Genomic DNA, 225,418 nt, shown 5'->3' with positions numbered 1-225,418 from the left:
TTGGGCGCCGCGGCTTTTGCCCCTGCCGCGGATGCTGAGGCCCGGCGCGAATGGCGCGGTCGACCCCGATGCCGCGCTTGAACTGACGCGGCATTTCCTGGCCCGCGCCCATGCGGATGCCCCCCTGCCCGATGCGCGGGCGCGGCTGCAAGCCTGGGTGACACGTCACAATTCTGTCGCGGATTGATCGGCCCCGTCGCGGCCAAGCCAGAGCAGCCCCCCGCGCGGGCGCACAAAGCGGCATGTCCCTTGCGCGTCCCCTCTGGCATTTCGCCGCCCTCGCCGGCCTTGAAGCCTCGGTCCGCGGCATCCTGATTTCCGTGATGCCCCTGGTGGTGCGTGAGGCCATGGGATCAACGGTCGGCGCGTCAGAGGCCTATTTCCTGGTGGGGCTGGTGTCGCTGTCCTGGGGGCTGATGGTGCCCGCGGTGACGCGTTTCATCCCAAGGGGTTACACCTATTCGGTCGGCTGCACGCTTTACATGCTGGCCACCGTGCTGGCCTATGCCGGAACGCCTTGGGCGGTGACGCTTGCGCTGGCGGCGAATTCCATGGCGACGGCCACGACCTTTGTCTGTTTCAACGCCTATGTGCTGGACAATGTGGACCGCAAGGACCTGGGCCGCGTCCAAAGCCTGCAGATGCTGGTGGCGGCGACGCCCTGGACGGTGGGACCCATGGCGGGGGTCTGGCTGCATGGGCTGTGGCCGCCGCTGCCCTTCCTGTTGGCGGGCGGCTTTGCGATGGGACAGCTGGTGGTGTTTCAGCTGCTGCGGCTGGGCCATGGGCGCCAGATCGCCCGGGCCGAGGCGCGGGGCGTCAATCCGCTGGCCTATCTGGCGCAGTTCGCAGCCCAACCACGCCTGATCGCGGGGTGGAGCTTTGCGGTGATCCGCTCGACCGGCTGGTGGGTCTATGTCGTCTACTTGCCCTATTTCTGCATTGAACAGGGGTTGGGGGACCATGTCGGCGGGGTGGCCTTGTCGATTTCCAACGCGATGCTGGTGTTTTCGCCCTTGATCCTGAAACTGGCGCGCAAGGCCTCGGTGCGGATCTCGGTACGCCGCGCCTTTGCGATCTGCGGGACGCTGTTCCTGTTGGCGGCCCTGATCTCACCCTGGCCCTGGGGCACGGTGGGGGCGCTGATGGCGGCCTCGGTGCTGTTGGTGACGCTGGATGTGGTGGGCGGCCTGCCCTTCCTGATGTCGGTCAAACCCTCGCAACGGACCGAGATGTCCGCGATCTATGCCAGCTTTCGCGATGTCTCATCGGTGGTGACGCCAGGCATGGCTTGGGCCGTGCTGCTTGTGGCGCCGACCGCCGGCATCTTTGCCGCCGCGGGCGCGCTGATGGGCGGCGCCTTTCTGGTGGCGGGCCGCCTGCACCCGCGGCTTGGCACCGCCCGCCCGTCGCGCGGCGGAGAACTCACCGAATAGCGCGGCTGCGCCGCAAGTCTTTCATCTCGCCTCTGGCCTGCGGCCAACCGGCTCGGACGATGCCTCCGGCGGGAGTATTTATCCCAGTATGAAAGGAAAGAGCCTTCTTCCCACTTTCATACTGGCTCAAATATCTCTCGGGGGGGCCGAAGGCGGGGGGCAGACAGCCCCCCTCGACACATCCACCCGCAAGCCGGATCAGAACTGGAAGTATTTCCCACCGGGCGAGAGGGTGAATATCTCGCAGCCCGTGGCCGTCACGCCGACCGAGTGTTCATATTGCGCCGACAAGCTTTTGTCGCGGGTGATCGCGGTCCAGTCATCAGCCAGAACCTTGGTCTCGGGGCGGCCAAGGTTCACCATGGGCTCGATGGTAAAGATCATGCCTTCTTCCAGCACCGGGCCCGTGCCCGGGCGGCCATAGTGCAGGACATTCGGCGGAGCGTGGAAGACCAAGCCCAAACCATGGCCGCAGAAGTCACGGACCACCGACATGCGGTTGGCCTCGACGAAAGACTGGATCGCATGGCCGATGTCGCCAAAGGTGTTGCCCGGCTTGACCGCCGCGATGCCGCGCATCAGGGCCTCATGCGTCACCTTGATCAGACGCTCGGCAAAGGGTTTGGGCGTGCCTGCCGCATACATGCGGGAGTTATCCCCGAACCAGCCATCGACGATCACCGTCACGTCGATATTCAGGATATCCTGTTCCACCAGCACGTCACTCGACCGCCCCGGGATCTTGGCCCCCGGGATGCCATGGCACACCACATGGTTGACCGAAATGCAGGACGCATGTTGATAGCCGCGATAGCCCACGGTGGCCGAAACCACCCCGTGACGCGCGATTTCGGCCAGGATGAAATCCTCGATCTGCCCCGTCGTGGCGCCCGGTTTCACCAGGGGTTCGACATCGTCCAGGATCTGCGCCGCGATACGACCCGCCTCGCGCATGCCCGCGAAATCCGCGTCCTCATAGATGCGGATGCCGTCCTTGGTGATGCGGCCGCGGGTATCGTCCATCGGGTTGCCCTTTTTGTTCGCGACCTAGATAAGGGATCGGGCAGGGTTTTGCCAGAGGGGGACGCGATGACCAATCAAACCGCAGCCATGGTGGTGATCGGAGATGAGATCCTTTCAGGCCGCACCCGCGACAGCAACATGCATTACCTGGCGGGTCGCCTGACCGAACACGGGCTTTCGTTGTGCGAAGTCCGTGTCGTGGCCGATGATCACGCCGCCATCGTGGCGGCGGTCCGGGCGGTTCGGGGCTATGATCAGGTGTTCACCAGCGGCGGCATCGGGCCGACCCATGACGACATCACCGCCGATGCCGTGGCCGATGCCTGCGGCGTAGCCATCACCCACCGCGCCGATGCCATGGCGCTGCTGGGCGCGCATTACGCCGCCCGGGGGCTGGAGTTCAACGCGGCGCGTCAACGCATGGCCCGCATCCCCGACACCGCCACGCTGATCGACAATCCGATCTCGATTGCCCCCGGCTTTACGCTTGGCAATGTGCATGTGATGGCCGGGGTGCCCAAGATCTTTGAGGCCATGGTGGAAGGCGTGCTGTCCACCCTGTCCAAGGGCGTTCCCCTGCTCTCGCGCAGCCTGCGGGTGGAAAAGGGCGAGGGAGAGATCGCCTCCGCTTTTGCCGCCTTCAACGCGGACTGGGCCGATCTGCAGATGGGCTCCTATCCCTTTACGCAGGACGGCAAATACGGCACCAACTTGGTGATCCGCGGCCATGACGCCGCGCGGCTGGATGCGGCGCTGGAGGCTCTGGCGCAGGTGATGGCATGAGTTACCGCGCCACGCTGGAGGCCACCTGGCTGCCCGCCGAAACGCGGGCTCTGGGCTGCTTCACCCTGCGCAGGGGCGCGGGGGGCGGCAAGCGCGTTTCGGCCGCCAGTCTGGAGTGCGACTGGACGGGTCAGGACCTCGCCCCGGTTCAACAGGCCATGCGCGCCTGGGATCAGCCGGCGCTTTTCGTCCTTTGGCCCGGTCAGCAGGCCTTTGACGCGGAGCTTTCCCGCCGCGGATATCGGCTGATCGACCCGGTCGTGGGCTATGCCGCCGCGGTCAGCGCCTTTGACGCCCCGCCACGCATGACCACCTTTCCGCATTGGCCGCCAATGGAAATCGCCCGCGAGCTGTGGGCCGAGGCGGGAACGGATGCGGCCCGCCTGCAGGTGATGGAGCGCGCGGCGGGGCCGAAGTCCGTCATCCTTGCGCGCAGCGACGACAAGCCCGCCGGGATCGCCTTTGTGGCGCTGCATGGCCCCCATGCGATGATCCATGCCGTCGAGGTCCGCCCACAGGCGCGCCGCCGCGGGGTGGGCCGTCACCTGATGCAGGCCGCCGCCGGTTTTGCGGCAGAAAACGGCGCGGAAACGCTGTCGCTGGCCGTGACCGAGGGGAATTCCGCCGCCCGTGCGCTCTATTCTTCCCTGGGGATGCGGGTTGTGGAACACTATCACTACCGTATCCAAGAGCCGTGATGTGAGACGACCGCTTTTTGCCCTTTGCCTTCTGGCCAGCCCCGCCGGGGCCGCGCCCCTGCTGGAGATGCCCGCGCTGGCCTCCGAGATCGGCGGGCGCGGCGAAAGCCCCTCCTCCTTGCGCCTGCCCGAGGGCCCTTATGACGAGGGGATGATCGCGCTGCGCGAGGTCAAGGGCACGGTGGAACAGCGCGCCTACCGGCTTCAGGGCCGCCTGACCACCTTGCAATTATACGAACCCTTGGCCGCGCAGATCGCGGCGCAGGGCTATGATCTTGTGTTTTCCTGCCAGGCCGATGCCTGCGGCGGTTTTGACTTCCGCTATGGGATGGAGGTCCTGCCCGAACCCCAGATGCATGTCGACCTGGGCGACTACCGCTATCTGCTGGCCGAAAAGCCCGGGGGCAAAGAGGTCATCGCGCTTCTGGTCTCACGCACGGCGGATCTGGGGTTCGTGCAAGTGTCCAGCGTGTCGCCCGTGACGGCGCGGCCCTTGACGATCACCACGCCCAAGGCGCCAGAGCCAGAGCCCGCCAAGGGCTTTGACGCGGCCTTTGCGACGCGAGGGGCGCAGGTGCTGGAAGACCTGGTCTTTGCTTCGGGCTCGGGCGCGCTGGAGCCTGCCGATTACGCCTCGTTGCGCGACCTGGCGGCGTGGTTGATCGCCAATCCGGATCGCAAGGTGACGCTGGTCGGCCATACCGATGCCTCGGGGGCCTTGGCGCCGAATGTGGCGCTGTCGAAAAAGCGGGCGGGATCGGTGCGGGCGGCGCTGATCGCCCTGGGGGCTGCGGGCGGCCAGATCGACGCGCAAGGCGCGGGGTATCTGGCGCCAAGGGCCGACAATGACAGCCCCGAGGGCAGGACGCGCAACCGCCGCGTCGAGGTCATGTTGACCCCGGTGCCCTGAACGCAAAGGCGCCCCGGGCTTGACCCGGGGCGCCTTTGGTCTTGTGACAAGGTGTCACCAGTTGTCGGGACCTTTTTCCAAAAAGCGCCGCGCCAGGAAGTCGATGAAGGCGCGCACCTTGGGCTGGGTAAACCGGCCCGGCGGATAGACGGCATAGATGCCTTGCACTTCGGTCGGCAGGCCCGGGATGGCCTCTTCGACCTGACCCTGACGCATGGCGTCGGAATACAGGAACGAGGGCAGATAGGCGATCCCCAGACCCGACACGGCGGCATTGAGCAGCGATTGACCGTCATTGACCGTCAACCAGCCCGCAGTTCGAATTTGCCGCTTTTCGCCCGAGGGCGCGATGACTTTCCATACATTGCCATTGGCCTGGTTGGAATAGTGCAACAGCTTGTGGTCGTTCAGATCGTCGATCTTCAGCGGCCGGCCGAATTTCTGGAAATAGCCCGGCGCGCCGATCATCTTTTTCGTCGTCTCGGCCAGCTTGCGGGCACGAAGGGAGCTGTCCTCCAGCTCTCCGACCCGGATCGCCATGTCGAAGCCTTCGGAAATCAGTTCCACATAGCGGTTGTTCAGCACCATGTTGACGGTGATATCGGGGTATTCCAGCAGGAAATCCCCCAAGATCGGCGACAGAAGGTTGACGCCGAAGTCGGTCGCCACGCTGATGCGCAACAGCCCCGAGGGCGCCGATTGCATCGAAGTGACCAGCGCATCCGCCTCGCCTGCATCGTTCAGCACGCGGCGGGCGCGGTCGTAATAGGCAAGTCCGATCTCGGTCGGCGAGACGCGGCGTGTGGTGCGGTTCAAGAGCCTTGCCCCAAGGCGGGCTTCAAGGGCCGACACATGCTTGGACACGGCGGATTTGGAAATCCCCATCTTCTTGGCCGCATCCGTGAAGCCGCCTTGGTCCACGACCGTGGCAAAGGCTTCCATTTCCGTTAGTCGATCCATTGTTACCCCCAGGCGATCAGTCGGAGTGATGCTGCAGGATTGATCCCGGATTGGGGCAAGATCGCGGCAGGTCAAAGACACTTCCGGGGTATTCTGGGGGATCGTTTGCGGCGGGGAAACATTTCGCCGCCGTCTTGGTTATGGAAGGGTTAACGCCCGCAGGTCAAAGGCGTGGTGGGTCACGGGCAAAGCGGCGTAGCCCGGGGCCCCGCCCAGACCCGTTGGATACCCCGGGCGACGCCGCGCAACCAGACCGCCCTAGACCGCGGTTTCGACGCAATGGCGGCGGAAGGCGCGTTTCAGCATGTCGAGTTCGGCGCGCAGAAGGTCGATCTCGGCGCGCAGGTCGTCTTCCATCGCCACGCCGGTGATGATGGTGAAATGGGTCAGAACCTCGCTGCCCTGCGCGATCACAAAGGTCTGGACCCCGTCATTCAGCACCGCGGCGGGGATCGGCACGCAGACTTCGTGGCCGCCCTCGCAAGGCACCACGGTGACGCCCTCGATCCGGGCGCCCAGAAGCGTGACCTCCAGCCCCTCGGCCGGGCCGGTCAGGACCCCTTGCCAGACGCCCTCGCGGATGCGGGTCTTGGTCAGCGTGGCTTGCATCTGTTCTCCGCTTTACAAATCGGTCGTGTTTACAATTCCGCGCGGGGCCGGCGCGACAAGGTGACATCTCGCAAGATCACCTGGTTCATCTCGGGGCCCTCAAAGATCAGATCGACCCACAGCTTTTCGACCCGCTTTTCGTTGATCTTGGAATAAGCCAGGTCGAATTCCACCATGACCTCTTCTTCGGCCAAGGGCAGTTCGCGCACGATCTGTTCGACATTCGGCCCATGCTTGATGTTCAGCCGGGCAAAAATCTCCAGCGGCTTTTCCATCTCGACGATGACATCAAGCCGGATCATGTGGCGCAGTTTCAGGCCGCGGGCGGCCTCTTCGGGCAGGTCCAGCACCAGCGACAGGAAAGAGCCGTCAAAGCGGAACACATCCATCCGAAAGCCAAAGGGCGCGATGTCGCTTTCGCGGGTGTTGCGGATCTGGCGGATCGTCAGTTCCGACCGGCGGCAGTCGTGAAAGATCGTCGTGCCCTCGCCCACCGGGGCACGCGCCGGAACCGAGGCCATGCCCGGAAGCGCCAGCGGACCGCGCCACAGTTCGGGCCGCCAGGACCAGTCGGTCCCCAGGGGCTTGCGCATCGCGCTGGACCCGATCAGCGGCAGCGCCATGCGGAACTCTGCTGCGTGAATCACCCGGTCCAGATGGCGCCGCAAGGCCCGCGCCCAATGGGTCAACCGCGACAGCGTCGCCAAATCGGTCTCGATGGCCAATTCGCCATAAGAGGTCCAGCGCTTCAGCCCGCGCCGAAACAGCAACCGATCCACCAGACTGATACGGCGCTTTGCCATCTGCCCCCGCTATTGTCCCCAAATGGGAAACGATTCTCTTCTTGCCGGAAAATGCTTAAGGTTCCAACCCCTTTAAGGGATCGCAGGCCTTGCGGGCGGGGCGTGGTCGGGATTGCGGCGCTCCAGCAATTCGACGGTTTCCAGCACCAGTTTGAACCCCTGCTCCGGCGTCAAAGGCGCCCCCGGCGCGCCCGAGGCCGAGATCGTCACCAGCCGCCCCCTGATCCCCGAGATGGCGCGCCAGTAATCCCCCGCCTCTTGGTCGGTCAGCCGCAGGAAAAGCGAGCCCTCGCCCACCTTGGCTTCGGTGACAACGACATGGGCCGCCACCCCGTCGCGTGCCAAAAGCTTGCGCCCCGGGGTCGAGGTGAAGAATTGCGCCAGGGTCTCGGGGCCGGCGGCCAGGACGCCGGCCGATCCGGGCTCGCCCAGGGTCATCGACAGCAGCGCCGCGGCGACCTGGCCGCCTGCGGTGCAACGGCCGATCAGCACGACCACCGCTTCGCCGCGGTCGACCGAGGCATCGGGGTCGATGCAATAGCCGCGGGGGGCCGCGACCGTCACCGTCTTGTCCAGGATCTTCAGCTCGCGCAGGCCGATGCCCGGCAGGGGCGGCAAGGACAGCTGGCAGGCGGCAAGGAGCAGGGGCAGGGCCAGAAAGGGGCGCATGTCGGGTCCGGGATTGTGCCTGACAGCGATAGACCGCGCCCGGGGTGGGGGGCAAGGGGCAAGAGGGCGCCGCGGTTGCACCCCCGGCCTCGCGGGGGTAGGCTAAGGGCGCCTTTGCCCATGGAACCCAGATGTCCGACCCCCTGCCCGATCATGTGGCGGCCTATGCGCCGCTGACGGCCTATGCCGCGCCGGCCCGGGCCACGGCAGAGCCTTGGCGGCTGTTGGCCGTTCTGGTCCTGTGGGTGATCTTGCAAGACCTGGCCCATGTCCTGCTGACCGAGGCGGTGCGGGCCTGGTATGGGCCGGTCTTTGGCATGGTGGCGCTGGCCAACCTGACCTATGGCGTGACGCCGCTGGGCGTGACCGGAAGCCTGTGGCTGTCGCTGCCGATGGGGGGCGCCTTTCTGTTGGCGCTGGCCTTGGTGACGGGGCGCGGCCTGCCAAGCCTTCTGGGCCCCCTTGCACGGTTGCCCCGCGACCTTGCGGCGGGCTTCGCGCCGCTTGGCCTTGTGGGGCTGGCGCTGTTCATCCTGCCCGCCGATCCCGCGCTGACGCCAGGGCAGGACCCCGCAACGGTGCTGGCCTGGGCGCCCCTGGCCCTGCCCGGCATGGTGGTCACGGCCGCGGCCTCCGAGATGATCTTTCGCGGGTTCCTGCAGCAGCAGTTGGCGGCGCGGTGGCAGGCCTCTTGGGTCTGGATGGGCCTGCCTGCCGCGCTGTTCGCGCTGTTGCAGGGCGCGCCCGCGGCGGTGGGCGATCTGGCGGCGCTGTCGATCCTGTGGAGCCTCGCCTTCTCGGCCGCCTGTGCCGATCTGACGGCGCGAACCGGAGGCCTTGGCGCGGCCATCGGCCTGCAGGCGGCGATGCTGGCGCAGGGGATCTTCCTGGTCGGGCTGAAGGGGCCGATGAACGGTCTGGCGCTGCAAACGCTGGACCTGGGGGCGGCCTCGGCGCTGCCCTGGCTGGGTCTGGATTTCCTGATGCTGGCCGTCGGATGGCTTTCTGCGCGGCTGGCACTTAGGGTCTGATTGCTTTTCCCGGGCGCAGGGCTTATTTCGGGGCCAGCAGAATGACCGAAAAGGCCAGCCTTCATGAACTGGATCACCAATTACGTCCGCCCGAAGATCAACTCGCTCTTCTCGCGGCGCGAAACGCCCGACAATCTGTGGACCAAGTGCCCGGAATGTGGGACGATGCTGTTCCATCGCGAACTGGCGGACAATCTGAACGTTTGCAGCAATTGCGATCACCATATGGCGATCAGCCCGCGGGAACGGTTCACGGCGCTGTTCGATGGCGGGATTTTCACCGAGGTGAAGGTGCCCGAGCCCATCGTGGACCCGCTGCATTTCCGCGACCAGAAGAAATACCCCGACCGGCTGAAGGCCGCGCAAAAGGCCAGCGGCGAGCGTGAGGCGATGTTGGTCGCCGAGGGCGAGATCAACCGCACCCCCATCGTCGCCGTGGCCCAAGACTTCAGCTTTATGGCCGGGTCGATGGGGATGTTCGTCGGCAACGCGATGGTGGCGGCGGCTCAGGCGGCGGTCAAACACAAGCGGCCTTTGGTCGTGTTCACCGCAGCCGGGGGCGCGCGGATGCAAGAGGGCATCCTCTCCCTGATGCAGATGCCCCGCACGACCGTCGCGGTGCAGATGGTCCGTGAGGCGCGGCTGCCCTATATCACCGTCTTGACCCATCCGACGACCGGGGGCGTGACGGCCTCTTATGCCATGTTGGGCGATGTCCAGATGGCCGAGCCCAATGCGCTGATCTGCTTTGCCGGCCCCCGCGTCATCGAACAAACCATCCGCGAGAAACTGCCCGAAGGCTTTCAGCGCGCCGAATACCTGTTGGACCACGGCATGTTGGACCGCGTGACCCATCGCCGCGACATGAAGGATGAACTTGTCACCATCCTGCGCATGTTGACGGGCCAACCGCCCGCCATCAAGGGCGAGCTTGTGGCGCCTCCTGCGGCCGCAAAATGAGTTCGGATGCGATCCTGGCCCGGATGACGGCCTTCCACCCCAAGATCATCGACCTGACGATGGACCGGGTCGAACGGCTTTTGGCCGCCATGGGCAACCCGGAGCGGTCCTTGCCCCCGGTGATCCATATCGCCGGGACCAATGGCAAGGGGTCGACCCAGGCCATGATCCGCGCGGGGCTGGAGGCGGATGGCAAGGCGGTCCATGCCTATACCTCACCGCATCTGGCCTGGTTCCATGAACGCATCCGGCTGGCCGGCGCGCTGATCACCGAAGACGCGCTGACCGCGCTGCTGGACGAATGCATGGCGCTGAATGGCGAAGGGTCGATCACGTTCTTCGAGATCACCACCTGCGCGGCGTTTTTGGCCTTTTCCCGGGTGCCTGCGGATTACACGCTGTTGGAGGTGGGTCTGGGCGGGCGGTTGGATGCGACCAATGTGGTGACGCGTCCGGCGCTGTCGATCATCACCCCGGTGTCGATCGACCATCAGCAATATCTGGGCGAAACGCTGCCCGAGATCGCCTTTGAAAAGGCCGGCATCATCAAGCGGGGCGTGCCGGTGATCATCGGGCCGCAGACCGACGAGGGGCTTGCGGTCATCGAGGCGCGGGCCATGCGGCTGGGCGCGCCGGTGCTGGCCTTTGGTCAGCATTGGCATGTCCATGAGGAACATGGCCGCATGGTGTTTCAGGATGACAACGGGCTTCTGGACCTGCCCTTGCCGAACCTGCCCGGGCCGCATCAGGTGCAAAATGCCGGCGCGGCGCTGATGGCTTTGCGGTCGTTGGGCGCCAGTCCTGCGGCCTGTGAGGCGGCGGTGACGCGCGCCTTTTGGCCCGCCCGGATGCAGCGGTTGAAGTCTGGCCCCCTGGTCGATCTGGCCCCTCGGGTGGAATTGTGGCTGGACGGCGGGCACAATCCGGCAGGAGGGCAGGCCGTGGCCTCGACCCTGGCGCGGATGACACGGCGGCCGACGCATATGATCTGCGGCATGATCAACACCAAGGATGTCCGCGGTTATATGGAGCCCCTGGCGCCGGTCGCCGAGACCCTGCGCGCGGTCTCCATCCCCGGCGAGGCGAACACGCTGCCTGCCGAAGTGACCTGCGAGGCCGCGCGGGCGGCCGGGATCAAGGCGACGGTCTCGGGCTCGGTCGCCGAGGCTTTGAGCGAGATTGCGGCCGTGGAACCCGGCGCGCGGGTCCTGATCTGTGGGTCGCTGTATCTGGCGGGGACGGTCCTGCGCGAGAACGGGTAGCTTTCGCGGAAAGCGCCGGGGGCTGTCTGCCCCCGGACCCCCGAGAGATATTTGAGTCAGTATGAAAGGGGGGGGCGGTCTTTTGGTGCCGCGCCTTATCTCCCGGTGAGTTCCGTGGTGATGCGGACCGGGCCGGACGCGCCTTTCAGTTTGGCGCGGTAGATCACCACGCCTTCGGTGACGCGCATCACATAGGTGCGGGTTTCGGTGAAGGGGATGGTCTCTACCCAATCCACCACATCGACCGAGGGGCTGCGCGGGTCGCCAAAGGCCTCGATCCAGGCGGCGGGGCGGCGGGGGCCGGCGTTGTATCCGCTGGCAATCAGCGCGACCGAGGGGCCGAATTGATCCGCCATCTCGCGCAGATAGGCCGCGCCGATTTGCACGTTATAGGCCGGGTCAGATCCCAGTTTGCTTTCGGAATGGGGGATGCCGATGTCCTTGGCGACCTTGGCCCCCGTGGTGGGCAGGACCTGCATCAGGCCGAGCGCGCCGGCGGAAGACCGGGCGCGGGGGTCGAACTCGCTTTCGCGGCGCGCGATGGCGAGGGCGAGGGCGCGGCTGACCCTCAACTGGTCGGGCACCATGTCGGGGATGGGGAAATAGGCGCCGGGCAGGATCGTGCCTCGTTCGGCCGCGGCCTTGGCCAGCAGGACGGCGCTGCGGTAGTGGCCGTCTTTCAGCGACATGGCGGCGAGCGCGCCCAGTTGCGCATCAGACAGGCTTTCGGCCATGTGCAACAGAAAGCGGGCCGACAGCTGGTCGTTGCCGGCACTTGCCAGAAGGCGAGCGGCCTGCAGGACGGTTGATCCCGACAGCGCCTGCCAGTCGCCCGGTGGCGGGGCGTTCGAGACCAGCGCCTTGTCCAGCGAAAGCCCCAGTTTCTCGGCCGCCAGAAGCCCGTAATACGAGGTCTGGTGCCGGGCGGCCTCCTGATAGCTGGCCTTGGCCTTGGGGTCGCCCATCGCCTCTTGCGCCCTTGCCATCCAGTAATAGCCGCGGGCCTTGGTGATCGCGGTGCCGGCCTGGGTCAGGTGCTGGAAATGCGTCAGGGCGCGGGCCGGGTCGCCCAGTTTGCGCAAGGCTATGAAGCCCGCCAGGAATTCCAGATCGGCGCGGTCCTCCAGCGCGGTTAGCTGGTGCGAGGCCGCGACCCGGTAGGCGGTCTTGGGGTCATTGTTGCGGATCAGCCAGCGGGTCAGGCTGGCGCGCTTGTCGGCCCAGGCCTTGGGGTCGCCCAAGGCGCGGGCCGAGGTTGACCGCTCCAGGATCAGGGTCGCGGCATCGGCATAGCTGTCGTGCCGCATCCGATACAGGAAGCGGTCGAAGGCCAGGCCCGGATCTTGCGCTTGCGGAGCGGGGATGGCTTTGACCAGGGCCGTGACGCCCTCCCGGTCGGCGCGCAGGGCGATGCGGGCGCGGGCCAGGGCCTGCCAGCCCGGCGAGACGAGGTCCAGCATCCGCGCGGCCTCGGCGGCACGGTCGCCCGCCCAGAGCAGGCGATCCAGCCGCAGGTCATGGGCGACCTGCAGCGCGGGGCCATGGGCGGCAAGCGCCGCCGCCTGATCCTCGGCGGTGAATTCCAGGTCGATCCAGGCGCGGGTCATGACCTCATCCGCCTGGGTCTTTTGCCCCTTGGCTTGCAGGGCGGCGGCCAGGGCCAGGGCACCTTTGGCAGTCGCGGGGGCTTGGGCGCCGAAATAGGCGATGACGCGGTCGGGGGTAGAGGACCGGGCCACCGCCGCCTCGCCCTTTTCCCGCAGCAGGGGAAGGCCGGGCCAATCGGGATGGCGGGCGAGGAAGGCCTCATAGTCGCCCAACTTGCCGTCGCCCGCGCGCAGGCGTTGCCATTCGATGATCGTGGCGGCGGTCGTGCCCTGAACCGCGGCGGCGGCGGGCCAGTCCTTGGCATCGGCCAGCCTTTGGGCTGCGGCCAACGCCGAGGCCTCGTCAGCCCTTGCGGATGACAGAGAGAGGATCGCGGCAAGCGCCACGGCGGAGAAGATCGGAATGATGCGGGTCATAGGGGGAACCTGCCCCAAGCGGCTCCGGGCCACAACTGGATTTCCCGTGAACAGCCGCGCTTGGCAAGAGCCCGCCGGACCGTTAAGGAAGGCGCACTTGTTCCGCGGCCCGAATCCGGCCCAGATCCCAAAGGAGACGTTACCATGTTCAAAGGGTCCTTCCCTGCCTTGGTCACGCCGTTCAAGAACGGCGCCCTGGATCTGGACGCGCTGAAACACCTGGTCGAATGGCATATCGAACAGGGCACGCATGGCCTTGTGCCGGTGGGCACGACCGGGGAAAGCCCGACCCTGTCCCATGAAGAGCATCGCCAGGTGGTCGAAGAGGTCATCAAGGCCGTCCGTGGCCGCATCCAGGTCATCGCCGGCGCCGGGTCGAACAACACCGCCGAGGGGATCGGCCTGATCCGCCATGCCGAGGCCGTGGGCGCCGATGCGGCCCTGGTCGTGACGCCCTATTACAACAAGCCGACCCAGGCCGGGTTGATCGCGCATTTCACCGCGCTGCATGACGCCTGCACTTTGCCGATCGTGATCTATAACATCCCCGGCCGGTCGGTGGTTGACATGACGCCCGAGACGATGGGCGTTCTGGCGCGTCTGCCGCGGATCATCGGCGTCAAGGATGCCACCGGCAAGATCGAGCGGGTCAGCCAGCAGCGTGCCGCCTGTGGCCGCGACTTCATCCAGCTTTCGGGCGAGGATGCGACCGCTTTGGGCTTTAACGCGCATGGCGGGGTGGGCTGCATCTCGGTCACGGCGAATGTCGCGCCGAAGCTTTGTGCCGCGTTCCAGGAAGCGACGCTGAAGGGTGATTACGCCAAGGCGCTGGAGTATCAGGACCGTCTGATGCCGCTGCATGAGGCGATCTTTATCGAGCCGGGCTTGGCGGGGGCGAAATATGGCCTCTCGCTGTTGGGCAAATGCAGCGAAGAGGTGCGTTTGCCGCTGGTCGGCCTGACCGATGGCACCAAAGCCAAGATCCGCGCGGCGATGGAGTTCGCGGGCATCCTGTGACCCCCAATCTGCGGGGCGCGTGCTGGATGATGGCCTCGATGGCGGGTTTCGCCATCGAGGACGCCTTTCTGAAAACGGCGGCGGGGTCGGTGCCTTTGGGGCAGATCCTGTTGACCGAGGGGCTGGCCGGGATGGCGGTCTTTGCTTTGCTGGCCCTGCGGCGCGGCGAGGCGCCCTTGCCGCGCACGGTGCTGACGCGGACCATGGCGATCAGGTCGGCCTTTGAAATCACCGGGCGGCTGTTTTACGCGCTGGCGATTGCGCTGACGCCTTTGTCATCGACCTCTGCCATCCTGCAGGCGACGCCCTTGATCGTGGTGCCGGCGGCAGCGGTGCTGTTTGGCGAAAGGGTCGGGGCGTTTCGCTGGGCGCTGACCGGGATCGGGTTCCTGGCCGTGCTGGCGATCATCCGCCCGGGCGGAGAGGCCTTTACGCCGCTGTCTTTGCTGGCCGTCGTGGGGATGCTGGGCTTTGCCGGGCGTGACCTTGCGACACGGGCCGCGCCCTTGGGCCTGTCCAATGCGCAACTGGGGACGGCGGGGTTCGGCGTCTTGGCCATGGCGGGGGTGGTCCTGTCCTTCTGGACCGGGTTCAAACCCATCGCGACCCCCGGCCTGATCCTGGGCGCCATCGTCTTTGGCGTCGCGGGTTACGGCGCGCTGACCACCGCCATGCGCACCGGAGAGGTCGCCGCCGTCACCCCCTTTCGCTATTCCCGCCTTGTCTTTGCCCTGATCCTGTCCGTCCTGGCCTTTGGCGAACATCCTGATGCCATGACTTTGGCCGGATCGGCCGTCATCGTCGCCTGCGGCATCGCCCTGCTGACGCGCAGGGGATAGGCGCGAATCGTCTGATTCGAGCCCCGGGCAGCGCCCCGATTGTGCTTAATGACATGCTAATCTGTGGACCCTTCCGACAGGCCGTAAAGGCTTCGGGCGGGATTGTGGTGTTCGTGTGGACAAAGCCGCGATGATGTCGCCGCTGCGTCGAAATAAAGGCAAGATTCAGGAGTGGATTGGGCACTGGGAAGCGGGGGCGCCACAGAGGTTAAAACCGGAGGACAAGCCCATGTTCATGAAAGATTTCACCAAGCTGGCCGATGTCTGCGAGATCGTGCCGCCCATGGTTGCCACCGAAGCACCGGTCCTGACCGGGCTGATGGCGGGCACAAGGGTCGAGACCGAAAGGGGCTGGCAGGATGTCACCGCCCTGAACCGCGGCGACCGGATCTATACGCTGGACGGAGGTCTGGCGCGCATCCTTGGCCTTGATCGGCGCACGGCGCAGGTTCAGGCTTGGCATCTGCCGGGCGGCTATCTGGACGCCTGTTCCGACCTGTGCCTGTTGCCGCGCCAGCCGCTTTTGGTGTCCACGCTGGATGATCCGCAGATCGGTGCCGCTCCCTTTGTGCTGATCCCCTCCGAGGCGCTGTCCGTGCTGCCTTTCGTCACAAGGCGCGCCCTGACCGAAGAGATCATCACCCCGCTTTTTGCCGACGAAGAGGTGGTTTTCGCCAATTCCGGCGTCATGCTGCGCTGTCCCGGCGTGATCGAGGGCACCGGTCCCCTGATGATGGACAGCTTCTTTCCGACGCTGGACCTGAACGAGGCCCGCGCCTTTCTGATCCGCCGCGAGGCCCGGCTTTGGGGGTAAGGGATGCGGCGGGGGCCCGGTCGGGTTGCTGCACCCAACCCGACCGACATATCCCCTTGCGCCGCCATTCTGGCGCGGGGAAAGCAAAAGAGCCCGATTTGCGCATCCCTTTGCGTGCCGCAGCCCTGGCCTTGACCGCAGGGCCCGCCCTGTCTGCCGGCCTGTCGCTGGAGTTCAAAGAAATCCTGACCGCCCATGACGGCAGCCAATGGGTCGATGTGGCGCAAATCGACGACGGTGGCGCCAGCGGCCTTGGCTCCACCGGGCCGGGTTATGGTCTGCAGTTCGGCGCCCGGACCCAGGCCTTTTGCCAGACCCGGCCGGGGTTTGCCGCCTGTGGCTGCTTGTCCTTGGGGTTCCCTGTTTCAACACGGACCGCCTGATCCGCGGCCCGGCCCGCCTTGGTGCTAGCCCCGGCGTTTCTGTTCAACCTGGCCCAGGCGGATTTGCCGGAAGGCCTCGATCAACAGCGCGGTCAGAAGGCCGAAGTTCAGCAACCCGTTCGCCGCCTCCATCCCCGCCAAAAGCCGCCATTCCGGCGCGGGGACGATGTCGCCCAGGCCCAGCGTCGTATAGGCCACCAACGAGAAATACAAAGCCTCCTCCAGCGTCGGAAAGGCGCCAAGCGCGTCCAGTGCCACGGCCCAGATCCAGGTGCCCGCCGTGATCACCCCCAGCACCCAAAGCGAGACGCCAACCAGAAGCGCCACCAGTTTCGGCCGGTGCGGCTCGCGCATCAGCCAGGGGTGAAGCGACACGAAGATGACCTCCAGAACCATGGCCGCGACGGCAGCCATAAGGATGTTGACGAGAAGCAACCCGGTTCCGACGGCGATCTGGACGAACATGGCTCCCCCTTGCTGGACTTCTGCGGCCGCCTCACTTATCTGAGGACGATCATGGTAGAGAAGTCCGACCCCAATTCCAAACTGATCGCGGAAAATCGCCGCGCAAGGTTCGATTACCATATCGAAGACGATCTGGAAGCGGGCATCATGCTTCTGGGGTCCGAAGTCAAAAGCCTGCGCCAAGGCGGGTCGAACATCGCCGAAAGCTATGCCTCAGTCGAACATGGCGAATTGTGGCTGATCAACAGCTATATCGCGCCCTATCTGCAGGCCAAGACCTGGGGCCACGAGGAACGCCGTCACCGCAAGCTGTTGGTTTCGCGCAAGCAATTGGCGCGGCTTCATGCGGCCGTCGGGCGCGAGGGGATGACCATCGTCCCCCTGCGGCTGTATTTCAACGACCGCGGCATGGTGAAGCTGAAACTTGGGATAGCTAAGGGGAAAAAGCTGGCCGACAAGCGCGAGACCAGCGCGAAACGCGATTGGGACCGGCAAAAAGCCCGGCTTTTAAAGCAAAATACCCGCGACTGAGGGTTTGTTAAGGCTTGCTGGCTAGCCTGACGGAAGGACCGCGAATCCGCACCTTCAAGGGGCTTTACCAGTGACCGACATCGACCGTTCCCCTCTGGCCAGCAGGCTGTCGTTTTATGGGATAGACCCGAACTCCAAGGACTTCGCCACGATTGCCACCGCAATCGGCAAGTATGGCGATCGGGCTTTGGATGACTTTTATGTGAAAGTCGCCGCCACACCGGAAACGGCCCGTCACTTCTCGTCAAAGGCGGGGATGGACAGGGCGCACAAGGCCCAGTTGCAACACTGGCAACGCATGTTTGCCGGCGGTTTGGGTCCGGCCTATCTGGAGGCCTCCAAGCGCATTGGCGATGTCCATGCCCGCATCGGGCTGGAGCCAAAGTGGTATGTCGGCGGCTATGCCAATATCCTGGCCCAGGTGGTCGAAGGAATCCTGACCTCGGGGATGGGCAAATTCTCGCCCCGCCGCAAGGCAGAGGCCCGGATGCTTGGCACGCTGATCAAGGTGGCGCTGATGGACATGGACATGGTCATCACCCGCTATTTCGAGGTGGACGAGGAAAGCCGCCGCGACGTGATCGAACGGATCGGTTCGGCCCTGTCGGGCCTGTCGAATGGCGATCTGACCGCGGCCCTTCTGCCCCTGCCCGAAGCGTTCGGCCAGATCGAGCGCGATTTCCGCCAGACCCTGTCGCGGCTGTCGACCACGATGGGCGCGATCCTGGAAGGCTCGTCGCAGATCACATCGACCGCGTCAGAAATTCGCGCGGCTTCGGATGATCTGGCCAAGCGGTCCGAACAACAGGCCGCCAGCCTGGAGGAAAGCGCCGCCGCGATGGACGAGCTGACCCATGCGATTTCGGCCACGACGACGGCGATGCGGTCGCTGAACGACTCGGTTCGCCGCACGCGTGAGGCGGCGGAGGGCGGCGGCCAGGTCGTCACACAAGCGATGGAGGCCATGAGCCAGATCGAACGCGGCTCGGGCGAGATTGCCAAGATCATCGGCATCATCGACGACATCGCCTTTCAGACCAACCTTCTGGCGCTGAACGCGGGCGTCGAGGCGGCGCGGGTGGGCGAACATGGCCGCGGCTTTGCGGTGGTGGCCAACGAGGTGCGGTCTTTGGCGCAAAGCTCGGCCCAGGCGGCCGAACAGATCAAGGCGCTGATCAAGAAAAGCGTGACCCAGGTGGAAACCGGGGTGAAACTGGTGAACGACGTGGGCGATGCCTTGCACGATATCGTGCAGCAGGTGACGGCCACCAGCACTGTCGCCGTGCAGATCACCGAAACCTCGGCCGCGCAGGATGCCAACCTGCGCCAGATCAACATGGCGATCAACGAGATGAACGAAAGCACCCAGCGCAACGCCGCCATGGTGGAACAGTCCAACGCCGCCGCCCATAACATGGCCGAAGAGGCGGCAAGGGTCTCTGCCGCGGTCAATCACTTCAAGGTGCGCGAGAAGCGTCAGGTCTGGCAGGCGGCATAGTGTAAAAGCAGGGGCAGGCGCCAAGCCGCGCTTGCCCTTCCGCCCGCCGGGCGTTAGGTCGGAACCGTTCCCTTGCAGGAGCCTGACCCGCGATGACCGACGATCCCAAGACGCTTGTTTCGACCGACTGGCTGGCCGCCCATATCAAGGACCCCGATCTGCGGGTCCTGGATGCGTCCTGGTATCTGCCGGGCTCGGGTCGCGACGCCAAGGCCGAATATGCTGCAGGCCATATCCCCGGCGCGCGGTTCTTCGACATCGACGACATCAGCGACAGCCGGTCGAACCTGCCCCACATGGCCCCCCCGCCCGAGAAGTTCATCTCGCGGCTGCGCGCCATGGGTGTCGGCGATGGCCATCAGGTCGTGGTCTATGACGGACAGGGGCTGTTTTCGGCGGCGCGGGTCTGGTGGACCTTTCGGCTGATGGGCAAGACCGACATCGCGGTTCTGGACGGCGGCCTTCCGAAATGGCAGGCCGAGGGCCGCGAGATCGAGGATATGCCCCCCGTCGTCAAGGACCGCCACATGACCATCAGCCGGCAAAGCCAGTTGGTCCGGGATGTGACGCAGGTGGCCCATTCGGCCAAGCTGGGCGAGGCGGTGATCGTCGATGCCCGCTCCGCAGCGCGTTTCGAAGGCACGGCGCCCGAGCCCCGCGCCGGCCTGCGCGGGGGCCATATCCCCGGCGCGCGCAATGTGCCCTATACCGCCGTGTTGAACGGCGACGGCACGATGAAGGCCCCCGCCGACCTTCGCGCTGTGTTCGAAGCCGCCGGGGTCGACCTGAAAAAACCGGTGATCACCTCTTGCGGCTCTGGCGTCACAGCGGCGGTTCTGTCGCTGGCGCTTGAACGCATGGGGCACCGCAACCATTCGCTCTATGACGGCTCTTGGTCCGAATGGGGCATGTATGACGACCTGGCCGTCGAAAAAGGCCCGGCACGATAGGAGCGCCCATGCTTGAAGCCCTGAATCCCCAGCCGCAGGACAAGATCCTGCAACTGATCGCTTTGTATCGCGAGGACAAGCGTCCCACCAAGATCGACCTTGGCGTCGGCGTCTACAAGGATGCGACCGGCCTGACCCCGGTGATGCGCGCCGTGAAGGCCGCCGAGAAAAAGCTCTGGGAGGTCGAAACCACCAAGACCTATACCGGCCTCGCCGGTGAACCCGCCTATAACGCCGCCCTGGTCAAGATGATCCTTGGGGAAACCGACCGCGCGGCCTCGGTCGCGACCCCGGGCGGCACGGGCGCGATCCGTCAGGCTTTGGAGCTGGTCAAGCTGGCGACGCCCGGTGCGACGGTCTGGCTTTCAGCGCCGACCTGGCCGAACCATCCCTCGATCATCAAGTTCCTTGGCATGAAGATGGCCGAGTATCGCTATTTCGATGCCGCCACCTGCGGCGTCGATTTCGCGGGCATGAAAGAGGACCTGGCCAAGGTCGCCCCCGGTGACGTCGTGCTTCTGCATGGCTGCTGCCACAACCCGACCGGCGCCAACCTGACCGCGCCCCAGTGGGCCGAGACCGTGGCGATCCTGCAAGACCGCCAAGCGGTCCCCTTCGTCGACCTCGCCTATCAGGGCTTTGGCGACGGGCTGGAAGAAGACGCCGCCGCCACCCGCCTGATCGCCGAAAGCTTCCCCGAGGTCTTGATCGCGGCCTCCTGCTCCAAGAACTTCGGCATCTATCGTGAGCGGACCGGCATCCTGATTGCGCTCACGACCCCGGACCGCAAGGCCGTGGTGCAGGGCAACCTTAACTTCCTGAATCGGCAGAACTTCTCTTTCCCGCCCGACCACGGCGCGCGTCTTGTGACGATGATCCTGGAGGATGCGGCCCTGACCGCCGATTGGAAGGCGGAACTGGAAGAGGTCCGCCTTAACATGCTGACGCTGCGTCAGACGCTGGCCGACACGCTGCGCCAGCTGACCAACTCGGATCGTTATGACTTTGTGGCGACCCATCGGGGCATGTTCTCACGCCTTGGCCTGACCGAGGCGCAGGTTTTGCGCCTGCGCGAAGAGCATGCGATCTATATGGTGGGCGACAGCCGGATCAACATCGCCGGGCTGAACGCCCAGACGGTGCCGATCCTGGCCGCGGCCATCGTGGCGGTCGGCGGCTAAAGCGTTCCGCCGCCGCACAGGCAGACAATCGGCTGCCCATGATCGCGCTGGATCACCGTATCCGGCGCGATTTTGTCCATCTTGCGGGCCAGGTCGATGTCCAGATCCGAGAGCCCGTTGCAATCATGCGTGGTCAGGGTCACATCGACCACGTTATAGACATTGCGCCATTCGGGGTGGTGGTTCAGCTTTTCGGCCATCAGGGCCACACGGGACATGAAGCCCCAGGCCTCGACGAAGCTTTTGAATTTCCATATCTTTCGGATCGCATCACGACCCTCGACGGCGGCCCAGCCGGTTTCGCCCAATGCGGGAAGGGCCTCGGCCCGGACCTCTTCGGACAAGGGTGTCATTCGGTTTCCTCCCTGCGGTCTTTGCGAAACGGTCCGTAATCGGTCAGGACCTCGATTTCCTCATCCACGGCGGCGCGTTCCTGCTGCAGGTATCGCGCCACCGCGCCGCGGAGTCCGGGATCAGCGATCCAATGCAAACTATGCACCGGCGTCGGCAGATAGCCGCGCGCCAGCTTGTGTTCGCCCTGCGCCCCGGCCTCGACCCTTTGCAGACCATGCGATATCGCCCAGTCGATCGCCTGATAATAGCACAGTTCGAAATGCAGGCACGACAGGTTTTCCGTGCAGCCCCAATAGCGGCCGAAAAGCGTCTGCCGCCCGATAAAGTTCAAGGCGCCCGCCACAGGACGGTCGCCCGCATAGGCCAGCACCAAAAGCACATCATCGGCCATGGTCTCGTGGATCTCGTCGAAAAAGCCGCGTTTCAGATAGGGCGTCCCCCATTTCCGGCTGCCGGTGTCCTGGTAAAACACCCACATCGCATCCCAATGTTCGGGGCGCAGATCGGCCCCGGTCAGGGCACGGATCGTCAGGCCATGGGAGTGCGCCGCCTCACGTTCCTTGCGGATCATCTTGCGTTTGCGCGACGACAGGTCGGCCAGGAAGCCGTCGAAATCCGCGTAACCCCGGTTTTCCCAGTGGAATTGCTGGGTGACGCGGTGCAGGACCTGGGGGCCCGTCAGCGCCTCGGCCTCTTCGCCGGTGCAAAAGGTGACATGGAGCGAGGACAGCCCATTGTCCCGCGTGATGCCGATGGCGGCTTCCATCAACAGGCCGCGCAAGGCCGGGTCGCCCAGAAATCGCTTGCCCGTGGCAGGCGTGAAGGGGACGGCGGATTGCAGTTTCGGGTAATACTGGCCGCCCGCGCGCTCATAGGCCTCGGCCCAGCCGAAGTCGAAGATATACTCGCCCTGGGAATGGGATTTCACATACAACGGCATGGCGGCGACGGGCTTGCCATCTTCGCGGACCACCAAAGGCCGGGTCGTCCAGCCCGAGCCCTTGCCGGTCGACCGGGAGCGGTCCAGCGCCGCCAGAAACCGATGGGTGGTAAAGGGGTCAAGCGCGCGCCCGCCCTCGGGATTGGCCATATGGTCCCAATCCGCGGCGGAGATTTCCGCCATGCCCTCCAGAAGTGCGATCTCATAGGCCATGGGGATAGGATGGGTCCCCGGGCGCGAAGGTCAAGCGAAAGCCGCCGCGTAACCTTCAAAGGTAATGTTTTCGGCCACTTGCCGGGCCTTTGCCTCGTCCTCGGCCGAACGGATGGTCCAGCAGAGCACGCGCGCGCCCGCGGCCTTCAGCTCCGCCACGCGGGGACGGGCCAGGTCGGCGGCCTCGTGGCTGATGAAGCTTGCGCCCACGCGGTCATAATCGGGGATCTCCCGCAGGGCCGCGCAGGTGGCCGGATCCAAAGGCGCCCAATCCGACCCATAGGCGCTGGTCGTGATGCCCCGCGGCAGATGCGGAGCCAGGCGCGACAGATGGGCCAGACAATGCGGGTTAAAGCTCATCAGCGCCACGGGGCCAGAGTAACCGGCCAAGACGGCGACGGTCGCGGCCTCCAGCCGGCCATCGGTCGGGCCCATGGTCAGGGTCTGATCCTTGAGTTCGATGAGCAAAGGCACCGCGCCGCCGACAAGGGCCAGGACCTGCGCCAGCGTCGGCACGGTGTCCTCCGACCCCAAAAGCGGCACAGCCCCCAGCTCTGCCGCCGTGCGGTCCCAGACCCAGCCGGGCTGACCGGTCAGCCGCGCCATATCCTCGTCGTGAAAGACCATGGGCACGCCGTCTTTCGACAATTGCAGGTCGATTTCAACGGCATAGCCCGCAGCCCGCGCCGCCCTGACCGCCGAGGCCGAATTCTCGATCCGGCCCCGTGCGCGGTCGTGCAAGGCGCGGTGGGCGATGGGCGCGCGCAGGAAAGCCGCGGGCAGCGGGGTTTTCATCCGCGCACCTGAAAGATCGCCTCGATTTCCACCGCGACGCCGAAGGGCAAGGAGGCCGCCGAGACGGCCGAGCGCGCGTGCCGCCCGGCATCACCCAGGACCGCAACCATGAAATCCGAGGCGCCGTTGATCACCTTGGGTTGGTCCACGAAATCGGGCGTCGAGTTCACGAAGCCCACCAGTTTCACCAGCCGCACCAGGCGGCCAAGATCGCCGCCGCAAGCCGCGCGGGCCTGCGCCAAAAGCGCCACGGCGCAGGCGCGGGCGGCCTCGGCCCCCGCAGCCACGTCCAGATCGGCGCCCAGCTTGCCGGTGATCAACCCGGCATCACCCTTGGAAATCTGGCCCGAGACATGGACTAGGTCGCCCACCTGCACGAAGGGCACATAATTCGCCGCGGGCGCGGGCGCGTCGGGAAGGGTCACCCCCAGTTCGGCCAGACGTTCTTCGATGGACATGATTCCCCCCAGTCAAATGCTTCGGGCCGGAGGCTACCCCCGGCCCGTGACGCTCACAAGACGCGGTTCAATTCTCGCGGAAGGCCATGTGAACATAATCCCAGAAGGGCTTGATCAGATAGGCCATCGGCGTGCGATCCCCGGTCGAGACAAAACCTTGGACCGGCATGCCCGGCAACAGGGTCTGACCCTCCAGCTTGGCCATTTCGCCCGGGTCCAGCACGACTTCGCCGCGGTAATAGCTTTGGTGCGTCGCCTGATCGGTGATCGCATCGGGCGAAATCGTGGTGATCTTGCCCTTCAACTGCGGTGTCGTGCGGGCCGAAAAGGCGGCAAAGGCCACCTCGACGACAGAGCCGACGCGGATTTCATCGACATGGATCGGCGGGATCTGGATGATGATGATCAGCGGCCGATCCTGCGGGATGATATACAGCAGCGGATCGGCCGGGCGGATCACCGATTGCGGCGTCGTCACGGCCAGGCCAAGGACCACGCCCGAAACCGGCGCGCGGATGTCCAGGCGGTCGACCTTTTCGGTCAGGGCGCGACGGCGTTCCGCAAGCTCCAACGTCTTGTCCCCCATGTCGCGCAACTGGGTGTTGGCCTCTTCGCGCCGGGCCGAGCGGATTTGCAGGATCTGCAGCTCGATTTCCGTGGCGCGCCCCTCGGCCTGCGCCAGCGAGGCGGTCAGCTCGCCCTTGTTGCCCAAAAGGCGCGCGGCCTCGCGTTGCAGGTCGGCCACCTGGGCGGACTGCGCAAGCCCTTGATCCAGAAGCTTTTGCTTGGAGTCAATCTCGGGCTGCAGCAAGGATTCCTGGTCGTCGATGGCGGCCATTTGCGCGCGCACACCGTCACCCTGGGCCGAAATCTGCTCCATCCGTTTGTTCAGCTGGCTGATCTGGGCGTTGACCGTGTCCAGCCGCGCGGTGAAGAGCCGCCTTTGCCCCTCGATCTGTTCGGCGACATCGGGGCGGGTCTGGGCCAGGGCCAGAAGGTCCGGCGGAAAGACGGGCTCGGTCAGGTCGTCGCGCTCGGCCACAAGCCGGGCCTTGCGGGCGGTGGCGTCGAACAACTGCCCCTCGACGATGGCCAGTTCGGCCTTCACCTGGGTGCCGTCCAGCCGCATCAGAAGGTCGCCCGCGGCCACCGTCTGCCCCTCGGTCACAGAGATTTCGGCGATCATCCCGCCGTCAAGATGCTGAACAATCTGGCGATTTTGTTCAACCTGAATGATGCCCTGCGTCACCACGGCGCCGGAAATCGTGGTCAACATGCCCCAGCCGACAAAGAAAGCCAGCAGGACAACGACCGTCACGCCGCCGATCCAGATCGGCCTTTTGGCCGACCAGGTTTGCAGTTTCGGCGCCGGGGCCACGCCCTGCGGCAGGGCCACGGCGGTGCCCTTTTTGTCGACCTTGGCCAGTTCGATCGGGGACGGCGTCGTCAGGGACTGGCCCGGTTCGACGCGGTGCGGCTCTGCCGGGGCGGTGGAGAGCTTGGGGGTCTCGCTCATGTCACGCCTCCTTGTCCGGTGGATTTGGCGATTTCGGTGTGGTTCTTGACCATGTCCTTCAAGACCTGGTCGCGAGGGCCAAAGGCGCGGCGCATCCCGTCCTCCAGCACCAGAAGAAGTTCACATTCCTGGATGGCGGCGGGGCGGTGGGCCATGATCAGGATGGCGCGGCCCTGTTCCTTCATCACCTTGATGGCCTGGTTCAGGGCCATCGACCCTTCGTTGTCCAGGTTCGAATTCGGCTCGTCCAGAACCAGAAGCATCGGGTCGCCATACAGCGCGCGGGCCAGGCCGATGCGCTGAATCTGGCCGCCCGAAAGCCTGCCGCCCAAGGCCGCGACGCGGGTGTCATAGCCATCGGGCAGTTTGGTGATCATGTCATGGGCGGCGGCCTTTTTCGCCGCGGCCACAACGGCGTTGCCATCGGGGTTCGACGTCAGGCGGGCGATGTTCTCGGCAATCGTGCCTTCGAACAGCGTGATGCGTTGCGGCAAGTAGCCGATATAGCTGCCCAATTTGTCAGGGTCATATTGGTCCAGCGCCGCGCCATCCAGCCGCACCTTGCCGCCCGCAGGCTTCCAGGCGCCGATCAGCGCGCGGGCCAGCGTCGATTTCCCCGCCCCCGAAGGCCCGATGACGCCCATGGCCTGCCCCGGCTCCAACCGGAAAGACACCATGCGCAACACGGCCTGGCTTTCGCCGGGCGGAACGACGGTCAGGCTTTGCGCCTCGAGTATCGCCTTGGGCCGCGGCAGTTCGGTGCGCGGCGGTTCGGGCTGCACGCGGGTCAACAGTTCGGACAGGCGCAACCGCGCCTCTTGCGCGCGCGTCACCAGCGCCCATTGGCTGACGGCCACTTCGATCGGCTGCAAGGCGCGGCCCAGCAGGATCGAGCCGGTGATCATCGCGCCCGACCCCATCTCGCCTTTGATGACCAGATAGGCGCCCAGGCCCAGCATGGCCGATTGCAGGAATTGGCGGAAGATTTTCGACACGGTGCCAAAGACGCCGGCGGTATCGGCGGCCTCGATCCCCTGTTCCAGCGCATAGCGGCGGGCGACCTGCCAACGGTCAAAGGCCGCGCCTGTCATGCCAAGCGCCTGCACGACCTCGCCTTCCTGCTTGATGCTGTCGGACAGCATTTCCGACCGCATCGTGGCGGAATTGGCCTTCAAGAGCGGCTGTTTCGTCAGCCATTGGTTCAGCCAGGTGACGGCCACCAGGATCAGCCCGCCCGCAACCGACATCCAGCCCAGCAGCGGGTGGAAGGCGAAAATCGCGAACAGGAACATCGGCGTCCAGGGAATGTCAAAGATCGCGGTCAACACCGGAGAGGCCCAAAGCTGGCGGATCGCCTCCAGGTCGCGTTGCGCGGCGGTGGCCAGCGGGTCGTTCGGCACCAGCGACATCCGGCGCAGCGCGGCCGAAAAAACCCGGCGGTCCAGCTTTTCCTGAATCCGCGCCCCGATCCGGGTCATCACCCGGCCGCGGGCATAGTCCAGCACCCCCATTGCCGCATAAAGCACCGTCATCAGCGCGGTCAGCGCCCACAGCGTCGGTTCGGACCGCGCGCCCAGAACCCGGTCATAGACCTGCAGCATGTAAAGCGGGCCGGTCAGCATCAAGATATTGACGAATATCGAAAAAACGAATGCGGCGATCAGCAGGCCGCGAAGGTCGCGGCGCGCGGCGTCGAGTTCCTCGCGACCGCGCTTGAATTCCAGTGGCGCCATTCAGGCTCTCCTTGGTGTATCCCGGGTTCGGCGGAAAATGCCCGCAGGGCCCGTGGCCCCCCGCTTGCCCGTTGTCTTGTACGCCGCGTCAGCATATGGCTTGGCGCTTGAAAGGGAAAGCGGACGACTCTGGCTTTTCCGGGTGATTTCGGGGGCATTTGAGTGAACTGGGGCGTGAAACTGTCTTTGCCGGGGCTTTTGGCCCTTGCCGCCTGCGCGGCGCCGGCGCCTTCGGGGATCAATGACCCCTACGAGGGCTTTAATCGCAAGGTTCATGGCGTCAATGTGGCGGTTGACAAGAATGTGATCCGGCCGCTGGCCACGGGCGCCTCCAAGGTCGTGCCCGATCCTGTGGCGCGCGGTGTGACGAACTTTGCCGACAACCTGGCGCTGCCGGGGATGGTGGTGAATTCGGTGCTGCAAGCCAATATCGGCGATGCCGCGCACAACACGATGCGGTTCCTTGTGAACACAACCGTCGGAATTGGCGGGCTTTTCGACCTTGCGACCCCCGCGGGCGCGCCGGAACGGTCGACCGATTTCGGTGAGACGCTGCATGTCTGGGGCATGGCCGAGGGCCCCTATACCGAGCTTCCGCTTCTGGGCCCCTCGACCGCGCGGGACGCTTTGGGCAAGGTCGTGGACGTGGCGCTGGACCCCTTGCGGATGGTCATTCCCAAGGATCAGGCCTGGGTCGGGACCGCGGCCAAGGGTCTTGCGCTCTTGGACAAACGCGGGCGCTATTCCGAAACCGTGGATTCGGTCCTATATGACTCGGCAGATGGCTATGCTCAGGCCCGGTTGCTCTATCTGCAGAACCGGCGCTATGACTTGGGGCAGGCCGAAGCGGAAAGCGATTTCGAGGACCCCTATGCGCAGTGAGAAAAACCAAAGCATCCACCTGACCCGCCGCGCCTTTGGTGCCGGTCTGGCCGCGGGCACCGGTTTCCTGGCGCTGGCCCTGCCGGTGCGGGCGCTGACCGTCGACCAGGCGCGCGGGCTGATCGACAAGGCCGTGGGCGATGTGAACAGCGTCATCAACTCGGGCACCTCGGAATCCGCGATGTTCGGCAAGTTCGAGGCGATCTTTGCCAATTATGCCGATGTGCCGACGATTGCGCGGTCGGCCCTGGGGCCGGCGGCCAAGCAGGCCAGCGCCGGTCAGATGTCGGCCTTCACCAAGGCCTATCAGGGTTACATCAGCCGCAAATACGGCCGCCGCTTCCGCGAGTTCATCGGCGGCAAGATCGAAGTCACCGATGCCCGGCCGTATAAAAGCTACTTCGAGGTGATCTCGGTCGCCACCCTGCAAGGCGAGTCCCCGTTCGAGGTGCGCTGGTGGGTGGGTGACAAGTCCGGCAAGAACCTGTTCTTCAACATCATCATCGAGGGCGTCAACATGCTCGCCTCCGAGCGGACCGAGGTTGGATCGCTGCTGGATCAGAACGGCGGCGATGTGGACAAACTGATCGCGGCGCTGAACGCCGCCTGATACTGGTGGGCCCGGGCACCCCGGGCCAGCCGCGCCCTTGCAGTCCCTTTGTTCGAACCGATTTCATGACGTTTGCGAAAATCGACGTGGCGCTTCAGGCCTATAAAAAGCCGGAGTCCCTGATCTATACGCTGTTGACCCTGCATCGTCACAGCGCCGCCCGCATCGACCAGGTCTTCATCCGCGACGACAGCGGGCTCTCCGATGGGCTGGCCTTTCTGGACGATCCGACCCTGCGCGAGCGTCTGGCGCCCTGGGTGATCCGCGCCAGCCGGTCTTCCCGGCCCAGCGGTTGGGGGCTGCACCTGCAGACCGCAAACATGCCGATCTGGCGGACGAACCGACCCATCGGATGGAAGATCAAGACAGCGCTCATCGCCCGGCTGCGGCCTGACCTGCTGTGGGACGAAAACGACCTGCGCTATCAATGGGCGGTGAACCAGAGCGACAAGGCGCATCTGATGATCTTGCATGACGATATGCTGTTCACCGGCGATATCGTGGCGCGTCACATGGCGGCTTTCGCGCAGGACCCCAAGCTGGCGATCGTGGGGCCGCTGGGGCAATGCTGGCGCTGCGGCCACAGCGCGATCTGCGACCCGGGCAAGCTGATGCAGGGGGCGCGCCCGCCGCATTGGCCCCTGACCCCGCATCCGCAAAAGCCGGAGGCCTTCCCGCGCGCCTATCACCGCGACTGCCGGATCAACGAATGGTGCTGCACGATCAACCTGGACCTGGCGCGAGAGCTTTCGGCCGAGGGGATCTATTTCGGCAACTATCAAGACAAGGGCGACGTCGGCGCCTTTTGGCTGGCCGAGGTAGTCCGTCGCGGCCACCACTTTGCCGATGACTTCAACGGCGGCGACCGCGCGGCGTTTTACATCCATGCCTGGCAGGGCCATTCCGGCCATTCAGTCTGGGCGGATCAGGGGGTCGGCCAATCCTCTTACCGGGTCTCAGAGATCACCGACCGCCTGTGGTCCGAGTTCGGCTATCGGATGCCCGCCTAGTTCCCGCCGCCCAACAGGTCCTGGATGATCGAGGTGATCGGGTCCTGCTGCGGCTGCGCGGGGGGCGGCAGCGGCGATTCCGCGGTGCTGACCAAAGGCGGCAGCTTTTGTTCCGGCACGATCAGCGGCAGTTGCGTCACCGGGAGGCCATCCTCGACCCGCACCATGACCTCGTGCCAGATTTCCGCCGGAAGCCCACCGCCGGTCACGCCTTGCAGGGGCGTGTTGTCGTCGTAGCCCATCCAGACCCCGGTCACGTAATCGGCGGTGAAGCCGATGAACCAGGCGTCGCGCGCCTCTGACGTGGTGCCGGTCTTGCCCGCCACCGGCCTGTCGCCCAGGGCCGCGCGGCCCCCGGTGCCGCCCTGGATGACCTGCGTCATCATCCAGATCAGCTGCCCTGCCGCCTCGGGCGCGATCACCCGCGCGCCCATGCCGCCGGAGGCACCCATCAGCGGATCGGTGTCGCCCTTCAGCCGCAGGTCCCGCATCCCGTAAGGCGTGACCGAGGACCCGCCGTTCAGGATGCCGGCATAGGCGCCCGTCATCTCCAAAAGCGTCGCCTCTGACGCGCCCAGGGCCAGGGCCGGCCCCTTGGCAAGCTCTTGCCGGACACCGAAGCCCTGAGCCACGGCGCGCACCTTGTCCAACCCCACCGCCATGGCGATCTTGACCGCGGGGATGTTGCGGCTTTCCATCATCGCCTGAACGATGGGAATGACGCCCTTGAACTCTTGATCGTAATTCGACGGCGTCCAGGGACCAGAGCCCTTGATGTTCAGCGTCAGGGGGCTGTCGTCCACATAGTCATAAGGCGACCAGCCGAGGTCCAGCGCCGAGGCATAGACAAAGGGTTTGAAGCTGCTGCCGGTCTGGCGCAGGGCCTGGGTCGCGCGGTTGAAGCTTCCGGCCTGGGGCAGGTCGCGCCCGCCCACCATGGCACGGACCGCGCCATCCGCGCTCATGACCACGATGGCGGCCTGGGTTTTCGACCCGGCCCGCAGCTTGGTTTCAAAGACCGTCTTCAAGGCGTCCTCGGCGGCGCGCTGGATGCGTTGGTCCAGCGTGGTGCGGATCACCACATCCTCGGTCGTATCCGTGCCCAGGTAATCCGGCGTCGCCTCCATCACCCAATCGGCAAAGGCCCCGCCCGCATTGCGCGCGGCCGCCTCCGACAGCTGCGCCGGATGGGCCAGCGCCTCGGCGGCCTCGGCCTTGGTCAGATAGCCCTGATCCTGCATCAGCCCGATGATCACCGCCGCCCGATCCTGCGCCCGCTTCAGGTTGCCCGTCGGCGCATAGCGCGAGGGCGCCTTCAACAAGCCCGCCAGCATCGCGGCCTCTGCCGCCGAGACATCCGCCGCCGACTTGCCGAAATAGCGCTGCGCCGCCGCCTCAAAGCCGCGCGACCCCGCCCCCAGATAGGCGCGGTTGAAATAGATCGTCAGGACCTGAGCCTTGGTGTATTTCAGCTCCATCGCGATGGCATAGGGGACTTCCTTGATCTTGCGGTAAAGCCCGCCCGACCGGCAGTCGTCTTCATATTCCGCCTCGGATTTCCAGGCGCGGGGGTCATAGTCGACGCCCAGGCACAACAGCTTGGCGGTCTGCTGGGTGATGGTCGACCCACCGTTGCCCTCAAAGGCGCCGCGCCCGGCCTGCAGGTTGATCACGATGGCCGACAGGATGCCCCGGGGCGAAACGCCCAGGTGGTAATAGAACCGCTTGTCCTCGGTCGCGATGACCGCATGCAGCAGATAGGGGCTGACCGTATCGGGCGTGACCGCGCCGCCAAAGGTCTGGCCGCGCCAGGCAAAGACCTTGTCGTCGGCGTCCAGCATGGTGACAGAGCCCCGCGCCCGCCCGTCGATCAGCTTGGACACATCGGGCAGCTGGACGTAAAAGAACAGGACCGTGCAGCCCAGCACCAGGCCAAACAGCAGCCCCAGCCGCCAGACGATGGTCCAGACCGTGCCCCAGACCCACAGCACCAGCCGCGAGAAGATCCCGCGCTTGCGGGGCGCCGGTTTGCGCGGCTGCGGTTTTCTGGGCGCGGGTTGGGCGGCCTTGGCCGCGCCATAACGCCGGTCCGCCACCAAGCCGCGTGCCTTTCCAGTCGGACCCTTGCCGTTCGGTGCCATGCTGCCCTCATGCCTTCTGCCGCCACTTCCGGGCGTCTTGGCGCGCAGCATAGCGGTCTTTGTCGGGAAAGGGGAGAGGCCCGGAACAGCGATTCGGCTGCGCCATCCGCCCAATTTTTAGGCGTATCGCTACATTTGCACGCTTTTTAGGCTTTACCGCCGGTAAATAGGCCAGACGGAAAGGCGGCAAACTTGTGCTGACCGTCACAAAGCCCCGTCATGGCGGCAAGGCCCACCCAGGGGCCATGTCACAAAGAAGGGGTGCAACGTGAAGCTGATCATTGCGGCCATCAAGCCGTTCAAGCTTGAGGAAGTGCGCGAGGCGCTGACCGGGATCGGGGTGCGCGGGATGATGGTGACCGAGATCAAGGGCTTTGGCCTGCAGTCGGGTCACACGGAAATCTACCGTGGCGCCGAATATGCGGTGAATTTCGTGCCGAAGATGCGGTTGGAGATCGTGGTGGCCGATGGCCTGGCCGATCAGGTCGTGGACACGATCACCAAGACCGCGCGGACCGGCAAGATCGGCGACGGCAAGATCTTTGTGATCGACGTCGCCAATGCGGTGCGCGTGCGCACTGGCGAAATCGACGATGATGCTCTGTGAGCGGGGTGAGGGAAGAATGAAGACGCTAACCAAAATCGCGGGTCTGGGGGCAAGCGCCCTGATGGCCCTGCCCGCCGGGGCGCAAGACCTGATCAAGGCCCCCGACGCCGCCGCCATGGCCGGCATGGTCAACAAGGGCGACACGACCTGGATGCTGGTCTCCTCGGCGCTTGTCCTGTTGATGGCCATCCCGGCCCTGGCGCTGTTCTACGGTGGCCTGGTGCGCACCAAGAACATGCTGAGCCTGTTGATGCAGGTCTTCACGATCGTCGCCATCATGGCGATCATCTGGGTGACTTATGGCTATTCGCTCGCCTTCACCGGTGGCGGCGCCTATGTCGGCGGCCTGTCCAAGGCGTTTCTGTCGGGCGTTGGCACCGGCACCTATGCCGCGACCTTCTCGAACAACGTCTATATCCCGGAATATGCTTTCGTCATCTTCCAGATGACTTTCGCTTGCATCACCCCCGGCCTGATCGTCGGTGCTTTCGCCGAGCGTGTGAAGTTCTGGCCGCTGATGCTGTTCTGCGTGATCTGGATGACGGTGGTTTACCTGCCCATCGCGCATATGGTCTGGTATTGGGCCGGCCCGGACTTCCTGTCCGACAACACGGCTGACGCGGGCCTTCTGTGGGGCATGGGCGCTCTGGACTTCGCTGGCGGCACGGTGGTTCACATCAACGCCGGGATCGCGGGTCTTGCGGGCTGCATCGTGATCGGCAAGCGCCTGGGCTATGGCAAAGAGAACATGGCGCCGCACTCGCTGACCATGACGATGATCGGCGCCTCGCTGCTGTGGGTTGGCTGGTTCGGCTTCAACGCCGGTTCCAACCTGGAGGCCAACGGTCTGGCCGCCTTGGCCTTCCTGAACACCTTTGTCGCCACCGCTGCTGCGGCCCTCGCCTGGTCCCTGATCGAGCAGGTCCACCACGGCCGTCCGTCCCTGCTGGGTGCCGTCACCGGTGCCGTGGCCGGTATGGTCGCCATCACCCCGGCGGCTGGCTTTGCCGCCCCGATGACCGCGATCCTGCTGGGTCTGGTCGTGTCGCCGGTCTGCTATCTGTTCGTCTCGGTCGTGAAAAAGAAGCTGGCCTATGACGACAGCCTCGACGTTTTCGGCGTGCATGGCATCGGCGGTATTGTGGGCGCCATCGCCACCGGCATCGTGGCCGACCCGTCGCTGGGCGGTCAGGGTTGGGTCGACTACACGGTCTTTCCGGCGGTGGCTGGCGCCTATGACATGGGCACCCAGGTCATGACCCAGCTGAAGGCGGTTGCCTACACCGTGGTCTGGTCGGGTGGCGTGTCGCTGATCCTGTTCTGGCTCCTGGACAAGATCTTCGGTTTGCGCCCCTCGGCCGACGAAGAGCGTCAGGGTCTGGACCAGACCTCGCACGGCGAAAGCGCCTACAACATGTGATGACTGCCCGAGTTGAAGACCGGCGGCGCATCCTCCCGCGCCCCGGAAACCTGGACGGCCTGCGCTCCTCCTCCCGCGCAGGCCGTTTTTTTATGGGTCCGGATTATCAGACCCCGCAGACCCGGGCTATCCCCCGGGCGACGCAAGCGACGACAGAGCAACCGTCCTGCGACCGGGTCCAACCGTCCCGCGGCAGCAACAAAAGCGGCGGGCTCGATGCCCGCCGCTTTTGTAACTCCCCTCCTGCGGCTGGCGCTACCAATAGGCCTTGGGGATCACGCCAGCCTCATGCGCCTCACGCGACAGCTCTTCGCGGAAATCGGGATGGGCGATCGAGATCAGCAGCTTGGCCCGTTCCGGCACCGTCCGCCCCTTCAGGCAGACCATCCCGTATTCCGTCACCACATACATGACATCGGTCCGCGGCGTCGTGACCACATTCCCCCGCGTCAGCGCCGGCACGATGCGCGACCGCCGCGCGCCGTTCTTCTCATAGGTCGAGGCCAGGCAAATAAAGCTCTTCCCCCCCTTCGACGCATAGGCCCCACGCACGAATTGCAACTGCCCGCCCGTGCCCGAGATATGGCGAAACCCATCGGACTCGCTCGCCGCCTGGCCCTGCAAATCCACCTGGGTCGTGTTGTTGATCGACATCAGCCGGTCTTGCCGCATGATGTTGGCCGGAAGGTTGGTGTGGTCGACGGGGTGGAATTCCACCTCCGGGTTGCCGTCGATGAAGTCATACAGATACTGCGACCCCAGCGCAAAGGTCGCCACCATCTTGCCGGGGTCCATCTGTTTCTTCGCCCCGGTGATCTTGCCCGCCCGATACAGGTCCACGATCCCGTCGGTCAGCATCTCGGTATGGATGCCCAGATCGTGAATCCCGCTTTCCGCCAACAAAGAGCAGACCGCGTTTGGCATCCCGCCAATCCCGATCTGCAGGCAGGCGCCGTCCTCGATCTCGGCGGCGATCAGCCGGGCCACGGCGCGGTCCACCTCTGTCACCGGCGACTTTGGCAGCTCTGGCAGGGCTTGGCCGTCGCCGTCGATCACATAATCGACCTGGCTGACATGGATGCCCACCTCGGGCCCGCAAACCCGCGGCATGGCGGGACATTCCTCGACCACGATCAGCCGCGCCCTTTCGGTCAAGGCCTTCAGCCACAGCGTCGAGGGCCCCCAGTTGAACCAGCCGTCCTTGTCCATCGGCGCGACCTTCAGCACGACGATATCCACCGGGTCGATAAAGCGGCGGTAGTAATCTGGCACTTCGCCCAGGTTCACCGGCAGGTAATGCGCAATCCCCGCATCCGACTTGCGCCGGTCATAGCCGCCGAAATGGGTGGAGTGCCACATGACGCGCTGACCGGTCGGATCAGCCTCCAGCACCGCCCTGGCGCGGGCCGAGATACAAGATCGTATCTTGATCCCCGAAAGGCCCGCCGCCACCCGCGCCCCCAGAGCCGCATCAAAAGCATCAGGCTGGCCCAGGATCGCCCCGTAATCCAGCCACATCCCCGGCTGCACCAAAGCCGCCGCTTCCTCTGCGGTGATCCGCTTGACCATATCGTTCTCCCCCACCCGTTCTCCCCCACCCGTCCTTTCGGCGGCTGAGTGAAAACTATTCCACCAAAATGCGGCTTGCGAGAAGTTGCAAAAACGAAAAACCCCGCGACCAAACGGCGCGGGGTTCGTCAGGCGTCAAGGCCCCGGGGCGCGTGTGGCGCCCTTGTCGCACCAGGTCAGATCTTTTCAACCATCGCTTCGCCGCCCGAAATGTCGCAAACGCCCGGGTTGGTTTCCAGGTTCACGACCTTGACCACGCCATCGACCGCATGAAGCGCATAGCGATGCGACCGCGGCAGGTTGCGCACAAAGCCTGCGTCAAACGACAGGCCCAAAGCCTTGGTAAAGGACGCATCCGGGTCGGACGCCATGGTGATCCCGGCCTCGGTCGCGCCGGTGGCCTTGCCCCAGGCCTCCATGACAAAGACGTCGTTGACCGACACGCAGATCACCTGATCGACGCCCTTGGCCTTCAGCGCGTCCATGTTGCGCATGAACGACGGCACATGCGCGGTCGAACAGGTCCCGGTATAGGCGCCCGGCAGGCCAAAGATCACCACGGACTTGCCCTTGGTCAGATCGGCCAGCGCCGTATCGGCGATGCCATCGGCGGTCTTCAGCATCAGCTTGGCTTCGGGCAGGCTTTGGCCCTCAGAAATCGTCATAATCGGTCCCTCGCGCGTTTGCGTTTCATTCGTCCCAAGATATAGGGTCTGCACAAGAATTCGACCAGTGGGGGAAGTGATGGCGCATGTGGTGATCGTGGGCGCGGGACAGGCGGGGGCTGCGGCCGCGGCCAAGCTGCGGGCCTTGGGGTTTGACGGTGACATCACCATGATCGGCGCCGAGGCAGCCCCGCCCTATCAGCGCCCGCCGCTGTCCAAGGCCTATCTTCTGGGCGAGATGGATGAGACGCGGCTGTGGCTGCGCGCGCCCGAATTCTGGGCCGAGGCCCGGGTGACGCTGCTTTTGGGCGCCACGGTCAATGCGATCGACACCGGCGCGCGGACCGTGACCGTGCAGGACGATGGCGGGGTTCAGGTTCTGGCCTATGACAACCTGATCCTGACCACCGGCTCGACGCCGCGCCGTCTGCCTGCGGCGGTGGGCGGAGATCTGGGCGGGGTCTATACCGTGCGCAGTCTGGCCGATGTCGACGCGATGAAGGCCGAATTCGTGGCAGGGCGGCGGCTGGTCATCGTCGGCGGCGGCTATATCGGGCTGGAGGCGGCGGCGGTCGGGCGCAAGCTGGGGCTTGAGGTGACGGTGCTGGAGATGGCCCCGCGCATCCTGCAGCGCGTGGCCGCGCCCGAGACCTCCGCCTATTTCCGCGCCCTGCATCAGGCCCATGGCGCGGTGATCCGCGAAGAGACCGGCCTTGACCGGCTGTTGGGCTCTGATCGCGTGACAGGTGTGCGGCTGAAGGACGGGTCCGAACTGCCGGCGGATTTCGTGATCGTCGGCGTGGGGATCATGCCCAATGTGGCCGAGGCGGAGGCTGCGGGGATCGTGATCGAGAACGGGATCAAGACCGACCTGCGGGGGGCCACTTCGGTCCCGGGCGTTTGGGCTGCGGGCGATTGCGCCTCGTTTCCGCTGATGGGCGCGCAGATGCGGATCGAATCGGTCGGCAATGCGATTGATCAGGCGGAACTGGTGGCCGAAAACATCATGGGGGCTGCGCGCGATTACGTGCCCGCGCCGTGGTTCTGGTCGGATCAATATGACTGCAAGCTGCAGATCGCGGGGCTGAACATCGGTTATGACCGGATCGTGACGCGCGGGCCTGCGGGCGACGCGGTCAGCTTTTGGTATTTCAAAGCCGACCGTTTGATCGCCGTCGATGCGATGAACGACAGCCGGGCCTATATGGTCGGCAAAAGGCTTATCGAGGCCGGGCGGACCCCGGATGAGGCCAAGTTGGTCGACACGTCCGTCGAGATGAAGTCCCTGCTGAAGTGAGGATCCCCCGTTGCGCATAATCGGCGGCAAGTGGCGCGGGCTCACGCTGGCCGAGGTGGGCGAGGGCGACCCCAAGGCGCATCTGCGCCCGACCTCGGACCGGGTGCGCGAGGCGGTGTTCAATTTGGCTGTGAACGGCCGCCAAGGCGACCTGGTGCGCGGTGCGCGGGTGCTGGACCTGTTCGCGGGGACGGGGGCGCTGGGGCTGGAAGCCCTGTCGCGCGGCGCCTTGGCTGCGGTTCTGGTCGATGACGGTCGCGTGGCGGCCCGGCTGATTGCGGCGAATATGGCCAAGATGGCGGCGGGCGGCGCGGTTGTGGCGCGCCATCTTCGGGCCGATGCGACCGCCCTGCCCCTTGCGGTAGAGCCCTGCGACCTGGTCTTCCTGGACCCGCCCTATGGCAAGGGGCTTGGGGAAAGGGCGCTGGCCTCGGCCCGCGCGCAAGGCTGGCTGGCCCCCGGCGCCTGGGTGCTGTGGGAGGAAGGCGCGCCCCTGCCCCCGCCCGAGGGCTTCACGCAGGTCGATCAGCGACGCTATGGCGAGACCTGGGTGACGCTGCTGCAAGCCCCGGGGGCGGACTGACCCCAGGCCCAGGCTGCGGAAACCGCAGGGTTTATTCTGCGGCCCCCCTTTTGCGGCGGGGGCGATGCCTGTTGCACGGCTTTGCCCCCAAACCACGCCCGTCGCGGGCATCGAGCCCGCTCCGCGCGTTGCTGCCGCGGGGAAAATTGCACCCGGTCACGGCACAGACAAGGCTTCGGTCGGGTGGCAAGCGGGCGGACCCGTCCCTGCCCGCGCCCTTTCCCGACACGCAGGTGGCAGCCGCGGTTGGGCGCGAACGGCCCGGGACCCTGGACCACCTTTCCGGACAATCGCGCGGCAGCCGCCTTTGAAGGGGGCTCGATGCCCCCGCCAAAGGCCCCCCCCTCCGCCGAGCGGCGCAAGGGTCTCCCCGCGCGCACCCTCCCCCACAAACAAAAACCGCGGGCCTTGCGACCCGCGGCGTCCAATCCCGCAAAGGGACAGCTTACTTCACGCGTTCCTGATAGGTCAGGTCTTCGGTGTTGATGATGATCTTGGTGCCCACGTCGATATGGGGCGGCACCATGACGCGCAGGCCGTTGGTGCAGATCGCGGGCTTGTAGGACGACGACGCCGTCTGACCCTTGGTCACGGGCTCGGTCTCGGCAATCTCGACCGTGGCCTTCTGCGGATATTCGATCGAGATCGGCGCATCCTCAAACGTCTGGATATAGACCTTCACGCCCTCGACCAAAAAGACCTTGCCGTCGCCGGCGATCTCTTCGGAGACCGTCACCTGGTCATAGGTGGCCGGGTCCATAAAGTGATAACCCTCGCCGTCGGCATAAAGGTAGTCATACTGACGCTCATCCACCGTGGCCTTTTCGACCATTTCCGTCGTGCGCCAGCGCTCGGCCACCTTCACGCCATCGGAAATCCGGCGCATGTCGACCGAAGTCGTCGGCGTGCCCTTGCCGGGGTGGAAGTTCTCGGACTTGAGGACAACATAAAGCCGCCCTTCCAGTTCCACGATATTGCCCTTGCGCAGCGAAGAAGCGATGACTTTCACGTCGGGGATTCCTTGTGTCCACGGGCCCCCAAGGCTAAGCGGAGGCAGATGAAGCCGCCTTTAGCCTGCTTTGCAAGAAATCGCCAGAGAAAGAATATGTCCAACAAAAGCTGGTGGCACCCCGACCGACACCTGGACCGCCGACCGGCGCTGTTGACCCGCGCGCGGCTGGCCACGCAACTGCGGCTGTGGTTCGGGGAACAGGACTTCCTGGAGATCGACCCGACCGCCCTGGCCGCAAGTCCGGGCAACGAGGCGCATCTTCACGGGTTTGCGACGACCGCCATCGGCAATGACGGCCAGGCAGAGACGCTTTACCTGCACACCTCGCCCGAATTCGCGATGAAAAAGCTGCTTGCGGCAGGCGAGACCCGCATCTTCGCCCTGACCCATGTCTGGCGCAACCGTGAGCGGGGGCCGCGCCACCATCCCGAGTTCACCATGCTGGAATGGTATCGTGTCGGGGAACCCTATACCCAGCTGATGACGGATTGCCTGCATCTGATGCAGATGGCCGCGACCATCGCGGGCACCCGCGAATTCCGTTGGGGCGAGGCGCTTTGCAACCCGTTTGAGCCGCCCGAACGCCTGGGCGTTGTGGACGCCTTGAAACGTTACGCCGACATCGACCTGATGGAGTCGATCCGCGCTGATGGCACGACCGAAGTCGCTCCCCTCGCCGCCGCGGCCCGCGCGCGGGACCTGCGCGTGGCGCCCGATGACACCTGGTCCGACCTTCTGTCCGCGCTTTTGGTCACGCATGTCGAACCGCATCTGGGCATGGGCCGCCCCACGATCCTGGACCGCTATCCCGCCGCCGAAGCGGCCCTGGCGCGCCGACTGCCCGGTGATCCCCGCCTGGCCGAACGCTTTGAACTTTACGCCTGCGGGGTCGAACTCGCCAATGGCTTTGGCGAGCTGACCGACCCTGTCGAACAGCGCAAACGCTTCGAGGCCGAGATGGACGAAAAAGCCCGCGTCTACGGCGAGCGCTATCCGCTGGACGAGGACCTGCTACAGGCGCTGGCCCTGATGCCCCCGGCCTCGGGCGTGGCTTTGGGCTTTGACCGGCTGGTGATGCTGGCCACCCATGCGCCGCGGATCGACGATGTGATCTGGACGCCGATGGCGTAAGGGCGGCGGGATGAATCCCGCCGTCCATTACAACCAGCGCCCCCGGTTGGACCCCACCGCTGCCGCCACCGTATCAAAGCCCCGCGCGGCGAGAAGCGCGTCCAGGCCCCGCGCCACTTCGGCGGCGAGCGAAATTCCCTTGTAGACCATCGCCGTATACAGCTGCACCGCCGAAGCCCCGGCCTCGATCTTGGCCATCGCCTCTTCGGGGGAAGACACGCCGCCCACGCCGATCAGCGGTATCCGCCCCTCGGTCAACTGCGACAGTTGCGCCAGAACCCGGGTCGACTTCTCGAACACCGGCGCGCCCGAAAGACCGCCCGCCTGATCGCGATGCACCGACTGCAACCCCTCACGCGACAGGGTCGTATTGGTCGCGATGATCCCCGACAGACCCGAAGCCAGCGCCACTTCGGCAATCGAGGCCAGCTCGTCCCCCGTCAGATCGGGCGCGATTTTCAGGAAGACGGGGATCTTGCGGGCCAGGCCTGCGCGGACCTCCATCACGCCGGCCAGCAGGGCCGCCAGCGCGGCGGGCCCCTGCAGGTCACGCAGCTTTTCGGTATTGGGCGAAGACACATTGACCGTCGCGAAATCGACATGCGGCCCGCACAGCGCCAGCACCCGGGCGAAATCCGCCGCCCGGTCGGTCGAGGTCTTGTTGGCCCCCAGGTTCAGCCCGACCGGCACCGGGCCAGGCGCCCGCGCCGCAAGCCGGCCTGCGATGACCGTGGCCCCCTCGTTGTTGAACCCAAAGCGGTTGATCGCCGCGCGGTCCTCGGTCAGACGGAACAGCCGCGGCTTGGGGTTGCCGGGCTGGGGCAAGGGCGTCGCGGCCCCCACCTCGATAAAGCCAAAGCCCGACCGCGTCAGGGCGCTGACGGCCACCGCGTTCTTGTCATATCCCGCAGCCAAGCCCACCGGATTGGGCAAGGCCAGCCCCGCCACCGTCGTGGCCAACCGCGCCGAGGTCACAAGCCCCGGAAGCGGCGCAAGGCCCGATTTCAGCGCCGACAGGGACAGGGCATGGGCGGTTTCCGGGTCAAGCCTGTGCAGCAGGGCAAGGCCAAAGCGTTCAATCGACGTCAAAAAACACCTTCGGGAAAGATATGACCGGTCGCGCCCAGCGGCAGGGACTTGTCCCAGACCACATCGGTGGCGCGCAAGGCCCGGTAAAGATGGGGAAACAGCGCCCCGCCGCGCGAAGGCTCCCATTTCAGCGTGTCCAGCTTGTCGGCATCGACCGCCAACAGCACCAGGTCGCTTTCGGTGGTGAAATGTTTCGCCGCCGTCTCGGCCACCTGGGCCGCGGTCGAGAAATGGATATAGCCATCGGCCAGGTCGATGGGGGCGCCCAAAGTCTCTCCGGCGTCGCGGAAGGCCACCCATTCGGGGCGGCGGAAGATCTTGTAGATCAGCATGGGAAACCTCGGGTCGGATCGTGCCTCCCATGCCCGAAAGCGCCCCTGCGGTCAACCTTTGCAACGCTGTCACGCAATGCGGGCAAAGCTTTTGACAGGCGCCCCAGCCGGGCGCAGCCTAATTGCACCCAGAAAGGGAGGTTTGCATGACGAATCATCTGAAGATCCTGGCGCTTTTGACACTTGCCGCAGGACCGCTTGCCGCCGAGCCGGTGAAGATCACGCTTCTGGGCGTGGGCGATGTCTATGCCTTTGACGGCGATGGCAAACAGGGCGGCTTTGCCCGGCTGAACGCGGTGGCAAGGGCGGAGCGGGCGGCCAATCCGAACACGCTTTACCTGTTTGACGGCGACATGTTGTCGCCCTCGCTGATTTCGGGCTTCGACAAGGGGCAAAACACGGTTGACCTGACCAATATCGTGCCCTTTGACCTGGCCGTGCCGGGCAACCACGAATTCGACTTTGGCCCTGCGAATTTCGCCGAAAAGATGAAGGCGTCGAAATACCCTTGGGCCGCGATCAACCTGCAGATGGAGGGTCTGGGCGGGGTCGTGATCAAAGAGGTGGCGGGCGTGAAAATCGCGCTGATCCCGGTGGCGCAGGACACCTCGCCGCAGGTGTCCAACACCGGCGACCTGACCTTTGCCCCCACGGTGGACAGCGCGATCGAGGCCGCCCGGGCCGCGCGTGAAACGGCCGACCTGGTGGTGGGCGTCGTGCAAACCGATGTCTACAACGACCTGAAACTGATCCATTCCAAGGCCTTCGACGTCGTGCTTTCGGGCGATGACCACCATTACGCGACCTCTTATGACGGGGTGACGGCCTATGTCGAAACCTCGGTCGATGCGCGGATGCTGGCGCCCTTGGACCTGATGGTCGATGTGACGGAAAAGGACGGCAAGCGCGTCGTGAAATGGGTGCCGACCTTCCGCTTCATCGACACCGCGACGGTCACGCCTGATCCGGAGACTCAGGCGCTGGTCGACAGCTATAGGGCGGATCTGGATGCGAAACTGGGGGCCGAGATCGGCACAAGCGAAACCGCGCTGGACAGCCGCCGCAATGTGGTGCGGGGCGAGGAAAGCGCCATGGGCAACCTGATCGCCGATGCGATGCGGGCGGCGGTGGGGGCCGATGTGGCGCTGATGAACGGCGGCGGCATCCGCGCCGACCGGACCTATGACGCGGGGATCAAGCTGACGCGGCGCGATATGCTGACCGAACTGCCCTTTGGCAACACCGTGCAGTTGACCGAACTGCCGGGCAGCCAGCTTTTGGCGGCGCTGGAAAACGCGGTTTCGCAGGTGGAAAAGGGCGCCGGGCGCTTTGCCCAGGTCTCGGGGCTGGCCTTCACTTATGACGCCTCGGCCGAGCCGGGGAAGCGGGTTTCGGCGGTCACGGTGGCGGGCAAGCCGCTGGAGGCCGCCACCCTGTATAAGGTCGCGGTCAACAACTTTATGCTGGAGGGCGGCGACGGCTATGACGCGCTTGGCGGCGGGCGGATGATCAACGACACCGGTGCGGGGGTCTTGGTGGCCAATGCGGTGATGGATTACGTCGAGACGGCCGGGACCGTTTCCCCGGCCGTCGAAGGCCGCATCACGCGTCTGGGCGACTAAGGCGAGGCCCCGGGTCAAGCCCGGGGCAGCCCCTCACAGGTGAACAACCGAGATATCCGAGGCCCGCAGCGCCGTCGTCCCCATGACATGGGCGATGGGCTGACCGTTCAGATAGATCGCCGTGCCCGACCCATCGCCCAGGGCTGCGGTCGTCACGTTCTGCTCGGCGCCGGTGATCGGGTCCATGTCGGCATCGGCATGGTTGGTCGTGAACTCGATCACGATGCGGTCGGTCGAGGGTTGGTAATCGGTGATCCGGGCCGGTTGGGCATGATCGACGTCCCAGGACAGGTGGAATTCGTCCTGCCCCATGCCGCCGGTGCCGATATCGCCCGAGGCCAGCCACAGCTTGTCCGCCCCCATGCCGCCGTGCAGGCGGTCGACCTGGTGATCCTCGACCACGAAAGAGGTGTCGCCCCCCGGCATGGCATTGACCCGGTAGCCGTAAAGGCTGTCGTTGCCCATGCCGCCCCAGGCGCGGTCCTGGCCCGCGTCAAAGGTCACAAGGCTGTCGTTGCCCTGCCGCCCCTGAAGCGTGTCATTGCCGGCCCGGCCTTCCAGGAAGTCGCGCCCCGCCGTGCCCTCCAGCGAATCGTGCCCCGCGCCGCCAAAGACCTTGTGAACCGGAGGCGCCACAGCCATGGCCTGCGCCGGGTCAGAGGTTGTATCCGCGTTGGTTTCTGCCGTTGCTTCGGGGGTCGCGGTATCGGTTGGCGGGGCCGTATCCGTTGGCGGGGCCGCAGAAGGATCGGTCGCCGCATCTCCGTCACCGTTTGCCATCCCGTCGCCTGCCGTCGGGTCGGGATCGCCCCCCCCATCCGCATCGGCGTCAACGGTCGGCGTGGCGCCCATGTCGGCCCCGTCGTCCGACCCGCCCTCGGGGAAGCTGGCTTCGGGTTCCGGCGCCGGCTCGGCCCCCGGGTCAACCGCCGGGTCAACCGCCGGCCCCTCTGAGGGCTCCTCTGCGGGCCCCTCTGCAGGATCGTCCAGCAAATCCCCTTGGCCCACCGCCGCATCGGCGGCAAGGGCCTCTGGCTCTTCCTCGTCGTCGCCCGAGGAATCCACATGATCGACGAAAGCCGCGGCTGCAACGCCCAAGCCGGCCAAAAGCAAAAGACCCAACACGGCCAAACCCTCACCTTACTACCCAGGTTCAGGTTAGCCCTTTGCCCCTAACATTCCCCTAATCGTTAAAGAACGGCAGAAGCGCGGGGAATGTCCTGCATCCTGTCAGGCTTGGTGTCGCGCCAGATATCCTTAAGCTTTTCAAAGATTTCCCGGTCGCGGCGATAGACCTGATTGATGCGCGACTTGACCTTGTTGTCCAGCACGGCGTCCTTCTTGTCTTTAGAATTCGTCGCATAGCGCTCCATCTCGGCCATGACCGCGCCGATTTCGGGCACCAGGTCGCGCAAGAGCATCTCCAGCCGCCCATCCAGATTGCTCAAGGTCAGAAGCTTCAGGTCAAAGCCCTTCATGATGTCGCCGCGATACCATTGCGGGGTCCAATGCGCCTCACGCGGGAGGTCATTTTCGCCGGTCAGGTTCACTTCCAGCCAGTCGATCATGATCATGCAGTTGCGGCGATGCTCTTCGGGCGTGGCGGCCTCGACGTTCAGCCCGTGTTTCTGCAAAGTCGCGCGCAAAGGCACATATTTCGTCCAGCCCGACCCCACGACCTTGTCGAAATACAGCGACAGGAACCGGTCGACCGGGTTGCGCAGGATGGTAAAGGCGTGCTCTTCGGCGCGGATCGCGTCTTCGTCCAGGCCAAAGGCCGAGGCGCGGGCGAAATCCTCCATCACGTCATGGATGCGCTTGGGATTGTGGAAGGTCTGGCCGTGATCCAGCCGCCAGATCAGGTTCTTGACAAAGGTGCAGCCGCATTTGGGAATGAACAGATAGCGGATCGGCAGCTTGCGGCACGACAAAAGCCGCTCTGGATCGGCCTTTTTCTTCACATCCACCGCCATGCCCTGCCCTTTCCAAGGTTGACCCTCCCTAAGGGCCGTTCGCGCAAAGGGAAAGGCCATTCGGGGGCAAGATCAAGGCGGATTTTGCTTTACAGGTCGCGGCGCGCGCCCTATGCCCTGCCCCATGACCGTGACCCGCACCCTTTCCCTGCGACGCTGACACGCTTTTGCGTGACGCTCCCGTCATATCCTCCTGATACATCGTTGACCTTCCCGCCATTCCTTGGCACCCCTTGGGCTTCTTGCGAGGTAAAGTCCCATGATCTCTGCTGTTCTGCCGACCTATAACCGCGCCCCCCTGGCCTTTGTGAAGGGCGAGGGCGCCTGGGCCATCACCGCAGAGGGGACACGATACCTGGACCTGGGCGCCGGGATCGCGGTCAATGCGCTGGGTCACGCCAACCCGGCCCTGATCGCCGCCCTGACCGAACAGGCGAACAAGATCTGGCACGTGTCCAACCTGTATACGATCCCGGAACAAGAGCGGCTGGCCGAAATGCTGGTCGACAAGACCTTTGCCGACACGGTCTTCTTCACCAACTCCGGCACCGAGGCGGCGGAACTCGCCATCAAGATGGCCCGGAAATACCATTACGAAAAGGGCGCGCCCCGGAGCGAGATCATCGCCTTCGAGGGCGCCTTCCATGGCCGTTCCACCGGCGCCATCGCGGCGGCAGGGTCGGAAAAGATGACCAAGGGCTATGGCCCGCTGATGCCCGGCTTCACCCAGCTGAAATGGGCCGATCACGACGCGATCCGCGCCGCGATCACCGACCAGACCTGTGCGGTCATCATCGAACCGATCCAGGGCGAGGGCGGCATCCGCAAGGTCCCCGACCAGTGCCTGAAGGGCCTGCGCGACCTGTGCGACCAACACGGCGCGCTGTTGATTTTCGACGAGGTCCAATGCGGCGTCGGCCGCACCGGCAAGCTGTTCGCCCATGAATGGGCGGGCATCACGCCTGATATCATGATGGTGGCCAAGGGCATCGGCGGCGGCTTCCCGCTTGGCGCGGTGCTGGCCACCGAAGAGGCCGCGTTGGGCATGGTCGCGGGCAGCCATGGCTCCACCTATGGCGGCAACCCCCTGGCCTGCGCGGTCGGCGCCAAGGTGATGGAAATCGTGGCCGACGACGCCTTCCTGGCCGAGGTGGGCCGCAAGGCCGCCCTGTTCCGCCAGGGGTTGGAAAGCCTTGTGGCCTCCCACCCCAAGCTTTTCGAAGCCGTCCGCGGCGAGGGCCTGATCCTGGGTCTGAAATGCAAGGCCACCAACACCGATATCGTGAAGGCCGGCTATGCCCAGCACCTGCTGACCGTGCCCGCGGCCGACAATGTCATCCGCCTGCTGCCGCCCTTGAACATCCCGGACGCCGATATCGCCGAGGCACTGACCCGGCTTGAAGCCGCAGCCCAAAGCCTGGAGGCGTAAGTGCACCAAGCCCCCCAACACGCGTCAACCGAACGCGCGCATCGCTCTGGCCTGCGAGCCCGCTCTTTCATACTGGCGTAAATATCTCTCGGGGGTCCGGGGGCAGACAGCCCCCGGCGGGCTCCACCAAAAATCACGTGTGACATGAAACACTTCCTCGATATCAACAAGACCGACGCTAACGAACTGCGGGCCATGATGGACAAGGCCCATGCGATGAAACAGGCGCGCAACAACCGCCCCAAGGGCGCCCCCGATGACGACCAGCCGCTGGCGGGCCGCATGGTGGCGCTGATCTTCGAAAAGCCCTCGACCCGGACCCGCGTTTCCTTCGACGTCGGCGTCCGGCAGATGGGCGGCCAGACCATGGTCCTTTCGGGCAAGGAAATGCAGCTTGGCCATGGCGAGACCATCGCCGACACCGCCCGGGTCCTGTCGCGCTATGTCGACCTGATCATGATCCGCACGTTCGAAGAGCAAACGCTTCTGGAAATGGCCGAACACGCCACCGTCCCGGTCATCAACGGCCTGACCAACCGCACGCATCCCTGTCAGATCATGGCCGATATCATGACCTATGAGGAACACCGCGGCCCGATCGCGGGCAAAAAGGTGGTGTGGTGCGGCGATGGCAACAATGTCTGCGCCTCTTTCCTGCATGCGGCGGGCCAGTTCGGCTTTGACGTGACCTTCACCGGGCCGGAGACACTGGACCCCGAAGCCGCCTTTGTGGCCGAGGCCCGGGCCAAGGGCGCGACCATCACCATTGACCGCGACCCGCACCGCGCGGTGATCGGCGCCGATCTGGTGGTCACGGACACCTGGGTCTCGATGCATGACCCGGAATCCGCGAAAGAGCGCCGCCACAACCAGCTGCGCCCCTATCAGGTCAACGAGGCCCTGATGGCCGCGGCCAAGCCCGATGCTCTGTTCATGCATTGCCTGCCCGCCCATCGCAACGACGAGGCGACCTCGGCGGTCATGGACGGCCCCCACTCGGTGGTCTTCGACGAGGCCGAAAACCGCCTGCACGCGCAAAAATCCATCATGCGCTGGTCGCTGGGGCTCTGAGCTTTGATACTGGCCCAAATATCCCCGCCGAAAGGGCTTTTGAAAGCAAGAGCCTCCGGCGGGGATATTTTTGAAAAGATGAATGGACAAGGCAGCCCTTGCCATACGGCGAAATATCCTCATCCTGCGACCATCCCCAGGAGGAGCCCCCATGCAATCGCCCGTCCCCGCCTTTGTCCATTCGCTGACCGCTTTTTCTGCCATCCTCGGCAAGGCGCGAGCCCATGAAGAGGCCAAGAAGATCAAGCCCGAGGTTCTGGGCGAATTGCGTCTGATCGCCGACATGTTCCCGCTGTGGCGGCAAATCTGCATCGCGACCGACCATGCCAAGGGCGCCTCGGCGCGGCTGGCCGGGGTCGAGGTCCCGCCCTTTGCCGATACCGAACGCACGCTGGCCGAGCTGCAAGACCGCATCGCACGGACCCTGGCCTTCATCCAGTCGATCCCCGAAGCGGCCTTTGACGGCGCCGAGGCCAAGACGATCACCGTCAAGGCCGGCCCTCGCGAGTTGACCTTCGCCGCGCCCTTCTACCTGAACTCTTACGCCGTGCCGAATTTCTACTTCCACCTGACCACCGCCTATAACATCCTGCGCGGCAATGGGGTCGAGATCGGCAAGGTCGATTTCCTGGGGGGCTGAGGTGCGGACGCTGATCGTCATCGACCTGCAAGAGGCCATGCGCGCCGAACGCTCTGTCGACTGGCCTTGGGCCAATGACGCGGCCCCCACTGTGGCGGGGCGACTTCTGGATCATGCGCGGGCCCGGGGCTGGCGCGTGATCCATGTCCACCACCACGGCGATGATCCTGCCGACGGCTTTCACCCCTTGAACCCGCTTTGCGCGGCCATGGCAGAGGTCACGCCCCTGCCCGGCGAAGAGATCGTGGTGAAACGCGGCTCCTCGGCCTTTATCGGCACGGACCTGGCCGAGCGGCTGTCCGGCCCCCTGCTGATCTGCGGCGGCGAGGCGAACATGTGCGTCGAAAGCACCGCACGCATGGCGGGGAACCTGGGCTTCGCGGTCACGCTGGTCACGGATGCGCTGGTCTGCTTTCCACGCCGGGCGCAGGACGGCCGGGTCTTCCCTCCGCAAGCCGTTCTGGATATGAGCCTGGCCAATCTGCGCAGCTTTGCCCGGGCTGCCACCTCCGAAGAAATCCTGTCCCTGCCATGACGCCCGACACGATCACCCAAGCCTTCACCCATCCCGCGGGCTTTCGTTTTGCGCGCTGGGGGCGGCCCATCGTGCCGGTGGTCTTTGGTGTCGAAGATGCCACGCTGGCCGTCGTCAAGGGTGCCATCGAGGCCGTGGTGACGCTGGCCGGTCACAAGATGGCCGAGACCGATCCCGAGCTGGGCGCCAATCTGATGGTGTTTTTCTTCCGCGATTGGACAGAGCTGCCGCAGGTTCCGAACCTGGACCGGCTGGTGCCCGACCTTGCGCCGCTATGTGCGCGCCTGGCCGCCGAGGGCGCACATCACTACCGCCTGTTCCGTTTTGACGATCAGGGCGCAATCCGGGCCTGTTTCACCTTTCTGTGCATGGGGGGCGCGCTGGCGGACCTGCCGGCCGAAGACCTTGCCCTGTCCGAGGCCGCGCGGATGATCCTGCTGTGGGGGCCGGATGCGCCGGCCTTTCTGGCGCGGACGGCAGGGGTGACGGTGTTGTCGCCCGATGTCGCCGCCCTGATCCGCGCCGCCTATGATCCGATCCTGCCCACCTTTAGCCCGGACCCGATCCAGGCCTTGCGTCTGGCGGCGCGGATATCGCTTCGCGCTTAGGTCTTGGTTAACACCTTGGCGGCTAGTCTGGGACGCGCAGCAGAAGGTGTGACGCATGTTGGACGATTCGATTCCAGAGCTGGAGATCATCCACTCCATCGTGAACCGGATGAACGGGTTTCTGTATCGCTGTCGGAACGACAAGGATTACACGATGATGTTCATGGCGGGCGAAGTGCGCCGCCTGACCGGACATGACCCCCAGGCCTTCACCGGCGCCGGGCGGTCCTATACGTCGCAGACCCATCCCGAAGACCTGCAATCGGTCTATGACGCGGTCGATGCCGCCTTGGCGGAGAAGGGCAATTGGAACGTGGATTACCGGATCATCCGGCCCGATGGCTCTGCCATCTGGGTGCAGGAAATCGGCGGCGGGGTCTATCAGGGCGACGAGCTTTTGTATCTTGAAGGCGCGGTGATCGACGCCGACCGCGCACGGTTGGCCGAGCTGCACAACATCCAGATGCTGGCGGCGATTTCGCAAAAGGCGCGCGCGCTTTTGGGCAATACCGTCCCAATCGTAGAGGTTTTGCGCACCCTGCGGATTCTGGCCATCAATGCCAGGCTCGAGGCCGGGCGCGCTGGCCAATTCGGCGCCAGCTTTGGCTTTGTCGCGCATGAGGTGTCGCGCCTGGCCGAGGAAACTTCGGTCCTGGCCGAAAAGATCGCCGATGTGACGGGCGAGTTGCAGGACTTGTTGAAGGCGGGCTGACCATACGATCGGATCCAGGCCGGGGGTCAAACCCCAAGCCCCGGGACAGGCCAGGTCGGCCGCCCGGGGTTTTGCTTTTGCGCGTCGGGGACCTTGGGGGCAGGCAGGCGAAGCAGCAACAGACTGGCCCCCTTGACCGGCTTTGCGTAAGCCTCCGGTTCCGGCCGTCTGATGCCATTGGCTGATGTCAGCTAAGACGCTGACCTTATGGATGACTCTAAGTTCAGATCACAGGTTGAGGTTCTCTCGGTCGTCGACAAAGGTCGGCGGCGGGAATGGACGGATGCGGAGAAGGTTCGGATCGTCGAGGAGAGCTTGCGCGGGTTTCGGCAGTGCTCGGCGACGGCGCGGCGGCATGGGATCTCGCGGGCTCTATTGACGCGGTGGCGTCGGGATTACAGGGCCGGGCGGCTTGCCTGCGACAGGCGGCCCCAATTCCTTGCAGTGGAGGTCGCCTCGGAGATGGCTCTGAAGTCAGTGCCGCCGTCGGCGCTCGGTTCGGATGCTGGTCGTGGTGATCGCATCGAGATCACCCTGGGCAATGGGCGCAAGCTCGCGGTCGGTGTGACGATCGACCCGATGGCTCTGGCGCGCCTCGTTCAGGTCTTGGATCGGGCATGATCGCGTTTCCGGCGGCAGCAAAGGTCTGGATTGCGGGCGGCGCGACCGACATGCGGTGCGGGATGAACAGCCTCGCGCTGAAGGTCCAACAGGGGCTTGGGTGTGATCCGCACGGCGGGGAGATCTTCTGCTTCCGGGGGCGCAAGGGCGATCTGATCAAGGTGCTTTGGCACGACGGGGTCGGCATGTCGCTTTATCTCAAGCGGCTGGAGGCCGGGACGTTCATCTGGCCCGTCAGTGAGAACGGAACCGCGGTCCAGGTCTCGGCGGCCCAACTGGGCTATCTCCTGGAAGGCATAGACTGGCACAATCCGCGATGGACGCAGAGGCCTGCATCGGCAGGATAACGGCTCGTTTCCCTTTGTTTTATTGGCGTATTCCACCCCGACATGGTAATCCTCCCCCTTGCCTGCGAGCCCTTCAGAGATCGTGCTTTTGCGTGCCGCCCTCGCGGCTGCAGAGGCGCGGACCGCCGCTGCCGAGCAAGAATTGACGCGGAGCCGCGCCGTGATCTCGGCCTCCGAGGACATGATCCGCCACCTCCGGCTGGAGATCGCCAAGCTTCGGCGCGAACAGGCAGGGCGTGAGTTCCGAACGCCGCGCCCGGCTGATCGAGCAGCGGGCCGATGCAGCTCGAAGACCTGGAGACGGACATCGCCGTAGGCGGGGTCAAGCCGGGGGTGGAAGCGCCGAGATCCGTGGTCGGGGCCTTTGAGCGTCGCCGCCCAGGGCGCAAACCCTTCCCCGAGCATCTCCCGCGCGAGCGCGTCGTGATCGAGGCCCCCAACGCCTGCACCTGTTGCGGCTCGGGGCGCATCGTGAAGATGGGCGAGGACATCACCGAGACCTTGGAGGTCGTTCCCCGGCAGTGGAAGGTCATCCAGACCGTCCGCGAGAAGTTCACCTGCCGGGACTGTGAGAAGATCAGCCAGCCGCCCGCGCCATTCCACCCCACGCCCCGGGGTTGGGCGGGGCCCAACCTGCTGGCCACGATCCTCTTCGAGAAGTTTGGGCAGCATCTGCCCCTGAACCGCCAAGCCGAGCGTTTTGCCAAGGAAGGCGTCGAGATCAGCCTCTCGACCCTGGCAGATCAGGTGGGCACATGCGCCGAGGCTCTGGCCCCGATCCACGCGCTGATCCGCCCCCATGTTCTCGCCGCCAAGCGGCTGCACGCCGACGACACGACCGTGCCGCTTCTGGCCAAGGGCGGCGCCGCGACAGCCCGGCTTTGGACCTATGTTCGCGACGACCGCCCCTTCGGGGGCGGGGCGCCACCGGCGGCGCTCTATTACTTCTCGACAGATCGCAGGAAGGAACATCCGACCAAGCATCTCGCCGGCTGGACGGGCATCCTCCAGGCCGATGCATACGGCGGCTACAATGACCTCTACAGGGCGGATCACAAACCTGCCCCGGTGCTCAGCGCGCTGTGCTGGTCCCATGCCCGGCGCAAGTTCTTCGAGCTTGCCGACATCAAGGCCACTGCCCGCAAAGGCAAAAAGGTCGCCGAGGAGATCTCGCCTGTGGCGCTGGAGGCCGTCAACCGCTTCGATGCCATCTTCGAGGTCGAGCGCGGGAGTGAGCCATTGGGCGCCATTGGTCCGAGCCCAATGGCGAACGGGCTGGATGCCCAGGCACGCCGCAATGCCCGCCACGACCTGGTCCGCCCGCTCGTTGAAGACCTGCACGACTGGCTCAAGGCTGAACGATCCCGCATGTCCAAGCACAACCCGGTCGCCAAGGCGATCAACTACATGTTCGAGGAAACTGGCCGCTGGGAGGCCTTCACCCGGTTCCTCGACGACGGCCGCATTTGTCTCACGAACAACGCGGCAGAGCGCGCCCTGCGCGGCGCGGCCCTGGGACGCAAGGCCTGGCTCTTCGCGGGCTCCGCCCGCGGCGGGGAACGCGCAGCCTTCATGTATTCCCTGATCGTCACCGCCAAGATGAACGACGTTGACCCACAGGCCTGGCTCGCAGATGTCCTCGCCAAACTACCGGGCACAACACCCTCACGCCTGACGGGTCTCCTGCCATGGAACTGGAAAACCAAATAGCCACGGCCTAGACCGGAGGCTTACAGTTCGTCGCGGCATCGGCAAAGAGGGCAGGCTCCGCCAAAAGCAGGGCATGGGCTGCATCGGGTTGGACCGAAAGGGTCTTGCGCCCCCGTCTAAAGCTTCCCCTGGCCTACAGACCACTGGCCTACAGACCACTGGCCGGCAAACCCAAGGCGGTCGCCCCCCCGCCCTCAGTTCACCACGAATTCGGCATGCAGGGCGCCGGCGGCGTTGATGCTTTTCAGGATGTTGATCATGTCGCCCGGCGCCACGCCCAAGGCGTTCAGCCCGGCCACGACCTCCGACAGGCTGGCGCCACCTTGCACCTCGGCCAGGCCTTTGCCCTGTTCCTGCTGGATCTCGGCATTGCTGCGCGGCACCACGATGGTCTCCCCTTCCGAGAAAGGGTTGGGCTGCACGACCACGGGCGCCTCCTCGACCTTCAGGGTCAGGTTGCCCTGAGCGATGGCGACATGGCTGATGCGAACATCGTCATCCATGACGATGGTGCCGCTGCGTTGATCGACCACGACGCGGGCCCGCGCCTCTGGCTCGACCAGCAGGTTTTCCAACTGGGCCAGGACATGGGCCGTCGAACCCGCCCCGGTGGCCGCAATGTCCAGCGACACGGTGCCGGAATCCAGCATCTGCGCCGGACGGCCGCCAAAGGCGGCGTTGATCACGGCTTCGATCCGCGAGGCGGTGGTAAAATCGGGCTGGCGCAGAGCCAGGCGCACCGTGCTCATCTGATTGAAATCGAACTGAACTTCGCGTTCGACCCGCGCCCCAGAGGGGATCGACCCCGAGGTCGGCACGCCTTTGGTGACACTTGCGGCCTCCCCTTCGGCAACGATGCCGCCGGCGATGATCGCGCCCTGGGCCACAGCATAGATCTGCCCGTCCGCGCCGTTCAGCGGCGTCATGACCAGCGTTCCGCCCAACAGGCTTTTCGCGTCGCCAATGGCCGAAACGGTGACGTCAACCTTGCCGCCCGCCCGGGCGAAAGGCGGCAGGCTGGCGGTGACGAAGACAGCGGCGACGTTCTTGGGCTGGAACTGCTCGCCGGTGACATTGACGCCCAAACGCTCCAGCAGGTTGGACATGATTTCCTCGGTGAAGGGCGAGTTGCGCAGGCCATCCCCCGTGCCGTTCAACCCCACGACCAGGCCATAGCCCACAAGGTCGTTGCCCCGCACCCCGTCGAATTCGACAAGGTCCTTGATCCGGATTTCACCGGCCCAGGCAGGAAGCGCAAACAGAATCAACAGGATGGCCAGGATATGCCGCATCAGAGGTAATCCACCAGGCTTAGCCGAGAGGCGCGGGAGGTCAGGGTGTAAAGCTTTTCCAATTGTCCTTGCGTCTCTTGGTATTTGGCGGCCACCGCATAGGGATCGACCGACAAAAGGTTCAGCCGCGCCGTCTCCAGCGCGTTCTTTTCGGCGTCATTGCGGGTGGCGGCGTTTTGCATCGCGGCTTCTGTCGTGCCAAGACGCGCGGTCAGGCTGGCCAACATCTGCTGCGTGCCGATCAGGCTTTCGCCCGCCCGTTTCATCAGGTCAGACCGCCCGGTGGTCGAGCCCGCCAAGACGCCCTCGGCCAAAAGCCCCGCCATGGCCGTGCCCTTGATCGCCGCGACCACGGCCGGGTCCATGCCGGTGATGTCGATCTGGGCCGTCTCATCCGGGCCGATCTGAACCGCGTTGGTCGCCCCGCTGCCCTTATACATCACGGCCTGAAACCCGGCCGGATCGGCAAAGAAATCCTCGACCGCGGCCGCAACCCCGGCCGAAGTCAGAGCACCAGAGGCGGTGACGGCATCCTTCAGCGCGACCATCAGATCTTCGGCACTGCCAAAGGGGCTGACATCGGTGGCGGTGCCGGAAAACAGCGCCCTTTCCCCAATGCGCGAATTCAGCGCCGAGAGGCTGGATTGCAGGGTCGACATGGCCTGATCGGCCAAAGCGTCGATGCGCAGGTCCGATTGCGAGGAGACCCCGGCCAAAAGCGCCGCCCCCAGCGCCTTGGTCTGATCAGTCACCGTTGACAAGGCGGTCTGCATCCCGCTGGTCAGGATCAACTGTTCGGTGGTCACGTTGCGAAAGGCCTCGATCTGGTTCAAGCGCGATTCGATCCCGGCCAACTGCACATAGTTGCCCTTCAGCCGCGTGGTCTTGTCGGCGGTCAGGCCCGTCGTCGCCTCGACCGACAATTCGTTCATCTGGCTGCGCAGACGCGTGCCATGCCGCGTCATGATGCGGAACTGTGCAAGATCGCCCAAGGTGAAGTAGGACATCTTAGAGCTCCATCAATAGGTTGATCATTTCATCGACCGATTTCAGAACCTTGGCATTGGCCGCATAGGCATGTTCGATCTGCAACAGCATTTCGGTTTCCTGATCGGTGTCGACGCCGTCTTGCGCCTCGATCTGTTCGAACGTGTCAAGCCGGGCCGCGCTATAGGCGGTCTGGCCCTGAGCCGAGACCAGATCAGACGAAACCTGCGACAAGAAATCCCCCGCCAGGACCGAATAGCTGCGCGCCCCACCGATGAACTGGCCCGAGCCCGGCGCGCGCAGCGAGGTCAGCGCCGTCCGCATGTCGGTGATCAGCGCGTTGTTGCCACGCTCCCCCTCGACCGTGGCACCAAGACCGTCGCGCAGCCGCCACAGGGCGCCGCCCGCGGCCGGATCAACCGCGCCATTCACCGCAAGACGCTGGGCGAAGCCCACCTCGTCGGCGGTGTCAAAGGCCGCGCCGGCATCGGTGAAAAGCCCCGCATCGCCGGGCAAACGGGTCGCATCCAGCCCGCTGGCCTGAAACCTTTCGACCAGGTCGCGCGCCACGGCGTCCAACTGGGTCTGCGCCTCGGTCCCCAATTCGTCGCGCACCGCGAACTCTGCCGCCAGCGACCCGCCCCGGATCACAGAACTCGGCCCCCCGCTGCTGATCGGGCGCCCGTTCAGCGTCAGGCCCGAAAGCCCGCCCGATGCCTGGGTCATCTCGGGAACGATGGTGTTGGTCTTGGTAAAGCCAAAGACCGCCGCGGCGCCATCGACCAGCACCGCCCCCCCCGTCGCATAAAGCGCGATGGAGCCGTCGCCCTTGTCGGACACCCGCAGTGGCACGATCGAGGAAATCCGGTCCAGAACCTGTTGGCGCATGTCCAACAGCGCAGAAGTATCCTGCCCCAGCCCCCAGCCGCGGCGGATTTGCACGTTCAGTTCGACGACCTTGGACAGGCCGTCGTTCAGCTGCGTGACCTGGGCGTCAATCTCGTTGTCGGCGGCCAGGCGCGCGGATTGGACATCCTTGCCCATCCCGTTCAGCCCGGTCGCAAGACCCTTGGCCGCATTCAGGACCGCCTGCAACCGCGCCTCGGATTCGGGATGCGAGGCGGCCTGGGTCAGGGCCGTGTCAAAGGCCGAAATCCGGCCGCTCAGCGAATAAGCCAGATCGGGCGTGCCGATCGAAGTCTCGATCTTTTGGTAAAAGTCGGTGCGGGCGTCGGTGTCGCCCGCAGCGGCCTGGGCCAGTCTGCGGTCGGCGATGATGGGCAGGTTTTCCACCCGTTTCACCCCCACGACCTGCACCCCCTGTCCGGCGGTGCCGACGATACGCGAGGCGACAACCAATTCGCGCCGCGCGTATCCCGGGGTGGTGGCATTGGCGATATTCGACGACACCAACTCCGCAGCGCGAGAGGCTGCCGTCAGGCCGGAAAGCGCACTGGCAAGCGTGTTGGAGATCGTCATGGCTTATCCTCAACGCTTCAGATTTGCGGTTTCCTGCAGCATTTCATCGACCGTCTGGATGACCTTGACGTTCGAGGAATAGGCCCGCTGCGTGGTGATCAGGTTGGTCAGTTCGGTCGTCACATCGGTGGTCGACTGTTCCTGGCTGTAGCCGACCATCTTGCCGGTCGGACCATCGCCCGAATCCCACAGATAGAAGGCCCCCGATTCGGCCGAAATCTCATAGGTCTGATCCGAATGGGAAATCAGCCCGTTCGGATTGGGCACATCGACCACCGGGATCTGATAGATGACCTTGGAGAAGCCCTGGTCATAATTGGCAGTCAGATAGCCGTTGTCGTCGATGTTCACGCTGACGAGGCGGGCCACCGGGGTGCCGTTGATCGCCTTGCCGATGGGGGCGAAGTCCTGGCTCAGCTGCGTCATGCCGCCCGTCACGCCGACGGCCCCGATGTTCATGTTGATATTGCCGCCGCCGACGGTCAGGGGGATAATCCCGGTCGCCGGGTCATAGTCCGCCCCGCTGACCGTCGTGACCGAAGCAAGCGTCCCGCCCGAGGCCTGCGAGCTGTCGAAGGCCACGGTATATTCCGCAATCACGGCATCATCCGAGGCGCTGTCGCGAATCGTCATGGTCCATTCGTTCGACCGACCCGTGGCCGGAACCGTGGGGGTAAAGGTATAATGCAGCGTCTCGGACGTGCCGAGGTTGCCGGCATATTGCACCGTCATTTCCCAGGGATCGCCATCCGCCCCCGACGCGGTAGAGGTCGCGGGCAGGTTGGCCGACAGCGACAGTTCCGTCGTCGGGTTCGAGATATACTGGTTGGTGTCCAGCCGCACCGGCTGCAGCGCCGACATCGTGTCGCGCGGATAGTTGCCAAGCGACCCGTCCGGATTGGCCACCCAACCCATCAGCACCTTGCCGGTCGAGGTCCGCAAGACCCCCTCGGCATCGGGCTTGAACGACCCGGTCGTGGTCAGCGAGATCGGCAGATCGGCCCCCCGATTGACCGCGTCGATCGTGGTCACGGCCATGAAGCCGCGCCCGTCGATGGCAAAGTCGGTGGAATTCGTCGTGCCGATCAGCGGCCCGTGTTCGTCGATCAACCGATACGAGGTTGATCGCACACCACCCGCCGAATAGGCCGTGGACAAGTCCCCCTGCACCACGACCGAATAGAAATCCGCAGTGGCCTTTTTATAGCCATAGGTGGACGAGTTCGCGATATTGTCCGAAATCGTGGACAGGCGGTTTGCGTTGGCGTTAAGCCCCGCAACCCCCGCATTGAGCGAAGAAGTAATCGTCATCGACAGCGCCTTTCTGCAGCTCGATCTTACCCGATCACGCTGTCAGAGCCGCCTTAACATCCACCTAACAGATAAAAAGCCCCGCTTTTACCTGTTCTTTCGCAGCAAGATCATCTCGATCCGGTTGTTGCGCAGCGCCGTCGGGTCCGAGGTCGCGGGCTTGCGGTCGCCATGCCCTTCGACGCGGGCGATGCGCTCCTTGTCGGTGCCCGACCCTTCCATCAGCTGCCGCATGACCTGCGCGCGGTCGGTTGACAGCGACCAGGTCGGGTTCTTTTTCATCATCACCGGATAGGCCTTGACGAAACCCGCCACCGCGACCCGGTTGGTCGAGGCCGCAAACACCTCAGAGATCATCTGTGCCAGTTCGACCGCCAGCTTGGTCGGCTGGGCGCTGTCGGGTTCAAAAAGCGGCGCCTCTTCGGTGTCGAACAGTTCGACCACCAGCCCCTCGTCGGTGACGCGGGTCACGACATGGGACATCATGCTTTTCATCGTGGCGCTTTCGCCGCCATGACCCGACAGCGCGCTTTGCATGTTCGAGATCTGCTCGGCGTCCTTGTCGGACCCGCCATCGTCGCCGCCCACCTTGGAGTCGGGACCCTGGGTCGAGGCCGCCTGGCCAGACCCGTTGAAGGCAAAACTCTCATCGGAAAAGATCGAATCGCCGCCAAAGGCGCCGTTCCCCCCGCCCGAGACGCGGTTGATCGGAATCGTCGGATTGAAGTAATCCGCGATGCCCTTGCGTTGCTTTTCCGTCGTAGCGCCCAACAACCACATCAGCAGAAAGAAGGCCATCATGGCCGTCACGAAGTCCGCATAAGCGACTTTCCACGCACCCCCGTGGTGTCCGCCGCCCGCGATGACTTTCTTTCGTTTGATGATGATGGGCGCGGCATTCCCATTGCCGGCCATAACCACACACCCATGTATTCACACCCAATGCCGATCCTGCGCCAAGGCGGTCAAGATTCCATTAACTTCCGGCATTTTATCTGTTTCGCGCCGGCCGGGGGGTCCGGCGCGTCATGGGTTTCAGGCCGGTTGCGGGTTCCCGCCGGGCCGCCCACTCAGAACCGCCCGGGCGGCAAGCCCGATGTGGCGGTAATCGTTCAGGAATTGCCGCGTGGCCTTGCGGTTCAACTCGCGCTCCAGCCGGATCGGACGCCCCTCGCACAGCGCCTCAAAGGCGCCGGGCAACCCACGAGAGGCCAGGAAATCCGCCACATCGCGCCGCGACAGGGCGCCCGTGCCGGTGATATACAGGTCAAACCGCTGAAAGGCCTGATGGACGCCGTGCAGCCCCAGCCCGTCAAAGCGCGCCAGAACCCGGGCCAGGGTCGCGGCCTCCAGTCCGCAGGCCAGCGCCTGTTCCGAGCGATCAAGCCCCAGGATCGCCAGATAGCGCGCCAGATCGGGCGGCGCCACAAAGCCATAGGGCGCGAAAAGGTCATGGACCGCGCCAGCCTGGGCGCCCAGCGTCACCAGGACCCCGGCCTGACGCAACAGCGCCAGCCAGACCCGCGCCGCCTCGCCGCCAAGGTCGCGGAGCACAAGGCCCTCGGGCCCCTCCAGCTGGGCCAGATCGGCGCCGGGACACAGGCCCGCCAGCCGCTGCCGCAGGGCGACATCCGCCGGATCGGCCAGCCGCAATGACAGGTCAAAGCGCGGCGCCGCCTGATGCAGCGGCCCGACGCGCACCCCCAAAAGCCGCAACAGGGTCAGGCAGGACTCCGAGGCCTGCGCCCGCGTCGCAAGGATCGCCTCGCCGCGCGCCAAAAGCCGCTCTGCCTCGCCAGAGGCAATGCCAAAGGCCCGCGCAAAGGTCTCGCGCGCCACAAGCGCCGCGCCCTCGCCCGCCGAAATCGTCAGCACCACCGCCTCATCGGCGACCCGTTCCACGTCCATGACTTCCCCCGGATGACTGTTTTGCAGCCATCGTCCACACACCACGTCTTCATTGCGTGTCCGGGGCGTTAACGTGGCGTCAATAACAGGGGGAGTTTCCGAAGAAATCGTGGGAAACAGCGCCTTTTAGACAGGTTTGTCCAAAGGCGCTGCATAGGTCTGCAAAAGGCGTCAGATTTCGCTGACCAGGCGCAGCGCGTCATAGATCGCGGCGTGGATGTTGCGCGCCTCGACCGAATCGCCGATGCGATACAGCTGGAACCCTTCCGCCGCGGGCTGCGGGCGATGGCCGATCAGCGCCTCGTAATCCACCGCGCCCTTGTTGGCCGAAAGCGGCTTCAGCGCGAAATACAACTCATCCAGCGGCAAGGTCCCGTGGTTGACAACCACTTGATCGAAATGCCTTTCGATGCCCAGCTTGGCATAGTCGCTGTCGATGGTCGCCTTGATCCGGTTGCCGTCGCGCTCCACGCCCGACAGGCGATAGGTCACGGTGAACGTCACCTTCTTGTCCTGGATCGCCCGCATATAGGGCACCAGGTTCATCGCCATCACATCGGGGGCAAAGGTCCGGTCGGGCGTCATGATCTCGACGGTCGCGCCCGCCTCGGCCAGCTTCTGTGCGGTCTGCAGCGCGGTGTGGTCGCCCGCATCGTCAAACAGCAGCACATTGGTGCCCGGTTTCACATCGCCCGACAGAATGTCCCAGGAACTGACCGTCAATTCGTTGCCAAAGGCCAGGATGTCCTTTTGCGCCATGCCGCCCGTGGCCACGATCACCACATCGGGGGCCAGCGCCGTGACATCCCCCGCCTCGGCCCAGGTGTTGAAGCGGAACGCGACCCCCATCGCCGCGCATTGCGCCATACGCCAGTCGATGATGCCCATCATCTCGGCCCGGCGCTTGGTCTGCGCCAAAAGCCGGACCTGACCGCCGGGGGCATCCGCCGCCTCCAGCACAGTGACACGGTGGCCACGCTCTGCCGCGACCCGGGCAGCCTCCAGCCCCCCCGGCCCGGCGCCGATCACCACGACATGTTTCCGCGCGGGGGCTTTCGGCACCACGTGATGCTCGACCGCTTCACGCCCCGTCGCGGGATTGTGGATGCAAAGCGCCATGCCGCCCTGATAGATGCGGTCCAGGCAATAGGTCGCGCCGACGCAGGGCCGAATGTCATGCTCGCGCCCTTCGACGATCTTTTGCACGATATGCGGATCGGCCATATGCGCCCGCGTCATCCCCACCATATCCAGTTGACCACTGGCCACCGCATGACGCGCGGTCGCCACATCGGGAATCCGTGAGGCATGGAAGGTCGGCATCCCGACCTCGGCCTTCATCCGTCCGGCAAAGTCCAAATGAGGCGCTGACCGCATCCCGTGGATCGGAATGACATCGGTCATCGCAGGGTCCGTATGGATGCGGCCGCGGATGATATTCAGGAAATCGACATTGCCGGAGTCGCGAAACAGCTTGCCAATCGCGATCCCGTCCTCGGCGGTGATGCCGCCTTCGACCTCATCCGCCGTATAGCGCATCCCCAAAAGGAACTGCGGCCCGACCCGGTCGCGGCAAGCCTGCAGCACCTCCAAAGCAAAGCGCGCCCGGTTCTGCAGCGACCCGCCATAGGGCGCCTCCAGGTCGTTGGTAAAGGGCGACATGAACTGATCCAGCAGATGCCCATAGCACTCGAACTCGACCCCATCGAGGCCGGCTTCCTTCATCCGCTCACAGGCATCGGCGAAGTCGCTGATGACACGGGCGATGTCCCAATCCTCCATTCGCTTGGGAAAGGCCCGGTGGGAGGGTTCGCGGGAATGGCTGGCCCCCAGCACCGGCAGCCAATCCCCCTTGTCCCACCGCGTGCGGCGGCCCAGGTGGGTCAGCTGGATCATCACCGCGGCCCCCGCCTCGTGGCAATCATCGGCAATCCGACGCGTCCACGGCACGACCTCGTCCTTATAGGCCAGCACGTTGTTGAACACCGGCGGAGAGTCCTTGGACACCGCCGCCGACCCCGCCGTCATGACCATCGCCACCCCCGCCTTGGCACGCTCCAGGTGGTAAAGCCGGTAGCGGTCCTTGGGCATCCCGTCATCCGGATAGGCCGGCTCATGGCTGGTCGTCATGATGCGGTTGCGAAGCGTCAGATGCTTGAGCTGATAGGGCTGCAGAAGGGGATCGTTCGACATGGGGCCTCCGGGGTTTGGGGGCAGGATGCGGGGAATCGACACAGGTGTCAAGTTTTAAGGCCGGTCAGTCAGGGCCGGCGTGTCGATTGGCAAGCAAGCCACGCGCAGGGCCGTTTGATCCTGAGAGCCGCCGCACCAAGCCGCAGGCCCCCTCAGTCCATCGTGGCCTGCTGCACGTAGGTCGCACCCGTCAAGGCGTTCGGTCCATTTGCCTTAAGATGTGCCTTCACCGCATGAAGCAACGCGGCATCCGTCAGGTATGGTCGAAGGGCTTCAAGCTCAATTTCCGCACGATCGATCCTGTCTACGGCCCATTGAAGCTGCACCGCGGCAGCGTTATCCACCGCACGTCGCTGCGCTGTCCCAAGAATCTCACCCGTTTCAGGCTGGACAATCAAAGAAACCACAGGAGATGAAGCCACCGCTGCCGTCTGGTCAAGCCGTGATGCCTCTGCCTGAAGACGCCCCTCGCGGCTCAATGCTTCCAAAACAAAGTTCTGCGCATCCGTTGCCTGCTTTTCCATTTTCTTGAAGAAATCATCGACACGCCGGAGCAGATCGCGGATCGGCTTTGTATCAGCCAACCTGATCCTTCGACAGTTTTGGGCGCTTTCGTTTAATTGACGGGCAAACCGCTTGGCACGTTCGATATTTTCAGCGGTTTCCAATGTGGTGGGAATTCGGTCGAATGCCTCCAACAACAGGGTGTGGCGCTGCACCAATTCCGCGTTGGCCTCTGCAACGCTGCGTTCGGCCGCGTCGATGTCGATGGCGAAGATATTGCTTTTTGCCAAGTGTGCGCTCCTGAAATTCCAACAAATGAGCCCGCAAGCTGTAAAATCGGCCCGCATTGCAAATTTCCCACGATTCGCCCCGCTACGGAAGTCTGTTCAACACTCCCTTGCCCCCCTCCCCCCCGCCCCCTAGTCTGCGCGTCATGGATACCAAACCCGACAAAGGCTGGCGGGGCACGCCGGAGCTGTGGCTGGATGCCGCCTATGACCTCCTCGTCGAAGGTGGGGTCGAGGCGGTCAAGGTCATGCCCTTGGCGGCCAAACTTGGCCTGTCGCGCACCTCGTTCTACTGGCACTTCCCCGACCGGGAGTCTCTGCTGAGCGGCCTCATCACCAGGTGGGAAAGCCGCAACACCGCGCAACTTCTTGCCCGCTGCGAAGCACCGGCAAAAACCATCGCCGAAGCCATGCTCTCGATCTGCGACCTCTGGATCACCCCCGCGCTTTTTGACTCCCGGCTGGAATTCGCCATCCGCACCTGGGCCCTGACCGACCCCGCGCTGGCCCAGCGCCTGACACAAACCGACACCCTGCGCACCCAGGCCCTGACCGACCTCTTCCTGGCGCATGATTTCCCCGCGCATGAGGCCGAGACCCGCGCCCGCGCGCTTTACCTGACCCAGGTGGGTTACATCGCCATGCGCACCGAAGAGCCGCTTCCCCAGCGCCTGTCCCGCATCCCCGATTACGTCCTGATCTTCTGCGGCCAATCCCCCACGGCCGACGAACTGGCCGCCTTCCGCGCGCGCCACCCATGACCCCAGCCCCCCAAACCCCCGCCCCCGCACCATGCTGACCAACCCCCAGGCCCGCCGGCTGTTCCTGCACGCCCATGCGCTGACCGACAGCCCGACCGGCCCCGCCACGCCACAGCAAATCGGCGACCTCATCCACCGCATCGGTTTTGTCCAGGTCGACAGCATCAACACCGTCGCCCGCGCCCATCACATGATCCTGTGGTCGCGCCGCAACGCCTATCGGCCCGACACCCTGGACAGGCTCCTGGCCCAGCGCCAGCTTTTCGAACACTGGACCCATGACGCCTCGATCATCCCGACCGAATTCCACCCGCAGTGGCACCACCGCTATCAGGCTGCCGAATCCCGGCTGAAGGACAAATGGCAAAGCTGGTTCCGCCCGGGCTATGAGGAACAGTTCGACACGATCCTGACCCGCATCCGCGACGAAGGCCCGCTGACCGTGTCGGATGTCGGCCAGGACGAGGCCTCGGGCAAGGGCGGCTGGTGGGACTGGAAACCGTCGAAAACCGCGCTGGAATGGCTGTGGCGGACGGGCGACCTTGCGATCACCCGGCGGGACGCCTTTCGCAAGGTCTATGACCTGACCGAACGCGTGATCCCCGCCCCGCATCGCCACCAAAGCTCTGACCGCGCCCAGATGATCGACTGGGCCTGCAATTCCGCGCTGGATCGCCTGTCCTTCGCCGATCCCGGCGAATTGCGCGCCTATTGGCACATGATCACCCCCGAAGAGGCGCGCCATTGGGCGGCCCGGAGCCTCGCCCAGGGCACAATCGTCGAAACCGCGCTGCAAGGCGCCAACGGGGCCGAGAAAAAGACCCTGACCCGCCCCGCGACCCTGACCCATACCCCGCCCGAGCCGCCGACACGGCTGCGCATCCTCTCCCCCTTCGATCCCGCCCTGCGTGACCGTGACCGCGCCGAGTTCCTCTTCGGCTTCCGCTACCGGATCGAAGTCTTCGTCCCCGAAGCCAAACGCCAATACGGCTATTACGTCTTCCCCGTGCTGGAAGGAGACCGCCTGATCGCCCGTCTTGACGCCAAGGCCCGCAGGGACAAGGACGCCCTGCACCTGCGCGCCCTTTGGCCAGAGCCGGGTATCACCATGACCAAAACCCGCCAGGCCAAACTGGACGCCGAACTGTCCCGGCTGGCCCAATTCGCAGGCCTGACCCAAGTGACCCGCGAAGATGACTGGCTCCGCTGATGCTTTCACATTGGCTCAAATATCTCTCGGGGTGGGTCCGGGAGGGGCAGACAGCCCCTCCCGGGGCATCCACCAGCACCACCCCAAGTCCAGTGGACTCGAAACCATAAGTCCAGCCCCCAAGCCGAATTGGACAAAGCCCCGCCCCTGCGGCAAACCCATCCCAACCCATGAGGAGTCCCATCATGCTTGACCAAGTCACCGACCTGCGCGCTTTGCTCAAGGACCCGACGCTTCTGCCGAACAAGGCCTATGTCGCGGGCGAATGGGTCGAGGCCGCCGATGGCAAGACCTTTGCCGTCACCAACCCGGCGCGCGGCGATGTCATCGCCCATGTTCCCGACCTGACCCGCGCCGATGCCGCCCGCGCCATTGCCGCCGCCGACAAGGCCCGCCACGGCTGGGCCGCCCATACCGGCAAGGAACGCGCCGCGATCTTGCGCAAATGGTTCGACCTCTGCATGGCCAACCTGGATGACCTGGGCACCATCCTGACCGCCGAACAGGGCAAGCCGGTCGCCGAAGCCAAGGGCGAATGTGCTTACGGCGCCAGCTATATCGAATGGTTCGCCGAAGAGGCCAAGCGCATCTACGGCGAGACGATCCCCGGCCATCAGCGCGACAAGCGCATCACGGTGATCAAACAGCCGATCGGCGTGGCCTGTTCCATCACGCCCTGGAACTTCCCCAACGCGATGATCGCCCGCAAGGCGGCGCCCGCACTCGCCGCCGGCTGCGGCTTTGTCGCAAGGCCCGCCGCCGAAACGCCCCTCTCCGCCATCGCGCTGGCCGTGCTGGCCGAACGCGCCGGCGTGCCCGCTGGCGTCTTCTCGGTCATCACCTCGTCCCGGTCCTCCGACATCGGCAAGGAATTCTGCGAAAACCCCCGCGTCCGCAAGCTGACCTTCACCGGCAGCACGGAAGTTGGCCGCATCCTCCTGCGTCAGGCCGCCGACCAAGTCCTGAAATGCTCGATGGAGCTGGGCGGCAACGCGCCCTTCATCGTGTTTGACGACGCCGATCTGGACAAGGCCGTCGAAGGCGCGATGATCTCGAAGTTCCGCAACAACGGCCAGACCTGCGTTTGTGCGAACCGGATCTATGTCCAGGCCGGGGTCTATGACGCCTTCGCCACGAAACTCGCCGCCGCCGTGGCCAAGCTGTCCATCGGCGACGGGCTGAAGGCGGGCACCACCACCGGGCCCCTGATCAACATGGACGCCGTCGAAAAGGTCGAGGAACACATCGCCGACGTCCTGGCTTCGGGTGGCAAGATCGTCACCGGCGGCAAGCGTCATGCGCTGGGTGGCACCTTCTTTGAACCCACCGTGGTCACGGGCGTGTTGCCGACCGCCAAGGTCGCGACCGAGGAAACTTTCGGCCCCCTCGCCCCCCTGTTCAAATTCGACACCGAAGAGGAAATCATCGCCCGCGCCAATGACACGATCTTTGGCCTGGCCTCCTACTTCTACGCCCAGGACATCGGCCGCATCATCCGCGTCCAGGAACAGCTGGAATATGGCATGGTCGGCGTGAACACCGGCCTGATCTCGACCGAGGTCGCCCCCTTTGGCGGCGTCAAGCAATCCGGCCTCGGCCGCGAGGGCAGCCATCACGGAATCGAGGACTACCTGGAGATGAAATACATCTGCCTTTCGGTCTAAGCGCGCCGCGCGCCGCCAAAGCCAATGCAGGAACACCAAAGGCCCCCGACCAGGGGGCCTTTTCCTTTTTATAGCGATATCAGCGGATTGACCCTTTGTTATCGCCTATCAGGCCGGTGATTTTGTCTAGCACCCCGATTGGCCGCATCTGTGTCCCATCACCAAGGGCCCCGTCATCAAGGGCTCAGGAGAAGGAACCCGGAAATGGCCTCGCTCAAAACCAAAGCCCTGACGCTGTCGCTGATCACCACACTGATGGCCGCCCTGGCCGTCCCGGCCCCGGCGCTTGCCTGGGGCAAGAACGAGCAGAACTTCACCAAGGGCGTGGTCGCCGCCCTGATCGCCGGCGCCATCATCAAAGAGATGAACAAGCCCGCGCAGGCCCAACCCCTGCCGCGCCCGCAACCGGTCTATCAGCCGCCCATCTATCAACCCCCGGTCTACCAGCAGCCGCCGGTTTACCAACCCCCCGTCTACCAGCCCCCGGTCTATCAGCCCGCCCCCTCGGTCTATACGACCCCGGCGGCCCAGGCCTTCAACTCTTATTCCCGCAACGAGCGTCTGCGCATCCAGTCGACCCTGGCCAATTACGGCTATTACCGCGGCGGGATCGACGGGTCTTTCGGACCGGGCACCTATCAGGCGGTGACGACCTTTGCCCAGGCCCAGGGGCGCCTGGCCGATCTGAACACCCGCGGCGGGGCCTATGGGCTTTACGACGGCCTGATCTACTGAACCACCCAGAGGGCAGAACCCCCGAGCAGTGCGTGCGTCACCAGTGCCCCCGGAGCGGATGTCCCCCCGCTCCGGGGTTTTTCCATCCGCGCCGTTTTCACCGCAAGGCCCCTCACCCCAAGGCCCTTGCCAGGTCCTCCACCAGGTCCTGCGGGTCCTCCAACCCGACCGACAGGCGAAAGACCCCCTCCCCCGCCCAATCGCGATAGCGCGCCAGGGCCGCACCCTGCATCCGGTAGGTCGAGGCCTGGATTTCTGCCGTGGGGATCAGCACGCAGATCGACCGCTGATGGCCCAGCGAAAAGGCGTAGTGGATGATCCGCAGCCGCTCGGCCATGACCCGCGCCATGGCGTGCGGGTCCGCCACCTGAAAGGTGATCATCCCGCCGCCCAGATCCATCTGGCGCCGGGCCAGGTCGCGTTGGGGGTGATCCTCGGCCCCGGGCCAAACAACTCGCGTCACCTTGGGATGCCCGGCCAGGAACCCCGCCAAAACCGCCGCATTGGCACAGGACGTCCGCAGCCGCGGGAACAGCGTGTCGATGCCGCGCAGGATCGCCCAGGCATTTTGCGCCGACAGGCTGGCCCCCAGGTAAACCCCCGACCGCGCGCGCAGCCGGGCGATGATCTCTTTCCCGCCGATCACCGCGCCGCCCAGGGCATCGCCATGGCCATTCATGAACTTGGTCAGCGAATGGATGACCAGGTCCACCCCATGCTCCAGCGGCCGCGTGATCACCGGCGTGGCCAGCGTCGAGTCGACCGACACCAGCACCCCCGCCGCATGGGCAATCTGCGACAGACCCGCCAGATCGGTCAGCCGCAGGATCGGGTTGCAGGGGCTTTCCGCATGGATCAACCGCGTCTCGGCCCGGATCGCCGCCTTGACCGCCGCAAGGTCCGACAGATCCACCGCCGAGACCGCAATCCCGAAATCCGGCAGAATCCGCGTCGCAAGCTCGAACGCGCCAGCATAGCAGACCTCCGAAACGATCAGGTGATCCCCCGCCTTCAACAGCCCAAAGAACACCGCCGCAATCGCCGCCACCCCGGTCGCAGTGGCCAAAGCCTCGTCGCCGCCCTCCAGGGCCGCCAACCGCGCCTCCAGCGCCCGCACCGTCGGATTGGTCCAGCGCGCGTAAAGATAGGGCAGCTCGGTCAGATCCGCCCCCTCGGCCGAAAACCCCGCAGCGCCGGGCACAAAGACATTGTTGACCGAAGCCACCAGGTTCGGCGCAATCGCCCCCGTCACCGGATCGGGACGCAAGCCCCCATCCAGCGCCCGCGTCGCCGGTCGCATCGGCACATCCGCATGGGACACCCCCGGCAACGGCTGACTGGTCAACTCCATGGCACCCTCCCGCTTTTCCCCGCTTGTCCCCCGGCCCGCAATCCCAGGCAAGCCAAAAGGGGCACCCGCCGGCGCCCCTTTCACATTGACCCAAATATTCCACGGGAGGTCCGGAGGGTGTGAAACCCTCCGGGGGGTCCGCCTGCGCCGCGTGTCAGGCGTGCAGCGTCTCGGTCTTCTTCTCCAGCGCCTTGGGCCCGGTCACACCGATCTCGATCCGGCGCGGCTTCAGCGCCTCGGGGGTTTCGCGGATCAGGTCGATATGCAGCATCCCGTTTTCATGCACTGCACCACTGACGCGGACATGATCGGCCAGGGCAAAGCGGCGCTCGAAGGCGCGGGTCGCAATGCCACGGTGCAGATAGGTGCGGGGCTGCGCCTCGGGCGCACGCTTGGCGCTGACATGAAGCCCGCCGTCCTTCACATCGACCGAGAGTTCATCGGGAGAAAAACCCGCCACGGCGATAGAGATGCGATAGGCATCCTCGGCGGTCTTTTCGATGTTATAGGGCGGATAGGTCGGCTGGGCCACATCTGCAGCCACACGGTCCATCAGGTCGGCCATCCGGTCGAACCCGACAGCAGCACGGTAAAGCGGCGAAAAATCAAAAGTTTGCATGGCATCCTCAACGAGCGATACATGGAGCCCTCCATCACGGACGGGCGGTGAACCGAACCCCTTATGGGCATCCGGTCCTCATGATCTGGGAAGCCCGCTTCGGGGTTTCAAGACCCCCGGGTCTTCAACATCCTTGGGGCCTCAAGCCCCTCAGGGCGCCTCGGTCGCCTCGGGCTTCACGAATTTCGCCGACCCGCTGGCCCCGCCCCCCGACAGCACCACGACATTGCCCGGCCGATGGCTTTCCTGTTCCAGCGCCAGCGTCAGCACCTTGAGCGGGATCTCCAACCCCGAGCCAAGCGCGACCTTCTGGCCCTGCATATCCGCCTTGGCCGAAACGACCGAGACGATCTCGGCGCCATTTGGCCCGATCCGGAACACCGGCGCACCCGACGCCCCAAAGTCGACATCGCAGGTCATCACAAGGATGCCCTCCTGCCGGTCCACCACCGAACAGCCATCCTGCAACGAGGGCGCATCGGCCCGCTCCTGCGCATAGGACACGACGCCCACCGCCTCGCCGGGCAGGGGCGCGCGGCCGACGGCAAAGGGCTTGACCCCGGGCAGGCGGATCGGCTGGTCCAGTTCAATCAGGGCCACATCATCGGCGACGCGGTCCAGGGCATCTTCGCCGCCATAGGCATAGTCGGGATGGGCCACGGCCTGACGCACGCCACGGTAAGCCTCGGCGCGGCCATTCTGCCAACCGGCCAGGAACTTGATATCCTCGGGTTTCAGCCGCGCCCCGGTTTCCTTGTCGAACAGGCAATGCGCGGCCGTCAGAACCAGATGCGGCGCAATCAGCGCCCCGGTGCAGAACCCCCGGTCGCCCAGGATCAGCTTGCCCACCCCCTCCCAGCCCTTTGTGTCGTTCATCGTCTGCAAGGAAACCAGGGGCGCCGCAGAGAGATCTTCGGCAGCGTTTTCGGCGGCAGCAGGCAGGGACAGCAGCAAAAGCAGGGCAAGGGCGCGCATGGGACCTCCGGTTTCCGTCCGGCTACAGGCCTAACCCGGCGGAAATGCGGCAGGTTCCAGACCCTTTGGCAGCGGCCCGCCTGTGGCCCAATCCAACAGGCTGACGGTATGCACCACCGGCACGCCCGCACCCAACCCCTCTGCACCTTGGGCAATCTGCACCATGCAGCCAAGGTTGCCCGCCGCAATCACCTGCGGGCCTTTCGCCATCAAGGTCTCCACCTTGCGCCTGCGCAATTCCCCCGACATCTCGGGCTGCAGCAGGTTATAGGTCCCGGCCGACCCGCAACACAGATGCGCGTCGATGGGCTCCACCACCTCGAAGCCCGCCTTCTGCAGCAACTCTTTGGGCAGGGTCTTGATCTTTTGCCCATGCTGCAGCGAACAGGCGGAGTGATAGGCCACCCTAAGGCCACCCTTGCCCTGTGGCAGACCAAGCGCGCCCACCACCTCGGTGACATCCTTGGCCAGCGCCGCCACCACGGCGGCCTCTGCCGTTCCCAACAGCGCGGCGTAATCCTTGACCGTGGTCCCGCAGCCCGAGGTGTTGATGACCAGCGCATCCAGCGGCTTGCGGCGATGCTCTGCCATCACGGCCCGGACCTGAGCCAAGGCCAGCGCCCGCGCCCGCGCCTCGGCCCCCATATGCAGCGGCAGCGCGCCGCAACAGGCGATGCCCTGGGGGATCACCACCTCGGCCCCCAACCGTGTCAGCAGACGGATGGTCGCCTCGTTGATCTCGGGGTCCAGGGCCTTTTGCGCACAGCCCGTCATCAGCGCGACCCGCATCTTCGGCGCGGCGACGGCATAGGTCTGCGGGTCCTCGGCGCGTGACAGCGCGGGCAGGCGGCGCGGGGCCAGGGCCACCATCGCCTTCAGCCGCCCCGGCAGGAACCGCGCCAAGGGCCGCATCAGCCCCGCGCCAAACAGCGCCAACCGGAACCGCCCCGGATAGGGCAGCACCCGCAAGAGCACCCCGCGCAACAGCCGGTCGCCCAGGGGCCGCTTGTAGGTCGCCTCGACATGGCCACGCGCCAGTTCGATCAGATGGGCGTAATCCACCCCCGACGGACAGGTCGAGGTGCAAGACAGACACCCCAGGCACCGATCCAGATGCTTGACCGTCCGCGCATCGGCGGGGCGGCCCTGTTCCAGCATCTCCTTGATCAGATAGATGCGACCCCGCGGGCTGTCCAACTCGTCGCCCTGCACCTGGAAGGTCGGACAGGTCGCCTGGCACAGCCCACAATGGACACAAGACCGCAGGATCTTGTTGGCCTTGGCCGTGACCGGATCGGCCAGCTGCTCCGGCGTGAAAAACGTCTGCATCTAGACCATCCCCCCGGGATTGAAGACCCCCCGAGGGTCGAACTTCGCCTTCACCCCCGCCATCAGCCGCGCCACGCCCGGCGCCTCATCCCCCCAAGCCCGAGCCTCCCCCTTCAGCTCCCCCTTCAGCATCGTCGCATGACCGCGCCCTGCCACCGCGGCCCGCACGTCCAAACCCGGATCGCAGCCCACCCAGATCAGCCCCCCCGCCCAGTCGAAAGCCAGATCCGCCCCGGGCAAGGCCTGTGCCACCGCCCAGGCCTCGGTTGGGATGACCGACAGCCGCCAGACCTGCGCGCCCCTCACCGGCGCATCGCGCACCATGGCCCAATCGGCAGGAACCTCCTCCCAGCCGGGCAGCAGGTCCTTCAACCGCCCCGCCCGATAGGCGACCGAACCGGCCATGCCCTCGATCCGGACCCAACAGCCAAAGGCCCCCATCGCCGCGCCCGAGATGTCAAAGGCCGACCCCAAGGCCCGGCGCAGACAGGCCAGCCCCAAGGCCCCCCGCTCTGGCCCCGCCAAAGTCACCCCCGCCTCGGGGATCGCCTGCACCTTCAAGGCCACTTCCGTCAGAATCCCAAGCGTCCCCTGCGACCCCGCCATCAACCGCACCAGGTCCAGCCCGGTGACATTCTTCATCACCCGCCCGCCCGATTTCACCACCGCCCCGGTCCCATCGACAAACCGCACCCCCAAAAGGTGATCGCGCGCCGCCCCGCCCTGCATCCGCCTTGGCCCCGCCGCGTTCATCGCCACCACGCCGCCCAAGGTCGAAACCCCCTCGCGCCCCAACACCGCCCGCAGGTCAGGAGGCTCAAACGCCAGCCGCTGCCGTTCCCCCGCAAGCAGCGCCTCGACCTCGGCCAAGGGCGTCCCCGCACCGGCCACCAGGGTCAGCGCGCCGGGCTCATAAAGCCGCACCCCGGCCAGGCCCGACAGGTCCAGCACCGCGCCGCCGGTCAACACCCCCCGCGTCCCGCCGCCGCGCAGCGACAGGCCCCCAGACGCCACCAAGGCCCCCCGCACGATGTCGCAAACTTCCGCCTCGTTGACTGGTCTCATGCTTTCATACTTACCCAAATACTCCACAGGGGGTCTGGGGGACGTGAAGTCCCCCAGGGTTCAACCCACACGCCGCCCGGAACGTCTTGGATCGCTGGCCCCCAGAGGAAAGACCTTGGCCGGGTTCAACAGCCAGCCCGGATCAAACACATCCTTGACCCGCATCTGCGCCTCAAGGTCGGCGGGCGAAAACTGCACCGCCATCAGGTCGCGCTTTTCCACCCCCACGCCATGCTCTCCGGTCAGACAGCCGCCGACCTCGACGCACAGCTTCAGGATCTCGGCGCCCAGAGCCTCGCAGGCCTCCAACTGGCCGGGCGCATTGGCGTCATACAGGATCAACGGATGCAGGTTGCCATCCCCCGCATGGAACACATTGGCCACGGCCAGGCCCGCGGCTTCTGTCATCTCACCGATCCGCCGCAGGACGTAAGGCAAGGAGGACACCGGGATCGTCCCGTCCAGACACATGTAATCCGCGATATTGCCCATCGCCCCAAAGGCCGATTTGCGCCCCAGCCAGATGCGCCCGGCCTCTTCGGCACTCGCCGCCTCGCGCCAAACCTCGGGCGCGTGCCGCTCGGCAATCGCCTTGATGCGGCCAAGCTGCTCGGCAATCTCGCCCGGGCTGCCCTCGACCTCGATGATCAACAGCGCCTCGCAGTCCGGATAACCGGCATGGGCAAAGGCCTCGCAGGCGCGGATACAGGGGCGGTCCATGAACTCGATCGCCACGGGCAAAAGGCCCGCCCGGATGATATCGGCCACGCAGGCCCCCGCCACCTCGTTCGACCCAAAGCCCAGCATCACCGGCAAGGCGCCCTCGGGCTTGGGCAGGATGCGCAACCAGGCCTCGGTGACGACGCCCAACTGGCCCTCCGACCCGCAGATCACCCCCAACAGGTCCAGCCCCGCCGCATCCGCCCAAGGCCCGCCCAGCGTGATCACCTCGCCACTCATCAGGACCACGGTGACGCCCAGCAGGTTGTTCACCGTCACCCCATATTTCAGACAATGCGCCCCGCCCGAATTCATCGCGATATTGCCGGCAATCGCACAGGCCAACTGGCTGGAGGGGTCGGGCGCATAAAACCAGCCGTCCAGGGCGCCCGTCACCGCCAGGTTCGTCCGCCCGGTCTGCACCTTGACAAAGCGGTTGTCGTAATCGGCCTCCAGCACCCGGTTCATCCGGGCGACCCCCAGAACCACGCAATCCTCGGTCGGAAGGCTCCCCCCGGCCAACGAGGTCCCCGCGCCCCTTGGCACCACCTTGACCCCCAAGGCCGAACAGGCCGCCAGCACCGCCGAGACCTCAGCGGTCGACCGTGGCAGCACAACGGCAAGCGGCGGACAGCGATAGGCCGAAAGCGCATCACATTCATAGACCCGCAGCCCCTCGGCGTCGGAAATCACCGCATCGGCGGGCAAGATTTCGGCCAGCCGCGCCACGATCTGCGGCTTGGCCTCCAGCACCTTGCGGTCGGGAACAGGCATATCCATCGGGCACCTCCGGCCACCACGCTATGCCGCACGAGACCCCATGACAAGATCAGCCGCCCGCCCTATCGTGGCGCCATGAACCTGCTTGCCCCCCTCTCCCCCGCTTTCACCGCGCTGGATACCTTTGCTCTGGCCTTGCTGATCCTGTGTTGGCTCGGCACCGGCTTTCTGGCCGAACACCCGCCCGGCTGGCGCCCCTCGGTCAGCCATCTGATGAAGGACTACCGCCGCCGCGGCATGGTCGAGTTCCTGACCCGCGACCCCCGGATCTTCGACATCTCGCTGATCGACTCGCTTCGTCAGGGGACGGCCTTCTTCGTCTCGGGTTCCATGATCGCGATTGGCGGCGGGGTGGCGATGATCGGCAATGCGGCGACGCTGCAGGGCCTGGCGCGCGACCTGACCATCGGGCTTGATCCGTCGCAAATCCGCGTCAAGCTGATCGTCGTGGTGGGCCTCATGGCCAATTCGCTGTTGAAATTCATGTGGAGCCACCGGCTCTTCGGCTATTGCGCCATCATGATGGCCTCGGTTCCCAACGACCACACCCACCCCGAGGCCCTGCCCCGCGCCCTGCAAACCGCCGAGGTCAACATCGCCGCCGCCCGAGGTTTCAACCGCGGCCTGAACGGGGTCTATTTCGCCCTGGCTGCACTCGCCTGGCTTCTGGGCCCCGAGGCGCTGATCGCCGCCACCCTGTTCACCACCGGCGTCATGCTGCGCCGCGAATTCGCCAGCCATTCGCGCCAGGTGATGCTGGAGACGCTGTGATCCAGCTTGCCACCTTGGCCCTTGTGACGCTGGGCGCGGCCTATGCGCCGCGCTTCAACGCCCTGGCCTTTTGCGCCGGGCTCTGGTCGCTCGCCGTCCTGTTGACGGCGCCGGGAACCGGCACCTGCACCCAAGGCGACGCGGGTCAACTCTGGCTCGCGGCTTTCACCCTGCCCGGCCTCGTAGCCTGCCTCTCCATCGCCGTCCGAACCGACACCCCCCGCCGCCTTGCCCTTTGGCTCCTGCCGCTAGCCCCCCTGGCCCTTTGGGCCAGCTGGATGGGCCTCGCCCTCGCCTGGGCGCTGCTGATCCAGGGCCAAAGCGCCTGCGATCACCTGCAAGGCACCCAAGGCCAGTTTACCGACGGCAAAGAGACCTTCTTTGCCCTCCTCTGGCTCCTGGCCGCCGTCCTTCTGCCAATTGCCACGGCCCTCACCCTGGCGCTTCGCCGCAACCGGCGCCCCGCCTCCCCATTCATCTTTTCATAAATATCCCACGGTGGGGTCCGGGGAGGTGTGAAACCTCCCCGGGATCAGCCGCTAAACGACCCCGCCCGCCGCGATCCGCGCCCGAAGCGCGCGCCCCTCGACCAGCACGCGGCCGCAATGGGCGTCATCCATCTTGTCCCAGGTGCGATACATCTGCGCCATGCGGGGATTGCCTTGGAACCTCTCGCGGTGGCGGTCCAGGAATTCCCAATACAGCAGGTTGAACGGGCAGGCCTTTTCTCCGACCTTCTCCTTCACCTTGTATTGACAGCCGCCGCAGTAATCCGACATCCGGTCGATATAGGCACCCGAGGCGACATAGGGTTTCGACCCCAAAAGCCCGCCATCGGCAAACTGGCTCATGCCCAAAGTGTTCGGCACCTCCACCCATTCGAAGGCGTCGATATAGACGGCCAGATACCATTCATGCACCTGGGCCGGGTCCACCCCGGCCAACAGCGCGAAATTCCCCGTCACCATCAGCCGCTGGATGTGGTGGGCATAGGCCAGGTCGCGCGTCTGGCCCACGGCATCCGCCATGCAGCGCATCTGGGTCTTTCCGCCCCAATAGACCGGCGGTAAGGGCGCGTCATGGGACAGGGCGTTGGACTGCAGATACTCTGGCCCCTTCAGCGCCCAGATGCCGCGCACATATTCCCGCCAGCCGATGATCTGGCGGATAAAGCCCTCGACCGCGGCAATCGGCGCGTGGCCCGCGTGATACTCGGCCTCGGCCGCCTTGCAGACCTCCAGCGGCGACAGCAGGCCCAGGTTCAGACAGGGCGACAGCAGCGAGTGTGAGAGCCAGGGCTCCCCCGCCAGCATCGCATCCTGTTCCTGACCGAACCTCGGCAGGCTGTGCGCCATGAAATGCGCCATCGCCTGCAGGGCCTGATCCCGGTCGGTGGGCCAGGCAAAGGGCCGCAGCCGCCCGAAATGGGAGGCAAAGCGCGCTTCGACCAGGTCAAGCACCTCGGCCACGACCGCATCGGGGGTGAACCGCAAGGGTTGAGGCCGCAACAGGTCGCGCGCGGCCTTGTTGCGGTTGTCGTGGTCATAGTTCCACTCCCCCCCGCAGGGCTTGGCGCCCTCCATCAACAGGCCCGTCTTGCGCCGCATGTCGCGGTAAAACCACTCCATCCGCAGCGATTTGCGGTCCGCAGCCCAGGCTTGAAAGTCGGCAGAGCCACAGATGAAACGGTCGTCCTCCAGCCAGGCAATCGGCAGGGCGTCCAGCGCCGCGCGCAAACGCCAGTCGCCGGGCAGGACGGCTGCGGGGTCAAGCCCGGTCTCGGCCATCCGCCGCAAGACCTCTGCGGGCAAGGAGCCCGCGTTGTCCGCGTCATCCAGCCGCGTATACAGAACCCGAAACCCAAGCGCCTGCAACCGCAGGGCAAACTTGCGCATCGCGGCAAAGACCAGGGCGATCTTTTGCGGGTTATGCGGCACGGGCGTGGCCTCGGACGCCACTTCGGCCATCATCACCACATCGCGGGCAGGGTCGGCCCCACGCAAAGACGCCAGCTCTGTCGAGAGCTGATCCCCGAAAACGACAATCAAGCGGGCGTGTTCCATCCCTGCGACCTAGGCCCCGGGCGCCTGCCGTCAAGTGCGCCGCCGCCCCTCGACCAGCCAGGCGCCGACGGCCGCCAGACCCGCCAGCATCAGCCACAGCCACGAGGGCAAGACCGGGGCCACGCTGATCTCTCCGGCCTCATAGGCGCCGCGGGGGGTGATGCCGATCCAGCCGCGGCCTGCCGCCGGGCGGCCCGGGTTCACCAGGCGGATATCGGGAATCCCCGCCTCCAACCGCATGACCCCGCCCACGGTCGCGGCCACCAAAGGCGCCAGTTTATCGGCCGTGGCGATGGTCTCTTCGAACTCTTTCGGTGCCGAGGGACCCACGGCGACCACCAAAGACAATTCCCCCTGCGCCAGCCGATACAGCCCCAGTTGCGGCACGGGCCAGACCGCCTGAAACACCCCCGGCGATGCCTCTGCCAGGGGCAGCGTCGTCACGGTCCCATCGGGCAGCGTCACCGTCACCGGCAAAGGCACCGTGTCCAGCACGGTGCGGCGGCTGACTGTCATCGTCTGACCGGCGACCGAGGCGGTCAGCGCCTCTTCTTCCAGCTCGGGTTGTTTCAGCATCCAGTGACCCAGGCGGCGCAAAAGCTCCAACTGCGGCCCGCCGCCCTCGAACCCCTTGCCCCAAAGCCAGCTTTGGTCGCTGGCCAGCACAGCCACGCGTCCCTTGCCGACCCGGTTCAGCACCAGCAAGGGTTTCCCCTGCGGCCCCGACATCAAGGCCTGACCGGCGATCTGGTTGACCTCGACCAGGCGGAACCAACGGCCCCAGCCGCCTTCGGGCGCCAAGGCCTCCAGGCCTTCGGTCACGGGATGGCGGCGGCCCAGGTCCGTGACGGCGGGGCGAAAGCCCTCTTCGATCATGACCGAGGTCGGCTCGACCGGCAGAACCTGCGCCAGGGGCGACCGCCAAAGGCTGTCCACCGTCCCGAATTCCGGCCCCGCGGCGACCAGCACCGTGCCGCCCTCGTTCACATAATCCACCACGTTTTGCAGATAGGACATCGGCAGGATGCCCCGCATCGCATAGCGGTCAAAGATGATCAGGTCGAAATCCTTGATCTTGTCGACAAACAGTTCCTTGGTCGGAAAGGCGATCAGCGACAGTTCACTGACCGGAACCCCGTCCTGCTTTTCTGGCGGCCGCAGGATGGTGAAATGCACCAGATCGACCTGAGGGTCCGATTTCAGCAGGTTGCGCCAGACCCTTTCGCCGGGGTTCGGCTCACCCGACACCAGAAGCACGCTCAGCCGGTCGCGGACGCCGTTGATCTGCACCACGGCGGCGTTGTTGCGGTCGGTCAGCTCGCCGTCGACGCCTGCCACCGAAAGCTGCAGCACGTTGATCCCGGCATGGGGCAGCTGGATCGGAAGCTCCAACTCCTGCCCCAAAGGCACGGTGAAGGTCGCGGGCGGTTCGGCGTCCAGCGCGATGGTGACATCGACCGTCTCGGCCAAAGGTGCCGCGCCCTGGTCGTCGATGCGGAACTTCACCACGCTGTCCTCGCCCATGATGGCAAAGGCCGGCGCATTGGTGATCTGCAAGCGGCGGTCCCAGTCGCCTTGCCGCCCGGTCAGCAGCACTTGCAAGGGCGCGGGAAGGGCGGGGACGGCCTGCAGGTCATGGACCTGGCCATCGGTCAGCAGGATCGCACCGGCCAGCCGGGCCTGAGGCTCGGCGGCGACGGCACGCGACAGGGCCTCCATCGCAAGGGTGCCGGCGTTTTGCGCGCCATCGGGCACGGTGACGATGCGCAGTTCCGTGTTGGTCAGGCGCCCGACCTGGGCCTTGATCGCCTCGATGGCCTGAGCGGTCTGGAAGGCGCGGTCTGACAGGTCCTGGCTGGCGCTGTCATCGACGACCAGAATGACGATATCGGACAGGGGCTTGCGCGCCTCGTCCTGCAGCAGGGGATTGCACAGCGCGACCAACAGGCAGCCCAGGGCCAGCGCCCGCAGCGCCCAGGCCGCCAGCCTGCGCCAAACGGCAAGGGCCAGCAAGGCCGCAGCCAGGACGGCCAAAGCCACGATCCATGGCGCGCCGATCAGCGGTTGAAAGATCACCTCGTTCATTGCCCCAGCCTTTCCAGCAGGGCCGGAACATGGACCTGGTCGGATTTGTAATTGCCGGTCAGCACATGCATGATCAGGTTGATGCCAAAGCGGTAAGCATATTCGCGCTGATCATCCCCCGCCATGCCGCGCCCGACCGGAAGCAGGGGCAACCCGTCGCCATCCACAGCCCAGGCGGCGGCATAGTCATTGGCGCCGAAGACCACCGGCGTCACCCCGTCGTTCAGGTTGCGAAACGGCATCCCCTCGGCCTGGGTGGCGTCGGGGGGCGCGGCCTCGACCCAAAGGGTGCCGTCGGTAAAGCGGCCCGGAAAGGTCTGCAGCAGATAGAAGGTCCGGGTCAGGACGTGATCCTGGGGAATGGGCTCCAGCGCGGGGATATCCAGGCCCTGCGTGATCCGCTGCAGCGCCTGGGTCTCGGGCGAGCCCGCACCGTATTCGGCATCACGGGTGTCAAACAGGATCATCCCCCCGGTCCGCAGATAGCGGTTCAGCTTGGCATAGGCCGCCGCCGAGGGCGTGGCGGCATCGGCGGTCACGGGCCAATACAGGAAGGGGAAAAACGCCAGCTCGTCGGCCTCGATATCGACGCCCATCGGGGCCAGGGGCTCGATGGCGGTGCGATACATCAGCTCTTCGGACAGGCCCTGAAGCCCGGCTTCGGCGGTGTCGTCCACCGTCTGATCCCCGGTCAGGACATGGGCCAGAACCACGCCCTGCGTCGCCATGATCGCCCTGGCATCATCGGTGGCATCATCGGCGCGGGCCTCCGGCACGAAACCCAGCGCCAGCAGAACCACCGCCACCCGCATCAGCCGCCCCGAGACAGCCAGCGTCCCCAGGATATCCAGCGTCATCAAGGCCATGGCCAGCGCCAGCAGCGGCCCCTTCAGCGCGCGTTCCTGCGGCAAGGACAGGTCGCCCCGTGCAACGCCATCCGGCCAACCCGCCTCGGCCATCCGGAAATCCTTGGGCACCGCATTGATCGCCACCACCCGCGCCTCGTTTTGATACAGCCCCGCCGGAGCCGCCGCGAAGGGCCCCGCCTTCAGCGTGCGTTCCAGCATGGCCCCGGGAACGCCCGCCAGCCCGCCCGCATCCTCCAGCCCGCCAAAGCCATCGACCAGCCGCTTCGGCGTCCAGGTCAGGCCGGTCAGGCTTCCGGGCTCCAACGCCCCCCCAGCCGAGATCGCCAGCCGGTCCAGCATCTGCACGAACAGACCCGACAGCGGCAGGCTGGACCATTCCGCATTGGCCGTCACATGGAACAGCACGACCTGACCCGCACCCAGGCCAGCGCGCGTCACCAAAGGCGTGCCGTCGTCCAGCAAGGCCAAGGTGCTGTCCGCAAGCTCTGGCCCCGGTTCGGCCAGCACCTGTGTGCGCACCGTCACATCGCCGGGCAAGGCCAGGCCGCGGAACGGCGAGCTGTCGGGGAAGGCGGCAAGGCCCTTGGGCTCCCCCCAGCTCATTGTTCCGCCAGAGGTCAGGCCACCCGCGCGCAGCCGCACCGGCATCAAGAGATCGTCGGCCAGATCGGCGGCGGCCATCCGCGGCCCGGCAAAGCGCAAAAGCAGCCCGCCCTTTTCGACCCAGACCCGCAGCGCCTCGGCCTCGGTGTCGGGCAGGGTCGCCACATCGGCCATGACGATCACATCGGGCTTGGCAGGCACCACATCGGCCACCGCGCCCTCGATCAGATCAGCCGAGGGCGCAAGCGCCTGACGCAGGTAGTGCAGCGGGGCCAGCAGTTGAAGCCCCTCGCCCTCGGCCGCATCGGACACCAACGCGATCTTGCGGCGTTTGAAACTGTCACCGGCCAGACCCAGGGTCCCTGCCGAGGGCGGGCCGTCGATCACCAGCCGCGTGACGCGGTTGCGCAGTTCGGGCGGCAGGTCCATCAGCGCCTCGGCGCGGCCGTCCTGAAAGGTCAATTCCGCCCGCGCCAATTCGCGGTCCTGTCCCGAAGGGTCGGGCCCACGGGCGATGACGGTCGCTATGGCCTCGCCGGCAGGAAAGCGCAGCGCCTGAACCTTCAGCTTGCCCGCCTCGGTCGTGGTGGGAAGCAGGGCCAGCACCGGCGCAGCACCGGTCAGCACCGTCACCTCGCCGCGCGCTTGCAGGCTTGCGGCCAGCACCGGGCGGCCATCATGCGACAAGCCATCCGACAGCCAGATCGTGTCGAACGCCCCCTCTGGCAGGGTGCCCGCAAAGGCGTCCATATCGGCAAGCCAGGGCCGTGGGGTCAGGCCGGCGATGCGGCCCTTGACCTGATCGGCGGCCTGAAAGACCGGCACGCCGGGGGCATCGGTCAGCAAAGCCACGGCGACGGGGCGGCCCATCCGTTCGGCGGCATCGATCAGGCTGGCGGCCTTGGCCAGGCGCTGCGGCCAATCGGCGGCCTCGGCCCAACCGCCGTCGAACAGGATCAGCAGGGGCTTGCGGCTAAGATTGGCCTCAGAGGGGTTCAGCACCGGCCCGGCAAAGCCCAGCACCGCCGCCGTCACCGCCAGCATCCGCAGCAAAAGCAGCCACCACGGCGTCCGCGCCGCCTGCCGGTTTTCATCCGCCAGCCCCAGCATCAGGGCCACGCCGGGGAACCGCCGCGTGATCGGCGCGGGCGGAATGGCGCGCAACAGGAACCACAGCACCGGCACCGCAACCAGCGCCAAAAGGATCAGCGGAGAGGCAAAGCCGATCATGTCGCCTCCAACGCGCGATAGGCCCACAAGAGCGCGGTTTGCGCCGGGGCGCCGGTGTGATGCGAGAGGAATTGCCAGCCCGCCGCCCGGGCAAGGTCGGCCAGCCGGTCCTTGCGTTCGGCCAGCCGCGCCAGATAGCGGGCGCGCAGGTCGGCGGCGGATTGCGTTTCATGCGAAAGGCTGCCGGCCATCGAGGTGAACAGCGTGCGACCGTGAAAGGGGAAGTCCTCTTCGGCGGGGTCAAGGACCTGGATCAGCAGACCGCGCACGCCTTGGCCTGTGGCTGTGTGCAAGGCGGCCTCCAGCGGCGCAAGATCGCCCAGGAAATCCGACAGGAACACCGCCCGGCCATGGGGCGCAAAGCCCGGGATCGGCGCGCCGTAATCGGCCTGCGACAGGTCCAGCGCCAGGCTTTCGATCAGCCGCAGCATCTGGCCCTTGCCCGCGCGGGGATGGGAGGCGCCCGCAAGCCCGACCTGTTCCCCGCCGCGCAACAGCAGCACGGCCAGGGCCAGCGCCAGAAGCCGGGCGCGGTCGGATTTCGGGGCGCGGCCCCCGTCGCTGAACGCCATCGACTGCGCCGGATCGACCCAAAGCGTGATCTTTTGCGCCGCCTGCCATTCCTTTTCGCGGACATAGGCCCCATCGGACCGCGCCGAGTGTCGCCAGTCAATCGCGCGGTATTCATCGCCCGGATGGGCGGCGCGGTATTGCCAGAAGTCATCGCCGCGGCCCGCGCGGCGGCGGCCATGTTCACCCCAGGTCACGGTCTGCGCCAAACGCTCTGCCTCGGCCAACAGGGGCGGCAGGGAATGGCCAAGCGCCTCGGCCCTTGCGCGAAGGCCCGGCGCGCGAAGGTCTGGCGCCTTGGGGTCAGACAAAGTCACGCGGCGGCCTCAAGGCGCAACACGCGGGAGGTGGTGCGGGCGATGACGGCGGCCAGGCTCTCGCCCCTTGCACGCGCGGCAAAGGACAGCGCCATGCGATGCTCCAGCACCGGTTTGGCCATGGCCGCCACATCGTCCAGCGAGGGCGCCAGCGCACCCCGCAGCAAGGCACGCGCCCGGACGGTCAGCATCAAGGCCTGGGCTGCGCGGGGACCGGGGCCCCAGGACAGCGTCTCGGACAGGTCACGGCCCTCGGGCTCGCCAGGACGGCAGGCGCGGACAAGGTCAAGGATCGCCTCGACCACCTTGTCGCCTACGGGCATGCGGCGGACGAGGTCTTGCGCGGCCATCAGCTCAAGGGGCGTAAAGATGGCTTCCGCCGTGGATTGCGTGGCCCCGGTGGTGGCCATCAGGATATCGCGTTCGGCGGCGCGGGTCGGATAGGGCACATCGACCTGAACCAGAAAGCGGTCCAATTGCGCCTCGGGCAGGGGATAGGTGCCCTCTTGTTCAATCGGGTTCTGGGTGGCCAGCACGTGAAAGGGCGGGCCAAGCTTGCGATGGACGCCCGCGATGGTCACTTCGCGTTCCTGCATGGCCTGCAAAAGGGCGGATTGCGTGCGGGGGCTGGCGCGGTTGATCTCGTCGGCCATCAGCAGTTCGCAAAACACCGGACCGGGAAGGAAGCGGAAGCTGCGCGTCCCGTCGGCGGCGGTTTCCAGCACCTCTGACCCCAGGATATCGGCGGGCATCAGGTCGGGGGTGAACTGGATGCGGTTGGCCTTCAGCCCCATCACGGTCGCCAAAGTATCGACCAGCAGGGTTTTCCCCAGACCCGGAAGCCCGACCAACAAGGCATGACCGCCCGACAGGATCGCGGCCATGGTCAGCTCTACCACCGCCTCTTGCCCGATGAACCTGCCAGCGACCGAAGTGCGGGCCGCAGCGAGCTTCTCTTCAAGCGTTTCGATGGCTTGAACGAGGGTTGCATCTGACATCTGGTTCTCCTGCTGGACTTTGGGGCCACTAAACCCAATCTTGGGCGCAGGCACAAACGGCAAAAGGCGAAATGGCACAAATGATCGTGAAACCGGATGCGGATGGGCTGATGAAGGCGGTGGCCAAGCAAAAGGGCCCTCCGCCGGTGCATCTGTGGAACCCGCCGTTTTGCGGGCCGATCGACATGCGGATCGCGCGGGATGGGACCTGGTTCTATCTGGGCACGCCGATTGGCCGCGAGCGGATGGTGAAGCTGTTTTCCTCGATCCTGAAGCGCGAGGGCGAGGATTACTTTCTGGTGACGCCCGCCGAAAAGGTTCAGATCGTGGTCGACGACGCGCCTTTGCTGGTCGTCGATGTGACGGCCACGGGCGAGGGGCGGGACCAGGTTCTAAGCTTTGTCACCAAGACCGAAGACGAGGTCGTGGCCGGGCCGGGGCATGCCATCGAGATGCGCGACAGGGGCTTTGAGGCCACGCCCTATATCCATGTGCGGGCGGGTTTGTGGGCCTTGATCGACCGCAAGACTTTCTACCGATTGGTCGAATTGGGTTGCCATGAAGAAAAAGACGGGGATAGCTGGTTCGGGCTCTGGTCTCAGGGCGCCTTTTTCCCGGTGACAAGAAGCCAAGACCTGACCTGATGCCCCGATACGCCGCCAATATCACGCTGTTGTTCACCGAGGTTCCGGCCCTGGATCGCCCTGGCTTGGCCGGTCAGGCGGGGTTCGATGGGGTGGAAGTGCTGTTCCCCTATGACCATGGGGTGGCCGAGTGGAAGGCGGCTTTGGGCGGGCTGCCGCTGGCGTTGGTCAACACGCCTGCGGGGGATTGGGCGGCTGGAGAGCGCGGCCATGCGGCGGTGCCGGGCGCGGAGGCGGCCTTTCGCGACCATTTCCTGAAGGCGGCAGAGGTGGCCACCGGGCTGGGTGCCGGGCTGATCCATGTGATGGCCGGCTGTGCGCGCGGCCCCGAGGCCGTGCAGGTCTTTGCCGAAAACCTGGCCTGGGCGGCGGATCAGGTGCCCGACCTTGGCCTGACCATCGAGCCGCTGAACGCCGAGGATTGGCCGGGCTATTTCCTGAACGATTTTGACCAGGCGGGGCGGATCTTGGCCGACCTCGACCATCCGCGGATCGGGCTGCAATTCGACCTTTGGCACGCGGCGCGCATCCATGGAGACGCGCAGGCGGTCTGGGAAAAGCACCGCGAGCGGGTGAGCCATGTGCAGATCGCAGGCTTTCCGGGCCGGGGCGAGCCGGGGGGCGGCGGGTTCGACCTGACGGCGATGTTCCGCGACCTGGATGCGGCGGGTTATGCAGGCTGGGTGGCGGCGGAATACCGGCCCACGCGGGCCACCGTGCATGGCCTGGGCTGGCTTGCGGCGCTGAAGGCGCGGGATCGGCTGATCGGCGGGCAATAGGGCTTTTGTTCGCGGGCGCGGCAGGGTAATTTGGGTCTGAACCTTTGGCCCCGAAACTTTGGCCCGAACGCTTGGCAGGATATGATGATGAGCAATGCACCCGAAACCCAGAAAGTGACCTCTTGGAAAGTCGCCTGCGACGGCGGCGAGGGGGCCTTGGGCCATCCCCGCGTCTGGCTGTCGATCCCCGAGGACACCGGCTTCGTCGAATGTGGCTATTGCGACAAGCGGTTTGAAATCGACCGCGACCACGCCCATTCGGACCACTGAAGCGGTGGCGCGCAGGCCCCCTGCGGGCTGACGCCCTTGGGACCTGCGCGCGGTAGCCGGGGGGCTGCCGCCCCCCGGACCCCCTGCTTCAAGGGGGCCACGGCCCCCTCGAAAATCCCCGTGAGTATTTGGGCCAGTGTGAAATCAGGAGCTGAGCGGTTCGGGTCGCCGCTTTGCGCTTGGGCTTGGAGACTTGCTGGCTGCTGCGATGGTTGGCGCGGCCAGACTTGGCGCTTGAAAACTCCCTTGGACACCCTCTTTCCCCCGGTGGCAGTTTCCGCGCTTTGATGGCATTGTGAGCCGCAAACAGGGGGCGCGACCAATGACTTCGACGGGTTTCGGCAAAGGGCATCATCTTCATCTGATCGACGGATCGGCCTTTATCTTTCGGGCCTATCACGCGCTGCCTCCTTTGACGCGCAAGTCGGATGGCCTGCCCGTCGGCGCCGTCGCGGGGTTCTGCAACCTGCTTTGGGGCGAGCTGACCGCCGCCCGCGCGCAGGGCCCCACCCATATCGCGGTGATCTTTGACGCCGGGTCCAAGACCTTTCGCAACGACATCTACGACCTTTACAAGGCCAACCGCCCCCCCCTGCCCGAGGACCTGCGCCCCCAGTTCCCCCTGACCCGCGATGCCACCCGCGCCTTCAACGTCGCCTGCCTGGAAATCGACGGCTATGAAGCCGATGACATCATCGCCACCTTTGCCCGCCAAGGGCGTGAGGCGGGGGGGACGGTCACGATCTTTTCCTCGGACAAGGACCTGATGCAGTTGATCGGCGATGGCGTCGACATGCATGACCCGATGAAGAACAAGCGCCTGGGCCGGGATGAAGTGCTGGAGAAGTTCGGCGTCGGGCCGGAGCGCGTGGTGGATGTCCAAAGCCTTGCCGGGGATTCGGTCGATAACGTGCCGGGCGCGCCGGGGATCGGGCTGAAGACCGCGGCTTTGCTCATCAACGAATATGGCGATCTGGACACGCTGTTGGCCCGCGCCGGAGAGATCAAGCAGCCCAAGCGCCGCGAGGCCCTGGTGGACAATGCCGACCTGATCCGCATTTCCCGCGAGCTGGTGCGGTTGCGCGATGATGTGCCGGTGGGGGTGACGCTGGACAGTTTCGAACTGCAGCCGCCGGATGGCGAGACGGTCATGGGGTTCCTGCGGCTCATGGAATTCGCCACGCTGATGAAGCGGGTGGGCGACAAGCTGGGGGTTGCGGCGCCGGCTTTGGCCCCTGACCGCGGCTATGAGGTGGCGGGCGCGCATGAGCCTGCCAAGCTTGAGGCCAAGCCGATCGACCCCTCGGCCTATGTCTGCATCCGGGATATGGGCGCGCTGCAGGGTTTCATCGACCAGGCGCGGGCGCGGGGTTGGCTGGCGGTGGACACCGAAACGACCAGTCTTGACGAGATGCGGGCCGAGATCGTCGGGATCTCGCTGGCCGTCGAACCGGGGGTCGCGGGCTATGTGCCGCTGCTGCACCGCACCGGGACGGATGACCTTTTGGGCCAGGTGACGCTGGTTCCGGGGCAAATGGACCGCGATCAGGTGCTGGCGGCGCTGAAACCCGTGCTGGAGGACCCTGCGGTCCTGAAGATCGGGCAGAATATGAAATACGACGCCAAGATCTTTGCGCGGCTTGGCGTTCAGGTCGCGCCGATTGATGACACGATGCTGATGTCCTATGCCATGCACGCCGGGCTTCACAATCACGGCATGGATGAATTGTCCCAGAAATATCTGGGACATACGCCTATCCCGATCAAAGAGCTGATCGGGTCGGGCAAAAGCCTTGTCACCTTTGACCGCGTCGATATCGACCGCGCCACGCGCTATGCGGCCGAGGATGCTGATGTGACCTTGCGGCTTTGGCAGCTGTTCAAACCGCAACTGCATCAGGCGCGTGTCACCACGGTCTATGAGACGTTGGAGCGGCCCTTGGTGCCGGTTCTGGCCCAGATGGAAATGGCGGGGATCGAGGTCGACCGCCAGGTTCTGTCGCGCATGTCCGGGGCATTCGCGCAAAAGATGGCGCAGCTGGAGGAGGAGATTCAGACCCTCGCCGGCGAGAAGTTCAACGTCGGATCGCCGAAGCAGCTGGGCGAGATCCTGTTTGACAAGATGTCCCTGCCGGGCGGGGAAAAGACCAAGACCGGCGCCTGGGGGACCGGCGCCGATGTGCTGGAGGACCTGGCCACCGAACATGAACTGCCGGGGCGGGTGCTGGACTGGCGGCAGTTGGCCAAGCTGAAATCGACCTATACCGATGCGCTGCAGGACCATATCAACCCGGAAACCGGGCGGGTGCATACGTCTTATTCGATCAGTGGGGCGGTGACGGGGCGTCTGGCCTCGACCGATCCGAATTTGCAGAACATCCCGGTGCGGTCAGAGGAAGGCCGCCGCATCCGCGAGGCCTTTGTGGCGCCGAAGGGTAAGGTTCTGGTCAGCTTGGACTATTCCCAGATCGAATTGCGCATCCTCGCCCATGTGGCCGATATCCCGGCGCTACAGCAGTCCTTCCGCGACGGGATCGACATTCACGCCATGACGGCGAGTGAAATGTTCAACGTGCCGCTGGATCAGATGACCAGCGACATCCGCCGCCGGGCCAAAGCGATCAACTTTGGCGTGATCTATGGCATCTCGGGCTTTGGCCTTGCGCGCAACCTGCGCATCCCGCGGGCCGAGGCGCAGGGCTTCATCGACCGCTATTTCGAGCGTTTCCCGGGCATCAAGGAATACATGGCCGCGACGGTGAAATTCGCGCAGGACCATGGGTTTGTGCAGACCCTGTTTGGCCGGAAAATCCACACGCCCGAGATCAATGCCCGCGGCCCCGGGGCGGGTTTCGCCAAGCGCGCCGCGATCAACGCGCCGATCCAGGGGACCGCCGCCGACATCATCCGCCGCGCCATGATCCGGATGCCGGGGGCCATCGCCGACCTGCCCGCCAAGATGCTGCTGCAGGTCCATGACGAACTGCTGTTCGAGGTGGAAACCGAGGCCGCCGACACCCTGATCGCCCGCGCCAAAGAGATCATGGAGGGCGCCGCCCACCCGGCCGTCTCCATCAAGGTTCCGCTGGTCGTCGAGGCCGGCCGCGGCGCCAACTGGGCCGAGGCGCATTGATGACCCTGGCCCCTTTGCTGCGCGCCGAATGGGCCATCGTCATCCATGCCTTCCCGGCCATCGCGGCCTTCTTTCTGGGGCTTGTGCAACTGGTCCTGCCCAAGGGCGGGACAAGGCACCGGCTTTTCGGCTGGCTTTGGGTCGTTCTGATGGCGGTGACGGCGGGGTCGTCCTTTTTCATCCACACGATCTGCGTGATCGGCGGGTTCAGCCCGATCCACCTTTTGTCGATCCTGACCCTGGTCAGCCTGCCGCTGGCGGTGGTCCATGCCCGCAAGCACCGGATCGCCGCCCATGCCAAGTCCATGAAGATGCTGTTCTTTACCGCCCTCGTCCTGGCCGGAGCCTTTACCTTTCTGCCCGGGCGGATCATGCATGGCGTGGTGTTCGGCGGGGCGACGGTCGTGGGCGCCTGCCGATGAGCGACCCCCTGCCCTTCGCCACCCAAACCGCTTGGATGGACTGGCTTGCCGCCAACCCTGATGCGCCAGAGGTCTGGATTCTGTATCACAAAAAGGGCAGCGGCGTGGCCTCTATCGACTGGGAGCAGGCGGTGATAGGCGCCCTTGCCCATGGCTGGATCGACGGCATCCGCAAATCGGTGGACGAGACGCGGTTCAAGCAACGTTTCACCCCCCGCAGGGCGAAAAGCGTTTGGTCAGCCAAGAATGTCGCCCATTGCGAAAGGCTGATCGCCCAAGGGCTTATGACCCCCCGCGGCTTGGCGCAGGTTCAGGCGGCCCAGACCGATGGCCGTTGGGATCAGGCCTATCGGACCACCGACGCCCTGCCGCAAGATTTCCTGGATGCCGTGGCGCTTAGTCCCGCGGCGACGGAGGCGCTGAAGACCCTCGATGCCCGCAACCGCTTTGCGCTGGTCTACCGGATCGCTGCGGTCAAACGCCCCGAAACCCGCGCCCGCAAGATCGCGGAATATGTCGCCATGCTGGCCCAGGGGGCCAAGATTTATTAGACTTGCAATGCATCCCCCCCGGGCCTATATGGAACCTAACAGAGATTTCGGGGTCCAAACCTGAAATTGCCGACCTACCTTGGCCCCCTCTGGGGGCTTTTGCTTTTTTGGGGGATCATGTCCGACCTCATCGCCAGAACCGCCATCGACCGCCGCCTTGCCGACATCGTCGGCCCGGTGATCGAAGGCCTGGGATTCGAGCTCATCCGGCTGCGGCTGATGGGCGGCAATACCCGCATCCTGCAGATCATGGCCGACCGTCCCGACGGGGGGATCAATGTCGACGAATGTGGCGCGATCTCGACCGCCGTGTCGGCCTCCTTGGACGTCGAAGACCCGATCGAGGAAAACTATGTCCTTGAAGTCTCGTCGCCCGGCATCGACCGCCCCCTGACCCGCCTGAAGGATTTCGACATCTGGAAGGGCTGGGAGGCGCGGATCGAGACGACCGAGCTGATCGACGGCCGCCGCAGGTTCAAGGGCACCTTGGCCGGGATCGAGGGCGAAGAAGTCCTGATCGCGCTGGAAGAGGGCAAGGAAGAGGTCATCATCGGCCTCAACTTCGAATGGCTGTCCGATGCGAAACTGATCCTGACCGAAGAGCTGATCGCGGAAATGCTGCGTCAGCGCAAAGTCGCGGAACCCGAAGACGGCCAATTCGACGAAATCGAAGAAACCGGGGATGACGAAGAGTCCCCCGAACCGACAAAGCACTAAGGAGCGGATGATGGCGATTACCTCGGCCAACCAGCTTGAACTTCTCCAGACGGCAGAAGCCGTCGCCCGTGAGAAGATGATCGACCCCGAACTGGTCATCCAGGCGATGGAAGACAGCCTCGCCCGTGCGGCCAAAAGCCGTTACGGCGCCGAGATGGACATTCGCGTCAAGATCGACCGCAAGACCGGTCGCGCGACCTTTGCCCGCATCCGCACCGTGGTCGAGGATGAGCTGGTGGAAAACCACCACGCGCAACTGACCGTGAAACAGGCCAAGTCGCATCTGAAGGACCCGGTCGTCGGCGACGAGATCATCGACGAAGTGCCGCCCGTTGATCTGGGCCGCATCGCGGCGCAATCGGCCAAGCAGGTCATCCTGCAAAAGGTCCGTGAGGCCGAGCGCGACCGCCAGTTCGACGAGTTCAAGGACCGCAAGGGCACGATCATCAACGGCGTGGTCAAGCGCGAGGAATACGGCAATATCATCGTCGACATCGGTCGCGGTGAAGCCATCCTGCGCCGCAACGAAAAGATCGGCCGCGAAAGCTATCGCCCGAACGACCGCATCCGCGCCTATATCAAGGACGTGCGGCGTGAAACCCGCGGCCCGCAGGTCTTCCTGTCGCGGACCGACCCGCAGTTCATGGCCGAGCTGTTCAAGATGGAAGTGCCGGAGATTTATGACGGCATCATCGAGATCAAGGCCGTGGCCCGTGATCCGGGTTCGCGTGCGAAGATCGCCGTGATCTCGTTCGACAACTCGATTGATCCCGTGGGCGCCTGCGTCGGTATGCGCGGTTCGCGCGTGCAGGCCGTGGTGAACGAGCTGCAGGGCGAGAAAATCGACATCATCCCGTGGAACCAGGACCAGGCGACCTTCCTTGTGAACGCGCTGCAGCCGGCCGAGGTTTCCAAGGTCGTGATCGACGAAGAAGCCGGCAAGATCGACGTCGTGGTCCCGGATGAGCAACTGTCGCTGGCCATCGGTCGCCGCGGTCAAAACGTGCGTCTGGCCTCGCAGTTGACCGGTCTGGACATCGACATCGTCACGGAATCGGATGACAGCGCCAAGCGTCAGGCCGAATTCGCCGAGCGCACCAAGCTGTTCATGGAAGCTTTGGACATCGACGAGATGATGGCGCAGCTTCTGGTCTCCGAAGGCTTCACCAAGCTGGAAGAAGTCGCCTATGTGGATGTGGACGAACTTCTGTCCATCGACGGGTTCGACGAGGGCACGGCGGGCGAATTGCAGGCCCGTGCGCGCGACCAGTTGGAGGCCGCCAATATCAAGGCTTTGGAAAACGCCCGCAGCCTGGGCGTTCTGGAGGAGCTGGAAGGTTTCGAAGGCCTGACGCCCCAGATGCTGGAAGCCCTGGGCAAGGATGGCATCAAGTCGCTGGAAGACTTCGCAACCTGCGCCGACTGGGAACTGGCCGGTGGCTGGACGACCGAAAACGGCCAGCGCAAGAAGGACGAGGGCATCCTTGAAAAGTTCGAGATGACCTTGGAAGAGGCGCAGAACCTGATCATGACCGCGCGTGTCATGCTGGGTTGGGTCGATCCGACCGCCGGCGAACCCGAGGAGGTCGAGGCCTGATTTGACCCGCGGTGGATTCAAGAGCGAACAGGACGACCCCGAGCGGAAATGCATCGTCTCGGGCGAGGTTCAGCCCAAGGCCGGGCTGATCCGGTTCTGCTTGGACCCCGAGGGGCAAGTGGTGCCCGATGTGAATGGCAAGCTGCCGGGTCGGGGGTTCTATGTGACCGCCGACCGGAAGGCGATTGAAAAGGCGGCGGCGAAGGGCTTGTTCTCTCGCGCCGCCAAGGGGCCGGCAAAAGTCGCGCCCGGGCTGGCGGATCTGGTCGAAGACCTGATTGCGCGGCGGCTGGTCGATTCGATTTCCCTGGCCCGCAAGGCCAATGAGGCCGTGACCGGTTACGAGAAGGTGAAAGAATGGCTCATGAATGGCCGCGCCGTGCTTTTGGTGCAGGCCTCTGATGGGTCAGAACGGGGAAAAGCCAAGTTTCGGCCGCCAGAAGGCGGCTTTATCGGCCTTTTGACGGCCGCGGAATTGGGTTTGGCTTTCGGGCGGGAACGTGCGATACACGCGGCGCTTGCCGCTGGCACATTGGCCCGTCGTGTTGTAGATGAGGCCGCAAGGCTGGAGGGTCTGCGTGTGCAGAGCCCTGAGCAAGAGGACGGAGAAGACTCCGTCGTGAAGGATATGTAGGACGCATGAGCGATACAGACGGCAAGAAACCCCTCGGCCTGGGTGGCGATATACGTTCCGGTCAGGTGAAGCAAAGCTTCTCCCATGGCCGGACGAAAAGCGTCGTGGTCGAGGTCAAGCGCAAGCTGAACGTCCCGGTGAAGCCTTCGGCTTCGGCGGGCGGAGCGGCTGCGCCCTCGCCGCGGCTTGGTGACCCTTCGAAGCGCCCCGCCGGGATCTCGGATGCCGAGATGGAACGCCGTCTGGCGGCCCTGCGCAACGCCAAGGCCCGTGAGGCCGAAGACAATGCGCGCCGCGCCGATGAAGAGCGTCAGCGCGACGAAGACCGTCAGCGCAAGCGCGAAGAGGCCGACGCCAAGGAACGCGAAGCCCGCGCCGCCGAAGAGGCTGCAAAGGCCAAGATCGCCGAAGAGGCCGCCGCAAAGGCTGCGGCCGAAGCTGCCGCAAAGGCCGCCGAAGAGGCCGCACGCCGTCCGGCCGAAGCGCCGCGTGGCGAGCGCCCTGCCCGTCCGGCAGGCGACCGCCCCACCGGCGACCGTCCCTCGGGCGACCGCAATGCGCGTCCGGCCCCCGGCACCGCTGGCCGCCCCGTGCCGCCGCAGCCGCCGCCGGAAGACGCACGTCCGGCGCGTCCCTCGACCGCTCCGCGCAAGACCGACCGTGAACGCGAAGACCGCGAGCGCGCCGCCGCCAAGGCCAAGGGCGACGAAGGCCGTCGTTCGGGCAAGCTGACCCTGTCGGATGCGACCTCGTCGGGTGAAGGCGGGCGCACACGTTCGCTGGCCGCGATGAAGCGCAAGCAGGAAAAGGCCCGTCAAAAGGCGATGGGCTTTGGCAACAAGCCCGAAAAGCAGGTCCGTGACGTCCAGCTGCCCGAGACCATCGTGATCTCGGAACTGGCGAACCGGATGGCCGAACGTGGCGCTGACGTTGTGAAATCACTCATGAAAATGGGCATGATGGTCACGATGAACCAGGCCATCGACGCCGATACCGCCGAACTGGTGATCGAGGAATTCGGCCACCGTGCGATCCGCGTGACCGATGCCGACGTCGAACAGGCGATCGACACGGTCAAGGACGCATCGGAAAACCTGCTGCCGCGGGCCCCGGTCGTGACCATCATGGGCCACGTCGACCACGGCAAGACCTCGCTTCTGGATGCGATCCGCAAGACGACCGTCGTTTCGGGCGAAGCCGGCGGCATCACGCAGCATATCGGTGCTTATCAAGTGGTTACGCCGCGCGGCGAGACCGTGACCTTCCTGGACACCCCCGGCCACGCGGCCTTTACCTCGATGCGCGCCCGTGGCGCCCAGGTGACGGATATCGTGGTTCTGGTCGTGGCCGCGGATGACCAGGTCATGCCGCAAACCATCGAAGCCATTGCGCATGCAAAGGCCGCGAAGGTTCCGATCATTGTTGCGATCAACAAGATCGACAAATACGAGGCCGACCCGCAAAAAGTGCGGACCGACCTGCTGCAGCACGACATCGTCGTCGAAGCCATGTCGGGCGAAGTCATCGACGTCGAGGTCTCGGCCAAGACCGGCAAGGGCCTGCCCGAGCTGCTGGAGGCGATCAGCCTGCAGGCCGAAATCCTGGAGCTGAAGGCCAACCCGAACCGCGCCGCCTCTGGTGCCGTGGTCGAGGCGAAGCTCGACTCCGGTCGTGGCCCTGTCGCCACGGTTCTGGTGCAGAACGGCACGCTGAAGAAAGGCGACATCTTCGTCGTCGGCGAACAGTGGGGCAAGGTCCGTGCGTTGATCAACTCGGCCGGTGAGACGATCACCGAAGCGGGTCCGTCGATGCCGGTCGAGGTTCTGGGTCTGTCGGGCACGCCGGGCGCCGGTGACACGCTGAACGTCGTGGACACCGAAGCCCAGGCGCGTGAGATCGCGGATTACCGCGCCTCGGTGACGCGTGACAAGCGCGCCGCCATTGGTGCTGCGACCACGCTGGAACAGCTGATGGCCAAGGCCAAGGCCGACAAGTCGGTGGCAGAACTGCCGCTGATCGTGAAGGCCGACGTGCAGGGCTCTGCCGAAGCAATCGTGCAAGCGCTTGAAAAGATTGGCAATGACGAGGTTCGGGTGCGGGTTCTGCACTACGGCGTCGGCGCGATCACCGATACGGATGTGGGCCTTGCAGAGGCTTCCAAGGTTCCGGTCATCGGTTTCAACGTGCGGGCCAATGCGACGGCGCGGGCCGCTGCCCAGCAAAAGGGCGTCGATGTTCGGTATTATTCGATCATCTACGACCTGGTCGAGGACATCAAGAAAGCCGCCTCTGGCCTGTTGAAAGCCGAAATCCGCGAGCATTTCATCGGTTATGCGACGATCAAGGAGGTCTTCAAGATCTCCAACATCGGCAACGTGGCCGGTTGCTTGGTCACGGAGGGCACGGCGCGTCGTTCGGCGGGTGTGCGTCTGTTGCGCGACAACGTGGTGATCCACGAAGGCACGCTCAAGACGCTCAAGCGCTTCAAGGACGAGGTCAAGGACGTCCCGATGGGCCAGGAATGTGGTATGGCTTTCGAGCGCTACGAGGATATCCGGGCGGGCGACGTCATCGAAATCTTCGAACGCGAGTCGATCGAACGTTCGCTGTAAAGAAAAAGGCCGGGCAAATCGCCCGGCCTTTTGCTATTGGGGGGCGTTTCACGCCGCGATGCGATAGCCCGTTTCGACCGCATGGCCGACATAGACCTTGCCATCAAGACGCACGGCCATCCGGCCATCGTCAAAGGTTTTGACGTATTCGCCCTGGACGAAGATGCAGGACCCGATCTGGATGGTGCGCAGCATGTTATTCCTCCTTTTGTGAAGGAATGGTTGCACGATGCAGTTTACATCCTGTTAACGGGGCGCGGGATTTTCAGACAAACGCAAGAATGCTGAACAAATCACGAAGGCCGTTCACGAGGGGCGGTGGCTCGGAACCGGGCGGCCAACGAAGGTTTGCTCGCCCACGCGCACCGCGACATGGCCATTTTGGAGATCGCGGACCAGGATGCCCTGGATCAGCACACAGCTGCCGACTTCGATGGTTCTGATCATGTTAGTCCCCCGACACATGTCACTTTCTTGAAGGGTAGGGGGAAAATTTAGCTTAAGATAGCATCAAAATATAAAAAGCCGTGTTTTAGCCACATTGTTGCTTGCAAAGACACGATTCAGTAAAACAACTTTAGCGCGAATTAACCTCCTGCCACGTTTTTCCGCGACAGGCCGCATTTCGGGCGAATCACCTGCCCAGTTTGGCAGCAAATCGGCCGAGGTTCGGTTCGGCCTCGGGCGGCAATTCGGCCAGGTCAAACCACCGCATGTCGCTGAATTCGGTCGCGTCGTAATCCGGCACCTGGCGGGCGTTGCCGCGCAAGACATACCACAGCGAGACATCGACATGCCGGGTTTCGGGCGCGCCCTGGGTCAGGGTCCAGGTCAGGAACACCGGCGCCTCGGTGGCGAAATCGGCCAGAAGCCGCAGCTCTTCGCGACATTCGCGGCGTGCGGTGTCGGTCGGATGCTCTGCGGGTTCGACATGGCCCCCCGGAGGCAGCCAAAGCCCCGCGCCACGATGCGCGCCCAAAAGCACGCGAGAGCCATCCATCGGCAGGCAATAGCTGACCAGCTGCACCCCCGGCGTGGCGGGTTTGCGCACCCGCGCCAGCTCGACCCCCGAATCAATCCAGGCCAGGGCGCGGGCCTGGTCCGCCGCCTCGACCGCATCGCCCGGAACGATGGCCGCCACCAGCCCACGCACCGCCCGCCGCAGCGCCGGACCCTTTTGCGGCCGGGTCGCACGGGCCTGCCAGGCCTCCCACAGGTCGGGGCGCCGCTCGGCCGTCACGGCATGGGACTGCTCGGCCCGCCATTTCGCGATGGCCACATGGTTGCCCGAACTCAGCACGGCGGGCACCTCGCGGCCCTGCCAGACGGCGGGGCGGGTGTATTGCGGATGCTCCAGCAGCCCGTCCGAAAAGCTTTCCTCGATCGCCGAATCGGCATTGCCCAGCACACGCGGCAGCAGGCGGACCGTGGCGTCGATCAACGCCTGAGCCGGAATTTCGCCGCCCGTCAGCACGAAATCCCCCATCGACACCTCTTCGATGCCGTAGTGGTCGATGACGCGCTGATCCAGCCCCTCGAAGCGGCCACAGATCAGCGTCATCCCCTCGCCCTGGCTTAGCCGGCGCGCCATGGCCTGCGTAAAGGGCTTGCCGCGCGGGGTCAGAAAGATCACGGGACCGGGGCCAGCCGCGGCGGCCAAGGCGCGCTCCATCACGTCGGGGCGGATCACCATGCCCGCGCCACCGCCCGCGGGCGTGTCATCGACATTCCGATGCTTGCCCTCGCCGAAATTGCGCAGCGGCAGAGCGTCAAGGCTCCACAGCCCCAGGTCCAGCGCCTTGCCGGTCAGCGACAGACCCAGGGTCCCGGGAAAAGCGTCTGGAAACAGCGTGATGACCTTGACCGCAAAGGCGCCCTTGATCGTCGCATCCGCCATCAGGTCGCGCGGCTTGACCGAAAGCCGCACACCAAGCCGCCCATGAGAGCGGGATTTCTCGCCAGGTTCGTCGGACATGTCAGGCCAGCATCCCGCCATCGGCATCGTCGCCGGTTTCCTCGGCCAGCCGGTCATAGTTCGGCACGGTGATGCGGCGCTTTTCCTCCAGCTCCAGCACGCCATCCCGTTTCAGCGCCGACATCTGGCGGCTGACGGTTTCCAGCGTAAGCCCCAGATAATCCGCCATTTCCTCACGCGTCAGGGGCAGGTCAAAGCTGATCTGACCCTTAGGCGTCTTGGCCTTCAGCCCGGTTTCCCGCCGCGCCAGAATGGTCAGGAAGCTGGCGATCTTTTCCCGCGCGGTCTTGCGGCCCAGCAGAAGCATCCACTCCCGCGCGGCGTCCAGTTCGTCCAGCGTCATTTCCAGCAGACGTTGGGCGACATGCGGCGTCGTGGCCATCATCTCTTCAAACGGCTTGCGGCGGAAACAGCACATGACCAGATCCGTCACCGCCGTCACGTCATAGGGGGCAATCGCGCGGCCCGGACGGCCGACGAAATCGGACGGCAACAGCATCCCGACCATCTGGCGCCGCCCGTCCTCCATCGTCTGTGTCAGCGTCGCGATCCCCGAGACGACAGAGCCCACAAAGTCCATCCGATCCGCCGACCAGACGATATTCTGCCCCGCCTGAAAGCTGCGGTAATACTTCATCTCTTCCAACCGGGCGAGTTCATCCCCATCGCAGCGGGCGCAAACGGCCCGGTGACGGATCTGGCAATCCCCGCAATCGCGAGGGGCCAGTTTGGGCGCATGGAGCGACATGCACAGCCTTTCATTTGATCCGGATCAAGGAAGACGCGGTAACTTTGGCTAAACTACTCTCATGGACACTCAATCGCAACTCGCCCGCTTTGGTCTTTTTGACGCGCGTGTGCCGCGTTACACCTCTTATCCCACCGCGCCGCAGTTCGCGGGCGGCGTGGGACCCGGGGTCTTTGCCCGTTGGGTCGAGGAAATCCCCGAAGGCGCCGAGATTTCGCTATATCTGCATGTGCCGTTTTGCCGCAGGCTTTGTTGGTTCTGCGCCTGCCGCACGCAGGGCACGAACAGCGACGATCCGGTGATCGCCTATGCAAAAACCCTGAGGGCAGAGATTGCCATGCTGGCCCGCCACCTGCCCAAGAGTGTGCGCCTGTCCCGCCTGCATTGGGGCGGCGGCACGCCCACCATGTTGAACGCGGGTCTGATCCGCGATGTGGCGGGGGCGGTGTTCGATCTGGCCCCGATGGCGCCGGGCGGTGAATTCTCGGTCGAGATTGACCCGAATGAGATCGACGAGGCCCGGTTGGATGCCTTGGCCGCGGTGGGGATGAACCGCGCTTCGGTGGGAGTGCAGGACTTCGACCCGGAGATCCAAAAGACCATCGGCCGCGAGCAGGGCTTTCAGCTGACCGCCGATGTCGTGGCCATGATCCGCGCCCGCGGCATCCAGTCGCTGAACGCCGATATCCTTTTCGGCCTGCCGCATCAGACCCCGCATCGCATCGCCGATTCGGTGCAAAAGCTCTTGTCCTTCTCGCCCGACCGGGTGGCTTTGTATGGCTATGCCCATGTGCCCTGGATGAGCCGGCGTCAGCAGATGATCCCCTCGGATGCGATGCCCACGCCGCAAGAACGGCTGAAGCTGTTCGAGGTCGCCCGCAGCCTGTTTCTGGCGGATGGCTATGACGAAATCGGCATCGACCATTTTGCCAAGCCGACGGATGGGATGGCGGTGGCGGCCAAACAGGGCAAGCTGAAGCGCAACTTTCAGGGCTATACCGATGATCAAGCGCCGGTGCTGATCGGGCTGGGGGCCTCCTCGATCTCGCGCTTTCCGCAGGGCTACGCACAGAATGTCTCGGGGACTTCGGATTACACGGCGGCCATCCGGGCCGGGCAGTTTTCCACCCATCGCGGCCATGTCTTTGCCGGTGAAGACCCTCTGCGCGGCCGCATGATCGAGGCGCTGATGTGCGATTTCGCCATTTCGCGGGCCGAGATGGAGCGGCTGGCCCCCCGCGCCACCGTGGCCGCGATCCTGACCGAAGTGGCGGGCCAGTTCCCCGGCATGGTGCGGCTGGACGCCCAAGGCCTGTCGGTGCCCTTTGCCGCGCGGCCCCTGATCCGGGTCATCGCCCGGGCCTTCGATGCCTATGACCAAAGCAAGGCCAAACATTCGGCGGCTATCTGACGGCAGATGTCGCCAATCCGCATCGGAAGGGCGTCGGATGGCTTGATCCATCCGGCGCCCTTGGCATAGGATTTGATCAGATTTCCGGGGGCTCCCGGCAAAAGACAGGGATGATCCATGCGATACATGACAGCCGAGACGGCCGAAGCCGCGTCCAGCGCCTTGGCCGCCGAGCCAGGCTTGGCACGGGTTCTGGCCGGGGGGACTGACCTTCTGGTGCAGCTGAAGGCGGGGATGATCCGCCCCGACCTGGTGGTGGATATCAAGAAGATCCCGGGGATACGTGAGATCACGGCGGAAAATGGCGGCTGGCGCATCGGTGCCGCGGTGGCCAATGCGGAACTGAAGGAACACCCCGGCGTCAAGGCCGATTGGCCCGGCGTGGTCGAGGGCGCGAACCTGATCGGGTCCACCCAGGTGCAGGGCCGCTGCACCATGGCGGGCAATCTGTGCAACGGCTCGCCCGCGGCGGATGCCGTGCCGGGGCTGGTGGCGGCGGATGCGTCGGTGACGGTGGTCGGCCCCTCGGGGACGCGGGTGGTCAAGGTTGCCGACATCCCGGCAGGCCCGGGGCGCACGACCTTGGCCAAGGGCGAGATCGTGACCGCGATCCACCTGCCCGCCAAGGCTGCGCGGTCGTCGGATGCCTATCTGCGCTTCATTCCCCGCACGGAAATGGACATCGCCGTGGCCGCTGCCGCCGTGTCGCTGACCCTGTCCGAGGATGGCACGATCACCGCCGCCCGCGTGGCGCTTGGCGCGGTCGCGCCGAAAGTGGTGCTGGCCGATGCCAGCACGATCATCGGCACCAAGCTGGATGACGCGGCCCTGGCAGCCCTGGCAAAGGCCGCCGAAGCCGTCTGCAACCCGATTGACGACAAGCGCGGAACGATCGAATTCCGCACCTCCACCGCGGGCGTCCTGGCCCGCCGTGCCGCCGTCATCGCCTATAACCGCGCCAAAGGTGTGAAATGAAGTCCATCCCCGTCTCCACCACGATCAACGGCGATCCCGTCGAATTCCTTTGCACCCCGGATGAACCCCTGCTGGACGTCTTGCGCAACCGCCTTGGCCTGACCGGCGCCAAAGAGGGCTGCGGCACCGGCGATTGCGGCGCCTGTTCCGTCACCGTGAATGGCCGTCTGGTCTGCTCTTGCCTGGTGCTGGGTGTCGAAGTCGAAGGCGCCCAGATCGAGACCATCGAGGGCATGGCCCATGGCGAAACGCTGCATCCGCTGCAGCGGCACTTCATCGAGAAAGCCGCGCTGCAATGTGGCGTCTGCACGCCGGGCATCCTGGTGGCCGCCAAGTCCTTGCTGGAGAAAAACGCCAGCCCTACGGATGAGGAAGTCCGCTATTGGCTGGCGGGCAACCTTTGCCGCTGCACCGGCTATGACAAGATCATCGAGGCGGTGCAGTCTGCCGCCGCGGAAATGCGGGGAGAGGTCTGATGGCACTCGACGATCAAAAGCGCGCCTTCAAATATGTGGGCACCACGCCGAACCGGCCCGATGGGGTCGATAAAGTCACCGGCAAGGCGCAATACGGCGCCGATATCACCGCACCCGGGATGCTGATGGGCGCCGTTTTGCGTAGCCCCCACCCCCATGCGCGGATCGTGTCGATTGACACCTCGGCCGCCGAAGCGATGCCGGGCGTGCGCGCCGTGGTGACGGGCAAGGATTTCCCCGCGGTCGAAGACCAAGGCTTCGCCGATATCGGCGAGACCTGCATGGCGCGTGACAAGGTGCTGTATGACGGCCACCCGGTCGCAGCCATTGCCGCCACGACCCCCGCCATCGCCAAGGCCGCGATCCGCGCGATCAAGGTGGAATATGCGCCCCTGCCCCATGTCACCGATGTCGATGAGGCGATGCTTCCCGATGCCCCCGTCGTGCTGGAAGGCCGCGCTTTGGAGCATGTCCCCGCCGGCATGTCGCAAAATGTCACCAACACCTGCGAATTCGGCCATGGCGATCTGGAGGCCGGGTTTACCAAGGCCGACCTGATCCTGGAGCGCAGCTTCAAGGTCGGCGCCGCGCATCAGGGCTATATCGAGCCCAACGCCTGCATGGCCTCTTATGCCGCCGATGGCCGCGCGGACCTGTATTGCTGCACCCAAGGCCACTTCTTCGTCCGCGCCGTCTGTTCCGCGCTGATGGGGATGGAGGCGTCGCAACTGCGCGTCACCGCCTCGGAAATCGGCGGCGGTTTTGGCGGCAAGACGACCGTTTTCGTCGAACCCGTCGCCCTGATGCTGTCCAAGAAGTCGGGCCGCCCAGTCAAACTGGTGATGACCCGGGACGAGGTCTTCAAGGCGACGGGGCCGACCGTCCATGCCTCGGTCGATTGCAAGATCGGCATGACCAAGGACGGCCGCATCACCGCGGGCGACATGACCTTGCGTTACTCCGGTGGCGCCTGGCCTTCGGGCACGATCGAGATGGGCGCCCAGGCCGGGTTTGCCGCCTATGACATGCCCGCCGTGCGGACGCTGGGTTGGACCGCGCTGACCAACCGCCCCAAGGAAATCAGCTACCGCGCCCCCGGCGCCCCCCAGGCGGTCTATGCGGTCGAGTCTCTGATCGACGAGATGTGCCAGCAGCTTGGCCTTGACCCGGTCGAAACCCGGCTGAAAAACGCCGCGCGCAAGGGGACGCTGTCGTCTTATGGCGTGACCTTTGATGACATCGGCATGGTCGCCACGCTGGAGGCCGCCAAGGCCCATCCGCATTGGTCGGCGCCCTTGGGTCCGAACCAGGGTCGCGGGATCGCGGCCGGCTTCTGGTTCAACTTCGGCGGCAACACCTGCGTCAGCCTCAACATCAACGCCGACGGCACGGCCAGCGTGACCGAAGGCAACCCCGATATCGGCGGAAGCCGCGCGTCGATCAGCCTGATGGCCGCCGAAGAGCTGGGGATACCCTACGACAACATCCGCACCATCGTGGCCGATACGGCCTCGTTGGGGTATAATGACAACACGGATGGGTCGCGCGTGACCTTTGCCGTGGGTCTGGCGACGATCAAGGCCGCGCGTGCCGCGATCAAGGTCATGTGCGACCGCGCCGCCGCCATGTGGGGCATCGACGCGGAGGCTGTCGAATGGATCGACGGCGCGGCCGTCCCCGCGGGCCCCAATGCCGGCAAGTTCCCGCCCATGTCCTTGGCTGAAATCGCCGCCATGTCCTTTCAGACCGGCGGGCCGATTGCGGGCCACCATGAAGTCAACGTGGACGGCGCGGGCGTGTCCTTTGGCGTCCATATCTGCGACGTCGAGGTCGATCCCGAGACCGGCCACACGCTTGTGACCCGCTATACGGTGGCGCAAGACGCGGGCAAGGCCGTGCATCCGACCTATGTCGAGGGTCAGATGCAGGGTGGCGCGGTGCAGGGCATCGGCTGGGCTTTGAACGAGGAATACATCTACGGGCGTGATGGCCGGTTGCAGAACGCCGGCTTCCTGGATTACCGCATCCCGGTGGCCTCTGACCTGCCCAAGATCGACACCGTCATCCTGGAAATCCCCAACCCCGGCCATCCTTACGGCGTCCGCGGCGTGGGGGAAACGCCCATCGTGCCGCCCTTGGCGGCCGTGACCAACGCGGTCAGCCGTGCGATTGGCAAACGGATGTATCAGGTCCCGATGTCGCCGCCGCGCATCATGACCACGATCAAGGGCAAGTGATGGTCAAGGTCCGTCTTTGGGGCACGCTGCGTCAATGGACGGATGGCCAGCAGGACGTGGATGTCGAGGGCCAGACCTTCAAGCAGGTCCTCGACAACCTGTCGGCCGCCTATCCGGGCCTTGCGCCGCAGATCAAGCGCGGGGTGTCGCTGGCGGTGGATGGCGTGATCTATCGCGACGCCTGGTTTCAGCCCATCGCTCCGGGGGCCGAGGTCGTCTTGATGCCCTTCATGAAGGGCGGTTGATGGACTTCTTTACGCTTTTGCCGCATGACGGGGCCATCAGGATCCGGCCCCGAAAGGACGCAGCTTGCTTTTGACCTGCATCACCACCGTCTTTAACGACGGAGCCCTGTTGCGGAACTCGGTCCGGTCGATCCTGGGCCAAAGCATGACGGATTTCGAATTCCTGATCGTCGATGACGGTTCGGGACCAGAGACCCTGGCGATCCTGGACAGCCTGAACGACCCGCGACTTCGGGTGATCCGGCAGGCGAACGACGGCCTGTCCTCGGCGCGCAACCGCGCGCTAGAGCAGGCCAAGGGCGACTACATCTGCTTTCTGGATGCCGATGACAACCGGCCGAACTGGGCCTTTGCCGCGGCGGCCCGGGCGATTGCGGCGCATCAGCCCGATGTGATCCTGACCCCCGGCGTCCTGCAAGAGGTCCGCGGCGAGGTGAAGACCTTTTACGACCAGCCGATCTTTGACCAGCTGAACGCGGCGCTGCAGGGACGCCCGGTGCGGCGCGGCGATGCCGACTTTGCCAGCATCCGCGCCCTTGCCCACCGGACAGAGCCGCAATCGGCCAACAAGTTCCTGTCGCGCGCCTTCCTGAAACGCACGGGCCTTGGCTTTCCCAATGGCCATTTCTTCGAGGACATCTATTTCCACACCGGCGCCATCGCCATGGCCGACAGCCTGGCCTTTCTGGACACGCCGACCTTCGCCTATTTCCGCCGCTATGGCCGGGCGCAGATCACCTCGACCAACGGAGAGCGGCGGATGGACACGCTGGCCGTCGCCCGCCTGACGCTGGACAGCTTTGCCCGTCGGCCCGAGTTTGCCGATCCGCTGTTGCGCGGCGCGGTTCTGGTGGCGGTGCTGCGCATCCTGGCCTGGTGCGCCTCCGAGGTCAGCCACGCCGCCCGCCCGGGCTTTCACCTGGCCCTGCAGGCGATGCTGCGGCTGATCGACCCGGAATGGCTGGCGCTGGACTGGTTGACGCAGGACGCCGCCGCTGTGCCGCCCGAACTGGGCGACGTCAGCGCCGCCCGCGCCTTTGTCCGCGCGATCAGGAGCCCGTCATGACCCCGGACCACATCGAACTGCGCGCCTTTGGCCTGACCCTGACGCTGCAGGCGCCGGCGCAAGACTTCCTGCGCCATGACAGCCAATGGCGGATGCGCACGCATTACGAGCCTTCGATGGCGACGCGGTCCCTTGCGCCCGAGGGGCTCGCCTTTGACATCGGCGCGGGGTTCGGGTCGTTTGCGGTGCCTTTTGCCCTGGCCTATCCCGGCTGGACCGTCGTGGCCTTCGAGCCCGACCCCCAGGCCTTTGCCGCCCTGACGGCCAATGCCACGCGGCTGGGGGCGGTCAACCTGATCGCCCTGCCCATCGCGGTCGGCCCGGCCGATCTGCACCCCGAAGACCCGGATCTGGCCGCCGAACACCTGGCCGCCGCCCTGGAGGGCGACGCCCAAGCCGCCCTGGCCCTGGCCGATGCCCTGCCCAAGGCGGCCTTTGCGCGCCATTCCAACGACCATGGCTTCATGCAGCCGGGCGGCCTGCCCAATGACGACTTCCACGCGGTCCAGCTGCCCAGCCTGTCGACCGACATCCTGGAGAACCTCTCGCCGCAGCTGGTCAAAGTTACCGCCCCGCAGATGGAGCGCGCGATCTTTTGGGCGCTGCGGGATGCGCCCTTGGATCACATCCTGGGCGAGCGGTGGTCGCATGTCGAACACGGGCTGGTCTGTGCCGCCCGCCGTCCCGGCCTGCGCGAGACCTGGTTGCCGCAGACCGGCCCGGGTCTGGTCGGCACGCGGCGGTCGATTGCGCCCTCGCCTTTGCGGCCCGGGCTGGATGTGGTCGTGGCGCTGTACAATCAGCGCGCCTATATCCATGCCTGCGTCGAGGCGCTTTTGGCCAAGACCGAACCGGACCTGAGGGTCCTTGTCGTCGATGACGGCTCGACCGATGATAGCCTGCGCATCCTGCGTCAGGGCTTTGACGGCCATCCCCGGCTCAAGATCCTGTCCAAGGCCAATGGCGGCTGTGCCTCGGCGCGCAATTACGGGCGGATGATGTCGGATGCCAGCCACATCGCCTTTGTCGATGCCGATGACCTGCCCGATGCGGGCCTCTTCCCCGGCCTGCTGGAGCTGGGGCGGCAAACCGGGGCCGAGATGGTGCAGGGCGGCTTTCACCTGCTGGAGGACGGCGTGGTCACGCCCTCGATCGAGGCCGCCGATCCGATGCTGATCCATGCCTTTCGCCATCCGTTCGGCCATGACAGCTGTTGCCTGATGCCCGCGGCCCTGTTGGTGACGGGCCAGCCGACGATCTGGCGCCGCGTCTATCGCCGCGACTTCCTGGACAGCAAGAACATCTGGTTCCCCGAACATATCCGCGCCTTTGACGACCTGTATTTCCACCTGATGACGCTGCAATCGGTGGTCAATGTGCCGGTGCTGGACGGGGTGTCCTATGGCTATCGCCAGCACCCGGCCCAGGACATCAAGCTGAAGGACGAAAAGCACTTCTATGGGCTAGAGATGTTCCGCATGGCCTTTCAGCGCGGGATTGCCTCGGGTTGGGCGGATTTCGGGCCGGTGCTGCAATCCTATGTGAACACGGTCAACTGGGTGACGCAGGGCCTGCGCCCCGATCTGGTCGCCCCCTATTGCGAGGGCGCGGCAGAGCTGTGGGTGATGGCGGGCAAGGCCCTGGACCATCCGGTCCTGTCCGGCGTGCCGGGCTTCGGTCATCCCGAGATGCCCGCGCTGATCGCCCGCATCCGCGCCAAGCTGGAGGGTCTGCCGCAAAGCGCGGCCTATGTCTTTCTGGACAGCGTACGCTGGCAAGCGCCCCTGGTGCGGGCGCCCTGGGGCTAGGGCCTGTCCGACAAAAGTGGCCTTCGGTTTTGTCGAAAGGCAGGCGATAGGGAAAGGGCTAGAGCTTTGGTCTGCGTCAGACAGGCTCTAGGGCTTCTTGTGGTTCTTGTCGGTGCGCAGGTCGCCGAACAGGTTGCGGCTTTCCAGATAGGCGCGCTGCTGGCGATAGAACTCCAGCAGGAAATCCCATTGTTCGACCGGCACCGGGGCAAAGTCGATCCGGCGACAGATGGCGCAGGTGACGTCGTCCAGGTTCTTCAGCTCGGCCTTGGCCTTGGGGCGGTTGCGCAGGATCTGTTCCAGGACCTGCAATTCGTGGCGGCCATAGATGTCCAGCTGGGCTTGGGTAAAGACCAGCTCGGGCGCGGTGCGCGTGACCGAAAGGTCCGGCATCAGCCGCAGCCGCGGGTTTTCCACCACCACCGTTCCGGCCAGCATGTCGCCCAACCGCTGCGCCGGCTTGTTCAGGAAGGGCACCGCCAGAACCCCCAGCATCCAGAGCAGGATCAGCCCGTCAAAGGCCGTGGCAACCTCGGTCGAATATAGCAGCGTCTCGATCGGCAGGAAAACTTCCGCCTCTTTCATCAGGTTGCGCGCGACAATCTGATGCGGCGTCAGGCGGCGCCCATCCAGACTGATGACCCGCAGCCGCAAGATGCGCTTGCCCAGGGTGCGGCCGTTCCAGACCAGTTCGGACAGGATGTAATAAGGCACCCGGATCAGGAAAAAGGTCAGCACCAAAAGCGCAAACAGCGCCTCCCAGCTGAGGACATCCAGCCACAACAGCGCCCACAGCATCAGGAAAGCCGCCGTCCAGGTGATCAGGATATCCAGCACCTGCGCCCCGAACCGCGCCCCGCGTGAGGCGATGCGGAAGGGGATCGGCACGCCCTCGGGCGGGGTCTGGTGCAGGGTCTTGACGCCCGCGGTCTTGGTCAGGTTCATGCCCGCCTCCCGGCCAGGGTCAGCCAGGCCGCCCAGGCCGCGCCGATGCCCCAGCCGATGGCAAGGCGGACCTCGGTCGACTGCACGATCTGGCGGAAAAAGCCTTCGACCACCGCGGCCACGATCAACATGATCGCGGCAAGCCCGAAAAGCCGCACCGCATCGCGCCCCCGCGCCTTGAGCGCCGCGCGGCGCGTCAGGTCGCCGGGGTTGATCACCGCAAGCCCCATCTGCGTGCCCCCGGCGCAGGCCATGACGACGGCGGTCAGTTCGGTCACGCCATGGATCGACAGCCAGCCCGTCACCTCGTAGCCCAGCCCATTGCGGGCAAAGGCCATCCAGAAGGCGCCGATGATCAGCCCGTTGTAATAGGTCAGCACAAAGGACGGGATCAGCGCGAAGATCCCCACGGCAAAGATCATGATGGCGATCTGGGTGTTATGGGTGAACAGGAACGAGGCAAAGGTGGACAGCGTCTCGCCCTCTTGGCCTTCGGTGTCAAAAAGGGTGGATCGCAGGTAATCGGCCCCCGCGTCGGGCGTGCGGCCATCGCCCATGCCGGGGGGGACAAAGGTGTAAAACCAGCTTGGGTCCTGGGCCACCAGGACGGCGGCCGTGACCGCGCCAAGCGCCAGGGCCAGGAAGGCGATCAGGATGGCCGCCCAAGACCGCCGCACCGCCTGGGGAATGTCGCGGGCGAACAGCTTGCCCACCAGGCCCGACAGGCTTTCCTGGGGCGCATGGATCACCAGATAGGCCCGGGCCGACAGCGCCTCCAGATAGGCAAGAAGCGCGGCATCCATCGAAATCGCGCGGGCCACCGACAGGGCGTTGACGACCTGCTGATACAGGTCCGAAAGCTCCAGCACCTCGGCATAGGTCATATGGGCGACGCCCTTTTCGGCCTTGGCCACCAGGACCTCGGCCCGGGCCCAGGCGGGCTCGCGTTCGGTGCGGAAGCGGGCGGAGCGCAGTTGGTCGGTCATATCATCTCCCGCGCCTTGATATCCATGTAGCGCGAGATCAGCGCCGGCGTCAGGTCGCCCGGCGTCGTATCCAGACACAGAATGCCCAGCCGTTGCAGGCGGTCCAGCACGGCCTGACGCTCACGCGCCATGCGGCGGGCGGCGATGGCGGCGGCGATGGGGGTCAGGCCGGGCGCGGTGGGGGTGGACAGCGCGTCAAGGTCGGGATCACGCAGCGACACGTAAAGGATCAGGTGCTGGCGCCGCATCACCGTCAGGTTTTCGACCAGCAGTTCCGCGGTGACGCTGTCGCTGAAGTCGGAAAACACGATGACCAGGGTCCGCCGTTTCAAATGCCCCGCCAGCGAGGTCAGGCCCAGGGTGTGATTGGTCTCGGCGTCGTCCTGGGTCAGGTCGGCGGCATGCGCGCGGATGCGGGCAAAGCTTTTTTGCCCCGGCAAGGGCGGCAACCAGGCCCCCGGCCGCGGCCCGAACGAGAAAAAGCCCATCACATCCCCCGCCAGCACCCCCGCCCAGGTCAGCGCCAGCCCGGCATGGATCGCATGATCCAACCGCGCCAAGGCCCCCAGCCGCGCGCCCATCAGATGCCCGGTGTCCAGGCAGATGACGATCTGGTGGTTGCGTTCCGCCCGCGTCTCGCGGCTGACCAGTTTGCGCATCCGGGCCGACCGCTTCCAGTCGATTGTCCGCCGGTCCATCCCCGGCACAAAGTCGCGCAGTTGGTGAAAGTCGGACCCTTCGCCGCGCAGGGTCATGGCATGGCTGCCCTCGATCAAGGGCAGGACCTGGGTCTGGATCGCGCCCGACAGGATCGGGTGGATGTCAGGCAGGCCGGTGACAGTCAGATCCAGCGGCCAGCGCGCGATGATGTCAAACAGCCCCAGGCGCGAGGGGTAAAGCGCCTCCAGCCCCGTCACCCGATGCGCCCCGCGCCGCAGGATCGTCAGCGGCAGCGTCAGTTTGCGTTCGGTGACACCATCGGGCCGCGGCGCCTGCAGCCCCGGGCCATGCGTCACCCGCAGCGCCAAGGCCTTGGTCGCAGGCCCGGTCAGCGTCAGGGTCAGCGCCACGTCATGCCCGGCAAAGCCATGCGGCGGCAGGTCGGCCGTCAGGCTTAGCCGCCGCCCCGGAGGCGTGGCGATCATGTCCAGCACCGCCATCAGCGCCAGCGCCCCCCAGATCGCCGCGACAGTCACGCTGTCCACCCCCGCCCCCACCAAAAGCAGGATGGACAGGGCCAGAAGCCCCGTCACCAGCGCCAGAAGGCGGACCCCGGGCCGCATCAGCGCGGGGCGTCCTGACGGTTCAGGATCGTGGTCAGGACATCATCGGACGAGCGGCCTTCAATCTCGGCGGTGGGCCCCAGCACGATGCGGTGGCGCAGCGTCGGCACGAACAGGCGCTGAACATCGTCGGGCAGGCCGTAATCCCGCCCATCCAGCGCGGCCCGCGCCCGCACCGCCCCCGCCAGTGCCGAAGCCGCCCGGGTCGAGGCGCCGTGCAGGACCTCGGGGTCGACCCGCGTCGCGCGGATCAGGTCGACGATATAGGTCAGGATCGTGGCATCCAGCCGGATCGACTGGATCAGGGCATGACCCTCGGCCAGCGCCTCGGCGGTCAGGACCGGCGCGATCAGGTCCGGCCGCGGGGCGCCGGCCTGCAGGATGGCGATCTCGGCCGCCTTGTCGGGGAAATCGACGACCAGCTTGAACAGGAACCGGTCCAGTTGCGCTTCGGGCAGGGGATAGGTGCCGTGGCTCTCGATCGGGTTTTGCGTCGCGATCACGGTGAAATTCGGGCCAAGCGGATGGGTGACGCCGTCGATCGTCACCTCACGCTCGTTCATCGCCTGCAACAGCGCGGCCTGGGTCTTGGGCGGGGCGCGGTTGATTTCGTCGGCCAACAGCAGGTCGGTAAAGATCGGCCCCCGCGTCAGGGTGAAGGCATTGGTCTGAAAGTTGAACAGGTTGACCCCCAGCACATCGCCCGGCATCAGGTCGGGGGTGAACTGCACCCGGCCGAATTGCAGCGCCACGGCCCGGCCCAGCGACTGCGCCAACAGGGTCTTGGCCGTGCCGGGCGGGCCTTCCAGCAGCACATGGCCGCGGGCAAAGATCGCGGTCAGGACGGCGTCGATCAGCGGCTCTTGGCCGCGGATGACCTGGCCGATGGCGGTGCGGACCTGGCCTGCCAGGCTGCGGAAGTCGTCAAGCGTCATCGCCATGGGTCAAAGTCCTTTGAAGCTGGTGATAGGTGTCAAGCTGGCGCCGAAGCGCCGCAGGCGCCAGGGGAAGCCCGCGCATCAGGTCTTGGGCCAGGCGGTGAAAGGCCTCGGCCTGGGTCGGATTGCGCCGCGCAAGCAGGGGGAAAAGCCGCCCAACCTCGCCGCGGCCCGCGCCAAAGGCGGCCTCGGCCATGCGGGTCAGGTCGGTTTTCACATAGTCGGCGACCATGGCGGCATCCTGCCCGGTCAGCCGGATCAGCCGCGCCCGCGTCGCCACCGACTCGCGGCGAGAGCGTTCGGGGCTTTCGTCCTCGGCGCGGCGCAGGGGGCCGAACCTTGTGCCGCCCCGCCACAGGAACAGCGCCAGAAGGATCGACAACATGGCCCAGATCGCCCCCAGGGGCGGCTTGAAGAACCGCAAAAGGTCATCGGGCGTGCGTTCATAGGGCACGCCCTCGGAGTCATAGGTTCGGTAATCCGGCGCCAGGCGGTCCAGATAGACCAGCGGGTCGGGCATATCCAGCAAGAGGCGCACCATCTGGGTGAAGGCCGCGGCATTGTCGCCCAGCGTCAGCCCGTGGTTGTTCATCACATCGGGGTCGGACAGGTAATAGACCTCGGCGTAATCCTCTTCGGCGCAGCGGATCAGGATCAGCGCCGGCCCCTGCCAGCCCCAGGTCTTGCAAAACGCCGGCAAGGACGAGGCGACAAAGCTTTGCGGCTGGAACACCGCGATGTCATGGCCAAAGCCGTCGTCGTCGCGGACAAAAGCGGGCGCGGCGCGGGTCAGTTTCAGCCCCTCCAGCCCCAGTTGAGTGAACAGCTTGGGGTAATCGGCCAGCGGGATTTCGGTTTCGGGCGCCGCGATGGCCTTTTGCGCCGCAGCCCAGCGCCATTTCGGCAGGGCCACCAGGCCCTTGTTGTCATAGAATTTGCCGTGAAACTGCCAGTAGGCCATGGTGCGCAAGGTCGTGTCGCCCAGGGTCTCGGGCCGGTCGTCTTCCAGGTCCATGTCGTAAAGCGGCACGATGGTCAGGTCGATGTCTGTGGCCTTGACCGCGCTTCCGGGGCTGGCCACCTTGACCGCGATCCCGGCCTTGTCCAGCACCAAAGCCACCCCGTCGGTGCCCAGAACCGAGGCATCCAGCCCGCGCATGTCATCCCGCCCGCCCCAGGTCAGAAAGGCAAAGCCCAGCACCAGCAAAAGGACAATGGCCAGCGGGCCCAGGACCTTAGCCATGCCGCGCCCCCAAAAGCCCGCGTCCGGCCTGCAGGGCCGCGGCAAAGCCCGCGTCGCTGACCGGGCGGCCGCCGTAATGGGCCAGTTCCGCCGCCTGCAGGATCACCGCCAGCGCCGGCTTGTCGCCGGGCAACCGGGCAAAGGCCTCGCGTTCGGTATCGGCCCGGGCCAAGCGGGTGCGGGTCGCCTCGGCCGCCTGCAGAAGGCAATGGCGCAGCAGGCGGACCAGGGCGGCAGACCGGTCCTCCATCGCGGCGATCTGATCCAGCAGCGAGGCGGCGGGGATATCGGCCTCGACCTGCCAATGGGCGGGAACCTGCGGCGCCGTGCCCTCGGTGGGCGCGCGGCGGGTCAGGATGCCCGCCCCGCCAAAGCGCAACCAGACCCCAAGCGCCACGGCCACCGCGCCCAGCACCCAAAACACGCTAAGATTGCCGCCCGGAAGCGCCATGGCTTCGGGCGGGGGGGGCGGTTTCGGCTTGGCGATGTTCTGCGCGCTGGCGGCATAGGTCAGGGTCGTGTCGATGCCGCGGGCGGTCAGGTCTTGGGCCAGGGCCTCACCCGCCGCGGTGCGGGGCGGGGTCAGCGGCGCGTTCTCGGCCCCAGCCGAAAGCGCCCCCATGGACAGCGCCAGGGTCAAGAGGATCGCCGCCGCGCGCATTCAGGTGAAGACATCGGCAGAAGAGGGGTTCAGCGGATCGACGCCAAACCGGTTCGGCCCAGGCGTGCCCCGCAGCACGGTGATCACGAAAGAGCCAATCGAGGCCAGCCAGCCCACGGCGGGAATGAACCCCACCAGCACCAGGGCCAGAAAGACCCAGCCCGACAGGTCGCGGTCATGAAAGCGGCGCACCGCGACGGCCCAGATCGGCATCAAAAGGGCCAGGAAGATCAGGCCGGCCAGGACAAAGGCTCCAAGAGCCAAGGGGCTGCTCGTCAGGATATCGAACTCTGTTGCCCCGCCTGCCGTGGGTCCGGCCATGCCCAGGAACCAGCCCCCGATGAAGCTTGGGAGGAAGATCACGCCAAAGAAGAACAGCTGGAACCACCAATATTCCGACCGGCTCGCCCGGCCAGAGAAGGTGGCATAGTTGGAAAGGCAGGTTTTGACGGATTGGGCAAAGGTCATGGTTTATCCTGTGGCGCGTTCGAATAAGCGCAGGATAGGCAAAGGCTTGGGTCGGACGCAACCTCTTTGCGCGAAAAGGTCACGGCCTCGGGGCGTCGGCGCTTGTCATCGCAGCGCCCTGCTGTCGCCGCGTCGCCCGGGGCCTGACTTAGACCACCGGCGTCGGCAGGGACGCGCCCGCAAAATGCGCGGCCAGGTTGGCCAGCATCAGCGCGCCCATCGCCTGCCGCGTCTCGGTCGTGGCCGAGGCGTGATGCGGCTGCAGCACCACATTCGGCAGCGCCAGAAAGCGCGGGTCCAGGTTCGGTTCGCCCTCGAAGACATCCAGCGCCGCGCCGGCAATCGCCCCCGTCTCCAGCGCGGTCAACAGCGCCGCTTCGTCGATACAGGCCGCGCGTGAGATATTGATCAGGAACCCCCGCGGCCCCAGCGCCTGCAGAACCCTGGCGTCGACGATATGGCGGGTTTCGGCATTGGACAGGGCGGTGACGATCAGCGCCTCGGAGCGCGCGGCCAGTTCCACCGGATCGGGGACAAAGGCAAGCCCGTTGCCGCGGTCGCTGCGCGCGCTGTAGGCGATGTCGCAGCCAAAGCCGGCCAGCCGTTCCGCCACGGCCACCCCGATCCGCCCCAGGCCCAGGATGCCGACCCGCATCCCCGAAACCCGCCGCTGCAGGGGGAAACTCGCGCGGGTCCAGGGTCCGCGGGCAAAGGCCTCGGCCTTGACGATCCCCCGCGCCAGCGCGATCAGCATCCCCACGGCCAGGTCGGCGCAATCCTCGGTCAGGACATCGGGCGTGTTGGTGACACGGATGCCGCGCGCCCGGCAGGCCTGCAGGTCGACCGCATCATAACCCACGCCGAAAATCGCCACGATCTCGACCGCGGGACAGGCGGCCAGGATCTCGGATGGGACGCCCAGGCCGCCATGGGTCGCGATGGCGCGGACCCGCGGGGCGATGTCGGCCAAAAGCTTGGCGTCCGAAAGGGGCGACATGTGCAGCGGGATGACCTCATGGGTCTGGGCCAAGGGGGCCTGAACCCAGTCGGGAAAGGGGCAAAGCTGCAACAGGACGGGTTTGGACATCGGGGGCCTTCGGCTTGCGGACACGGTGCGCGACCCTAGCCACCGCCCCCGTAACTGTCGAGAGCCGGCACAGACGTATTGCAAAGCCTGAATACATGACTATGATCGGTGCAAAAGGTGGCCCATGTCGAACCCAGCCGTTTCCGCCCAGTCTTTCGATCCCGCCGGCCAAGGAGAGGCCCTGCGCCAGGCCGTCGCCCTGCTGCGCACCCTTGGCCACGAGGGGCGGCTTGATATTCTGTGCTGCCTTGTGGGCGCCGAACGCAATGTCACCGACCTGACCGCAGCGGTCGGGCGGTCGCAACCCGCTGTTTCGCAACAGCTGATGCGGCTGCGTGCCGAAGGGCTGGTCAGCAGCCGTCGCCAGGGCAAGATGATCCTGTATTCCATCGCCCGGCCCGAGGTTGTGCAGATCGTCTCGGCCCTGCGCGATGCCTTTTGCCCGCCGGTTCCGCAGCGGGGCTGAAATCGTGCAGACGTTTGCAGCCTGTTAAGACCTGAGAGGCTAGCCTTGCCCCTGGACGTCAAAGGGACAGGACATGCTGCGCACAATTTCGATTCGAAGCTCGCTTTTCTTGATCAGTGCGATTTCGATGCTGGCGGTCATTGTGATGGCCGGGCTGGGGGCGCTGACCTTCCATGAGGCCTCGATCAGCTATGACCAGCAGGTCACTTTGGGTCAGGTGACGCGGCATACCGTGACGACAGACATGTATCATGAGGGGATCGAGGCCGCCACGATACGGGCGCTTCTGGTCGGTCCCAATGGCACTCCGGCGGAAAAGGCGGAGGTGCAGGCCTCGCTGAACGATGCCATAGGTGGGTTCGAAGCCACGTTTGGGGCTTTGCAGGCGCTGGATGTCTTTCCCGAACTCAGTGCGCGGGTCGACAATGCCAAGCCGCTTGTCGACACTTATATGAAGACGGCACGCAGCACAGTCGATATTGCCTTGCAGGATGTCGCCATGGGCAAGGCGCAGCTTGCGGGCTTCATGGACAGTTTCTCGGCCCTGGAGGTAGAGCTTGAGGGCATCGCCGAAGAGGTCGAGACGATCAGCACCCGGGTCCAGAGCGGGAATGCCGCGACGATGCTGAAGTTCCGGTTCGTCGGCGCCGGGGGGGCTCTGGTCATGCTGTTGCTGATGGGCTTTTCGGCCTGGAAAGTGACTCAGATGATCGTCAGGCCGGTGACGCGGCTGCGCGCCGCGCTGGATCAGGTGGCCAATGGCGATTTCGAATACCGGATCGGCACGATCACCCGCAGCGACGACATCGGCGCCATTGCCCGCGACATCGACCGCGTGTCCGAACGGGTCGTGGCGATGATGGCCGAACAAAAGGCGCGCCAAGCCGAAGCGGATCAGGTCATCACCCGCATGGGGACCGAGCTGCGCGGCCTGGCCGCAGGCACGTTGACCGGCCAGATCACCGAAGTCTTCAGCGGCAGCTATGACCAGTTGCGCCAGGATTTCAACCAGGCCGCCCGGCAGCTGTGCCAGTCGATCCGCCAGGTGGTCGAGGTCAGCGATTCGATCCGCGCGCAATCGGCCGACCTGTCGCGCGCGTCCGAGAACCTGGCCACCCGGACCGAAAACCAGGCCGCCACGCTGGAGGAAACCGCCGCCGCCCTTGAGGAGGTGACGGGGGGCATGACCTCTGCCGCCGACAATGCCCGCGAGGTCGAGGACGTGGTGCAGCGCGCCCGGTCCGAGGTCGAACACAGCGGCACCATCGTGATGGGCGCCGTGACCGCGATGAACGAGATCGAGGCCTCTTCGGCGCAGATTTCGCAGATCATCGGGGTGATCGACGACATCGCCTTCCAGACCAACCTTCTGGCGCTGAACGCCGGGGTCGAGGCGGCACGGGCCGGCGATGCGGGCCGCGGCTTTGCGGTCGTCGCCTCCGAGGTGCGGGCGCTGGCGCAACGGTCATCGACCGCCGCGAAAGAGATCAAGGGCCTGATCAGCGCCTCGGCCGCCCAGGTCGAACGCGGCGTGCAGCAGGTCGACCAGGCCCGCAGCGCCTTGGGGGCCGTGGTCAAAGAGGTGGTGCAAATCTCGGAACTGGTGTCGAACATCGCCAAAGGCTCGCGCGAGCAGGCGAGGGCGCTGCATGAAATCAACCTTGGCGTCGCGCAGCTGGACCAGGTGACGCAGCAAAACGCCGCCATGGCAGAGGAAAGCGGCGCCGCCTCGCGGGCGGTGGAACACGAGGCGATCGGCCTTGAAGGGATCGTCGGTCAGTTCTCGGTCGGCCAAGGCCAAAAGGCACGGACCGAGGTCCGATCAGAGCCCGCCTGGCTCGCGGCCTAGGGGCAAGACCATGTCGCGATGGGCAATCCCGGCGTCCTGATAGACCTCGCCCACGGGTTCAAAGCCCAGCGCCTCGTAAAAGCCCAGGGCATGAACCTGGGCCCCCAGCTTGGCCCGGGCCAGGCCCATGAGGCGGAATCTGTCGACCGCGGCCCGGATCAGGGCCGCGCCGATCCCACGGCCACGGGCAGATTGCAGGACGCAGACCCGGCCGATCTTGCCGGTGTCGCCCTGGATCAACAGCCGGGCAGAGCCCAGCGCGCCACCCTCCTCGGCCAGAAGGTGAATCGCGACTTCGTCCAAGTCATCGACCTCATCGGCCTCGGGCACGCCCTGCTCCTCGATGAAGACCTCGCGCCGCAGCCGCCGGCACAGGGCAATGTCGCGGGTCTCGGCAATCGTCAGGCTCATGGGCTCCCCCTGTCATTGGCGCATCGTCATAGACCGGGCCGCGCGACGAGGAAAGCCCACCTGTCGTAGGCTCCGCCCCGGTCGCGAAATCGCGGCCATCGTCAGACCCCTCAAGCCCTTTGTCCGGCACTGCGCCGCCCGGCAGAGTGCAAAGACCTCGCCGAGCCGCACCCGGTCGGCATGGCAGGACGCCACTGTCAGCCCGCTTTCCGCAGGCCCCCCAACGGCAAAACCAGAAACTGCGCCCAAAACACGCGGGGCCAGAACGGCAGGAAACCGCGGTCAGCCCGCTGTCCAAAGGCGCCCGCTCAGATGGCAATGCCAAAAATGACGCACCAAACCACTGCCCAGCCAGCAAAACAGGACGCCGCTTTCCGCGAGCACCCGCATTCCGAATGATATCATCCGCAATCGGCCACTTGAACAGCAGCCGGTCGGCGACGAAGCCGGCGCGATCCATTCAATGCCTCAAAGCGTCCACAGCTTCAGCCGGCATAGCCCAAGGCGAAACCCGTCACACCATTGCCCAGCCTGCAAGGACCTCACCGCGTAGAGAGGCACGGCATGTCACCCCACGAAACGGCACGGCACCGCCCCCTACGGCACCACAGGGCTTCCCCCTTCGCGCCCATTCTGCAACACTCGACTGAAACCGAGAGCCCGTGACCTCCCGGCCCCATCCGCAACCCGCCAGCCCCCGCCCCATCCCTCAGGCGAAATAATCCCGCAAGATCCGCCCATAGATCGCCTTCAGCTGCGCGATTTGCGCCACAGGCACCGATTCGTCGACCTGGTGCATCGTCCGCCCCACAAGGCCGAACTCGACCACCGGGCAATGATCCTTGACGAAGCGCGCATCCGACGTCCCGCCCGAGGTCGAAGCCACCGGCCGCACCCCCGTCTCTGCCGCCACTGCCCCTGCCACCAGCTCGGTGAACGCCCCCGGAGAGGTCACGAAACTCTCGCCCGAAATCGACACCCGCATCCCGATCTTTACCCCGGTTTCGGCCTCGACCGCCGCCGCTTCGGCGCGCAGCCATTCGGTCAGGCTTGCCCCGGAATGGGCATCGTTAAAGCGGATGTTGACCGTCGCCTGACCCTTGGCCGGGATCACATTGGTCGCCGGATTGCCGCAATCCACCGTGGTGATCGCCAGGGTCGAGGCGTCGAAATGCGCCGTCCCCTCGTCCAGCGGCCGGTCGATCCGGCCCAAAAGCCGCACCAGCGCGCTCATCGGGTTCCGCGCCCGGTGCGGATAGGCCGAATGGCCCTGCACGCCCTCGGCCGTGAACCAGGCCGTCATGGACCCGCGACGGCCGATCTTCATCATCTCGCCCATCTCGTTCGGGCAGGTCGGCTCGCCCACAAGACAGTGGCTCATCTTTTCGCCATGCGCCGCCATCCAGTCCAGCAAAGCGACCGTCCCATCGACCGAGGGCCCCTCTTCGTCGCCGGTGATCGTGATCACCACGGCGCCATCGGGCGGCGTCGCGGTCACGAAATCCACCGCCGCCGCGACAAAAGCCGCGACGCCCGACTTCATATCCGTGGCCCCGCGGCCATACATGACCCCGTCCACGACCTGTGCGCCAAAGGGATCATGCGTCCAGGCCGCAGCGTCCCCCACTGGCACGACATCGGTATGGCCGTTGAACCCAAAGGATTTATTCGCCCCCCGTTGGCCCCAACGCGCGAACAGGTTGCTGACCCCGCCGCGGTCGACGCGGTGACATTCGAACCCCGCCCCCGTCAGCAGCTCTTGCAGCAAAACCAGCGCCCCCCCTTCGTCCGGCGTGACCGAGGGGCAGCGAATGAGGCGGGCGGTGAGATCAATGGCGTCCATTCCGCCTTTGTGCCCAAGCCAAAGCCGGATGACAAGTCACCGGCGCCGCGCTAGTATCATCGCAGATCCCGGCACAAGATCGGGCATGAGGCAGGCATGACCACAGCAGATATCGGCCCCACCACCTGGCGGGTGCTGTCCGACACCGATCTTCCGCCCGGCCCCTCGCATCTGACGGCGGGGCTTCTTGTGGTGGAATTCGCCTTGCCGCTGGAACGGCCCACCGTGCTGTTGCAGGCCGAGGGCGACAATCGTTTGGCACTGTTTGCCGATCCCGAGGCGGGCATCACCCTGACCCATCGCCGGGGCGAGCGTGTGGCCAACCACCGCCTGCCCGGCGCCCTGCCCGCCCTGCGCGCCACGGCCCGCCTGTCCTTCGGGTTTGAGTCGCGGTCGGGGCGTTGGCGGATGGACCTGCGGGTGATCGGCCTGCCCGGCCATGACCGCGCAGCACCCGGCGTCGGCGCGATGGCGCTGGAGATCCCGGCCCTGCAGACGGCGCGCCGCGCCCCCGCGCTGCTGTGGTATGGCGCGACCGAAGAGGCCCGGCTTCCTGCCCATGCGCCCTGGATCGGGCCGCAAAGCCTGATCGAGACGCCCCGCGGCCTGGTTCCGGCTGGCCAATTGCGCGGCGGCGACCTGGTTCTGACGCTGGACGAGGGCCCGGTGGCGCTGCGCCGCCTGATCCGGCGCCGCCTGCCCGCCCGCGGCAGCTTTGCCCCGATCCGGTTGCGCAGCCCGTTTTTCGGCCTGACCCGGGATATCCTGGTGTCGACCGATCAGCCGATCCTGATTTCGGGGCCTTCGGTCGAATATCTGTGCGGCACCGAAGAGGCGCTGGTGCCGGCCCTGGCGCTGTGTGACGGCAGCCTGGCGCACCGCGAAGAGCGCCGCGCGGTCGTGGAGGGGCTGGCGCTGGACCTGGGGCGGCCGGCGCTGATCCTGGTGGATGGGTGCTGCATGATGTCCCATGCCGCCCCGGGCGCCGAGGCCCCGCGCCGGACCTTGGCCGATTGGGAGACGCCGCCGCTGTTGGCGCTTTTGGGCCGGGTCGCGCTGCGCCACGTGGCGTGAAGGGGGCGGCCGCCGACTGCCCCCCTGAAGGTCAGTCGAAGAAGGGCGTCACCTGGGCCACGATCACCGAATTCTCGGCCAGGGCGCGGTCCATCAGCGCGCGTTCTTCGGCGCCGATCTCGTCGCCCGCCGCCTCGCGTTCCTCCAGCGTGCCATAGCCCTGCACGTCCAGCGGCGCCATGTCGGCGGTTTTCAGGATGGCCACGGTCTCGCGCACGGCCTCTTCCTCGTCCACGCCCGAGGCATAGCACAAAAGGCCCGCCCCCGTCGCCTTGGGCGGCAATCCGTCATCGGCCTTGCGCCCGACCTCGACCAAAAGCGTGAAGACCTGCTGCGGCCGCTTGGCCTTGACCGGCTTGTCGTCACTCGTCTGTTCGTCGCTCATCATCGCCCCCGGCTGGATTTGCGCCTTGTTATCAGCCCGGCGGACCAAAGCAAAGCGGCCCCGGAGGAGACTCCGGGGCCGCCTTCAGGATCGGCGGGCCTTAGACGCCGCCGCAGCGCGAGCCTTCGCGGCAAGCGCCCGAACGGCGGCCAAGGATATCGGCGCCCGGCATCACGGTATCGACGGTGACGCCCGTGGCGGTGGTCACATAGGCATGGTCCATGGCCAGCACGGGGGCTGCGATGGTGGCAAAAAGGACGGCGGCGATCAGGGTCTTCATGGGGAAACCTTTCCGGTTTTATGGGTTACGCGGTCATGACCCCAATTTGCCGCAGAAAAAGGCCCCCGGTCAGGGACCGAGGGCCAGTGATGTTTCAGACCTTGGGCCGAAGCCGGTCGGGCCCAAAGTCGCGCAAAACGCCCCGCGCGACCCTTCAGTCGCGCAACAACTCATTGATCGAGGTCTTGGACCGCGTCTGCGCATCCACCCGCTTGACGATCACCGCGCAATAGAGGTTGATCCCGCCCTTCGACGGCATCGACCCCGCCACGACGACCGACCCCGCGGGGACCTCGCCATACATGACGGCGCCGGTTTCGCGGTCGACGATCTTGGTCGATTTGCCGATGAAGACGCCCATCCCCAGAACCGAGCCTTCGCGGATGATGCAGCCTTCGACGACCTCGGACCGCGCGCCGATAAAGCAGTTGTCCTCGATGATCGTCGGGCCCGCCTGCATCGGCTCCAGCACGCCGCCGATGCCGACGCCGCCCGACAGATGCACGTTTTTGCCGATCTGCGCGCAGGACCCGACCGTGGCCCAGCCGTCCACCATGGACCCCTCATCGACAAAGGCGCCCAGGTTGACGAAAGAGGGCATCAGGACGACCCCCTTGGCGATATAGGCGCTGCGGCGCACGATCGACCCCGGCACGGCGCGAAAGCCCGCCGCTTTCCAGTCCGCCTCGGTCCAGCCCTGCCACTTGGACGGCACCTTGTCCCACCAGTTCGACCCGCCGTTCGACCCCGAAATCTCGTGCATGTCGGTCAGGCGGAACGACAGCAGCACCGCCTTTTTCGCCCATTGGTTCACGTGCCAGTCGTTGCCGCGCTTTTCGGCCACCCGCAGCGCGCCCTTGTCCAAGGCCTCCAGCGTCGCTTCGATTGCGTCGCGGGTCTCGCCCTTGGTGGCGGGGGTCAGCGTCTCGCGGGCCTCCCAGGCAGCTTCGATGGCGGATTCGAGTGCGGTATGCGACATGGTTGACCTCCAAAGTTTCACGCGGTGTAACGGCCCCTTGACCGCCGATCAATGCCGGATTGCCGACCGAGGGTTGCGTTTCTGAAACCTTTCGCCGCCTATGCTGGGCCAAAGCCGCAAGGAAAGCCTCATGTCCGACACGACCCGCCCCCATCCGTTCCGCGACTCTGTCCAGGATGTCGCCACCACGCGCCGCATCCCCGACACGCCGCAGACCCGCTCTCCGGCCTACAAGCTGGCCTTCGCCGATCCCGAATTCCTGACGCGTGAGGATCTGCGCCCGGTGCGGCTGCAGCTGGAATTGCTGAAGGCTCAGGTCATGCTGGACGAGGCGGGAGTGCTGTCGACCACGGTGCTGTTTGGCGGCGCGCGCATCCCCGCGCCCGAGTTTGCGACCACGGCGCGCACCCCGGGCCTGGCCGCCCTGACGCCCTATTACGACGAGGCGCGCAAATTCGCCTTCGCCATGACGCAGCGCAGCCTGGACCTGGGCGGCGGCCATTGGGTGATCTGCACCGGAGGCGGCCCCGGCGTGATGGAGGCGGGCAACCGCGGCGCCGATGAGGCCGGGGGGCGGTCGGTCGGGCTGAACATTGTTTTGCCGCATGAACAGGCGCCGAACCCTTTCGTGACGCCGGAATTGTCGTTCAACTTCCACTACTTCGCCATCCGCAAGATGCATTTCCTGATGCGCGCCGCCGCGATTTGCGTCTTTCCCGGCGGGTTCGGCACCCTGGACGAGATGTTCGAGGCCCTGACCCTGATCCAGACCAAGCGGATGAAGCCCGTGCCTTTCCTGCTGTTCGGTCGCGCCTTCTGGGAGGGGGTGATCAACTGGCAGGCGCTGGCCGATGCCGGCACCATCGCGGCCGAGGACCTGGACCTGTTCCGCTATGTCGAAACCGCCGAAGAGGCGCTGGCGGAAATCGACGCCTGGGGCGCATGAGCCCCGGGGCATGCCCCGGGCTACGCGGCTGAGGCAGAGCGCCGGGCGACCCAAGGGGGCTCTCTTTCCCCAGCGCAGCCCGGGATCTGCCCTTTCCCCCTTTCCCCCGGCCAAAATCCTGCTACATCAAAAGGGAACGAAAAAAGAACAAAGCCCTGATGACCGCGATCCTCTGGTTCAAACGCGACCTGCGCGCCCATGACCATCCGGCCCTGACCCTGGCGTCTGAAGGCCCGGTCATCCCGCTGTATATCGCGGAACCCGAGCTTTGGGCGCAGCCCGATGCCTCGGCCCGGCAATGGGAGTTCATCGCCGAAAGCCTGACCGAACTGCGCCAGACCCTTGCCGGTCTGGGGGCGCCTTTGGTGGTCCGTCAGGGCGAGGCGGTCGATGTTCTGGCGCGGCTGGCCCGCTCGCACAGGGTCAGCCACCTGATTTCACACGAGGAAACCGGCAACCTTTGGACCTTTGCCCGCGACCGGCGTGTCGCGGCCTGGGCGCGGGATCAGGGCATCGTCTGGACGGAACTGCCCGGGCAGGGCGTCATTCGGCGGCTGAAGTCGCGCAATGCCTGGTCCCGCCAGCGTGACGCCTTCGCCCAAGCCGAGCCCCTGCCGCCGCCCGCGCTGCACGGCCCGTCCATCGAGCCCGGGCCGATCCCCACCGCCCGCGGCCTGGGTCTGCGGCCCGACCCCTGCCCCCATCGCCAGACCGGTGGCCGCGAGGCGGGGCTTTTGCTGCTGACCTCTTTCCTGACCACCCGCGGCGCGCCTTACCGGACCGCCATGTCCTCTCCCGTCACGGCCGAGCGCGCCTGTTCCCGCCTGTCGCCCCATCTTGCCTGGGGCACGCTGTCCTCGCGTGAGGTCACACAGGCCACGACCCTGCGTCAGGCGGATCAGTTGCTGGTGCCCTGGCCCGGGGCGCTGTCCTCGTTTCACTCCCGCCTGGCCTGGCGCGATCACTTCATTCAAAAGCTGGAGGATCAGCCCAGCATCGAGACCCGCTGCCTGCACCGCGCGGCAGAGACACTGGCCCGCACCACGGATGCCACCCGCCTTGACGCCTGGACCCAGGGCCAAACCGGCCTGCCCTTCCTGGATGCCTGTATGCGCTATCTGCGGGCGACGGGCTGGCTGAACTTCCGGATGCGGGCCATGGTCGTATCGGTCGCCTCGTATCACCTGTGGCTGGATTGGCGGGCGACCGGGGCGCCCCTGGCGCGGATGTTCACCGATTACGAACCCGGCATCCATTGGCCTCAGGTCCAGATGCAATCGGGGACGACGGGGATCAACACGCCGCGGATCTACAACCCGGTGAAACAAGGCCAGGAACAGGACCCGACCGGCGCCTTCACCCGGCGCTGGCTGCCCGAACTGGCTGACGTGCCGCTGGTCCATCTGCAGGAACCCTGGCGGTGGGAGGGGGCGGGCCGGCTTCTGGGGCGCCGCTATCCCGAGCCTCTGGTGGATGTCGCCAGCGCCGCCCGGGCGGCCAAGGAGGCGATCTTTGGCCTGCGCAAGACCGCCAACCGCGCCGAGATCGTCGAGATCATCGAACGCCACGCCTCGCGCGCGGATCGGCGTTTCGTGAATGACCGGGTGCCGGCAAAGGCACTGGGGCGCCGTGCGCCGCAAGCCGCGGGCCAGCTGAGTTTCGACCTGTGAAGATGCGCAAGAAATCCGATTTGCCGACCAAGGTTTGCGCGACCTGCGGGCGGCCCTTCACCTGGCGCAAGGCCTGGGAAAAGGTCTGGGACGAGGTCAAATATTGCTCAGACCGCTGCCGGGGGGAAAGACCCCGCACCCCCAAAGCGTAGGGTGCGCTTCAGCGCACCGCCCCCGATGGTGCGCTAAAGCGCACCCTACGCTTGGGACCAGGTCAAAGCCCCAGCCGGTCGAACCCTGCGTCGATTTGCGCCCAGTCCTCGATCTTCAGCCGCACGACCAGGGTCATGACCTGCCCGCGAAACGAGGGCGGCAGGCGGACCGCGTCCTTTTCGGTCGTCACCAGCTGCGCGCCGCGGGCCATGGCCTCCAGCTCCAGCCGTTTCATCAGCGCCTCGGTCAGGGGTTGGTGATCGTCCAAGGCCACTTCGCGCAGGATATCGGCGCCCTCGGCCCGCAGGGTGGCAAAGAACTTGCCCGGATTGCCGATGCCGGCAAAGGCGATGACCCGGGCGCCCGTCCAGGGCATCCCCATCGGCAGCGGCTCTACCCGGCCGCGCACCAGGGGCACCGAGGTCGCCACCTCTCCGGCGCCAATCGCCAGCACCAGATCGGCACGGGCCAGCCCCACCGGCACAGGTTCGCGCAGCGGCCCCGCCGGGATGCAGCGGCCATTGCCCCAACCCAGCGCCGCATCCACCACGACGATCGAGAAATCCTTGACCACCAAAGGGTTCTGGAACCCGTCATCCATCACGATGACCTCGGCGCCCTCTGCGGCCGCCATCTGCGCCGTGGCGGCGCGGTCGGCGCCGACATAGACCGGACAGAAGGCCGAAATCAGCAAGGGCTCATCCCCGACCTGATCCGCGCGGTGGCCCCCCACCCGCACCGGCCCCGTCAAAGACCCGCCATACCCGCGCGAGATCACGGCAACCCTGCGCCCCCGGGACAAAAGCCGCTCGACCAGGGCCACCACGGTCGGCGTTTTCCCCACGCCACCGGCGTTCAGGTTGCCCACGCAGATCACCGGCACCGGCGCCTTCCAGCCCTGCCGCGCCACCCGCCGCGCCGTCGACCGGGCATAGACCCAGCCCAAAGGCGCCAGCACCACCGCCTGCCACCCTCCGACCTGCCAGAAGCCCGGCGCCCTCACAGCGCCTCTCCGTCCAGAACGTTGCGGACCAGGCCCATGACGCGCTCTGTCACTTCGGCCCCCTCCGAGGCGATGCCCCAGGCAGCCTGGGCCTGCCGTGCCGCGCGGTCCGGTGAGAGAAGATCCCCCAGCGCCTGCGCCAAATCCGCCCCCGACCCGACCATCCGCGCCGCCCTTGCCGCCGCCAGCCGGCCAAAGGCAGTGCCCCAGGCCCCCGGTTTCGGCCCGCACAGGATGGCAGAGCCCATCGCCGCCGTCTCCATCGGGTTGCGCCTGCAGCCGTCCCCCTCCAGACTGCCGCCCAGAAACGTCACCGGCGCCAGGCGATACCACAGGCCATATTCGGCATCCGACACGATATAGGCCTCGGTTTCGCCGTCGGGGTCCTGATCATGGGCGCGGCAGGCGACGCGCCAACCCTCGGCCTCCATCGCTTGCGCCAGGGCATCGGCGCGGTCCGGATTGCGCGGCACCAGGATCAACAGCAGCCGATGCGCCAGCCTGAGGGCCTCGCGGTGGGCGGTGATCACGGCGGCCTCTTCGGCGACGGCGATATCGGCGGCCAGCCAAACCGGCCGCGTGGCGAAACTTTGCGCCAGCGCGGCGCGGTCGCGTTCGACATGGGGAAGCGCTGCCGAGGGTTCCTCCATCCGGCCCGTCACCATCAGCCGGTCGCCTTCGACCCCCGCCTTGCGCAGGGCCCGCGCCGCGGCCTCATCGACCGCAAGCACCCGGGCAAAGGCCCCCAGCGAGGCCTTGACCAGACCCGGGAAAAACCCCTGACGGCCGATCCAGGGCGCGCGCGCCTCGACCATCAAGAGCTTGATCCTGCGCGCGGCCGCCTCGTGGATCAGGGCGGGCCGCAGCTCTCCGCCGCCCATCACCGCGACATCGGGGCGCCAGTGGTCCAGAAAGGCCGCCACATCGCGCGGAAAGTCCAGCGGGGCGGGCTGCACCAAGGCCGCGGTCGCGGGCTGGCCGTCGCAGGTCACAAGGACGGTCACGCCGTCCTCGTCGATCAGGCGGCGCGCCAGTTCCAGCATCGGCGCCAGCGCCTCGCCGGGGGCATGGCACCAGACGACGCTTCCGCCCGGACGGGGCGGTGGGGCGTTTTGCACCCCCTCGGGCCGGGCGCCGAGGTTATACAGCGTCAGCCCGACCGACTTCCATCCCAGCGACAGGCCCAAGTCAGGCGATCATGGCTTCAGTGGCCGAGCCCTTTTTGCCCTCTTCGCGCAGGCGGTGCAGGTTGGCGATGAAGTAACGCATATGGGCATTGTCCACGGTGCGCTGCGCCTCGGCCTTCCAGGCCAGATAGGCGCTTTCGTAATCGGGAAAGATCCCGACCAGATGCAGCGCGCTGACATCCTTGAAGACATTCTTTTCCGGCGACACCAGTTCGCCGCCAAACACAAGATGAAGCTCTGCCATCATGATCTCCTTTTGCGCCAAGATAGGCACAAACCTGTTAACGGTAAAGGTCGCCGCATCGCAGCATTTAATCTGCATTTTGGGCTATACAGAATCACAAATCCGCTGTAGAGGGCGAGACTTCGGCCAAAGGGTCTAATGCGTGTCGGAGGATACACGCAGCAGAATGATGGGCCGGAACGCTGGACATCATGGGGCCAAAGTGCCCCCTTTGGGAAAAAATATGGAAAACGCAAGCATTGCCGCGCCCTTGGCGCAGGCGCTGGCGGCGAAGGGCTATGAGTCCCTGACGCCTGTTCAATCGGCCATCCTGGAAGAGGGTGTTGCAGGCCGCGACCTTTTGGTCTCGGCTCAGACCGGGTCGGGCAAGACCGTGGCCTTCGGCCTGGCCATTGCGCCGGAAACCCTGCAGGGCGCGAACGAGCTCTTGTTCGCCGACTTCCCCTCGGCGCTGATCATTGCGCCGACCCGCGAACTGGCGCTGCAAGTCGCCCGTGAGTTCGAATGGCTGTATGGCGCGGCGCAAGCCAAGGTCGCAACCTGCGTCGGCGGCATGGATTACCGCACGGAAAAGCGGATGCTGGACCGTGGCGCCCATATCGTCGTCGGCACCCCCGGCCGTCTGCGCGACCATATCGAGCGTGGCTCGCTGAAGCTGGAGCGCATCGCCGCTGTCGTCCTGGACGAAGCCGACGAGATGCTGGACATGGGCTTTGAAGAGGATCTGAAGCTGATCCTGTCCTCCTGCCCCGAAGAGCGCCGGACGCTGATGTTCTCGGCCACCGTGCCGCGGGAAATCGAGGCCCTGGCCCGCACCTATCAAAAAGACGCCCTGCGCATCGCCGTGAAATCGGAACGTTCGCAGCACGCCGACATCGCCTATATCGGCTTCTCGGTGCAGAACCGTGACCGCGAAAATGCGATCTTCAACCTGCTGCGCTTCCATGAAGCCCGCACCTCGATCGTCTTCTGCAAGACCCGCGCCAATGTGAACCACCTGTTCGGCCGCATGACCGAGCGTGGTTTTCAAGCCGTCGCTTTGTCGGGCGAACTGTCGCAGACCGAACGGACCCACGCGCTGCAAGCCCTGCGCGATGGCCGGGCGCGTGTCTGTATCGCCACCGACGTCGCCGCCCGTGGCATCGACTTGCCCGGTCTGGAACTGGTGATCCATGCCGACCTGCCGGGCTCGTCCGAGACCCTGTTGCACCGGTCGGGCCGCACCGGCCGCGCCGGCCAAAAGGGCATCTCGGCCCTGGTCGTGACGCCTGCCGAATACAAAAAGGCCCAACGCCTGCTGCAAGGCGCCAAGGTCGTCGCCGAATGGGACAAGGCCCCGTCCGCTGACGAGGTTCAGGCCCGTGACGACGAGCGCATGTTGGACCACGAAGCCCTGAAGGCCGAAGTGGGCGAAGAGGCGGATTTCGCCGCCAAGCTGTTGGAGAACTTCGGCCCCGACCGCGTGGCCGCGGCCTTCATCCGCCTGTGGCGCGCCGGGCGTTCCGCTCCGGAAGTCCTGTCGGACAGCCTGCCCCCGCCCGCAGCCCTGCCGCCGCGGGAACGTGGCGAGTTCGGCCCCTCGGTCTGGTTCGAGCTGAACGCCGGCCACGAACAGCGCGCCGAAGCGCGTTGGTTGTTGCCCAAGATCTGCGACGCCGGTGGCATCGCCAAGGACGGCATCGGCGCGATCCGCGTGCAGACGACCCGCACCTTCGTGCAGATCGCCGAGGCCTTTGCCTCGCGCTTTGCCGCCACGACGGAACTTGACCGCGACCTGACCATGACCCGCGTCGAGGGCGAACCCGACCTGGAAAACCGGGCCCCGGCCCGCACGGCACGCGCTCCGCGTCCGGAAAAAGCCTATGGCGAGCGTCCGGTTTACGGCGAACGCGTCGCCAAAGAGCGTCCGGCCTATACGCCGCGCGAAGAGCGTCCCGCCAAGACCTATGAACCGCGCGCTGACAAGCCCGCCTACAAGCCCAAGCCCTCGCGCATCGTCGAGGAAGGGGCCGAAGGCGCCGCCTGGACGCCGCATGACACGCCGACGCTGAACGACAGCGCCCCGCGCAAGCCCTATGAGAAGAAGCCCTACGAGAAGAAGGCCTATGCGCCCCGGACCGAGGGGGAATACAAACCGCGCTCGGAAGGCTACAAGCCCCGCGCTGAAGGCGAATACAAGCCGCGGTCCGAGGGTTACAAGCCCCGCACTGAGGGTGCGCCGCGGTCCGAAGGGTATAAGCCGCGTTCGGCCAATTCCGAGGGCTACAAGGCCCGGACCGAGGGCTTCAAGCCCCGCACCGAAGGGTTCAAGCCCAAGTCGGAAGGCTTCCGCAGCCATGGCGGTCCGGCTGGCGAAGGCCGCGCGACGGGCTTCAAGACCCACGCGCCCCGTGATGGCGAGGCTCGCGCCCCCTATCGGCCCCGTGAAGACGGCGACAAGCCGCGTTCGACCGGGTTCAAGTCGGGCCCGAAGCCCGAAGGTTTCAAGCCGCGCACCGAGGGCTTCAAGCCCGCTGGCAAGACCTTTGGCGCCAAGCCCTATGCGGCCAAACCGCGGGCGGATGCGGCTGACACCTCCAAGCGTTTCGTTCCGCCGAAGCGCAAACCGTAAAGGGCGCTGCGCGCGCGCCGATACCTCGGCTCTGGTGCTGCGCACCAACCGCCTCAGGCGCGCTCCGCAAGGAGCGCGCCGCTTGCATTTCGGGGGGCGGCGCGCCATCAAGGCCGCAGGGGGACCGCGATGCAAAGCTTTCTGGAAATCCACGACCTGACGACCGGCAAAACGCGCCTGGTCCTGACCCATGACGGCGTGATCGAGGCGCCGAACTGGGCGCCTTCGGGGGATCACCTGCTGGTCAACGGCGATGGCCACCTGTTCCGCGTGCCCCTGGACGCGCCCCGGCTGGTCGAGGTCGAGACCGGTTACACCAAGCTGAACAACGACCACGGCATCTCGCCGGATGGGCGCTGGATCGTGTTTTCCAACCACCTTGGCATGGGCTCCGAGATCTTCGTGATGCCGGCCGAGGGCGGCCCGGCGCGGCTGGTCTCGCCGCAAGCGCCCTCGTGGTGGCATGGCTGGTCGCCCGATGGCCAGCGGCTGGCCTATGTCGCGGCCCGGGGCAGCCGGGTCATCGACGTCTATACGATCCCGGTCGAGGGCGGTGCGGAAACCCGCCTGACCCAGGGAGAGGGCCATTGCGACGGCCCCGATTATGCACCGGACGGTTGCTCGATCTATTACAACTGCGACCGCGGTGGCCATGCGCAGATCTGGGTCATGGCGGCGGATGGCAGCAACCAGCGCCAGCTTTTCGCCGATGATCAGGTGAACTGGTTCCCCCATCCCTCGCCGGACGGGCGCCACCTGCTGTATCTGGCCTATCCGCCCGGCACGCTGGGTCATCCGGCCATGCTTCCGGTCGCGCTGTGCCTGTGCGACCCCGATGGCGGAAATCGCCGCCGCCTGATGGAGTTCACCGGCGGCCAAGGCAGTATCAACGTCCCCTGCTGGGCGCCGGATGGGTCGGCCTTCGCCTATGTGCGCTATGAGGCTGCGTGAAACCCCCGACGGGCGCGGGGTAGGGTGGGCTTTAGCGCGCCACTCTTAAAAATCCAGATCCGCGTAATGGGCGGGCTGCGGGAAGCCGGGGATCTGATCGGCCAGCAAAGTCCGGAACGAGGGCCGGGACTTGATCTTGGCATACCAGTCCTTCACCGCCGCATTGCGGTTCCAGTCGACATCCGAGATGTAATCCAGCGACGACAGATGCGCCGCTGCCGCGAAATCGGCCAAGGTCATGACATCGCCGGCCAGCCACCGCCGCGTCTCCAGCAGCCAGCCCATGTAGTCGATGTGATACTTGATCCGCCCGGCGCCGAACTTGACGTTCTTGCTGTCGGGATAGCCCAGGCCCATGACCTTTTTATGCACCCGCTCATACAAAAGCTTCGAGGTGACTTCCTCGTGAAACTTGTCGTCGAACCAGGCGCAGATGCGGCGGACCTCATAGCGGGCCTCGGGGTCTTTGGGCATCAGTTGCGGCGCGGGATTGGCCTCTTCCAGATACTCACAGATCGCCTGGCTTTCCGACATCAGCCGCGCGTCGATCTTCAGCACCGGGACCTTGCCCGCCGGGTTGCGCCGCAGGAATTCCGGCGCCTGCTCCCAATAGCGCTCTTCGACCAATTCGACCTCCATCCGCTTTTCGGCGAGCGTCAGACGGACCTTGCGGCAAAAGGGCGAGAGCGGGAAATGGTACAGGCGGATCATGGGGTCCTCGGGGCTTCAGTCGTTCATAGCCGCCGGGGGGGCGCGGGGCAAGTCAGGGCGCGAAGAGTTGCGGATGGCTCCGCTTCATCCCGGCGACCAGGTTAGAAAACGCCGACGTCCTGTCGAGCCATTCCAGAAGGGCCCAATCGGCCGGCTTATGGCGCATGTTCCAAAGCTCGGTCTCCTGGTGTGAGACGAAGCGAGAAGCCATCCAGTATGCGCCCCGGGGCCAGGCCTGCCCGCCGAAGATTTCCCGCAGCGACAGGACAAGGCTCGCATCCACGGCGGGTTCGGGGCCCAGACGGATGCCCGCGCGGGACAGAAGCGTTTCGGGCGTGTCGTCCCCGGTGAAGACCAGGCGGTCGGCGATGGCGAAACCCCAGGGCTGATCGGGCCTCAGGATGGGGGCGAGGAACTCGCCATGGGCGTAAAACTGGTCCTGAAGGCGGTGCCCCTTCCGGTCATCGAGGCTGCGGATGCTGCCCCGGACCAGTTGCGCGGCAAAAAGCGCCTTGGGCGCAAGAGCATGCTCCTCCAGCCAGAGGTCCGGCAGCCGCCGATCGTCACGCAGCGCAAGTATGCAGGGCGCCTCTGCCCGGTCGGGGTCGAGCGCCTTGCAGTCCGCATCCGGCGCGCGGCGCCAGATCAGGCCATCTTGGTGGCCGCGCAGCCAGGCCACGTCCGGCCCGGCCAGAAGCTGCAGGCAAAGGCTCGGACATTCGCCCTCCCACCGCTCCGCGACCTCGATCCCCACGGAATGCGGGATATCAAGCGGGGCGATCCCGGCTTCGACGGGGGGCGGCAGGACCAGCCGCCGGGCCGCGACGACTTCGGCCCAGGTCCAGAGCCAGAGGCCCCCCAGCGCGCCAAGCGTTAGGGCCGCGCCCGCCCAAGGCCGCCCGCGACGGGACAAAAAGACCCAAGGGGCGCCAAGCAGCCAGAGCCACCAGAGATTGGCCAAGGCGAGCCAGACCGGCCAGAAAAGGCCATAGCTGAGGACGCTGCTCACGGCCACCAACAGAAAGACCGAAGCCCCCAGCGCACCAATGCACAGACGGATCAGCCACGTCCACCACCAGCGCGGCATCAATCGACCGTTTCGAAACAGGCCGCCCGCCCGTCCGCGGCAATTGTCTCGGCGCCGGACATGATCTGCGCCGCGCGGCCCCGGACATATTTCCCCGGGTCGGCGGCGTTGTATTCCTTGGGGTTGGGTAGGACGGCGGCCAGCCTTGCCGCCTGTTTCGGCGTCAGGCTGGCGGCGTCGGTGTCGAAAAGCTCGCGCGCGGCGGCGCCGACGCCAAAGACGCCCTCCGCCATTTCGGCATTGTTCAGATAGACTTCCAGGATGCGTTGCTTGGACCAGACGAGTTCGACCACCGGGGTCAAGATCGCCTCCATCGCCTTGCGGGTATAGCTGCGCCCCTGCCAAAGGAAGACGTTCTTGACCACCTGTTGGGAAATCGTGCTGGCGCCGCGTTTTTGGCCGTCCGCGATGGCCGCGCGGATTTGCTGGATGTCAAAGCCCCAATGCAGGCAGAAATTGGCATCCTCGGCGGCGACGACCGACCGGGCCATTTCGGGGGCGATCTGATCGAAGGCGACCCAGTCGCGCTCGATCCCGCCCAGGCGGATGGCCTCTTGCCACTGATAGATGTTGCGCGGCGGCGGCACGAAGGAAAACAGCACGATCAGGAAAAGGTAAAAGGCCGCCACCCCCAGCACCGCCCGCCCCACAAGCCGCAGCGCCCAGCGCCACAGCGGCCGGGGCGGGTCCAATACAAGCTGTGGGGCCTCATCGGCCTTGGGTTTCGGTTTGCGCGCCGCCATGGGTTGAAGAACCACGCCGCCTTGCGTCGGTCAAGCGATCAGCGCCTTCAGCGCCGCCACTTTCGCCCGGTCGGTGCGCTTTTCATGGCCGGTCTGATAGCCGAAATAGGCCAGCCGCGGGTCCTGGGCCAGGGGGCTGGCGCAAGACGCATGGACCTCGGTCACGCCAAGCCCGGCCAGCAGCGGCCAGGTCTGAACCGAAACACCCGAGCCCGGCATGATGGAAATCCGCCCCGCCGCGACCTCGATCATCTGCGACAGGCGTTCCAGCCCCTCGGCAGCGGTGCGCGCCCCGCCCGAGGTCAGGATGCGGCTGAAGCCAAGGCCGATGGCGTCCTCGACCGCCTCGGCGACATCGGGACACAGGTCGATGCAGCGGTGAAGCGACAGGTCCATGCCGGCGGCGGCGGCGGTCATTTCCTCCAGTGCCAGCAGGTCCAGGCTGAAATCGGGCCGCGAGGCCCCCAGCACCACGCCGGGCAACCCGCAATCACGGGCGGCGCGGATGTCATCGCAGATCGCCGCCAGCTCGTCCGGGCCAAAGCAGAAATCCCCCGACCGCGGGCGGATGATCGGATAGCAGGGCACGCCGCAATCCACCGCCATCCGCATCAACCCGGGCGAGGGCGTCAGCCCCCCCAGCCCCAGGGCGGAACACAGCTCGACCCGGTCAGCCCCCCCCGCCAAGGCCTCGATCAGGCCCAGGGCATCATCCACGCAGACCTCAAGCAGCGCCAAATTCCACCTCTCCTGCATAGGCGGCGCCGATCAGCCCCGCATCCGGCCCCGCCTCGGCCACCACGACAAGCGGCTGGTCCAGGCGTCGCAAGATCCGCGCCCGGACCGCCCGATCCAGCGCCGCAATCAGCGCCCGGTCATTGGACAGGCCACCCCCCACCGGCACGACCGAGGCGCCCACCACATTGACAACCATGGCCAATTGCCCCGCCACCAAGTCCAGCCACAGGTTCACCGCCGGCATCGGCCGCCCGCCCCGCCAGCGCCTTATGACCTCGACCGAGCCGATGATCTCGCCGGTCAGATGTTCGTGCAACCGCTCCAGCCCCCGGGCGCTGCCCACCGTGTCCAGACAGCCGGTCTGGCCGCAGCCGCAGGCCAGCGCCGGCGCGCGGATCACCGGCCCATGGCCCCATTCGCCGGCAAAACCGCCCGCGCCCTGCACAAGGCGGCCGTCGATCACCAGGCCTCCGCCAACGCCAGAGCCCAGAATGATGCCAAAGACATTGCGATGCCCCCGCGCCGCCCCCTGCGCCACTTCGGCCAGGACAAAGCAATCGGCATCGTTCAGCACTAGGACCCGGCGCCCCAGCGCCGCAGCCAGGTCCGGCGCAAGCCTGCGCCCGTCGATGCAGGGGATATTGGCCACCTTGATCGCCTGGGTCCCCGGATCGACCACACCGGCAATTGATATGGCCAGCGCGCGGTCCTGTGGGGTCAGAAACCCCGCGATGGCCGCGACAAAGGCCCCAACCTCTGCGGGGGTCGTGACCTCTCCCAAGGCCTGCCCGCCGCGCGCGGCCCTGATGCGCGATCCGCCGATGTCGAATGAAAGTCCCATGGCCGGACCCTATGCAAGGGGCCTGTGCTTGACAAGGCAGGGCCTGCCAGGGCGGGCGTTGAAAGGGCGAGAGGGCTTGACAGGGGGCGGGGGCTTGTCCATCCCCCGGAAAACCCCGGAGGACCTCATGGACGACCGACTGATCCTGGCTTGCGATGTCGATAACGTGGTGCAAGGGCTGGCTTTGGCCGACCGGCTGGGCGACACGGTCAACTTCTGGAAGATCGGGCTGGGGATGCTGACCGGCGGCGGGCTGGCCCTGGCCAACGAGCTGAAGCACGAACGCGGCAAGCGGGTGTTTTTGGACATGAAGTTCTTTGACATCGGCGCCACGGTGGAAAAGGCGGTGCGCGGGATTGCGCAGTATGACCTGGATTTCCTGACCGTGCATGGCGATCCGCAGGTGGTGCGGGCGGCGGCCGAGGGGCGGGCGGGCTCGGGGCTGAAGATCCTGGCGGTGACGGTGCTGACCTCTTTGGACCGGGCGGATCTGGATGCGAACTTGATCAAGCCCGGCGACCTGGGCCAGATCACGCTGGAACGCGCCGCCCGCGCGCTGGAGGCCGGGGCGGATGGCGTTATCGCCTCGCCACAAGAGGCGGCCGCGATCCGGGCCCTGCCCCAGGCCACGGGCAAGCTGATCGTGACGCCGGGGGTGCGCCCGGCCGGGGCGGCAAGCGGGGATCAAAAGCGCATCGCGACGCCGGCCGCGGCGATTGCGGCGGGGGCGGATCACATCGTGGTAGGGCGGCCGATCTGGGCCTCTCCCGACCCCGCGGCGGCGGCGCGCGCGATCCTGGCAGAGCTGGCCTCTCCGCAGGCTTTGCAGCCGAACCGCTGAGGCCGACCGAGGGGCCGCGACCCCGCGGAGGTTGGCGCCTATGGGGCTTTGCCTAGGCTTGCGCCCCATGGGCCAGGCCGCCCTTTCGCGGGGCAAGCCCCCTGCAAGGCGGCTTGCCATGGGACTGGCCGGGGGTGGCCCCTGCGGTCCGATCTCGGCTTGCCATCCGAAAACCCTGGTGGAGGGGAGAGAGCGGACCGCTTCGGAACATCCCCCCGTCTGGAGGCCGAGGCGGTATCTGGCAGCCTGGGGCATTGTCCGCGCCGGGATGCGGGTGGCAAGGTCCTGACGCAAGCGGGTTTGTTCGGCGTGACGGGCTGGAGCGCGACGGGCTGGGGTGCAACGGGCTGGGGTGCGACGGGCTGGGGCCAGCTAGAACAGCACCCCGCTGGATTGGGTCTTTGGCAGGCCTGGGCCGCGCCCCGGGGTAGCCTGTCTTCCGTCGCAGCAAAGTCCCGCCAACCGGAACCCGGTGCCGCGCAGGTCCCAGGGTCCAGACATCCGCCAAAATCCCAACCTTGTCAGACCCTTCCCCCGTGCCATCAGCAGTTCCAGGGGGAGCCCCCTCCGCCCTTGCGAGCGCGCCAGCCGCTGGCTAAGCTCTGCCCATTCAGGAGGCTTTCATGCGCACAATCATTTTGTCCCTCGTCGTTCTTGCCCCCTTGCTGGCCGCCCCGGCCCGCGCCGAGGCTCCAACCACCGAGATCACCAGCGACTTCGTGGGGATCGGCTATACGCTTTCGACCGGGGGCGAAGTTCAGGTCTATGCCGCCCCGCGCGAGATGGGCGGCAAACTGGCAATCTGCGGCTTTGTCCTCTTCCTGAAGGCCACCGCCACGACCCGCACGATCGAGCGGCGCGGCACCGCCAGCATCGGCTTTTGGCTGGGTCCGTCGCCGATCCATGTGCAAACCGACCTTTTCAAGCGCTATAAATCCGAAGAGGAAATCGCAGCCTCCCCCAAAGCCGGTTGTGCAGCCACGAATACCACCTGGGACCCCACCTATTCCAAGGCCCCGCTCAAGCTGGAAATGACCAACGGCACGATCAGCTATTGATCCCCCTGGTCAGCGGCCAGCCGCTTTCGCGCAGGGCCATGGCCAGGCGGTCTTGCAGCGGCGGGATGCCCCGGGGATGGGCCAGGAAATCCGCCACAGCCATCATCTTCCAGAACTGCCCCTCGTCGCCAAAGCGGATTGCCTCCACCTCTGCCTCGGTGATGCGGCCCAAAAAGAACCAGCCGCGGCGCCCGACCTCTGACATCGAGGGCAGCGACCAGCCATGCTCCAGTCGGGCAGGATCGAAGCGCAGGCCGAATTCCTCTTCCAACTCGCGCAGGACGCAGGCCTGAGGGCTTTCCTGCCCCTCTCGGCCGCCGCCGGGCAGGTCCCAATGCGCGGCCCAGGGCAGGCCCGGCAGGTCGTCGCGCAGATAGGTCAACAGCGCGTCGCCACAGATCAAGGCCAGCTTGGCCCCGTGGAAATCGGTGCTTTCCGACGTCACGAGGGCCAGCCGCGCGCTCATCCGAAGTTCCGGTGATAGGCGGCGCGCAGGGCGGGAAGCTTGGCCGCCTCTTCGGCGGCGCGCCACAGATGCGGGGTTTCGGCCTGAAACCACTCTTCCTTGGGGCGCCAATGGACCATGCAGGCCAGGAAAATGTCGATCGCCGTCAGCTGATCGCCCAGGAACCAGGGGCCGCCGCGCCGCGCCGCCTCTGCCTCCATCACCTTCCACATCGCCTTGCGGTGTTCGATGACATTGACCTGATAGGCCTCGCCGCCATTGCCCTTCACAAAACGTTCGGGCGTGTCGGAATAGACAAAAGACGGATAGATCGAGGCCACCAGAAAGATCAGCCAGCGGTAAAAGCTGGCGCGGTGTTTGGTGCGCGCCTTGGGCACCAGAAGGTCGGATTTCGCAAGATCGGCCAGGACCAGGGTGATGGCCGCGCTTTCCGTCATGACCTCGCCATCCGGCAAGACCAAAGTCGGCACCTGAATCAAGGGGTTGACCCGCCCCAAGGCCGCCCGCGCCACCGGGTCCTGATGGATGTTCCCCGCCCGCACCAGATCATGCGGCAGATCATACAGCGCCAATTGCAGCTCGACGATGGCAGACCCCCAGCCGGGATTTTCATAAAGCCTGATCATGCGGACCTCCGGGAATCACAGGAACACCCTAGGAACACGGGGTTTCCGGATGGTTAACCCCCACGTGTTTCGATCCTATCGGTCGTTGATATCCTCGGTCCAGACCTTGACCTGGCCCTTGGTCACGCCGACCGACCGGCGCAGCCCGATCCAGGCGGCCAAAGAGACCACCGCCCAAACCAGCGCCAGAGCCGCGACATTGGCGGGCGCCAGCCCCACGAGGATCAAGAGCCCGGTGACGACGGCCCCCAGCGCAAAACCCAGAAAGACGAAGCCCGGCACAACGACCTCCAGGATCGCCAGCGCGAGGCCTGCGACGACCCAAACCCACCAGATGGTCCACAGCTCCATGACGGTCTCCCTTTTCCCAAAGATGGCCCCTTCCCCCCGGGCTTGCAAGGGCCGCCCACCCAGGGGCCTTATTCGTAGACGAACTTCCCGATCCGCATGGGGCCGAAGAGCGTGATCCCTTCGTCCTCGGTCCGCATCAGGCCTTGGGTTTTCACATAGAACACCGAACGGGCCGCCGTGAAGTCGATCTGCGCGACAAGCCGGGGATCAGGCGTGAATGGCAAAAGCCGCAAGAACAGCGCCGCGTCGAAGGCAAGCCCCGGAAAATCCTCGCGGCCATAGACTTCGAAATCCCCTGGCTCGATGCGGCCACCAGCGAAGGTTTTCTGAAAGACTGACCGAAAGTCCCCGTCTTTGCCATCGACCTCATCCGGCGCGACTTGATCGTCGAGCGGCCGCTCGAAGGCGGACCGGAAGGCGCGGCCTGCGAAGTCGATGTCAAATCGGGCGATGACCTCGTCCGAGGACAGGAGGCGCGAGGAACCAAGATAGAGGTTTGCAAGGATCACCGCCCCTTGAGCATCCCGAACGCATTCGCAAAGGCGTCAAGCGCGGCGGCCGGCACGATCACCACCTGTTTGCCTGCACCCTGCCCCACAGCGGTCAGCGCCTCGACCTGCTTCAATGCGACCTGGTATTGCGCGGCCTCGATGCCGTTGTCCTTGATCGCACCCGCGATGACGCCCGTCGCATAGGCCTCGGCGTCGGCCAGCACGCGGCGGGCCTTGGCGCTTTGTTCGGCGGCATACAATTCCGCGTCGGCGTTCAGCTCGACGGAGCGCTTCTTGCCCTCGGCCTCGGTGACTTGCGCCCGGCGCGCGCGTTCGGCGTTCAGCTGCTGCAGCATGGCGTGGCGGGTGGCGTCGTCCAGAGCGACGTCCAGGATCTCGGCCCGCGTCACCTCGATACCCCATTCGTCGACCATCGCCTTGACGTGTTCGCGAATGTTGGCGGTCAGGGCGTTGCGGTTGGATTGCACCGCGTCCAGCTCCATCTTGCCGATTTCCGACCGCACGATCCCGGCCACGGTCGTGGCAATCGCCGCATCGACATCCTTGATCCGGTAGACGGTCTTTTCCGGCTCTGTCACGCGGTAAAACACCGAAGTTTCCACCTTAAGCAACACGTTATCCGTGGTGATCGCGTCCTGATGCGCGGTGGGCAACTGGCGTTCCAGGATCGAGACCCGATGCGCCACGACATCCAGAAACGGCACGGTAAAGTTGATCCCGGCGCCCAGGACGGCGTGCAAACGGCCGAACCGTTCGACCACGAATTTCTGGCTTTGCGGCACGATCCGCACGGCCTTGAACAGCGCAATGACGATCAGCGCGGCAAGCGCAAGAAAGACGATTTGTCCGCCAGTCATGAATACCTCCATCAAAGTTTGGAGCCATCCTGCACCCATCGGCGCCTTGGTGCAACCGCATGACAGGGGCGATGCGCCGCCCCCGTCAGGTGACTTTGGTCAGGCCGCTTCGGGACCCTTGGCGATGGCCAACAGGTAATCGGCCGGCTTCAGCCCGGCTTCGAAGAGGAAGCGGACGTAGCGCGCGCATTTGCCCGCGCGATGCGCGTCATAGGCGGCGCCGTCGAACTGGATCAGGCTGCGCAGCTTGGACCGGGTCAGCGGCTGTTTCAGCTCGGCGGCGCGCAGGAAGGGCACGCCGGTTTCGCGGCACATTTCCTCGGTCCGCGTGTCGATGGTGACGGTGCAGGCCATCCGCTCGGCCTGGATCGCCAGCTGGGCGCCGTGAAAGCGCGGGCCGATCAAAAGGTCGTGACGGCGCAGGTCATCCATCCAGGCGGGGACGTCATAATAGGACCGCGCATAGGTGTGGCACCAGTCCTTGAACTGATCCAGCGTGTAATGCGGCACGGTGTGCTTGCGGATCTTTTCCAGATCCTCGGGCTCCATCGCGTCAAACAACCCGCGCGAGATCTTGATCATGTTGCCCATCGACTGGACGATATACATCCCGGGGAAAAGCGGGTCCATCATCAGGCCGATCAATTGCTGTTCGATCTCGCGGGTTTCACGCCAGGCCTCGTGGCCCCCGGCGACCGCGATGCGCTGCGGCAATTCCTTCGATTCCCAATTCGCCTGAATCCGGCGGCCCAGATCGGGACGCGGATTGATGAAATGCGAGGGGCAGCCATTGGCCACGGTTTCTTCGCCGGTCAGCTTGAAGATCTGCTCGGAGGTATAGGGCCCGCGGGTGTAGATGTTCTGGATACCAAAACGTTTTCCGTTGGCGATCAAGACGTCCAGCCAGGCGCGGGTGCCCTCGGTCAGCTCGACATCCGAGTCGAACTCCTTGGCCTGGGCGCCAAGTCCGATGGCAATGATCGGCTTGTTCACCTGAGCCAGGTTCTTGGCCAGCCCGCCCAAATCGGTGTGCTTGCCCAATTGGTTGGCGCAGGGAATGACGACGACATCGACATTGTCATTCACGATTTGCGGTTTGACATGCCAGGGATAGTAATTGAAATCTGCGTCGATCTGCGACTTGACCGCATGGACAAAGGCCAGGTTGCCGTTGTTGTGGCCGATCTTGCGATATAGCGTGTCGAAATCGTCATTCGAGTAAAGACCCGTATCTTTGCTTTCCCACAAAAGTCCGATTTTCACGAAGAATCCCCTACCTGCCGCACGCCATTTTTGGACCTGCGCATCCTTCACGGATTGTCTTGGGTCGTCAAGGGCCGGGGACGGGCAAGGGGGTGCCATTCGCACTCATCCCTAACGACCAAGGAAATCAACGGCTTGCCCTCTGCTTCCCCCTTGGGGCGCGACGTGATATTCTGCCGCCATGCCCAGCCTCTGCCGCGATTGCCTGACCCTTTTCCCGGCCGGAGCCCGCTGCCCCGCCTGCCGGTCGCCGCGGCTTGTGGCCCATTCCGAACTGACCGCCCTGACCATCGCCCATATGGATTGCGACGCCTTTTACGCATCGGTCGAAAAGCGCGACAATCCGGCCCTGCGTGATCAGCCGGTCATCGTCGGCGGCGGGCATCGCGGGGTGGTGTCGACCTGCTGTTACCTGGCGCGGATCAAGGGCGTGCGGTCCGCCATGCCGATGTTTCAGGCGCTGAAGCTGTGCCCCGAAGCCGTCGTCGTCAAACCGCGTTTCGCCGCCTATACCGAGGCCTCTCGCGCCATCCGTGCCATGATGGAGGCGCTGACCCCCGCCATCCAGCCGCTGTCCCTGGACGAGGCCTTTCTTGACCTGACCGGGACCGAGCGTCTGCACGGCGCCCCGCCTGCGGTGCTGCTGGCCGGCCTGACGCGGCGGATGGAGGTCGAATTGGGCCTGACCGGGTCGGTCGGCCTGTCGCACAACAAATTCCTGGCCAAGATCGCCAGTGATCTGGACAAGCCGCGGGGGTTTTCGGTGATCGGGCGCGGCGATACCGACGCTTTCCTGAAGGACAAGCCGACCAAGATCCTGTGGGGCGTCGGCACCGCCACCCAGGCCGCGCTGGAACAGGCCGGCATCCGCACCCTGACCGACCTGCGGCGCTGGGACCGCGGCGACCTTTCCGCGCGCTTTGGCCAGATGGGAGAGCGGCTGTTCCACCTGGCCCGCGGCGAGGATCACCGGCGGGTCGAGCGGGACGAAAAGCTGAAGTCGATCTCGAAGGAGACCACTTTTTTCGAGGATACCTCGGACCCCGACCTGTTGGACGGCCATATCTGGCGGCTGTCCGAACAGGTGGCCGACCGCGCCAAGGCCAAGGCTTTGGGCGGCCGGACCGTGACGCTGAAACTGAAGAAGTCGGACTTTCAGACCGTGACGCGGCGCCATTCCCTGACCGATCCGACTCAGCTGACCGACCGCATCTATCGCGCCGCAGCCGACCTCTTCGCCCAGGCGCCCAAGGGTCCGTTTCGGCTGATCGGCGTGGGGATTTCCGACCTGGCCCCCGAGGCCGCTTGCGACCTGAGCCATGACCTTCTGGACCCCGACGCGGACAAGCGCGCCAAGGTCGAGCGCGCCGCCGATGCGATCCGCGCGAAATTCGGCCATGAGGCGATACTCAAGGGCCGCGCCCTGCGCTAGATCCCCTTATTCCCTTGACCCGGCCCCCCCCACGCGGTATCCGCCCCCGGTCCGGGGAGAAATCCCGTCGGACCGATTCCTTTTGGCCCAGGCCCGACCCACTTCGACCGGGCGCCCCAGGGGGAAGCGACAAGACAAAGCAGGCAGCATCTCCGGCGGGCGCTTTCCTCTTGAAAAAGGGGGTGCGGACCCGAACGAAGTCCAGGAGCTCTGATGCGGCATCACCTCTGCGGCACACCGCAGGCAACAGGAGACAGCGATGAATCTGATCGCTCAACTCGAAGCCGAACAAATCGCGGCTTTGGGCAAGAACATCCCCGACTTCCGTCCGGGCGACACCATCCGTGTCGGCTACAAAGTGACCGAAGGCACCCGCACCCGTGTTCAGGCCTATGAAGGCGTCTGCATTGCCCGCAAGGGTGGCGCGACGATCTCGGCCTCGTTCACCGTGCGCAAGATCTCGTTCGGCGAAGGCGTGGAACGCGTCTTCCCGCTGTATTCGACCAACATCGAGGCGATCGAAGTGGTCCGTCGTGGCCGCGTGCGTCGCGCCAAGCTGTATTACCTGCGCGATCGTCGCGGCAAATCGGCTCGGATCGTCGAAGACACCAACTACAAACCCAAGGCTTGAGGAGAGGCGCGATGAAGCAGGGCATTCACCCCGAATATCACACCATCACCGTCAAGATGACCGATGGGACCACCTTCCAGACCAAGTCGACCTGGGGCAAAGAGGGCGACCAACTGGCGCTCGACATCGACCCGCTGTCGCACCCGGCCTGGACCGGCCAGTCGGCCCGTCTGATGGACACCGGCGGCCGCGTGTCGAAGTTCAAGAACAAGTATGCCGGCCTGGGGTTCTGAACCCTTCCGCCGCAAAGACTCGGGGCGCCCTTGCGGCGCCCCTTTTCATTTCGAATAGCCGGTCAGACGAACTGGAAGTCGGCCGCCGTCAAATTGCCGATCGCGATGGCGTCGATGACGACCCGGGCCGCCCCCAGCTCGACCCAGACCGCGGTCCCATGGGTGGTGATCACCAGATCGGCAAAGCCCTGGCCCGCCGTCACGTCAAAGCGGAGGATGTCGCTGCCGTCCTGGAAGTCGAAGATCCGGTCGCGGCCCGAGGTCTCGTTGAACATGAACACATCGGCCCCGTCGCCGCCAATCAGCCGGTCGTTGCCCTTGCCGCCGACCAGCAGATCACGCCCGTCGTCGCCGCGCAGCTCGTCCGTCCCCATGCCGCCATACAGCTTGTCCGCCTCTGACCCGCCGCCCAGCGTATCCGCGCCCGCGCCGCCCAAAAGCGTGTCATTGCCGCCATTGCCCATGACGCTGTCCGACCCCCTGTAGGAATCGACATAGTCGTCGTCCGAAGACAGGGTGATCACATCGGCAAAGGCAAGGACTTGGTTGGACAGGGCCCTGTCGTCCTCCGTCGATGGCGTCAGGGCGAAGAAATAGAGGTCTTGCAGCGAAATCTTGAAATCGCGGAACTCGTAGTTGTAAAACCACTCGTCGGTAAAGCTGTCTTGAAAGAAGTTGTATTGCGCGGTGATGAAGCCCGAAAGCGGCGTGTCTTCATCCCGAAACTCAAAACCGAAGCCGTAGTATTCGTGGGTGAACTGGCCTTTGGCATCGGCGAAATCCAGCCAGACCACATCTTCGTAGGTCACGCCGTTCAGGATCACATAGGCATTGTCCGTGAAGCCACGGGAAAGCGCGGCGGTGATGTCTTCAAAAAGGTTGATACTGCGGGTGTCCAACACGTTATAAGCATTAATCTCGGCCATGCGCGATGTCTCTAAATCTGGCATCATGAATTCTTGATTTATTAACTATTTGCCCCACCCCTGTGCTGTCAAGGAAACCCGATGCGCGCCCTTGCCCTGTTGCTTTTGTGGACCTGCGCCGCCTCTGCCCAGGGGGTCGAGGCCTTTGCCGGGCTATACGGCTCGGCCAGCGACCCTGCGACCTCTTGTGCCGCGAACCCGCACCGGATCGACTTCATCGCTCAGCCGCCCCATGCGTTCTTGACGTGGCAAACCCCTTGGATCGACGCGCAAGGCGCTGAAATCACGATGCGCCGCTTTGACCTGGAGGCAATCGAGGGCCGCAAGCTGACCCTGCGCGAAGAGGGCGGGGCGCGGCTGGCGGATGGGTCGCGCCCGACCTGGGTCCTGCGCCTGACCACGGCACCCGCGGGCTATTGCTGGGGCCGCGCCGATTGGCCCGTGGTGCGCTGCGAGAACCAGCAGGTCTTGTGCAGCGCGCCCACTTCCTAGGGCAGGCGACCTCGTGACCCTTCCCTAAGCGCGCCCGGGCCCTTATACGGGGCGAAAAAGGGGGCCCTCATGGCGCATATCATCGTCGTCGGCAATGAAAAGGGCGGCTCGGGCAAGTCGACCACCTGCATGCATGTGGGCACGGCGCTGGCCCGGGCGGGGTTCCGCGTTGGCGTGCTGGATCTGGACTTGCGGCAAAAGAGTTTCGCGCGTTACGTCGAAAACCGCCTGGCCTATCTGGCGAACACCGGGCTGAACCTGCCGTCGCCGGTCTATATGGACCTGCCCGAAGTCGCCCCCGAGGCCCTGGCCGAGGGCGAGAACATCTATGACCGCCGCCTGTCCGAGGCCGTGACCACGCTGGAGGCGACCTGCGACTTCATCATCATCGACTGCCCGGGCAGCCACACGCGCCTGTCTCAGGTGGCGCATAGCCTGGCCGATACGCTGATCACGCCGATGAACGACAGCTTTGTCGATTTCGACCTTCTGGCCCGAGTCGACCCCGAGACGGGCAAGGTCAAGGGCCCCTCGATCTATTCAGAAATGGTCTGGTCGGCGCGGCAGTTGCGCGCTCAGGCTGGGCTAAAGCCGATCGACTGGGTCGTCTTGCGCAACCGTTTGGGCGCGCAACAGATGGTCAACAAGCGCAAGGTCGGCGCGGCATTGGAGGAACTGTCGCGCCGCATCGGGTTCCGCGTCGCGGCGGGGATTTCCGAGCGCGTCATCTACCGAGAGCTGTTCCCCCGCGGCCTGACGGTGATGGACCTGAAGGACACCGGCGTCGATCAGCTGAACATGTCGAATGTGGCGGCACGGCAAGAGGTCCGCGACCTGGTCAAAGAGCTTAGGCTCCCAGGGGTTGACCATACGCCCTGAACAGACCCCGACGCGCGCGATGCCGCGTTTCCCGTGACAGGATGCGGTCCAGGCGCAGGGAAAAGGCATCGGGCGCCCTGTCCTTGGGGCGGGTGAACCGGGCGATCAGGCTGTGGATCAGCGACATGGTGGGCTCCTTCTGGTCGGTCCAGATTTGCGACCAAGCGGGGCCGAAACGTGGCAGGCCCGGGGCCTTGGCGCGGAGTATCCCCGGCCAAGGGAAACAGTCCGTTTCCAGCGGGCCGTTTCCAGTGGACGAGGCGCGCGGGCCATGGCAGCAAAGCCGGTGGAGGTGCCGCCATGAACCCGCTTTACGATGCCCTGTTTGCACCGCTGGCCCGTCGCCAAGGCCCACTGATGACGCTGGCCGATGACGGCGTGGTCACGGCCCAAGCGTTTCATGCGATGATCGCGGGCTATGCGGGCGCCCTGCGCGCCCTTGGTGTCCAGCCCGGGGACCGCGTCGCCGTGCAGGTGGCCAAGTCGCCTCAGGCGCTGGCCGTCTATGCCGCGACCGTGACGGTTGGCGCAGTCTTTCTGCCACTGAACACCGCCTATACGCCCGCCGAGATCGCCTATTTCATCGCCGACGCCACGCCCGCCCTGTTCCTGTGTGACCCCGCAAGGGCCGAGACGCTGCGCCCCGTGGCGGGCCAATCCCGACTAGAGACCCTTGGGCCACAGGGTGAGGGCTCGTTTCAGGGCCAGCCCCCGTCGACCCCAGAGCCTCTGGTTGTCACGCCCCGCAGGCCCGATGACCTGGCCGCGATCCTTTACACCTCTGGCACAACGGGGCGGTCCAAGGGGGCGATGCTCAGCCATGGCAACCTTTTGTCCAACGCGCAGGCGCTGGCCGCGCTTTGGCAGTTCACAGACCGCGATGTCCTGCTGCACGCCTTGCCGATCTTTCACACCCATGGGCTTTTCGTGGCCAGCAATGTCAGCCTGCTGACGGCTGGACAGATGATTTTTCTACCCGGTTTCGACCTGGATCAGGTGCTGCGCCTTTTGCCGCAAGCCACGGTGATGATGGGGGTGCCGACCTTTTACACCCGGCTTTTGTCGGATGCGCGCTTTGACCGGACCGCTGCGGCGCATATGCGGCTGTTCATCTCCGGCTCGGCGCCTTTGCTGGCCGAAACGCATCGCGCGTTCGAAGCCCGCACCGGCCAGCGCATCCTGGAGCGCTATGGCATGACGGAAACCAACATGAACACCTCGAACCCTTATGACGGAGAGCGGCGGGCGGGGACGGTCGGGCTGCCTTTGCCGGGGGTCGATCTGCGGATCATGGGCGCGGCGGGCGATGTCGCGCCGGGAGAGGTCGGCATGATCGAAGTGCGCGGCCCGAATGTGTTTCAGGGCTATTGGCAGATGCCGGAAAAGACCGCCGAAGAGCTGCGCCCGGATGGCTGGTTCATCACCGGCGATCTGGGGATGATCGAAGACGGCTATGTCTCGATCGTGGGGCGGGCAAAGGACCTGGTGATCTCGGGCGGGTATAACATCTATCCGAAAGAGGTCGAGCTTCTGCTGGATGCCGTGCCGGGCGTGGTGGAAAGCGCGGTGATCGGCCTGCCGCATCCCGACCTGGGCGAGGCGGTCTTTGCGGTGATCGTGGGGGATGTGAAGGCCGAGGCGGCTTTGGCTGCAATTGCTGGCGACCTGGCGCGGTTCAAACAGCCCAAGGCGGCGGTTGTGGTGGCGGACCTGCCAAGGAACACCATGGGCAAGGTGCAAAAGAACCTGCTGCGCGAAAGCTACAAGGGTTGGTTTGCGGGCTAGCCGCCGGGGGCGCTGCCCCCGGACCCCCAGGATATTTTTGAAAAGATGAAAAACCGGGGCGCGCGCTTGAAGCATGCTGCGAGCTGCGTCTCCCCTTTCATCTTTTCATAAATATCCCACGGAGGGGTCCGGGGAGGTGTGAAACCTCCCCGGGGTTTCCGGCAGCGGGCCGCTTGTCAGCTGTGCGCGGGCGGCGGGTCGGCTTCATCGGCGAGCTCTGCCAGTTCGACCGCCAGAAACCGTTCGAAAGAGTCGAGGTCTACGGGGTCGAACTGGCCGAAGCCCTGCATCCAGACCGAGGCCGGGCCAAGCGCCAGGGGCTCCAGCTTGCACCATTTCACGCGGCCGGTTTTCTCTTGGCTGATCAGGCCAGCTTCGGTCAGGACCGACAGATGCTTGGAGATGGCCGCCAGCGACATCTGAAAGGGCTCTGCCACATCGGTCACGGCCATGTCGTCCTCCAGCAGCATGCGCAGGATCGCCCGGCGGGTCGGGTCGGCCAAGGCTGCGAAGACAAGGTCCAGCGGATTGGGCGGGGTTTCGGTCATCGGGCGACTTTGCGGGGGGAAAGGGCCAAGGTCAACCGGTTGGTTGAATATGCGGCGGGGGAGGGGACGAGGGGGCCACCCGCTCTGACCTGTTGTTTTTCAATGACTTAGGTTGCGTTATTCATTGCATAACCTTGGTTGACTCTTTGCCCCCCTGTTCTTAGTTTGCGCCCGAACGACATGAGGGCTTTATGACCCCGGACCCTGATCCTGAACGGCTGGCGGCGCTGGAAGCGCGGATTGCGGCCATGAAGGGCAAGGCGGGGGTGAAAAGGCCCAAGAAGGTCTCGGGTTTCTCGCAGGGCGAGATGGCCTGGAGGATGGTGATCGAGCTTGTGACCGGCATGCTTTTGGGCATGGCAATCGGATACGGGCTGGATTGGCTGACGGGAACGCAGCCCATTTTCCTGGTGATCTTTGCCATGCTGGGCTTTGCGGCTGGTGTGAAGACCATGCTGGGCACCGCAAAGCAGATGGCGACACAAGAGGCGGCCTCGGCCGCCACGGCACAGATGGCGGCCAAGGCCGACATGAAAAATACCGCGGCCAAGGCCGCAGGGGACGAAGGGGAATAACATGGCGGAAGAAGGCGGTCTGCAGATCCATCCGATGGACCAGTTCCAGATCCATTCGCTGTTTGGCGGTGACATCGGTATGTTCACGCCCACGAACCAGACCCTGTGGCTGGGCATCACCGTTCTGGCGATCTCGGCCCTGATGCTGGCGGCTTCGGCTGGCCGCTCGATGATCCCGGGGCGCGTGCAGTCGATCGGCGAGCTGTTCTACGGCTTTATCCATGACATGGTCGAAGAAGTCGCTGGCCACGACGGGGCGAAGTTCTTCCCCTATGTGATGGCGCTGTTCACTTTCATCCTCTTCTCGAACCTGCTGGGCCTTCTGCCCATGTCCTTCTCTCCGACCTCGCATATCGCGGCGACGGCGACGCTGGCGATCATGGTTTTCCTGACCGTGACCCTGGTGGGGATCTGGCGCAAGGGTCTGGGGTTCCTCGCGATGTTCTGGGTTTCGTCGGCGCCCCTGGTGCTGCGCCCGGTTCTGGCGGCCATCGAAGTGATCTCTTACTTCGTGCGCCCCCTGTCTCATTCCATTCGTCTTGGCGGCAACATCATGGCCGGCCATGCGATGATCAAGGTTTTCGCGGGCTTTGCTGGCGTGATGGGTGTGGCCTCGGTCCTGCCGATCGCTGCCATCGCCGCGATCTATGGCCTCGAACTTCTGGTCGCTGTCGTGCAGGCCTATGTCTTCACGATCCTGACCTGTGTCTATCTGCGTGACGCCGTCGGCGAAGCGCATCACTGAAACCAACCTCTAACGCAACGAAGGAGCTTCCCATGGAAGACGTCGCTCAATTCGCCCTGATGGGCAAATACATCGGTGCCGGTCTGGCAACCATCGGTCTCGGCGGTGCTGGCATCGGCGTGGGCAACATTGCCGCCAACTTCCTGGCCGGCGCCCTGCGCAACCCCTCGGCCGCTCCGGCCCAGACCGCCAACTTCTTCGTGGGCGTGGCCTTCGCCGAAGCCCTGGGGATCTTCTCGTTCCTGATCGCTCTGCTCCTGCTGTTCGCAGCTTGATCTTTCGGAACTGAATCCAGCGGCCGGGCGGGGTGATCCCGTCCGGCCGGTTTTCATCGCTGGAGGACCCCATGGCGACGGAAGAGACCGCACATGCTGCGGCTGAGGCAGCCCACCAAGCGGGCATGCCGCAACTGAATTTCGCGACCTGGCCGAACCAGATTTTCTGGCTCGTCGTGGCCATGGTCGTCATCTGGTTCGTGCTGGCGAAAATCGCCCTGCCGCGGATCGGGGGCGTTCTGGCCGAACGCAAGGGCGCCATCGCCAAGGACCTGGCCGCAGCCGAAGAGCTGAAGTCCAAGGCCAAGGCAGCCGAGGGCGCCTATACCGCCGCGCTGGACCAGGCGCGGGCCGAGGCGGCCAAGATCATCGCAGCGACCAAGGCCGAGATCCAAAAGGAACTCGACGCGGCCACTGCCGAGGCGGATGCCAAGATTTCGGCCAAGGCTGCAGAAGGCGAAAGCCGGATCGCAGAGATCCGCGCCGGGGCCGAAGCTGCCGTGGCCGAAGTGGCCAAAGACACCGCAGGCGCCCTGGTTTCGGCCCTGGGTGGTTCGGCGGACGAGGCGGCGATTGCTTCGGCAGTTTCCGCCCGCGTGAAAGGGTAAGGATATGAAAAAGCTTCTGACCCTTGGATTGATGCTGGCGGCCTCTCCTGCCCTTGCGTCATCGGGCCCCTTCTTCAGCCTGCGCAACACTGACTTCGTCGTGCTGTGCGCCTTTCTGCTGTTCGCCGGCGCGCTGATTTATTTCGGCGTGCCCGGGATGATCGGCCGCATGCTGGATGACCGCGCCAACACGATCAAGAACAGCCTGGACGAGGCGCGCGTGCTGCGCGAAGAGGCCCAGGCGCTGTTGGCCTCGTATGAGGCCAAGTCGCGGGAAGTGGCCGCCCAGTCGGCCCGCATCGTCGACTCGGCCAAGGCCGAGGCCCAGGCGGCCGCCGATCAGGCCAAGGCCGATCTGGCCAAGGCCATCGCCCGCAAGCTGGTCGCCGCCGAAGAGCAGATCGAAAGCACCGTGAAATCGGCTGAATCCGCGGTGCGGGATCGGGCGATCTCGGTTTCGATTTCGGTCGCGGCCGAAGTGCTGAAGGCCCAGATGACGGCAGAGCAGGCGGCGGCTTCGATCGACGCCTCCATCGGCCAAGTGGCCGCGCGTCTGCACTAAGCGACCCAACAGATTGGAAAAGGCCCGGGGTCGCTCCCGGGCCTTTTGCTTTTGCGACTTGGTCCTATCAGGACTTGGGCCGCACCAGGATTTCCACCCGGCGGTTCTTGGCCCGCCCGGCCTCGGTTTCGTTGCTGGCAACCGGCTGATTGAAGCCCTTGCCATAGGTCACGACCCGCGCCGCAGGCACGCCCGCCGACAACAGCAGCGAGGAGACCGCATAGGCGCGGCGTTCCGACAGGTCCTGGTTCAGCGCGGCGGTGCCCACGTTGTCGGTATGGCCCACGACTTCGATGTTCGAATTCGGATAGGTGACAAGGTTGGCGGCAATCGACTGGATGTCGCGGCCAAGGTCGGGGCGGACATTGGCCGAACCGGTGGCAAAGGTCACATCCTGCGGCAGGTTCACCAGCAGGTAATCCCCCATATTGGTCACGGTGATGTTCGGATTGCCCAAGTTGGCGCGCATGTCGGCGGCTTGTTTGTCCAGCGTCGCGCCGATGCCGGTGCCAATGGCCCCGCCAATCAGCGCGCCGCGCAACGCGCCCTCGCCCCGGTCATCGGAAAAGGCGGCGCCCAACAGCGCTCCGCCGACGACACCGGCGATGGCGCCGTTCTGGGCGCGGTAATTCGGGTCTTGAATACGGTCCGTGGGCGCACCGCAGGCGGTAAGCGCCGTCAGCGCGGCCATCGACAGGCCAAGGGTCTTCTTTGCAAACATTCTGCTGCCTCTTTCACAAAGGCCCCGGGGGGCCGCGGCGCCTTATACCACGCGCGCATGGCAGGGCGAAGGGGATGGGCGGGCTCGGCAGGTTCTTGCCGTCAGGCCTCCAGCCGGGCGGCCTCATAGGCCAGAATCGCGCGTTTGACGGGCAAGCCCCAGTGATAGCCGCCAAGGGCGCCATCGCGGCGCAAGGCCCGGTGACAGGGGATCAGATACGAGATCGGGTTGCGCCCCACCGCCGTCCCCACCGCCCGCACCGCCTTTGGCGCGCCGATGGCCGTGGCAATGTCGCCATAGGTCGTGACATGGCCCGAGGGGACACGCAACAGCGCCTCCCAGACCTTGATCTGAAAGGGCGCCCCGATCAGATGCAGATGCGCGCCCTGCCCGCCGAAGGCTTGGCTGACCCAATCGCGCAGCCGGGCGGGGTCCTCGCGGGTTTCAGCGCCCGGCCAGCGGGTCAGAAGGTCGGGCAAAGCGGCCTCGCCCATCTCGGCGGCGAAACCCATGCCGCACAGGCCCTTGTCGGTCCCCGCCGCCACGATCCGACCAAAGGGGCTGTCAAACCACCCCCAGTGGATCAGACCCGGGCCGCCCTTGGCATAGTCGCCGGGCGTCATCGCCTCCCAGGTCAGGAACAGGTCATGCAGCCGCCCCGGCCCGGAAAGCCCCGTGGCCATCGCGGTTTCCAGCACGGTATGGCGCGTGGCCAGCATCCGCTTCGCCTGATCCAGCGCCAGGTATTGCTGATACTTCTTCGGACTGACCCCAACCCAGGCCGAGAAGATGCGCTGGAAATGCGCCGGGCTCATCTCCATCCGCGCGGCCAGCGCCTCCAGCCCAAGGCCCGGCGCGGCGTCGATCTCGCGCAGGGCGCGGGCGATAACCTGATAGTGATAGCTGTGTTCCATAAGCCGAAGGTAAGCGGGCCTTGGGCGGCACGACACCCGATTCTTGCGCAAAGCCCCGGGGACAGGCATAGGAGAGGCATGAAACAGCTGGATTACCTGACCCTGAAGGCGATCTTCGCCCGGTTTGCGGAGTTGAACCCCGAACCGAAAGGAGAGTTGCATCACACCAACGCCTTCACCCTGTTGGTCGCCGTGGCGCTTTCGGCGCAATCGACCGATGTGGGGGTGAACAAGGCGACGGCGAACCTGTTCCCGGTGGCCGATACGCCCGCGCGTATGCTGGCCTTGGGCGAGGCGGCCCTGACCGAGCATATCAAGACCATCGGCCTTTTCCGCAACAAGGCGCGTAATGTGATCAAGCTGTCGCAGCGCCTGATCGACGATTTCGGCGGCGAGGTGCCCTCGTCGCGCGCGGCCCTGACCAGCCTGCCCGGCGTGGGCCGCAAGACGGCGAACGTGGTCTTGAACATGTGGTTCGGCCAGCCGACCCAGGCTGTGGACACCCATATCCTGCGGCTGGCCAACCGCACCGGGATTTGCCCGGGCAAGGACGAATTGGCCATCGAACGCGCCATCGAAGACCATATCCCGGCCGAATATCAGCATCACGCCCACCACTGGCTGATCCTGCACGGCCGCTATATCTGCACCGCCCGAAAACCCCGCTGCGGAATCTGCCCGATCCGGGAGTTCTGCCTTTTTGAGGACAAACATGAAAACCTATGACGTCGTCGGCATCGGCAATGCCATCGTCGATGTGATCTCTCCGGCCGATGACAGCTTTCTGGAGCTGATGGGCATTCAGAAAAGCATCATGCAGCTGGTCGAGCGCGAACGCGGCGAGATCCTTTATGGCGCCATGTCGGAACGCCGCCAGATCCCGGGCGGGTCGGTTGCGAATTCCCTGGCGGGCCTCGGGAACCTCGGGCTGCGGACCGCCTTCATCGGGCGGGTGCATGACGATGCGCTGGGGCGGTTCTATGCCCAGACCCTGGCCGAGGGCGGCACGGATTTCGTCAATGCTCCGGTGGCGGGGGGCGACCTGCCCACCTCGCGGTCGATGATCTTTGTCTCGCCGGACGGTGAGCGCAGCATGAACACCTATCTGGGGATTTCCTCGGACTTGGGGCCCGAGGATGTGTCGGACGATGTGGCAGGGGCCACGAGCCTCCTGTTCCTGGAGGGATACCTCTACGACAAGCCCAAGGGGAAACAGGCCTTTGAACGCGCGGCCAAGCTGTGTCAAAAGGCCGGCGGCAAGGCGGGGATTGCGCTGTCCGACCCCTTTTGTGTCGACCGCCACCGCGACGACTTCCGCCGCCTGGTCAAGGACCTCGATTTCGTGATCGGCAACGAACACGAATGGTCGTCTTTGTATCAGACCGACCTGTCGGCGGCGCTGGAACAGGCCTCACGCGATGCCGGAATGGTGGCCTGCACAAGGTCGGGCCATGAGGTGATTGTGGTGCGCGGTGACGAACAGGTCGTGGTGCCAGTGAACCGCATCGTGCCGGTCGATGCCACCGGCGCGGGCGACCAATTCGCGGCAGGCTTCCTTTACGGGATCGCCACGGGGCAAAGCCTTGCCACCTGCGGCCGCATGGGCTGCGTCGCCGCGGCCGAGGTCATCAGCCACTACGGCGCACGCCCCGAAACTGACCTGAAGGCGCTGTTCCGGCAACATGGGCTGATCTGACACATGTCGCAGGGGGGCGCTGCCCCCCTCGGCCTGCGGCCTCACCCCCCGGGATATTTATGAAAAGATGAATGGAAAAGGCGCGGCGGGACGTGCCGAAAAGCGGCCGGGGCGCGCGACTTTGGCCCTGCACTCCTCTTTCCATTCATCTTTTCATAAATATCCCACGGGGGTCCGGGGGTGTGAAACCCCCGGACCCGTTGCAAAACCGATCACTCGCCCAGCTTGGCGTGAACCTCGGCCAAGTCGACCTCTGCCGTGGGCATCTTGTTGCCCGGATTGTCGAAGTCGTATTTGAACAGCTGGAAGTCCTTCTTGTAGATCTCCCAGACCAGATGACGGCTGAGGTCGTCGAAATAATCCTCGACCGGATGGGCGCGGGCGGGCCCATGGCCTTCGCTTTCGTTAAAGCGCGGGATGGTCTTCAGGTCGATGGCGTGCTTGGGCGCCATCTTGTCGATGACCTTTTGCATCCCCTCGTTGAACTTCTCGGTAAAGAAGATCTGGTCATAGCGCCCGCCATTCACGATGAAGGTCGAGATATGGCCGCTCATCGCGCTCCAGTGGATATCGGGTTCCATCGGCTTCTTGAACCGGATGGTGTCGCGGGCGAACAGCAGAAACCGGCGGAACGAGGCGATCTGGTCGAAGTCCTCCTTGCCATCCGGGCCGCCGACCTCGATCCCGTATTTCTGCACCAGGGTCGGCACCAGATTGCCGCGATAGCGCCGGCCGTTCCGCTGGATGCCGCAGATCTTGTCGAAAAACGAGGACAGGATGCGGGTGTAGGGGTTGCGCACGCAGGTGAATGTATAGGTCTTGCGCGCCTTGACGACCTTTTCGATCAGGGGCTGAGAGGTCTCCATCGCCCATTTGTGCATCCCGCCGGTCGCATCATGGATGTCGCCGTCGAAAAACGTTCCATGATCGGCATAGAACATGATCTGCCCGATGGTCGAACAGGCGCATTTGGGCACCACGCGGTAGACCACGCTGCCACTTTCCGTCATCCAGGTGCCTGGAAAACCCATATCCTCGCCTCCTTCGCGGTCGTCGTGCCTTTGTGGCCCCAGACCACGGAAATTCTAGGGCGAAAAAAGCAAAGAATGTCTGTCTTTTCAATGTCCGATAAAGCTATCTAGGGCAACAAAGAAGCAAAGACCCGACGGATCGTTTCACTGATGGCGAAAATTGCCTATATTCTCCTGTGCCACAAGGACCCGGCCGGGATCATCGCCCAGGCCGAGCGGCTGACGGCTGCGGGGGATTTCATCGCCATCCACTTCGACGCCCGCGCCCGGCGCGAGGATTACGACCGCATCCGCGAGGCCCTGGCGACGAACCCGGCCGTGACCTTCGCCGCCCGCCGCGTCAAATGCGGCTGGGGGGAATGGTCCCTGGTCGATGCCACGCTGCAGGCCGTCGAAGCCGCGGTCGAGGCCTTTCCCCGCGCCACGCATTTCTACATGCTGTCGGGCGATTGCATGCCGGTCAAGACGGCGGAATATGCCCATAGCTTTCTGGATGCGACGGAATGTGACTATATCGAAAGCTTTGACTTCTTTGCCTCGGACTGGATCAAGACCGGGATCAAGGAAGAACGGCTGGTCTATCGCCACTATTTCAACGAACGCACGCAGAAGGGCTGGTTTTACCGCTCGATGGAGTGGCAAGAGCGGCTGGGCCTGCGCCGGTCGGTGCCCCATGACCTGCAGATGATGATCGGCAGCCAGTGGTGGTGCCTGCGCCGCCGCACGATCGAACTGGTCCTGGCCTTTTGCAAGGCGCGCCCGGATGTGATGCGCTTTTTCTCGACCACCTGGATTCCGGACGAGACGTTTTTTCAGACCCTGGTCCGCCATCTGGTCCCCGAGGTCGAGATCAGGGCCCGCACCCTGACCTTCCTGATGTTCACCGATTACGGGATGCCCGTCAGCTTTTACAACGACCATTACGACCTGCTGCTGGCTCAGGATTATCTGTTCGCCCGCAAGATCAGCCCCGACGCGCTGGAGCTGAAGGACCGCCTGGGCCGGCTTTACATCAAGGAGGGCCACCGGTTCGCCGTCTCGAACGAGGGGCGGAGCCTGTTTCACTTTCTGACGGGGCGCGGGCGGGTGGGGCGGCGGTTCGCGCCCCGGTTCTGGGAGACCGAGGCTTCCTTGGGCCGCAACCGGACGCTGTTGATGGTGACATGCAAGAAATGGCATGTGGCCAAGCGCCTGGTCGACCGGGTGCGGCAGGTGACGAATTTCCCGGCGGTGGAGTATCTGTTCAACGAGGCTTCGACCGCTCTGCCCGACCTGGGCGGCATCCAGTCGACGCTGGAAAAGCGCACCCGCCACCGGCGCGCGCTGGTGCGGATGCTGTTCGACTATTGGCAATCAGATGTGCTGGTGGTCTGCATCGACCCGGCCAATGTCGATCTGATGCAGGATTTCTACAACGACAAGGCCAAGGTGCGGCTGTTGGAGATCAACTGCGACTTCACCGATGACTACCTGATCGGCCATGCGAAACGCGTGGGTCTGGCGGCGGATTCGACCCCGCGTGAGGTGATCGAGCGGCTGTTGCCGACGATCCGCTATGACGTGCGCTTTGAAAGCGACCGCATCCGGGACGCGGGCTTTGCCGGGTTCTACCAGATCAAGCAGTCGGTCAGCGTCGATGAAAACACGGTGCCGCTGGCGGAATTCCTCGATATACCTGCGGCCAAGGCGCGCGAGATCGCTGCGACCTCTTACCTTTTCGTGGATTGAGACGCCCATGACCCAGACTGACTTCAGCTATGACCCGACCAATATCTTTGCCCGCATCCTGCGGGGCGAGATCCCGAACAAGACCGTTCTGGAGACGGCGCATAGCCTGGCCTTCCATGACATCCGCCCCCTGGCGCCGGTGCATGTGCTGGTGATCCCCAAGGGGGCCTATGTGTCGCTGGACCATTTCTCGGCCGAGGCCCCGGCCGAAGAGCTGGTGGATTTCCACCGGTGTGTGGCGCAGGTTGTGGCGATGCTGGACCTTGGCCCGGGGTTCCGGGCGATTTCAAACACGCGGGAGGCGGGGGGGCAGGAAGTGCCGCATTACCACCTGCATATCCTGGGCGGGCGGCATATGGGGCGGATGATCCAGCCGGAGTGACTGGGGCCGAGTGACTGGGGCCGAGTGACTGGGGCCGAGTGACTGGGGCCGAGTGACTGGGGCCGAGTGACTGGGACCCCAGTGATAGGGGCCCCTAATGACTGGGCGGCGTGAAAGCGGAAAGCCCGGGAGGGTTTCACACCCTCCCGGACCCTCCCGTGGAATATTTGTATCAATGTGAAAGCCAAAGGGGAGCGGCCGTGATGGTCGCGCCGCTCTTGATTTGGGGCCTGTGGCTTAGGGATGGGCGGGCGGGGCGCCGCGGGTTTTCCACAGCGAGACGGCGACACCGGTGGCCAGGATCACGAAAGTCACACCCAGCGAGAGCGAGGCGGGGAATTTGTCCCAACCCATCAGGTCGGCGATGAACAGCTTGGACCCGATGAAGACCAAGAGAATGGCCAGCGCATATTTCAGATAGGCAAAGCGGTGCAGGATCGCGGACAGCGCGAAGTAAAGCGCGCGCAGGCCAAGGATGGCGAAGATGTTCGACGTATAGACCAGGAAGGGGTCGGCGGTGATGGCAAAGACGGCCGGCACCGAGTCGACGGCAAAGATCAGGTCGGCGGTTTCCACCATGATCAGCGCCAGGAACAGCGGCGTCGCAAAGGTCACGCCGTTCTTCTTGGTGAAGAACTTCTCGCCGTCCAGGGTCTCGGTCAGGCGCATCCGGGCCTTCAGGAAGCGCACCACGGCATTGTCGGCCGGGTCATGGCTGTCCTTGGCGAACAGCATCTTGATGCCGGTGATGATCAGGAAGGCCGCGAAGACATAGAGGACCCAGTGGTATTGGGCGACCAGCGCCGCGCCAAGGCCGATCATGATGCCGCGCAGCACGATCACGCCCAGGATGCCCCAAAACAGCACGCGGTGCTGCAGGGCGCGGGGGATGGCCAGCGACGAGAAGATCAGCGCAATGACGAAAACGTTGTCCAGTGACAGCGACTTTTCCACCACAAAGGCCGTCAGATAGGCCGTCGCGGCGGGCGCCCCCATCTGATAGCCCACGAAGGCCGAAAAGCTGACACCCAGGGCGATATAGACAGCCGAGATGCGCAGGCTCTCGGCCACTTCGATCTCTTTGGCGCTTTTGTGGAACAGGCCAAGGTCGGCCGCCAAAAGGGCCAAGACCACGCTGATGAAGGTCAGCCACATCCAGGTGGGCGTGCCCATGAAGTCTGAAAGCAAATAGTCCAAGTCGAACCTCTCTGTTGGGCTCGAACGGGCGGGGCCCGATCGAGCTTTGCTCGATGCGGTCCGACATCACGTTTGCACGTCAGAGGGGCCCGGTCCGCATCTGGCAAATAGTCATGGACGGCGGGCGTTCAACCCCTTGTGATCGAAAATTGTGATGGATTTTCCATTGCGGGGGCCGCAGTGCGATCTTGTCGCCGGGCCGCCGCCGCAAGACAGGCGCATTGTTTCCGCCGCGTAGCCCGGGGTTCAGCCCTCGGCCCGCAGGATGGCGGCCAGCCCCTCGCGGTAGCTGGGATACAAGAGCCGGACGCCCAGGTCACTCTTGATCTTGTCGTTCCGCACCCGCTTGTTTTCGGCGTAAAAGCTGCGGGCCATATCCGTCATCTCGGCCTGGTCATAGGGGACCATGGGCGGCGGGGGCAGGCCCAGCATCTCGGCTGCGGCACCGAGGATCGTCTCGGGGCTGGCGGGATCGTCGTCGCAGACATTGTAGATGCCGGGGCGGGGGCGCGTCATCGCGGCCTGCAGGACATTGGCGATGTCATCGACATGGATGCGGGAAAAGACCTGGCCGGGCTTGATGATCCGCCGGGCCGTGCCGTCGCGGACTTTTTCAAACGGGCCACGACCGGGGCCATAGATGCCCGCCAGGCGGAAGATATGCAGAGGGATGCCCAATGCCGCCCAGGCCTGTTCCGCCTTCAGCCGGGCCGCACCGCGCGGCGTCGAAGGGTCGGGCGGGGTCGTCTCATCGACCCAGGCGCCGTCGTGATGGCCATAGACCGCGGTGGTCGACAGATACCCCACCCAGTCCAGCCCCGCCGCCGCAATCTGATCGCCATGCGCCGCCAGCACCGGATCGGCCGCCCCGGGCGCGACCGAGGTCAGCAGATGCGTCGCCTGATCCAGCGGCAAGGGCTCGCCGGGCCACAGCCGGGCCTCGACGCCCTTGGCCTTCAGCTCGGACACGCCCTCGGGCGTGCGGGTGGTGCCGATGATGCGCCAGCCGTCCAGCCGGCGCGCCAGGGCCTGTGCCGAATAGCCATGCCCGATGGAGAGAAGCGTTTTCATAGGCCCTTTTCGCCCGCCCCGTTCCGTCCTGCAAGGGGCGCCTGTCATCATCCTTTCACTTGCCTTGATCGGACGTCGCGGATTAAATGGATCATGCAAGACGATATCCATTCCCCCGACGCCCTTCCCCGCCATTCCTTCACCGATGCAGGCCTGGCCGTCGCCCGGCTGGAGGCGCTTTACGCCCAGGCCACCGGCTTTCTGTCGGATGCCTTTGCCGCAGCCCTGACCGAGGGCAAGCCCGCCCACCGCATCCGCGCCTATTACCCGGAAATCCGGCTGACGGTGATCAGCCATGACAAGATCGACAGCCGCCTGTCCTTTGGTCATGTCAGCCATCCCGGCATCTATTCCACGACGGTGACAAAGCCGGACCTGTTCCGCAATTACTTGACGCAGCAGCTGGAGCTGTTGATCAAGAACCACGGCGTATCGGTCGAAATCGGTGTGTCGGACACGCCGATGCCGCTGCATTTCGCCATGGCGGGCCAGACGGTGCCGCATCAGGGTGTGCTGGATTTCTCGCTGCGCGATGTCTTTGACGTGCCGGACCTGTCAACCACGAACGACGACATCGTCAACGGGACGCGGACGCATAACCCGGATGGGTCGCTGCCGCTGGCGCCCTTTTCCGCGCAGCGCGTGGATTACTCGTTGGCGCGGCTGTCGCATTACACCGCGACCGATGCCAGCCATTTCCAGAACTATGTGCTGTTCACCAACTATCAGTTCTATGTCGAGGAATTCGAGGCCTTTGCCCGCGCCTGCCTGGCCGATCCGGCCTTGGGCTATACCGGCTTTGTGGCGGGTGGAAACTCTGAGATCACCACTGCGGATGGCGTGCTGGCGCCAAGCACCAAGACGCCGCAGATGCCGACCTATCACCTGAAACGGGCCGATGGGAACGGGATCACCCTGGTCAACATCGGCGTGGGCCCGTCCAATGCCAAGACCGCGACCGACCATATCGCGGTGCTGCGGCCCCATGCCTGGCTGATGGTCGGCCATTGCGCGGGCCTGCGCAACAGCCAGAACCTTGGGGATTTCTGCCTGGCCCATGCCTATCTGCGCGAAGATCACGTGCTGGACGACGACCTGCCGATCTGGGTGCCGATCCCCGCCCTGGCGGAAATCCAGATCGCGCTGCAGGACGCCGTGGCCGAAGTCACCCAGCTGGAGGGCTATGAGCTGAAGCGCATCATGCGGACCGGCACCGTGGCCACGATCGACAACCGCAACTGGGAGCTGCGCGACCAATCCGGCCCGGTGCGGCGCCTGTCGCAGTCGCGGGCCATCGCGCTGGACATGGAATCGGCCACGATTGCCGCCAATGGCTTTCGCTTTCGGGTGCCCTATGGGACGCTGCTTTGCGTCAGTGACAAACCGCTTCATGGCGAGCTAAAGCTTCCCGGCATGGCCAGTGACTTCTATAAAACCCAGGTCAGCCGCCATCTGCAAATCGGCATCCGCGCCATGGAAAGCCTGCGCAAACGGCCTCTGGGCGAGATTCACAGCCGCAAACTGCGCAGTTTCGAGGAAACCGCCTTTCTCTGATGGCCGTTTTTGGCTTGGCCGGGTCAAACCCTCTTGCCATGGGGCGCAAAAACCTGTTCACGGAGCGGCAGGCCGTTTCAGGCATCCCAATCCGATAAAGATCCTCTGAGGGACATGATGACCAAACCGATGACCAAGACCCAACTCGTGGCCGCTCTGGCCGATGCCATGGGCGCTGACAAGAAGACCGCCACCGCGGCGCTGGACGCCATTTCCGAAGTCGTGGCGCGCGAAGTCGCCGCCGGCGGCGCCGTGACGCTGCCGGGCCTGGGCAAGGTCGTCTGCCGCGAGCGTCCCGCCCGCGAAGTCCGCAACCCCGCCACCGGCGAGATGGTCAAGAAGGACGCCGACAAGCAGGTGAAGTTCACCATCGCCAAGGCTCTGAAGGATTCGGTCAACGCCTGATCTCGGGCTTGATCGCAGCAAGGGGCCGCTCCGAAAGGGGCGGCCCTTTTGCTTTGCGGGTGAATGCCTCCGGCGGGAGTATTTGGGCCAGTATGAAAGCCAGAGCGCGAGGGGCCGCAAGAGAGTATTTGGGTCAGTATGAAAGACCGGGGTGCTTTCATACTGACCCAAATACTCCTTTTTCGCGCGCCAAGCCCGCCGCCCGCTTTCACACTGACCCAAATATCCCGGAGGGGTTAGGGGAGGTTTGACACTTGTTTCGCCACGGGTTCACGAAACACGTGTCCTGGCCTCCCCGGGGGTCAGGCCAGGACCGACATTTCGGCATCCTGCGCCTTGGCTTGGGCCAGGGCGGGGCGGCTTGCACAGCGGGCGACCCAATCGCGGAAAGCGGGCTCGTCCGGGACGAACTGCGGGAAGAACGTATAGGCCGAGCTGCAGATCAGGTCGGCGGCCGTGTAGGTGTCCCCACACAGCCAGGCGCCGCGGGTCAGGGCCTGGCGGATGCGGTCATTGGCCGCGTCGATGCCGCGGAAATTGCGGTCCAGGCCGGGGTGGTGGATGCCCATGGCGGCGGCCATCATCACCGGCTCCATCACGCCCTGATACCAGAAGAGCCAGGTCAGAAAGGCGCCGCGCGCGGGCGTGCCGGGGGCGGGGGCCAGGCCGCTGTCAGGGAAAAGCGCGGTCAGATACAGCATGATCGCCCCGCTTTCGGTGATCACGGTGCCATCATGGATCAGGGCCGGCACCTTGCCCTCCGGATGGGGATTGGCCGGGTCCGGGGCACCCGAGCCGTCGCGGTAGATGATGCCCACCGGTTGCAGCCGGATGCGGTCCGCGATCCCCATTTCGTGGATCAGGTGCAGCACACGGGTCGAGCGCGAGTTCGGGGCATGGATCAGGGTCAGCATTTCGGTCTCCTTGTGACGATGAGGCTTTATCGCAGGGCGCTCCTGTCATATCCTGTCAGGATGGCTCGCGCTGATCGCCTTTTGCGTCTTTTGTCCACCATACGCCGCCTGCCGCAACCGGTGACGGCGGAGCGTCTGGCTGCCGAGACCGAAGTGTCGGAGCGGACATTGTATCGCGATATCGGGGCCTTGCGGGCCGGGGGCGCCCTGATCGACGGGGCCCCGGGGCTGGGCTATACCCTGACCGAAGACCCCGCCCTGCCGCCGCAGATGTTCACGCGGCTGGAGATCGAGGCTCTGGTCCTGGGCCTGGCAGAGGTGCAATTGGCCGGTGATCCGGCCTTGGTGCTGGCCGCCCAGGCCGCGCAGGCCAAGATCATCGCCACCCTGCCCGAGCGTGTGCAGCGTCAGGCCCTGCATGTCGCCAGCCAGATTTACCGCTTTGAACGCCGCCCCGCGGTGCCCGATTGCCTGCCGCTTTTGCGTGAGGCGATCTGGGAAGAGCGCGCCGTTGCCGTCGCCTATACCGACCGTGGGGGCCAAGCCAGCCAGCGCGTGCTTTGGCCGCTGTCGGTGGTTTTCATGGACCGGACGCTGATGCTTTTGGCCTTTTGCACCCTGCGTCAGGACTTCCGCCGCTTTCGACTAGAGGCGCTGGCGGGCGTCACCCTGACCCGCGACAGCTTTCGCCCGCGCCGCGTGGCGCTGTTGCGCGATTTCGTGGCGCAGTTGAAGGCCGGGCGCTAATGTCCCGGCGACGCTGTGGAAACAGAAGCCCGGTTGCCGGAAAAAGTGCTTTGGCGTGGCCTGGGGTTCAACCGATCCGCCCGCGCAAGCCGCCGGTCTGGGCGCGGTCCAACAGCAGGTGATCGGCCAGAACCAGCGCCATCATCGCCTCGCCCACCGGGACGGCGCGGATGCCCACACAGGGGTCATGGCGACCCTTGGTCACAAGGTCGATCTCGGCCCCCGTCTGGTCGATCGTGCGCCGGGGCGTCAGGATAGAGGAGGTCGGTTTCACCGCAAAGCGACACACCACCGGCTGGCCCGAAGATATCCCGCCCAGGATGCCGCCCGCGTGGTTGGACAGGAACTCTGGCCCATTCGGCCCCATCCGGATCTCGTCGGCGTTGTCCACTCCGGTCAGCCCAGCCGCGGCCATGCCATCCCCGATCTCGACCGCCTTCACCGCGTTGATCGACATCATCGCGCTGGCAAGGTCGCTGTCCAGCTTGCCATACAGGGGCGCGCCAAGGCCCGCAGGCACGCCCTCGGCCACGACCTCGATCACCGCGCCGACCGAGTTATGCGACAGGCGCAGCCCGTCCAGATACTCGGCCCATTCCAAGGCGGCCACGGGATCGGGGCACCAGAAGGGGTTGTCGCCCACGGTCGCAAGGTCGACCCGCGTCCGGTCGATGCCCTTCGTGCCCATCTGCACCATGTAACCGGTGATCTTCAGCCCCGGCACCAGGGCTGCCAGCACCGCCCGCGCCACGCCGCCTGCCGCCACCCGCGAGGCCGTCTCACGCGCGGAACTCCGCCCGCCGCCGCGATAATCCCGCACCCCGTATTTCTGGTGATAGGTGATATCGGCATGACCCGGCCGAAAGGCCTGGGCGATGGCCGAGTAATCCTTGGACCGCTGATCCGTATTCTCGATCATCAGCGAAATCGACGTCCCCGTCGTCACGCCATCAAACACGCCCGACAGGATGCGCACCGCGTCATCCTCTTGCCGCTGGGTCGTGAATTTGGACGTCCCCGGTTTCCTTTTGTCCAACCAGGGCTGCAAATCGGCCTCGGACAGCGCGATCCCGGGCGGGACGCCATCGACCACCGCGCCAATCGCCGGCCCATGGCTTTCGCCCCAGGTGGTGAACTTGAAGACATGACCAAAGGTATTCAGCGACATATCGGGCCTCCTGTGCCCGCCTTAGCCGATTATCGGGCAGGGGTGAAGGGACCCCTTGCGCGCGTCCGCCTTTCGCCTATGTTCAGCCTCACCTCGGGGTGGCCTTTGGCCTGAGATGCAGCGATGCGGACCCGTTGAACCTGAACCGGATCATACCGGCGGAGGGAAGGTAAGGGCGCTATGGTGCCCCTCCATTCCCGCCCGCTGCACGAATGGAGAAAAGATGAAGTTCCTTCCTGCACTGGCGTTGCTTGCCACCCCTGCAATGGCTGACATGCCGACGCTGAACGTCCTGACCTATGACAGCTTTACCGCCGAATGGGGCCCCGGCCCGGCCATCGCCAAGGGGTTCGAGGCCACTTGTGCGTGCAAGGTCAACTACATCGCGGCGGGCGACGGAGGGGCGATCCTGTCGCGACTGAAGATGGAGGGCGCGGGCTCCGAGGCCGATGTGGCCCTGGGTCTGGACACCTCTCTGATGGAGGCCGCCCGTGCGACCGGGCTTTTCGCGCCGGTGGCGGCCCAGCCCAACACCCTGCCAGTGCCCTTCGCGGACGCCGAATTTCAGCCCTTTGACTGGGGCTGGTTCGCCTTTGTCCATCTGAAATCGCTGGAAAATCCGCCTGCGAACTTCAAGGCGCTGGCGGCGAGTGACCTAAAGATCGTCATTCAGGACCCGCGCTCCTCCACCCCGGGCCTCGGCTTGGTCATGTGGGTCAAGGCGGCCTATGGCGATCAGGCGGGGCAGGTCTGGGCGGATCTGGCTGACAATATCGTCACCGTCACCCCGGGTTGGGACGAGGCTTATGGCCTGTTCCTGAAGGGCGAGGCGGATATGGTGCTGTCTTACACGACCTCTCCGGCCTATCACCTGATTGCCGAAAGCGACGACACCAAGACCGCGGCGGCCTTTGACGAGGGGCATTACATGCAGGTCGAGGTGGCGGGCAAGCTGAAGGCGGCCAAGCAACCGGCGCTGGCCGATGCTTTCCTGGCCTATCTGGCCGGACCCGAGGCGCAGGGCGTCATTCCCACGACAAACTGGATGTATCCGGCCCAAGAGGCCGCCTTGCCCAAGGGTTATGAGACGCTGATCAAGCCCGCCAAGTCGCTGCTTTTGTCCTCCACCGAAGCCGAAGCTTTGCGGCAAGCGGCGATCGAAGAATGGCAAGCGGCGCTCGCGCAGTAACCGCCGCGGTTGCCGTGCTGGTGGCGGCCCCTCTGGCCGTGCTGGCGCTGCAATCGGGGCTTGCGCTCAGGGCGGCAGACCTTGCCGCCCTGAGGTTCACCGTGTTCCAAGCCCTGCTGTCGGCGGCGATCTCTTGCGTCTTGGCGGTGCCTTTGGCCCGGGCCTTGGCGCGGCGGCAGTTTCCGGGGCGGGGGGCGCTCTTGACGCTTCTGGGCGCGCCGTTCCTTTTGCCGAGCATCGTGGCGGTGCTGGGTATCGTGTCGGTCTTTGGCCGGTCGGGCTGGGTGTCGCAAGTGACGGGCGCGCCCTTTCCGCTGTATGGTCTGACCGGCGTCCTGATGGCCCATGTGTTTTTCAACCTGCCCTTGGCGACGCGGTTCCTGCTGCAAGGCTGGCAGTCGATCCCGGCAGAGCGTCAGCGTCTGGCCGCGACCCTGAACCTGCCCCCTATGGCGCGGTTCGCCCATGTCGAGGCGCCGATGCTGCGCGCCCATCTGCCGGGCGCTTTCGTGGCGATCTTCCTGGTTTGCCTGACCTCTTTCGTCGTGGCCCTGACCCTTGGGGGCGGGCCGCGGGCGACAACGGTCGAGCTTGCGATCTATCAGGCGTTGCGTTTCGACTTTGACCCGGGCCATGCGGCGGCTTTGGCTGCGGTCCAGGCGGGGCTGGCCGCGCTGGCTGTGACGCTGGCCGCCCGCATCGCCCTGCCCGACCTTGGCGCGGGTCTGGACCGCCCCCCCGTGCCGCAAAGCCGCGGGCGTCTGCTGGATGCTGCGGTGATCCTTGCGGCCACGCTTTATCTGACCCTGCCGCTGCTCGCCGTATTGGCCGAGGGCCTGCCCGCCCTGTCCGCCCTGCCTGCGCAGGTCTGGCCGGCGGCGCTGCGGTCGGTCGTCACGGCGCTGGCCGCCGCGGCTCTGGCTGTGGCTGCGGCGTTGGTCCTGGCGCTGGCCGCCGCGCGGGGGTCTCGGCTGGCCGAGTTGGTCGCCACCCTGCCCATGGTCGCTTCGGGTCTGGTGCTGGGCACCGGTTGGTTCCTGCTGTTGCGGCCCTTTGTGCGGCCTGAAAGCCTGGCCCTGCCCGCCACCGTGCTGACCAATGCCCTGATGGCGCTGCCTTTTCTGCTGCGCCTTTTGTTGCCCCAGGCCCGGCGGCTGCACCAAGACTATGACCGGCTGGCCCAGGCCACGGGGCTGACGGGCCTGACCCGGCTGCGCTATTTGACCCTGCCGCGGTTGGCGCGCCCCCTTGGCCTTGGCGCCGGGATTGCCGCCGCTTTGTCGATGGGCGACCTTGGCACCATCGCGCTGTTTGCCGATCAGGATCAGGCGACCTTGCCGCTGGTCGTGCAACGCCTTGCGGGCGCTTACCGGATGGAGGCGGCCTCGGGCGCGGCGCTGCTGCTGGTCGCGCTGTCGTTCACGCTTTTTGCAGCCTTCGACCTTGGGGGACGCCATGCCGGCAAATGACGGGCTAAGACTGGACCTGACGCTGACCCAGGGCGCCTTTCACCTGCGCGCCGATCTGACCATCCCGCGCGGCGCTTTGGTCGCGGTTCTGGGCGGGTCGGGTGAGGGGAAATCTTCGCTTTTGCTGGCCCTGGCGGGGTTCTTGCCGATCACGGGGCGCATCCTGTGGCAGGGCACCCCGATTGACGCGCTGGAGCCCGGAGCCCGCCCCGTGGCGATGCTGTTTCAGGATCAGAACCTGTTTCCCCACCTGACGCTGATGCAGAACCTTGGCCTCGCGCTGTCGCCCAAGCTGCGGCTGACCGAGGACCAAAGGGCGCGGGTCCGCGACGTGCTGGACCGCCTGGGCCTTGCGGGGCTGCAGGGGCGGCGGCCCGCTGAACTGTCGGGCGGTCAACAGGGGCGGGCGGCTTTGGGGCGGGTCTTGTTGCAGGGCCGGCCTGTTCTGGCGCTGGATGAACCCTTTGCCGCTTTGGGCCCCGCGCTGAAAGCCGACCTGCTGGAGCTGGTGCGCGACCTTGCCGCCGAGGCGGGGACGACGGTCCTGATGGTCACGCATGACCCCGAGGACGCGCGCCGTTTTGCCAGCCATGTCGTGCTGGTTCATGACGGGCTGGTCGATGCGCCGGTTCCGACCGAGGCGATCTTTGCCGATCCGCCCCCGGCGCTGCGGGCCTATCTGGGTTAGGGCAGAAGCTGCGGGTCAAGCCCGGAGCGGCTTCGCGCGGACGGAACGGGTCCGCAAAAGCAAAGAGGCCCCGGGCGTGACCCGGGGCCTCTTGTTTTACGTAAGGCGCGGCGTTCAGGCCAGCTTCTTGCCCTTGACGCGCGACCAGAGCCGCTTGTTCGTCAGGTAAAGCAGAACCGACAACAGGCCCAGGATCAGAACGGCCTTCATGCCCGATTCCTTGCGCACCATCATCCGCGGCTCGGAGGCCCACATCAGGAAGGCCGCCACGTCTTCGGACATCTGGTGCAGGCTGGCTTCGGTGCCGTCGGCATAGGTCACGGCATCAGCCGCCAAAGCCTCGTTCGGCATGGACATCCAGCCGCCCGGGAAGGCCTTGTTTTCGTAAAGCACCGTGCCGGCCTGTTCCTTGGTCTCACCGGTGAAACCGGTCAGCATGGAATAGATATACTCCGGCCCGCCGATCCCGTTCACCAGTTGGTTGACCACAAGGCCATGCGGCCCGGAAAAGCCCTTGCGGGCCTTGGCCATGACCGACAGGTCGGGCGCGCCCGCACCGGTATTGGCGGGGAAACGGTCGGCCGGGGTGGCTTCGCGGTCCTCGCCTGTGATTGCGTCGACGACGGTAAAGCCCTTGGCATAGGCCTTGACCGCATCTTCGGTCAGGTTGACGCCGCCCGGCTCTGACAAAGAGCCAAAGCGCAGGAACTTCATCCCGTGGCAGGCAGAGCAGACCTCGGTATAGACCTGAAGGCCGCGCTGCAGCTGGTGTTCGTCGAACTTGCCGAAGGGGCCTTCGAACGAAAACGCGATGTCTTCGATATGGCCGGCTTCATTGGCCTGGACCGGGCCAAGGCCCAGGACCAGGGCGGAAAGGGTGCCGATGGCGATTTTGCGGAACATCATCTTCCCTTTCATCACTCGGCAGGACCAGAGATCGGATCTGCGTAGTGGGACTTGAAGTCTTCCTCGATCGTGGCCGGCGCCAGCGTCGGCTTTTCCAGCACGCCCAACAGCGGCAGGATCACGAGGAAATAGGCGAACCAATAGGTCGAGGCGATCAGACCGACCCAAGAGGTGAAGGGCGTGGGCAGCTGGCTGCCGACCCAGGCCAGGACGACGAAGTCCAGGCACAGCACCGCGAACCAGGCCTTGAACATCGGGCGATAGCGGCCCGACCGCACCGAGGACGTGTCCAGCCAGGGCGCAAGGCCCATGACCAGGATGGCGGCGCCCATGGCGAGAACGCCAAACAGACGCGCATCGACGATGCCGAAGGTCAGGAACTGCACCAATTGCACGGCCCAGACCGTGTTATCAAAGCTGCGCAGGATCGCGTAGAACGGCAGCAGATACCATTCCGGCACGATATGCGACGGAGTCTTCATCGCGTCGGCCTGAATGTAGTTGTCCGGCTCTCCAAGGAAGTTGGGCATGAAGCCCACGATGGCGAAGAACACAGTCAGGATCACGGCCAGCGCGAACAGGTCCTTGATCACGAAATAGGGCCAGAAGGGCAGCGTGTCTTTCTCGGCCTCTTCTTTGGACCCGCGGCGCACTTCGACCCCGGTGGGGTTGTTGTTGCCGGTGGTGTGGAAGGCCCAGATGTGCAGGCCGACCAGGCCCGCGATCACGAAGGGCAGCAGATAATGCAGCGAGAAGAACCGGTTCAGCGTCGCATTGCCGACCGCGAACCCGCCCAAAAGCCATTCTTGCAGCGCGCCACCCACACCCGGGATGGCCGAGAACAGGCCGGTGATCACGGTCGCGCCCCAGAAGGACATCTGACCCCAGGGCAGGACGTAGCCCATGAAGGCGGTCGCAACCATCAGGAAATAGATCACCATGCCGATGACCCAAGTCACCTCACGCGGGGATTTGTAGCTGCCGTAATACAGGCCGCGGAAGATGTGCATATAGACGGCAAAGAAGAACAGCGAGGCGCCATTGGCATGCAGATAGCGCAGCATCACGCCGCCATTCACGTCGCGCATGATATGTTCGACCGAGGCGAACGCCAGGTCGACATGGGGCGTGTAATGCATGGCCAGCACGATGCCGGTCACGATTTGCAGGCCCAGACAGAAGGTCAGGACGATGCCCCAGATCCACATCCAGTTCAGGTTCTTGGGCGTCGGGATGGTCAGCGTGCTGTGCAACAGGCCAACGATCGGCAGACGAGCGTAAAGCCACTTTTCGAAACCGGACTTCGGTTCGTAGTGGTCGTGCGGAATACCAGCCATTGTTCCCCCCTCAGCCCAGCTTGATCGTGGTTTCGTTCACAAAGGACGCCACCGGAACCGCAAGGTTGCGCGGCGCCGGTCCTTTGCGGATGCGGCCGGCCTGGTCGTAGTGCGACCCGTGGCAGGGGCAGAACCACCCGCCGAAATCGCCCGCACCATCGCCCAGCGGCACGCAGCCCAGATGAGTGCAAACGCCCATCATCACCAGCCACTTGCCCTCGGGGTCCAGCGTCCGGTTCTCGTCGGTGGCCTGGGCCTCGGCGGTCAGGTTGTCATTCTCGGCCTTGGTGTCCACCAGATCGGTCAGCGCCACGGCACGGGCGCCCTCGATCTCGGCGGCATTGCGATAGCGGATGAAGACCGGCTTGCCGCGCCACAGGACCGTCAATTGCGACCCTTCGGTGACGGCCGAAACATCGACCTCGACCGAGGCCAGGGCCTGGACATCGGCCGTGGGGTTCATCTGGTTCACCAGCGGCCAAACCGCGGCACCAGCGGCCACAGCACCAGCCCCGGCGGTGGCGTAATACAGGAAGTCCCTGCGGCTCCCTGCGTGATCGTCTGTCTGCGACACCGATGTTCTCCCTTCCGTGGCCTGACGGCCTTATGCCAAGAGAGGCCGCGTCAAACGCAGCCTTGCGCGCCGGGTTTTAGACAAGGATTGATCCAAGGTCCAGCGGACAAAGGGTCATACCCCGGCAATCATGAAGATTTAGCTAGGGTGTGGCCTTGCGATGTCCAGCCGCGTCCCCATCTTTGGGGGTCAGGTCGGAACCGTCGCCCTCATTGCGGGCCGGGCGGCGAATCCTTCGGCCCAGGCGGCCAGCTGCGGACGTGTTGCGCGCCAGGCGCGGGCGTCGTGGCGGAAGTCCAGATACCCCAGCGCGCAGCCGATCGCGATCTGTCCCATGGTCAGCGGACCTTGCGGCGGCGCGGCCTCCAGCGCATCCAGGGCCCGGGCGATCTTGGCCCATTGCCCCTCGACCCAGGGGGCGAAACGCAGGCTTTCGGGGCGCAGACGGCCTTCATAGACCATCAGCAAAGCGGCCTCCAGGATGCCATCGGCCAGGGCCTCTTGCCGCAGGATGCCCCAGGTGTCCGGCGCATAAAGCCCGGCCCCCGCCTTGTGGTCCAGATAGCGGCAGATGACGCGGCTGTCGAAAAAGACCTCGTCGCCATCGACCAGCGCCGGCACCTTGCCCAAGGGGTTCAGTGCGACGGGCATCGACCCATGATCCAGCGGCGTCCCGGCGGCGGGGATGCGGTCAACCGTCAACCCCGTCTCAAGGATCAGGACCGAGACCTTGCGCACAAAGGGCGAGGTGGGCGAGTAATACAGCTGCATCATCATCGCCTTACGTCGCAGAGGCCGTGGCCAGTTTCAGCCCCAGCCCGGCAAAGGCCGCCGCAAAGGCGCGGCGCAGCCAGTCCATCGCACGGGCGCTTTCCAGCAGGCGCTGACGCCCGGCCGAGGCCAGCGCGGCGTAAAACAGGAAGGTCACAAAGGTGATCGCAGAGAAACCGGCGCCCAGACCCGCCAGATCGGCCAGACCCGAACCCGGGGGCAGGAATTGCGGCAGGAAGGCCACAAAGAACAGCGGCAGCTTGGGGTTCAGGATGTTCAGCAAGATGCCGCGCCAGACCAGCCGCGCCGCGCTTTCCGGTTGCGCCGGGCGCACCGAAAGCCCGCCCCGGTCCCGCAGCACCGCCCAGGCCATCCAGCCAAGGTAGATCACCCCGGCAAACTTCACCACCTGAAAGGCGACCGCGCTGGCATGAAGCACGGCGGCCAGCCCGGCCATGGCCACCCCCATATGCAGCATCGTGGCAATCGTGCAGCCGACCGAGGCCCAGAACCCCGCCCGCATCCCGCCGCCCAAAGTGGCCGACAGCGTATAGACCACACCAATGCCCGGTGCGAGGCAGACGATGAAAGCGGTCAGGATATAGTCGGCCGACATGGCGCCTCCGGATCAGGGTGTCCTGACCCTAGCCAGTGGCCCGCCGCTTGTCGCGCCCAAACATCCCGCGGGCTTACGAAAGCGCCAAATCAAAAGACCGCCACGGTTTCCCGGGCGGCCTTTGAAATCTGCTGCTGAACGCAGGCCCCTAGGGACCTTTGCCCCGAAGCACTTAGCCCTGACGGGCCTTGTAGCGCTTCTGCGTCTTGTTGATCACATAGACGCGGCCTTTGCGGCGCACGATCTGGCAATCGCGGTGACGCGTCTTCAGCGAACGCAGCGAGTTTGCAACCTTCATGGTCGACTCCCCTTTTGTCGCGGCGCGTCGTCGCGCCAGTTGAAACCTTGCCATCAGATGATGACGGTGAAAATGGTGGGCGGTACTGGGATCGAACCAGTGGCCACTACGATGTCAACGTAGTGCTCTACCGCTGAGCTAACCGCCCACTCTTCCACTGTTCAGCGCCGTTTCGTTTCCGATCCAACCGCTGAACTGCGAATGTGGGGTGCCTATAAAGAGAGTCGCGGGGGTGTTCAAGGGCTTTCGAAGCACCAGATTTACCGTTTATGCTGAAACCCATGGAATCTCCGCGCGAACAGGTTATCGAAACCCCCGCCTTCCGGCTGATCAGGCCGGCCGAGGTCACGACCAGCGTGGTCTTTTCCTCGCCCCATTCGGGCCGCGATTACCCTCAGGAATTCTTGGCCGCCAGCGTGCTTTCGCCCCTGCAGTTGCGGTCTTCCGAAGATGCCTATGTCGACCGGCTTTTCGCCCGTGCGCCCTTGATGGGGGCGCCTTTGTTCCTGGCCCGGGCGCCGCGCGCTTTTATCGACCTGAACCGCGGGGCGGATGAGCTGGACCCCGCCGTGATCGAGGGCGTGGCACGTCCGGCGCATAATCCGCGAATCTCTTCTGGCCTGGGGGTGATTCCCCGAGTCGTCGCCGGGGGCCGTGCGATCTATTCCGGCAAGATGCCCCTGCCCCAGGCGCGTGAGCGGCTTTTGCAGCACTGGCACCCCTGGCATGAGGGCCTGCGCGCGCTTTTGGCCGAGACCCAGCGCAACTTTGGCGAGGCGATTCTGCTGGATTGCCACTCGATGCCGCATGAGGCCATCGAATCACATGCGCGCCCGGGTCAGAACCTGCCCGAAGTCGTGCTGGGCGACCGGTTCGGCGCGGCGGCGGACCGCGAGCTGGTCGACCGGATCGAGGCGATCTTTCAGGCCGAGGGCTTTCGCACCGCCCGCAACTCGCCCTTTGCCGGGGCCTATATCGCCCAAACCTATGGCCATCCGGTCAGCCGCAAACATGTCGTGCAAATCGAAATCGACCGCTCGCTTTACCTGGACGAACGCCGGGTCGAGCCGCTGCCGGTGTTTTCCGCCTTTTGCCTGCGCATGGCCCGCGTGACCGAAAAGCTGGCCGGTCTGGGTCGCGCAAAACTGAGCCTTGCGGCGGAATGACTGTCCTTTCGGGTAGGGCAAAGCGCCAAACCTGTCCTGTTGCGTTCGAAACCATACGGCGGAACGCTGGACCCGGACGGGGGCTTGCGGAACATGGGCAAGCAACAAGGTTGCCCTAGATCAAGGAGAAACCTTGCGATGCGTGCCACGCTTTGACCATGGACCATCATTTCCGCATCCAGCCCGATCGCAGGCTTGCCACCTTCCATTTCCACGGAAAGCTGACGGTGAGCGAGGGCGCCGACCTGTTTCTGGCCTATGTGCGCGAGCCGGGCTTCGATCCCCTTCATGCGATGATCTGTGACGCGCGGGGGGTGACGCAGATCGAGGCCTCTTTCCTGTCGATCTTCACCCGGGTGGCGCGGCTGGCCCCGCAGCTTGCGGCCTTTCGCGAACCCGTGGTGTCGGCGGTGCTGGTGAACAGCGACACGGTCTTTGGCTATGTGCGGATGCTGGAACAGATCTTGGACATGACGACGGTCATCAAGATGCGCCCGGTCTGGACCGAGGCCGAGGCTCTGGCCCTGGCCGGGCAGTCCGGCCAGCGCTTTGACGAGGTCTTTGCCGCCTGACCCCTGTGCCGCCTCACCCCTGTGCCGCCTAACCCCAGGCCTGCCACAAGAGCCGCAGCGCCATCCCGATCGAGGTTGCGACCAACAGCGGCTTGATCAGCCGCGCGCCGATCCGCAGCGCCAGCCGACTGCCCAGCGTGGCCCCGCCGATTTGTGCCGCAGCCATCCCCAGCCCCACCGCCCAGAACATGTGGCCCTGCACCGCAAAAACCGCAAAGGACCCGATGTTGGAGGCGAAGTTCAGCATCTTGGTTTCCGCCGTGGCCTTCAAAACGCCCGAGCCCGCCAGAAGGACAAAGGCCATCATGAAGAAAGACCCGGTGCCGGGGCCGAAAAACCCGTCATAGCCGGCGATGACCGGAACAACCGTGGCGGTGAACAGTGGCGCGCTCAGGCGCCGGGCGCGGGGTTGGTCGGTCAATCCCGGCTTCAGCGCAAAGAACAGCGCGATGGCGATCAGGATGGGCGGCATGATCAGCCGCAGGACCTCGGCCGGCAGATGCGAGGCCATGAGCGAGCCCAGAGCCCCCGCCACCAGACTGACCGCCGCCATCGGCAGTTGCGCCCGCGGGCTGACCTGGCCTGCATGGACATAGTTGGCAAAGGCCGTGCCCGCGCCCGCCATGCCCTGCAGCTTGTTGGTGGCCAGCGCATTGACCGGCGGCAGGCCCGCCAACAAAAGCGCGGGGACCGAGAGCAGCCCACCCCCGCCCGCGATGGAGTCGATAAAGCCCGCAAGGAAGGCGACCGCGATCAGGATCAGCGCAAGATGGGTGGCGATTTCAAACAAGGGACAGCTTTCGGTGGATGCGGCCGACGACGGTCCCGTCCTTCAGCGCGAAATCGGGGTCATGGGCGAAATCGACGAAGCCCATCTTGGCGTAAAAGGCCAGGCCCGGGACATTGTCAGCCCGGATCGAGGCGATGATCTCGGGGATACCTGCCGCCCGGGCGCGCTGCAGGGTCAGGGCGAACATCTGCGCGCCGACGCCCCGGGCCTGGATGCCCGGCCGCACGAAGGACCCGATGTGAAACCCGCCCTGCCAGACGTCGATGCTTTGCCAGCCGATCACCTGCCCGTCTTGCGCCAGAACCGAGGTCCGCACCTCCGGCCCGTCGATATAGCCCTTCCGGACCTGGTCGGGGCTCTTGGGCTCTTGATGGGCCGTGGTGCCGCCAATCGCGATGATGGCGTTAAGAAGGTCAGCCATCTCGGCAGCGTCGGCGGGTCTGGTGTCGCGGATCAACATGGCCCCTTCATCCCAAGAGCAGCGCGGAATGTCGAGGGGGCGGTGTCGCGGTTGACGGCGCTGCCCATCGCGCGCTTTGGTGCCGCTGCGTAGCCCGCGGTATACCCCGGGACTGGGTCACGCGACGAAGTCTTCCCGGCTGTAGCCCTGCAGATACAAAAGCGCCGTCAGATCGCCGTGGTTCACCCGCACCTCGCATTGCGCCGCCACCGAGGGTTTGGCATGCAACGCCACCCCCATGCCCGCGCGGTTCAGCATGGCCAGGTCATTGGCGCCGTCGCCCACCGCGAGGGCCTGTTCCGGCGTGACGCCCAGCCGCGCGGTGATTTCGTTCAGCGCGTCCAGCTTGGCCTGTTTGCCCAGGATCGGGTCGGCCACCTGGCCGGACAGAGTGTCCCCCTCCGTCAGCAGCGTATTCGCGCGGTTTTCGTCAAAGCCCAGCACCGCCGCAATCCGCGCGGTAAAGGCCGTGAACCCGCCCGACACCAGCGCGGCATAGGCCCCGTTCGCCTTCATCGTCGCCAGCAAAACCGGCCCCCCGGGCATCAGCGTGATCCGGTCGCGCAAGACGCTGTCGATCACCGCAACCGGCAGACCGCGCAAAAGCCCCACGCGTTCCCGCAAGGCGGCCTCGAAATCCAGCTCTCCGTTCATCGCCCGCGCCGTGATGCCGGCCACATGCGCCCCCACCCCCGCCTCATCTGCCAATTCGTCGATGCACTCTTGCTGGATCATCGTCGAATCCATATCCGCGATCAGCAGCCGCTTTTTCCGCCCCAGGGTCTTTTGCACCGCCAGGTCGATCCCCATCGACTGGAACGAGGCCCAAACCTCCCACAAGTTCGCAGGCGGAATATCCACCGTGAATTCCGCCGCCACCCCGGGATCAAGCCACAACGCCTGCCCCCCGCCCCAGGCATTGCGCAGGGATTCGACCGCGACTCGGTCCAGGATCGGGCGGTCGGGATGGGTTAGAAGCGAGACGGTGAACATGGGCAAATGGGCCTTACAGGTTTCCGATAGTGGAAAAGCGCGTCGCTTTTCGCAGATGATGCGCCGCAATAGCGCGATTTTCCGTCTTGCGCCAGAGCGTGCGGGTCTTTACCCAAGGCGGTGGGACACCCCTCCCCACCGGGGGGCTTTTAGCTGGAAGGCTACCATGAACGATCTGACTTTGCCGGCAACGCGCCCGGCCAACCCGCGTTTCTCCTCGGGCCCCTGCGCGAAAATCCCCCATTATTCGTTGGACATGCTGGCAGACGCGCCCCTTGGCCGCAGCCACCGTGCCGCCGTCGGCAAGGCGAAACTCGCCGAGGCGATCCAACTGACCCGTGAGATCCTGGGCGTTCCGGCGGATTACCGCATCGGCATCGTCCCCGCCTCGGACACCGGCGCCGTGGAAATGGCCATGTGGTCGCTTCTGGGCGCCCGGCCCGTGGAAATGCTGGCCTGGGAAAGCTTTGGCGAGGGCTGGGTGACGGATGTCGTCAAACAGCTGAAGCTGGACGCCAAGGTCAAGATCGCCCCCTATGGCCAGATCGTCGACTTCGCCACCGTCGATTTCGACGCCGACGTGGTCTTCACCTGGAACGGCACGACCTCGGGCTGCCGGTTGCCGGGTGGCGATGCGATCCCGGCGGATCGCGCCGGCCTGACGATCTGCGACGCGACCAGCGCGGCATTTGCCATGGAGCTGCCCTGGGAGAAGCTCGACGTCACCACCTTCTCCTGGCAAAAGGTGCTGGGTGGTGAGGGCGCGCATGGGATGCTGATCCTCTCCCCCCGCGCGGTAGAGCGGTTGGAAAGCTATACGCCGTCCTGGCCCCTGCCGAAGATCTTCCGCCTGACCTCGAAGGGCAAACTGATCGAAGGGATTTTCGTGGGTGAGACGATCAACACGCCCTCGATGCTGGCCAATGAGGATTACCTCGTCGCGCTGAAATGGGCGCAAACCATCGGGGGGCTCAAGGGCCTGGTGGCGCGGGCTTCGGCCAATGCCCAAGCGGTCTGGGACTTCTGCGCGCAGAACCCCTGGCTCAAGAACCTGGCCGAGACGCCCGAGATCGCCTCCACGACCTCGGTCTGTCTGAAGTTCGACGATCCCCGCATCAAGGACCCGGCGACTTTCGCGAAAAACGTGGCCAAGCGGCTGGAAAAGGCGGGAGTTGGCTTCGACCTTGGCGCTTATCGTGACGCGCCGGCGGGTCTGCGCATCTGGTGTGGCTCGACGGTCGAGACTTCGGACGTCCAGGCCCTGATGCCCTGGATCGCCCATGCCTTCCACGCGGAAATCGCCGCGCAATAATCCCATCGGTGCGTGCAAGCACGCACCCTACCCAACCCTGTAGGGTGCGTGATTTCACGCACCGTTTGAAAGGATACCCCAATGGCCCCCCGCGTTCTCGTTTCCGACGAACTTTCCGAAACCGCCGTCCAGATCTTCCGCGACCGTGGCGTTCAGGTCGACTACATGCCGCAACTCGGCAAGGACAAGGACAAGCTGGCCGAGATCATCGGTCAATATGACGGCCTTGCGATCCGCTCGGCCACCAAGGTCACCGACAAGCTGCTGGCCCTTGCCACCAACCTGAAGGTCGTGGGCCGCGCCGGGATCGGTGTCGACAATGTCGATATCCCCGCAGCCTCGAAAAAGGGGGTCATCGTCATGAACACCCCCTTCGGCAACTCGATCACCACGGCCGAACATGCGATTGCGATGATGTTCGCCACCGCCCGCCAGATCCCCGAAGCCAATGCCTCGACCCATGCCGGCAAATGGGAGAAGTCGAAGTTCATGGGCGTGGAGCTGTTCAACAAGACGCTCGGCGTGATCGGCGCGGGCAACATCGGCGGCATCGTCTGCGATCGCGCGGTCGGGCTGAAAATGAAGGTCGTGGCCTATGACCCCTTCCTGTCCGAAGAGCGCGCCAAGGCGCTCGGCGTCACCAAGGTCGAACTGGATGACCTGCTGGCCCGCGCCGATTTCATCACCCTGCATGTCCCCCTGACCGACAAGACCCGCAACATCCTTTCGGCCGAGGCGCTGGCGAAAACCAAGCCCGGCGTCCGCATCATCAACTGCGCCCGGGGTGGCCTGATCGACGAAGCAGCCCTGGCCGAGGCGCTGAAATCCGGCCATGTCGCCGGTGCCGCTTTGGATGTGTTCGAAGTCGAGCCGGCCAAGGAAAACCCGCTTTTCAACCTGCCCAACGTCGTCTGCACCCCCCACCTGGGCGCCGCCACGACCGAGGCGCAGGAAAATGTCGCCCTGCAGGTCGCGGAACAGATGTCCGACTACCTGCTGTCCGGCGCCGTGCAAAACGCGCTGAACATGCCCAACGTCTCCGCCGAAGAGGCTCAGACCATGGGTCCCTGGATCAAACTTGCAGGCCATCTGGGCGCCTTCATCGGCCAGATGACGGATGAGCCGATCCGCGCCATCAACATCCTCTATGATGGCCGCGTGTCCTCGATGAACCTGGCCGCGCTGAACCAATCGGTCATCGCGGGCGTGTTGAAAACGCAGAATCCGGATGTGAACCTGGTTTCCGCGCCCGCCGTGGCCAAGGACAAGGGCATCCAGATCTCGACCACGCGGCAGGATCAGACCGGCACCTTCGACGCCTATATCAAGGTCACGATGGTCACGGACAAGCGTGAACGCTCGGTCGCGGGCACCTGCTTCAGCGATGGCAAACCGCGCTTCATCCAGATCAAGGGCATCAACATCGACGCCGAAATCGGCGAACACATGCTTTACACCACGAACGAGGACGTCCCCGGCATCATCGGCCTTTTGGGCATGACCATGGGCAAGAACAACGTCAACATCGCGAACTTTACCCTTGGCCGCTCTGGCGTGGGCCAAGACGCCATCGCGATCCTGTATCTGGACCAGGCCATCGACCCCAAGGTCATCGACACGCTGGAATCGACTGGCATGTTCTCCCAGGTGAAGGCCCTGCAGTTCGCGGGCGCCTAAGCCCCCGCGCCCTTGCGCTTTCATACTGACACAAATATCTCCGGGGGGTGCGGGGGGCTGGCCCCCCGCTCTTTCCGAAAGACCCGCTCTTTCCGAAAGACCCGCCTTTCTGAAAGACCCGCGCATGATCTACGCCATCGGCGACATCCACGGCCATCTCGGCCTCCTGAAAGCCGCCCATGACCGCATCGCGCGCGACATGGGGCAAAACGGCAAAGCCCCGATCCTGCATCTGGGCGACCTTTGCGACCGGGGGCCGGATTCGAAGGGTGTCATCGAATACCTCCGCCAGGGCATCGAAGACGGCGAAAACTGGATCGTGCTGAAGGGCAACCACGACCGGCTTTTCGCGCAATCCCTGCTGGACCCGGATTGGCGCGACCCGGGGCTTCGGCCGGAACATTCCTGGCTGCATCCCCGGCTTGGCGGCGCGCAAACGCTTGAATCCTATGGCGTCCATGCCCCGCAAGACCGCCCCACCGCCCATGTCCTTGCCGATGCGCGCCAAGCCGTTCCCGCAGCTCACCTGGACTTCCTGACCGCGCGTCCGGACCGGTTCAGCCATGAAGACGCGTGGTTCGTCCATGCCGGCATCCGCCCCGGAGTGGCCCTGGCCCAGCAAGACCAACAGGACCTCGTCTGGATTCGTGAGCCCTTTTTGTCCGACAAGGGCGACCATGGCGCCTTGGTTGTCCATGGCCACACCGCCATCGACCGCGCCACCCACTACGGCAACCGGCTGAACCTGGATTCCTCGGCGGCCTATGGCGGCCCGCTGACCGCCGCGGTGATCGAGGGGCGCCGTGCCTGGGTCCTGACCGACCAGGGCCGCGTCAAGCTTTAGCGCGCCATCCCGCGCCAAGAGGCCAGGGCCGCAAGGGTCGTGGCCCCCATCAGCCCGGCGACCAACCAAAAGAATCCGTGGCTGCCAAGCCCATCCATCGTGCGGGCAAAGACCTGCGGCCCCAGCGTCGCGCCGACCAGCCCGACGCCCAGGATGATCGGCGACACCCTGGGGTCCGCCCCCATCTTGCGCGTCGCGGGCACAAAGGCGCCCTGAAAGAACAGGCCCGCCGAAACGCCCAGCAGCGGAAAGAAAAACGCCGCCGACAGCGTCGCAGCCCCCAGGCCGCAGACCGCAGCCCAAGCCACCGCGATGACATAGACCGCGAAATCCGCCAGTCGATGCGCGAACAGCACCAGCCCCAGCCGCGCCACCAGCGCCGCGATAAAGAACAGCGACAACAGCGTCGCGGCCTTGCCCTCGGACAGGCCCGCCCGGATCAGCGCGCTTGGCCCCAGCCCCGCAAGGCTGGCCTCGCAGGCCACGCCCAGGGCGGCAAAGGCCAGCACCGGCAGGTTCAGCCGCAGCCCACCGGCCTCGGCGCGGCTGACCAGACCGACCTGACCCGCAGGCCCCGACAAGACCCATCCCAGCGCGGAAAGCCCCGCCATCCCCCAGTAAACCGGGCGCAAATCGCCGCCGATCAGGCCAAACAGCCCGGGTGCCGCGATGGCTCCGGCGGAAAAGACCGCATTCAGCATCGACACTTTGGACGGCCCCGTTTGCCCCCAGGACACCAGAAGCCGCGCGTTGAAAACCGCCGCCGACAGCCCATAGCCAAAGCCAAAGACCGCGGCCCCCACCAGGGTCAGCGACCAGTTCGGCGCCACAGCCAGCAGGGCCGAGCCGACAACCATCCCCGACAGCGCCATCCGCGGCGTGACATGTTCGGACACGAAATACATCGTGACCACGCCCGCAAGGCAGGCCAGCCACAGGGCCGACACCAAAAGCCCCGCCGTCGCCGTGGGGATGCCAAACATCCGCTCATAAACCGGGACGGCGGCGCCGGTGATCGCCATGGCGGCGCCAAGGGCCACGAAAGACACGAGGCCCGACAGAAGCAGGGCGAAACGGGGGGAGTTCATGCGCGGTTTCCAGAAGTTGCGCGCCATGGCTAACCCCGGAGGGCGCCGAGGTCAATCAACGCAACCTGACCCGCGTTCGGGCCGACCGGCCTTCGGCGTCGATCACCGTCAGCGTGACGAAGCCGCGCCCCAGATCGGGCAGAATCATCGGCCCTGGCTCCTCTGACCGACCGGCGGGGGCGCCATCGCGCAGCCAAGTATAGGGCGCGGTTCCGCCCTCGACCCGCACCATCAGGCCTTCGGGCAGAAGTTCGACCTCGGCGCCATCGGGGGGAAACGTGACCTTGGGGCTAAGCGTGTCGGTGAAGGCCGCCTGACGGGAGCGGAACTTCTGCAAGGGCTGCGGCAGTTGGCTGGTGGCCAGCATCAGCGTTTCGGGCGGGGCGGGGGGCTGCGGGGCCAACTCGGGTTTCAGCCGGGCAAAGGCCTGGAACAGGACCGGCGCCGCCAGGTCCGCCCCAAAGGCGCCGGGCATCGGCGTGCCATCCGCCCGGCCCATCCAAACGCCCACGACATGCGCGCCGTCAAAGCCAATCGCCCAGGTGTCGCGGTGGCCATAGGACGTGCCGGTCTTGTAGGCCAGCCGGTTCGAGGGCGCGCCGGGCGGAGGGGCAAGGCCTGCAAGGATATCCCCCACCTGCCAGGCCGAAACCGCGGTCAGGACGCGGGCGGCGTCCTGGGTCGGGGCTCCATGGGTCAGGGGGCGGGCGACACCTCCTCTTGCGATGGCGGCATAAAGCTGCACCATATCTTGCAAGGACACGCCAACCCCGCCCAGGGCCACCGCCAGCCCCGGCTGACCAGAGGGCAGGCGGCTGACCATCCCCGCGCGGTCCATGGCCTGCAGCAGTTTCGCGGGCCCCAGCGCCTCGGTGATCATCACCACCGGGATGTTCAGCGACAGTTGAAGCGCATCGCGCAGCCGCACCCAGCCGCGGAACATCCGGTCGAAGTTCTGCGGCCGATAGCCCGCGAAATCGGTGGGCTTGTCCTCGATCAGGGTTTCGGGATGGCCAAGGCCCTCGTCGAAGGCCAGGCCATAGACCAGCGGTTTCAGCGTCGATCCCGGGCTGCGCAGCGCCTGGGTCATGTCGATGAAGCCCAGGGATTCGTTGCCGTAACCGGCGGACCCGACCGAAGCGAGGATCTCTCCGGTCGCATGATCCGCCACCAGGATCGCCACCTGCATCCGCTCGCCCTTGGGCACCGAGGCCGCGGCCAACCGCTCCAACGCGGCCTGAAGCGTGGCGTCAATCGTGGTCTGACGGCCCCCCTCGGCGATGACGCGGTCGGCCAGATGCGGGGCCAGCATGGGAAAGGGACGGCGCGCGGCGGGGACCTGTTCGGTCCGCGCGGCCTGCGCCTGATCCGCGTCAATCAGCCCATCGCCCAGGGCGCGGTCCAGCACGCGGGCGCGGGCCTGTTCCGCCGCCTTGGGGTGACGGTCGGGACGCCGCGCCTCGGGGCTTTGCGGGATGGCCACCAGAAGCGCCGCTTCGGCCGGGGTCAGGCGGCGCGGCTCTTTGCCGAAATACAGGATAGAGGCCGCGCGGATGCCCTCGACATTGCCGCCATAGGGGGCAAGTGTCAGATAAAGCTGAAGGATTTCACCCTTGCTCAGCCGGGCTTCCAAAGCCCAGGCCAGCCGCACCTGGCGCAGTTTTCCGGCCCATTGCCCGGTGCCTGACCCCTCCAGTAACCGCGCCACCTGCATCGTCAGGGTCGACCCGCCCGAGACGACGCGGCCATTCCACAGGGCCTGGCCCAAGGCCCGGGTCAGCGCCGCGTAATCCACGCCGTGATGATCGTAGAACCCCTTGTCCTCATAGGTCAAAAGCAGGTCGGTAAAGAAGGGATCGACCGCGCCCGGCGACAGCCGCCACAGCCCGTCGCCCACCTGATAGGCGCGCAGAAGCGTGCCATCCCGGGCCAGAACCTCGGCCCCTGTGGCAATGGAAAGGGGTGGCAGCACGGTGGCCGCCACCCAATCATCGACCCAGTCCCGGCCCAAAGCCGCAAGCCAAAGGCAAGCGACCAGGGCCGCGAGCCACCTCACGGTTGGACCGTCACCCGGGCCTGATCGCTATGGGCGTTCAGGTCGGGGCGATACATGTCCTCGACGCTTGCGGCAGGCTGGTGGAAGGTGCCCGGAGACACCGCGCGCACCACATAGGCCAGGCGGAAGCTGGAGTTGTCCATCCGGTCGATCGCGGTCAGGAAGCGGTCCTGGCGGAACTCGGAATGGGCGACCTCACCCGCCAGATCCAGGAAGGACAGGTCCGAAACCGCCCCACCCGAGATCAGGTTGGGGTTGTCGATCTCGAACCCTGCGGGAAGCGGGTCGTTGACCATCAACCGCGCCTCGCCGCGACCAAAGGGCGTCACCTCCAGCACCACGACGACGCGGTCACCGATCTTGGACCCATCCAAAGCCGCGGGTTCCCCCTTCATCGTGTAATAGCTGCGCGTGATCGCATAGCCATTGCCGCCAGCCTTGACGGGGTCCGAGGGCACGCCAAAGGTCGTGACCGTCACCGTCGTATCCTTGGCGGTTTGAACAACCACCGGATCGCCCAGACCCTGATCCAGCACCTTGACCAACGGGCCATCCGCCGCCGCACCGTTCAGGGTGATGCCCGTGTCAGGCGCGGTGATCAGCGCATTGGCGGCCAGCAGCGTCCAGGTCGCCTCTTGCGTCGAAAGCGTGCCTTGGGTGGCGATGCGCGAGGTCAGCGCCTCGACATCCACGGCCTTTGACCCCGCCTCGACCGCCAGCGTCAGCACCGCCGCCGCATCCCGGTGCGCGGTGCCATAATCGGCGCGCCAAAGCTGCTCGGTTCCGGTGTCCTGCCCCAAGGCCGAGACCGCGCGGGCAAACATCGCATCCGCCCGCGGTTGGTCGCCATACATCGCCAAGGCCGCGCCCAACTGCGCCATCGCCGTCGGCGTGGCAAAGGCATCGCCCTTCTGGTCGGCATAATAACGCAGATCGCCCACCGCCGCCGCCCCTTCGCGGGCCAGAACCATCAGCGCATAGGCCAAAGGCTCGCCGCCCAGGTCAAAGTCGGCGAAGTAGTTGACCTGGTTCCTCAGGTTATCCAAGGCCATGCGGAAGGCCTGGTCCGGCACCTGCAGCCCCTGGACGCGTGCCCGGGACAGGAAGTCGGTGACATAGGCGTCCAGCCACATATCCCCCGAAGACGGCCCCCAAAGCCCGAAGGCCCCGTTGGCGTCCTGATTGGTCAGAACCTCGGTCACGGCCTGTTGCACGCGGCCGCGGATATCCGACCCTTGGGCCAAGTTCATCGCCTGCGCCACCTGGTCGAAATACAACAGCGGCAAGGCCTTGGAGGTGATCTGCTCGGTGCAGCCATAGGGATAGGCGTCCAAAGCCGCCAGAACCCCGGGCGCATTCAGCCGCGCCAAGGGACCCACCGACATCACCGCCCGGCCAGAGCCCGGCATCAGCCCGGCAAAGACATTGTCGTCAAAGGTAAAGCTCTGGCCCTTGGCAAGGTCCAGCCGCGTCACCGTCGGGACCTCCGGGTCGTTGATCTGCACCGGCAGACGCAGGGTCTTGGTCAACACGCGGCCATCGGGCGTCGTCAGGGCGACCTCGATGACCTGGGTCCCGGTGGGGCCCGCCGTCACCGGAATCTCAAGGCTTGCCTTGGCGCCTTGGGCCAGGTCGACCTCGGCAGGCACAGCCCCCAGCGTCACACCCGAAGATGTCACCGACAGCGCCATCTTGCCCGCGGGCCCCTCGGCATGGACCAGCTCCAGCAGCAGCCGGCTTTGATCCCCCGGCGTCAGGAAGCGCGGCAGCGAGGCCGTCACCACGACCGGATCGCGGATCACCACATCGGCCTGGGCCTGACCGATCCCGCGCTTGGACCAGGTCACAGCCATGACCTTGACCGTGCCGTTAAAGGCCGGAATGTCGAAACTCGCATGGGCGCGGCCATCCTCGCCAACCACCAAAGGCCCAGAGAAGAAGGCCACCAGTTCCTCCGTCGGCGGCGGGGCTTTCAGCCGCGCATTGGCCCCGGCATCCCCGCCCGACCGAACCGAGCCTTCGGCCCCGTTCATCCCGTCGATCAACCGGCCATAGAGGTCGCGCAGCCCCACGCCCAGCTTGCGCTGACCGAAGTAATGCGCCTGCGGATCGGGCGCCTGATAGCCGGTCAGGTTCAGGATGCCCTGATCCACCGCCGCCAGCGTGACATAGGCCGTTTCGCCCGCCTCGACGCCCTCCACCTTGACAGCGATATCAAGGGGCGCACGCGGAGCGGCCTTGGTGGCGACCTCGATGGTCGCCTCCAAGGCACGTGTGCCCGGGTCGATCTTGGCATAGGCCAGGCCCAGCGCACGCGCCGGGTTGCGCCCCGCCGCCACATCCATCGGACGCAGCACGGTCGCCGTCACATAGGCCCCGGTTCCCCAGTCATCCGTCACCGGCACCGGGATCACGTTTTCCCCGGCCACAACATCCTGTTCCAGGGTCGAAATCACCCCATTCGACAGCACCGTCACCAGGGCACGCCCCGCCGCCTTGGGCTCGATCCGCAGGTTGGCGGTTTCGCCCACCGCATAGGCGGGCTTGTCCAGCGACAGGGTCAGTGCATCGGGCGTATCCGTCCCTGCGCCCGACCCATACCAACCGGCATAGAAGCTCACCGTGGTCAGGGCCTTTTCGCCATCGGTGCGCGACACCGCCAGCTCATATTCGCCCCAGGTCACGGGGGCCGCGATATCGGTGGCCGCCGAAAGGTCCACCTCGCCGCCGCCGACTTTTTCGCGCCGTGTCACCGGCTCCCAATACCAGGAGCCCTCGGTTTGATACCACTGATAGTCGGTCTCGATCCGGGTCAGGCTCCACGATGCCTTCAGGGCCGCCGCCTTGCCATCCGTCCCCACGCCCACCAACGAAAACCGGGCCTCGGAATTCTCGGCCACAACCTGATCGAACAGCGGCTTGACGCCGATCATCGCGGCAGAGGGCATCAGCGGCTGGGTCAACCGACGTTCCACCGGACGGCCAGAGCCTTCCGCCACCCGCACCGCTACCAGGGCTTGCAGGGGGATGCCCGGGTCCTCGACCGAGGGCAGGGCGACCGAGACCATGGCCTTGCCCGCCTCATCCGTCCGCTCATCGGCGAACGACGTCACTTGGGTGGAAAAGTCGCTGTCCCAACGGCCAAAGCGATAACCGTCCCAGCCCGCAAGCCCCTCGGCGCGCTGCAACAAAAGCTCGCCCTCGATGGCAAGGTCGGCACCGACGGCGCCGAACAGATACCGCGCCTCGACGCCCACTTGCGCGGTGTCACCGATCCGCAGGGCCTCTTCCCCGGCAGTCAGGGTAAAGTCGATGCGTTCGGGCAGGAAATCCTCGACCAGGAAAGTCTTCGACGCCAAAGCCGGCGCGTCCAGGTCGCTGTAGACATCCATCCGCCACTGGCCGCGCGGCGCAGCACCCGCGACGGGGAAGTCGAACACATGGCCGCCCGCACCGGCATCTTCGGCCACGGCGCGGACATATTCCACGCCATCGGGACGGATCAGGATCGCGGTCAGGGGCAGGCCCTCGATCGCGGCCTGCTTGGCATCGCGCGACAGGGCCACGGCATGAACCGTTTCCCCCGCACGATAGGCGCCGCGGTCGGTATAGACAAAGACATCAACCGGAGGCGCCGCCGGATTGCCCTCGACGCCACGGTCCGAAAGGTCGAACTCCGGATCGGTCAGCGACAAAAAGGCCTCGTCGCCCTCGGCGCTGGCCACGACCAGCGCGGGCGCCGCCGAACCCGTGCCCCGCGTCAGGCCCGGTTCAAAGACCGCGCGGCCCGTGTCATCCGTCGCAACCGTCGCCAGCACCTCATTGGCCACCGACAGCAATTGCACCGACACGCCCGCGCGCGGCTGCGCATCGCCCAGGCCATGCACGAACACCGACATCCCATCAACGCCGGAATAGCTGGAGATCCCAAGGTCGGAAATCACGAACCATTGCCAGGCGGCGGGCACTTGCCAGGCCTCTTTCCCCGGAACCGAGGCGCGCAGGGCATAGATACCGGCAGGCTGACCCTTGATCGCCTCGTCCAGCGGAAGGCGGGTCGTCACGTCCTTGTTCACGTCCTGGGCCACCAGACCCACGCCCTCCCAGACCTTCGATGCCAGCTGTTCCTGGAAGTCATATTCCTGATAGTCATAGATCGGCTGATCGAAATAGCCGTTCTGCATGGCACGCAGAAGGTTGCGGTCGGTGACTTTCCAGACCTGCAGGTCGACTTCCTTCAGGTTCACCGTCACCACCGGGATCGAGGCCACCCCGGTCCGCGGCAGCACATAGCCGCGCCCCGAAAAGCGCACCCCGGCATCGCGGTCGCGGACATAGGCGGTGATTTCGGTGTCTTGCGCCAGGACCTCTCCGCCCGCCGAGGGCAGGCCCTTGCGGAAGGTCAGCGTATAGCGTTCGCCGTAAGCAATCCCCTCGACGCACAGCTGGTTGGTGCCGTCGACGGCCACCGACATGCCCGCATCCGGCAGCTGAACAAAGGGCGCGTAATCGACGCCCGACACCGCCAGCTGTTCGGAAAACACCGCGCAGAGGCGGGGCCGGTCGGTGCGGGTCTGGGTCTGGTTTTCCGTGATGCGGAAGCCGTATTTGCCGATGGCATCTTCCAGCATCGCCGCCGTATCGTCGCGGGACTGCAGGCTTTGCGCCATCCGCAGCGCCTTGACCATGTCGGAGCCGCGGCCATTGGCCTCCAGCGCCTGACCCATCTGCACCAGGATCGTGTGTTGCAGCGCCTTGTTGTCCGACCGCAGCCAGGCGTTCAGGCTGGCCGCATAGGCGTCGGCGTTCAGAACATAGGCGTTGTTCGTGTCATTCTGGGCCGCCAGCAGCAAGCGGCGGGCATATTCCGACCAGACAGCCGCCGAATCGTCCAGGTTCAGCGCCGCGCCGGTAAAGCGCCAGGCCGCGTTGAAATCCCCCTCACCCTCGGAGGCAGAGGCGCTGTTCAGGTGGTCTTCGGCGGTGAAGGGCCCGGTCACATGGCGGTCGGCCATGCCCGCGGCCAGATAGGTCGCCTGCGGCCAATCCCATTCGGGCACGAATTTCAGCTCGGGCTGGCGGGCGCGGGCCAGGGCCTCGGCGCCTTTGTCGGCCTCGATCACATATCCGGCATAAGCGCCCTGAAACGCCTCTGGCTCGTTGCCCGTCGACTTCAGGAAGCACGAGGCATTGGTGCCGTTGAACACCAGGGCCTGACACGAGGTGTTGGCCAGACAGGCGCGCTCACAGGTTGCAAGGTCGGTGTCAAAGATCGAGGACAGATCACCGCCCGGAAGATCGAAGTTTTCCAACAAGGTAAGGCGGCGGGCCGGGATCAGGTCCTCGGCGGCGACCGGGGCCGCAAAGAGGGTGACAGCCAGGGCAAGCGCCCGCAAGATCAGGCCACGCATGGAAAAACACCTCCGCAAATGTTGGCCCTTCATGGCATGGCCTGCCCCCTTGCGGCAAATGATTTCGCGTTAAGATAGGATTCACCGAAACCGTTCATTTTGTCCCTGAACAGCTGCCCGAAATGGGTGGTTCGGGGTTGGCGCAGAACGGGCACGGGATGGAACTGGTCGAAAAACTGGCGCAGGAGAGGCGGGCCCGCCTTGCGGCAGAACGACTGCTGGAGCAACGCTCACGCGAGCTGTTTGCCGCCAATGAGAAATTGGGGCTGCATGCCCGCTCCCTGTCCGATCAGATCGTCCAGCAAAGGGATATCGCGCAATCCGCCGTGTCCGAGGCAGAGCATCTGAAACAGCAGCAAAGCCGCTATATCCAGGATCTTGACCGCGCCCATTCCCATGCGGTCATGGCAGAACGGCGGCTGTGGGATTCGATCAACACGATCCAGGACGGGTTCGCCGTCTATGATTCGGACCTGCGGCTGGTGGCGGCCAATGGCGCGGCGCTGCGCCCCTATGACGGTCTGCCCGTGGCGCCCGGCATCACATATGGCCAGCAGATGCGGCTTTTGGCCGAACATGGTCGGATCGAGCTTGCGGGACGGTCGGTCGATGACTTCACCGAGGCCATGATGGCCGCGCTGGACTCCAACCCGATCGAGCCCGTCACCTTGCAATTTTCGAACGGAACCTGGTTCCGCTTCGTCAACCGTCGCGCCCGGGATGGCGATCTTGTCTCCCTGGGCATCAACATCACCGAACAAATGCGCATCTGGGCCGCGATCGAAGCGATCCCCGATGGCTTTGTGCTTTTCGACCGGGAGGATCGGCTCTTGACCTGCAACCAGCGGTTCCGCGACATCTTTTCCTTGGCCTCGCCCGTGATCAAACCGGGCGTCACCTTTGAAGAGATCCTGCAATACGGCCTGTCAAAGGGCCAGTTCGACGTCGAAGAGGGCCGCGAGGCCGAATGGCTGTCCGAACGCATGGCCCAGCACCGCGCGCCCGATGGCCCGCATGAACACCGCCTGGGCGATGGCCGCTGGATCAGGGGCCAGGACCATCCGACGCCGGATGGCGGCCGCGTGGGTCTGCGCATGGACATCACCCCGCAAAAAGAGGCCGAAGAGGCCTTGCACGCCGCGCGTGAGGCCGCGGAATCGGCCAATCGGGCGAAGTCGTCCTTCCTGGCCAACATGTCCCACGAGATTCGCACGCCGATGAACGGTGTCGTGGGCATGGCGGAACTCTTGTGTGACACGACGCTGAACCCCGAACAAAGGTTGTTTGCCGAGACGATAAGGTCCTCGGGCGAGGCGCTTTTGGTCATCATCAACGACATCCTGGATTATTCCAAGATCGAGGCCGAACGGCTGACGCTGTATCCGGAACCCTTTGATCTGGAACGCACAATCCACGAGGTTGCAATGCTGTTGCAGCCCAAGGCGCGGGCCAAGGGCATCGACCTGATGATCGACTTCGACATGTTCTTGCCCACCAGGTTCATCGGCGATCCGGGGCGGCTGCGTCAGGTTCTGACCAACCTGGTCGGCAATGCGGTGAAGTTCACCGAAAAGGGCCATGTGCTGATCCGCGTGGTGGGAATTGAAAGCGAACCCGGCCGTCAGCAACTGCATGTCACGGTCGAGGATACCGGCATCGGCATCGCGCCCGAGCATCTGGATCACATCTTTGGCGAGTTCAATCAGGTCGAATCCGAGGCCAACCGCAAGTTCGAGGGCACGGGGCTGGGTCTGGCGATCACCAGGCGGCTGATTGAACGGATGGACGGCGCGGTCTGGGTCGATTCAGACCCCGGCAAGGGCAGCTGTTTCGGCTTCCGCGTCACCCTGCCCATGGCCGAGGACGCGGTGATCCCGCATCTGCCGATTGCGCTGCGCCGGGTGCTGGCGGTCGATGACGTCTTTATCAACCGCACCATCATCGAGCGGCAATTGGCACCTTGCGGGGTTCAGGTCTCGCTGTGTCGGTCGGGGGCGGATGCGCTGGACCTTCTGTCGCGCGACAGCGATTTCGACGCGATCCTGACCGACCACACCATGCCAGAGATGGACGGCCTGACCCTGGCCGCCCGCATCCGCGCCATGGGCCTGACCATGCCCATCGTGCTGTTGTCCTCGAACCCTACGCTGGCCCGCGATGGGGCGGATACCTTTGCCGCCATCCTGCAAAAGCCGATCCTGCGGTCGGAACTTTACCGTCAGCTGCAGGAACTGGGCGGGGTGATGCCCCTGCGCGTGCCCGTGGCGCCGCCGGTCGTGCCCTCGCGGTCGATGCGGATTCTGACGGCAGAGGACAACCGGACGAACCAGCTGGTGTTTCAAAAGATGGTCAAAGAGGTCGACATCGAACTGGTCTTTGCCAACAATGGCCGCGAGGCGGTGGAGCTGTTCCAGAGCTTTCGGCCCGACCTGATCTTCATGGATATCTCGATGCCCGAGATGGACGGCCGCGACGCCGCCCGCGCCATCCGCGCGCTGGAGGCCGGGCAAAGCCACCTGCCCATCGTCGCCCTGACCGCCCATGCGATGGATGGCGACGCAGAGGGTATTTTGGCCGCGGGCATTGACCGTTACATGACCAAACCCCTGCGCCGGGCCGCGATTCTGGGGGTCATGGCCGAATTCTGCCCCCCCGAAGCGCGCCCCTTCCACCTTGAGGAGCCCGAGGCGATGACGGGGACATGACTCCCCGAGCCGCACTGCGGCAGCAGGGCACGTGCCCCCGGGCCCCGTTGACCCGGTCATCGGCCCCTAGCCGAAGCGGATGCAAAAGACCGCGCCGCCGGGCGCGGGTGGCGCCTGGGGCTTCTCCAGCGTGATGGCGGCCCCATGCGCCGCCAGCAGGTTGCGCACCACGGAAAGGCCCATGCCCGTGCCGCCGCCCTCGCGTCTTGTGGTGAAGAACGGGTCGAACACCCGCGCCGCGTTGCCCGCAGATATCCCCGGCCCGTCATCGGCCACCTGCAGCCAGCCGGGCCCGGCCGCCAGATGGACATGCCGCGCCCCGGCCTCATGGGCGTTGCGGAAAAGCTGCGTCAGGACAATCCGCAGCCCCTCGGCAGCCAGAGGCAAGGCGATATCGGCCCCGGAAAGCGTGACGCGCAGGCCGGGAGCAATGCCGTCGAGGATGGAGGGTATAGCCGCGGGGACGGAGGTGCCCTGATGGGCCGGAAGGCCCCGCTGTGCCTTTTTGTCCGGCCGCGAACCCGCGCCGAGGACCGGCCTGTCGGGTCGGCCCAAAAGACTGCCAGAGGGTTCCGGGCCCTTGGGCGGCAAGTCCAGAACCCCCATCACCAGAACCCCCATCACCTCGGGCCCCAAAACCTCGGCAAGCGTCGCCTGTCCCTGCCACAAGACCTCACGCGCGCGGGCCGCGGCGCCGAGGGCGGCAAGCTGCGTTTCGATCTGCCGGGCCGCGCCCTCGATCGCGGCGACCAGGGGGCGGTCGGCCTCGGTGACGTCCTCGGCCAGCATCTCGGCCGCGGCGCGGATCGCGGAGACCGGCGACTTGATCTCATGCGTGACATGGTCGGTAAAGCTGCGGATCGTCGCTTCGCGGTCGCGCAGGCGTTCGGCCATGGCGATGACGCGGCGGGCTGTGGCGTGAATTTCGCGGGTGCCGAAATGGGCGGGGGGTTGGTCCATATCCTCGGCGTAACGACCCAAGGCCTTGATCGGACGCAGCAAAAGCCGCAGCAAAAGCCAGCCCAACACCAGGGTTGCCAGCGCAATCCCCAGGCCCAGACCCGCCGCGGCCAGCTTGAACCCCGTGACCGGCCCCAGATACCGCAGCGCCACCAGACCGGCAAAGGACAGGGCAAGCGTCCCGCCCAAAGCCCCGCCAAGCACCAGCGCAAGAGAGGGGCGCCAGCGCCTCATCCGCAAGGCCCCAGCCGCATGCCTTGGGCATGGACCGTCTCGACCGCGGCGGGAAGCCCGGCCTCGGCCAGCTTGCGGCGCAGGTTGCGCAGGTGGCTGTCCAGCGTCCGGTCGGCGACCTGCGACCCCGGCCCCCACAGCGCCACGACCAGGGCCGCCCGCGACATCAGCCGCGCGGGCTCGGACATCAGCGCGGCCAGAAGCGCGAATTCGGTGGCGGTCAGGGCGACCTCCGCCCCCGCGACCCGGCAGATCCGCGCCTTGAGGTCCAGCGCCAACGCGCCCTGTCGCAGCTGGGGCGCCACCGGCCCAGCCGTCCGCTTCAGGATCGCACGGACCCGCGCCACCAGCTCTCGTGGAGAAAAGGGTTTGGTCACATAGTCATCCGCCCCCATCTCGAAGCCCAGAACCCGGTCGATCTCGTCGTCCCGCGCCGTCAGGAACAGGATCGGCACATCGGAACCCGCACGCAGCCGCCGGCAGGTCTCCAGCCCGTCCATCTCGGGCAGGCCAATGTCCAGGATGACCAGGTCGGGCGCCTCGCGGGTGGCATGGGTCAGGGCCGTGCGGCCGTCGGCGGCCAGGATCACGGCATGGCCCGCGCGTTCCAGCGCCAGGCGGACGAGGTCGCGCAAACGGGGGTCATCATCAACGAGCAGGATCTTCATGGGCCGCAACTCTATGGGCGACCGACCAGCCGCGGAAGCCCCATTCCTGCCAGTGGTCGATGCGCGGCGGGGCGCTGCAAGCGTCGCTCCAGCCATGAACGGCAAAGGCGGCGGCGGCCATCGGGCCAAGGCCGCAGATGTAGTAGAGATCCGGATCGGGGCGCGACAGGTTTTCAGCCGCGATCACCCCCGCGAAATTCACGAAACCGCAGACATAGAGCGTCCCCAGCCCCAGCGCCGCCGTCCGCCGCAACATCCAGCCGTTGGGATGCCCCCGCAGCACCTGCCACAAGCACAGCGCCAGGCCCAGCGCCACCAACCCCATCCAGATCGCCGCATGGACCCGCAGATAGCTGAGCCCCCAGGCCTGAACATAGCTCTGCAACCGCAGCGCCGCCGAGCCGGTCAGGGCGATGTTCTGCACCAGCCAAAGGATCAAAAGCGGCCGGATCAGGTTGTTTTCGTTCAGGAAGGGCCGGGCGGCCAGGGCGAAGGCTCCGGCCAGAAGCGCGGTGGCCAACAGGGGATAGGCACCGCGATGGGCAAAGGTCGCCAGGCTTATCCCGGGCGGCGGACCGGACAGGACGACCTGAAGGTCGAAAGCCATCTGTGCGCCCAGGGCGAGGTTGAACAGCACCAGCGCCCGCAGGACCGAACCCGCGTTCAGCCCCAGGCCTGGCAGGTTTGGGGCCCTCGGGTGCCACTCGGGCGGCGGGGCGGCCAGGAAGGGCAGGACCGCCAAGGCGAGCCCCGCCCAGAAGGCCAGCCGCAAGGGCAGATCACCCAGGTCAGGCGTCAGGGCCCGGGCGATCAGCGGATTGGCCTGCCCCAAAAGCGAGACGAGCACCAGACTGCCGCCCAGCGGAAAGGCCCAGTTGCGCCAAAGCCCCGGCCCCAACTGCACCCGCCAGCCCGGTCTGACCCGCGGCAGGTGGCGCAGAAACCCCAGCGCGCCCCGTGGCCCGACCTTGGCCAGCACCATCCCGGCCAGCAAAAAGCCCACCGACAGCGGCTGCACCAGGTCGATCGCGGGCAAGGCGCCCACCGCGAACCAGCCCCAATGCCGCGCCCCCGACACGGCCAGCACGGCAGCGGCGAAAAGCACCAGAGCGATCCCCGGCGACAGGTCCCAAAGCAGAAAATCTCCGAGGAGGACAAGGATCAGGAGGGCAAGGCCCCCGGGTGGTGTGGCGGTCATCGGCGCTTCCTTTTTCAGGTGGAGACTGCGCCCAGACTGCAAGGTCTGCCGTGCAGAAGCGGATGTGCAAGATTGCAGAAACCGTGCAGTCACGTCGCGCTTGCCAAGGGGGCTTTGGGCTCCTAACCAGAAGGGAAACAACCCAAGGTGTGTGCGATGCGCTCTGTCCTGCCCATGGTTCTTGCCAGCCTTGCCCTTGGTCCGGCGGCCCGCGCCGATGTGCCCTTGCCCGTGCAGGTCGTGACGGTCGCCGTGACGCCCGAGGTGCTGGATTACCGCCTGGCCGGCACGGTCGAGGCGCCGGACACGATCTCGGCCGGGTTTCGCGATGGCGGGCGGATCGTGTCGGTCGCGGTGCAGGTGGGCGACCACCTGGCCAAGGGCGACGAGATTGCCCGTGTCGATCCGACCCAGGCCGAGGCCGCCCATGAGGCGGCGGCGGCGCAGGCCCTGGGTGCCGAGGCGGCCTTGACCCAGGCGCAAAGCGTGCAAGCAAGGGTTGCGGCGCAGTTGGCGGGCGGGGTGGCGACGCGCGCCGATCTGGACGCCGCCGAACAGCAGTTGACCGCGGCGCGCGCGGCCCGGGATCAGGCCGCGGCCCAGGTTGCCAAGGCGCTGCGGGCGGTCGACGACACGGTCTTGCGTGCGCCGGCCGATGTGATCGTGACGGGCCGCACCGCCGAAGAGGGCCAAGTGACCGGCGCCGGTCAGACCGTTGTGACGCTTGCCGCCGATGCGCGGCGGGTGGCGGTGTTTCACGCGCCCGACAGCGTGGACGCCGGGACCTTTGTCGGCCAGACCATCGACCTTGCGGTGATCGAAGGGACGCTGACGCTGAAGGCGCGGCTGACCGAAGTGTCTCCGGTGGTCGATGCGGCGACCGGGACCGTCCGCGTCAAGGCCGAGGTTCAGGACCCGCCGCAGGATCAGCCGCTGTTGGGGACGCCGGTCCTGGGTCATGTGCGCATCATCAAGCCGCCGGTGATCCATCTGCCCTGGCAGGCGCTGACCGCGACGGCCCAGGGGCCTGCGGTCTGGCGCGTTGATCCGGCGACGATGGCGGTCGCGTTGGCGCCTGTCACCGTGGCCTCTTATGGCGCCGACGAGGTCCTGGTGTCGGCGGGGCTTGCGCCAGGGGATCTGGTGGTGGGGGCGGGGTCGCAAAGCCTTTACCCCGGTCGCGTGATAGAGGTTGCGCCATGAAATACCTTGTTCTTCTGATGCTTGCCCTGCCCGTCCATGCCGAAGTGCGCCCCGTGGTGACAGAGATCGTTTCGGCCGACGCCCTGCGCGCCCGCAGCTTTACCGGCGTGATCGAGGCCGAACACCAAAGCGCGCTGGCCTTTCAGACCGCGGGCCGCGTGGCGCAACTGGGCCTGGCGGTGGGCGACCGCGTGACCAAGGGTCAGCTTTTGGCGACGCTGGATCAGGTGACACTGGACGAGGATGTGACGACGGCCCGGGCCGCCCTGTCCTCGGCCCAGGCGGCGGCAGAGCTTGCGGCCGCCAACTTCGCCCGGGTGACAGAGCTGAACGCGCGGGGCGTCGCCTCGGTTCAGGGGCTGGATGCGGCGCGGCAGGGGCGTGACACCTCGGCGGCGGGGGCGGAGGCGGCGGCGGCAAACCTGCGCCGCGCGCTGGATGCGCTGGGGTTCGGCGCCCTGACCGCGCCCGAAGACGGCGTCGTCCTGTCCATCGCGGTCAAGCCCGGGACGGTCGTGGCGCCGGGAACCGCGGTCGTGACCCTGGCGCTTGGCACCGGGCGCGAGGCGGTGCTTGACCTGCCCGCCGACTATCTGTCGCTGGTGGACACCGGCAGCCCCTTTACCCTGTTTTCGCGTGTCACCGATGCCGCGCCCCTGACCGGCCACCTGCGGCTGATCGAACCCGTGGCTGAAACCGCGACCCGGTCGCGTCGGGTGCGCGTCACCCTGCCCGAGGCGCCCGACCTGTGGCGCATCGGCGCCCTGGTGCGGGCCGAACTGGCCGAGGGCGGCGCCCCGGTCATCACGCTTCCCGACTCGGCCATCGCGGATGGCGCGGTCTGGGTCGTGGATGCCCGTCGCCACGCGCAGAAAACACCGGTCACGGTCGGCGCCCCCCTGGGCGACCGCGTGGTCATCGCCCAGGGCCTGACCGCGGGCCAGGAAGTCGTGGTCAGGGGCGTCAACTCTTTGACCCAAGGTCAGGAATTGGGAGCACGGGAATGAAGTTCAACCTGTCGGATTGGGCTTTGCGCCACCGGTCCCTTGTCTGGTATCTGATCCTGGTGTCGGTCCTGGCCGGGGCGATTTCCTATACACGGCTGGGGCGCGAGGAAGACCCGGCCTTCACGATCAAGACGATGATCGTCCAGGCCTCTCTTCCCGGCGCCACGGCCGAGGAAACCGCGACCCAAGTCACCGACCGGATCGAGAAGAAATTGCAAGAGCTGGGCAGCCTCTTGCACACGCGGTCCGTCACCTATCCGGGCCTGACTCTGGTCTATGTCGACCTGCGCGACGACACGCCGGCCGCGCAGGTTCCCGCCACCTGGACCCGCGTCCGCCAGATGATGAGCGACATCCGCCCCGAGATGCCCGCCGAATTCGCTGGCTTTGGCTTTAACGACGATTTCGGCGATGTGTATGGCAATATCTATGCTTTTACCTCGGACGGCTTCACCCCGCGTGAGGTCGAGGACCGGGTAGAGGCGATCCGCTCGGACATCCTGCGGCTGGAGGATGCCGGCAAGGTGGATCTGATCGGCACCCAGGATCAGGTCGTCCATATCGAGTTTTCCAGCCGCAAACTGGCAGCTTTGGGGCTGGATCAGGCGGCGGTGCTGACCTCTTTGGCCGCGCAAAACGCCATCGTGCCCTCGGGCATGGTGCGCACCGGGGCGGAACAGATCCTGGTCCGGGTCACGGGGCAATTCACCTCGGTTGACGCGGTGGCGGATACGAATTTGCGTGTGGGCGACACCTATTTCGCCCTGTCCGATGTGGCCGAGGTCACGTCGGGCTATGTCGACCCGCCCTCTTCGGTGATCCGTTTCAACGGCGCCCCGGCCATCGCGCTGATCGTGGGCATGAGGGCGGGCGGCAATATCCTGGACTTTGGCGCCCAGCTTGAATCGTTGATGGAAGGGGTCGCGGCCCGCCTGCCGGTCGGGATCGAGATGCACAAGGTCTCGGATCAGCCCAAGGTCGTCGAAGACTCGGTCAGCCACTTTTTGCGCGCCTTGATCGAGGCGGTGGTGATCGTGCTGGCGGTCAGTTTCGTGTCGTTGGGCATGCGGGCGGGGTTGGTCGTCACGCTGACCATCCCCTTGGTGCTGGCCATCACCTTTGTCGTGATGGAGCTGATGGGGATCACGCTGCAGCGCATCTCGCTGGGGGCGCTGATCATCGCGCTGGGGCTGTTGGTCGATGACGCGATGATCGCCATCGAAACCATGATCGCGCGGCTGGAGGCGGGGGACGACATCAAAAAGGCTGCCAGCTATGCCTGGACCTCAATCGCCTTTCCCATGCTGTCGGGCACCTTGGTGACGGTCGCGGGCTTTATCCCCATCGGGTTCAATGCGTCGAAGGCGGGGGAGTATACGATCTCGTTGTTTTACGTCATCGCGATTTCGCTGGTGGTCAGTTGGGTCGTGGCGGTGCTGTTTGCGCCCCTGCTGGGGGCCTCGCTTTTGCCCGCCCGGATGGCGCATCATCAGGCCAAGGTCGGCCGGATGCGGCAGGGCTTTCGCCGCGTGCTGACGGCGGTGATGCGGGCGAAATGGCTGACCATCGGGGCGACGGTGCTGCTGTTCGGCGTGTCGGTCTATGCGATGCGCTTTGTGGAGCAGCAGTTTTTCCCGACCTCGGACCGGCCGGAACTGATCCTGGATGTGACCCTGCGCCAGAACGCGGCCTTTGCCGGGACGGATGCGGTCATGGCGGGGCTGGATGATTTCCTGGCCCGTCAGGACGAGGCGCAATATTGGACGACCTATGTCGGCCGGTCGGCCCCGCGGTTCGTGCTGGCCTTGGACGTGCCGGCCCCCGGGCCGCATATGGGGCAAATCGTGGTGATGACCGCCGATCTGGCCGCGCGCGATGCGCTGAAGGCCAAGGTCGAGGCCCATGCCCGGACCCTGACCGGCGTCGAGGTCTTCGCGAAATATCTGGAGCTTGGGCCGCCGGTGGGCAAGCCCGTGCAGTTCCGCATCCAGGGGCCCGACCCGCAGGTCCTGCGCGACCATGCCCGCGACCTTGCGGCGGTGGTGGCCGGGGACACGCGGCTGAAGGCGGTCAGTCTGGATTGGTCCGAGCCTGCCCGCGTCGCCCGCGTCGTGCTGGATCAGGACAAGTTGCGCCAATTGGGCCTGACCCAGACCGATGTGGCCCAGGCGCTGTATACGCTTTACGATGGCGCCACTGTGACGGAACTGCGCGACGGCCGCGTCCTGATCGACGTGGTGGCACGCGGGGCCGAGGATGACCGCGGGTCGCTGACCGGGTTGCAAAGCCTGCAGCTTGGCAATGCCTCGGGCGTGGCGATCCCGTTGCAAAGCTTTGCCACGATCGAATGGACGACCGAACAGCCGCAGATCCAGACCCGAGACCGGATGCCCACGATCACGGTCAAGGCCGCGATTGCGACCTCGGCCCAGCCTGCGACCATCGTCACCGCGCTAGGGCCCAAGGTGAAGGAATTCGTCGCCACCCTGCCCGCTGGTTACACGGTGGTGACGGGCGGCGCGGTGGAAAGCTCTGGCGAAAGCCAGGCCCCCATCGTCGCGGTCGTGCCGGTCATGCTGTTGGTCATGCTGTCGCTGGTCATGGCACAGGTGCAAAGCTTCCGGCTGATGTTCATCGTGCTGGCCGTGGCGCCTTTGGGGCTGATCGGGGTGGTCGCCGCACTTTTGCCCTCGGGCGCGCCCCTGGGCTTTGTGGCGATCCTTGGGGTGCTGGCGCTGATCGGCATCCTGATCCGGAATTCGATCATCCTGGTCAACGAAATCGAGGTTCTGATCCAGGAGGGCGCCTCACGCTGGCAGGCGGTGCTTGGCGCCTCGGACAGCCGGGCGCGGCCGATCCTGTTGACGGCGGCGGCGGCCTCATTGGCGCTGATCCCGATCTCGCGCCAGGTGTTTTGGGGGCCGATGGCCTATGCGATGATGGGGGGGATCATCGCGGGCACGCTGATCACGCTGCTGTTCGCCCCGGCGCTGTATTGCGCGGTCTATCGGGTCAAGCCAGAGCCGCAGCCGTAAGCACCAGGTCATCGGCGAACCAGCGCGCGGCCAGGATCACGCCGCCCACCCGTGCGGCGGGCAGGCCAAGCGCGGCCACCAGCCCCGCCATATCTGGCGGCAGAGCGACAAGGGGGCAGGCGTGCAGCGCCACGGCCCAGTCGGCCCGCGCCCTTGGTCGCAAGGCCAGCGCCTCCGGTGCCTCGGCGGCCCAGGCCTGGCCGAAGTCGGGCCAAGGCGGGACGAATTCCGTGACATCATAGCCCCTGAGCGTAAAGGGCAGGGCCGCACCGATCACGCGCGCGGCCGGTTGCGCGGCCACGGGCAAGGGCACCTGATCGGGGTCCTCCCACCGCCGGAGGCTGGCAGGCTGCAGGATGCGGCGCAGGTCGCGTGGCTTTGGAGCGCGGACCGCCGGCACTTCTGACAGGGCGCGAAACGCCCCCTCCCCCGGGTGACGGGGCAAAAGCCCGAAACTCGGCCGAAAGGTCAGGGGCGCTTGCAGGGCGGTCCCGTCCCAATCTGCGATCACCTCGAAGGGCGCAGGGCCGTCCGTGGCCATCGCCCCCGCGCGGGTCAGGTTTTCGGCGACCAACCCGCTGCCCTGAAAGGGAATACCGCACAGAAAGGGCGCATCGCCCGTCAGCCGCTTTTGGGCCGCTTGGGCGTCGGCCTGGGCGTCCCAGGCCTGCAGCACCTTGGCCACCGTCAGCGCGCCGGTCTGCAAGGCGTCCGAAAGCGCCTCGATAGACAGCGCCCGGATCTCCTCGGTCATTTCGGCTCCATGTCCAGCCCATTGGCGCGGCCGACGAACAGGGGCAGATGCGGCACGTAATCGGCATCGCCCGCGCCCCCGGTCGCAAGCGCCGCCACGAAGGAATTCTTGACCGCGTTGCCGACCGGATTGGCGACCCCCGCCGCGTCGGCCATCGCCTCCAGATAGCGCAAATCCTTGGCAGCATTGGACAAGGTGAACTTGTGCGCCTCGCGGTTGCCTTCGATCATGTAACCCATGAAGGTCTGGTAAAACCCGCAATCCATCCGCCCGCCGCGGATCACCTGATCAAAGCGCGGCGGAGAAATCCCCACCTTCTGCGCCAGAACCAGGGCTTCAGAGTAAAGCGCGGCATAGCCCAAGGACAGGAAATTGTTCAGAAGTTTCATCCGGTGCCCATCGCCCGGCCCGCCGATATGAACAATCTTGCCGGCAAAGGCCGAAAGCACCGGTTGAACCCGGGCAAAAACCGCGTCACTGGCGCCGACCATCACGTCCAGCGTCCCGGCCCAGGCCTCCTTCGGCGTGCGCGACAGCGGTGCGTCGACCAAAGTCACGCCCCGCGTCGCCAGCTCTGCCGCCAAGGTCGCCGTCGAAACCGGGTCCGAGGTCGAGCAATCGACCACCACGGCCCCCTCGCGCAGATGCGGCGCCATCTGCCGCACCAGGCTTTCCACCTGCGGCGAGCCCGTCACACACAGCACCACGATGTCACAGCCCGCGACCTGCGCGATGGAGCCCTCGACCGCACCCTTGCCCACCAGGTCCTCGACCGCGGTCCGGCTGCGATGCGCGGCCACCGTCAGCGGCCAGCCCTTTGTGACCAGGTTATGCGCCATGCCATGACCCATGAGGCCGAGGCCCAGAAATCCGATACGTTCCATCTTGGTCTCCCTTTGGCCCAGCGTGGCCTTGCGACGGCGTGATGGCAAGCCCCGCCGCAGATCGGGCGGGTTGTCGGATTTATGCCCTTGAAACCCCGGCGCGGGACTGCTAATCGGATCGCAACCTGCGGGCCTTGGCCTGGCAGGGCGACAGGGCCGGTGTAGCTCAGCTGGTAGAGCACGTCATTCGTAATGATGGGGTCGGGGGTTCGAGTCCCTTCTCCGGCACCAGTCGCCACAATAGCCGCGCAATCTCAACAGGTTGCGCGGCTTTTTCTTATCCTATCCCCCTATTTTTCCCCTTCTGTCGGCGCGTTGGTCAGTGAAGGACAATCGGTCCAAAATGCGTTTAGGGAAGACGGATCGCCTTGCAGCACTGGACATGCATCTATCAATGGCCATCCCACCAAAGTGCCGTTAACATGTTGTAAATACTTTCTCGCGAGGCAGCATGTTTGACCGTTTGAAGTCGGTGTTCCGGTCCGACGATTTCATCCCGACCTCTGCCATCTTCCCAAGCATCGATTCCGAGAAGATCGCCAAGGACCTGAAGCTTGCCGAGCAGGGCTCGTCCCGTGGCCGTGAGAACCAGCCGCCCGCCGATGCCAAGGACTTCGACCATATCGAGACCGGGATCATCGAACGTATCGAGGAGCTCCGCCGCAAGGGGATCGAGAATTTCGAGACCAATCGCCGGGTCTATAACGAGCGTCTCGCTCGGGCGGGCTCGGCCACAAAGGAGGTGGAGGTCGCAGCGGGAACAGCCAAGGGCGAGTTCGGGCGGCAGGTGCAGGTCTGGCAATCTGCCATTGAAGGCCCACGTGAGCGGCTGACCGACACGTTCAAATGGCGCGGCCGCTACCGGGCGATCAACCGGCTGGAGCGCCCCGCAAAGGAGTTCGAGGGCTGGGTCAAGGTCTTTTCTCTCGCCATCATCCTCATCGTGCTCGAGGCCGGGATGAACTCTTACCTTTTTTCGCAGGGCAACGAATTCGGGCTTTTGGGCGGGCTCCTGGCGGCCGCCATCGTCTCGGTCGTGAATGTCGGCGGCTCGGCGCTCTTGGGTTACATGGCGCGCTATATCAACCGCCGGAACTGGTTTCTGAAGTTCGGCGGGCTGTTGTTCGTCTTCGCCTGGATGGGCTTTGCGGTCACGATGAACCTCGGTGTCGCGCATTTCCGCGACGGGCTAGAGGCGGGCGTGCTGTGGCGACAGGCGGCGGGGCAGGCGGTTCCTGCATTGATCGCGCATCCCGTGGAATTGGCCTCGATCGAGTCCTGGCTGCTGGCGGTGATTGGGGTGATCATCTCGACGCTCGCCTTCCGCAAGGGCTGGCATACCGATGACCCGCATCCGGGCTATGGAAGGGTCGAGCGCGCGGTGAAGGTTGCCCGCGATCACTATGTCTCAGAGTTGGACCTTGCGCTGGACGACCTGGCCAAGACGCGGGACGGGGCGATTGCTGACCTGCAGGACGCCAACGAGCAAGTCCGCCAGGGCATCGGCGAGGCCATCGACACCCTATTCGGTCAAAGCACGCTCGGCGCGCATCTGCAGACCTTCATGGAGCAATGCGACGTCAAGGTCGCCCATCTTTTGGCGACCTATCGCGACGCCAATCGCTCGGCTCGCACCGAGCCTGCGCCGAAGTCCTTCGACAAGGCCTTCAAGTTCCCACCCTTCAAGCTGCAGGCCATCGAGACTTCGCGCCGCGACACCGCCGAGGCTGAGGCTGCCAAGGTGACTGCCACCGTCGAAGGGGCCGTGCGCGACATCTTCCAGCAGTTCGAAGAGGCCCGCAAAGCCTTCGACGTTGCCCGCGTCGTCCAAGCCGCCGAAGAGACGGGGAGGTCTTCCTGATGGCCCGCCGCCGTCCATCCAATTTCCGCAGCCGCCGCAGCAAGGGCGGCAGCCCCCTGCCCTATGCCTTGGGTGCCGTGGTCGCCCTGGGGCTGCTCGGCGGCGCTGGTTGGTGGATGAGCCGCACCGCCTCGACTATGGCTGTCGACGCAGCACTTTGCCCGCTGTCAGGACCGGTGGCCGAGACCGCGATCCTATTCGACCTGACCGACCCGATGGCGCCGGCGCAAACTGCACAGCTGCGGCAATATCTGGAGGGCGAATTCGCCGGGGCGGCCGTGGGAACCCAGTTCACAATGGGTGTGGTCAGCGAGGATCAGGCGCTTTGGGGCGCGACCGATCCGCTCTGCAAACCCGCCTCGGTCAAGGATGTCAGCAGCCTGACCCAGAACGTCACCCTGGTGCAGAAACGCTTCCAGGAACGCTTCCAAGACCCACTGCAAGTTAATCTTGACCGGATGATCTCGGCCTCGGGTGCCAAGACCTCGCCGATTATGGAGAGCCTGCAAGCACTGGTCGCGGACACGCCGGGCTTCCTGACCTATGCGGGGCCACGTAAGTTGATTCTTGTCTCGGACCTGTTGCAGAACAGCGATGCGATGAGCTTTTACCGCGGCGAGGATTGGCAAAGCTTCCAGGCCTCCCCTGCCTTTGCCCGGCTGGGCCGGACGCTGGACCGGGTCGATGTCACGATTTTCGCCGTCCCCCGCGAGGTCGCAACGCTGAAGGACCCCAAGGCGGTTGAGGACTTCTGGATCCGCTATTTCGAGCTGCAGGGCGCCAACCTGCCCAAGCTCCGCTCTCTCGGGGATCTGTGATATGCGCAGGCCGCAAAAGATCCATGACGTCGGCGCCCGGGAAAGCTGGGACAAGATCGTGCTGCTTCTGGCCTTTGTCGCGGGGGTCGGCGGCGGCATCGCGCTCAAGGTCCTGGGCGTCCATCCCTTCATCACGGCGGGTTATTCGGCCGCGATCCTGACGGCCTATGCCGTCATGGCCTATACGTCCACCGCCCTGCGGCTGGAGCCCGAGGTGATCGGCGACAACGCCTATTACCTCGGCTTTCTCTTCACCCTGACCAGCCTTTCCGTGACGCTTTACTTCGTCATCGAGGCCGGGGCCGAGGATCGCGCCAAACTGATCCCCGAGGTCATCTCGGGCTTTGGCGTGGCGCTGGTCTCGACCATCGTGGGCGTCTTCATCCGCGTTCTGATGATGCAGTTCCGCCTGGATATCGTCTCACGCGAACGCGAAACCCGGGTCGAGATCGACGAGGCTGCCCGACGCCTGCGCACCGAGATGATTCAAGCTTTGCAGCAGATGAAGCTTTTCGGCGTCGAAAGCATGCAGCATGCGGCTGAACGCGAGCAGCGATTTGCAGATACGACAGACAGGCTTGTCGAAGGAGTGAAATCCTCGTTGGGCGCCATGTCAGGACTTTTCTATCAAGAGCTGCAGAAGACCGTCCGCGAACAGACCACGGCGGCCGTCGAGGCCATCCGCTCGTCAGTTCAGGGCTCGTCAGAAGGAGCCCTGCGGCAGATGGGCACCTCGTTTGAAGAGCTGGCGCATACGATGCGCGGGCTTTCCGCGACCCAGGCCACGGCGCGGGGCGTGAACGAGCAGGCCAACGCGGCGCTGCACCAGCAGACAAACCAGATGACCGACCTCGTGGGGCAACTCTCACGCCGCATCCGCAGCGTGGCGGAGGAGGTCGAAAGCTCGGGTGCCGCCCTGTCGCGGTCGTTTACCCAAGCGGCGGTCAGGCTGGATCAGTCGCTGTCGGACACGACACGGCGGCTGGACACCGGATTGCAGGCCTTCGACGAGGCAAACCGTGCTTCGATGATCAAGACCGAGGTGACGCTGAGCACTCTGACCAATCGGCTGGCCTCGGCTACGGCCCAAGTCGAGGCCGCCTCTGCGAAGCTGACCGAAGAGAAACCCGCCTGAGGAGGGCATGATGGCACAGACCGACGGCGGACGTGGCTTTGATCGCAGCTACAAGCGTGGCGCGGTCATGGGGCTCACGGTGGCCGAGGCCTTCATCCTCTTGTCCTTCTGCCTGCTCCTCCTCTTCACCTGGTGGCAGATCGACACCGAAAAGCGCAGCCTGATTGCCGCCGATGCCATCGCCGAGATGACGCCTGACGAGAAAGCCGCCATCATCGCAGGCCTGTCGGATGGGACCTTCGCCTTGGCGGCGGAATTGCGGAAGGCTGGCGTAGATGCCAGTGACCCCAAGGTCGCGCAGGACCTGAAGGACTATGCCCGCTTCATGCGGGAAGAGGACTTCCAGCGATTGGTGGAAGCCACGGTCAAGCTGGACCCCGAGACACGGCTCAGCTTGGCAGACGCAGTTGAGGTGACTGACGAGGTGGCGCTTCGGGCCGCGCTGTCTGCCGTCAAGGGAGGCGATACGACGGCCGAGCGGGTGGCCGGGCGTCTTGCGGCCAATGCGGATGCCCAGAACAAGATGGTCGACAGGCTAAACGCAGCGCTGGGCGACCAGATCCGCGCGGCCGGGGGCTCGATTGACGGGATGGGGACAATCACCCTGCCGCAACAGGTGCTGTTCGACGTGGGTCAGGACCGGATCCGCGACACCTCCTTCCTGCGCGACTTCTGCGGGTCTTGGGTCGGCGCTCTGCGGGCCTCGGGGCTGGACCTTTCGGACCTGAAGATCGAGGGCCATGCCTCCAGCGAGGGACGCCCAGGGCAGGATGCGAATGGGGCTTACCTCTATAACCTCGACCTCTCGCAGCGGCGCGCCAAGAGCGCCTTGAACGCCTGCCTCGGCGGGGTCAGCGATCCCCAGGCGCGCGACTGGGCCAGCGCAAGGCTCGCGGCCATCGGCTATTCCTCAGCCCGGCTGATCATGAACCCCGATGGCTCCGAAAACCACGAAGCCTCGCGCCGGGTGATGTTCAGCGTGAACGTGAACCAGCAAGGCCTGATTGATGACATCGGCCAGGACGTCGGCGAAACTGCAGTTGTGATGGAGGCCGAGGGTCCGGCACGCGTGATCGACGGCGATACCATCGAGATCAAGGGCACGCGCTATCGTATCTCCGGCATAGACGCCCCCGAACGAGGCCAACCCTGCATCAACGCGACGGGCCAGTCCTTCGACTGCGGAGAAGTTGCACGTCGGGGGTTGGAGCAGGCGATCGGCGGGAAAGAGGTCTCGTGCAAGGCCGATACGGTTGACCTCTACCGCCGCCCTGTGGCGACCTGCACGGTAAGTGGCATCGACATCGGCAAGGCCATGGTGGTGCAAGGCCTGGCCGTGCCCTTCGAGGAATATTCCAAGGCATATGTCCCAGAAGGCACCGCCGCGGAGCTGGCGCATGCGGGGCTGTGGAACACCTCCTTCGACATGCCTTGGGACTATCGCAAGGCAAAGTAGGGCCCCACCAAAGAAAACCCCCGGCCGGGAGCAAGGTCATACGTCGGGATGTTGCACCTGCTTTCAGGGTTTCCGTGACGGGATGCGTTCACCGATATCGGCTCGGCTTGATCTGGTCTCGCATCAGAAGCGCCGAGCGGATGTCGCCCTCGGTATTGGCCCGCACGAGCGCGCGCAGCATGTCGGCCCGATCGTTGGCGATGCGCGCGGTCACGATCTAAGCGTCGGTCTCGTCCAGCCGCTCCTTTTCGACCTCGACCGTCTCGACCGCGGCGCTGTCGTTATTCATGAATAGCCGGACAACGGCTTCGGCGAATACTTACGACGGTTCGGGGGCTACGTGGCGACGTATCCTTGGCGCCGGCCTCAAATGCAGGCGTTGGGTTTGAAATCTGTGCGCAGCCAGGCTGATCCCATTCCAACGCCATCGCGGCAGGACATACCCCTTCATGGTGACAAGACAGGTCCGGGCCTTGTGGTCATCGTCCAAGACCAAGGCATCAGCTCGTGGAGATCAGGATTTGCAGGATCAGGAAGACGCATGCCGATTGACCGGGCTTGGCCGCACCTATGGCAAAGGGGTGTCGGCGCACAGGGCGCTTGACCGCATTGATCTGACGATCCGGTCCAATGAGTTCTTCACCCTGCTGGGGCCGTCCGGCTGTGGCAAGACCACGCTTCTGCGCCTGATTGGCGGGTTCGACCAGCCGACCGTGGGAGAGATTGCGATTTTCGGGCGCAACGTTGCGGGTCTTCCGCCCGAGGATCGTCCGGTCAATACGGTGTTTCAGACCTATGCCCTGTTCCCGCATCTGACGGTGGCACAGAATGTGGGATTTGCGCTGCGCATGTTGGGGCGACCCAAGGCCGAGATTGCAGCCACCGTCGCCCGTATGGTCGCTTTGGTGGGGCTGGAGGGGATGGAGCATCGCCGGCCGGATCAGCTTTCGGGCGGGCAAAAGCAGCGGGTGGCCTTGGCGCGTGCCTTGGCTCCGGGACCGAAGATCCTGCTGCTGGACGAACCTTTGTCCGCTCTGGATGCCAAGTTGCGCCAGCGGATGCGGTCCGAACTGAAGGCGCTGCAGCGCGAAACCGGCATCACCTTTGTCTTTGTCACCCACGATCAGGACGAGGCTTTGGCGATGTCAGACCGCATCGCCGTGATGCAGGGCGGGCGTGTGCAGCAGTTGGGAAAGCCGGAGGAGATTTACGAGGCCCCGGCCAACCGCTTTGTGGCCGATTTCATCGGCGGGGCGAACCTGATCCCGGCGCGGATTGGCGCAGGGGGCGCGATGTCCGAGGGGCTGGGCGTGGTTCCGGCCAAGGGGGACTTGGGGGCCGAGGTGACATTGGCGATCCGGCCAGAGCGGTTGGCGATCCTGCCCGCGGGCCTGCAGCAACCGGGCGATCTGGGGCCGCTTCGGGTGACGGAGCGCATCTATATGGGCAACGAGCTGTCGTTCCGGCTGGAGGGCGCATCGGTGCCCCTGCACGTCACCCTGCCACGCGGCGGTTTGCGCGGGGCGCAGGATTTCGCCCCCGGTGATTCCGTCTGTCTGCGGGCGGAACCCGGCGCAATCCGGGTGCTGGCGTCATGAAGCTGCACCGCCTTTTGCTGGCCCCGTCGCTGGGCACCATCCTGATCTTCATGGCGCTGCCCATCGCCATCACCACGCTGTATTCCGTGCTGACCCCGGCACAATATGGCGGGGTGATCTGGGAGCCGTCATCCGAGGCCTATATCCGGCTGCTGTTCGAGCGCGACATTTTCGATGACACGCTGACCTTCAACACCGATTACCTGCAAATCCTTGGCCGGTCGGTGCTGCAAGCAGGGGTGGCCACCCTTCTGTGCCTGTTCATCGGCCTGCCTACGGCATGGTTCATCGCCACCAGGCCTGCGGGGCAAAAGTCGCTGTGGCTGATGTTGGTGACGGTGCCCTATTGGGTGAACCTGCTTGTGCGGACCATCGCGCTTTTGCTGATCCTGCGGGATGAAGGCCCGATCAACCGCGCCTTGCACGCCATCGGCCTGACTGACGGGCCGTTGCCCTTGGCCTATAACAACTTCGCCATCGGCTTGGGGCTGGTGTCGTCCTTCCTGCCCTTCATGATCCTGCCGCTGTATGCCGCGATCGAGCGGTTCGACTTTTCGCTGCTGGAGGCCGCCTATGACCTGCACGCGAACCGCCGTCAGGCCTTCTTTGAGGTCGTCCTGCCGATCTTGCGGCCGGGTCTGATTGCGGGCGGGCTTCTGGTCTTTATCCCGGGCATCGGCAGCTACCTTGCACCCGACATCCTTGGCGGTGGCAAGACGCTGATGCTGGGCAACCTGATCGGGATGCAGTTTCAGGGCAGCCGCAACTGGCCCTTTGGGGCCGCCCTTTCCACCATCCTGATGGCCGTCACGCTGATCGCCTTGTTCATCATCGCCCGCCGTGCCGCACGGGAGGACGCGTGATGGCGCTGTTTGACACAAGGTCAAAGGATATCCGCAACCTGCCGGGCTTTGGCCTGACGGCAACCCTTGCGGTGGCGTTTCTTTATGCGCCGATCCTGTTTCTGGTGCTGTATTCCTTCAACTCCGGTCGGTCGATCAGCCGTTTGGATGGGCTGTCGTGGCAATGGTATCAGGCCGTCTTTGCCAATGAGGAGATTGCCGGGGCGGCGCTGAATTCGGTCCTTCTGGCCGTGATCGCCGCCAGTGTGGCCACAGTCATGGCCACCGCCGCAGCCTTGGCGATGGTGCGGATGAAGGTGCGCCGCCGCGCCGCCGCCTATGCGGTGTTGAACTTTCCGCTGATGGTGCCGGAAATCGTGACCGCCATCGCCAGCCTTATCTTCTTTTCCTCTGTGGGCTTGGGTCTTGGCTTTGGGTCGCTGGTCATTGCCCATACCACCTTTTGCATCCCCTTCGCCTACCTTCCGATCACCGCGCGGCTGACCTCGATGGACCCCGCGCTGGAATCCGCAGCAGCCGACCTTTACGCCCGGCCCTGGCGCCGGTTCACCCTGATCACCCTGCCGCTTTTGGCCCCCGGTCTGATCTCGGGCTGGCTCTTGGCCTTTATCGTCTCGCTCGACGACTTCATCATCTCGTCGATGTTGTCCGGCCCCGGTTCCACCACCTTGCCCGTCCACATCTATTCGATGCTGCGCCTTGGCATCACGCCCGAGGTCAATGCGGTGTCGTCGCTGATGGTCGCGGCCTCTGCCCTTGTCGTCATCATCTCGGGCCTGATCGCTCGCAAGCAAACCTGAAAGGACTCCCTATGCGCGCCCTTGCCATCCTGCTTTTGACAGCCGCCCCGGCCTTCGCCGAAGGGGATCTGTTCATCTACACCTGGGGCGAATACACGCCGCCCGATCTGGTGGCGAAATTCGAGGCCGAGTTCGGCGTCAAGGTCCATATCGACAGCTATGACAGCATGGAGACGATGATCGCCAAGCTGCGCGCTGGCGGTGCGGGCTATGACATCATCGTGCCGGGCGATGCCACGATGCAGGTGCTGATCGCCGAGGACATGGTTGAAAAGATCGACGTCTTCGCGATGCCGAATTACGTGAATGTCGATGACAAGTGGCGCGAGGTCTATTGGGACCCGAAACGCGAATACTCCGCCCCCTGGGCCTGGGGCTCGACCGCGTTTGCCGTGGATACGGCCGTGGTCAAAGGGGATACGTCCTCGCTGTCCGTGCTGTTCGCCCCCGCTGATGACGTCAAGGGCCGCATCAACATGCTGCGCGACATGAATGACGTGATCAACATGGCCGAACGCTATCTGGGCATCCCGCGGTGCTCTGAGAACCCAGACGAGATGAAGCGGGTGCTGGAGTTGCTGGAGACCCAGAAGGCATGGGTGAAATCCTACGATAGCGAGACCAAAGAGCTGATGGTGTCCGGCGAGGCCGTCGTGTCGATGAGCTGGAACGGCTACGCGATGCGGGCGCGGGATGAAAAGCCCACCATCGCCTATGTTTATCCGCGTGAGGGTTACACCGGCTGGATGGACAATGTCGCCGTGCCCAAGGGCGCGCCGCACCTCGACAACGCAAAAGCCTGGGTCAACTTTGTCATGGCTCCGGAAAACGCCGCGATGATCACCAACTACGCGCGCTATTCCAACGGCATCAAGGGCTCCGAGGCGTTCATCGAACCGGCCTTGGCCGCTGCCCCCGAAATCAACCCGCCGGCGGATGCGCCCGCGCCCGAATTCATCCCGACCTGCTCGCCCGAGGCTACGGCCCTGATCGACAAGGTCTGGACCAAACTGATGAACTGAGGAGAGTTCAAATGGCAATCGTGACATTGGCCGCCACGCAGATGGCCTGTTCCTGGGATCTGGACGACAACATCCACAAGGCCGAGGAACAGGTGACGGCGGCGGCAGAGGACGGCGCGCAGATCATCCTGTTGCAGGAACTGTTCCAGACGCCCTATTTCTGCATCGAAAAAGACTATGGCTTTCAGCGCTATGCCAAACCGCTGGAGGCTGACCGCGCGGTCCAGCATTTCGCGGCCCTGGCCAAGCGGTTGGGGGTGGTGCTGCCGATCAGCTACTATGAGGCGGCGGGGAACACGTTCTTCAATTCGCTGGCCATGATCGACGCCGACGGCACGGTGATGGGCAACTACCGCAAGACCCATATCCCCCATGCGACGGGATATGAGGAGAAATACTACTTCACCCCCGGCAACACCGGCTTCAAGGTCTTTGACACCCGCTTTGCCAAGGTCGGCTGCGGCATCTGCTGGGACCAATGGTTTCCTGAAACCGCGCGGTCGCTGGCGATCCTGGGGGCCGAGGTGATGTTGTTCCCGACGGCCATCGGCACCGAACCCGGCTACCCCGAGATTGACAGCTCGGGCCACTGGCAGCGCACCATGCAGGGCCATGCGGCGGCCAATATGGTGCCGGTTGTGGCGTCAAACCGGGTAGGGCTGGAGAAAGGGCCGAACCTGGAGATGACGTTCTACGGATCGTCCTTCATCGCCGATCACACAGGCGCGATGTTGGCCGAGGCGAACAAGGTGGACGAGACCTATCTGATCGCCCGGATCGACCTTGAGGCCACCCGCGCCTACCGCCAAAGCTGGGGCACCTGGCGGGATCGGCGGCCGGAAACCTATGGGCTGATCAGCCGCCACGACGCGGCATAAAGCAAAGGGGGCGGTGCAGGCCGCCCCTATTTGCAGGCCTGTTCCGCCTCACAAGTCAGCGCCAGTTCGGCCACCAGGTCCTTGATATCGGGGGATTGCGCGTCCCAGACCCCTTCGCTGCACAGATAGGCCATGTGATCTTCCAGATAGCTGGCCATCGGCGCGCGCCAGTCGGGCGAGGTGTCGATCATCTGTTCAGACGTATAAAGCAGGTATTCGACATAGGCCGCATAGGCGGTCTGTTCCTTGGGGTCTGTCAACGCGCAGTAGTCGGCATTGGCCAATTCCGGTTTCTGCACGGTCAGGTTCAGAAACTCGCGGTAAATCTCGCGGGCGGTCTGGTCACGCTGGATGCGGTCGGACTGGGCGATCTGGTAGGGGATCACGATCAGCGCGGTGACGGTGGCAAAGGCGGTGGCAAGGCCGCCCAGCCCCTCCAGCGCCTCGGAATGTCGTGTCAGCCAGTTCAGCACGTTACACCTTGGGTTGTTCATGGGTGGCACAGTGGATGCCGCCCCCCACTTCGCCCACCGCGTCAATGTTCAGCATCACGATTTCGCGGCCGGGGTAAAGGTCGGCCAGGATGGCGGCGGCCTCGGCATCGGCGGCCTCGTCCCCAAACTCTGCCGCGATCACCGCACCATTGCAGACGTAGTAGTTGACGTAAGACGCCACAAAATCCGGGCTGTCCACCCGGATGTCATAGGGTTCGGGCAGGGTGACGAGGTCCAACTTGCGCCCCTCGGCGTCGGTCGCGTTGGACAGAATGTCACGGGTTTCAAAGGCGGACACCGACCAGGGGTCGTCGGGGTCAACCTCCTCTCCCATCTGGATCAGCACTTGGCCCGGCTTTACGAACCGCGCCAAGGCGTCGATGTGGTAGTCGGTGATGTCAGCGCCCTTGATGCCCGGCGCCCAGATCATTTTCCGCGCCCCCATCGTGTCCAGAAGCATCGCCTCGACCTGCGGCTTGCTGCCTTTGTTGCGGTTGGGGTTTACCCATGAACTTTCGTGCGCGATCAACGTGCCATGTCCGTCGGTTTCCACCCCGCCCGCCTCGCCGACAAGACCCACATCGAAGACGGCCAAGCCCAGCTTTTCGGCCACCCGCGCGGCAATCTGGCCGTCGTTGCCATGCACCTGCTTGGCCCCCCAGCCGTTGAAGTTGAACTGCGTCACCGCCAGCCCGCCTTTGCCATCGACAACAAACGAAGGCCCAGAGTCGCGCGCCCACAGGTCATCGGTGGGGATGTCCCACAGCTCCACCTGACCGGAGACCAGTTTCCTGATCGCCTTGTGATACTTGGCCGCGGCCAGCATCACGACGGGTTCGAACTCGGCAATCGTGCTGGCGATATCGGCGATGGTGCCTTGCAGATCATACAGAAAATCCGGGTCATCATGCACGGCGGGGTTCACCGGCCATTGCATGAAGGTGCGTTCATGCGGGTCGGTTTCCTCGGGATACCAAAAGCCCTGCGCCCCGGCACCCGCCGCAAAGGTCCCGCGCGGCAAAAGGGACAGGCCACCAGCAGCGGCGGCAGAACGCATCAGGGAACGGCGGGTCATCATGAACAAGGCCTCAGTTCAGGTGGATCAACGGGTCGTCGGTGGAACCATGGGGCGCTGCACAGAGCGCCGCAAGAAAGAGCGAAAACAGCTCTGCCGAGGTGGCAAGCCCCAGCTTGGTATGGATGCGCTTGCGAAACACTTTCACGGTTTCCGGGCTGTTGCCCAGCATCCGCGCGATGACCTTGGAGGAATGGCCCTGTAGGATCAACTGCGCCACCTCGGCCTCGCGCTCTGACAGCCGCGAGGTGCCGAAATGCGCCATGGCGGCCATGACATGCAGACCCATGCCATGCGCCGTGAAGGCATGGGGGGGCAGGGCGGTCATGCGGGCTCCTGCTGGGTGATGCAGTGGATGCCGCCGCCGCCCAGGCAGATGTTGGGGATATGCACGCCGCGGATGCGATAGGACGGGAACAGCGCCTGAAAGATATCGCGGGCGATGGCGTCGTTGGGCGTGCCGTATTCGGGCATGATGACCCCGCCGTTGACGAAATAGCAGTTGACGTAGGACCGGCAGAATTTCTCGCCGATGATGCAGCTTTCCTCGGCCTCGGGGATCATCACCATGCGGATCTCGCGGCCCTGTGCATCGGTCTGGCCGCGCAGGGCGTCGATGTTGGCCTGCTTGATGTGACGCCAGGGATCGGTCGGATCATCGGCGCCTTCGATCAGCACCACGCCGGGGGCCACAAAGACCGCGATGCCATCGACATGGCCGTCGGTTTCCGTCTCATCGGCATTGCCGGGCAGCCAGATCACCTTTTCCCCGCCAAGGGTTTCCAGAAGCTCCTGCGTCACCTGTTCCCGCGTCCAGGTCGGGTTGCGGTTGGGGTTCAGAAAACAGGTGTCGGTGGTGATGATCGTGCCTTGCCCGTCGACCGTCACGCCGCCGCCTTCGGCCAAGAGCGGCGATTTGAAGGCGCGCAGACCCTCACGCGAGGCCACCGCCGCGCCAAAGGCTGCGTCCTTGTCAAACGGAGCATATTTGTGCCCCCAGGCGGAAAAGGTGAACAGGCTGGCGGCCTTGTTGCCCATGGCGTCCACCACGAAATTCGGCCCGGCGTCGCGGGCCCAACTGTCATCCAGCGGCACCTCGAACAGGTCAATGCCCGCGCCCAACATCGCCCGCGCCTCAGTGGCGTCCTCGGGGCGGACCGCCATGCACAGCGGCTCGAATTCGGCAATCGCCTGCGCCACCAGGGCATAGTCGCGCTTGGTGGCCGCCATGTCCGGCCAGACCTCGGCGCGGGTGGGCCACATCATCCAGGTGCGCTTGTGGGGGGCGTATTCGGCGGGCATGTGAAATCCAAGCGATTTCGGGCTGGCGTGCTGTGCCGGGTCTTGGCGGGTCATGGAATCCTCGGGGCAAAAGGGTCTGGACCCAAGGATAGGATGAGCATTACACTGGTCAAAACGCCAAATTCTGATCTATTCAATAGAAATCACTCATGAGCACCTATCGCAGCCTGCCCCCCCTCTCGACGCTGATCGGGTTCGAGGCCGCCGCCCGGCTGCAAAGCTTTTCCCGCGCGGCGGAAGAGTTGAACATCACCCAATCGGCCATAAGCCATCAGGTGCGGGTGCTGGAAGATCACCTGGGCCAGCCGTTGTTTCGCCGCATCGGGCGGCGGATCGAGCTGGTCGATGCCGGGCGCGATTTCCTGATCACCGCGCAATCCGCGCTGGAGGAGCTGCGCCACGGCGTCCGCCGCCTGAATGCCTATTCCAAGCCGGGATCGGTTATCGTGATGATGCCTGCCGCCTTGGCTTCGGGCTGGTTCCTACCCCTGTTGACACAACTGCGCGACACCCACCCCTGGATCGACCCTTGGGTCCATACCTCGGACCAAACGGAGGTGCCCGAAGAGGCCGAGATCGACATCGTTCTTGGACCGCGGCCTTGGCCCGCTGCAGGGGCGCAGTCGCTGCTTTTGGCCGAGGATGCGCTGATCCCTCTGTGTGCGCCCGCGCTTGCGGCCGGTCTGCCGGATGTGCCGGACCGTCAAAGGCTTGATGCCGCGCCGCTGTTGCATGACGAGACGCTGAACGACTGGCAATCGTGGTTCACGGCCGCTGGCTCTGCCCGGGCCGAGTTCTCGCGGGGCTATAACTTCTCGGACACGGGCCAGATGCTGCAAGCGGCGGAGCTTGGCCTTGGCATTTGTCTGGCAACAGCGCGCGAGGCGGACCGGGCCCTGAGGGGCGGCCACCTGGTGCAGGTCTGCCAGTCCGCTTTGACAAAGACCGTGCCGCTTTACATGTCCTGCTGGACCCGCAACTTCACGCGACCGCCCGTCCAGGCCCTTTGGGATTGGCTGCGATTGAGGAGCGATCCAGACGGGCAGCCAACACAGCAGGGCGACCGTTTGACCGCTATGAATTCAGAGACACCGATCAAATAGGCTGATGTGCTATCTCATCTGTCATGATGCGGCGCGGCCAGGGCTCCACGCTCAACAGCGCAAATCCTGACTGCAGTCTTGGAAAAATCGCCACCAAAAAAGGATCGACGGCCGTCACGCACTCTCGTTCAAGCGTCCGTTTTCGCGACACCAAGGTTCGTTCACCGACGGCTTTCCGCCCCTTGCGACGATCCGGGCAATGTCATCGCTCTTTGGCGCAAGAAGACTGTCAGTCCGCTGCGGCGACCCGGTGCCAGGCCGCCGCAGCGATCGGCTCAAAGCAGGAAGTCGCTGGCCATCAGAGGGCCGGTGATCCCGGCTTGCAGATCCAGCCGAAGTTCGAAATCGGCGCTTCCATTGCCGTCGATATCCCCCAGGACACGCAGATAACCCGCCGACCCGGTGGACACCCTGACTTCGCCCGCATGAAGCCCGAAGGCCGCCGTTCCGATGAACGTGAAGGCCTGATCGCCCATCGCAAGCGCATCGGCATCCATCAGGGACAGGTCGATCAAGTCCTCCCCTTGGACAAAGTCAGAGACCCTGTCCCAGGCGGTCGTCCTCGTATCAGAAGCCAGGGCGAAGACAAAGGTATCCGCGCCAAGCCCACCGGTCAGCACGTCCTTGCCGCTGCCTCCGTTCAAGACATCGGCCCCCGCGCTTCCGGTCATCGTGTCATTCCCGGCAAGGCCATTGATCGCGGAAATCCCCGTCAGGGTGACACCCGTCAGATCAAGCGCATCACTCTTGGAACTTCCGGCCATGGTTACACCCGCAAAGCCTGCGGCCGAGATGCTTTCCACATTGATCAAGGCCGAAACCCCGATGACCGTAAAGTCTGCCGCCGCGCGGATCTCGTCCTGACCTTGACCACCATCATAGGCATCGGTGCCGGAACCAAGACCCAGGGTGATCACATCGTCGCCGCCGCCGGCCTGGATGACGTCATTGCCCGCGCCGCCGTCGATCGTGTCGGATTGCGCCGAGCCGATGACCGTATCGGCCCCGCTGCCCGCCTCGATCCGGGTGATGTCGGTCAGGGTCGTGGCCGACAGGTCGATCAGGTTGGCGGCAGAAGTCCCGGCCAGCTTGACCCCAGCATATCCGCCCGAGGTGATCTCTTCGATACCCATCAGGGACGAGACGCCGATCACGGCATTGGCTGCGGATGCGGCGAGGATATCATACCCGGCACCGCCATCCACCGCGTCAAAACCATGACCAAGGCCCATCAGGAACCTGTCGTCGCCCGCGCCGCCGCTCAGGGCATCGTTCCCGGCCCCGCCCTGGATCGTGTCTGCCTGTGCCGAGCCCGTCACAGTATCAGCCCCGCTGCCACCGTCGATCACAGTGATGCCGGTCAGGGTCGTGGCCGACAGGTCAATCAGGTTGGCGGCTGAGCTGCCCACAAGTTTCACCCCGGCAAATCCGCCCGAGGTGATCTCTTCGATGCCCATCAGGGTCGAGATGCCGATCACGGTATTCGCGGCGGTTGCCCGGAGGACGTCATGCCCAAACCCGCCATCCACCGCGTCAAAGCCCTGGCCGGTGGCGACCAGGAAGGTGTCATCCCCCCCGCCCGAGGTCAAAAGATCGTTGCCGGTTCCGCCGGTCAGCGTATCGTTGCCGTCGGCGGTCGTGATCGTGTCATGGCCGCCCAAGCCATTGACGACATAGTGGTCGTTGGTGGCCGCCGCATAGGTGTTGGCCGCGCCGGTCAGGGTGACGGCAACGATCACCGGTTCAAAGACATCCGTCACATTCAGCGTCACCGCGGTCACAATGACATCCCCCGCAGCCGAGGTCACACGAACCCAGATCGTCTGGCTTGTCGCGGTCTCATAGTCCAGCAAGCTGCCGTCAAGCACGCTCACCACGCCAAGGGCATCAATCGCAAAGGCCCCCGCTGCAGCCAGAACGGTGCCCGTGGCATCCGTGACCAGCTCAAAGCTTGCCGGGATCGGGGCGCCGAATTGGTCCAGAGCCGCAAGCGTCACCCCGGTTGCGGTGCCTGCTGCGGACATCTCGGCAAGGCTGTCAGGGGCGGCATCCACATCCATGACCAATGTCAGGACCGCGGGTGCCGCAATCAGGGCGGCGGCGGCCACCGTGCCATCGGCAAAGGCAAAGCTTTCCGCGCCAAGGACCGTGTCGACGCCATCGGCCGCGCCGCGCAGATCGGTCAGGACAAAGCCGCCCGCCGTTGCTGCGACGTCGTAATCCGCCCGCAGCCCCGAGAAGGTCACAGTGTCAGCGCCCGAACCGCCGTCGAGAAGGTCGTTGCCCGCCCCGCCCGACAAGAGGTCATCGCCCTCGCCGCCCTCCAGGTGGTCATCCCCGCCGCGCCCCTCCAGCCGGTCGTTGCCCGCGCCGCCCCAAAGCCCGTTGTCCTCGCCCGCCCCAAGCACCGTGTCATCGCCGGAACCAGCATGGGCATCCTCGATATGGGTGGTCGTGGCCGCGGTCACGCCGTTGGTGATCGCCTGCACGATGTTCGAGCTGTTGGCCGTCAAAGACACCACAACCCCACGGCCAAGCTGGGTGGCCAGATCCTGATAGACCGTCTCGAACCCGCCGGCGATGGCAAAGATCGGCGTGATATTGGCCGCCGTCAGCGCCGCCGACAACTGGGCGATGGTCGGGTAATCCTCCATCGCGCCATTGCCGGGGAACAGCGGATCGCCGTTGTTCGGCGTCAGGATGCCGCCAAGCGCGCCATCCCCCGCCATGTGATAGGGCGCATCGGTGAACAGCACCACAAAGCGCGCCGAATCCGACCGGAATCCCACTTCGGTGTCATGCAGCGCCAGTTGCATCAGCCCCTCGATCTGGGCTTCGGGCGCGTCATTGCCGAAACGGATCGCCAGATTGGTGTAGGTCGCGGCCAAAGCGGTCGCATCCGTGGTCTGCATCAGCTCTTGATGGAACACCCATTCCCCGGTCGCCCCAAAAGGCGAAACCGGCTTGTCGATGAAGGACGACACGCCAAAGGTGCTGTTGACCTGCACCGCATGGATGGCGCCGACGATCTGAGGCACAAGGCCGCGCACATTGGCAATGTCATCGCCAAACGACCCCGACAGGTCTTGCAGGAATTGCACATCAAAGGGCCGCGAGGTCGTGCCGGGCTGGCTGATATGGACGATCCCACCTTCGATCTCGGACTCGGTTTCGCCCGAAAGGTCGATGTGGTCGTCGGTCACGCTGGCCGAGGCGTCGATTGCGTCGTGGCCCTCATAGTCCTCGATTTCAACCGTGCCGCCGGTCAGGTGATAGGTGTCGTCGCCCTGCCCGCCGACCAGCGTGTCATGGCCCGCATCCGCCGTCAGGTCGTCATTGCCCTCTTCGCCCAAAAGCAGGTCATCGCCGCCGCCGCCATCCAGGTCGTCATCGCCCTCGGCGCCCTCCAGCAGGTTGTCGCCCGCGCCACCCGTGGCAATATGGGCAGTGCCGGCAAGGTGGATGTTTTCGATATTGTCGGCAATCGTCAGACCATCAACCATGACGGTCACGGTGTCGATGCCGCCGCCCAAAGCCTCGATCACCACATCGCCCGCGTCGTCGATGACATAGGTGTCGTCGCCCGCACCGCCTTCCAGATAATCTGCGCCCGAACCGCCATCCAGCGTGTCATTGCCCTCTTGCCCGTAAAGGCTGTCGCTGCCCGACGATCCGGTCATCTCGTTGGCCAGCGTGTTGCCCGTCCCGGTCAGGCCCGCAACCGTCAGGGTCAGGTGTTCGATATTGGCGCCAAGGGTATGGCTGGCCGAGGCCAGCACGTGATCGACCCCAGGGTCGGCGCCCTCGGTCACGATGTCGCCCAGGTCATCGACGACATAGGTGTCATTGCCCAGACCCCCGATCAGCGTATCGGCCCCGGCCCCACCGCTGATCGTGTCATCGCCCGCCGTGCCGGTGATCACATTGGCGCTGCTGTTGCCGGTGGCCATGCGGGCCGCGCCGGTCAGGGTCAGGTTTTCGATCTCGCCCTCGGTCAGGGTATAGTTGAACGCGGTGGTGACGGTGTCGATGCCACCGCCCGCCAGTTCGATCACCACGTCGCCCATGTTATCAACGACATAGCTGTCATTGCCCGCACCGCCCGCCATCGTGTCGGCGCCCATCCCACCGTCCAGGGTGTTGGCCAAAGCATTTCCGGTCAGCATATTGGCCAGCCCGTTGCCCGTGCCCGAAACCGCAGAGCCTGTCAGGGTCAGGTTCTCGACATAGGCCGCAAGAACCGTTGTGGTCTGGGACGAGATCACCTGATCGGTGCCACCCCCCAAGGCCTCGACGATCCCGTCACCACCATAGGCCAGGATATAGGTGTCGTCGCCCGCGCCTCCGGTCAGAAGGTCGCTGCCAAAGCCGCCGTCCAGCGTGTCATTGCCCGCCCCGCCGGTGATCGCGTTGTTGTCATTATTGCCGATCCCGACATGGGCGGCCCCGGTCAGGATCAGGTTTTCCACATCATTCGACAGGGTGTAGTCGACCGAAGAGACAACCGTATCAATGCCACCGTTCAGACCTTCGACGACCTGATCGCCCGCGCTGTCCACGACATAGCGGTCATTGCCGAAACCGCCCACCATGCGGTCATCGCCTGCGCCACCGTCCAGCGTGTCTTGGCCATAGGTGCCGGTCAGCACGTTGTTCAACGCATTGCCGGTCGCGGTCAGGAAGCCCGCGGTCAGGGTCAGGTTCTCGACCTCTGCCGCCAAGGCATGGCTGACCGAGGCAAGGACCGTATCCGTGCCCTCGCCCGCCAGTTCGACCACCAGGTCCGCATCGTCCACGATGTAAAGGTCATCGCCCGCGCCGCCCACAAGGCTGTCCACCCCGGTGCCGCCGTCCAGCGAGTCGCGACCCAGCCCGCCAAGGATCGTGTCCGCGCCCGCCCCGCCCTCGACCGTGTCATCTCCGCCGCCGGCATCGACGCTGTCATCGCCCTCCAGCGCCATGATCGCATCATTGCCCGCGCCGATCTGGTGCAGCCCGCCAAAGCCGGGCCCCATGACATCCGCGCCGGTCGTGCCATAGATGTTCAGATCGGGCTGCCAGGACGTGGGCGTGTAGAGGACCCGCACGCTTTCCCCCGCGCCCGGAGCGCCAAGGATCAGGTCGGCCACCCCGTCGCCATTCATGTCGCCGCCAATCGCAACCGAGCTGCCCAGAAGGCTGCCCGCGTCGCCGACGATCTTGGCCCCGCCAAAGCCCTGCGCCACGGCGCCAAGGTCCACCGTGCTGCTGCCCGTGCCGCCCCAGACGACATAGACCGCGCCCGCATCAAACCCGCCCTCGGCATTGCCCGAAGCCCCGATCACCAGATCGGCGATGCCGTCGCGGTTCAGGTCGACACCACCAGTGACGACAAGGGTCGCAAGGTCTCCGCCCGCTTCGGCCGTGATCGCAAAGCCGTCGAAGGCGCCGGTCAGATCGACCGCCGCATGACCCGCCTGACCAAAGACGACATAGGCGCGGTCCTCGCCCGGGGCGCCGATCAGAATGTCATCGCGCCCGTCGCCGTTCACATCCCCGACAGAGGCCACCGAGGCTCCAACCCCCGACCCCGCCGCGCCACTGATCTTGTAACCCCCGCTCAGGGCGGCCAGGTTCACCGTGGCGCCGGTCGCCTTGCCATCCACGACATAGACCGCGTCTTGGCCGCCAAGCAGGATTTCCGACCTTCCATCGCCATTCTGATCGCCAAGCCGGGCCATGGCGCGGCCAATGCCCTCGCCCGCTGCCGCCCCGATGATCTTGAAGCCGCCGGTGCCCAGGGCCACGTTGTTCAACTGCACCGCTCCGACGCTGGTCTTGCCCCAAACGACATAGGCCGCCCCGGCATCCGTGCCGCCCGCATCCTGTCCTGGCGCGCCGATCAGGACATCGGCCCGCCCGTCGCCGTTCATGTCGCCGACCGACAGCACCGCATAGCCCGCCGCATCCCCCGCAAGCTGGCCCTTGATCGCAAAGCCACCGCCGTTCGCCGTGAAGATGTCATTCAAATCCAACCCGCCCGGCGCGCTTTGGCCAAAGGCGACATAGGCCGCCCCGGCGTCGGCCTGGGCGCCGACATTGACCCCGGGGGCGCCGATCAGCAGCTCTCCCAGCCCATCGGCATTCATATCCGCGCTGCCCGCAAGCGCAAAGCCCGCCAGGTCGCCCGCGTTCACGCCGTCGATGATCCAGGAATTCGTGGCGATCCCCGTGCTGCCCCCCGCCGTAATCCCGCCCATGGTGACAAAGATCCGCCCGGCATCGACCAGCTTGTCATCATCGCCCGAAGCCCCGATGGCGATATCGGCAATACCGTCTCCGTTCAGATCGCCAATGCCCGCAAGCCAGGCCGGCGCCGGCAGGCCGGTCAGCGTTGGGGCAAAGTCGCCCGCCGTATTCGGCGTCAGGGTAAAGCCGCCACCTGCCAAAATTGTGGAGCCAAGGAATATCTTCGTGTTGGGAATCGGCATCGTCGCACCTGTGCATAGGATGATGGGGCAAGCGCGATAACCTGCGTCTGCGGATGGTTCACCACATCGTGAGTTTGCAGGTTGGGGCAATCAACTAAAGGGCAGTCCCCCGGTCCTATCCCTTGGGTTGAGACAGAGGCGACATTCGCAGCGCCTCGGCATGTGCCCTGTAAGCGCCTGCTTACGGTGTTTTGGAAAGGACTGCGGCGCCCGACGGGCGCCGCGAAAAGATCTTGGCCGGCTGCGGGATCAGAACAGGAAGTCGCCTGCCGTCAGACTGGACATCGCGACGCCTGTCAAAGTGATCGTGTTCTGACCAAAGCTCAGAATCGTGTCGCCGGCCAGTTCGGTCATGTGGTTGGCCCTTAGATCGGCGAAACTCTCTGCTCCGGCCAGGTGCGACAGGTCGATGACCTCGCGCAGGGTGTCCGTGGAGAAGTCTGTGATGACATCATGGCCAAAACGGCCGGTAAAGATGAAGACATCGGCGCCTGATCCGCCCGACAAGACATCATCGCCCGCGCCACCGTTGATTCGATCCGCCCCGCCCAGACCGAATATCACATCACCCATCTTGGTCCCGGTCAGACGATTGGCCATGTCCGAGCCAAGGAGCAAACTGGCATCCGCGGCCCCGGTGACGGAGACCACGATTTCCGCAGCCGTGCCGTCAAGGCTGTGAACCGTGATGCGGTCCGTGACAACCTGCCCCGCTGTCAAAGCTTGCACGGCAAGTGCGGCATTGTCCAAGGCATAGGTCCAAGCCCCTGCTGCCCCCATCGACAGGCTGCCATAGACCCCGACCCGGGTTTCGACGACAAATCCCGCCTGATCATGATCCACATCGACCACCGTCAGCTGACCGGATGCCGTTAGGGTGCCGTCCTCGGTCACCGCCCCGGAAAATTCCCCCGAGACCTGCGCGGCATCATTGACCCCGGTCACAGTGATCACGGCCGAGGCCGCCGTTGTGGCGATCCCATCCGTCACGCCATAGTCCAGGCGCAGGGTCTGGACTTCTCCTGCGGCCAGGGCGTCAAAGGCCGACCCATCTACGGTGAAGCTTTGCGTCACAGGGTCAAAGCCGATGCCGCCGGGCAAGGGTCCCAGACCGGTCACGGACAAGACCGTGCCCACATCGCTGTCGCTTGCCGTGGCCAGCGCATCAAGAACCAGGGTGCCCCCTTCGACCAGGGCGCCCACCACATCGCCTGCGATCGTGGGGGCGCTGTTCGGCGCCACAAGCCAAAGCTCTGCGTCGGTGAATTGCAGATGCTCGACATTCACCGCCAGGGTGCGCCCGCCCGTCACCAGGTCATCGACCTGCAGCCAGCCGCCCGCGATCTGAACGATATGGAAATCGGCCATCCGACCCGCGAACTGCAAGGTATCCGTCCCCGTTCCTCCGTCGATCCCGGTGGCCGGAACCCGCAAAGCGCCGTTGACGGCGGTGCCATCCAGAAGGATCAGGTCATTGCCCGCGCCCGCGTCGATCTGGTTGGTCCCCGCGCCGCCATCCAGCGTATCGTCTCCTTCCGCCCCGATCAGTCGGTCGTTGCCCCCCAGCCCAAGGATGAGATCGTTGCCGGCCGTGCCGACCAAGCTGTCATTTCCGGCCGTGCCGGTGAGTGCTGTCACCATGAAAGTGAACTCCTGTCCGTCCCTGCGGGCCACATGCCGGCAGACAACGGAACCACAAGGCAAAACCCGCAGCCTTGCCGTCAATCAACGCCCGACCGATGTCCAGTTTCCCGGTCGCTTTATCCACCCGAACATAGGCACGTAAGCCGACGCTTACAGGCCTAGACGCTGACGCCGAAAAGCCGCCCGACCCCGGCGGTGATCGCCATGGCCGCAGCCCCCCAGAACAGCACACGTCCCGTTGCGGGCAACAAAGGCGCCCCGCCTGCCTTCGCGCCCAAAGCGCCCAACCCCGCCAGCGCAAGCAGCGTCACGGCAACAACCGCCGGAATAAGGCTGGCCACCGGTGATATTGCGGCCGCCAAAAGCGGCACCGCAGCGGCGAGCGTAAAGGTCAGTCCAGACGCAAGCGCGGCTTGCAAGGGATTGGCCGCATGGACCTCTGAAAGGCCAAGCTCTTCGCGCACATGGGCGGCCAGCGCGTCTTTTGCCGTCAACTCTCGCGCCACCACTTGGGCGGTCGCATCGGATAGACCCCGCGCGCGGTAGATCGAGGCAAGTTCGGCCTCTTCCGACACCGGGTCCAGCGCAATCGCCTGGGCCTCGCGCGCAATGTCTGCGCGCTCCACATCCGACTGCGAGCTGACAGAGACATATTCCCCGGCGGCCATCGACATGGCCCCGGCGGCAATTCCCGCGGTGCCAGCAATGAGGATTGCAGTCCGATCAGGCCCCGCCGCCGCCACACCCACGATCAACGATGCGACCGAAACGATCCCGTCATTGGCCCCAAGAACGGCAGCCCTCAGCCATCCTGCCCGATTGATGTAATGCGGCGCCTCATGGGCCGATTCGTAGGTCATGGCGTTATTTCCTTGTTGTGGCTTTGGGTTTCGATGGCGACATCATCAAGACGTTCTGGCAAATGCCCCATCAGCGCGTCCACGAAGATAGAGGCGAACTGAGCCCGGCTCGTGACGCCCGACTTGCCGTAGATCCGCGCCATTTGCGCCCGCACCGTTCCATTCGCGGCCCTGCGAAGGGTCGCGATTTCGGTGACATCGACGCCTTTCAAGACCAACCAGGCCACATCGCGTTCGGCAGGGGTAAAGCGCCAAAGGGCAAACTGTCGGTCAATAACTTGGCGAAAGGCCCCGCTGGCAAGCGCCAAGGTCCGCTCTGCGGCCTCCTTTTGGCGCAGAAGTTGCTTCAGATCGTTGAAGGTGAACCACACCCCCAGGCACAAGGCCAAAGCCACAGGAAACTCCGTCAAGGGGTGGCGCTTGTCAGGGTCCGTCGCCAACTCGAAGAGGCTGTCAAAAATGAAGAAGAAGGCAGCCAGCACCTGCACCACCAAGGCGAAAAGACTGCTGGCAGAGCGCCTCCAGCGCCAAGCTCTTGCTGCCTCGTTGTCATCAGGGGTCATGCGAAAGCCTTTCCAACAGAAATCCGGGCCACGGCGTGCCGCAGCCCGGTAGGTTTGCAATGCCCGACCAATCAGGGTTTCCCGGTGATCATCGGCTTGACAAGGTTGCGGCGCAACATGCGGCTTTCGATGCCGACGCCTGCCACATGGACAACCGCGAGGATCAACATCAGGTTTGCGAAGATCTCGTGAACCTCCTTGAGCACGCCCTCTTCCTCGCCGTCTTCTTCGCCTTCCGTCGGTGCCAGCTGCGACCAGTCGCCGCTATCGACAATGGCCTGTTGTGCCGAGATTTCCCAAGGCGTCGCGGCCTTGGTCATCACGAGGCCGGTGCCGATCACGATGGCAAGGGACAGCCACAGCGCGTAGATCATCAGGGCGCCGGCCGGATTGTGCGAGGCATGTTCGCGCGGCTTGCCGCGCATCAGGTCGCCGACATGCGCCAGGGCCTTGAAGGGCGCTGGCGGAAAGGATGTGAATCGGGCCTCGGTCCTGCCGATCACCCCCCAGATCAACCGCATCAGCAAGATAAGTCCGCCGCCCCAACCCAAGGCAACGTGCAAGGCCGATCCGCCGCCGGTGATCAGACCATTGGCAATGACCACAACGGCAATCGACCAATGGCTGAGCCGAACGACAAGATCCCAACCGGGCAGAGGCGTGCGGGACATGGATCAGTCGCCCATCTTGATGTCGGTGACGGCGCCCGTGGCCGGGTCGATCACGATCTCCATCATTTCACCCGTCGTTGCCATCTTGCAGACGGCTTCGACCTTGCCGTCTTCGGCTTCGAACTTTTCGACCGGGCAGCCCGCTTTTTCCAAGGCAACTTTGGCCTCGTCCCCATTGGTGCCGATCACATCACCGATTTTGACTTCGGCGGAAGCCAGCGACGGCAGAAAGGCGATGGCGGTGGCAAGAAGGATCTTTTTCATTTCAGTACTCCAGGTGGCCGAGGATTCGGCTCGGCCCCTGCCTAGCGCGACCTCGCGCCGCCCATCTATAGACCCAAGGGGGCATAAGATGGGGCGTAAGCACCTGCGTATGGAATTTCGCGGACAGGGCCGAAGAGAGATGGCACACGGCGCAGGCCTCCGAGGCGATCCACAGGGGCCGCACGTTCACCCGGCAGCGGTCCCAAGCCCCGTGCAACCCGGAGTGGCTGTCGTTCCGCATCGACCTGAAGCCGCTTGCGCCCCCATGATGGCCGGGACCATCGCTCCTCGTGCCCGCTTTCACCTCCCGCGGATCAATTCCAGAACCGTCCCTTGCCTTCGGCGCTCCTGGCAACCGTCTCTGCAAAGGCGCTATTGCCGCCTTTCATCGGTCTTGGCATCAATGATCCAGGCCAGGCAATCCATGCGGAAGGCATTGGACCGGGCTTCGAATTTGGCTTGGCCCGTCGGGTTTCGGGTTTCGGGTTTCGGGCAAGGCGCTCGGCAAACTCGGCAGGCAGCGCCAGAAGCTTCGGCGTCATGGCCTCACGCCAGGGGAGTTGCACGCCGGCTTCGGTCAGCGCGCCGCCCGGAGCGATGTCCAATCGCCAGGTCAGCTTGCCCATGAAGCGCTTGATCGCGGGCAGGCTGGAATTGGCCTGAAGCCGGCGGTCCGCCATCAGCGCATCTTTCCAGAACCCGAAGGGGCAATGCATCTTGAAGGCGGCGAAGATGCACATCATCTTTCCCCTTCAACCGAAATGCGGCTGTCCCCACTTCACCTCTTGGACGAGGTCTGGGCGGGCGCGGTGCAACAGAGGCATCAGGACCGGCTTGGTGAAAACCTTGCAGGCGGCCAGATAGGCGTCGACCTTCGGTTTGAAATTCTCTGGCAAAGTCAGTCTACCAGAGAATGGGGCCTAGTTGACCAGGGTCGAAAGCAGCTCGTCCAGGCGCTCCAGGGTCGAGGTCATGCCCGCCTCCATCCCCATGGCGATGACCTGTTCCAGCTCGGCCGCCGAACCATAGGCGACCACGGTTTCGACCAGGGTGCGCGCGCCCGCGTCCTTGAAGCTGACATCCCAGCGGGCCCGCGGCATATCCGGGCTCAGCGTCCCTGTCGCATCGCAAAAACCGTCCAACAGCGTATAGCCGTCGATCGGGCTGATCGTCTGGTAATCCATCCGGCCCCAGAATTCCTGCCCGTCTGGCATGACCATGGCATAATGCCAAAGCCCGCCCTCGGTGAAGTT

Annotated in this window: 216 protein-coding genes, 2 tRNA genes, 2 pseudogenes and 1 riboswitch (2 of these 221 cut by a window edge); of the genes and pseudogenes, 108 read left to right on the top strand and 112 right to left on the bottom strand. The window is 65.3% G+C overall.

Annotated features, from left to right (window positions below):
- Both recO and NX862_RS06520 read left to right on the top strand, forming a co-directional pair.
- Nucleotides 1–187, top strand: partial view of a DNA repair protein RecO gene (recO, locus tag NX862_RS06525; RefSeq protein ID WP_264493075.1) — the 3' end only. It extends 533 nt beyond the left edge of the window; only the last 187 of its 720 coding nucleotides appear in the window; its start codon lies off the left edge, out of view; its stop codon occupies nt 185–187.
- Nucleotides 188–242: 55 nt separating this feature from the next.
- Nucleotides 243–1,436: an MFS transporter gene (locus tag NX862_RS06520; RefSeq protein ID WP_264493074.1), complete on the top strand. Its 1,194-nt coding sequence runs from the start codon at nt 243–245 to the stop codon at nt 1,434–1,436.
- 198 nt (nt 1,437–1,634) lie between these two features.
- Here NX862_RS06520 and map read toward each other — a convergent pair whose 3' ends face one another.
- Nucleotides 1,635–2,459 carry a type I methionyl aminopeptidase gene (gene map, locus NX862_RS06515; protein WP_264493073.1) on the bottom strand — a complete coding sequence of 275 codons (825 nt, stop codon included), beginning with the start codon at nt 2,457–2,459 and terminating at the stop codon, nt 1,635–1,637.
- 66 nt (nt 2,460–2,525) lie between these two features.
- Here map and NX862_RS06510 point away from each other — a divergent pair, with 66 nt between their 5' ends.
- The 3 genes from NX862_RS06510 to NX862_RS06500 are packed head-to-tail and all read left to right on the top strand — an operon-like array spanning nt 2,526 to nt 4,850.
- On the top strand, nt 2,526–3,242 hold the full coding sequence (locus NX862_RS06510) for a competence/damage-inducible protein A (RefSeq protein ID WP_264493072.1): 717 nt from the start codon (nt 2,526–2,528) through the stop codon (nt 3,240–3,242).
- Nucleotides 3,239–3,940, top strand: coding sequence for a GNAT family N-acetyltransferase (locus NX862_RS06505; protein WP_264493071.1), 702 nt, complete (start codon nt 3,239–3,241; stop codon nt 3,938–3,940). Before NX862_RS06510 ends, NX862_RS06505 begins: the two co-directional genes overlap by 4 nt.
- A gap of 1 nt (nt 3,941) precedes the next feature.
- Nucleotides 3,942–4,850 (top strand): OmpA family protein, encoded by a 909-nt coding sequence (locus tag NX862_RS06500; RefSeq protein WP_264493070.1) that lies wholly within the window; start codon nt 3,942–3,944, stop codon nt 4,848–4,850.
- Between the two features lie 54 nt (nt 4,851–4,904).
- Here the strand turns inward: NX862_RS06500 and NX862_RS06495 are convergent, their stop codons facing one another.
- From NX862_RS06495 to NX862_RS06480, 4 genes are all read right to left on the bottom strand, one after another.
- Entirely contained in the window at nt 4,905–5,810 is a 906-nt protein-coding gene (locus NX862_RS06495; protein WP_264493069.1) for a LysR family transcriptional regulator, read from the bottom strand.
- Nucleotides 5,811–6,068: 258 nt separating this feature from the next.
- The gene (locus tag NX862_RS06490; protein ID WP_264493068.1) at nt 6,069–6,419 is read right to left on the bottom strand and encodes a hypothetical protein; all 351 of its coding nucleotides are present in this window, start codon (nt 6,417–6,419) and stop codon (nt 6,069–6,071) included.
- 29 nt (nt 6,420–6,448) lie between these two features.
- Nucleotides 6,449–7,222 carry a DUF6478 family protein gene (locus NX862_RS06485; protein WP_264493067.1) on the bottom strand — a complete coding sequence of 258 codons (774 nt, stop codon included), beginning with the start codon at nt 7,220–7,222 and terminating at the stop codon, nt 6,449–6,451.
- Between the two features lie 72 nt (nt 7,223–7,294).
- Nucleotides 7,295–7,891 (bottom strand): cation transport ATPase, encoded by a 597-nt coding sequence (locus tag NX862_RS06480; RefSeq protein WP_264493066.1) that lies wholly within the window; start codon nt 7,889–7,891, stop codon nt 7,295–7,297.
- Between the two features lie 131 nt (nt 7,892–8,022).
- Here NX862_RS06480 and NX862_RS06475 point away from each other — a divergent pair, with 131 nt between their 5' ends.
- The 3 genes from NX862_RS06475 to NX862_RS06465 all read left to right on the top strand — a co-directional run bounded on the left by NX862_RS06475 (nt 8,023) and on the right by NX862_RS06465 (nt 11,144).
- The gene (locus tag NX862_RS06475) at nt 8,023–8,922 is read left to right on the top strand and encodes a CPBP family glutamic-type intramembrane protease (RefSeq protein ID WP_264493065.1); all 900 of its coding nucleotides are present in this window, start codon (nt 8,023–8,025) and stop codon (nt 8,920–8,922) included.
- Nucleotides 8,923–8,985: 63 nt separating this feature from the next.
- Entirely contained in the window at nt 8,986–9,882 is an 897-nt protein-coding gene (gene accD / locus NX862_RS06470) for an acetyl-CoA carboxylase, carboxyltransferase subunit beta (RefSeq protein WP_264493064.1), read from the top strand.
- Nucleotides 9,879–11,144: a bifunctional folylpolyglutamate synthase/dihydrofolate synthase gene (locus NX862_RS06465; protein ID WP_264493063.1), complete on the top strand. Its 1,266-nt coding sequence runs from the start codon at nt 9,879–9,881 to the stop codon at nt 11,142–11,144. The genes accD and NX862_RS06465 overlap by 4 nt, the downstream gene beginning before the upstream one ends.
- A gap of 95 nt (nt 11,145–11,239) precedes the next feature.
- Here NX862_RS06465 and NX862_RS06460 read toward each other — a convergent pair whose 3' ends face one another.
- A complete protein-coding gene (locus NX862_RS06460) occupies nt 11,240–13,168 on the bottom strand; it encodes a lytic transglycosylase domain-containing protein (protein WP_264493062.1) in 1,929 nt (642 codons plus the stop codon).
- A 144-nt stretch (nt 13,169–13,312) separates the two neighbouring features.
- Here NX862_RS06460 and dapA point away from each other — a divergent pair, with 144 nt between their 5' ends.
- The 4 genes from dapA to NX862_RS06440 all read left to right on the top strand — a co-directional run bounded on the left by dapA (nt 13,313) and on the right by NX862_RS06440 (nt 16,221).
- Entirely contained in the window at nt 13,313–14,185 is an 873-nt protein-coding gene (gene dapA, locus NX862_RS06455) for a 4-hydroxy-tetrahydrodipicolinate synthase (protein ID WP_264493061.1), read from the top strand.
- The gene (locus NX862_RS06450) at nt 14,182–15,024 is read left to right on the top strand and encodes a DMT family transporter (protein WP_264493060.1); all 843 of its coding nucleotides are present in this window, start codon (nt 14,182–14,184) and stop codon (nt 15,022–15,024) included. The genes dapA and NX862_RS06450 overlap by 4 nt, the downstream gene beginning before the upstream one ends.
- 229 nt (nt 15,025–15,253) lie before the next feature.
- Complete coding sequence (locus tag NX862_RS06445; protein ID WP_264493059.1) at nt 15,254–15,838, top strand: Hint domain-containing protein; 585 nt, start codon at nt 15,254–15,256, stop codon at nt 15,836–15,838.
- Nucleotides 15,839–15,936: 98 nt separating this feature from the next.
- Nucleotides 15,937–16,221, top strand: coding sequence for a hypothetical protein (locus NX862_RS06440; protein ID WP_264493058.1), 285 nt, complete (start codon nt 15,937–15,939; stop codon nt 16,219–16,221).
- A 24-nt stretch (nt 16,222–16,245) separates the two neighbouring features.
- Here the strand turns inward: NX862_RS06440 and NX862_RS06435 are convergent, their stop codons facing one another.
- The gene (locus tag NX862_RS06435; RefSeq protein ID WP_264493057.1) at nt 16,246–16,686 is read right to left on the bottom strand and encodes a potassium channel family protein; all 441 of its coding nucleotides are present in this window, start codon (nt 16,684–16,686) and stop codon (nt 16,246–16,248) included.
- Nucleotides 16,687–16,737: 51 nt separating this feature from the next.
- Between NX862_RS06435 and smpB the strand changes: the two genes are divergently transcribed.
- The 4 genes from smpB (at nt 16,738) to NX862_RS06415 (ending at nt 20,846) form a co-directional block, all read left to right on the top strand.
- A complete protein-coding gene (smpB, locus tag NX862_RS06430; RefSeq protein WP_264493056.1) occupies nt 16,738–17,217 on the top strand; it encodes an SsrA-binding protein SmpB in 480 nt (159 codons plus the stop codon).
- A 70-nt stretch (nt 17,218–17,287) separates the two neighbouring features.
- Nucleotides 17,288–18,715 (top strand): globin-coupled sensor protein, encoded by a 1,428-nt coding sequence (locus tag NX862_RS06425; protein WP_264493055.1) that lies wholly within the window; start codon nt 17,288–17,290, stop codon nt 18,713–18,715.
- Nucleotides 18,716–18,807: 92 nt separating this feature from the next.
- A complete protein-coding gene (gene sseA, locus NX862_RS06420) occupies nt 18,808–19,665 on the top strand; it encodes a 3-mercaptopyruvate sulfurtransferase (RefSeq protein ID WP_264493054.1) in 858 nt (285 codons plus the stop codon).
- An 8-nt stretch (nt 19,666–19,673) separates the two neighbouring features.
- Entirely contained in the window at nt 19,674–20,846 is a 1,173-nt protein-coding gene (locus NX862_RS06415; RefSeq protein ID WP_264493053.1) for an amino acid aminotransferase, read from the top strand.
- Here the strand turns inward: NX862_RS06415 and NX862_RS06410 are convergent.
- The 6 genes from NX862_RS06410 to NX862_RS06385 form a co-directional block, all read right to left on the bottom strand.
- A complete protein-coding gene (locus NX862_RS06410) occupies nt 20,843–21,199 on the bottom strand; it encodes a 4a-hydroxytetrahydrobiopterin dehydratase (RefSeq protein ID WP_264493052.1) in 357 nt (118 codons plus the stop codon). The two genes, NX862_RS06415 and NX862_RS06410, sit on opposite strands and share 4 nt — an antisense overlap.
- Nucleotides 21,196–22,353, bottom strand: a complete 1,158-nt coding sequence (locus tag NX862_RS06405) for a GNAT family N-acetyltransferase (RefSeq protein WP_264493051.1) — start codon at nt 22,351–22,353, stop codon at nt 21,196–21,198. The genes NX862_RS06410 and NX862_RS06405 overlap by 4 nt, the downstream gene beginning before the upstream one ends.
- Nucleotides 22,354–22,383: 30 nt before the next feature.
- Nucleotides 22,384–23,148, bottom strand: coding sequence for a glycerophosphodiester phosphodiesterase family protein (locus tag NX862_RS06400; protein WP_264493050.1), 765 nt, complete (start codon nt 23,146–23,148; stop codon nt 22,384–22,386).
- On the bottom strand, nt 23,145–23,606 hold the full coding sequence (locus NX862_RS06395; RefSeq protein WP_264493049.1) for a RidA family protein: 462 nt from the start codon (nt 23,604–23,606) through the stop codon (nt 23,145–23,147). Before NX862_RS06395 ends, NX862_RS06400 begins: the two co-directional genes overlap by 4 nt.
- Nucleotides 23,607–23,673: 67 nt before the next feature.
- A complete protein-coding gene (locus NX862_RS06390) occupies nt 23,674–25,122 on the bottom strand; it encodes an HlyD family type I secretion periplasmic adaptor subunit (RefSeq protein WP_264493048.1) in 1,449 nt (482 codons plus the stop codon).
- Nucleotides 25,119–26,855: a type I secretion system permease/ATPase gene (locus tag NX862_RS06385; RefSeq protein WP_264493047.1), complete on the bottom strand. Its 1,737-nt coding sequence runs from the start codon at nt 26,853–26,855 to the stop codon at nt 25,119–25,121. The genes NX862_RS06390 and NX862_RS06385 overlap by 4 nt, the downstream gene beginning before the upstream one ends.
- Nucleotides 26,856–27,029: 174 nt before the next feature.
- Between NX862_RS06385 and NX862_RS06380 the strand changes: the two genes are divergently transcribed.
- The 3 genes from NX862_RS06380 (at nt 27,030) to NX862_RS06370 (ending at nt 29,357) form a co-directional block, all read left to right on the top strand.
- Nucleotides 27,030–27,737, top strand: coding sequence for an MlaA family lipoprotein (locus NX862_RS06380; RefSeq protein WP_264493046.1), 708 nt, complete (start codon nt 27,030–27,032; stop codon nt 27,735–27,737).
- Nucleotides 27,727–28,347 (top strand): MlaC/ttg2D family ABC transporter substrate-binding protein, encoded by a 621-nt coding sequence (locus tag NX862_RS06375; protein ID WP_264493045.1) that lies wholly within the window; start codon nt 27,727–27,729, stop codon nt 28,345–28,347. Before NX862_RS06380 ends, NX862_RS06375 begins: the two co-directional genes overlap by 11 nt.
- Nucleotides 28,348–28,412: 65 nt before the next feature.
- Complete coding sequence (locus tag NX862_RS06370) at nt 28,413–29,357, top strand: hypothetical protein (RefSeq protein WP_264493044.1); 945 nt, start codon at nt 28,413–28,415, stop codon at nt 29,355–29,357.
- Here the strand turns inward: NX862_RS06370 and NX862_RS06365 are convergent.
- The gene (locus tag NX862_RS06365; protein WP_264493043.1) at nt 29,354–31,498 is read right to left on the bottom strand and encodes a transglycosylase domain-containing protein; all 2,145 of its coding nucleotides are present in this window, start codon (nt 31,496–31,498) and stop codon (nt 29,354–29,356) included. The genes NX862_RS06370 and NX862_RS06365 overlap by 4 nt on opposite strands.
- A gap of 268 nt (nt 31,499–31,766) precedes the next feature.
- Between NX862_RS06365 and NX862_RS06360 the strand changes: the two genes are divergently transcribed.
- Together NX862_RS06360 and NX862_RS06355 are read left to right on the top strand one after the other, a co-directional pair.
- Complete coding sequence (locus NX862_RS06360; protein WP_264493042.1) at nt 31,767–32,105, top strand: P-II family nitrogen regulator; 339 nt, start codon at nt 31,767–31,769, stop codon at nt 32,103–32,105.
- Between the two features lie 16 nt (nt 32,106–32,121).
- Entirely contained in the window at nt 32,122–33,525 is a 1,404-nt protein-coding gene (locus NX862_RS06355; protein WP_264493041.1) for an ammonium transporter, read from the top strand.
- Between the two features lie 255 nt (nt 33,526–33,780).
- On the opposite strand, the gene NX862_RS06350 is transcribed toward NX862_RS06355, so the two are convergent.
- Together NX862_RS06350 and NX862_RS06345 are read right to left on the bottom strand one after the other, a co-directional pair.
- Nucleotides 33,781–35,094: an acetyl-CoA hydrolase/transferase family protein gene (locus NX862_RS06350; protein ID WP_264493040.1), complete on the bottom strand. Its 1,314-nt coding sequence runs from the start codon at nt 35,092–35,094 to the stop codon at nt 33,781–33,783.
- 176 nt (nt 35,095–35,270) lie between these two features.
- Nucleotides 35,271–35,759, bottom strand: coding sequence for a peroxiredoxin (locus NX862_RS06345; protein WP_264493039.1), 489 nt, complete (start codon nt 35,757–35,759; stop codon nt 35,271–35,273).
- Nucleotides 35,760–35,838: 79 nt separating this feature from the next.
- Here NX862_RS06345 and NX862_RS06340 point away from each other — a divergent pair, with 79 nt between their 5' ends.
- Complete coding sequence (locus tag NX862_RS06340; protein WP_264493038.1) at nt 35,839–37,056, top strand: NAD(P)/FAD-dependent oxidoreductase; 1,218 nt, start codon at nt 35,839–35,841, stop codon at nt 37,054–37,056.
- Between the two features lie 10 nt (nt 37,057–37,066).
- Nucleotides 37,067–37,639, top strand: coding sequence for a 16S rRNA (guanine(966)-N(2))-methyltransferase RsmD (gene rsmD, locus NX862_RS06335; RefSeq protein ID WP_264493037.1), 573 nt, complete (start codon nt 37,067–37,069; stop codon nt 37,637–37,639).
- Between the two features lie 445 nt (nt 37,640–38,084).
- On the opposite strand, the gene efp is transcribed toward rsmD, so the two are convergent.
- A complete protein-coding gene (efp, locus tag NX862_RS06330) occupies nt 38,085–38,648 on the bottom strand; it encodes an elongation factor P (protein ID WP_264493036.1) in 564 nt (187 codons plus the stop codon).
- A gap of 96 nt (nt 38,649–38,744) precedes the next feature.
- Here efp and epmA point away from each other — a divergent pair, with 96 nt between their 5' ends.
- The gene (gene epmA, locus NX862_RS06325) at nt 38,745–39,782 is read left to right on the top strand and encodes an EF-P lysine aminoacylase EpmA (protein WP_264493035.1); all 1,038 of its coding nucleotides are present in this window, start codon (nt 38,745–38,747) and stop codon (nt 39,780–39,782) included.
- Between the two features lie 27 nt (nt 39,783–39,809).
- On the opposite strand, the gene NX862_RS06320 is transcribed toward epmA, so the two are convergent.
- Nucleotides 39,810–40,871 carry a quinone-dependent dihydroorotate dehydrogenase gene (locus NX862_RS06320; protein ID WP_264493034.1) on the bottom strand — a complete coding sequence of 354 codons (1,062 nt, stop codon included), beginning with the start codon at nt 40,869–40,871 and terminating at the stop codon, nt 39,810–39,812.
- Nucleotides 40,868–41,203 carry a DUF952 domain-containing protein gene (locus NX862_RS06315; RefSeq protein ID WP_264493033.1) on the bottom strand — a complete coding sequence of 112 codons (336 nt, stop codon included), beginning with the start codon at nt 41,201–41,203 and terminating at the stop codon, nt 40,868–40,870. The genes NX862_RS06320 and NX862_RS06315 overlap by 4 nt, the downstream gene beginning before the upstream one ends.
- A 146-nt stretch (nt 41,204–41,349) precedes the next feature.
- On the opposite strand from NX862_RS06315, the gene NX862_RS06310 reads away from it, so the two are divergent.
- A complete protein-coding gene (locus NX862_RS06310; protein ID WP_264493032.1) occupies nt 41,350–42,825 on the top strand; it encodes a bifunctional metallophosphatase/5'-nucleotidase in 1,476 nt (491 codons plus the stop codon).
- Between the two features lie 33 nt (nt 42,826–42,858).
- Here the strand turns inward: NX862_RS06310 and NX862_RS06305 are convergent, their stop codons facing one another.
- Both NX862_RS06305 and NX862_RS06300 read right to left on the bottom strand, forming a co-directional pair.
- A complete protein-coding gene (locus tag NX862_RS06305) occupies nt 42,859–43,950 on the bottom strand; it encodes a hypothetical protein (RefSeq protein ID WP_264493031.1) in 1,092 nt (363 codons plus the stop codon).
- A 65-nt stretch (nt 43,951–44,015) separates the two neighbouring features.
- Complete coding sequence (locus NX862_RS06300) at nt 44,016–44,798, bottom strand: sulfotransferase family 2 domain-containing protein (RefSeq protein WP_264493030.1); 783 nt, start codon at nt 44,796–44,798, stop codon at nt 44,016–44,018.
- A 259-nt stretch (nt 44,799–45,057) separates the two neighbouring features.
- Between NX862_RS06300 and NX862_RS06295 the strand changes: the two genes are divergently transcribed.
- The 9 genes and pseudogenes from NX862_RS06295 to tnpC all read left to right on the top strand — a co-directional run bounded on the left by NX862_RS06295 (nt 45,058) and on the right by tnpC (nt 52,471).
- Entirely contained in the window at nt 45,058–46,227 is a 1,170-nt protein-coding gene (locus NX862_RS06295) for an aspartate aminotransferase family protein (protein WP_264493029.1), read from the top strand.
- A gap of 144 nt (nt 46,228–46,371) precedes the next feature.
- Nucleotides 46,372–47,298: an ornithine carbamoyltransferase gene (argF, locus tag NX862_RS06290; protein WP_264493028.1), complete on the top strand. Its 927-nt coding sequence runs from the start codon at nt 46,372–46,374 to the stop codon at nt 47,296–47,298.
- A gap of 151 nt (nt 47,299–47,449) precedes the next feature.
- A complete protein-coding gene (locus tag NX862_RS06285) occupies nt 47,450–47,938 on the top strand; it encodes a DUF1993 domain-containing protein (RefSeq protein WP_264493027.1) in 489 nt (162 codons plus the stop codon).
- 1 nt (nt 47,939) lies between these two features.
- A complete protein-coding gene (locus NX862_RS06280) occupies nt 47,940–48,473 on the top strand; it encodes an isochorismatase family protein (RefSeq protein ID WP_264493026.1) in 534 nt (177 codons plus the stop codon).
- Complete coding sequence (locus NX862_RS06275) at nt 48,470–49,081, top strand: DUF2927 domain-containing protein (protein ID WP_264493025.1); 612 nt, start codon at nt 48,470–48,472, stop codon at nt 49,079–49,081. The genes NX862_RS06280 and NX862_RS06275 overlap by 4 nt, the downstream gene beginning before the upstream one ends.
- Before the next feature lie 55 nt (nt 49,082–49,136).
- On the top strand, nt 49,137–49,793 hold the full coding sequence (locus NX862_RS06270; protein ID WP_264493024.1) for a PAS domain-containing protein: 657 nt from the start codon (nt 49,137–49,139) through the stop codon (nt 49,791–49,793).
- A gap of 207 nt (nt 49,794–50,000) precedes the next feature.
- On the top strand, nt 50,001–50,414 hold the full coding sequence (tnpA, locus tag NX862_RS19445) for an IS66-like element accessory protein TnpA (protein WP_413694539.1): 414 nt from the start codon (nt 50,001–50,003) through the stop codon (nt 50,412–50,414).
- Nucleotides 50,411–50,761, top strand: a complete 351-nt coding sequence (tnpB, locus tag NX862_RS06255) for an IS66 family insertion sequence element accessory protein TnpB (protein ID WP_264493023.1) — start codon at nt 50,411–50,413, stop codon at nt 50,759–50,761. The genes tnpA and tnpB overlap by 4 nt, the downstream gene beginning before the upstream one ends.
- Before the next feature lie 58 nt (nt 50,762–50,819).
- Nucleotides 50,820–52,471: pseudogene (tnpC, locus tag NX862_RS06250) on the top strand (IS66 family transposase).
- A 194-nt stretch (nt 52,472–52,665) separates the two neighbouring features.
- On the opposite strand, the gene NX862_RS06245 reads toward tnpC, so the two are convergent.
- From NX862_RS06245 to NX862_RS06210, 8 genes are all read right to left on the bottom strand, one after another.
- Nucleotides 52,666–53,763, bottom strand: a complete 1,098-nt coding sequence (locus tag NX862_RS06245; RefSeq protein ID WP_264493022.1) for a flagellar basal body P-ring protein FlgI — start codon at nt 53,761–53,763, stop codon at nt 52,666–52,668.
- Nucleotides 53,763–54,770 (bottom strand): flagellin, encoded by a 1,008-nt coding sequence (locus tag NX862_RS06240; protein ID WP_264493021.1) that lies wholly within the window; start codon nt 54,768–54,770, stop codon nt 53,763–53,765. The genes NX862_RS06245 and NX862_RS06240 overlap by 1 nt, the downstream gene beginning before the upstream one ends.
- Before the next feature lies 1 nt (nt 54,771).
- Nucleotides 54,772–56,229, bottom strand: coding sequence for a flagellar hook-associated protein FlgK (gene flgK / locus NX862_RS06235; RefSeq protein WP_264493020.1), 1,458 nt, complete (start codon nt 56,227–56,229; stop codon nt 54,772–54,774).
- Nucleotides 56,230–56,238: 9 nt separating this feature from the next.
- A complete protein-coding gene (locus tag NX862_RS06230; RefSeq protein ID WP_264493019.1) occupies nt 56,239–57,540 on the bottom strand; it encodes a flagellar hook protein FlgE in 1,302 nt (433 codons plus the stop codon).
- 87 nt (nt 57,541–57,627) lie between these two features.
- The gene (locus tag NX862_RS06225; protein ID WP_264493018.1) at nt 57,628–58,455 is read right to left on the bottom strand and encodes a flagellar motor protein MotB; all 828 of its coding nucleotides are present in this window, start codon (nt 58,453–58,455) and stop codon (nt 57,628–57,630) included.
- A 120-nt stretch (nt 58,456–58,575) separates the two neighbouring features.
- Nucleotides 58,576–59,448 (bottom strand): hypothetical protein, encoded by an 873-nt coding sequence (locus tag NX862_RS06220; protein ID WP_264493017.1) that lies wholly within the window; start codon nt 59,446–59,448, stop codon nt 58,576–58,578.
- A 171-nt stretch (nt 59,449–59,619) separates the two neighbouring features.
- Nucleotides 59,620–61,641, bottom strand: a complete 2,022-nt coding sequence (locus NX862_RS06215) for an NADH:flavin oxidoreductase (protein ID WP_264493016.1) — start codon at nt 61,639–61,641, stop codon at nt 59,620–59,622.
- Nucleotides 61,642–61,793: 152 nt separating this feature from the next.
- On the bottom strand, nt 61,794–62,435 hold the full coding sequence (locus tag NX862_RS06210; RefSeq protein ID WP_264493015.1) for a hypothetical protein: 642 nt from the start codon (nt 62,433–62,435) through the stop codon (nt 61,794–61,796).
- A 143-nt stretch (nt 62,436–62,578) separates the two neighbouring features.
- Between NX862_RS06210 and NX862_RS06205 the strand changes: the two genes are divergently transcribed.
- From NX862_RS06205 to NX862_RS06190, 4 genes are all read left to right on the top strand, one after another.
- Entirely contained in the window at nt 62,579–63,193 is a 615-nt protein-coding gene (locus NX862_RS06205; protein ID WP_264493014.1) for a TetR/AcrR family transcriptional regulator, read from the top strand.
- Nucleotides 63,194–63,224: 31 nt separating this feature from the next.
- Nucleotides 63,225–64,403: a winged helix-turn-helix domain-containing protein gene (locus NX862_RS06200; protein WP_264493013.1), complete on the top strand. Its 1,179-nt coding sequence runs from the start codon at nt 63,225–63,227 to the stop codon at nt 64,401–64,403.
- Between the two features lie 185 nt (nt 64,404–64,588).
- Nucleotides 64,589–66,067, top strand: a complete 1,479-nt coding sequence (locus NX862_RS06195; RefSeq protein ID WP_264493012.1) for an NAD-dependent succinate-semialdehyde dehydrogenase — start codon at nt 64,589–64,591, stop codon at nt 66,065–66,067.
- Nucleotides 66,068–66,271: 204 nt separating this feature from the next.
- Nucleotides 66,272–66,802 (top strand): peptidoglycan-binding domain-containing protein, encoded by a 531-nt coding sequence (locus tag NX862_RS06190; RefSeq protein WP_264493011.1) that lies wholly within the window; start codon nt 66,272–66,274, stop codon nt 66,800–66,802.
- Between the two features lie 112 nt (nt 66,803–66,914).
- On the opposite strand, the gene NX862_RS06185 is transcribed toward NX862_RS06190, so the two are convergent.
- From NX862_RS06185 to NX862_RS06160, 6 genes are all read right to left on the bottom strand, one after another.
- Complete coding sequence (locus NX862_RS06185; RefSeq protein WP_264493010.1) at nt 66,915–68,153, bottom strand: trans-sulfuration enzyme family protein; 1,239 nt, start codon at nt 68,151–68,153, stop codon at nt 66,915–66,917.
- Between the two features lie 154 nt (nt 68,154–68,307).
- Nucleotides 68,308–68,772: an Hsp20 family protein gene (locus tag NX862_RS06180; RefSeq protein ID WP_264493009.1), complete on the bottom strand. Its 465-nt coding sequence runs from the start codon at nt 68,770–68,772 to the stop codon at nt 68,308–68,310.
- Between the two features lie 150 nt (nt 68,773–68,922).
- On the bottom strand, nt 68,923–69,747 hold the full coding sequence (locus tag NX862_RS06175; protein WP_264493008.1) for a trypsin-like serine peptidase: 825 nt from the start codon (nt 69,745–69,747) through the stop codon (nt 68,923–68,925).
- 30 nt (nt 69,748–69,777) lie between these two features.
- A complete protein-coding gene (glcF, locus tag NX862_RS06170; RefSeq protein ID WP_264493007.1) occupies nt 69,778–71,076 on the bottom strand; it encodes a glycolate oxidase subunit GlcF in 1,299 nt (432 codons plus the stop codon).
- Entirely contained in the window at nt 71,077–72,141 is a 1,065-nt protein-coding gene (locus NX862_RS06165; protein ID WP_264493006.1) for an FAD-binding protein, read from the bottom strand.
- A gap of 60 nt (nt 72,142–72,201) precedes the next feature.
- Nucleotides 72,202–73,641 (bottom strand): FAD-linked oxidase C-terminal domain-containing protein, encoded by a 1,440-nt coding sequence (locus NX862_RS06160; RefSeq protein WP_264493005.1) that lies wholly within the window; start codon nt 73,639–73,641, stop codon nt 72,202–72,204.
- A 75-nt stretch (nt 73,642–73,716) separates the two neighbouring features.
- Here NX862_RS06160 and NX862_RS06155 point away from each other — a divergent pair, with 75 nt between their 5' ends.
- Nucleotides 73,717–74,412, top strand: a complete 696-nt coding sequence (locus NX862_RS06155) for a DUF599 domain-containing protein (RefSeq protein WP_264493004.1) — start codon at nt 73,717–73,719, stop codon at nt 74,410–74,412.
- Complete coding sequence (locus NX862_RS06150) at nt 74,409–74,900, top strand: hypothetical protein (protein ID WP_264493003.1); 492 nt, start codon at nt 74,409–74,411, stop codon at nt 74,898–74,900. Before NX862_RS06155 ends, NX862_RS06150 begins: the two co-directional genes overlap by 4 nt.
- 51 nt (nt 74,901–74,951) lie before the next feature.
- Here NX862_RS06150 and NX862_RS06145 read toward each other — a convergent pair whose 3' ends face one another.
- From NX862_RS06145 to NX862_RS06125, 5 genes are read right to left on the bottom strand one after another with little or no spacing between them, the layout of a single operon-like run.
- Entirely contained in the window at nt 74,952–76,475 is a 1,524-nt protein-coding gene (locus NX862_RS06145) for a cryptochrome/photolyase family protein (protein ID WP_264493002.1), read from the bottom strand.
- Nucleotides 76,476–76,505: 30 nt separating this feature from the next.
- Nucleotides 76,506–78,560 carry a glutamine amidotransferase gene (locus NX862_RS06140; RefSeq protein WP_264493001.1) on the bottom strand — a complete coding sequence of 685 codons (2,055 nt, stop codon included), beginning with the start codon at nt 78,558–78,560 and terminating at the stop codon, nt 76,506–76,508.
- Nucleotides 78,557–81,262 (bottom strand): DUF4159 domain-containing protein, encoded by a 2,706-nt coding sequence (locus tag NX862_RS06135; protein ID WP_264493000.1) that lies wholly within the window; start codon nt 81,260–81,262, stop codon nt 78,557–78,559. Before NX862_RS06135 ends, NX862_RS06140 begins: the two co-directional genes overlap by 4 nt.
- A complete protein-coding gene (locus NX862_RS06130) occupies nt 81,259–82,149 on the bottom strand; it encodes a DUF58 domain-containing protein (protein WP_264492999.1) in 891 nt (296 codons plus the stop codon). Before NX862_RS06130 ends, NX862_RS06135 begins: the two co-directional genes overlap by 4 nt.
- Nucleotides 82,146–83,147: an AAA family ATPase gene (locus NX862_RS06125; protein WP_264492998.1), complete on the bottom strand. Its 1,002-nt coding sequence runs from the start codon at nt 83,145–83,147 to the stop codon at nt 82,146–82,148. Before NX862_RS06125 ends, NX862_RS06130 begins: the two co-directional genes overlap by 4 nt.
- Nucleotides 83,148–83,227: 80 nt before the next feature.
- Between NX862_RS06125 and NX862_RS06120 the strand changes: the two genes are divergently transcribed.
- The 10 genes from NX862_RS06120 (at nt 83,228) to infB (ending at nt 94,506) form a co-directional block, all read left to right on the top strand.
- Nucleotides 83,228–83,791 (top strand): DUF1285 domain-containing protein, encoded by a 564-nt coding sequence (locus NX862_RS06120; RefSeq protein WP_264493466.1) that lies wholly within the window; start codon nt 83,228–83,230, stop codon nt 83,789–83,791.
- On the top strand, nt 83,791–84,570 hold the full coding sequence (locus NX862_RS06115) for a hydroxypyruvate isomerase family protein (RefSeq protein WP_264492997.1): 780 nt from the start codon (nt 83,791–83,793) through the stop codon (nt 84,568–84,570). The genes NX862_RS06120 and NX862_RS06115 overlap by 1 nt, the downstream gene beginning before the upstream one ends.
- Nucleotides 84,571–84,654: 84 nt before the next feature.
- Complete coding sequence (locus NX862_RS06110) at nt 84,655–84,840, top strand: zinc-finger domain-containing protein (protein WP_264492996.1); 186 nt, start codon at nt 84,655–84,657, stop codon at nt 84,838–84,840.
- A gap of 322 nt (nt 84,841–85,162) precedes the next feature.
- Complete coding sequence (gene polA, locus NX862_RS06105; RefSeq protein ID WP_264492995.1) at nt 85,163–87,973, top strand: DNA polymerase I; 2,811 nt, start codon at nt 85,163–85,165, stop codon at nt 87,971–87,973.
- Nucleotides 87,973–88,395, top strand: a complete 423-nt coding sequence (locus tag NX862_RS06100) for a DUF2306 domain-containing protein (RefSeq protein ID WP_264492994.1) — start codon at nt 87,973–87,975, stop codon at nt 88,393–88,395. Before polA ends, NX862_RS06100 begins: the two co-directional genes overlap by 1 nt.
- On the top strand, nt 88,392–88,946 hold the full coding sequence (locus NX862_RS06095) for a YdeI/OmpD-associated family protein (protein ID WP_264492993.1): 555 nt from the start codon (nt 88,392–88,394) through the stop codon (nt 88,944–88,946). The genes NX862_RS06100 and NX862_RS06095 overlap by 4 nt, the downstream gene beginning before the upstream one ends.
- Nucleotides 88,947–89,063: 117 nt before the next feature.
- Nucleotides 89,064–89,663, top strand: a complete 600-nt coding sequence (gene rimP / locus NX862_RS06090) for a ribosome maturation factor RimP (protein WP_264492992.1) — start codon at nt 89,064–89,066, stop codon at nt 89,661–89,663.
- Between the two features lie 10 nt (nt 89,664–89,673).
- Complete coding sequence (gene nusA, locus NX862_RS06085) at nt 89,674–91,260, top strand: transcription termination factor NusA (protein WP_264492991.1); 1,587 nt, start codon at nt 89,674–89,676, stop codon at nt 91,258–91,260.
- Between the two features lies 1 nt (nt 91,261).
- Nucleotides 91,262–91,894 (top strand): RNA-binding protein, encoded by a 633-nt coding sequence (locus NX862_RS06080; protein WP_264492990.1) that lies wholly within the window; start codon nt 91,262–91,264, stop codon nt 91,892–91,894.
- Nucleotides 91,895–91,899: 5 nt separating this feature from the next.
- On the top strand, nt 91,900–94,506 hold the full coding sequence (gene infB / locus NX862_RS06075; protein WP_264492989.1) for a translation initiation factor IF-2: 2,607 nt from the start codon (nt 91,900–91,902) through the stop codon (nt 94,504–94,506).
- 48 nt (nt 94,507–94,554) lie between these two features.
- Here the strand turns inward: infB and NX862_RS06070 are convergent, their stop codons facing one another.
- From NX862_RS06070 to fnrL, 5 genes and pseudogenes are all read right to left on the bottom strand, one after another.
- Nucleotides 94,555–94,701, bottom strand: coding sequence for a hypothetical protein (locus NX862_RS06070; RefSeq protein ID WP_264492988.1), 147 nt, complete (start codon nt 94,699–94,701; stop codon nt 94,555–94,557).
- A 111-nt stretch (nt 94,702–94,812) separates the two neighbouring features.
- Nucleotides 94,813–94,953, bottom strand: coding sequence for a hypothetical protein (locus NX862_RS06065; RefSeq protein ID WP_264492987.1), 141 nt, complete (start codon nt 94,951–94,953; stop codon nt 94,813–94,815).
- A 187-nt stretch (nt 94,954–95,140) separates the two neighbouring features.
- Nucleotides 95,141–95,506, bottom strand: a complete 366-nt coding sequence (locus NX862_RS06060) for an NUDIX domain-containing protein (RefSeq protein ID WP_264493465.1) — start codon at nt 95,504–95,506, stop codon at nt 95,141–95,143.
- 183 nt (nt 95,507–95,689) lie between these two features.
- A pseudogene (gene trmD, locus NX862_RS06055) lies at nt 95,690–96,481 on the bottom strand (tRNA (guanosine(37)-N1)-methyltransferase TrmD); the annotation flags it as partial.
- A 1-nt stretch (nt 96,482) separates the two neighbouring features.
- Nucleotides 96,483–97,229: a transcriptional regulator FnrL gene (fnrL, locus tag NX862_RS06050; RefSeq protein WP_264492986.1), complete on the bottom strand. Its 747-nt coding sequence runs from the start codon at nt 97,227–97,229 to the stop codon at nt 96,483–96,485.
- A 61-nt stretch (nt 97,230–97,290) separates the two neighbouring features.
- Here fnrL and hemN point away from each other — a divergent pair, with 61 nt between their 5' ends.
- From hemN to NX862_RS06015, 7 genes are all read left to right on the top strand, one after another.
- Entirely contained in the window at nt 97,291–98,640 is a 1,350-nt protein-coding gene (hemN, locus tag NX862_RS06045; protein WP_264492985.1) for an oxygen-independent coproporphyrinogen III oxidase, read from the top strand.
- A 117-nt stretch (nt 98,641–98,757) separates the two neighbouring features.
- Nucleotides 98,758–99,615, top strand: a complete 858-nt coding sequence (locus NX862_RS06040; RefSeq protein WP_264492984.1) for an FAD binding domain-containing protein — start codon at nt 98,758–98,760, stop codon at nt 99,613–99,615.
- Nucleotides 99,612–100,091 (top strand): (2Fe-2S)-binding protein, encoded by a 480-nt coding sequence (locus NX862_RS06035; RefSeq protein WP_264492983.1) that lies wholly within the window; start codon nt 99,612–99,614, stop codon nt 100,089–100,091. The genes NX862_RS06040 and NX862_RS06035 overlap by 4 nt, the downstream gene beginning before the upstream one ends.
- A complete protein-coding gene (locus tag NX862_RS06030; protein WP_264492982.1) occupies nt 100,091–102,328 on the top strand; it encodes a xanthine dehydrogenase family protein molybdopterin-binding subunit in 2,238 nt (745 codons plus the stop codon). Before NX862_RS06035 ends, NX862_RS06030 begins: the two co-directional genes overlap by 1 nt.
- The gene (locus NX862_RS06025) at nt 102,328–102,573 is read left to right on the top strand and encodes a MoaD/ThiS family protein (protein ID WP_264492981.1); all 246 of its coding nucleotides are present in this window, start codon (nt 102,328–102,330) and stop codon (nt 102,571–102,573) included. Before NX862_RS06030 ends, NX862_RS06025 begins: the two co-directional genes overlap by 1 nt.
- Before the next feature lie 64 nt (nt 102,574–102,637).
- Nucleotides 102,638–103,639 (top strand): glycosyltransferase family 2 protein, encoded by a 1,002-nt coding sequence (locus NX862_RS06020; protein ID WP_264492980.1) that lies wholly within the window; start codon nt 102,638–102,640, stop codon nt 103,637–103,639.
- Nucleotides 103,636–105,447: an FkbM family methyltransferase gene (locus NX862_RS06015; protein WP_264492979.1), complete on the top strand. Its 1,812-nt coding sequence runs from the start codon at nt 103,636–103,638 to the stop codon at nt 105,445–105,447. The genes NX862_RS06020 and NX862_RS06015 overlap by 4 nt, the downstream gene beginning before the upstream one ends.
- A gap of 87 nt (nt 105,448–105,534) precedes the next feature.
- Here NX862_RS06015 and NX862_RS06010 read toward each other — a convergent pair whose 3' ends face one another.
- The 8 genes from NX862_RS06010 to NX862_RS05975 form a co-directional block, all read right to left on the bottom strand.
- Nucleotides 105,535–106,392: an RDD family protein gene (locus tag NX862_RS06010; protein WP_264492978.1), complete on the bottom strand. Its 858-nt coding sequence runs from the start codon at nt 106,390–106,392 to the stop codon at nt 105,535–105,537.
- Entirely contained in the window at nt 106,389–107,378 is a 990-nt protein-coding gene (locus NX862_RS06005; RefSeq protein ID WP_264492977.1) for a stage II sporulation protein M, read from the bottom strand. Before NX862_RS06005 ends, NX862_RS06010 begins: the two co-directional genes overlap by 4 nt.
- A complete protein-coding gene (locus NX862_RS06000; protein WP_264492976.1) occupies nt 107,375–108,661 on the bottom strand; it encodes a DUF58 domain-containing protein in 1,287 nt (428 codons plus the stop codon). The genes NX862_RS06005 and NX862_RS06000 overlap by 4 nt, the downstream gene beginning before the upstream one ends.
- Nucleotides 108,661–109,602 carry an AAA family ATPase gene (locus NX862_RS05995; protein ID WP_264492975.1) on the bottom strand — a complete coding sequence of 314 codons (942 nt, stop codon included), beginning with the start codon at nt 109,600–109,602 and terminating at the stop codon, nt 108,661–108,663. Before NX862_RS05995 ends, NX862_RS06000 begins: the two co-directional genes overlap by 1 nt.
- On the bottom strand, nt 109,586–110,842 hold the full coding sequence (locus NX862_RS05990; protein ID WP_264492974.1) for a hypothetical protein: 1,257 nt from the start codon (nt 110,840–110,842) through the stop codon (nt 109,586–109,588). The genes NX862_RS05995 and NX862_RS05990 overlap by 17 nt, the downstream gene beginning before the upstream one ends.
- Nucleotides 110,835–111,503 carry a DUF4129 domain-containing protein gene (locus NX862_RS05985; protein WP_264492973.1) on the bottom strand — a complete coding sequence of 223 codons (669 nt, stop codon included), beginning with the start codon at nt 111,501–111,503 and terminating at the stop codon, nt 110,835–110,837. The genes NX862_RS05990 and NX862_RS05985 overlap by 8 nt, the downstream gene beginning before the upstream one ends.
- Entirely contained in the window at nt 111,504–111,971 is a 468-nt protein-coding gene (locus NX862_RS05980) for a DUF805 domain-containing protein (protein ID WP_264492972.1), read from the bottom strand.
- Between the two features lie 148 nt (nt 111,972–112,119).
- Entirely contained in the window at nt 112,120–113,058 is a 939-nt protein-coding gene (locus NX862_RS05975; protein WP_264492971.1) for a 2-hydroxyacid dehydrogenase, read from the bottom strand.
- A 124-nt stretch (nt 113,059–113,182) separates the two neighbouring features.
- Between NX862_RS05975 and NX862_RS05970 the strand changes: the two genes are divergently transcribed.
- Both NX862_RS05970 and NX862_RS05965 read left to right on the top strand, forming a co-directional pair.
- On the top strand, nt 113,183–113,524 hold the full coding sequence (locus tag NX862_RS05970; protein WP_264492970.1) for an ArsR/SmtB family transcription factor: 342 nt from the start codon (nt 113,183–113,185) through the stop codon (nt 113,522–113,524).
- A gap of 73 nt (nt 113,525–113,597) precedes the next feature.
- The gene (locus tag NX862_RS05965; RefSeq protein WP_264492969.1) at nt 113,598–115,373 is read left to right on the top strand and encodes a methyl-accepting chemotaxis protein; all 1,776 of its coding nucleotides are present in this window, start codon (nt 113,598–113,600) and stop codon (nt 115,371–115,373) included.
- On the opposite strand, the gene NX862_RS05960 is transcribed toward NX862_RS05965, so the two are convergent.
- Nucleotides 115,347–115,784, bottom strand: a complete 438-nt coding sequence (locus NX862_RS05960; protein WP_264492968.1) for a GNAT family N-acetyltransferase — start codon at nt 115,782–115,784, stop codon at nt 115,347–115,349. The genes NX862_RS05965 and NX862_RS05960 overlap by 27 nt on opposite strands.
- Nucleotides 115,785–116,493: 709 nt before the next feature.
- Nucleotides 116,494–117,627: a succinyl-diaminopimelate desuccinylase gene (gene dapE / locus NX862_RS05955; RefSeq protein WP_264492967.1), complete on the bottom strand. Its 1,134-nt coding sequence runs from the start codon at nt 117,625–117,627 to the stop codon at nt 116,494–116,496.
- Between the two features lie 96 nt (nt 117,628–117,723).
- On the opposite strand from dapE, the gene NX862_RS05950 reads away from it, so the two are divergent.
- Nucleotides 117,724–118,701 (top strand): Hint domain-containing protein, encoded by a 978-nt coding sequence (locus tag NX862_RS05950; protein ID WP_264492966.1) that lies wholly within the window; start codon nt 117,724–117,726, stop codon nt 118,699–118,701.
- Between the two features lie 31 nt (nt 118,702–118,732).
- Here the strand turns inward: NX862_RS05950 and NX862_RS05945 are convergent, their stop codons facing one another.
- The 3 genes from NX862_RS05945 to dapD all read right to left on the bottom strand — a co-directional run bounded on the left by NX862_RS05945 (nt 118,733) and on the right by dapD (nt 120,345).
- Nucleotides 118,733–119,086 carry a DUF8846 family protein gene (locus NX862_RS05945; protein WP_264492965.1) on the bottom strand — a complete coding sequence of 118 codons (354 nt, stop codon included), beginning with the start codon at nt 119,084–119,086 and terminating at the stop codon, nt 118,733–118,735.
- Nucleotides 119,087–119,186: 100 nt separating this feature from the next.
- Nucleotides 119,187–119,366 carry a hypothetical protein gene (locus NX862_RS05940; protein WP_264492964.1) on the bottom strand — a complete coding sequence of 60 codons (180 nt, stop codon included), beginning with the start codon at nt 119,364–119,366 and terminating at the stop codon, nt 119,187–119,189.
- A 154-nt stretch (nt 119,367–119,520) separates the two neighbouring features.
- Nucleotides 119,521–120,345 (bottom strand): 2,3,4,5-tetrahydropyridine-2,6-dicarboxylate N-succinyltransferase, encoded by an 825-nt coding sequence (dapD, locus tag NX862_RS05935; RefSeq protein ID WP_264492963.1) that lies wholly within the window; start codon nt 120,343–120,345, stop codon nt 119,521–119,523.
- A gap of 130 nt (nt 120,346–120,475) precedes the next feature.
- Here dapD and NX862_RS05930 point away from each other — a divergent pair, with 130 nt between their 5' ends.
- From NX862_RS05930 to NX862_RS05920, 3 genes are all read left to right on the top strand, one after another.
- Nucleotides 120,476–121,291: an LOG family protein gene (locus NX862_RS05930; protein WP_264492962.1), complete on the top strand. Its 816-nt coding sequence runs from the start codon at nt 120,476–120,478 to the stop codon at nt 121,289–121,291.
- A gap of 158 nt (nt 121,292–121,449) precedes the next feature.
- Entirely contained in the window at nt 121,450–122,961 is a 1,512-nt protein-coding gene (locus NX862_RS05925) for an FAD-binding domain-containing protein (RefSeq protein WP_264492961.1), read from the top strand.
- Between the two features lie 2 nt (nt 122,962–122,963).
- Nucleotides 122,964–123,113 carry a DUF2256 domain-containing protein gene (locus NX862_RS05920; RefSeq protein ID WP_264492960.1) on the top strand — a complete coding sequence of 50 codons (150 nt, stop codon included), beginning with the start codon at nt 122,964–122,966 and terminating at the stop codon, nt 123,111–123,113.
- 62 nt (nt 123,114–123,175) lie between these two features.
- Here the strand turns inward: NX862_RS05920 and lpxK are convergent, their stop codons facing one another.
- Genes lpxK through NX862_RS05905 form a run of 3 tightly spaced genes read right to left on the bottom strand, consistent with a single transcriptional unit; the run spans nt 123,176 to nt 125,551 of the window.
- A complete protein-coding gene (gene lpxK / locus NX862_RS05915; protein WP_264492959.1) occupies nt 123,176–124,117 on the bottom strand; it encodes a tetraacyldisaccharide 4'-kinase in 942 nt (313 codons plus the stop codon).
- Nucleotides 124,114–125,304 carry a 3-deoxy-D-manno-octulosonic acid transferase gene (locus tag NX862_RS05910; RefSeq protein WP_264492958.1) on the bottom strand — a complete coding sequence of 397 codons (1,191 nt, stop codon included), beginning with the start codon at nt 125,302–125,304 and terminating at the stop codon, nt 124,114–124,116. The genes lpxK and NX862_RS05910 overlap by 4 nt, the downstream gene beginning before the upstream one ends.
- A 1-nt stretch (nt 125,305) precedes the next feature.
- Entirely contained in the window at nt 125,306–125,551 is a 246-nt protein-coding gene (locus tag NX862_RS05905; protein WP_264492957.1) for a DUF4170 domain-containing protein, read from the bottom strand.
- A 220-nt stretch (nt 125,552–125,771) separates the two neighbouring features.
- Here NX862_RS05905 and NX862_RS05900 point away from each other — a divergent pair, with 220 nt between their 5' ends.
- Together NX862_RS05900 and NX862_RS05895 are read left to right on the top strand one after the other, a co-directional pair.
- Nucleotides 125,772–128,159 (top strand): DEAD/DEAH box helicase, encoded by a 2,388-nt coding sequence (locus tag NX862_RS05900; protein WP_264492956.1) that lies wholly within the window; start codon nt 125,772–125,774, stop codon nt 128,157–128,159.
- 129 nt (nt 128,160–128,288) lie between these two features.
- The gene (locus NX862_RS05895) at nt 128,289–129,110 is read left to right on the top strand and encodes a TolB family protein (RefSeq protein ID WP_264492955.1); all 822 of its coding nucleotides are present in this window, start codon (nt 128,289–128,291) and stop codon (nt 129,108–129,110) included.
- 45 nt (nt 129,111–129,155) lie between these two features.
- Here the strand turns inward: NX862_RS05895 and fzlA are convergent, their stop codons facing one another.
- The 5 genes from fzlA to NX862_RS05870 are packed head-to-tail and all read right to left on the bottom strand — an operon-like array spanning nt 129,156 to nt 133,230.
- A complete protein-coding gene (gene fzlA, locus NX862_RS05890) occupies nt 129,156–129,821 on the bottom strand; it encodes an FtsZ-binding protein FzlA (protein ID WP_264492954.1) in 666 nt (221 codons plus the stop codon).
- 52 nt (nt 129,822–129,873) lie between these two features.
- Nucleotides 129,874–130,908 carry a hypothetical protein gene (locus NX862_RS05885; RefSeq protein ID WP_264492953.1) on the bottom strand — a complete coding sequence of 345 codons (1,035 nt, stop codon included), beginning with the start codon at nt 130,906–130,908 and terminating at the stop codon, nt 129,874–129,876.
- Nucleotides 130,908–131,651, bottom strand: coding sequence for a monofunctional biosynthetic peptidoglycan transglycosylase (gene mtgA / locus NX862_RS05880; protein WP_264492952.1), 744 nt, complete (start codon nt 131,649–131,651; stop codon nt 130,908–130,910). The genes NX862_RS05885 and mtgA overlap by 1 nt, the downstream gene beginning before the upstream one ends.
- A gap of 30 nt (nt 131,652–131,681) precedes the next feature.
- The gene (locus NX862_RS05875; RefSeq protein WP_264492951.1) at nt 131,682–132,368 is read right to left on the bottom strand and encodes a copper homeostasis protein CutC; all 687 of its coding nucleotides are present in this window, start codon (nt 132,366–132,368) and stop codon (nt 131,682–131,684) included.
- A 7-nt stretch (nt 132,369–132,375) separates the two neighbouring features.
- Nucleotides 132,376–133,230: an ROK family protein gene (locus NX862_RS05870; RefSeq protein WP_264492950.1), complete on the bottom strand. Its 855-nt coding sequence runs from the start codon at nt 133,228–133,230 to the stop codon at nt 132,376–132,378.
- A gap of 127 nt (nt 133,231–133,357) precedes the next feature.
- Between NX862_RS05870 and pyrF the strand changes: the two genes are divergently transcribed.
- Nucleotides 133,358–134,071, top strand: a complete 714-nt coding sequence (pyrF, locus tag NX862_RS05865; RefSeq protein ID WP_264492949.1) for an orotidine-5'-phosphate decarboxylase — start codon at nt 133,358–133,360, stop codon at nt 134,069–134,071.
- A gap of 623 nt (nt 134,072–134,694) precedes the next feature.
- The gene (locus tag NX862_RS05860; RefSeq protein ID WP_264492948.1) at nt 134,695–135,129 is read left to right on the top strand and encodes a hypothetical protein; all 435 of its coding nucleotides are present in this window, start codon (nt 134,695–134,697) and stop codon (nt 135,127–135,129) included.
- Here the strand turns inward: NX862_RS05860 and NX862_RS05855 are convergent.
- From NX862_RS05855 to NX862_RS05830, 6 genes are all read right to left on the bottom strand, one after another.
- Nucleotides 135,119–135,595: an NUDIX hydrolase gene (locus NX862_RS05855; RefSeq protein WP_264492947.1), complete on the bottom strand. Its 477-nt coding sequence runs from the start codon at nt 135,593–135,595 to the stop codon at nt 135,119–135,121. The two genes, NX862_RS05860 and NX862_RS05855, sit on opposite strands and share 11 nt — an antisense overlap.
- Nucleotides 135,592–136,221 carry a glutathione S-transferase family protein gene (locus tag NX862_RS05850; protein ID WP_264492946.1) on the bottom strand — a complete coding sequence of 210 codons (630 nt, stop codon included), beginning with the start codon at nt 136,219–136,221 and terminating at the stop codon, nt 135,592–135,594. The genes NX862_RS05855 and NX862_RS05850 overlap by 4 nt, the downstream gene beginning before the upstream one ends.
- 75 nt (nt 136,222–136,296) lie before the next feature.
- On the bottom strand, nt 136,297–136,572 hold the full coding sequence (locus tag NX862_RS05845) for an NfeD family protein (RefSeq protein ID WP_264492945.1): 276 nt from the start codon (nt 136,570–136,572) through the stop codon (nt 136,297–136,299).
- A gap of 68 nt (nt 136,573–136,640) precedes the next feature.
- Nucleotides 136,641–137,081, bottom strand: a complete 441-nt coding sequence (locus NX862_RS05840) for a hypothetical protein (RefSeq protein ID WP_264492944.1) — start codon at nt 137,079–137,081, stop codon at nt 136,641–136,643.
- Nucleotides 137,078–137,941, bottom strand: coding sequence for an SPFH domain-containing protein (locus tag NX862_RS05835; protein ID WP_264492943.1), 864 nt, complete (start codon nt 137,939–137,941; stop codon nt 137,078–137,080). The genes NX862_RS05840 and NX862_RS05835 overlap by 4 nt, the downstream gene beginning before the upstream one ends.
- A gap of 99 nt (nt 137,942–138,040) precedes the next feature.
- Nucleotides 138,041–139,204, bottom strand: a complete 1,164-nt coding sequence (locus NX862_RS05830) for a polysaccharide pyruvyl transferase family protein (protein ID WP_264492942.1) — start codon at nt 139,202–139,204, stop codon at nt 138,041–138,043.
- Between the two features lie 181 nt (nt 139,205–139,385).
- Here NX862_RS05830 and NX862_RS05825 point away from each other — a divergent pair, with 181 nt between their 5' ends.
- The 3 genes from NX862_RS05825 (at nt 139,386) to rpmE (ending at nt 141,500) form a co-directional block, all read left to right on the top strand.
- Nucleotides 139,386–140,636 (top strand): DNA polymerase IV, encoded by a 1,251-nt coding sequence (locus NX862_RS05825; RefSeq protein WP_264492941.1) that lies wholly within the window; start codon nt 139,386–139,388, stop codon nt 140,634–140,636.
- A 259-nt stretch (nt 140,637–140,895) separates the two neighbouring features.
- The gene (gene rplS / locus NX862_RS05820) at nt 140,896–141,267 is read left to right on the top strand and encodes a 50S ribosomal protein L19 (RefSeq protein ID WP_264492940.1); all 372 of its coding nucleotides are present in this window, start codon (nt 140,896–140,898) and stop codon (nt 141,265–141,267) included.
- Nucleotides 141,268–141,278: 11 nt separating this feature from the next.
- Nucleotides 141,279–141,500, top strand: coding sequence for a 50S ribosomal protein L31 (gene rpmE / locus NX862_RS05815; RefSeq protein ID WP_264492939.1), 222 nt, complete (start codon nt 141,279–141,281; stop codon nt 141,498–141,500).
- Between the two features lie 62 nt (nt 141,501–141,562).
- On the opposite strand, the gene NX862_RS05810 is transcribed toward rpmE, so the two are convergent.
- The gene (locus tag NX862_RS05810) at nt 141,563–142,426 is read right to left on the bottom strand and encodes a calcium-binding protein (protein ID WP_264492938.1); all 864 of its coding nucleotides are present in this window, start codon (nt 142,424–142,426) and stop codon (nt 141,563–141,565) included.
- An 81-nt stretch (nt 142,427–142,507) separates the two neighbouring features.
- Here NX862_RS05810 and NX862_RS05805 point away from each other — a divergent pair, with 81 nt between their 5' ends.
- The 3 genes from NX862_RS05805 to NX862_RS05795 all read left to right on the top strand — a co-directional run bounded on the left by NX862_RS05805 (nt 142,508) and on the right by NX862_RS05795 (nt 145,582).
- Nucleotides 142,508–142,918 (top strand): hypothetical protein, encoded by a 411-nt coding sequence (locus NX862_RS05805; RefSeq protein WP_264492937.1) that lies wholly within the window; start codon nt 142,508–142,510, stop codon nt 142,916–142,918.
- Nucleotides 142,919–142,987: 69 nt separating this feature from the next.
- Nucleotides 142,988–143,797 (top strand): division plane positioning ATPase MipZ, encoded by an 810-nt coding sequence (locus tag NX862_RS05800; RefSeq protein WP_264492936.1) that lies wholly within the window; start codon nt 142,988–142,990, stop codon nt 143,795–143,797.
- Nucleotides 143,798–144,097: 300 nt separating this feature from the next.
- Nucleotides 144,098–145,582: a malonate--CoA ligase gene (locus tag NX862_RS05795; protein ID WP_264492935.1), complete on the top strand. Its 1,485-nt coding sequence runs from the start codon at nt 144,098–144,100 to the stop codon at nt 145,580–145,582.
- Between the two features lie 176 nt (nt 145,583–145,758).
- On the opposite strand, the gene NX862_RS05790 is transcribed toward NX862_RS05795, so the two are convergent.
- Nucleotides 145,759–146,130 carry an ArsR/SmtB family transcription factor gene (locus NX862_RS05790; RefSeq protein ID WP_264492934.1) on the bottom strand — a complete coding sequence of 124 codons (372 nt, stop codon included), beginning with the start codon at nt 146,128–146,130 and terminating at the stop codon, nt 145,759–145,761.
- A 191-nt stretch (nt 146,131–146,321) separates the two neighbouring features.
- Here NX862_RS05790 and NX862_RS05785 point away from each other — a divergent pair, with 191 nt between their 5' ends.
- The 5 genes from NX862_RS05785 (at nt 146,322) to NX862_RS05765 (ending at nt 148,895) form a co-directional block, all read left to right on the top strand.
- Nucleotides 146,322–146,705 carry an AtpZ/AtpI family protein gene (locus NX862_RS05785; protein ID WP_264492933.1) on the top strand — a complete coding sequence of 128 codons (384 nt, stop codon included), beginning with the start codon at nt 146,322–146,324 and terminating at the stop codon, nt 146,703–146,705.
- 1 nt (nt 146,706) lies between these two features.
- On the top strand, nt 146,707–147,450 hold the full coding sequence (locus NX862_RS05780; protein ID WP_264492932.1) for a F0F1 ATP synthase subunit A: 744 nt from the start codon (nt 146,707–146,709) through the stop codon (nt 147,448–147,450).
- Nucleotides 147,451–147,482: 32 nt separating this feature from the next.
- Nucleotides 147,483–147,725, top strand: coding sequence for a F0F1 ATP synthase subunit C (locus NX862_RS05775; protein ID WP_264492931.1), 243 nt, complete (start codon nt 147,483–147,485; stop codon nt 147,723–147,725).
- A gap of 71 nt (nt 147,726–147,796) precedes the next feature.
- Nucleotides 147,797–148,333, top strand: coding sequence for a F0F1 ATP synthase subunit B' (locus tag NX862_RS05770; protein ID WP_264492930.1), 537 nt, complete (start codon nt 147,797–147,799; stop codon nt 148,331–148,333).
- Nucleotides 148,334–148,337: 4 nt separating this feature from the next.
- On the top strand, nt 148,338–148,895 hold the full coding sequence (locus tag NX862_RS05765) for a F0F1 ATP synthase subunit B family protein (RefSeq protein ID WP_264492929.1): 558 nt from the start codon (nt 148,338–148,340) through the stop codon (nt 148,893–148,895).
- A 67-nt stretch (nt 148,896–148,962) separates the two neighbouring features.
- On the opposite strand, the gene NX862_RS05760 is transcribed toward NX862_RS05765, so the two are convergent.
- Both NX862_RS05760 and NX862_RS05755 read right to left on the bottom strand, forming a co-directional pair.
- Nucleotides 148,963–149,616 (bottom strand): YiaD family glycine zipper/OmpA-like lipoprotein, encoded by a 654-nt coding sequence (locus NX862_RS05760; RefSeq protein WP_264492928.1) that lies wholly within the window; start codon nt 149,614–149,616, stop codon nt 148,963–148,965.
- 101 nt (nt 149,617–149,717) lie between these two features.
- Nucleotides 149,718–150,530 carry a methylated-DNA--[protein]-cysteine S-methyltransferase gene (locus NX862_RS05755; RefSeq protein ID WP_264492927.1) on the bottom strand — a complete coding sequence of 271 codons (813 nt, stop codon included), beginning with the start codon at nt 150,528–150,530 and terminating at the stop codon, nt 149,718–149,720.
- A gap of 78 nt (nt 150,531–150,608) precedes the next feature.
- Here NX862_RS05755 and nth point away from each other — a divergent pair, with 78 nt between their 5' ends.
- Entirely contained in the window at nt 150,609–151,256 is a 648-nt protein-coding gene (nth, locus tag NX862_RS05750; RefSeq protein ID WP_264492926.1) for an endonuclease III, read from the top strand.
- Nucleotides 151,243–152,226 carry an adenosine kinase gene (locus NX862_RS05745; RefSeq protein WP_264492925.1) on the top strand — a complete coding sequence of 328 codons (984 nt, stop codon included), beginning with the start codon at nt 151,243–151,245 and terminating at the stop codon, nt 152,224–152,226. Before nth ends, NX862_RS05745 begins: the two co-directional genes overlap by 14 nt.
- 212 nt (nt 152,227–152,438) lie before the next feature.
- Here the strand turns inward: NX862_RS05745 and NX862_RS05740 are convergent, their stop codons facing one another.
- On the bottom strand, nt 152,439–153,257 hold the full coding sequence (locus NX862_RS05740; RefSeq protein ID WP_264492924.1) for a sulfotransferase family protein: 819 nt from the start codon (nt 153,255–153,257) through the stop codon (nt 152,439–152,441).
- 150 nt (nt 153,258–153,407) lie between these two features.
- Here NX862_RS05740 and NX862_RS05735 point away from each other — a divergent pair, with 150 nt between their 5' ends.
- Nucleotides 153,408–154,985, top strand: coding sequence for a DUF5928 domain-containing protein (locus NX862_RS05735; protein WP_264492923.1), 1,578 nt, complete (start codon nt 153,408–153,410; stop codon nt 154,983–154,985).
- 7 nt (nt 154,986–154,992) lie between these two features.
- A complete protein-coding gene (locus tag NX862_RS05730) occupies nt 154,993–155,367 on the top strand; it encodes an HIT domain-containing protein (protein ID WP_264492922.1) in 375 nt (124 codons plus the stop codon).
- A gap of 237 nt (nt 155,368–155,604) precedes the next feature.
- On the opposite strand, the gene NX862_RS05725 is transcribed toward NX862_RS05730, so the two are convergent.
- Nucleotides 155,605–156,564: a TerC family protein gene (locus NX862_RS05725; RefSeq protein ID WP_264492921.1), complete on the bottom strand. Its 960-nt coding sequence runs from the start codon at nt 156,562–156,564 to the stop codon at nt 155,605–155,607.
- A 246-nt stretch (nt 156,565–156,810) separates the two neighbouring features.
- Entirely contained in the window at nt 156,811–157,635 is an 825-nt protein-coding gene (locus NX862_RS05720) for an SDR family oxidoreductase (RefSeq protein ID WP_264492920.1), read from the bottom strand.
- A gap of 93 nt (nt 157,636–157,728) precedes the next feature.
- On the opposite strand from NX862_RS05720, the gene NX862_RS05715 reads away from it, so the two are divergent.
- Complete coding sequence (locus NX862_RS05715; RefSeq protein WP_264492919.1) at nt 157,729–159,189, top strand: AMP nucleosidase; 1,461 nt, start codon at nt 157,729–157,731, stop codon at nt 159,187–159,189.
- A 117-nt stretch (nt 159,190–159,306) separates the two neighbouring features.
- A complete protein-coding gene (locus tag NX862_RS05710) occupies nt 159,307–159,594 on the top strand; it encodes an HU family DNA-binding protein (protein WP_264492918.1) in 288 nt (95 codons plus the stop codon).
- Nucleotides 159,595–159,896: 302 nt separating this feature from the next.
- Here the strand turns inward: NX862_RS05710 and NX862_RS05705 are convergent, their stop codons facing one another.
- Nucleotides 159,897–160,508, bottom strand: a complete 612-nt coding sequence (locus NX862_RS05705; protein ID WP_264492917.1) for a glutathione S-transferase family protein — start codon at nt 160,506–160,508, stop codon at nt 159,897–159,899.
- 60 nt (nt 160,509–160,568) lie between these two features.
- On the opposite strand from NX862_RS05705, the gene NX862_RS05700 reads away from it, so the two are divergent.
- Nucleotides 160,569–161,255: a helix-turn-helix transcriptional regulator gene (locus NX862_RS05700; protein WP_264492916.1), complete on the top strand. Its 687-nt coding sequence runs from the start codon at nt 160,569–160,571 to the stop codon at nt 161,253–161,255.
- A gap of 67 nt (nt 161,256–161,322) precedes the next feature.
- Here NX862_RS05700 and aroC read toward each other — a convergent pair whose 3' ends face one another.
- Nucleotides 161,323–162,423, bottom strand: a complete 1,101-nt coding sequence (gene aroC, locus NX862_RS05695; RefSeq protein WP_264492915.1) for a chorismate synthase — start codon at nt 162,421–162,423, stop codon at nt 161,323–161,325.
- Nucleotides 162,424–162,507: 84 nt separating this feature from the next.
- A riboswitch (TPP riboswitch) is annotated at nt 162,508–162,607 on the top strand.
- A 39-nt stretch (nt 162,608–162,646) separates the two neighbouring features.
- On the opposite strand from aroC, the gene thiB reads away from it, so the two are divergent.
- The 3 genes from thiB to NX862_RS05680 are packed head-to-tail and all read left to right on the top strand — an operon-like array spanning nt 162,647 to nt 165,769.
- Entirely contained in the window at nt 162,647–163,612 is a 966-nt protein-coding gene (gene thiB / locus NX862_RS05690) for a thiamine ABC transporter substrate binding subunit (RefSeq protein ID WP_264492914.1), read from the top strand.
- Nucleotides 163,588–165,081, top strand: coding sequence for an ABC transporter permease subunit (locus tag NX862_RS05685; RefSeq protein ID WP_264492913.1), 1,494 nt, complete (start codon nt 163,588–163,590; stop codon nt 165,079–165,081). Before thiB ends, NX862_RS05685 begins: the two co-directional genes overlap by 25 nt.
- Nucleotides 165,068–165,769 (top strand): thiamine ABC transporter ATP-binding protein, encoded by a 702-nt coding sequence (locus NX862_RS05680; protein ID WP_264492912.1) that lies wholly within the window; start codon nt 165,068–165,070, stop codon nt 165,767–165,769. Before NX862_RS05685 ends, NX862_RS05680 begins: the two co-directional genes overlap by 14 nt.
- Nucleotides 165,770–165,883: 114 nt before the next feature.
- Here the strand turns inward: NX862_RS05680 and NX862_RS05675 are convergent, their stop codons facing one another.
- The 7 genes from NX862_RS05675 to NX862_RS05645 form a co-directional block, all read right to left on the bottom strand.
- A complete protein-coding gene (locus NX862_RS05675) occupies nt 165,884–166,672 on the bottom strand; it encodes a cytochrome c1 (protein ID WP_264492911.1) in 789 nt (262 codons plus the stop codon).
- A gap of 14 nt (nt 166,673–166,686) precedes the next feature.
- On the bottom strand, nt 166,687–168,012 hold the full coding sequence (locus NX862_RS05670; protein ID WP_264492910.1) for a cytochrome b: 1,326 nt from the start codon (nt 168,010–168,012) through the stop codon (nt 166,687–166,689).
- Nucleotides 168,013–168,022: 10 nt separating this feature from the next.
- The gene (gene petA / locus NX862_RS05665; RefSeq protein WP_264492909.1) at nt 168,023–168,586 is read right to left on the bottom strand and encodes a ubiquinol-cytochrome c reductase iron-sulfur subunit; all 564 of its coding nucleotides are present in this window, start codon (nt 168,584–168,586) and stop codon (nt 168,023–168,025) included.
- Between the two features lie 189 nt (nt 168,587–168,775).
- On the bottom strand, nt 168,776–169,357 hold the full coding sequence (locus NX862_RS05660; protein WP_264492908.1) for a glutathione S-transferase family protein: 582 nt from the start codon (nt 169,355–169,357) through the stop codon (nt 168,776–168,778).
- Nucleotides 169,358–169,367: 10 nt separating this feature from the next.
- Nucleotides 169,368–169,973, bottom strand: coding sequence for a LysE family translocator (locus NX862_RS05655; protein ID WP_264492907.1), 606 nt, complete (start codon nt 169,971–169,973; stop codon nt 169,368–169,370).
- 172 nt (nt 169,974–170,145) lie between these two features.
- Complete coding sequence (gene ykgO, locus NX862_RS05650) at nt 170,146–170,271, bottom strand: type B 50S ribosomal protein L36 (RefSeq protein WP_100196728.1); 126 nt, start codon at nt 170,269–170,271, stop codon at nt 170,146–170,148.
- 73 nt (nt 170,272–170,344) lie between these two features.
- A tRNA-Val gene (locus NX862_RS05645) sits at nt 170,345–170,419 on the bottom strand.
- Between the two features lie 133 nt (nt 170,420–170,552).
- Here NX862_RS05645 and NX862_RS05640 point away from each other — a divergent pair.
- Together NX862_RS05640 and NX862_RS05635 are read left to right on the top strand one after the other, a co-directional pair.
- On the top strand, nt 170,553–171,437 hold the full coding sequence (locus NX862_RS05640) for an N-formylglutamate amidohydrolase (RefSeq protein ID WP_264492906.1): 885 nt from the start codon (nt 170,553–170,555) through the stop codon (nt 171,435–171,437).
- Nucleotides 171,438–171,595: 158 nt separating this feature from the next.
- Nucleotides 171,596–172,009, top strand: coding sequence for a hypothetical protein (locus tag NX862_RS05635; protein WP_264492905.1), 414 nt, complete (start codon nt 171,596–171,598; stop codon nt 172,007–172,009).
- A 28-nt stretch (nt 172,010–172,037) separates the two neighbouring features.
- Here NX862_RS05635 and NX862_RS05630 read toward each other — a convergent pair whose 3' ends face one another.
- The 3 genes from NX862_RS05630 to serB all read right to left on the bottom strand — a co-directional run bounded on the left by NX862_RS05630 (nt 172,038) and on the right by serB (nt 174,252).
- The gene (locus NX862_RS05630; RefSeq protein WP_264492904.1) at nt 172,038–172,799 is read right to left on the bottom strand and encodes a TSUP family transporter; all 762 of its coding nucleotides are present in this window, start codon (nt 172,797–172,799) and stop codon (nt 172,038–172,040) included.
- Nucleotides 172,792–173,259, bottom strand: coding sequence for a GNAT family N-acetyltransferase (locus tag NX862_RS05625; RefSeq protein ID WP_413694538.1), 468 nt, complete (start codon nt 173,257–173,259; stop codon nt 172,792–172,794). The genes NX862_RS05630 and NX862_RS05625 overlap by 8 nt, the downstream gene beginning before the upstream one ends.
- 117 nt (nt 173,260–173,376) lie before the next feature.
- Nucleotides 173,377–174,252 carry a phosphoserine phosphatase SerB gene (gene serB / locus NX862_RS05620; RefSeq protein ID WP_264492902.1) on the bottom strand — a complete coding sequence of 292 codons (876 nt, stop codon included), beginning with the start codon at nt 174,250–174,252 and terminating at the stop codon, nt 173,377–173,379.
- Between the two features lie 166 nt (nt 174,253–174,418).
- On the opposite strand from serB, the gene NX862_RS05615 reads away from it, so the two are divergent.
- The 3 genes from NX862_RS05615 (at nt 174,419) to NX862_RS05605 (ending at nt 178,085) form a co-directional block, all read left to right on the top strand.
- Nucleotides 174,419–175,564 carry a phosphoserine transaminase gene (locus NX862_RS05615; RefSeq protein WP_264492901.1) on the top strand — a complete coding sequence of 382 codons (1,146 nt, stop codon included), beginning with the start codon at nt 174,419–174,421 and terminating at the stop codon, nt 175,562–175,564.
- 81 nt (nt 175,565–175,645) lie between these two features.
- Complete coding sequence (serA, locus tag NX862_RS05610) at nt 175,646–177,241, top strand: phosphoglycerate dehydrogenase (RefSeq protein ID WP_264492900.1); 1,596 nt, start codon at nt 175,646–175,648, stop codon at nt 177,239–177,241.
- Between the two features lie 124 nt (nt 177,242–177,365).
- Nucleotides 177,366–178,085 carry a metallophosphoesterase gene (locus NX862_RS05605; RefSeq protein WP_264492899.1) on the top strand — a complete coding sequence of 240 codons (720 nt, stop codon included), beginning with the start codon at nt 177,366–177,368 and terminating at the stop codon, nt 178,083–178,085.
- On the opposite strand, the gene NX862_RS05600 is transcribed toward NX862_RS05605, so the two are convergent.
- From NX862_RS05600 to NX862_RS05590, 3 genes are read right to left on the bottom strand one after another with little or no spacing between them, the layout of a single operon-like run.
- Complete coding sequence (locus NX862_RS05600) at nt 178,082–179,173, bottom strand: MFS transporter (protein ID WP_264492898.1); 1,092 nt, start codon at nt 179,171–179,173, stop codon at nt 178,082–178,084. The genes NX862_RS05605 and NX862_RS05600 overlap by 4 nt on opposite strands.
- 55 nt (nt 179,174–179,228) lie before the next feature.
- Nucleotides 179,229–181,229: a penicillin-binding protein 1C gene (gene pbpC / locus NX862_RS05595; RefSeq protein WP_264492897.1), complete on the bottom strand. Its 2,001-nt coding sequence runs from the start codon at nt 181,227–181,229 to the stop codon at nt 179,229–179,231.
- Complete coding sequence (locus NX862_RS05590; protein ID WP_264492896.1) at nt 181,226–186,640, bottom strand: alpha-2-macroglobulin family protein; 5,415 nt, start codon at nt 186,638–186,640, stop codon at nt 181,226–181,228. The genes pbpC and NX862_RS05590 overlap by 4 nt, the downstream gene beginning before the upstream one ends.
- A gap of 158 nt (nt 186,641–186,798) precedes the next feature.
- Here NX862_RS05590 and NX862_RS05585 point away from each other — a divergent pair, with 158 nt between their 5' ends.
- A complete protein-coding gene (locus NX862_RS05585) occupies nt 186,799–189,345 on the top strand; it encodes a hybrid sensor histidine kinase/response regulator (protein WP_264493464.1) in 2,547 nt (848 codons plus the stop codon).
- A gap of 66 nt (nt 189,346–189,411) precedes the next feature.
- On the opposite strand, the gene NX862_RS05580 is transcribed toward NX862_RS05585, so the two are convergent.
- Genes NX862_RS05580 through NX862_RS05570 form a run of 3 tightly spaced genes read right to left on the bottom strand, consistent with a single transcriptional unit; the run spans nt 189,412 to nt 192,405 of the window.
- Nucleotides 189,412–190,539: a sensor histidine kinase gene (locus NX862_RS05580; RefSeq protein WP_264492895.1), complete on the bottom strand. Its 1,128-nt coding sequence runs from the start codon at nt 190,537–190,539 to the stop codon at nt 189,412–189,414.
- Nucleotides 190,536–191,207: a response regulator transcription factor gene (locus NX862_RS05575; protein WP_264492894.1), complete on the bottom strand. Its 672-nt coding sequence runs from the start codon at nt 191,205–191,207 to the stop codon at nt 190,536–190,538. Before NX862_RS05575 ends, NX862_RS05580 begins: the two co-directional genes overlap by 4 nt.
- Entirely contained in the window at nt 191,188–192,405 is a 1,218-nt protein-coding gene (locus tag NX862_RS05570; protein WP_264492893.1) for a DUF4153 domain-containing protein, read from the bottom strand. Before NX862_RS05570 ends, NX862_RS05575 begins: the two co-directional genes overlap by 20 nt.
- 156 nt (nt 192,406–192,561) lie before the next feature.
- Here NX862_RS05570 and NX862_RS05565 point away from each other — a divergent pair, with 156 nt between their 5' ends.
- From NX862_RS05565 to NX862_RS05555, 3 genes are read left to right on the top strand one after another with little or no spacing between them, the layout of a single operon-like run.
- Nucleotides 192,562–193,608 carry an efflux RND transporter periplasmic adaptor subunit gene (locus NX862_RS05565; RefSeq protein WP_264492892.1) on the top strand — a complete coding sequence of 349 codons (1,047 nt, stop codon included), beginning with the start codon at nt 192,562–192,564 and terminating at the stop codon, nt 193,606–193,608.
- Nucleotides 193,605–194,615, top strand: a complete 1,011-nt coding sequence (locus tag NX862_RS05560) for an efflux RND transporter periplasmic adaptor subunit (RefSeq protein WP_264492891.1) — start codon at nt 193,605–193,607, stop codon at nt 194,613–194,615. The genes NX862_RS05565 and NX862_RS05560 overlap by 4 nt, the downstream gene beginning before the upstream one ends.
- Nucleotides 194,612–197,650, top strand: a complete 3,039-nt coding sequence (locus NX862_RS05555) for an efflux RND transporter permease subunit (protein ID WP_264492890.1) — start codon at nt 194,612–194,614, stop codon at nt 197,648–197,650. Before NX862_RS05560 ends, NX862_RS05555 begins: the two co-directional genes overlap by 4 nt.
- Here NX862_RS05555 and NX862_RS05550 read toward each other — a convergent pair.
- Nucleotides 197,628–198,404: a hypothetical protein gene (locus NX862_RS05550; protein WP_264492889.1), complete on the bottom strand. Its 777-nt coding sequence runs from the start codon at nt 198,402–198,404 to the stop codon at nt 197,628–197,630. The genes NX862_RS05555 and NX862_RS05550 overlap by 23 nt on opposite strands.
- Nucleotides 198,401–199,288, bottom strand: a complete 888-nt coding sequence (locus NX862_RS05545) for an NAD(P)-dependent oxidoreductase (RefSeq protein ID WP_264492888.1) — start codon at nt 199,286–199,288, stop codon at nt 198,401–198,403. Before NX862_RS05545 ends, NX862_RS05550 begins: the two co-directional genes overlap by 4 nt.
- 155 nt (nt 199,289–199,443) lie before the next feature.
- Between NX862_RS05545 and NX862_RS05540 the strand changes: the two genes are divergently transcribed.
- From NX862_RS05540 to NX862_RS05520, 5 genes are all read left to right on the top strand, one after another.
- Nucleotides 199,444–199,519, top strand: a tRNA-Thr gene (locus tag NX862_RS05540).
- A 220-nt stretch (nt 199,520–199,739) separates the two neighbouring features.
- The gene (locus tag NX862_RS05535) at nt 199,740–201,149 is read left to right on the top strand and encodes a hypothetical protein (RefSeq protein ID WP_264492887.1); all 1,410 of its coding nucleotides are present in this window, start codon (nt 199,740–199,742) and stop codon (nt 201,147–201,149) included.
- Nucleotides 201,149–201,967, top strand: a complete 819-nt coding sequence (locus NX862_RS05530) for a hypothetical protein (RefSeq protein WP_264492886.1) — start codon at nt 201,149–201,151, stop codon at nt 201,965–201,967. The genes NX862_RS05535 and NX862_RS05530 overlap by 1 nt, the downstream gene beginning before the upstream one ends.
- A 1-nt stretch (nt 201,968) precedes the next feature.
- Nucleotides 201,969–203,102 (top strand): hypothetical protein, encoded by a 1,134-nt coding sequence (locus tag NX862_RS05525; RefSeq protein ID WP_264492885.1) that lies wholly within the window; start codon nt 201,969–201,971, stop codon nt 203,100–203,102.
- A 10-nt stretch (nt 203,103–203,112) separates the two neighbouring features.
- The gene (locus NX862_RS05520; protein ID WP_264492884.1) at nt 203,113–204,558 is read left to right on the top strand and encodes a thermonuclease family protein; all 1,446 of its coding nucleotides are present in this window, start codon (nt 203,113–203,115) and stop codon (nt 204,556–204,558) included.
- 88 nt (nt 204,559–204,646) lie between these two features.
- Here NX862_RS05520 and NX862_RS05515 read toward each other — a convergent pair whose 3' ends face one another.
- Nucleotides 204,647–204,772, bottom strand: coding sequence for a hypothetical protein (locus NX862_RS05515; protein ID WP_264492883.1), 126 nt, complete (start codon nt 204,770–204,772; stop codon nt 204,647–204,649).
- Nucleotides 204,773–205,106: 334 nt separating this feature from the next.
- On the opposite strand from NX862_RS05515, the gene NX862_RS05510 reads away from it, so the two are divergent.
- The 5 genes from NX862_RS05510 to aguB are packed head-to-tail and all read left to right on the top strand — an operon-like array spanning nt 205,107 to nt 209,719.
- Nucleotides 205,107–206,156, top strand: coding sequence for an ABC transporter ATP-binding protein (locus NX862_RS05510; protein ID WP_264492882.1), 1,050 nt, complete (start codon nt 205,107–205,109; stop codon nt 206,154–206,156).
- Nucleotides 206,153–207,019 carry an ABC transporter permease gene (locus tag NX862_RS05505; protein WP_264492881.1) on the top strand — a complete coding sequence of 289 codons (867 nt, stop codon included), beginning with the start codon at nt 206,153–206,155 and terminating at the stop codon, nt 207,017–207,019. The genes NX862_RS05510 and NX862_RS05505 overlap by 4 nt, the downstream gene beginning before the upstream one ends.
- Nucleotides 207,019–207,819 (top strand): ABC transporter permease, encoded by an 801-nt coding sequence (locus tag NX862_RS05500; RefSeq protein ID WP_264492880.1) that lies wholly within the window; start codon nt 207,019–207,021, stop codon nt 207,817–207,819. Before NX862_RS05505 ends, NX862_RS05500 begins: the two co-directional genes overlap by 1 nt.
- 11 nt (nt 207,820–207,830) lie before the next feature.
- Nucleotides 207,831–208,841: an extracellular solute-binding protein gene (locus NX862_RS05495; RefSeq protein WP_264492879.1), complete on the top strand. Its 1,011-nt coding sequence runs from the start codon at nt 207,831–207,833 to the stop codon at nt 208,839–208,841.
- 11 nt (nt 208,842–208,852) lie between these two features.
- The gene (aguB, locus tag NX862_RS05490; protein ID WP_264492878.1) at nt 208,853–209,719 is read left to right on the top strand and encodes an N-carbamoylputrescine amidase; all 867 of its coding nucleotides are present in this window, start codon (nt 208,853–208,855) and stop codon (nt 209,717–209,719) included.
- 26 nt (nt 209,720–209,745) lie between these two features.
- Here the strand turns inward: aguB and NX862_RS05485 are convergent, their stop codons facing one another.
- Genes NX862_RS05485 through NX862_RS05470 form a run of 4 tightly spaced genes read right to left on the bottom strand, consistent with a single transcriptional unit; the run spans nt 209,746 to nt 212,644 of the window.
- Nucleotides 209,746–210,213: a hypothetical protein gene (locus tag NX862_RS05485; protein ID WP_264492877.1), complete on the bottom strand. Its 468-nt coding sequence runs from the start codon at nt 210,211–210,213 to the stop codon at nt 209,746–209,748.
- The gene (locus NX862_RS05480) at nt 210,194–211,288 is read right to left on the bottom strand and encodes an agmatine deiminase family protein (protein WP_264492876.1); all 1,095 of its coding nucleotides are present in this window, start codon (nt 211,286–211,288) and stop codon (nt 210,194–210,196) included. The genes NX862_RS05485 and NX862_RS05480 overlap by 20 nt, the downstream gene beginning before the upstream one ends.
- Nucleotides 211,289–211,301: 13 nt before the next feature.
- The gene (locus NX862_RS05475) at nt 211,302–211,616 is read right to left on the bottom strand and encodes a helix-turn-helix domain-containing protein (RefSeq protein ID WP_264492875.1); all 315 of its coding nucleotides are present in this window, start codon (nt 211,614–211,616) and stop codon (nt 211,302–211,304) included.
- On the bottom strand, nt 211,613–212,644 hold the full coding sequence (locus NX862_RS05470; RefSeq protein WP_264492874.1) for an agmatine deiminase family protein: 1,032 nt from the start codon (nt 212,642–212,644) through the stop codon (nt 211,613–211,615). The genes NX862_RS05475 and NX862_RS05470 overlap by 4 nt, the downstream gene beginning before the upstream one ends.
- A 95-nt stretch (nt 212,645–212,739) precedes the next feature.
- Between NX862_RS05470 and NX862_RS05465 the strand changes: the two genes are divergently transcribed.
- Entirely contained in the window at nt 212,740–213,693 is a 954-nt protein-coding gene (locus NX862_RS05465) for a LysR substrate-binding domain-containing protein (protein WP_264492873.1), read from the top strand.
- 275 nt (nt 213,694–213,968) lie between these two features.
- On the opposite strand, the gene NX862_RS19380 is transcribed toward NX862_RS05465, so the two are convergent.
- The 8 genes from NX862_RS19380 to NX862_RS05415 all read right to left on the bottom strand — a co-directional run.
- Nucleotides 213,969–220,163, bottom strand: coding sequence for a M10 family metallopeptidase C-terminal domain-containing protein (locus tag NX862_RS19380; protein WP_319800866.1), 6,195 nt, complete (start codon nt 220,161–220,163; stop codon nt 213,969–213,971).
- 249 nt (nt 220,164–220,412) lie between these two features.
- Nucleotides 220,413–221,804, bottom strand: a complete 1,392-nt coding sequence (locus NX862_RS05445; protein ID WP_264492872.1) for a VCBS domain-containing protein — start codon at nt 221,802–221,804, stop codon at nt 220,413–220,415.
- A gap of 161 nt (nt 221,805–221,965) precedes the next feature.
- Nucleotides 221,966–222,667 (bottom strand): VIT1/CCC1 transporter family protein, encoded by a 702-nt coding sequence (locus tag NX862_RS05440; protein WP_264492871.1) that lies wholly within the window; start codon nt 222,665–222,667, stop codon nt 221,966–221,968.
- Entirely contained in the window at nt 222,664–223,230 is a 567-nt protein-coding gene (locus NX862_RS05435; RefSeq protein WP_264492870.1) for a helix-turn-helix transcriptional regulator, read from the bottom strand. Before NX862_RS05435 ends, NX862_RS05440 begins: the two co-directional genes overlap by 4 nt.
- 71 nt (nt 223,231–223,301) lie before the next feature.
- Complete coding sequence (locus NX862_RS05430) at nt 223,302–223,901, bottom strand: cytochrome b/b6 domain-containing protein (RefSeq protein WP_264492869.1); 600 nt, start codon at nt 223,899–223,901, stop codon at nt 223,302–223,304.
- A 3-nt stretch (nt 223,902–223,904) separates the two neighbouring features.
- Nucleotides 223,905–224,165: a PepSY domain-containing protein gene (locus NX862_RS05425; RefSeq protein WP_264492868.1), complete on the bottom strand. Its 261-nt coding sequence runs from the start codon at nt 224,163–224,165 to the stop codon at nt 223,905–223,907.
- Between the two features lie 314 nt (nt 224,166–224,479).
- On the bottom strand, nt 224,480–224,905 hold the full coding sequence (locus tag NX862_RS05420) for a hypothetical protein (protein ID WP_264492867.1): 426 nt from the start codon (nt 224,903–224,905) through the stop codon (nt 224,480–224,482).
- Nucleotides 224,906–225,085: 180 nt separating this feature from the next.
- Nucleotides 225,086–225,418, bottom strand: the 3' portion of a protein-coding gene (locus NX862_RS05415) for an SRPBCC family protein (RefSeq protein WP_264492866.1). Its footprint extends 168 nt past the window's final position; the window shows 333 of its 501 coding nt (coding positions 169–501); its start codon lies off the right edge, out of view; its stop codon occupies nt 225,086–225,088.

The organism is Stagnihabitans lacustris (genome assembly GCF_025950525.1).
GTDB lineage: Bacteria > Pseudomonadota > Alphaproteobacteria > Rhodobacterales > Rhodobacteraceae > Stagnihabitans.
Note: the sequence above shows the minus strand (reverse complement) of the source record. Positions and strands in the feature narration are given on the sequence as shown.

Bases quoted from the DNA above. Each gene is read 5' to 3' on its own strand.
- NX862_RS06520 (WP_264493074.1), top strand. From the start codon at position 243: ATGTCCCTTGCGCGTCCCCTCTGGCATTTCGCCGCCCTCGCCGGCCTT.
- map (WP_264493073.1), bottom strand. From the start codon at position 2,459: ATGGACGATACCCGCGGCCGCATCACCAAGGACGGCATCCGCATCTAT.
- NX862_RS06510 (WP_264493072.1), top strand. From the start codon at position 2,526: ATGACCAATCAAACCGCAGCCATGGTGGTGATCGGAGATGAGATCCTT.
- NX862_RS06505 (WP_264493071.1), top strand. From the start codon at position 3,239: ATGAGTTACCGCGCCACGCTGGAGGCCACCTGGCTGCCCGCCGAAACG.
- NX862_RS06495 (WP_264493069.1), bottom strand. From the start codon at position 5,810: ATGGATCGACTAACGGAAATGGAAGCCTTTGCCACGGTCGTGGACCAA.
- NX862_RS06490 (WP_264493068.1), bottom strand. From the start codon at position 6,419: ATGCAAGCCACGCTGACCAAGACCCGCATCCGCGAGGGCGTCTGGCAA.
- NX862_RS06485 (WP_264493067.1), bottom strand. From the start codon at position 7,222: ATGGCAAAGCGCCGTATCAGTCTGGTGGATCGGTTGCTGTTTCGGCGC.
- NX862_RS06480 (WP_264493066.1), bottom strand. From the start codon at position 7,891: ATGCGCCCCTTTCTGGCCCTGCCCCTGCTCCTTGCCGCCTGCCAGCTG.
- NX862_RS06475 (WP_264493065.1), top strand. From the start codon at position 8,023: ATGTCCGACCCCCTGCCCGATCATGTGGCGGCCTATGCGCCGCTGACG.
- accD (WP_264493064.1), top strand. From the start codon at position 8,986: ATGAACTGGATCACCAATTACGTCCGCCCGAAGATCAACTCGCTCTTC.
- NX862_RS06465 (WP_264493063.1), top strand. From the start codon at position 9,879: ATGAGTTCGGATGCGATCCTGGCCCGGATGACGGCCTTCCACCCCAAG.
- NX862_RS06460 (WP_264493062.1), bottom strand. From the start codon at position 13,168: ATGACCCGCATCATTCCGATCTTCTCCGCCGTGGCGCTTGCCGCGATC.
- dapA (WP_264493061.1), top strand. From the start codon at position 13,313: ATGTTCAAAGGGTCCTTCCCTGCCTTGGTCACGCCGTTCAAGAACGGC.
- NX862_RS06445 (WP_264493059.1), top strand. From the start codon at position 15,254: ATGTTCATGAAAGATTTCACCAAGCTGGCCGATGTCTGCGAGATCGTG.
- NX862_RS06435 (WP_264493057.1), bottom strand. From the start codon at position 16,686: ATGTTCGTCCAGATCGCCGTCGGAACCGGGTTGCTTCTCGTCAACATC.
- smpB (WP_264493056.1), top strand. From the start codon at position 16,738: ATGGTAGAGAAGTCCGACCCCAATTCCAAACTGATCGCGGAAAATCGC.
- sseA (WP_264493054.1), top strand. From the start codon at position 18,808: ATGACCGACGATCCCAAGACGCTTGTTTCGACCGACTGGCTGGCCGCC.
- NX862_RS06415 (WP_264493053.1), top strand. From the start codon at position 19,674: ATGCTTGAAGCCCTGAATCCCCAGCCGCAGGACAAGATCCTGCAACTG.
- NX862_RS06410 (WP_264493052.1), bottom strand. From the start codon at position 21,199: ATGACACCCTTGTCCGAAGAGGTCCGGGCCGAGGCCCTTCCCGCATTG.
- NX862_RS06405 (WP_264493051.1), bottom strand. From the start codon at position 22,353: ATGGCCTATGAGATCGCACTTCTGGAGGGCATGGCGGAAATCTCCGCC.
- NX862_RS06400 (WP_264493050.1), bottom strand. From the start codon at position 23,148: ATGAAAACCCCGCTGCCCGCGGCTTTCCTGCGCGCGCCCATCGCCCAC.
- NX862_RS06395 (WP_264493049.1), bottom strand. From the start codon at position 23,606: ATGTCCATCGAAGAACGTCTGGCCGAACTGGGGGTGACCCTTCCCGAC.
- NX862_RS06390 (WP_264493048.1), bottom strand. From the start codon at position 25,122: ATGAGCGAGACCCCCAAGCTCTCCACCGCCCCGGCAGAGCCGCACCGC.
- NX862_RS06385 (WP_264493047.1), bottom strand. From the start codon at position 26,855: ATGGCGCCACTGGAATTCAAGCGCGGTCGCGAGGAACTCGACGCCGCG.
- NX862_RS06375 (WP_264493045.1), top strand. From the start codon at position 27,727: ATGCGCAGTGAGAAAAACCAAAGCATCCACCTGACCCGCCGCGCCTTT.
- NX862_RS06370 (WP_264493044.1), top strand. From the start codon at position 28,413: ATGACGTTTGCGAAAATCGACGTGGCGCTTCAGGCCTATAAAAAGCCG.
- NX862_RS06365 (WP_264493043.1), bottom strand. From the start codon at position 31,498: ATGGCACCGAACGGCAAGGGTCCGACTGGAAAGGCACGCGGCTTGGTG.
- NX862_RS06355 (WP_264493041.1), top strand. From the start codon at position 32,122: ATGAAGACGCTAACCAAAATCGCGGGTCTGGGGGCAAGCGCCCTGATG.
- NX862_RS06350 (WP_264493040.1), bottom strand. From the start codon at position 35,094: ATGGTCAAGCGGATCACCGCAGAGGAAGCGGCGGCTTTGGTGCAGCCG.
- NX862_RS06345 (WP_264493039.1), bottom strand. From the start codon at position 35,759: ATGACGATTTCTGAGGGCCAAAGCCTGCCCGAAGCCAAGCTGATGCTG.
- NX862_RS06340 (WP_264493038.1), top strand. From the start codon at position 35,839: ATGGCGCATGTGGTGATCGTGGGCGCGGGACAGGCGGGGGCTGCGGCC.
- epmA (WP_264493035.1), top strand. From the start codon at position 38,745: ATGTCCAACAAAAGCTGGTGGCACCCCGACCGACACCTGGACCGCCGA.
- NX862_RS06315 (WP_264493033.1), bottom strand. From the start codon at position 41,203: ATGCTGATCTACAAGATCTTCCGCCGCCCCGAATGGGTGGCCTTCCGC.
- NX862_RS06310 (WP_264493032.1), top strand. From the start codon at position 41,350: ATGACGAATCATCTGAAGATCCTGGCGCTTTTGACACTTGCCGCAGGA.
- NX862_RS06300 (WP_264493030.1), bottom strand. From the start codon at position 44,798: ATGGCGGTGGATGTGAAGAAAAAGGCCGATCCAGAGCGGCTTTTGTCG.
- NX862_RS06295 (WP_264493029.1), top strand. From the start codon at position 45,058: ATGATCTCTGCTGTTCTGCCGACCTATAACCGCGCCCCCCTGGCCTTT.
- argF (WP_264493028.1), top strand. From the start codon at position 46,372: ATGAAACACTTCCTCGATATCAACAAGACCGACGCTAACGAACTGCGG.
- NX862_RS06285 (WP_264493027.1), top strand. From the start codon at position 47,450: ATGCAATCGCCCGTCCCCGCCTTTGTCCATTCGCTGACCGCTTTTTCT.
- NX862_RS06275 (WP_264493025.1), top strand. From the start codon at position 48,470: ATGACGCCCGACACGATCACCCAAGCCTTCACCCATCCCGCGGGCTTT.
- NX862_RS06270 (WP_264493024.1), top strand. From the start codon at position 49,137: ATGTTGGACGATTCGATTCCAGAGCTGGAGATCATCCACTCCATCGTG.
- tnpA (WP_413694539.1), top strand. From the start codon at position 50,001: ATGGATGACTCTAAGTTCAGATCACAGGTTGAGGTTCTCTCGGTCGTC.
- tnpB (WP_264493023.1), top strand. From the start codon at position 50,411: ATGATCGCGTTTCCGGCGGCAGCAAAGGTCTGGATTGCGGGCGGCGCG.
- NX862_RS06245 (WP_264493022.1), bottom strand. From the start codon at position 53,763: ATGCGGCATATCCTGGCCATCCTGTTGATTCTGTTTGCGCTTCCTGCC.
- NX862_RS06240 (WP_264493021.1), bottom strand. From the start codon at position 54,770: ATGTCCTACTTCACCTTGGGCGATCTTGCACAGTTCCGCATCATGACG.
- flgK (WP_264493020.1), bottom strand. From the start codon at position 56,229: ATGACGATCTCCAACACGCTTGCCAGTGCGCTTTCCGGCCTGACGGCA.
- NX862_RS06230 (WP_264493019.1), bottom strand. From the start codon at position 57,540: ATGACGATTACTTCTTCGCTCAATGCGGGGGTTGCGGGGCTTAACGCC.
- NX862_RS06225 (WP_264493018.1), bottom strand. From the start codon at position 58,455: ATGGCCGGCAATGGGAATGCCGCGCCCATCATCATCAAACGAAAGAAA.
- NX862_RS06220 (WP_264493017.1), bottom strand. From the start codon at position 59,448: ATGGACGTGGAACGGGTCGCCGATGAGGCGGTGGTGCTGACGATTTCG.
- NX862_RS06215 (WP_264493016.1), bottom strand. From the start codon at position 61,641: ATGTCGAACGATCCCCTTCTGCAGCCCTATCAGCTCAAGCATCTGACG.
- NX862_RS06205 (WP_264493014.1), top strand. From the start codon at position 62,579: ATGGATACCAAACCCGACAAAGGCTGGCGGGGCACGCCGGAGCTGTGG.
- NX862_RS06200 (WP_264493013.1), top strand. From the start codon at position 63,225: ATGCTGACCAACCCCCAGGCCCGCCGGCTGTTCCTGCACGCCCATGCG.
- NX862_RS06195 (WP_264493012.1), top strand. From the start codon at position 64,589: ATGCTTGACCAAGTCACCGACCTGCGCGCTTTGCTCAAGGACCCGACG.
- NX862_RS06190 (WP_264493011.1), top strand. From the start codon at position 66,272: ATGGCCTCGCTCAAAACCAAAGCCCTGACGCTGTCGCTGATCACCACA.
- NX862_RS06185 (WP_264493010.1), bottom strand. From the start codon at position 68,153: ATGGAGTTGACCAGTCAGCCGTTGCCGGGGGTGTCCCATGCGGATGTG.
- NX862_RS06180 (WP_264493009.1), bottom strand. From the start codon at position 68,772: ATGCAAACTTTTGATTTTTCGCCGCTTTACCGTGCTGCTGTCGGGTTC.
- NX862_RS06175 (WP_264493008.1), bottom strand. From the start codon at position 69,747: ATGCGCGCCCTTGCCCTGCTTTTGCTGCTGTCCCTGCCTGCTGCCGCC.
- glcF (WP_264493007.1), bottom strand. From the start codon at position 71,076: ATGCAGACGTTTTTCACGCCGGAGCAGCTGGCCGATCCGGTCACGGCC.
- NX862_RS06165 (WP_264493006.1), bottom strand. From the start codon at position 72,141: ATGAGACCAGTCAACGAGGCGGAAGTTTGCGACATCGTGCGGGGGGCC.
- NX862_RS06160 (WP_264493005.1), bottom strand. From the start codon at position 73,641: ATGGATATGCCTGTTCCCGACCGCAAGGTGCTGGAGGCCAAGCCGCAG.
- NX862_RS06155 (WP_264493004.1), top strand. From the start codon at position 73,717: ATGAACCTGCTTGCCCCCCTCTCCCCCGCTTTCACCGCGCTGGATACC.
- NX862_RS06145 (WP_264493002.1), bottom strand. From the start codon at position 76,475: ATGGAACACGCCCGCTTGATTGTCGTTTTCGGGGATCAGCTCTCGACA.
- NX862_RS06140 (WP_264493001.1), bottom strand. From the start codon at position 78,560: ATGAACGAGGTGATCTTTCAACCGCTGATCGGCGCGCCATGGATCGTG.
- NX862_RS06135 (WP_264493000.1), bottom strand. From the start codon at position 81,262: ATGATCGGCTTTGCCTCTCCGCTGATCCTTTTGGCGCTGGTTGCGGTG.
- NX862_RS06125 (WP_264492998.1), bottom strand. From the start codon at position 83,147: ATGTCAGATGCAACCCTCGTTCAAGCCATCGAAACGCTTGAAGAGAAG.
- NX862_RS06120 (WP_264493466.1), top strand. From the start codon at position 83,228: ATGATCGTGAAACCGGATGCGGATGGGCTGATGAAGGCGGTGGCCAAG.
- NX862_RS06115 (WP_264492997.1), top strand. From the start codon at position 83,791: ATGCCCCGATACGCCGCCAATATCACGCTGTTGTTCACCGAGGTTCCG.
- NX862_RS06110 (WP_264492996.1), top strand. From the start codon at position 84,655: ATGATGAGCAATGCACCCGAAACCCAGAAAGTGACCTCTTGGAAAGTC.
- polA (WP_264492995.1), top strand. From the start codon at position 85,163: ATGACTTCGACGGGTTTCGGCAAAGGGCATCATCTTCATCTGATCGAC.
- NX862_RS06100 (WP_264492994.1), top strand. From the start codon at position 87,973: ATGACCCTGGCCCCTTTGCTGCGCGCCGAATGGGCCATCGTCATCCAT.
- NX862_RS06095 (WP_264492993.1), top strand. From the start codon at position 88,392: ATGAGCGACCCCCTGCCCTTCGCCACCCAAACCGCTTGGATGGACTGG.
- rimP (WP_264492992.1), top strand. From the start codon at position 89,064: ATGTCCGACCTCATCGCCAGAACCGCCATCGACCGCCGCCTTGCCGAC.
- nusA (WP_264492991.1), top strand. From the start codon at position 89,674: ATGGCGATTACCTCGGCCAACCAGCTTGAACTTCTCCAGACGGCAGAA.
- infB (WP_264492989.1), top strand. From the start codon at position 91,900: ATGAGCGATACAGACGGCAAGAAACCCCTCGGCCTGGGTGGCGATATA.
- NX862_RS06070 (WP_264492988.1), bottom strand. From the start codon at position 94,701: ATGCTGCGCACCATCCAGATCGGGTCCTGCATCTTCGTCCAGGGCGAA.
- NX862_RS06065 (WP_264492987.1), bottom strand. From the start codon at position 94,953: ATGATCAGAACCATCGAAGTCGGCAGCTGTGTGCTGATCCAGGGCATC.
- NX862_RS06060 (WP_264493465.1), bottom strand. From the start codon at position 95,506: ATGGATGGCTCTCGCGTGCTTTTGGGCGCGCATCGTGGCGCGGGGCTT.
- fnrL (WP_264492986.1), bottom strand. From the start codon at position 97,229: ATGTCGCTCCATGCGCCCAAACTGGCCCCTCGCGATTGCGGGGATTGC.
- hemN (WP_264492985.1), top strand. From the start codon at position 97,291: ATGGACACTCAATCGCAACTCGCCCGCTTTGGTCTTTTTGACGCGCGT.
- NX862_RS06040 (WP_264492984.1), top strand. From the start codon at position 98,758: ATGCGATACATGACAGCCGAGACGGCCGAAGCCGCGTCCAGCGCCTTG.
- NX862_RS06035 (WP_264492983.1), top strand. From the start codon at position 99,612: ATGAAGTCCATCCCCGTCTCCACCACGATCAACGGCGATCCCGTCGAA.
- NX862_RS06030 (WP_264492982.1), top strand. From the start codon at position 100,091: ATGGCACTCGACGATCAAAAGCGCGCCTTCAAATATGTGGGCACCACG.
- NX862_RS06025 (WP_264492981.1), top strand. From the start codon at position 102,328: ATGGTCAAGGTCCGTCTTTGGGGCACGCTGCGTCAATGGACGGATGGC.
- NX862_RS06015 (WP_264492979.1), top strand. From the start codon at position 103,636: ATGACCCCGGACCACATCGAACTGCGCGCCTTTGGCCTGACCCTGACG.
- NX862_RS06010 (WP_264492978.1), bottom strand. From the start codon at position 106,392: ATGAACCTGACCAAGACCGCGGGCGTCAAGACCCTGCACCAGACCCCG.
- NX862_RS06005 (WP_264492977.1), bottom strand. From the start codon at position 107,378: ATGACCGACCAACTGCGCTCCGCCCGCTTCCGCACCGAACGCGAGCCC.
- NX862_RS06000 (WP_264492976.1), bottom strand. From the start codon at position 108,661: ATGCGGCCCGGGGTCCGCCTTCTGGCGCTGGTGACGGGGCTTCTGGCC.
- NX862_RS05995 (WP_264492975.1), bottom strand. From the start codon at position 109,602: ATGGCGATGACGCTTGACGACTTCCGCAGCCTGGCAGGCCAGGTCCGC.
- NX862_RS05990 (WP_264492974.1), bottom strand. From the start codon at position 110,842: ATGGCTAAGGTCCTGGGCCCGCTGGCCATTGTCCTTTTGCTGGTGCTG.
- NX862_RS05985 (WP_264492973.1), bottom strand. From the start codon at position 111,503: ATGCGCGCGGCGGCGATCCTCTTGACCCTGGCGCTGTCCATGGGGGCG.
- NX862_RS05980 (WP_264492972.1), bottom strand. From the start codon at position 111,971: ATGACCTTTGCCCAATCCGTCAAAACCTGCCTTTCCAACTATGCCACC.
- NX862_RS05975 (WP_264492971.1), bottom strand. From the start codon at position 113,058: ATGTCCAAACCCGTCCTGTTGCAGCTTTGCCCCTTTCCCGACTGGGTT.
- NX862_RS05970 (WP_264492970.1), top strand. From the start codon at position 113,183: ATGTCGAACCCAGCCGTTTCCGCCCAGTCTTTCGATCCCGCCGGCCAA.
- NX862_RS05965 (WP_264492969.1), top strand. From the start codon at position 113,598: ATGCTGCGCACAATTTCGATTCGAAGCTCGCTTTTCTTGATCAGTGCG.
- NX862_RS05960 (WP_264492968.1), bottom strand. From the start codon at position 115,784: ATGAGCCTGACGATTGCCGAGACCCGCGACATTGCCCTGTGCCGGCGG.
- dapE (WP_264492967.1), bottom strand. From the start codon at position 117,627: ATGGACGCCATTGATCTCACCGCCCGCCTCATTCGCTGCCCCTCGGTC.
- NX862_RS05950 (WP_264492966.1), top strand. From the start codon at position 117,724: ATGACCACAGCAGATATCGGCCCCACCACCTGGCGGGTGCTGTCCGAC.
- NX862_RS05945 (WP_264492965.1), bottom strand. From the start codon at position 119,086: ATGAGCGACGAACAGACGAGTGACGACAAGCCGGTCAAGGCCAAGCGG.
- NX862_RS05940 (WP_264492964.1), bottom strand. From the start codon at position 119,366: ATGAAGACCCTGATCGCCGCCGTCCTTTTTGCCACCATCGCAGCCCCC.
- dapD (WP_264492963.1), bottom strand. From the start codon at position 120,345: ATGTCGCATACCGCACTCGAATCCGCCATCGAAGCTGCCTGGGAGGCC.
- NX862_RS05930 (WP_264492962.1), top strand. From the start codon at position 120,476: ATGTCCGACACGACCCGCCCCCATCCGTTCCGCGACTCTGTCCAGGAT.
- NX862_RS05925 (WP_264492961.1), top strand. From the start codon at position 121,450: ATGACCGCGATCCTCTGGTTCAAACGCGACCTGCGCGCCCATGACCAT.
- NX862_RS05920 (WP_264492960.1), top strand. From the start codon at position 122,964: ATGCGCAAGAAATCCGATTTGCCGACCAAGGTTTGCGCGACCTGCGGG.
- NX862_RS05905 (WP_264492957.1), bottom strand. From the start codon at position 125,551: ATGATGGCAGAGCTTCATCTTGTGTTTGGCGGCGAACTGGTGTCGCCG.
- NX862_RS05900 (WP_264492956.1), top strand. From the start codon at position 125,772: ATGGAAAACGCAAGCATTGCCGCGCCCTTGGCGCAGGCGCTGGCGGCG.
- NX862_RS05895 (WP_264492955.1), top strand. From the start codon at position 128,289: ATGCAAAGCTTTCTGGAAATCCACGACCTGACGACCGGCAAAACGCGC.
- fzlA (WP_264492954.1), bottom strand. From the start codon at position 129,821: ATGATCCGCCTGTACCATTTCCCGCTCTCGCCCTTTTGCCGCAAGGTC.
- NX862_RS05885 (WP_264492953.1), bottom strand. From the start codon at position 130,908: ATGCCGCGCTGGTGGTGGACGTGGCTGATCCGTCTGTGCATTGGTGCG.
- mtgA (WP_264492952.1), bottom strand. From the start codon at position 131,651: ATGGCGGCGCGCAAACCGAAACCCAAGGCCGATGAGGCCCCACAGCTT.
- NX862_RS05870 (WP_264492950.1), bottom strand. From the start codon at position 133,230: ATGGGACTTTCATTCGACATCGGCGGATCGCGCATCAGGGCCGCGCGC.
- pyrF (WP_264492949.1), top strand. From the start codon at position 133,358: ATGGACGACCGACTGATCCTGGCTTGCGATGTCGATAACGTGGTGCAA.
- NX862_RS05860 (WP_264492948.1), top strand. From the start codon at position 134,695: ATGCGCACAATCATTTTGTCCCTCGTCGTTCTTGCCCCCTTGCTGGCC.
- NX862_RS05855 (WP_264492947.1), bottom strand. From the start codon at position 135,595: ATGAGCGCGCGGCTGGCCCTCGTGACGTCGGAAAGCACCGATTTCCAC.
- NX862_RS05850 (WP_264492946.1), bottom strand. From the start codon at position 136,221: ATGATCAGGCTTTATGAAAATCCCGGCTGGGGGTCTGCCATCGTCGAG.
- NX862_RS05845 (WP_264492945.1), bottom strand. From the start codon at position 136,572: ATGGAGCTGTGGACCATCTGGTGGGTTTGGGTCGTCGCAGGCCTCGCG.
- NX862_RS05835 (WP_264492943.1), bottom strand. From the start codon at position 137,941: ATGACTGGCGGACAAATCGTCTTTCTTGCGCTTGCCGCGCTGATCGTC.
- NX862_RS05825 (WP_264492941.1), top strand. From the start codon at position 139,386: ATGCCCAGCCTCTGCCGCGATTGCCTGACCCTTTTCCCGGCCGGAGCC.
- rplS (WP_264492940.1), top strand. From the start codon at position 140,896: ATGAATCTGATCGCTCAACTCGAAGCCGAACAAATCGCGGCTTTGGGC.
- rpmE (WP_264492939.1), top strand. From the start codon at position 141,279: ATGAAGCAGGGCATTCACCCCGAATATCACACCATCACCGTCAAGATG.
- NX862_RS05810 (WP_264492938.1), bottom strand. From the start codon at position 142,426: ATGGCCGAGATTAATGCTTATAACGTGTTGGACACCCGCAGTATCAAC.
- NX862_RS05805 (WP_264492937.1), top strand. From the start codon at position 142,508: ATGCGCGCCCTTGCCCTGTTGCTTTTGTGGACCTGCGCCGCCTCTGCC.
- NX862_RS05800 (WP_264492936.1), top strand. From the start codon at position 142,988: ATGGCGCATATCATCGTCGTCGGCAATGAAAAGGGCGGCTCGGGCAAG.
- NX862_RS05795 (WP_264492935.1), top strand. From the start codon at position 144,098: ATGAACCCGCTTTACGATGCCCTGTTTGCACCGCTGGCCCGTCGCCAA.
- NX862_RS05790 (WP_264492934.1), bottom strand. From the start codon at position 146,130: ATGACCGAAACCCCGCCCAATCCGCTGGACCTTGTCTTCGCAGCCTTG.
- NX862_RS05785 (WP_264492933.1), top strand. From the start codon at position 146,322: ATGACCCCGGACCCTGATCCTGAACGGCTGGCGGCGCTGGAAGCGCGG.
- NX862_RS05780 (WP_264492932.1), top strand. From the start codon at position 146,707: ATGGCGGAAGAAGGCGGTCTGCAGATCCATCCGATGGACCAGTTCCAG.
- NX862_RS05775 (WP_264492931.1), top strand. From the start codon at position 147,483: ATGGAAGACGTCGCTCAATTCGCCCTGATGGGCAAATACATCGGTGCC.
- NX862_RS05770 (WP_264492930.1), top strand. From the start codon at position 147,797: ATGGCGACGGAAGAGACCGCACATGCTGCGGCTGAGGCAGCCCACCAA.
- NX862_RS05765 (WP_264492929.1), top strand. From the start codon at position 148,338: ATGAAAAAGCTTCTGACCCTTGGATTGATGCTGGCGGCCTCTCCTGCC.
- NX862_RS05760 (WP_264492928.1), bottom strand. From the start codon at position 149,616: ATGTTTGCAAAGAAGACCCTTGGCCTGTCGATGGCCGCGCTGACGGCG.
- NX862_RS05755 (WP_264492927.1), bottom strand. From the start codon at position 150,530: ATGGAACACAGCTATCACTATCAGGTTATCGCCCGCGCCCTGCGCGAG.
- nth (WP_264492926.1), top strand. From the start codon at position 150,609: ATGAAACAGCTGGATTACCTGACCCTGAAGGCGATCTTCGCCCGGTTT.
- NX862_RS05745 (WP_264492925.1), top strand. From the start codon at position 151,243: ATGAAAACCTATGACGTCGTCGGCATCGGCAATGCCATCGTCGATGTG.
- NX862_RS05740 (WP_264492924.1), bottom strand. From the start codon at position 153,257: ATGGGTTTTCCAGGCACCTGGATGACGGAAAGTGGCAGCGTGGTCTAC.
- NX862_RS05735 (WP_264492923.1), top strand. From the start codon at position 153,408: ATGGCGAAAATTGCCTATATTCTCCTGTGCCACAAGGACCCGGCCGGG.
- NX862_RS05730 (WP_264492922.1), top strand. From the start codon at position 154,993: ATGACCCAGACTGACTTCAGCTATGACCCGACCAATATCTTTGCCCGC.
- NX862_RS05720 (WP_264492920.1), bottom strand. From the start codon at position 157,635: ATGAAAACGCTTCTCTCCATCGGGCATGGCTATTCGGCACAGGCCCTG.
- NX862_RS05715 (WP_264492919.1), top strand. From the start codon at position 157,729: ATGCAAGACGATATCCATTCCCCCGACGCCCTTCCCCGCCATTCCTTC.
- NX862_RS05710 (WP_264492918.1), top strand. From the start codon at position 159,307: ATGACCAAACCGATGACCAAGACCCAACTCGTGGCCGCTCTGGCCGAT.
- NX862_RS05705 (WP_264492917.1), bottom strand. From the start codon at position 160,508: ATGCTGACCCTGATCCATGCCCCGAACTCGCGCTCGACCCGTGTGCTG.
- NX862_RS05700 (WP_264492916.1), top strand. From the start codon at position 160,569: ATGGCTCGCGCTGATCGCCTTTTGCGTCTTTTGTCCACCATACGCCGC.
- aroC (WP_264492915.1), bottom strand. From the start codon at position 162,423: ATGTCGCTGAATACCTTTGGTCATGTCTTCAAGTTCACCACCTGGGGC.
- thiB (WP_264492914.1), top strand. From the start codon at position 162,647: ATGAAGTTCCTTCCTGCACTGGCGTTGCTTGCCACCCCTGCAATGGCT.
- NX862_RS05685 (WP_264492913.1), top strand. From the start codon at position 163,588: ATGGCAAGCGGCGCTCGCGCAGTAACCGCCGCGGTTGCCGTGCTGGTG.
- NX862_RS05680 (WP_264492912.1), top strand. From the start codon at position 165,068: ATGCCGGCAAATGACGGGCTAAGACTGGACCTGACGCTGACCCAGGGC.
- NX862_RS05675 (WP_264492911.1), bottom strand. From the start codon at position 166,672: ATGTTCCGCAAAATCGCCATCGGCACCCTTTCCGCCCTGGTCCTGGGC.
- NX862_RS05670 (WP_264492910.1), bottom strand. From the start codon at position 168,012: ATGGCTGGTATTCCGCACGACCACTACGAACCGAAGTCCGGTTTCGAA.
- NX862_RS05660 (WP_264492908.1), bottom strand. From the start codon at position 169,357: ATGCAGCTGTATTACTCGCCCACCTCGCCCTTTGTGCGCAAGGTCTCG.
- NX862_RS05655 (WP_264492907.1), bottom strand. From the start codon at position 169,973: ATGTCGGCCGACTATATCCTGACCGCTTTCATCGTCTGCCTCGCACCG.
- ykgO (WP_100196728.1), bottom strand. From the start codon at position 170,271: ATGAAGGTTGCAAACTCGCTGCGTTCGCTGAAGACGCGTCACCGCGAT.
- NX862_RS05640 (WP_264492906.1), top strand. From the start codon at position 170,553: ATGGAATCTCCGCGCGAACAGGTTATCGAAACCCCCGCCTTCCGGCTG.
- NX862_RS05635 (WP_264492905.1), top strand. From the start codon at position 171,596: ATGGACCATCATTTCCGCATCCAGCCCGATCGCAGGCTTGCCACCTTC.
- NX862_RS05625 (WP_413694538.1), bottom strand. From the start codon at position 173,259: ATGTTGATCCGCGACACCAGACCCGCCGACGCTGCCGAGATGGCTGAC.
- serB (WP_264492902.1), bottom strand. From the start codon at position 174,252: ATGTTCACCGTCTCGCTTCTAACCCATCCCGACCGCCCGATCCTGGAC.
- NX862_RS05615 (WP_264492901.1), top strand. From the start codon at position 174,419: ATGAACGATCTGACTTTGCCGGCAACGCGCCCGGCCAACCCGCGTTTC.
- serA (WP_264492900.1), top strand. From the start codon at position 175,646: ATGGCCCCCCGCGTTCTCGTTTCCGACGAACTTTCCGAAACCGCCGTC.
- NX862_RS05605 (WP_264492899.1), top strand. From the start codon at position 177,366: ATGATCTACGCCATCGGCGACATCCACGGCCATCTCGGCCTCCTGAAA.
- NX862_RS05600 (WP_264492898.1), bottom strand. From the start codon at position 179,173: ATGAACTCCCCCCGTTTCGCCCTGCTTCTGTCGGGCCTCGTGTCTTTC.
- NX862_RS05590 (WP_264492896.1), bottom strand. From the start codon at position 186,640: ATGCGTGGCCTGATCTTGCGGGCGCTTGCCCTGGCTGTCACCCTCTTT.
- NX862_RS05585 (WP_264493464.1), top strand. From the start codon at position 186,799: ATGGAACTGGTCGAAAAACTGGCGCAGGAGAGGCGGGCCCGCCTTGCG.
- NX862_RS05580 (WP_264492895.1), bottom strand. From the start codon at position 190,539: ATGAGGCGCTGGCGCCCCTCTCTTGCGCTGGTGCTTGGCGGGGCTTTG.
- NX862_RS05575 (WP_264492894.1), bottom strand. From the start codon at position 191,207: ATGAAGATCCTGCTCGTTGATGATGACCCCCGTTTGCGCGACCTCGTC.
- NX862_RS05570 (WP_264492893.1), bottom strand. From the start codon at position 192,405: ATGACCGCCACACCACCCGGGGGCCTTGCCCTCCTGATCCTTGTCCTC.
- NX862_RS05565 (WP_264492892.1), top strand. From the start codon at position 192,562: ATGCGCTCTGTCCTGCCCATGGTTCTTGCCAGCCTTGCCCTTGGTCCG.
- NX862_RS05560 (WP_264492891.1), top strand. From the start codon at position 193,605: ATGAAATACCTTGTTCTTCTGATGCTTGCCCTGCCCGTCCATGCCGAA.
- NX862_RS05555 (WP_264492890.1), top strand. From the start codon at position 194,612: ATGAAGTTCAACCTGTCGGATTGGGCTTTGCGCCACCGGTCCCTTGTC.
- NX862_RS05550 (WP_264492889.1), bottom strand. From the start codon at position 198,404: ATGACCGAGGAGATCCGGGCGCTGTCTATCGAGGCGCTTTCGGACGCC.
- NX862_RS05545 (WP_264492888.1), bottom strand. From the start codon at position 199,288: ATGGAACGTATCGGATTTCTGGGCCTCGGCCTCATGGGTCATGGCATG.
- NX862_RS05535 (WP_264492887.1), top strand. From the start codon at position 199,740: ATGTTTGACCGTTTGAAGTCGGTGTTCCGGTCCGACGATTTCATCCCG.
- NX862_RS05530 (WP_264492886.1), top strand. From the start codon at position 201,149: ATGGCCCGCCGCCGTCCATCCAATTTCCGCAGCCGCCGCAGCAAGGGC.
- NX862_RS05525 (WP_264492885.1), top strand. From the start codon at position 201,969: ATGCGCAGGCCGCAAAAGATCCATGACGTCGGCGCCCGGGAAAGCTGG.
- NX862_RS05520 (WP_264492884.1), top strand. From the start codon at position 203,113: ATGGCACAGACCGACGGCGGACGTGGCTTTGATCGCAGCTACAAGCGT.
- NX862_RS05505 (WP_264492881.1), top strand. From the start codon at position 206,153: ATGAAGCTGCACCGCCTTTTGCTGGCCCCGTCGCTGGGCACCATCCTG.
- NX862_RS05500 (WP_264492880.1), top strand. From the start codon at position 207,019: ATGGCGCTGTTTGACACAAGGTCAAAGGATATCCGCAACCTGCCGGGC.
- NX862_RS05495 (WP_264492879.1), top strand. From the start codon at position 207,831: ATGCGCGCCCTTGCCATCCTGCTTTTGACAGCCGCCCCGGCCTTCGCC.
- aguB (WP_264492878.1), top strand. From the start codon at position 208,853: ATGGCAATCGTGACATTGGCCGCCACGCAGATGGCCTGTTCCTGGGAT.
- NX862_RS05485 (WP_264492877.1), bottom strand. From the start codon at position 210,213: ATGAACAACCCAAGGTGTAACGTGCTGAACTGGCTGACACGACATTCC.
- NX862_RS05480 (WP_264492876.1), bottom strand. From the start codon at position 211,288: ATGACCCGCCGTTCCCTGATGCGTTCTGCCGCCGCTGCTGGTGGCCTG.
- NX862_RS05475 (WP_264492875.1), bottom strand. From the start codon at position 211,616: ATGACCGCCCTGCCCCCCCATGCCTTCACGGCGCATGGCATGGGTCTG.
- NX862_RS05470 (WP_264492874.1), bottom strand. From the start codon at position 212,644: ATGACCCGCCAAGACCCGGCACAGCACGCCAGCCCGAAATCGCTTGGA.
- NX862_RS05465 (WP_264492873.1), top strand. From the start codon at position 212,740: ATGAGCACCTATCGCAGCCTGCCCCCCCTCTCGACGCTGATCGGGTTC.
- NX862_RS19380 (WP_319800866.1), bottom strand. From the start codon at position 220,163: ATGCCGATTCCCAACACGAAGATATTCCTTGGCTCCACAATTTTGGCA.
- NX862_RS05445 (WP_264492872.1), bottom strand. From the start codon at position 221,804: ATGGTGACAGCACTCACCGGCACGGCCGGAAATGACAGCTTGGTCGGC.
- NX862_RS05440 (WP_264492871.1), bottom strand. From the start codon at position 222,667: ATGACCTACGAATCGGCCCATGAGGCGCCGCATTACATCAATCGGGCA.
- NX862_RS05435 (WP_264492870.1), bottom strand. From the start codon at position 223,230: ATGACCCCTGATGACAACGAGGCAGCAAGAGCTTGGCGCTGGAGGCGC.
- NX862_RS05430 (WP_264492869.1), bottom strand. From the start codon at position 223,901: ATGTCCCGCACGCCTCTGCCCGGTTGGGATCTTGTCGTTCGGCTCAGC.
- NX862_RS05425 (WP_264492868.1), bottom strand. From the start codon at position 224,165: ATGAAAAAGATCCTTCTTGCCACCGCCATCGCCTTTCTGCCGTCGCTG.
- NX862_RS05420 (WP_264492867.1), bottom strand. From the start codon at position 224,905: ATGTGCATCTTCGCCGCCTTCAAGATGCATTGCCCCTTCGGGTTCTGG.